This is a genomic window from Bordetella genomosp. 11 (assembly GCF_002261215.1).
In the GTDB taxonomy this organism is placed as follows: Bacteria; Pseudomonadota; Gammaproteobacteria; order Burkholderiales; family Burkholderiaceae_B; genus Bordetella_C.
Genome location: NZ_NEVS01000001.1, coordinates 396,107 through 626,792, shown reverse-complemented (window position 1 = coordinate 626,792; position 230,686 = coordinate 396,107). Strand labels below are relative to the sequence as shown.

At 65.5% G+C, this 230,686-nt stretch carries 190 protein-coding genes, 3 tRNA genes, 4 pseudogenes and 2 riboswitches (2 of these 199 cut by a window edge); of the genes and pseudogenes, 93 read left to right on the top strand and 104 right to left on the bottom strand.

Features of this window, described 5'->3' with window-relative positions:
- The 6 genes from CAL28_RS02785 to ribBA form a co-directional block, all read right to left on the bottom strand.
- Positions 1–75, bottom strand: partial view of a CinA family protein gene (locus CAL28_RS02785; RefSeq protein ID WP_094839874.1) — the 5' portion only. It extends 465 nt beyond the left edge of the window; only the first 75 of its 540 coding nucleotides appear in the window; it begins with the start codon at positions 73–75; its stop codon lies off the left edge, out of view.
- Entirely contained in the window at positions 72–578 is a 507-nt protein-coding gene (locus CAL28_RS02780; protein ID WP_094840590.1) for a phosphatidylglycerophosphatase A family protein, read from the bottom strand. Before CAL28_RS02780 ends, CAL28_RS02785 begins: the two co-directional genes overlap by 4 nt.
- A gap of 32 nt (positions 579–610) precedes the next feature.
- Positions 611–1,576: a thiamine-phosphate kinase gene (gene thiL, locus CAL28_RS02775; RefSeq protein WP_094839873.1), complete on the bottom strand. Its 966-nt coding sequence runs from the start codon at positions 1,574–1,576 to the stop codon at positions 611–613.
- A 46-nt stretch (positions 1,577–1,622) separates the two neighbouring features.
- Positions 1,623–2,111, bottom strand: coding sequence for a transcription antitermination factor NusB (nusB, locus tag CAL28_RS02770; protein WP_094839872.1), 489 nt, complete (start codon positions 2,109–2,111; stop codon positions 1,623–1,625).
- On the bottom strand, positions 2,095–2,634 hold the full coding sequence (gene ribH, locus CAL28_RS02765) for a 6,7-dimethyl-8-ribityllumazine synthase (protein ID WP_094839871.1): 540 nt from the start codon (positions 2,632–2,634) through the stop codon (positions 2,095–2,097). The genes nusB and ribH overlap by 17 nt, the downstream gene beginning before the upstream one ends.
- A 90-nt stretch (positions 2,635–2,724) precedes the next feature.
- Entirely contained in the window at positions 2,725–3,903 is a 1,179-nt protein-coding gene (ribBA, locus tag CAL28_RS02760) for a bifunctional 3,4-dihydroxy-2-butanone-4-phosphate synthase/GTP cyclohydrolase II (RefSeq protein ID WP_094840589.1), read from the bottom strand.
- Positions 3,904–4,177: 274 nt separating this feature from the next.
- Between ribBA and CAL28_RS02755 the strand changes: the two genes are divergently transcribed.
- Entirely contained in the window at positions 4,178–5,911 is a 1,734-nt protein-coding gene (locus CAL28_RS02755; RefSeq protein ID WP_094839870.1) for a CYTH and CHAD domain-containing protein, read from the top strand.
- Positions 5,912–5,915: 4 nt separating this feature from the next.
- Here CAL28_RS02755 and ftsY read toward each other — a convergent pair whose 3' ends face one another.
- Positions 5,916–7,169, bottom strand: coding sequence for a signal recognition particle-docking protein FtsY (gene ftsY, locus CAL28_RS02750; RefSeq protein ID WP_440588362.1), 1,254 nt, complete (start codon positions 7,167–7,169; stop codon positions 5,916–5,918).
- On the opposite strand from ftsY, the gene CAL28_RS02745 reads away from it, so the two are divergent.
- The 4 genes from CAL28_RS02745 (at position 7,168) to CAL28_RS02730 (ending at position 10,045) form a co-directional block, all read left to right on the top strand.
- A complete protein-coding gene (locus CAL28_RS02745) occupies positions 7,168–7,776 on the top strand; it encodes an RsmD family RNA methyltransferase (RefSeq protein WP_094839869.1) in 609 nt (202 codons plus the stop codon). The two genes, ftsY and CAL28_RS02745, sit on opposite strands and share 2 nt — an antisense overlap.
- A gap of 54 nt (positions 7,777–7,830) precedes the next feature.
- Positions 7,831–8,334 (top strand): pantetheine-phosphate adenylyltransferase, encoded by a 504-nt coding sequence (gene coaD, locus CAL28_RS02740; RefSeq protein ID WP_094839868.1) that lies wholly within the window; start codon positions 7,831–7,833, stop codon positions 8,332–8,334.
- Positions 8,335–8,539: 205 nt separating this feature from the next.
- The gene (locus tag CAL28_RS02735; protein WP_094839867.1) at positions 8,540–8,791 is read left to right on the top strand and encodes a YfhL family 4Fe-4S dicluster ferredoxin; all 252 of its coding nucleotides are present in this window, start codon (positions 8,540–8,542) and stop codon (positions 8,789–8,791) included.
- 21 nt (positions 8,792–8,812) lie between these two features.
- Positions 8,813–10,045 (top strand): benzoate/H(+) symporter BenE family transporter, encoded by a 1,233-nt coding sequence (locus tag CAL28_RS02730; protein WP_094839866.1) that lies wholly within the window; start codon positions 8,813–8,815, stop codon positions 10,043–10,045.
- A gap of 34 nt (positions 10,046–10,079) precedes the next feature.
- On the opposite strand, the gene CAL28_RS02725 is transcribed toward CAL28_RS02730, so the two are convergent.
- The 3 genes from CAL28_RS02725 to CAL28_RS02715 form a co-directional block, all read right to left on the bottom strand.
- Positions 10,080–10,463 carry an MOSC N-terminal beta barrel domain-containing protein gene (locus CAL28_RS02725; RefSeq protein WP_094839865.1) on the bottom strand — a complete coding sequence of 128 codons (384 nt, stop codon included), beginning with the start codon at positions 10,461–10,463 and terminating at the stop codon, positions 10,080–10,082.
- Complete coding sequence (locus CAL28_RS02720; protein WP_176463850.1) at positions 10,460–13,057, bottom strand: AsmA family protein; 2,598 nt, start codon at positions 13,055–13,057, stop codon at positions 10,460–10,462. Before CAL28_RS02720 ends, CAL28_RS02725 begins: the two co-directional genes overlap by 4 nt.
- A gap of 92 nt (positions 13,058–13,149) precedes the next feature.
- Entirely contained in the window at positions 13,150–13,827 is a 678-nt protein-coding gene (locus CAL28_RS02715; protein ID WP_094839863.1) for a TetR/AcrR family transcriptional regulator, read from the bottom strand.
- 317 nt (positions 13,828–14,144) lie between these two features.
- On the opposite strand from CAL28_RS02715, the gene CAL28_RS02710 reads away from it, so the two are divergent.
- The 6 genes and pseudogenes from CAL28_RS02710 (at position 14,145) to CAL28_RS02685 (ending at position 22,474) form a co-directional block, all read left to right on the top strand.
- Entirely contained in the window at positions 14,145–15,164 is a 1,020-nt protein-coding gene (locus CAL28_RS02710; RefSeq protein WP_094839862.1) for an HlyD family efflux transporter periplasmic adaptor subunit, read from the top strand.
- Positions 15,165–15,232: 68 nt separating this feature from the next.
- Positions 15,233–17,113: pseudogene (locus CAL28_RS02705) on the top strand (ATP-binding cassette domain-containing protein); the annotation flags it as partial.
- Positions 17,114–17,232: 119 nt separating this feature from the next.
- Positions 17,233–18,402 carry an ABC transporter permease gene (locus CAL28_RS02700; RefSeq protein ID WP_094839860.1) on the top strand — a complete coding sequence of 390 codons (1,170 nt, stop codon included), beginning with the start codon at positions 17,233–17,235 and terminating at the stop codon, positions 18,400–18,402.
- Between the two features lie 11 nt (positions 18,403–18,413).
- The gene (locus CAL28_RS02695; protein WP_094839859.1) at positions 18,414–19,532 is read left to right on the top strand and encodes an ABC transporter permease; all 1,119 of its coding nucleotides are present in this window, start codon (positions 18,414–18,416) and stop codon (positions 19,530–19,532) included.
- Between the two features lie 10 nt (positions 19,533–19,542).
- Positions 19,543–21,165: an efflux transporter outer membrane subunit gene (locus CAL28_RS02690; protein ID WP_369597657.1), complete on the top strand. Its 1,623-nt coding sequence runs from the start codon at positions 19,543–19,545 to the stop codon at positions 21,163–21,165.
- Positions 21,166–21,286: 121 nt separating this feature from the next.
- Complete coding sequence (locus tag CAL28_RS02685; RefSeq protein ID WP_094839858.1) at positions 21,287–22,474, top strand: MFS transporter; 1,188 nt, start codon at positions 21,287–21,289, stop codon at positions 22,472–22,474.
- Here the strand turns inward: CAL28_RS02685 and CAL28_RS02680 are convergent.
- From CAL28_RS02680 to CAL28_RS02670, 3 genes are read right to left on the bottom strand one after another with little or no spacing between them, the layout of a single operon-like run.
- Positions 22,471–22,941: a LamB/YcsF family protein gene (locus tag CAL28_RS02680; protein WP_094839857.1), complete on the bottom strand. Its 471-nt coding sequence runs from the start codon at positions 22,939–22,941 to the stop codon at positions 22,471–22,473. The two genes, CAL28_RS02685 and CAL28_RS02680, sit on opposite strands and share 4 nt — an antisense overlap.
- Before the next feature lies 1 nt (position 22,942).
- Positions 22,943–24,316 (bottom strand): arylsulfatase, encoded by a 1,374-nt coding sequence (locus CAL28_RS02675; protein WP_094839856.1) that lies wholly within the window; start codon positions 24,314–24,316, stop codon positions 22,943–22,945.
- 31 nt (positions 24,317–24,347) lie between these two features.
- Positions 24,348–25,334, bottom strand: coding sequence for a Bug family tripartite tricarboxylate transporter substrate binding protein (locus CAL28_RS02670; protein ID WP_254925965.1), 987 nt, complete (start codon positions 25,332–25,334; stop codon positions 24,348–24,350).
- 213 nt (positions 25,335–25,547) lie between these two features.
- Between CAL28_RS02670 and CAL28_RS02665 the strand changes: the two genes are divergently transcribed.
- Positions 25,548–26,549, top strand: a complete 1,002-nt coding sequence (locus CAL28_RS02665) for a LysR family transcriptional regulator (RefSeq protein WP_094839854.1) — start codon at positions 25,548–25,550, stop codon at positions 26,547–26,549.
- Here CAL28_RS02665 and CAL28_RS02660 read toward each other — a convergent pair.
- Positions 26,540–27,478 (bottom strand): LysR family transcriptional regulator, encoded by a 939-nt coding sequence (locus tag CAL28_RS02660; protein ID WP_094839853.1) that lies wholly within the window; start codon positions 27,476–27,478, stop codon positions 26,540–26,542. The genes CAL28_RS02665 and CAL28_RS02660 overlap by 10 nt on opposite strands.
- A gap of 153 nt (positions 27,479–27,631) precedes the next feature.
- Between CAL28_RS02660 and CAL28_RS02655 the strand changes: the two genes are divergently transcribed.
- Positions 27,632–28,627, top strand: coding sequence for a Bug family tripartite tricarboxylate transporter substrate binding protein (locus tag CAL28_RS02655; protein ID WP_094839852.1), 996 nt, complete (start codon positions 27,632–27,634; stop codon positions 28,625–28,627).
- 21 nt (positions 28,628–28,648) lie between these two features.
- Positions 28,649–29,533, top strand: a complete 885-nt coding sequence (locus CAL28_RS02650; protein ID WP_094839851.1) for an MBL fold metallo-hydrolase — start codon at positions 28,649–28,651, stop codon at positions 29,531–29,533.
- Here CAL28_RS02650 and CAL28_RS02645 read toward each other — a convergent pair.
- Positions 29,520–30,659 (bottom strand): Fic family protein, encoded by a 1,140-nt coding sequence (locus CAL28_RS02645; protein ID WP_094839850.1) that lies wholly within the window; start codon positions 30,657–30,659, stop codon positions 29,520–29,522. The two genes, CAL28_RS02650 and CAL28_RS02645, sit on opposite strands and share 14 nt — an antisense overlap.
- Positions 30,660–30,801: 142 nt before the next feature.
- On the bottom strand, positions 30,802–32,220 hold the full coding sequence (locus CAL28_RS02640; RefSeq protein WP_094839849.1) for an aminotransferase-like domain-containing protein: 1,419 nt from the start codon (positions 32,218–32,220) through the stop codon (positions 30,802–30,804).
- Positions 32,221–32,342: 122 nt separating this feature from the next.
- Between CAL28_RS02640 and CAL28_RS02635 the strand changes: the two genes are divergently transcribed.
- The 3 genes from CAL28_RS02635 to CAL28_RS02625 all read left to right on the top strand — a co-directional run bounded on the left by CAL28_RS02635 (position 32,343) and on the right by CAL28_RS02625 (position 35,603).
- Positions 32,343–33,632 carry a hydroxymethylglutaryl-CoA reductase, degradative gene (locus tag CAL28_RS02635; RefSeq protein WP_094839848.1) on the top strand — a complete coding sequence of 430 codons (1,290 nt, stop codon included), beginning with the start codon at positions 32,343–32,345 and terminating at the stop codon, positions 33,630–33,632.
- A 91-nt stretch (positions 33,633–33,723) separates the two neighbouring features.
- Complete coding sequence (locus CAL28_RS02630; protein WP_254925964.1) at positions 33,724–34,218, top strand: hypothetical protein; 495 nt, start codon at positions 33,724–33,726, stop codon at positions 34,216–34,218.
- Positions 34,215–35,603 (top strand): tripartite tricarboxylate transporter permease, encoded by a 1,389-nt coding sequence (locus tag CAL28_RS02625; protein ID WP_094839847.1) that lies wholly within the window; start codon positions 34,215–34,217, stop codon positions 35,601–35,603. The genes CAL28_RS02630 and CAL28_RS02625 overlap by 4 nt, the downstream gene beginning before the upstream one ends.
- On the opposite strand, the gene yddG is transcribed toward CAL28_RS02625, so the two are convergent.
- On the bottom strand, positions 35,600–36,529 hold the full coding sequence (yddG, locus tag CAL28_RS02620) for an aromatic amino acid DMT transporter YddG (RefSeq protein WP_094839846.1): 930 nt from the start codon (positions 36,527–36,529) through the stop codon (positions 35,600–35,602). The genes CAL28_RS02625 and yddG overlap by 4 nt on opposite strands.
- A 418-nt stretch (positions 36,530–36,947) precedes the next feature.
- On the opposite strand from yddG, the gene CAL28_RS02615 reads away from it, so the two are divergent.
- Together CAL28_RS02615 and CAL28_RS02610 are read left to right on the top strand one after the other, a co-directional pair.
- Positions 36,948–38,105 (top strand): STY4528 family pathogenicity island replication protein, encoded by a 1,158-nt coding sequence (locus CAL28_RS02615; protein WP_176463849.1) that lies wholly within the window; start codon positions 36,948–36,950, stop codon positions 38,103–38,105.
- A gap of 600 nt (positions 38,106–38,705) precedes the next feature.
- A complete protein-coding gene (locus CAL28_RS02610; RefSeq protein ID WP_094839844.1) occupies positions 38,706–39,569 on the top strand; it encodes an integrase domain-containing protein in 864 nt (287 codons plus the stop codon).
- Between the two features lie 15 nt (positions 39,570–39,584).
- Here CAL28_RS02610 and CAL28_RS02605 read toward each other — a convergent pair whose 3' ends face one another.
- The 9 genes from CAL28_RS02605 to ychF form a co-directional block, all read right to left on the bottom strand.
- Positions 39,585–42,716: a type III restriction-modification system endonuclease gene (locus CAL28_RS02605; RefSeq protein ID WP_094839843.1), complete on the bottom strand. Its 3,132-nt coding sequence runs from the start codon at positions 42,714–42,716 to the stop codon at positions 39,585–39,587.
- Between the two features lie 11 nt (positions 42,717–42,727).
- Positions 42,728–44,611, bottom strand: coding sequence for a site-specific DNA-methyltransferase (locus CAL28_RS02600; RefSeq protein WP_176463848.1), 1,884 nt, complete (start codon positions 44,609–44,611; stop codon positions 42,728–42,730).
- A gap of 23 nt (positions 44,612–44,634) precedes the next feature.
- Positions 44,635–46,746, bottom strand: a complete 2,112-nt coding sequence (locus CAL28_RS02595; protein ID WP_094839842.1) for an ATP-binding protein — start codon at positions 46,744–46,746, stop codon at positions 44,635–44,637.
- Positions 46,743–48,134 (bottom strand): SIR2 family protein, encoded by a 1,392-nt coding sequence (locus CAL28_RS02590; protein WP_094839841.1) that lies wholly within the window; start codon positions 48,132–48,134, stop codon positions 46,743–46,745. Before CAL28_RS02590 ends, CAL28_RS02595 begins: the two co-directional genes overlap by 4 nt.
- A gap of 21 nt (positions 48,135–48,155) precedes the next feature.
- Positions 48,156–48,818 (bottom strand): DUF4391 domain-containing protein, encoded by a 663-nt coding sequence (locus CAL28_RS02585; RefSeq protein WP_094839840.1) that lies wholly within the window; start codon positions 48,816–48,818, stop codon positions 48,156–48,158.
- On the bottom strand, positions 48,815–52,102 hold the full coding sequence (locus tag CAL28_RS02580) for a helicase-related protein (protein ID WP_094839839.1): 3,288 nt from the start codon (positions 52,100–52,102) through the stop codon (positions 48,815–48,817). Before CAL28_RS02580 ends, CAL28_RS02585 begins: the two co-directional genes overlap by 4 nt.
- A gap of 10 nt (positions 52,103–52,112) precedes the next feature.
- Positions 52,113–53,159, bottom strand: a complete 1,047-nt coding sequence (locus CAL28_RS02575; protein ID WP_094839838.1) for a Fic family protein — start codon at positions 53,157–53,159, stop codon at positions 52,113–52,115.
- A gap of 508 nt (positions 53,160–53,667) precedes the next feature.
- Positions 53,668–54,717, bottom strand: coding sequence for a tyrosine-type recombinase/integrase (locus CAL28_RS02570; RefSeq protein WP_254925963.1), 1,050 nt, complete (start codon positions 54,715–54,717; stop codon positions 53,668–53,670).
- A gap of 196 nt (positions 54,718–54,913) precedes the next feature.
- Positions 54,914–56,005 (bottom strand): redox-regulated ATPase YchF, encoded by a 1,092-nt coding sequence (gene ychF / locus CAL28_RS02565; protein WP_094839837.1) that lies wholly within the window; start codon positions 56,003–56,005, stop codon positions 54,914–54,916.
- Between the two features lie 398 nt (positions 56,006–56,403).
- Here ychF and CAL28_RS02555 point away from each other — a divergent pair, with 398 nt between their 5' ends.
- Positions 56,404–57,642, top strand: coding sequence for a TIGR03862 family flavoprotein (locus CAL28_RS02555; RefSeq protein WP_094839835.1), 1,239 nt, complete (start codon positions 56,404–56,406; stop codon positions 57,640–57,642).
- Between the two features lie 239 nt (positions 57,643–57,881).
- On the opposite strand, the gene CAL28_RS02550 is transcribed toward CAL28_RS02555, so the two are convergent.
- The 8 genes and pseudogenes from CAL28_RS02550 to CAL28_RS02515 all read right to left on the bottom strand — a co-directional run bounded on the left by CAL28_RS02550 (position 57,882) and on the right by CAL28_RS02515 (position 64,746).
- Positions 57,882–58,649, bottom strand: a complete 768-nt coding sequence (locus CAL28_RS02550) for a CPBP family glutamic-type intramembrane protease (protein WP_094839834.1) — start codon at positions 58,647–58,649, stop codon at positions 57,882–57,884.
- Between the two features lie 2 nt (positions 58,650–58,651).
- Complete coding sequence (gene pth, locus CAL28_RS02545; RefSeq protein WP_094839833.1) at positions 58,652–59,248, bottom strand: aminoacyl-tRNA hydrolase; 597 nt, start codon at positions 59,246–59,248, stop codon at positions 58,652–58,654.
- 108 nt (positions 59,249–59,356) lie between these two features.
- The gene (locus CAL28_RS02540) at positions 59,357–59,974 is read right to left on the bottom strand and encodes a 50S ribosomal protein L25/general stress protein Ctc (RefSeq protein ID WP_094839832.1); all 618 of its coding nucleotides are present in this window, start codon (positions 59,972–59,974) and stop codon (positions 59,357–59,359) included.
- A gap of 118 nt (positions 59,975–60,092) precedes the next feature.
- Positions 60,093–61,043, bottom strand: coding sequence for a ribose-phosphate pyrophosphokinase (locus CAL28_RS02535; RefSeq protein WP_176463847.1), 951 nt, complete (start codon positions 61,041–61,043; stop codon positions 60,093–60,095).
- A 104-nt stretch (positions 61,044–61,147) separates the two neighbouring features.
- Positions 61,148–61,221: transfer RNA gene (locus tag CAL28_RS02530), tRNA-Gln, on the bottom strand.
- On the bottom strand, positions 61,222–62,211 hold the full coding sequence (ispE, locus tag CAL28_RS02525) for a 4-(cytidine 5'-diphospho)-2-C-methyl-D-erythritol kinase (protein ID WP_094839831.1): 990 nt from the start codon (positions 62,209–62,211) through the stop codon (positions 61,222–61,224). It lies immediately after the preceding tRNA gene.
- Positions 62,212–62,292: 81 nt separating this feature from the next.
- Complete coding sequence (lolB, locus tag CAL28_RS02520; protein WP_094839830.1) at positions 62,293–62,865, bottom strand: lipoprotein insertase outer membrane protein LolB; 573 nt, start codon at positions 62,863–62,865, stop codon at positions 62,293–62,295.
- A pseudogene (locus CAL28_RS02515) lies at positions 62,865–64,746 on the bottom strand (tetratricopeptide repeat protein). Before CAL28_RS02515 ends, lolB begins: the two are co-directional and overlap by 1 nt.
- On the opposite strand from CAL28_RS02515, the gene mutM reads away from it, so the two are divergent.
- The gene (gene mutM / locus CAL28_RS02510; RefSeq protein WP_094839828.1) at positions 64,745–65,572 is read left to right on the top strand and encodes a bifunctional DNA-formamidopyrimidine glycosylase/DNA-(apurinic or apyrimidinic site) lyase; all 828 of its coding nucleotides are present in this window, start codon (positions 64,745–64,747) and stop codon (positions 65,570–65,572) included. The pseudogene CAL28_RS02515 and the gene mutM overlap by 2 nt on opposite strands.
- A 53-nt stretch (positions 65,573–65,625) precedes the next feature.
- On the opposite strand, the gene CAL28_RS02505 is transcribed toward mutM, so the two are convergent.
- Positions 65,626–66,531, bottom strand: coding sequence for a LysR family transcriptional regulator (locus CAL28_RS02505; RefSeq protein ID WP_094839827.1), 906 nt, complete (start codon positions 66,529–66,531; stop codon positions 65,626–65,628).
- Positions 66,532–66,749: 218 nt separating this feature from the next.
- Between CAL28_RS02505 and hmgA the strand changes: the two genes are divergently transcribed.
- A complete protein-coding gene (gene hmgA / locus CAL28_RS02500; RefSeq protein ID WP_094839826.1) occupies positions 66,750–68,078 on the top strand; it encodes a homogentisate 1,2-dioxygenase in 1,329 nt (442 codons plus the stop codon).
- A 180-nt stretch (positions 68,079–68,258) separates the two neighbouring features.
- Positions 68,259–69,575: a fumarylacetoacetase gene (fahA, locus tag CAL28_RS02495; protein ID WP_094839825.1), complete on the top strand. Its 1,317-nt coding sequence runs from the start codon at positions 68,259–68,261 to the stop codon at positions 69,573–69,575.
- Between the two features lie 76 nt (positions 69,576–69,651).
- Here fahA and CAL28_RS02490 read toward each other — a convergent pair whose 3' ends face one another.
- Positions 69,652–70,386: a FadR/GntR family transcriptional regulator gene (locus tag CAL28_RS02490; protein ID WP_254925962.1), complete on the bottom strand. Its 735-nt coding sequence runs from the start codon at positions 70,384–70,386 to the stop codon at positions 69,652–69,654.
- Positions 70,387–70,539: 153 nt separating this feature from the next.
- Here CAL28_RS02490 and CAL28_RS02485 point away from each other — a divergent pair, with 153 nt between their 5' ends.
- From CAL28_RS02485 to CAL28_RS02470, 4 genes are all read left to right on the top strand, one after another.
- Positions 70,540–71,367: an NAD-dependent epimerase/dehydratase family protein gene (locus CAL28_RS02485; RefSeq protein WP_254925961.1), complete on the top strand. Its 828-nt coding sequence runs from the start codon at positions 70,540–70,542 to the stop codon at positions 71,365–71,367.
- Between the two features lie 220 nt (positions 71,368–71,587).
- Positions 71,588–72,574 carry a TRAP transporter substrate-binding protein gene (locus tag CAL28_RS02480; protein ID WP_094840581.1) on the top strand — a complete coding sequence of 329 codons (987 nt, stop codon included), beginning with the start codon at positions 71,588–71,590 and terminating at the stop codon, positions 72,572–72,574.
- Positions 72,575–72,581: 7 nt separating this feature from the next.
- Positions 72,582–73,139 carry a TRAP transporter small permease gene (locus CAL28_RS02475; protein WP_094839824.1) on the top strand — a complete coding sequence of 186 codons (558 nt, stop codon included), beginning with the start codon at positions 72,582–72,584 and terminating at the stop codon, positions 73,137–73,139.
- Positions 73,130–74,419, top strand: a complete 1,290-nt coding sequence (locus CAL28_RS02470) for a TRAP transporter large permease (protein WP_094839823.1) — start codon at positions 73,130–73,132, stop codon at positions 74,417–74,419. The genes CAL28_RS02475 and CAL28_RS02470 overlap by 10 nt, the downstream gene beginning before the upstream one ends.
- Here CAL28_RS02470 and CAL28_RS02465 read toward each other — a convergent pair.
- From CAL28_RS02465 to CAL28_RS02450, 4 genes are read right to left on the bottom strand one after another with little or no spacing between them, the layout of a single operon-like run.
- Positions 74,384–75,139, bottom strand: a complete 756-nt coding sequence (locus tag CAL28_RS02465; protein ID WP_094839822.1) for a phosphatase PAP2 family protein — start codon at positions 75,137–75,139, stop codon at positions 74,384–74,386. The two genes, CAL28_RS02470 and CAL28_RS02465, sit on opposite strands and share 36 nt — an antisense overlap.
- A 56-nt stretch (positions 75,140–75,195) precedes the next feature.
- Positions 75,196–76,566: a sensor histidine kinase gene (locus CAL28_RS02460; protein WP_094839821.1), complete on the bottom strand. Its 1,371-nt coding sequence runs from the start codon at positions 76,564–76,566 to the stop codon at positions 75,196–75,198.
- Positions 76,563–77,279 (bottom strand): response regulator transcription factor, encoded by a 717-nt coding sequence (locus CAL28_RS02455; RefSeq protein WP_094839820.1) that lies wholly within the window; start codon positions 77,277–77,279, stop codon positions 76,563–76,565. The genes CAL28_RS02460 and CAL28_RS02455 overlap by 4 nt, the downstream gene beginning before the upstream one ends.
- A 22-nt stretch (positions 77,280–77,301) precedes the next feature.
- The gene (locus CAL28_RS02450; RefSeq protein ID WP_094839819.1) at positions 77,302–78,717 is read right to left on the bottom strand and encodes an FAD-binding oxidoreductase; all 1,416 of its coding nucleotides are present in this window, start codon (positions 78,715–78,717) and stop codon (positions 77,302–77,304) included.
- Positions 78,718–79,051: 334 nt separating this feature from the next.
- On the opposite strand from CAL28_RS02450, the gene CAL28_RS02445 reads away from it, so the two are divergent.
- Complete coding sequence (locus CAL28_RS02445) at positions 79,052–80,449, top strand: phosphomannomutase/phosphoglucomutase (RefSeq protein ID WP_254925960.1); 1,398 nt, start codon at positions 79,052–79,054, stop codon at positions 80,447–80,449.
- 91 nt (positions 80,450–80,540) lie between these two features.
- Here the strand turns inward: CAL28_RS02445 and CAL28_RS02440 are convergent, their stop codons facing one another.
- The 3 genes from CAL28_RS02440 to coq7 all read right to left on the bottom strand — a co-directional run bounded on the left by CAL28_RS02440 (position 80,541) and on the right by coq7 (position 84,187).
- Positions 80,541–81,566: an SDR family oxidoreductase gene (locus tag CAL28_RS02440; protein ID WP_094839817.1), complete on the bottom strand. Its 1,026-nt coding sequence runs from the start codon at positions 81,564–81,566 to the stop codon at positions 80,541–80,543.
- 25 nt (positions 81,567–81,591) lie between these two features.
- Positions 81,592–82,869, bottom strand: coding sequence for a Vi polysaccharide biosynthesis UDP-N-acetylglucosamine C-6 dehydrogenase TviB (gene tviB / locus CAL28_RS02435; RefSeq protein WP_094839816.1), 1,278 nt, complete (start codon positions 82,867–82,869; stop codon positions 81,592–81,594).
- A 640-nt stretch (positions 82,870–83,509) separates the two neighbouring features.
- Complete coding sequence (gene coq7 / locus CAL28_RS02430) at positions 83,510–84,187, bottom strand: 2-polyprenyl-3-methyl-6-methoxy-1,4-benzoquinone monooxygenase (RefSeq protein WP_094839815.1); 678 nt, start codon at positions 84,185–84,187, stop codon at positions 83,510–83,512.
- A 182-nt stretch (positions 84,188–84,369) separates the two neighbouring features.
- Between coq7 and CAL28_RS02425 the strand changes: the two genes are divergently transcribed.
- Genes CAL28_RS02425 through CAL28_RS02415 form a run of 3 tightly spaced genes read left to right on the top strand, consistent with a single transcriptional unit; the run spans position 84,370 to position 86,161 of the window.
- Entirely contained in the window at positions 84,370–84,819 is a 450-nt protein-coding gene (locus CAL28_RS02425) for an OsmC family protein (protein WP_176463846.1), read from the top strand.
- Positions 84,820–84,836: 17 nt separating this feature from the next.
- Positions 84,837–85,631: a thymidylate synthase gene (locus tag CAL28_RS02420; protein ID WP_094839814.1), complete on the top strand. Its 795-nt coding sequence runs from the start codon at positions 84,837–84,839 to the stop codon at positions 85,629–85,631.
- The gene (locus CAL28_RS02415) at positions 85,628–86,161 is read left to right on the top strand and encodes a dihydrofolate reductase (RefSeq protein WP_094839813.1); all 534 of its coding nucleotides are present in this window, start codon (positions 85,628–85,630) and stop codon (positions 86,159–86,161) included. Before CAL28_RS02420 ends, CAL28_RS02415 begins: the two co-directional genes overlap by 4 nt.
- A 165-nt stretch (positions 86,162–86,326) precedes the next feature.
- Here CAL28_RS02415 and CAL28_RS02410 read toward each other — a convergent pair whose 3' ends face one another.
- The 7 genes from CAL28_RS02410 to CAL28_RS02380 all read right to left on the bottom strand — a co-directional run bounded on the left by CAL28_RS02410 (position 86,327) and on the right by CAL28_RS02380 (position 94,469).
- A complete protein-coding gene (locus tag CAL28_RS02410; RefSeq protein WP_094839812.1) occupies positions 86,327–87,829 on the bottom strand; it encodes a SulP family inorganic anion transporter in 1,503 nt (500 codons plus the stop codon).
- Positions 87,830–87,914: 85 nt separating this feature from the next.
- On the bottom strand, positions 87,915–88,883 hold the full coding sequence (locus CAL28_RS02405; protein ID WP_440588346.1) for a formylglycine-generating enzyme family protein: 969 nt from the start codon (positions 88,881–88,883) through the stop codon (positions 87,915–87,917).
- A 16-nt stretch (positions 88,884–88,899) separates the two neighbouring features.
- A complete protein-coding gene (locus CAL28_RS02400) occupies positions 88,900–90,267 on the bottom strand; it encodes an arylsulfatase (RefSeq protein WP_094839810.1) in 1,368 nt (455 codons plus the stop codon).
- Between the two features lie 75 nt (positions 90,268–90,342).
- Positions 90,343–91,203, bottom strand: a complete 861-nt coding sequence (locus CAL28_RS02395) for an ABC transporter ATP-binding protein (RefSeq protein ID WP_094839809.1) — start codon at positions 91,201–91,203, stop codon at positions 90,343–90,345.
- Positions 91,200–92,156: an ABC transporter permease gene (locus tag CAL28_RS02390; RefSeq protein WP_094839808.1), complete on the bottom strand. Its 957-nt coding sequence runs from the start codon at positions 92,154–92,156 to the stop codon at positions 91,200–91,202. The genes CAL28_RS02395 and CAL28_RS02390 overlap by 4 nt, the downstream gene beginning before the upstream one ends.
- A 1-nt stretch (position 92,157) precedes the next feature.
- The gene (locus CAL28_RS02385; protein WP_094840579.1) at positions 92,158–93,603 is read right to left on the bottom strand and encodes an ABC transporter substrate-binding protein; all 1,446 of its coding nucleotides are present in this window, start codon (positions 93,601–93,603) and stop codon (positions 92,158–92,160) included.
- Positions 93,604–93,842: 239 nt separating this feature from the next.
- Positions 93,843–94,469: a cadmium resistance transporter gene (locus CAL28_RS02380; RefSeq protein ID WP_176463844.1), complete on the bottom strand. Its 627-nt coding sequence runs from the start codon at positions 94,467–94,469 to the stop codon at positions 93,843–93,845.
- Positions 94,470–94,659: 190 nt separating this feature from the next.
- Here CAL28_RS02380 and CAL28_RS02375 point away from each other — a divergent pair, with 190 nt between their 5' ends.
- Entirely contained in the window at positions 94,660–95,451 is a 792-nt protein-coding gene (locus tag CAL28_RS02375; RefSeq protein ID WP_094839806.1) for a GntR family transcriptional regulator, read from the top strand.
- A 23-nt stretch (positions 95,452–95,474) separates the two neighbouring features.
- On the opposite strand, the gene CAL28_RS02370 is transcribed toward CAL28_RS02375, so the two are convergent.
- Positions 95,475–96,926: an aminotransferase-like domain-containing protein gene (locus CAL28_RS02370; RefSeq protein WP_094839805.1), complete on the bottom strand. Its 1,452-nt coding sequence runs from the start codon at positions 96,924–96,926 to the stop codon at positions 95,475–95,477.
- Between the two features lie 201 nt (positions 96,927–97,127).
- Between CAL28_RS02370 and CAL28_RS02365 the strand changes: the two genes are divergently transcribed.
- Both CAL28_RS02365 and CAL28_RS02360 read left to right on the top strand, forming a co-directional pair.
- Positions 97,128–98,453 (top strand): aspartate aminotransferase family protein, encoded by a 1,326-nt coding sequence (locus tag CAL28_RS02365; protein WP_176463843.1) that lies wholly within the window; start codon positions 97,128–97,130, stop codon positions 98,451–98,453.
- 2 nt (positions 98,454–98,455) lie between these two features.
- A complete protein-coding gene (locus CAL28_RS02360; RefSeq protein WP_094839804.1) occupies positions 98,456–99,949 on the top strand; it encodes a CoA-acylating methylmalonate-semialdehyde dehydrogenase in 1,494 nt (497 codons plus the stop codon).
- Positions 99,950–100,966: 1,017 nt separating this feature from the next.
- Here CAL28_RS02360 and gcvP read toward each other — a convergent pair.
- From gcvP to CAL28_RS02330, 6 genes are all read right to left on the bottom strand, one after another.
- Positions 100,967–103,840, bottom strand: coding sequence for an aminomethyl-transferring glycine dehydrogenase (gene gcvP / locus CAL28_RS02355; RefSeq protein WP_094839803.1), 2,874 nt, complete (start codon positions 103,838–103,840; stop codon positions 100,967–100,969).
- A 22-nt stretch (positions 103,841–103,862) separates the two neighbouring features.
- Positions 103,863–104,231, bottom strand: a complete 369-nt coding sequence (gcvH, locus tag CAL28_RS02350) for a glycine cleavage system protein GcvH (RefSeq protein WP_066632041.1) — start codon at positions 104,229–104,231, stop codon at positions 103,863–103,865.
- 102 nt (positions 104,232–104,333) lie between these two features.
- The gene (gene gcvT, locus CAL28_RS02345; protein ID WP_094839802.1) at positions 104,334–105,437 is read right to left on the bottom strand and encodes a glycine cleavage system aminomethyltransferase GcvT; all 1,104 of its coding nucleotides are present in this window, start codon (positions 105,435–105,437) and stop codon (positions 104,334–104,336) included.
- Between the two features lie 77 nt (positions 105,438–105,514).
- A riboswitch (glycine riboswitch) is annotated at positions 105,515–105,621 on the bottom strand.
- Between the two features lie 32 nt (positions 105,622–105,653).
- Positions 105,654–105,751, bottom strand: a riboswitch (glycine riboswitch).
- Between the two features lie 23 nt (positions 105,752–105,774).
- Entirely contained in the window at positions 105,775–106,665 is an 891-nt protein-coding gene (locus CAL28_RS02340; RefSeq protein ID WP_094839801.1) for a ZIP family metal transporter, read from the bottom strand.
- Positions 106,666–106,713: 48 nt separating this feature from the next.
- Entirely contained in the window at positions 106,714–107,910 is a 1,197-nt protein-coding gene (locus CAL28_RS02335; RefSeq protein WP_094839800.1) for an NAD(P)/FAD-dependent oxidoreductase, read from the bottom strand.
- Positions 107,911–107,924: 14 nt separating this feature from the next.
- On the bottom strand, positions 107,925–110,198 hold the full coding sequence (locus tag CAL28_RS02330; protein WP_094839799.1) for an arginine/lysine/ornithine decarboxylase: 2,274 nt from the start codon (positions 110,196–110,198) through the stop codon (positions 107,925–107,927).
- 144 nt (positions 110,199–110,342) lie between these two features.
- Here CAL28_RS02330 and CAL28_RS02325 point away from each other — a divergent pair, with 144 nt between their 5' ends.
- Together CAL28_RS02325 and CAL28_RS02320 are read left to right on the top strand one after the other, a co-directional pair.
- Positions 110,343–111,323 carry a GNAT family N-acetyltransferase gene (locus CAL28_RS02325; RefSeq protein ID WP_094839798.1) on the top strand — a complete coding sequence of 327 codons (981 nt, stop codon included), beginning with the start codon at positions 110,343–110,345 and terminating at the stop codon, positions 111,321–111,323.
- A 165-nt stretch (positions 111,324–111,488) separates the two neighbouring features.
- Complete coding sequence (locus tag CAL28_RS02320) at positions 111,489–112,496, top strand: TRAP transporter substrate-binding protein (protein WP_094839797.1); 1,008 nt, start codon at positions 111,489–111,491, stop codon at positions 112,494–112,496.
- Between the two features lies 1 nt (position 112,497).
- Here the strand turns inward: CAL28_RS02320 and dcd are convergent, their stop codons facing one another.
- The 4 genes from dcd to apbC all read right to left on the bottom strand — a co-directional run bounded on the left by dcd (position 112,498) and on the right by apbC (position 119,609).
- The gene (gene dcd, locus CAL28_RS02315) at positions 112,498–113,061 is read right to left on the bottom strand and encodes a dCTP deaminase (protein ID WP_094839796.1); all 564 of its coding nucleotides are present in this window, start codon (positions 113,059–113,061) and stop codon (positions 112,498–112,500) included.
- Between the two features lie 63 nt (positions 113,062–113,124).
- A complete protein-coding gene (locus CAL28_RS02310) occupies positions 113,125–116,676 on the bottom strand; it encodes a translocation/assembly module TamB domain-containing protein (protein ID WP_094839795.1) in 3,552 nt (1,183 codons plus the stop codon).
- Positions 116,673–118,520, bottom strand: a complete 1,848-nt coding sequence (locus CAL28_RS02305) for an autotransporter assembly complex protein TamA (RefSeq protein ID WP_094839794.1) — start codon at positions 118,518–118,520, stop codon at positions 116,673–116,675. Before CAL28_RS02305 ends, CAL28_RS02310 begins: the two co-directional genes overlap by 4 nt.
- 3 nt (positions 118,521–118,523) lie before the next feature.
- Positions 118,524–119,609 carry an iron-sulfur cluster carrier protein ApbC gene (apbC, locus tag CAL28_RS02300; RefSeq protein ID WP_094839793.1) on the bottom strand — a complete coding sequence of 362 codons (1,086 nt, stop codon included), beginning with the start codon at positions 119,607–119,609 and terminating at the stop codon, positions 118,524–118,526.
- Between the two features lie 157 nt (positions 119,610–119,766).
- Between apbC and CAL28_RS02295 the strand changes: the two genes are divergently transcribed.
- Both CAL28_RS02295 and metG read left to right on the top strand, forming a co-directional pair.
- Entirely contained in the window at positions 119,767–120,027 is a 261-nt protein-coding gene (locus CAL28_RS02295; RefSeq protein WP_094839792.1) for a hypothetical protein, read from the top strand.
- Positions 120,028–120,205: 178 nt separating this feature from the next.
- On the top strand, positions 120,206–122,305 hold the full coding sequence (gene metG / locus CAL28_RS02290) for a methionine--tRNA ligase (RefSeq protein WP_094839791.1): 2,100 nt from the start codon (positions 120,206–120,208) through the stop codon (positions 122,303–122,305).
- A gap of 132 nt (positions 122,306–122,437) precedes the next feature.
- On the opposite strand, the gene CAL28_RS02285 is transcribed toward metG, so the two are convergent.
- From CAL28_RS02285 to CAL28_RS02265, 5 genes are all read right to left on the bottom strand, one after another.
- On the bottom strand, positions 122,438–123,208 hold the full coding sequence (locus CAL28_RS02285) for a 5'-methylthioadenosine/adenosylhomocysteine nucleosidase (RefSeq protein ID WP_094839790.1): 771 nt from the start codon (positions 123,206–123,208) through the stop codon (positions 122,438–122,440).
- A gap of 10 nt (positions 123,209–123,218) precedes the next feature.
- Complete coding sequence (locus CAL28_RS02280) at positions 123,219–124,043, bottom strand: sulfurtransferase (protein ID WP_094839789.1); 825 nt, start codon at positions 124,041–124,043, stop codon at positions 123,219–123,221.
- Positions 124,044–124,051: 8 nt separating this feature from the next.
- Positions 124,052–124,570 carry an META domain-containing protein gene (locus CAL28_RS02275; RefSeq protein WP_094839788.1) on the bottom strand — a complete coding sequence of 173 codons (519 nt, stop codon included), beginning with the start codon at positions 124,568–124,570 and terminating at the stop codon, positions 124,052–124,054.
- Positions 124,571–124,584: 14 nt separating this feature from the next.
- On the bottom strand, positions 124,585–125,109 hold the full coding sequence (locus tag CAL28_RS02270) for an META domain-containing protein (protein WP_094839787.1): 525 nt from the start codon (positions 125,107–125,109) through the stop codon (positions 124,585–124,587).
- An 82-nt stretch (positions 125,110–125,191) separates the two neighbouring features.
- The gene (locus CAL28_RS02265; RefSeq protein WP_094839786.1) at positions 125,192–126,130 is read right to left on the bottom strand and encodes a LysR substrate-binding domain-containing protein; all 939 of its coding nucleotides are present in this window, start codon (positions 126,128–126,130) and stop codon (positions 125,192–125,194) included.
- Positions 126,131–126,297: 167 nt separating this feature from the next.
- Here CAL28_RS02265 and CAL28_RS02260 point away from each other — a divergent pair, with 167 nt between their 5' ends.
- The 6 genes from CAL28_RS02260 to CAL28_RS02235 all read left to right on the top strand — a co-directional run bounded on the left by CAL28_RS02260 (position 126,298) and on the right by CAL28_RS02235 (position 131,812).
- Positions 126,298–127,278: a Bug family tripartite tricarboxylate transporter substrate binding protein gene (locus CAL28_RS02260; protein ID WP_094839785.1), complete on the top strand. Its 981-nt coding sequence runs from the start codon at positions 126,298–126,300 to the stop codon at positions 127,276–127,278.
- A 27-nt stretch (positions 127,279–127,305) separates the two neighbouring features.
- The gene (locus CAL28_RS02255; protein WP_094839784.1) at positions 127,306–128,676 is read left to right on the top strand and encodes an NAD-dependent succinate-semialdehyde dehydrogenase; all 1,371 of its coding nucleotides are present in this window, start codon (positions 127,306–127,308) and stop codon (positions 128,674–128,676) included.
- 37 nt (positions 128,677–128,713) lie between these two features.
- The gene (locus CAL28_RS02250; RefSeq protein WP_094839783.1) at positions 128,714–129,148 is read left to right on the top strand and encodes a cupin domain-containing protein; all 435 of its coding nucleotides are present in this window, start codon (positions 128,714–128,716) and stop codon (positions 129,146–129,148) included.
- A 28-nt stretch (positions 129,149–129,176) separates the two neighbouring features.
- Positions 129,177–129,473: an antibiotic biosynthesis monooxygenase family protein gene (locus CAL28_RS02245; protein ID WP_094839782.1), complete on the top strand. Its 297-nt coding sequence runs from the start codon at positions 129,177–129,179 to the stop codon at positions 129,471–129,473.
- A gap of 329 nt (positions 129,474–129,802) precedes the next feature.
- Positions 129,803–131,182 (top strand): APC family permease, encoded by a 1,380-nt coding sequence (locus tag CAL28_RS02240; RefSeq protein ID WP_254925959.1) that lies wholly within the window; start codon positions 129,803–129,805, stop codon positions 131,180–131,182.
- 99 nt (positions 131,183–131,281) lie between these two features.
- The gene (locus tag CAL28_RS02235) at positions 131,282–131,812 is read left to right on the top strand and encodes an SAM-dependent methyltransferase (protein WP_254925958.1); all 531 of its coding nucleotides are present in this window, start codon (positions 131,282–131,284) and stop codon (positions 131,810–131,812) included.
- A 15-nt stretch (positions 131,813–131,827) separates the two neighbouring features.
- On the opposite strand, the gene CAL28_RS02230 is transcribed toward CAL28_RS02235, so the two are convergent.
- Positions 131,828–132,193, bottom strand: a complete 366-nt coding sequence (locus CAL28_RS02230) for a GNAT family N-acetyltransferase (protein ID WP_369597656.1) — start codon at positions 132,191–132,193, stop codon at positions 131,828–131,830.
- A gap of 274 nt (positions 132,194–132,467) precedes the next feature.
- On the opposite strand from CAL28_RS02230, the gene CAL28_RS02225 reads away from it, so the two are divergent.
- Positions 132,468–133,262, top strand: a complete 795-nt coding sequence (locus CAL28_RS02225; RefSeq protein WP_094839779.1) for a phage antirepressor N-terminal domain-containing protein — start codon at positions 132,468–132,470, stop codon at positions 133,260–133,262.
- Between the two features lie 25 nt (positions 133,263–133,287).
- On the opposite strand, the gene CAL28_RS02220 is transcribed toward CAL28_RS02225, so the two are convergent.
- Both CAL28_RS02220 and CAL28_RS02215 read right to left on the bottom strand, forming a co-directional pair.
- Positions 133,288–133,908, bottom strand: a complete 621-nt coding sequence (locus CAL28_RS02220) for a glutathione S-transferase family protein (RefSeq protein WP_094839778.1) — start codon at positions 133,906–133,908, stop codon at positions 133,288–133,290.
- Between the two features lie 129 nt (positions 133,909–134,037).
- Positions 134,038–135,045 carry a hydroxymethylglutaryl-CoA lyase gene (locus tag CAL28_RS02215; RefSeq protein ID WP_094839777.1) on the bottom strand — a complete coding sequence of 336 codons (1,008 nt, stop codon included), beginning with the start codon at positions 135,043–135,045 and terminating at the stop codon, positions 134,038–134,040.
- A gap of 154 nt (positions 135,046–135,199) precedes the next feature.
- On the opposite strand from CAL28_RS02215, the gene CAL28_RS02210 reads away from it, so the two are divergent.
- Complete coding sequence (locus CAL28_RS02210; RefSeq protein WP_094840576.1) at positions 135,200–136,120, top strand: LysR family transcriptional regulator; 921 nt, start codon at positions 135,200–135,202, stop codon at positions 136,118–136,120.
- Positions 136,121–136,147: 27 nt separating this feature from the next.
- Here the strand turns inward: CAL28_RS02210 and CAL28_RS02205 are convergent, their stop codons facing one another.
- A complete protein-coding gene (locus CAL28_RS02205) occupies positions 136,148–136,744 on the bottom strand; it encodes a short chain dehydrogenase (RefSeq protein WP_094839776.1) in 597 nt (198 codons plus the stop codon).
- Between the two features lie 233 nt (positions 136,745–136,977).
- Between CAL28_RS02205 and CAL28_RS02200 the strand changes: the two genes are divergently transcribed.
- Positions 136,978–137,736, top strand: a complete 759-nt coding sequence (locus CAL28_RS02200) for a M48 family metalloprotease (protein ID WP_094839775.1) — start codon at positions 136,978–136,980, stop codon at positions 137,734–137,736.
- Positions 137,737–137,790: 54 nt separating this feature from the next.
- Here the strand turns inward: CAL28_RS02200 and CAL28_RS02195 are convergent.
- A pseudogene (locus CAL28_RS02195) lies at positions 137,791–138,261 on the bottom strand (methylated-DNA--[protein]-cysteine S-methyltransferase); the annotation flags it as partial.
- A 203-nt stretch (positions 138,262–138,464) separates the two neighbouring features.
- Here CAL28_RS02195 and CAL28_RS02190 point away from each other — a divergent pair.
- Positions 138,465–139,238, top strand: a complete 774-nt coding sequence (locus CAL28_RS02190) for an IclR family transcriptional regulator (protein ID WP_141218125.1) — start codon at positions 138,465–138,467, stop codon at positions 139,236–139,238.
- Between the two features lie 41 nt (positions 139,239–139,279).
- Here the strand turns inward: CAL28_RS02190 and CAL28_RS02185 are convergent, their stop codons facing one another.
- From CAL28_RS02185 to CAL28_RS02160, 6 genes are all read right to left on the bottom strand, one after another.
- Complete coding sequence (locus tag CAL28_RS02185; RefSeq protein WP_094839772.1) at positions 139,280–140,182, bottom strand: GGDEF domain-containing protein; 903 nt, start codon at positions 140,180–140,182, stop codon at positions 139,280–139,282.
- 143 nt (positions 140,183–140,325) lie between these two features.
- Positions 140,326–141,228: an ABC transporter permease gene (locus tag CAL28_RS02180; RefSeq protein ID WP_094839771.1), complete on the bottom strand. Its 903-nt coding sequence runs from the start codon at positions 141,226–141,228 to the stop codon at positions 140,326–140,328.
- Complete coding sequence (locus CAL28_RS02175) at positions 141,225–142,178, bottom strand: ABC transporter permease (protein WP_094839770.1); 954 nt, start codon at positions 142,176–142,178, stop codon at positions 141,225–141,227. The genes CAL28_RS02180 and CAL28_RS02175 overlap by 4 nt, the downstream gene beginning before the upstream one ends.
- 42 nt (positions 142,179–142,220) lie before the next feature.
- Positions 142,221–143,207 carry an ABC transporter ATP-binding protein gene (locus CAL28_RS02170; RefSeq protein WP_094839769.1) on the bottom strand — a complete coding sequence of 329 codons (987 nt, stop codon included), beginning with the start codon at positions 143,205–143,207 and terminating at the stop codon, positions 142,221–142,223.
- Positions 143,204–144,280, bottom strand: a complete 1,077-nt coding sequence (locus CAL28_RS02165; protein WP_176463842.1) for an ABC transporter ATP-binding protein — start codon at positions 144,278–144,280, stop codon at positions 143,204–143,206. Before CAL28_RS02165 ends, CAL28_RS02170 begins: the two co-directional genes overlap by 4 nt.
- A gap of 41 nt (positions 144,281–144,321) precedes the next feature.
- Positions 144,322–146,676: an amidase family protein gene (locus CAL28_RS02160; protein WP_094839768.1), complete on the bottom strand. Its 2,355-nt coding sequence runs from the start codon at positions 146,674–146,676 to the stop codon at positions 144,322–144,324.
- Between the two features lie 434 nt (positions 146,677–147,110).
- On the opposite strand from CAL28_RS02160, the gene CAL28_RS02155 reads away from it, so the two are divergent.
- Positions 147,111–148,739 (top strand): ABC transporter substrate-binding protein, encoded by a 1,629-nt coding sequence (locus CAL28_RS02155; protein WP_094839767.1) that lies wholly within the window; start codon positions 147,111–147,113, stop codon positions 148,737–148,739.
- 80 nt (positions 148,740–148,819) lie between these two features.
- On the opposite strand, the gene CAL28_RS02150 is transcribed toward CAL28_RS02155, so the two are convergent.
- The 3 genes from CAL28_RS02150 to CAL28_RS02140 all read right to left on the bottom strand — a co-directional run bounded on the left by CAL28_RS02150 (position 148,820) and on the right by CAL28_RS02140 (position 152,178).
- Entirely contained in the window at positions 148,820–150,073 is a 1,254-nt protein-coding gene (locus CAL28_RS02150; RefSeq protein ID WP_094839766.1) for an MFS transporter, read from the bottom strand.
- Between the two features lie 192 nt (positions 150,074–150,265).
- Positions 150,266–150,982 carry a cupin domain-containing protein gene (locus CAL28_RS02145; RefSeq protein ID WP_176463841.1) on the bottom strand — a complete coding sequence of 239 codons (717 nt, stop codon included), beginning with the start codon at positions 150,980–150,982 and terminating at the stop codon, positions 150,266–150,268.
- Between the two features lie 284 nt (positions 150,983–151,266).
- Complete coding sequence (locus CAL28_RS02140; protein ID WP_094839764.1) at positions 151,267–152,178, bottom strand: LysR substrate-binding domain-containing protein; 912 nt, start codon at positions 152,176–152,178, stop codon at positions 151,267–151,269.
- A gap of 128 nt (positions 152,179–152,306) precedes the next feature.
- On the opposite strand from CAL28_RS02140, the gene CAL28_RS02135 reads away from it, so the two are divergent.
- The 9 genes from CAL28_RS02135 (at position 152,307) to ftsH (ending at position 164,056) form a co-directional block, all read left to right on the top strand.
- A complete protein-coding gene (locus CAL28_RS02135) occupies positions 152,307–153,800 on the top strand; it encodes an aldehyde dehydrogenase (protein WP_440588345.1) in 1,494 nt (497 codons plus the stop codon).
- A gap of 53 nt (positions 153,801–153,853) precedes the next feature.
- On the top strand, positions 153,854–154,924 hold the full coding sequence (locus CAL28_RS02130; RefSeq protein ID WP_094840574.1) for an ABC transporter substrate-binding protein: 1,071 nt from the start codon (positions 153,854–153,856) through the stop codon (positions 154,922–154,924).
- Between the two features lie 13 nt (positions 154,925–154,937).
- Positions 154,938–155,774 (top strand): ABC transporter permease, encoded by an 837-nt coding sequence (locus CAL28_RS02125; protein WP_094839762.1) that lies wholly within the window; start codon positions 154,938–154,940, stop codon positions 155,772–155,774.
- Complete coding sequence (locus CAL28_RS02120; RefSeq protein WP_094839761.1) at positions 155,771–156,601, top strand: ABC transporter permease; 831 nt, start codon at positions 155,771–155,773, stop codon at positions 156,599–156,601. Before CAL28_RS02125 ends, CAL28_RS02120 begins: the two co-directional genes overlap by 4 nt.
- A gap of 14 nt (positions 156,602–156,615) precedes the next feature.
- On the top strand, positions 156,616–158,199 hold the full coding sequence (locus CAL28_RS02115; RefSeq protein WP_094839760.1) for a phytoene desaturase family protein: 1,584 nt from the start codon (positions 156,616–156,618) through the stop codon (positions 158,197–158,199).
- Between the two features lie 20 nt (positions 158,200–158,219).
- A complete protein-coding gene (locus tag CAL28_RS02110) occupies positions 158,220–159,299 on the top strand; it encodes an ABC transporter ATP-binding protein (RefSeq protein ID WP_094839759.1) in 1,080 nt (359 codons plus the stop codon).
- 59 nt (positions 159,300–159,358) lie between these two features.
- Positions 159,359–161,071, top strand: coding sequence for a class I adenylate-forming enzyme family protein (locus tag CAL28_RS02105; RefSeq protein WP_094839758.1), 1,713 nt, complete (start codon positions 159,359–159,361; stop codon positions 161,069–161,071).
- A 21-nt stretch (positions 161,072–161,092) separates the two neighbouring features.
- Complete coding sequence (locus CAL28_RS02100) at positions 161,093–161,959, top strand: amidohydrolase family protein (protein WP_094839757.1); 867 nt, start codon at positions 161,093–161,095, stop codon at positions 161,957–161,959.
- Positions 161,960–162,226: 267 nt separating this feature from the next.
- Complete coding sequence (ftsH, locus tag CAL28_RS02095; RefSeq protein ID WP_176463840.1) at positions 162,227–164,056, top strand: ATP-dependent zinc metalloprotease FtsH; 1,830 nt, start codon at positions 162,227–162,229, stop codon at positions 164,054–164,056.
- Between the two features lie 27 nt (positions 164,057–164,083).
- Here ftsH and CAL28_RS02090 read toward each other — a convergent pair whose 3' ends face one another.
- From CAL28_RS02090 to CAL28_RS02075, 4 genes are all read right to left on the bottom strand, one after another.
- Positions 164,084–164,368 carry a hypothetical protein gene (locus CAL28_RS02090; RefSeq protein WP_141218124.1) on the bottom strand — a complete coding sequence of 95 codons (285 nt, stop codon included), beginning with the start codon at positions 164,366–164,368 and terminating at the stop codon, positions 164,084–164,086.
- A 244-nt stretch (positions 164,369–164,612) separates the two neighbouring features.
- Positions 164,613–165,326, bottom strand: coding sequence for a glutathione S-transferase N-terminal domain-containing protein (locus CAL28_RS02085; protein WP_094839755.1), 714 nt, complete (start codon positions 165,324–165,326; stop codon positions 164,613–164,615).
- 159 nt (positions 165,327–165,485) lie between these two features.
- Positions 165,486–165,902, bottom strand: coding sequence for a cupin domain-containing protein (locus CAL28_RS02080; RefSeq protein ID WP_094839754.1), 417 nt, complete (start codon positions 165,900–165,902; stop codon positions 165,486–165,488).
- Positions 165,903–166,226: 324 nt separating this feature from the next.
- Positions 166,227–166,300: transfer RNA gene (locus CAL28_RS02075), tRNA-Gly, on the bottom strand.
- Positions 166,301–167,111: 811 nt separating this feature from the next.
- On the opposite strand from CAL28_RS02075, the gene trmB reads away from it, so the two are divergent.
- From trmB to thiS, 3 genes are read left to right on the top strand one after another with little or no spacing between them, the layout of a single operon-like run.
- Positions 167,112–167,885, top strand: coding sequence for a tRNA (guanosine(46)-N7)-methyltransferase TrmB (trmB, locus tag CAL28_RS02065; protein WP_094839752.1), 774 nt, complete (start codon positions 167,112–167,114; stop codon positions 167,883–167,885).
- A complete protein-coding gene (gene pip / locus CAL28_RS02060) occupies positions 167,886–168,836 on the top strand; it encodes a prolyl aminopeptidase (protein WP_094839751.1) in 951 nt (316 codons plus the stop codon). It abuts the gene before it with no gap.
- A 22-nt stretch (positions 168,837–168,858) separates the two neighbouring features.
- Entirely contained in the window at positions 168,859–169,059 is a 201-nt protein-coding gene (thiS, locus tag CAL28_RS02055) for a sulfur carrier protein ThiS (protein ID WP_094840572.1), read from the top strand.
- A gap of 222 nt (positions 169,060–169,281) precedes the next feature.
- Here the strand turns inward: thiS and ffh are convergent, their stop codons facing one another.
- Positions 169,282–170,694 (bottom strand): signal recognition particle protein, encoded by a 1,413-nt coding sequence (ffh, locus tag CAL28_RS02050; protein WP_094839750.1) that lies wholly within the window; start codon positions 170,692–170,694, stop codon positions 169,282–169,284.
- A gap of 130 nt (positions 170,695–170,824) precedes the next feature.
- Here ffh and CAL28_RS02045 point away from each other — a divergent pair, with 130 nt between their 5' ends.
- The 3 genes from CAL28_RS02045 to ampD are packed head-to-tail and all read left to right on the top strand — an operon-like array spanning position 170,825 to position 172,534.
- On the top strand, positions 170,825–171,667 hold the full coding sequence (locus CAL28_RS02045; RefSeq protein WP_094839749.1) for a cytochrome C assembly family protein: 843 nt from the start codon (positions 170,825–170,827) through the stop codon (positions 171,665–171,667).
- 1 nt (position 171,668) lies between these two features.
- Positions 171,669–171,935 carry a PP0621 family protein gene (locus CAL28_RS02040; RefSeq protein WP_094839748.1) on the top strand — a complete coding sequence of 89 codons (267 nt, stop codon included), beginning with the start codon at positions 171,669–171,671 and terminating at the stop codon, positions 171,933–171,935.
- Positions 171,936–171,955: 20 nt separating this feature from the next.
- Complete coding sequence (gene ampD / locus CAL28_RS02035) at positions 171,956–172,534, top strand: 1,6-anhydro-N-acetylmuramyl-L-alanine amidase AmpD (protein WP_094839747.1); 579 nt, start codon at positions 171,956–171,958, stop codon at positions 172,532–172,534.
- On the opposite strand, the gene CAL28_RS02030 is transcribed toward ampD, so the two are convergent.
- Positions 172,492–173,343 carry an IclR family transcriptional regulator gene (locus CAL28_RS02030; RefSeq protein WP_094840571.1) on the bottom strand — a complete coding sequence of 284 codons (852 nt, stop codon included), beginning with the start codon at positions 173,341–173,343 and terminating at the stop codon, positions 172,492–172,494. The two genes, ampD and CAL28_RS02030, sit on opposite strands and share 43 nt — an antisense overlap.
- Positions 173,344–173,555: 212 nt before the next feature.
- Here CAL28_RS02030 and CAL28_RS02025 point away from each other — a divergent pair, with 212 nt between their 5' ends.
- From CAL28_RS02025 to CAL28_RS02010, 4 genes are all read left to right on the top strand, one after another.
- A complete protein-coding gene (locus tag CAL28_RS02025; RefSeq protein WP_094839746.1) occupies positions 173,556–174,548 on the top strand; it encodes a 2-dehydro-3-deoxygalactonokinase in 993 nt (330 codons plus the stop codon).
- Positions 174,549–174,567: 19 nt separating this feature from the next.
- Positions 174,568–175,242, top strand: a complete 675-nt coding sequence (locus tag CAL28_RS02020; RefSeq protein ID WP_094839745.1) for a 2-dehydro-3-deoxy-6-phosphogalactonate aldolase — start codon at positions 174,568–174,570, stop codon at positions 175,240–175,242.
- Positions 175,239–176,387, top strand: a complete 1,149-nt coding sequence (gene dgoD / locus CAL28_RS02015) for a galactonate dehydratase (protein WP_094839744.1) — start codon at positions 175,239–175,241, stop codon at positions 176,385–176,387. Before CAL28_RS02020 ends, dgoD begins: the two co-directional genes overlap by 4 nt.
- 121 nt (positions 176,388–176,508) lie before the next feature.
- On the top strand, positions 176,509–177,816 hold the full coding sequence (locus CAL28_RS02010; RefSeq protein WP_094839743.1) for an MFS transporter: 1,308 nt from the start codon (positions 176,509–176,511) through the stop codon (positions 177,814–177,816).
- Positions 177,817–177,983: 167 nt separating this feature from the next.
- On the opposite strand, the gene htpG is transcribed toward CAL28_RS02010, so the two are convergent.
- Positions 177,984–179,891, bottom strand: coding sequence for a molecular chaperone HtpG (htpG, locus tag CAL28_RS02005; RefSeq protein ID WP_094839742.1), 1,908 nt, complete (start codon positions 179,889–179,891; stop codon positions 177,984–177,986).
- Between the two features lie 244 nt (positions 179,892–180,135).
- On the opposite strand from htpG, the gene CAL28_RS02000 reads away from it, so the two are divergent.
- Positions 180,136–180,220, top strand: a tRNA-Leu gene (locus tag CAL28_RS02000).
- Positions 180,221–180,325: 105 nt separating this feature from the next.
- On the opposite strand, the gene CAL28_RS01995 is transcribed toward CAL28_RS02000, so the two are convergent.
- Positions 180,326–181,732 carry a cation:dicarboxylate symporter family transporter gene (locus CAL28_RS01995; protein WP_094839741.1) on the bottom strand — a complete coding sequence of 469 codons (1,407 nt, stop codon included), beginning with the start codon at positions 181,730–181,732 and terminating at the stop codon, positions 180,326–180,328.
- A 28-nt stretch (positions 181,733–181,760) separates the two neighbouring features.
- Positions 181,761–183,137 (bottom strand): class-II fumarase/aspartase family protein, encoded by a 1,377-nt coding sequence (locus tag CAL28_RS01990; RefSeq protein WP_094839740.1) that lies wholly within the window; start codon positions 183,135–183,137, stop codon positions 181,761–181,763.
- 105 nt (positions 183,138–183,242) lie between these two features.
- On the opposite strand from CAL28_RS01990, the gene CAL28_RS01985 reads away from it, so the two are divergent.
- Entirely contained in the window at positions 183,243–183,977 is a 735-nt protein-coding gene (locus CAL28_RS01985; protein WP_094839739.1) for a GntR family transcriptional regulator, read from the top strand.
- Between the two features lie 50 nt (positions 183,978–184,027).
- Here CAL28_RS01985 and CAL28_RS01980 read toward each other — a convergent pair whose 3' ends face one another.
- Positions 184,028–184,492, bottom strand: coding sequence for a beta-propeller fold lactonase family protein (locus CAL28_RS01980; RefSeq protein WP_094839738.1), 465 nt, complete (start codon positions 184,490–184,492; stop codon positions 184,028–184,030).
- Here CAL28_RS01980 and CAL28_RS01975 point away from each other — a divergent pair.
- The 9 genes from CAL28_RS01975 (at position 184,441) to CAL28_RS01935 (ending at position 192,932) form a co-directional block, all read left to right on the top strand.
- Entirely contained in the window at positions 184,441–184,653 is a 213-nt protein-coding gene (locus CAL28_RS01975; protein ID WP_254925957.1) for an alpha-hydroxy-acid oxidizing protein, read from the top strand. The two genes, CAL28_RS01980 and CAL28_RS01975, sit on opposite strands and share 52 nt — an antisense overlap.
- A gap of 2 nt (positions 184,654–184,655) precedes the next feature.
- Positions 184,656–185,525: a tripartite tricarboxylate transporter substrate binding protein gene (locus CAL28_RS01970; protein WP_176463839.1), complete on the top strand. Its 870-nt coding sequence runs from the start codon at positions 184,656–184,658 to the stop codon at positions 185,523–185,525.
- 138 nt (positions 185,526–185,663) lie between these two features.
- Entirely contained in the window at positions 185,664–186,293 is a 630-nt protein-coding gene (locus tag CAL28_RS01965) for a YitT family protein (RefSeq protein WP_094839736.1), read from the top strand.
- A 149-nt stretch (positions 186,294–186,442) separates the two neighbouring features.
- Positions 186,443–187,339: a LysR family transcriptional regulator gene (locus tag CAL28_RS01960; protein ID WP_176463838.1), complete on the top strand. Its 897-nt coding sequence runs from the start codon at positions 186,443–186,445 to the stop codon at positions 187,337–187,339.
- A 94-nt stretch (positions 187,340–187,433) separates the two neighbouring features.
- Positions 187,434–188,783: an MFS transporter gene (locus CAL28_RS01955; protein ID WP_094839734.1), complete on the top strand. Its 1,350-nt coding sequence runs from the start codon at positions 187,434–187,436 to the stop codon at positions 188,781–188,783.
- Positions 188,783–189,883 carry a M14 family metallopeptidase gene (locus CAL28_RS01950; protein ID WP_094839733.1) on the top strand — a complete coding sequence of 367 codons (1,101 nt, stop codon included), beginning with the start codon at positions 188,783–188,785 and terminating at the stop codon, positions 189,881–189,883. Before CAL28_RS01955 ends, CAL28_RS01950 begins: the two co-directional genes overlap by 1 nt.
- 108 nt (positions 189,884–189,991) lie before the next feature.
- Complete coding sequence (locus CAL28_RS01945) at positions 189,992–190,780, top strand: SDR family NAD(P)-dependent oxidoreductase (protein ID WP_094839732.1); 789 nt, start codon at positions 189,992–189,994, stop codon at positions 190,778–190,780.
- 287 nt (positions 190,781–191,067) lie between these two features.
- A complete protein-coding gene (locus CAL28_RS01940; protein ID WP_094839731.1) occupies positions 191,068–191,892 on the top strand; it encodes an alpha/beta fold hydrolase in 825 nt (274 codons plus the stop codon).
- The gene (locus tag CAL28_RS01935; RefSeq protein WP_094839730.1) at positions 191,889–192,932 is read left to right on the top strand and encodes a leucyl aminopeptidase; all 1,044 of its coding nucleotides are present in this window, start codon (positions 191,889–191,891) and stop codon (positions 192,930–192,932) included. Before CAL28_RS01940 ends, CAL28_RS01935 begins: the two co-directional genes overlap by 4 nt.
- Before the next feature lie 60 nt (positions 192,933–192,992).
- On the opposite strand, the gene CAL28_RS01930 is transcribed toward CAL28_RS01935, so the two are convergent.
- A complete protein-coding gene (locus tag CAL28_RS01930; protein ID WP_094839729.1) occupies positions 192,993–193,763 on the bottom strand; it encodes an IclR family transcriptional regulator in 771 nt (256 codons plus the stop codon).
- A gap of 138 nt (positions 193,764–193,901) precedes the next feature.
- Between CAL28_RS01930 and CAL28_RS01925 the strand changes: the two genes are divergently transcribed.
- The 7 genes from CAL28_RS01925 to CAL28_RS01895 are packed head-to-tail and all read left to right on the top strand — an operon-like array spanning position 193,902 to position 201,313.
- Positions 193,902–194,876, top strand: coding sequence for a Bug family tripartite tricarboxylate transporter substrate binding protein (locus tag CAL28_RS01925; RefSeq protein WP_176463837.1), 975 nt, complete (start codon positions 193,902–193,904; stop codon positions 194,874–194,876).
- A 15-nt stretch (positions 194,877–194,891) separates the two neighbouring features.
- Positions 194,892–197,213 (top strand): xanthine dehydrogenase family protein molybdopterin-binding subunit, encoded by a 2,322-nt coding sequence (locus tag CAL28_RS01920; RefSeq protein WP_094839727.1) that lies wholly within the window; start codon positions 194,892–194,894, stop codon positions 197,211–197,213.
- Positions 197,214–197,224: 11 nt separating this feature from the next.
- Positions 197,225–198,019, top strand: a complete 795-nt coding sequence (locus CAL28_RS01915; RefSeq protein ID WP_094839726.1) for a CoxG family protein — start codon at positions 197,225–197,227, stop codon at positions 198,017–198,019.
- Positions 198,019–198,882, top strand: a complete 864-nt coding sequence (locus tag CAL28_RS01910) for an FAD binding domain-containing protein (protein ID WP_094839725.1) — start codon at positions 198,019–198,021, stop codon at positions 198,880–198,882. Before CAL28_RS01915 ends, CAL28_RS01910 begins: the two co-directional genes overlap by 1 nt.
- A complete protein-coding gene (locus CAL28_RS01905) occupies positions 198,879–199,379 on the top strand; it encodes a (2Fe-2S)-binding protein (RefSeq protein WP_254925956.1) in 501 nt (166 codons plus the stop codon). Before CAL28_RS01910 ends, CAL28_RS01905 begins: the two co-directional genes overlap by 4 nt.
- Positions 199,380–199,387: 8 nt before the next feature.
- Positions 199,388–200,608: an FAD-dependent monooxygenase gene (locus CAL28_RS01900; protein ID WP_176463836.1), complete on the top strand. Its 1,221-nt coding sequence runs from the start codon at positions 199,388–199,390 to the stop codon at positions 200,606–200,608.
- Positions 200,609–200,611: 3 nt separating this feature from the next.
- A complete protein-coding gene (locus CAL28_RS01895; protein WP_176463835.1) occupies positions 200,612–201,313 on the top strand; it encodes an isochorismatase family protein in 702 nt (233 codons plus the stop codon).
- Positions 201,314–201,395: 82 nt separating this feature from the next.
- Here the strand turns inward: CAL28_RS01895 and CAL28_RS01890 are convergent, their stop codons facing one another.
- Complete coding sequence (locus CAL28_RS01890) at positions 201,396–202,640, bottom strand: alpha-hydroxy acid oxidase (protein ID WP_094839723.1); 1,245 nt, start codon at positions 202,638–202,640, stop codon at positions 201,396–201,398.
- Between the two features lie 105 nt (positions 202,641–202,745).
- Here CAL28_RS01890 and CAL28_RS01885 point away from each other — a divergent pair, with 105 nt between their 5' ends.
- Together CAL28_RS01885 and CAL28_RS29890 are read left to right on the top strand one after the other, a co-directional pair.
- Positions 202,746–203,663, top strand: coding sequence for a LysR family transcriptional regulator (locus CAL28_RS01885; protein WP_094839722.1), 918 nt, complete (start codon positions 202,746–202,748; stop codon positions 203,661–203,663).
- Positions 203,664–203,797: 134 nt separating this feature from the next.
- Positions 203,798–204,034 (top strand): hypothetical protein, encoded by a 237-nt coding sequence (locus CAL28_RS29890; protein WP_094839721.1) that lies wholly within the window; start codon positions 203,798–203,800, stop codon positions 204,032–204,034.
- 40 nt (positions 204,035–204,074) lie between these two features.
- Here the strand turns inward: CAL28_RS29890 and CAL28_RS01875 are convergent, their stop codons facing one another.
- From CAL28_RS01875 to CAL28_RS01845, 7 genes are all read right to left on the bottom strand, one after another.
- Positions 204,075–205,121 (bottom strand): hypothetical protein, encoded by a 1,047-nt coding sequence (locus CAL28_RS01875; RefSeq protein WP_094839720.1) that lies wholly within the window; start codon positions 205,119–205,121, stop codon positions 204,075–204,077.
- A gap of 205 nt (positions 205,122–205,326) precedes the next feature.
- Positions 205,327–206,619 carry an O-antigen ligase family protein gene (locus tag CAL28_RS01870; protein WP_094839719.1) on the bottom strand — a complete coding sequence of 431 codons (1,293 nt, stop codon included), beginning with the start codon at positions 206,617–206,619 and terminating at the stop codon, positions 205,327–205,329.
- A gap of 124 nt (positions 206,620–206,743) precedes the next feature.
- Positions 206,744–207,721, bottom strand: a complete 978-nt coding sequence (locus tag CAL28_RS01865; RefSeq protein ID WP_094839718.1) for a glycosyltransferase family 9 protein — start codon at positions 207,719–207,721, stop codon at positions 206,744–206,746.
- 327 nt (positions 207,722–208,048) lie between these two features.
- Complete coding sequence (locus tag CAL28_RS01860; RefSeq protein WP_094839717.1) at positions 208,049–210,697, bottom strand: AAA family ATPase; 2,649 nt, start codon at positions 210,695–210,697, stop codon at positions 208,049–208,051.
- Positions 210,694–211,884, bottom strand: coding sequence for a metallophosphoesterase family protein (locus tag CAL28_RS01855; RefSeq protein WP_094839716.1), 1,191 nt, complete (start codon positions 211,882–211,884; stop codon positions 210,694–210,696). The genes CAL28_RS01860 and CAL28_RS01855 overlap by 4 nt, the downstream gene beginning before the upstream one ends.
- 78 nt (positions 211,885–211,962) lie before the next feature.
- The gene (locus tag CAL28_RS01850) at positions 211,963–213,054 is read right to left on the bottom strand and encodes a hypothetical protein (protein WP_094839715.1); all 1,092 of its coding nucleotides are present in this window, start codon (positions 213,052–213,054) and stop codon (positions 211,963–211,965) included.
- A 328-nt stretch (positions 213,055–213,382) separates the two neighbouring features.
- Positions 213,383–216,214, bottom strand: a complete 2,832-nt coding sequence (locus CAL28_RS01845; RefSeq protein ID WP_141218122.1) for a hypothetical protein — start codon at positions 216,212–216,214, stop codon at positions 213,383–213,385.
- Between the two features lie 486 nt (positions 216,215–216,700).
- Here CAL28_RS01845 and CAL28_RS01840 point away from each other — a divergent pair, with 486 nt between their 5' ends.
- Both CAL28_RS01840 and CAL28_RS01835 read left to right on the top strand, forming a co-directional pair.
- Positions 216,701–219,226, top strand: a complete 2,526-nt coding sequence (locus tag CAL28_RS01840; RefSeq protein WP_094840568.1) for a glycogen/starch/alpha-glucan phosphorylase — start codon at positions 216,701–216,703, stop codon at positions 219,224–219,226.
- 146 nt (positions 219,227–219,372) lie between these two features.
- Entirely contained in the window at positions 219,373–219,948 is a 576-nt protein-coding gene (locus CAL28_RS01835; RefSeq protein WP_094839713.1) for a BPSL1445 family SYLF domain-containing lipoprotein, read from the top strand.
- A 54-nt stretch (positions 219,949–220,002) separates the two neighbouring features.
- Here CAL28_RS01835 and CAL28_RS01830 read toward each other — a convergent pair whose 3' ends face one another.
- The 5 genes and pseudogenes from CAL28_RS01830 to CAL28_RS01810 form a co-directional block, all read right to left on the bottom strand.
- Positions 220,003–220,239 carry a hypothetical protein gene (locus CAL28_RS01830; RefSeq protein WP_094839712.1) on the bottom strand — a complete coding sequence of 79 codons (237 nt, stop codon included), beginning with the start codon at positions 220,237–220,239 and terminating at the stop codon, positions 220,003–220,005.
- A gap of 182 nt (positions 220,240–220,421) precedes the next feature.
- On the bottom strand, positions 220,422–221,699 hold the full coding sequence (locus CAL28_RS01825) for a M28 family peptidase (RefSeq protein ID WP_094839711.1): 1,278 nt from the start codon (positions 221,697–221,699) through the stop codon (positions 220,422–220,424).
- An 11-nt stretch (positions 221,700–221,710) separates the two neighbouring features.
- The gene (locus tag CAL28_RS01820) at positions 221,711–222,682 is read right to left on the bottom strand and encodes a Bug family tripartite tricarboxylate transporter substrate binding protein (RefSeq protein WP_094839710.1); all 972 of its coding nucleotides are present in this window, start codon (positions 222,680–222,682) and stop codon (positions 221,711–221,713) included.
- Between the two features lie 119 nt (positions 222,683–222,801).
- Positions 222,802–223,716: a LysR substrate-binding domain-containing protein gene (locus CAL28_RS01815; protein ID WP_094839709.1), complete on the bottom strand. Its 915-nt coding sequence runs from the start codon at positions 223,714–223,716 to the stop codon at positions 222,802–222,804.
- A gap of 284 nt (positions 223,717–224,000) precedes the next feature.
- A pseudogene (locus CAL28_RS01810) lies at positions 224,001–224,936 on the bottom strand (LysR family transcriptional regulator); the annotation flags it as partial.
- Between the two features lie 401 nt (positions 224,937–225,337).
- On the opposite strand from CAL28_RS01810, the gene CAL28_RS01805 reads away from it, so the two are divergent.
- The 3 genes in view from CAL28_RS01805 to CAL28_RS01795 are tightly spaced (at most 23 nt apart) and all read left to right on the top strand, a layout consistent with a single transcriptional unit that may run on beyond the window.
- Complete coding sequence (locus CAL28_RS01805) at positions 225,338–226,543, top strand: efflux RND transporter periplasmic adaptor subunit (RefSeq protein WP_094839707.1); 1,206 nt, start codon at positions 225,338–225,340, stop codon at positions 226,541–226,543.
- 23 nt (positions 226,544–226,566) lie between these two features.
- On the top strand, positions 226,567–229,785 hold the full coding sequence (locus CAL28_RS01800) for an efflux RND transporter permease subunit (RefSeq protein WP_094839706.1): 3,219 nt from the start codon (positions 226,567–226,569) through the stop codon (positions 229,783–229,785).
- Between the two features lie 19 nt (positions 229,786–229,804).
- Positions 229,805–230,686 carry the 5' portion of an efflux transporter outer membrane subunit gene (locus tag CAL28_RS01795; RefSeq protein ID WP_254925955.1) on the top strand. It continues 675 nt past the right edge of the window, so 882 of the gene's 1,557 nt are visible here — the first part of the coding sequence; it begins with the start codon at positions 229,805–229,807; the stop codon falls past the right edge of the window.

Genomic DNA, 230,686 nt, shown 5'->3' with positions numbered 1-230,686 from the left:
CATCCAGTTGCGGCGCTGCAATTCCTTGCCCAGCACGCCGGCCAGGTTGATTATGTGGCTGTCAAACGTCGTCATTGAAAAGCTCCCATGCGCACCGCGATTGCCATGACCAGCAGCGCGTAACCCGCCGCCAGCAGATCGTCCCACATCACACCGATACCGTTCTTCATGCGCGCATCAAAATAGCGAATGGGCGGCGGCTTGACGATGTCGAACGTCCGGAACAGGACGAAGGCGCAAGCCTGCGACAACCATCCGCCCGGCACCAGCCACAGGACCAGCCAGAAGGCGGCCATCTCGTCCCACACCATGCCGACATGATCGGGCTGGCCCAGCTCCTGGCCCGCGCGATGACAAGCCCAGCACCCGTATACCAGGGCCAAAGCAATTAACAGGCCCAGGGCCGCATCGCCGAGCCAGTGCGCGGCAGGCAGCCATATCAGCCACGCCAGCACGGTGCCCCAGGTACCGGATGCCGGCCGGATCAGGCCGGACCCCAGGCCGAACGCGATGAAGCGGCTGGGCTTGGCGGCGATCCACGAAAAGGCGGGAAAGGCCACGCGGGCGCGGGCCCGCATGGAAACGGATTCGGGATCCGGTGTGGTCTGGGTCATGAGGAACGGAAATGGTCGAAGCCGCGAGGAAGATCGCGCAAGGGCGCGCCGTCGGCATCCAGCACCGTAAGCCCCGTGCCGGCCTCGATCGCGCCGATGCGGGTGACGGCCACGCCGGATTCCGCGCCGATCACGCGGATGGCATCCGCCCGATCGGCCGGCGCCGTAAAACAGAGTTCGTAGGCATCGCCACCGGCCAATACCGCGTGGCGGACACGATCGGCCGGCACACCCGCCAGGGCGGCGGACACGGGCAGGTCATCCAGGTACAGGCGCGCGCCGACGCCGCTGGCCTTCAAAATATGCCCGAGGTCCTGCAGCAAGCCGTCGGAGATATCGATGGCGGAACGCGCGACGCCGGCCAGGGCCTGCCCCAGCGCGAAGCGCGGCTGTGGCCAGTCCAGCGCGGCACGGGTGTGCGCCAACAGCGCGTCATCCGGCGGCATCTGGCCGCTTAGCAGGCGATAGGCGATGTCGGCGTCGCCCAGGGCACCGGACACCCAGATATCGTCGCCCGGGAGGGCGCCGCTGCGGCACAGCGCCGCGTCCGGGCGAACGGCCCCGAACACGGTCACGCTGATGGCCAGGACACCGGGATTGCCGGTGGTGTCGCCGCCGATGAGCGGACAACCGGCGGCATGGGCCATGGCGTGGAATCCCTCCGCGAACGCCGCGAGCCAGGGCTCGCGGACTTCCGGCAGCGCCAGGCCGAGCAGGCAGCCTATCGGCCTGGCACCCATGGCGGCCAGGTCCGACACGTTGACGGCCAGCGATTTATGGCCCAGCGCGCGGGGATCCACGTCGGGAAAAAAATGCCGGCCTTCGATCAGCAGGTCGGTGCTGGTTGCCACCTGCATGCCGGGCGGGACGCCGAACAGCGCGCAGTCGTCGCCCACGCCCAGCATTCCCGGCGGGGCGGCGCGCTTGAAGTACCGATCTATCAGGTCGAATTCGGAGGCCACGCGCGTTCCTGGGAAAGTGCCGGTGACGCCGGAGCGGGCGCGCTTGTCAGCGGCGCGCGGCCGCGGCCACTTCCTTGTCGCGCACCACCGCCGCCAGCTTGTCCAGCACGCCGTTGACGAACTTGAAGCCGTCCGTGCCGCCAAATGACTTGGCCAGTTCGACGGCCTCGTTGATGGCGACCTTGTACGGGACTTCGATGTGGTGCACCAGTTCGTAGCTGCCGATAAGCAGGATGCCGTGTTCGACCGGCGACAGCTCGTTCAGCGGCCGGTCGACGAAGGGCGCGAACCGCTCGCGCAGGTCGGGCGCTTCGCGCAGGACGCCGTGCAGCAGCGTCTTGAACCATTGCGCGTCCGCTTCGGAAAAATCCTCCGCGTCGCGCAGGTGGGCATCGATCTCGCCGGCGTCCTGCGTGCCTTCGCCACCGCGCAGCAGCCAGGCGTAGATACCCTGCAGCGCGAATTCGCGCGCGCGGCGCCGCGCGCTGCGCGCGTTGGCGCGGACCTGGGCGGCTTGATCAGCGGCGGTTGTCATCGTCTTCTTCGTCTTCGTAGTCTTCTTCGTCCTCGTCCTCGTCCTCGTCCTCATCTTCGGATTCGGGCTCGAGGGCGGCGATCAGGTTGGCCATTTCGACCGCGACCTGCGCGCAGTCGCGGCCCTTGACGGGGGCGCGGGCTTCGGCCTGTTCGTCCGTGTCGACCGTCAGCACGCCGTTGGCGATGGGAATGCCGGTTTCCACGGAGATACGGGTGATGGCGGACGCCATTTCGTTGCTGACCACTTCGAAGTGGTAGGTTTCGCCGCGAATCACGGCGCCCAGGGCGATCAACGCGTCGAACTCGTAGGTTTCGGCCATGCGCGCCAGCGTCACGCCCAGTTCCAGCGCACCCGGGACGGTGACCAGCATGACGTCGCGTTCGTCCACGCCCAGCTTGGCGAGTTCTTCGAGGCAGGCGTCGAGTTCGGCCTGGCCGATCTCCTCGTTGAAACGGGCGCGGACGATGCCGATATGCAGCCCCTCGCCGTTCAAATCAGGGGATAAGGTATAGGGATTCATCGATAACTGCCTTATAGGTTGCGGGCGGTTGGTTGCAAACGGTGGACACGGCCGGCGTCGGGCGGACGTCGACGGGCGAGGATCGGGCTCCTAGCGTACCGGGGACGCGGGAGGGTCGCAATCGTAACCTGTAATCGACAGCGCAAACCCCGCCATGCTGGGCATTTTCCGGGGACGCGCCAGGAGTTTCATCTGGCCGACGTTGAGATCCCGCAAAATCTGCGCGCCGATGCCGTAGGTGCGCAGCCCCAGGCGGTCGCCGCGGGACTCCGCCCGGGCGGCATGGGCGGGGTCGTTCCAGGCGGAGATCTGCTCGGACAGGTGTTCGCCGCCGGCCTGGCAGTTCATCAGCACCACCACGCCGGCCGGAGCGCCGGCAACGGCCTGCAGGGCCTGTGCTACCCCCCAGCTGTGCTGGCTGGAGCCCGTGTCCAGGACATCCAGCACGGAGGCGGGTTCATGCACGCGGACCAGGGTTTCGCGGTTCGGATCGATATCGCCGCGCACCAGGGCGATATGGATGGATTCGGTCGCGGTATCGCGATAGGCCACCGAGCGGAAGCTGCCCCAGGCCGTCTGCATGACACGCTCGCCCAGGCGCTGGACGATGGATTCGTGCTCGCTGCGGTATTGGATCAGGTCGGCGATGGTACCGATCTTCAAATCGTGGGCCTTGGCGAAGGCGACCAAGTCCGGCAGCCGCGCCATGGTGCCGTCCGGCTTCAGGATTTCGCAAATGACGGCGGCCGGTGTCAGGCCCGCCATGGCGGTCAGGTCGCAGCCGGCCTCGGTATGGCCGGCCCGCACCAGCACGCCGCCGGGCACCGCGCGTACCGGAAAGATATGGCCGGGCTGGACCAGATCCGCCGGTTTGGCGTCGCGCGCCACCGCGGCGCGGATGGTACGGGCGCGATCGGCGGCGGAAATGCCGGTTTCCACGCCTTCGGACGCTTCGATGGAGACCGTGAAATTGGTGCCGAAACGGGTACCGTTGCGGGACGCCATCAAGGGCAGATCCAGCTGGCGACAGCGTTCTTCGGTAAGCGTCAGGCAGACCAGGCCACGGCCGTGGGTGACCATGAAGTTGATGGCCTCCGGCGTGACGAATTCGGCCGCCATGACGAGGTCGCCCTCGTTTTCCCGGTCTTCTTCGTCGACCAGGATGACGATACGTCCGGCACGCAGCTCGGCAATGATTTCGGTGACCGAGGCGATCCCGAAGGATTCGGTGTCGGAAGCTGGAGCGACGGGGGTCGGCTGGGCGGACATGAGGGCGGGACGGCGGGGAAAAACGATCATTTTAGCGCCGTGGCAAGGGAGCCCGGCCGGGCTCGCCCGCAGGGAGCCCGCCGGATGCGCTAAGCCGGGCCGGGCGGGCAGCGGCATCCGGGACGCGGCTTCGCGCGCGGTCACGCCATAAAAGATTTCCACTGGGCCGCCGGCGGGTGCAACATGAAGCACAAATGACTTCTTTATGACACGTCATCAACCCGGGTGGCACGGATGGGTAACATCGCGGGTCACTGTTGTTTTGCGGAACGTCATGTCGGAACAGGAATTGAAGCTGCACGTGCCTAAGGCGTCCCGCGCGGGCGTCGAGCGCGAGCTCAGGCAGGCCGGCGCGGAGCGCCTGCCATTGCACGCGATGTACTTCGATACGCCCGATCGGGAGCTGGCGCGGGCGCGCATCGCCATCCGCCTGCGGCGTGAGGGGCGCAAGTGGGTGCAAACGCTGAAAACGCCGGGCGCCAACGCGATCACACGGGTGGAGATGAACCACCCCCGCCCCGGCCCCATCCTGGATCTCTCGGTCTATGCCGGCACGGAAGTCCATGACGCGCTCGCGGCCCTGAAAGGCGAACTGGAACTGCGCTACGAAACGGACGTCATGCGCCTGGTGCGCAAAACCCGCACGCGGCTGGGGACCGTGGAAATCGCGTACGACTACGGCATGCTGCGGGCCGGCGAACTGGAACTGCCGATTTCCGAAGTGGAATTCGAACTGGTGTCCGGACGCCCCTCGGCGATTTTCGCGACGGCGCGCGGTTGGCTGTCCCGCTATGGGCTGGTGCTGGATCCGCGCAGCAAATCCGAACGCGGCGACGCGCTGGCGGGGCTGGCGCACACCCTGGCGCCGGCCGACCAGCCGGAAGACGCGCGCAAGGCCGCGATCGCGCAGTTCTGGGGACCGCGTCCGGCCAAACCGGTATCGCTATCGCCCGCGATGACGCCGCCGCAGGGCCTGGCGGCCGTGGCCGCGGAATGCATGGACCAGATCATGCGCAACGCGGCGATGCTGGCCGAGGTCGACACGCTGGACGTGTACGGCGCGGGCCAGCCGGAACATGTGCATCAGTTGCGCGTCGGCATACGGCGCCTGCGGTCGGCCTGGCGCCTGTTCCGCGGCTGGGCCGAGCTGCCCCCCGACGCCGCGCAATCCGCGCTGCGGACGTACTTCACCGCGTTCGGCGCCAATCGCGACCAGGACGTCCTGCAGGAATCCATTATCCCGGCCCTGGTGAAGGCGGGCATGCCGACCTTCCCGATCCCCCATGAGGACACGCCACCGGTGGCCGCGCGGGATACGGCGGCGGGCAAGACCTTCCAGTCGTGGCTGCTGGACATGCTGGAATGGACGCTGGACGTACGGCCCGCGCCGGACTTCGAAGCGGTCGGGCAGGCCGGCGTGGCGCATGCCACCGCCGAAGCCAACGCCGAGGGCGATACCGATATCGACGGCGTGCAAGCCGCCGGCAAGGATCGCCCCGGCGGCAACGCCGCCGATGCCGATGCCGCCGCCACGGCCAGGGCCATGGCCGCCGCCACCGCGCCGCGCGCCGTGGAAATCATCCATCCCACCATCATTCCGCTGACACCGCGCGAGCCGCGCGATCTGAAGACGCTGTTGGCCCGGCGACTGCGCAGATGGCACAAGCAGGTATTGTCGGAGGGCAAACGGTTCGCCGAACTGGATATCCCATCCCGCCATGCGCTGCGCAAGCGCGCCAAGCGGCTGCGCTACGGCTTGAGCTTCGCCGAGTCGCTGCTGCCCGCGCACAAGATGCGCGACTACCGCCGCCGGCTGGCGGCCGTACAGGATGTGCTCGGCGAAATGAACGACCTGTCGGTCGCCCACGACCTGTACCGGCAATGGAGCAGCCGGCATCCGCAGGCCTGGTTCGCCCTGGGCTGGATCAGCGCCCGCCAGGAAAAGCTGACCAGCGAAGCCCAGCGGGCCTTCGACAAGCTGGGACGCGCGAAGCGGTTCTGGGAATAGCGTCTTAGCTGGACATGCCCAGCAGCGCGGCGGCGAATTCGTCGGCGACGAAAGGCTGCAGGTCTTCCAGCCCTTCCCCCACCCCGATCCAATACACCGGGATCGGGCGCACGCCCTGGCTGCCGGCGGCCACCGCCGCCAGCGTGCCGCCCTTGGCGGTGCCGTCCAGCTTGGTCACCACCAGGCCGGTCAGATTGATGGCCGCGTCGAAGGCGCGTATCTGCGCCAGCGCGTTCTGCCCGGTATTGCCATCCACCACCAGCAGGACTTCGTGCGGCGCGGCCGGATCCGCCTTGCCGATGACGCGGCGGATCTTCTTCAGTTCTTCCATCAGGTGCAACTGCGTGGGCAGGCGCCCCGCCGTGTCCACCATCACCACACCCGTGCCGCGGGCACGGCCGGCATTGACCGCATCGAAGGCCACGGCCGCGGGGTCGCCGCCTTCCTGTGAAATCACCGTGACATTATTGCGGGTGCCCCATTCCACCAATTGCTGCCGGGCCGCCGCGCGGAACGTATCGCCGGCCGCCAGCAGCACGGACGCGCCCTGGCGTTGAAATGTGTTGGCCAGCTTTCCTATGGAAGTCGTTTTTCCGGCACCGTTCACGCCGGCGATCATGACGACCAGCGGCCGCGCGCGATGCAGGTCGAAACGGCGCTCCAGCGGACGCAACTGGTCGGCCAGGATCTGCCGCAGCACATCGCGCACCTTGGCGGCATCTTCGATGCGTTCTTTCTTGACGCGGGCGCGCAGCGCGGTCAGCAGCGACTCGGTGGCTTCGACGCCGGCATCGGCCATAATGAGTGCCGTTTCCAGTTCCTCGAACAGGTTTTCGTCGACCTTGACGCCCACGAACAGCCCGCCGATGCTTTGGCCGGTACGGGACAGGCCCTGCTTCAGGCGTTGAAGCCACGATCTTTTCGCGCCGGGCTCGGCGGTAACGGGCGCGTCGGGGTCCACGGTGGCGGGCGCGTCGAACTCGTTCATTGCCGCCGGCGCAAGCGGGGCCGGTGGCGGACCGCCGGCGGTTTCACCGGGCAGGCGCGCGGCGGCACCGCCCAGGTCGACGGGCGACTGCGGCGTGGCGGACGGCCAGGGCGCCTGCTGCTCTACCGGTGGCACGGGCGCGGGCGGGACGGACGCATCGCGGCCGGCCGGCTCGGCGGCCGCGGGGCTTTGGACGGGCGTGGCGGGCGCGGGAACCTGGGCAGGCTCGGGGACGGGCGCGGGGGTTTTTTTCTTGAAGAAATTCAGCATGACGAACAAGTATATTCGCATCGTAGGCGGCCAATATCGGCGCACGCCTATTGCGGTCATCGACGCCCCCGGCCTGAGGCCCACGCCGGACCGGGTGCGGGAAACGCTGTACAACTGGCTCCACTACTTCTGGGATGGGGACTTCGCCGGCAAAAGCGTGCTGGACCTGTTCGCGGGCAGCGGCGCGCTGGGTTTCGAGGCGGCTTCGCGCGGGGTCGCCCATGTACAAATGGTGGAACGGGACAAGGCCGCGCTGGCGGCGCTGCGCGCCTTGCGCGACAAGCTGGGCGCCGACCATATCCGCATCCACGCGGGCGACGCCATGGAGACGCTGCGGCGCATGGATGCATCGCGCTATGACCTGATACTGCTGGATCCGCCCTTTGGGCAAGGTTGGCTCGAACGCATCTGGCCTCTCTTGCCGGGCGTACTGAACGACGGCGCGCTGGTGTATGTGGAAAGCGAAGCCGAAATCCGGGCTCCGGAACCGGCGCCGGCGCCCACGCCGGCCAGCGCCGAACCGGAAACACAATTCGAAATATTGCGTAAAGATCGTGCGGGCGCCGTCCACTATGCGCTACTACGGTTTGCTGCAATGCGGAAATAGATCAATAATCGCCGGTTCGGAGAGGCGACACACCTATAAATCAAGGGAGGGCGCATGATCATCGCTGTTTACCCCGGCACATTCGACCCGCTGACGCGTGGTCACGAGGACTTGGTACGGCGCGCCGCCGCGCTGTTCGACCAAGTGGTCGTGGGCGTTGCGCATAGCCGCAACAAGAAGCCCTTCTTCAATATCGAGGAACGCGTGGCCATCGCCCGCGAAGTACTCGGCCATTACCCCAACGTTCGCGTTGAAAGCTTTGGCGGCCTGCTGAAGGATTTCGTGCGCGACCAGAACGGCCGCGTCATCGTGCGCGGGCTGCGCGCCGTGTCGGACTTCGAATACGAATTCCAGATGGCGGGTATGAACAGGCATTTGCTGCCGGACGTGGAAACGCTGTTCATGACGCCGTCGGATCAGTATCAGTTCATCTCGGGCACCATCGTGCGCGAAATCGCCCAGCTGGGCGGCGACGTCAGCAAATTCGTCTTTCCTTCCGTCGAGCGCTGGCTCCAGGAAAAGGCGAAGGAACATCGCGAGCAGAGCTGGCCGGGTTGACACCCGCCCGCGCGGCCGCATCCCGGGCAGGACCGCGCCCGGGCCGCGCACAATGGCTGCGGCCCCAAGGCGCGCCAATGGACCGCGGCGAGCGTCCCGCCACCGCCCCATTGGCCGGGGCCGAAGCGCCGCGCCGGGGCGGCATTACAATGGACGCATTCGCGCGCCCTTCGCGCAGCCCGACCGTCGCCCGACGCCGTCCGCCATGGCTCTGAGAATCACCGAAGAATGCATCAACTGCGACGTGTGCGAGCCGCAGTGTCCCAACGAAGCGATTTCGATGGGCGAGGACTATTACGTCATCGATCCGGACAAATGCACGGAATGCGTGGGCCATCATGACGAGCCGCAGTGCAAGGTGGTCTGCCCGGTCGAGTGCATCGAAATCCATCCGCAATGGCGCGAGGGCCAGGACACGCTCATGGCCAAATACCGCCGCCTGACCGGGCACGCCTGACCATCGACGCCAGCACCGCCGATGCCGCCGCCCCGCACCCAGCTCGATATTCCCTCTCCCGCCGACAACGTTTCCCATGGCGCCACGCTGCGTGGCGATGCCTCCCTTTCGGCCATCGTCGCCGGGCTGGTCGCCGTCGTCGTCAGCTTCGGCGGCACCGCGGTGCTGATGGTGCAGGCCGGTCACACCGTCGGCCTGGACGCGGCGCGCATAGGCTCATGGCTGGGTTCGATTTGCCTGGCGCTGGGTTTGGGCGGCGTATGGCTAAGCCTGCGGACCCGGCTGCCTATCGTGCTGGCATGGTCCACGCCCGGCGCCGCGCTGCTGATCACCGCCCTGTCCGGCGTGCCGTTCGCGGAAGCGGTCGGCGCCTTCGTGGTAGCGGCCGCCCTGGCCCTGGTGTGCGGCCTGCTGGGATGGGTCGATCCGATCGCGCGCCGCATTCCGCCGCAGATTGCCTCCGCCATGCTGGCCGGCGTTCTGTTGAACTTCGGCATCGGGGTATTCGGCGCCATGGGCCGGCAGGCGGCGCTGGTGGTGCCGATGGCGCTGGCCTACCTGGCCTTCAAGCGCCTTGCGCCACGCTACGCCATCCTCGCGGTACTGGCCATCGGCCTCGCGGCCGCCGCCCTGCAGGGCCTGCTGACCTTCGGCGGCGCCGAATGGCACCTGACCGAGTTCGTCTGGACCACGCCGGTCTTTAGCTGGCGCGGTGTCATCAGCCTTGCCGTGCCCTTGTTCGTCGTGGGCATGGCCTCGCAGAACCTGCCCGGCCTGGCCGTGCTGCAAGCCGCCGGCTATCGCGACGTGCCCGCCTCTCGCGTCATCGCCGTCAGCGGCGGCGTGGGCCTGGTCGCGGCGCCGTTCGGCGCGCACTCCGTCACGCTGGCGGCGATCATCGCGGCGATCTGTGCCGGCCGGGAAGCCCATCCGGATCCGACACGCCGTTATGTGGCGGCCGTCACTTATGGCGCCGGGTATGTGGTGCTGAGCATCGCGGCCGGCGCGGTGGCCGTATTCTTCCAGGCCTTGCCGCCGGCGCTGATCGCGGCGCTGGCCGGTCTGGCGCTGCTGGCGCCCATCATGGGCGGAATGGCGGCCGCCATGCGCGACGAGCACGGCCGCGAGGCGGCGCTGATCACGCTGCTGGCCACGGCCTCGGGCATGACGTTCTGGGGCGTGGGATCGGCCTTCTGGGGCCTGGCAGCCGGCCTGGTGGCGCATGCCTTGATGAACGGCGCACGCAAGTCCTGAACACGCCCGGCCAGCTGCGCCGGGCGCCACGCGCTTACACCGGCCAGTGCACCTGGCCCATGTCCGGATGCACCTTCATCAGGCGGCACGGAATGCCGGTGAAATTGGATACCCACGCCGCGGCGAGCTCGCCTTCATCGACGACGTCCACGGCCTGTTCGCCGACGAGCACGGCGGTGCGCACGCTATCGTCGTCCTCGATGACGTCCAGCGGGATATCGATGCGCAGCATGCCGGGTGCGCGCAGCACCAGATAGCCGAAGCGCAATTCCACCGCAATACCGGCCAGCGCGGGGCAGGCTTCGCGCGTGATCCACTGGCCACCCGAATTGACCAGCAGCCAGCGGCGATCGTAGTCGGCCGCGCGCGGATCCTCGACGCCGCCGCAGTGGGCGACGGGATGGTATTGAGTGCTCATTTTCCGGTGATTCCCTTCAGCATTTTGCCCAGGTCCCGAAGGCGGTCCTGGCGCGATTCGTCATTCTGCTTGTCCGCGCCCTTGCCGCCCAGCGCGCGCTCCAGGGCGCGCGACACGGCATCGCCCGCGACGGCGCGCCAGTCGATGCGATAGCGCAGCTCGTCGTACGGCCCGGCCACGTGCACCGGCACGGCGAGACCGCGCAGCTCGCGCAGGTCCGCGGGCGGCGGTTCGGCGATTTTCACATTGGCGACCACGTCCAGCGTGCCCCTGGGCAGGTCGATGATGGCGGGCGTACCCTGGCTGACACGCAGCACCGGCGATTGCACGTCCAGGCGGGTGATGGTGGCGATGCCCGCGGCCAATGCCAGATCCGCGTCCATGCGGCTGAAGGTGGTCTCGCGCGCCGTATCGGCCGGCACGTCGGTCGGGGCGCCCCCCTTGCCGCCCAGGATCGCCTGCTTCAGGTCGCGCAGCGCGCGCGCCACATCGAAGCCCTTGATCGCGCCATCGCGCAGCCGCAGCTGCAAAGTGCCGGCCAGATTGTCGCGCATGGCCGCGGACTGCCGGCCGCGCGTGGTCAGATTGCCCGCCACGCTGCCCACGCCCGTCAGGGAGGATCGCTTGGTCAGGTCGGCCAGCAGCGGACCGACCGCCACGCCATCCAGCGTGAAACGTGTCGCCAGCGCATTGTCATGCGCGGCGTCCAGCGTAAGCGTGCCCGCGAGTTTGCCGTTGTACAACGCGGCAGCCACAGGCGAGACCTCCAGCTTGCCCTGCGCCAGCTTCACCGTGGCGGAAAGATCCTGCATGGTGACGCCACGTACCACGACGCGGCCGGCCTTGATGGTGCCCTGGGCCGTCGGCCCCACAAGCGCGGACAGATCGATATCGCCGGACTGGGCCGCCGACGCGCCGGATGGCGGCGCCGCGTCGGGCGCGCCGCGCGGCGGATTCGTCGGCGCGCCGCCGGCGGCCGGCTTACCGGCCTGTTCCGCGCCGGCGGTACCGGCCCCGGCAGGTGCCGTGGCGGCGCTGTCGTCTTTTTTATCGCCGCCCTTGCCGCCCGCCTGCCCCGCCGGCTTGCCTGCCCCTGCCTCGGACGAAGGCGGCAGCAGCTTGTCGATATCCAGCGTATCGGCGCTGAGGGCGAATCGCACGGCGGGCTTGGCGCCCAGGCGCGTGGCATCCGCCTTCAACGCCAGCTTGCCGCCTTCGAGCTGGGCGTCCAGCGCCAGCTCGGCCGACTTGGCGGACAGGTCCGCGCGTCCCGAACCGGTGTAGGGGATCCGCATCGTGCCCCCGGGCAGATGCGGTCCCACGATGACGGCTTCGCCGGCCATCGCGGACATGACACCGGCGCGCCGGCGCAGATCCAGCGTCATGGGCGACGCGACGCCGATATTCCAGGCACGGTCGCCCTGCTTGAGTTCGCCGGAAAGCCTGGCCTGCCCGACAGACAAATTGCCGCTGTTGCCGCCGATGTCGTTCAACGCCAGGCGCACGTCCACGCCTTCGTTGCCGGCGACCCGCAGCCGCGCGGTGATGGCATCGCCGGAGGCGGCGCTGGGCGAGACATCCAGCGCCGGCGCGTCCGCGGCGAATTCGAAGGGGCCGCGCGGCAGGCTGCCTTTGGCCCGTACCGCCACCTTGGCCGCCTGGATCGAACCATTGCGCGGGTCGGTACGCAAGCGCTCGGCGGCGATGCTGGCATCGACGTTCGCGGTGCCGCCATCGACGTCGGCGACTTCGCCCTGGAACACCACTTCGAGCGTGCTCGCGTCCACGGCGCCGGTCTGGCCGTCATAGGCGAGGTCGCCGCGCGCGGTCAGGTTCCTGGCATTCGCGCCGGGCAACTGGCCCGCGGCCTTCAGGTCCAGCGCGCGAAGCTCATAGCGCTGCGCTTGCGGATTCATGCGCACCATGGCCTTGCCGGCGATGTCGGCATTGAACTGCGGCCGTGCGCCCTCGACATGGGCGGACAGGCTGGCTTCGAAGGGTTCGTCGATCCGCACCCGGCCTGTCTTGGCGTTCAACTGCGAAATCGCCAGCGCCCGGCCCGTGGCATCGTCCTGCAACTGGATCTCGCCGTCCTTGATGTCCAGGCCCGCGATATCGATGCGCGGCGCGGGGGCAGCGCGCGCATCCCCGCCGCTGTCCCGCTGCGCCGGCTCGTCCTGCCGCGCGGGCTCGCCCCCGCCCAGCAGATCCTGGAAGTTCAGGCGCCCCTGCTTGTCCCGCACCACGCGCGCCTTCACACCGCTGAAGCTGGCATGATCGACCACGACGTTGCGCGAGAGCAGCGGCAGGATGGCAACGGAGATGCGCGCCGTGTCCATGGACGCGAACGCCTCCGTGCTGTCCGGCTCGGACAGCGATACGCCTTGCAAGGTCAGTCCCAGGCGCGGAAACAGCGAGGCCTCGATGTCGCCATCGATGGTCAGCGTGCGGCGATACCGGTCATGCACCCACTCTTGCAGGCGGTCCTTGTAGGCATTGGGATCGAAGGTCAGAAGGAAAACCGCGACGCCCGCCACGGCAAGCGCGAGCACCGTCGCCACGCCTATCGATATGCGCTTGATCCACGTCTTCATGGGTAATTGGCGAGGGGAAAGTCCGAATCCCCGTCGCATCCTGTGATGGCTGGTTCTACGAACGCCAATGGTAGCAAAGCCCCCGCCGGCGCCTACGCGGCACCGTGTCCGCCGGCGCGCACGCCCTTCAGCCCCTCCAGGGCCAGGACCCGCATCTGCGCCGCCAATTGCGCGGCGGGACGGTCGAACAACTCCCGCAACGGCGATTCCACGGCGGGGTCAAGCACAAGCAGCACCAGGCACGGCGCCAGGACGCTGAGCACGCAGCAGGTCAGCGCGGGCGTGCCGGGGCGCAGGCCGGTGATCTCGCCGACGATGCCGGCCAGCACCTGGAACTTGGGCAAGGCTTCTTCGCGCAAGACCTGCGACAGCAGCGGGGACGGCGTAAGGATCTCGCGCGCCCACAGCCGGGTATGCCAGCTGGTCGAATCGACGATCGCGCTGACCAGGCCTTCCAGGAAAACCCCCAGCTTGTCTTCGGCCGATATGGCGCTGCCCGCGATCTCGCGCAGGAAACCCATGCTCATCAGGCGCTTGTGCACTTCGCGCAAAAGCTCCAGGTAAAGCTCGTCGCGGCTGCCGAAGTAGTAATTCACCGCGGCGATATTTGTCCGCGCCCGTTCGCAGATCGCCTTGCTGGTGGTGTCCGCATACCCGCGTTCGGCGAACAGCTGGCCGGCGGCTTCGATGATATTGGCCCGCGTCGCCTCTCCGTCTGCGCGCGTGCGGGCGGCGGGGGCAGGCCCGGGAGGAAGGCTTCGGAAGGGCATGGCCGGGCGCGGATCGTCGGATAGAGGAAAGCCAGGAGCGGCGGTGATTTTAAATTCAAATTTGGTTTTTATATCGATCGGAGCCGTTGTATATCAATCTGACCCCGTTTGACCCGCCGGAAAATGGCACTCCGCAGGCCCGAACGGGCTCGGCGCTATGCCGAACCGTGAAGCCATCGAGCGAAGGCCTGGCGGTACCTGACCTATCCGCATCCATGGGGCCGCCCTATCTTAAATTCAAATTTGATTTATAGATTGCCATGGCTTACATTGATGGAGACCGGGCTTGATTCTCCTTTCCCTGCATCGCCGCAAATATGAAGAAGAAACTTGTCATCCTCGTCGTCGTGGTCGTGGCGGCGGTCGCCGCCGGATTGTGGTGGTGGAACCGCTCCCCCGTGGACCCGAACCGCCTGACGCTATACGGCAACGTCGACATCCGGCAGATCTCCCTGGCCTTCGACGGCAGCGATCGCATCGCCGAAATGAGCGTCGAAGAAGGCGACCGGGTGCGCGCGGGACAGGTGCTGGCGCGGCTGGATACCCGCACGCTGGTTCTGGAGCTGGACCAGGCCCGTGCCGAAGTCGGTGTGCGCGAGCAGGCCTTGCTGCGCCTGCGCAACGGCACGCGGCCGGAGGAAGTGCAGCAGGCGGAAGCCCAGGTAACGGCGGCGCAGGCCGATGCCGACCTGGCCGCGCGCCAATTGAAGCGACTGCGGGACGTGGCGGGCGATACGTCCGGCCGCGGGGTCAGCCGCGAAGACATGGACGGCGCGGCTTCGCGGCTGCGCGTGGCACAGGCGCGGCTGGATAGCCAGAAGCAAAGCCTGCGGCTGGCCAAGCTGGGCCCGCGCGCGGAGGACATCGCCGAAGCCGAGGCGGCGCTGCAAGCCGCACGCGCGCAGGCCGCGCTGCTGCAGCACCGCCTGGACCTGTCCGAACTGAAAGCGCCGCGCGACGCCGTGGTGCGCGCCAGGCTGCTGGAGCCCGGCGATATGGCTTCGCCGCAGCGACCCGTCTATACGCTGGCGATCTACGATCCGAAGTGGATACGCGCCTACGTGAACGAAACGGATCTGGGACGCATCAAGCTGGGCATGCCCGCGCAGGTGATCACCGACAGCTATCCTGGCCAGCCCATCGCCGGCAAGGTGGGCTATATCTCTTCCGTGGCGGAATTCACGCCCAAGAATGTGCAGACGGAGGCGCTGCGCACCAGCCTGGTCTATGAGGTCCGCGTGCTGGTGGACGACCCCGACGATCGTCTGCGCCTGGGCATGCCGGCGACGGTAACCATCGAGGTGCAGCCGGCGACGGCGGGAGCGGCGCGGCCATGAGCACCGGCGGCCGCGCGGGCGATAGTACGGCCGCGAACGCGGTTGCGCACGCGGACGATGGCGCGGCCATGCACGACGACAGCCTGGCCGTCGACGCCCGGGATATCGGCAAGCGGTTTGCCGTGAAGACGGCGCAGCGCTACGTGCAGGCGCTGGACGGTATTACGCTGGACGTGCCGCGCGGGTCGGTCACCGCGCTGGTCGGGCCGGATGGCGCCGGCAAGACAACCTTCCTGCGGCTGACAGCCGGGCTCATGCGTCCCGATACGGGCCGGTTGCACGTACTCGGATACGACGTCGCGCGCACGCCGCAACGCGTGCAGGACCTGATCAGCTATATGCCGCAGCGCTTCGGCCTGTACGAGGACCTGAGCGTGCAGGAAAACCTGGACCTGTATGCCGATCTGCACGGCATCACGGCCGGCGAGCGCCGCGAACGCTACGCGCGCCTGCTCGACATGACGGACCTGAAGCATTTCACGGGGCGCCTGGCGGGCAAGCTCTCTGGCGGCATGAAGCAGAAACTCGGGCTGGCCTGCACGCTGGTACGTTCGCCCGAGCTGCTGCTGCTGGACGAGCCCACTGTCGGCGTCGATCCGCTGTCGCGGCGCGAGCTGTGGGAAATCATCGACCAGATGGTGCGCGACGAGCGCCTGACGGTGCTGGTGTCGACCGCGTACATGGATGAAGCCCAACGCTGCTCGCGCGTGCATGTCCTGCACGATGGCGGCCTGTTGGCCAGCGGCACGCCGGCCGACATCGCATCGCGCGCGGACGGGCTGTGCTACGTCGTCCCGGCGCGGCCCGGTGAAGCGGCGCGCGCGCGGCAGGCGCGCTTGCTGGACCGACGCGACATCATCGTCGATGCCGTGCCGCGCGGCGGCGAAGTGCGTTTCATCCTGCGGTCCGGAGCCGATATCGGCATGCTCGGCGAGGATGCGGCAAATGCGTCTGCCACGCCGGCGCAGCTGGAAGACGGCTTCATGGTCCTGCTGCATGCGCGCATGAACGGCACGACGGACGACATCGCCGCGCCGGCGCCGTCCCCGTCCCCGGACGGCTCGTCCGCGACGGCGGCGTCGCAAGCGCCGCCGGCATCGCCCTCGTCGTCCCCATCGCGCTATTTGCCTTCATCGCCCCCTACGCCATCGTCGACTTCGTCACCCGCATCGGCCTCGCCGTCGGCCGCGCCGTCCACGCAACCCGCGCCGGACAACGGGCCGGCGATCGAGGTACGCGACCTGGTCCGCAGGTTCGGCGACTTCGTCGCCGTCGACCGCACGACCTTCAGCGTCGCGCGCGGCGAGATCTTCGGCCTGCTCGGCCCGAACGGCGCCGGCAAGACCACGACATTCCGCATGTTGTGCGGCCTGCTGCCGGCCAGCGGCGGCACGGCGCGCGTGGCCGGCATGGACCTGCGTACCGCGCGTGCGCAGGCGCGGGCGCGCATCGGTTATGTATCGCAAGCGTTCGCGCTCTACGGCAACCTGTCCGCGCTGGAGAACCTGCGCTTCTTCGGCGGGGCCTATGGACTGCATGGCGCGCGGCTGCACGAGCGCATCGATGCCGTCACGGAACAATTCGCGTTGCGGCGGCAGCTGGAGCGGCCCGCCGGCCAACTCGCCGGCGGCATCAAGCAGCGCCTGGCCATGGCGGTCGGCCTGCTGCACGAACCGGACATCCTGTTCCTGGACGAGCCCACCAGCGGCGCGGACCCGCTGGCGCGCCGCGCGTTCTGGCGCCGGATCACGGCGCTGGCGCAAACCGGCACCACCATCGTGATCACCACGCACTTCATGGAAGAGGCCGAATACTGCGACCGCATCGTCATCCAGGACGCCGGCAAGCTGCTGGCCCTGGGTACGCCGGAAGCGGTTCGCATCCAGGCCGGCGCGACCCCGTCGCGCAAGCTATCCATGGAAGAGGCCTTCATCGGCATCGTGGAAAGCGGGCGCACCGGCGCGGCGAACGGGCAACAAGACCATGCGGCCGCGGACCCGCGCAGTGGCGCCGCCGGTGACGGACCGCCCGGCGGACCGCGATCCGCCGATCCGGCGGGAGCCGCGCCATGAGCCGCGCGGCCGCCACCCGCCCGACGCGCAAAGGCCGCGGATTCCTGCGGCGCGTTGTCTCGCTGACGCGCAAGGAAGTGCGGCAGCTGTTCCGCGACCGCGCCAATATGCTGATCGGCCTGGTGCTGCCCATCATCCTGATCCTGATCTTCGGCTACGGGCTGTCGCTGGACGTCAAGAATGCGCGCGTGCTGCTGGTCATGGACGACAACTCCCCCCAGGCGCACGACCTGGCCGCCAGTATCGCGCTGTCGCCCTACCTGACCTGCGTGCCGGCCGCCTCCTACCGCGACGCGGAACGCGCCGTGATCGCCCACGAGGCCGACGCGGTGCTGCGCATTCCCAGCGACTATTCGCAGCGCCTGGCCGCGGGAAACGCGGTCGTGCAGACGCTGGTGCTGGGCAGCGATCCCACGCGCGCGCTCACCGTGGCGGGCTACCTGCGCGCGGCCGTCGCCCTATGGCTGCAAAAACAGTCCGACCGCGGCGCCACGCTGACCATGACCGCGAACGGCGGCAGCGTGACGGTCGTGGACCGGATGTGGTTCAACGCCGCCAACGACAGTACCTGGTATCTCGTACCCGGCCTGATCGTCCTGATCATGACACTGATCGGCGCCTTCCTGACCGCGCTGGTGATGGCCCGCGAGTGGGAGCGCGGCACGCTCGAGGCCCTGTTCGTCACGCCGGTGCAGCCGCTGGAGGTCCTGCTTGCCAAGATCATTCCGTACTTCTGCGTCGGGATGGTGGGGCTGGGCCTGTGCCTGCTCGCCGCGCTCTTCCTGTTCCAGGTGCCGCTGCAAGGGTCCATGGCCGCGCTGCTGGCAGGGTCCACGCTCTACATGCTGGTGTCCCTGGGCATCGGCCTGCTGATATCGGCGGTCACCCGCAACCAATTCCTTGCCAGCCAGCTCGCGATCCTGGCCAGCTTCATGCCGGCAACGATGCTATCGGGCTTCGTCTTCGACCTGCGCAATGTCCCATACGTCGTCAATATCATCGGCCATGCCCTGCCGGCAACCTACTTCATGGAGCTGGTGAAGACGGTATTCCTGGCCGGCGACTACTGGCCGCTGATCCTGAAGGACTGCGCCATACTCGCGGGCTACGCCGCCGCGCTGTTGCTGCTGGTGGGCCGCCTGACCCGCAAGACGCTGGACCGATGAGGCCGCACACCATGGAAACCGCCATCGCCTTTCTGCGCCAACTGGGCAACCTGTGCCACAAGGAATTCCTGGCCGTCCTGAAAGATCCGGCCAGCCGCGTGATCCTGATCGTGCCGGTCATCCTGCAGAGCCTGCTGTTCGGCTACGCCGCCACCTTCGACCTGACCCACGTCCCGTACGCCGTGCTCGACCAGAGCCGCGGCGCGGCATCCACGGAATTGCTGGCACGACTGGACGGCACGGGCGTGTTCGAACGGGTCGCCACGCTGCGCTCGTCCGAGGAGATCGCCGGCGCGATCGACAGCGGCGATGCGCTGCTGGTCCTGCATTTCGGCGACGATTTCGAGCGCCTGCTGGCCGCCGGGGAAACGGCCCCGCTGCAGCTCATCCTGGACGGCCGCAACTCCACGACGGCGGGCACGGCCGCCGGACAGATCCGCGACATCGTCGCGGCCTACAACGCCAACCGGCCCGGTGCCGTCCCGCCTCCGGTCAACGTGGAAATGCGGTCCTGGTACAACCCCAACCTGGAGACGCGCTGGAGCATCATCCCCGGCCTGATCGCCACGCTGAGCATGATCCAGACCATGACCCTGGCGGCGCTGTCGGTCGCGCGCGAACGCGAGCAGGGTACGTTCGATCAATTGCTGGTCACGCCCTATCGGCCGATCACCATCATGTTCGGCAAGGCCCTGCCGTCCATCTCCATCGGGCTGGTGCAATCCTCGCTGGTCCTGGCCATCGCGCTTTTCTGGTTCCGCATCCCGATGGCGGGCAGCCCGCTCGTGCTGTACGCGGGGCTGATGCTGTTCACCGTCGCCATCGTCGGGGTCGGCCTGTCGATATCCGCCCTGTCCTCCACCATGCAGCAGGCCATGCTCTATAACTTCGTGCTGCTCATGCCGCTGGTGCTGTTGTCCGGATTGACCACGCCGGTGCGCAATATGCCGCAGGGGCTGCAGATCGCCACCTACGCCAATCCGCTGCGTTTCGCGGTGGACCTGGTGCGCAGCGTGTACCTGGAAGGCGCCGGCATGACGGCGGTCTGGCACGACCTGATCCCCTTCGCCTGCATCGCCGCCATTACCCTGCCCCTGGCCGCCTGGCTGTTCCGCCGCCGCCTTGCCTGAGACCTTCGCCATGTTCCTGCCCACGAGTATCCGGTCTTCCCCGCGCCGCGACAGGCGGCGCCCGCGGCGCATGCTGTGCGTATCCCTCGTGGCCGCGATCCTGACAGGCTGCGCGGTGGGCCCCGACTACCAGGCACCGGCCGTGCAGGCGCCGGCCTCCTGGCAGGACTGGCGCAGCAGCCCACGCCCCGGCGATCCCGCCGTGCCCGCCGCGCCGCCCGGCACGGCGCCGCTCGCGGATCGCTGGTGGACCCTGTTCGGCGACACCACGCTGGACCAGTTGCAGACACGCGCGCTGCAAGCCAGCCCGGACCTTCAAACCGCGGCCCTGCGTTTCGCGCAAAGCCGCATGCGGCGCGTGACAGTGGCGGCGCAGCGCGGGCCGATGCTGGATGCCAGCGGCGCCGCCACGCGCCAGCGGCAAAGCGAGTATTCCGCCGGCACGCGCCTGGCCGGCGCGGTCGCGCCCGCCAACCGCCAGGAGCTGGTCTCGGTCCTCAGCTCGCCCTTCACGCTGTACCAGGCCGGCTTCGACGCCTCGTGGGAACTGGACTTGTGGGGCCGCGTGGGGCGCGCCATCGAGTCGGCCGATGCCGACGTCGACAATGCAGCCGCGCTGCTGGACGAAGTGCGGCTGGCCGTCGCCAGCGAATTGGCGCGCGATTATTTCGAACTGCGGCTGACGCAGCAGCAACGCGACCTGCTGGACCAGGATATCGCGGCGGCGCGCGACAGCCTGGCGCTGTTGCAGGCGCGCGCGCGCGGCGGGCTGATCGATGAACTCGACGTCAGCCGCCAGCGCGGTTTGCTGGCGGACCTGGAAGCGCGGATGCCGACCCTGCGGGCGCAGGAAGCCGCGCTGATCAACCAGATCGGCCTGCTGATGAATGCGCGGCCCGGCGAATTGACGCAGACCTTGGCCGCGCCGGCGTCCGCGCCACTGGCTTCCCTGCCGGCACGGCTGCCGGATCTTTCTCTCGGCCTGCCGTCACAGGTGGCCTTGCGGCGTCCGGATATCCGCGCCGCCGAAGCCCGGTTGCATGCCGCCACGGCGGATATCGGCGTGGCCGTCGCCGACCTCTATCCTCGCATCACGCTGGGGGCGACCTTCGGTTTCGAATCCTACGAAGGCGGGCGCTTCGGCGATTGGGGCACGCGGACGTGGAGCATCGGACCTTCCCTGTCCCTGCCCATCTTCGATCAGGGGCGTCGGCGCGCCACCATCGTCCTGCGGGAATTGGCGCAGCAGGAGGCAGCCGTCACCTACCAGCAAACTGTGCTGAAAGCGTGGCAGGAAATCGACGACGCCCTGACCGGCTACGACGCCGAACGCAGCCGCAACGCGCGCCTGCGGACCCGGGAAGACGCCAGCCGCGAGTCCTACGAACTGGCCCGCGCCCGCTACGCGCGCGGCCTGACCGATTTCCTGGTCGAGCTGGATGCCGAGCGCACATGGATCCAGGCGCGCCGTGACCTGTCCGACAGCAACCACCAGCTGTTCCTGCGCCTGATCGCCGTATACAAGTCCGTCGGCGGCGGCGACAGCGACGGAATCGCCGCAGCAGCGCCCACAGCCACCCCGCCTGACCCTGGCCAGGCATCCACGCCGGCCCCAAATGCATCAAGGTCATAAATATATGGATTGGAGAAATAAGTTATCGTCCCGGTCCTAAGCCACCGACCGGCGATGCGCTGCGTCCCCGCACATATGGACGCGCCACGCGCGGTGGCCACCATGGGATGGGGACACCGTTTTGGGCAGCACACTCGTTCAAGGCAATCTGGCGCGGCTGGCTGTCGCGCAGGCGCTGGCAGGCGCCAATACCACCGTTGTCTACGCCACCGCCGCCATCATCGGCAACACCCTGGCGCCCGATAAATCGCTGGCGACCATGCCGATTTCCGTCTTCGTCGTGGGCATGGCCCTGTCCACGCTGCCGGCGGGCGCCATCGCCCAGCGCTACGGACGGCGTGCCGCCTTCCTGCTCGGCACCGGCTGCGGTGTCCTGGTGGGCCTGCTTTCCGCCTGGGCGATCCTGACCGGCAGCTTCTGGATGCTGTGCTTCGCCATGCTGTTCGGCGGCGCCTACGCGGCCGTCGTGCTGTCCTTCCGCTTCGCCGCCGCCGAATGCGTGCCCGCGCCGCAACGCGCGCGTGCCCTGTCCACCGTCATGGCGGCCGGCGTGGTGGCGGGCGTGCTCGGCCCGCAACTGGTCACCCACACCATGGACCTGTGGGCACCCCACATGTTCGCCGTCACCTACCTGGCGCAGGCCGGGGTGGCGGTGGCCAGCGCCTTCATCCTGATGGGCGTGAAGCTGCCCATCCCCACCGCCGCCGAAAGCGCCGCGGGCCGCCCGCTGGGGCAGATCGTGCGCCAGCCCGCCTTCATCGTCGCGGTGATCTGCGGCGTCATCAGCTATACGCTGATGAACTTCCTGATGACCTCCGCGCCGCTTGCCATGCGGCTGTGCGGCCTGCCGCAGGAAGCGTCCAACCTGGGCCTGCAATGGCATGTCATCGCCATGTACGGCCCCAGCTTTTTCACCGGCCGTTTGATCACGCGCTTCGGCGCGGGACGCGTGGTCCTGGCCGGCCTGCTATTGACGGCGGCGGCCGCCGCCACGGGCCTGCACGGGCTGTCGGTGGGCCACTTCTGGACCTCGCTCATCCTGCTGGGCCTGGGCTGGAATTTCGGCTTCGTCGGCGCCTCCGCGCTGGTGCTGGAATGCCATCGGCCGGAGGAAAGGAACAAGGTCCAGGCCTTCAACGACTTCCTCGTGTTCGGCACCATGGTGCTGGGCTCGTTCTCGTCCGGCGGCGTGCTGACCAACTACGGATGGGACATGGTCTGCTGGATCGCCTTCCCGCCCCTGGCCATCGCCGTCGTGGCGCTGGGCACGCGGCGCCGGCTGACGGCGCGGACGATGGCCAAGGCCTAAGGCACGACGGAAACCCCGCAATCGCGCGCCACGCCGCCGCCCGGGCTTGCAGCCACGCAAACCAGCGATACGCCCGGAAAGAGCCGGTAGAGGGTGCGCGCCACCACTTGCGCCGTCCGTTCGTCGGACGACACATCCATCGCCAGGGCGCCATGGCACCTGACGGCCGCCAGCTTCGATCCCGCGCTTTCCGCCAGGGCGGCGATTGTCGCGACCTGCGCGAGGAAAACGTCGCACAAGGCCACATCGTCCAGGTAGAAGGACTCTTGTCCCAGCGCCAACCCATCGGGATAGCGGACCTGCGCACCGATGGCGACGCCTTTTTCCGCCAGCGCGCGTATCGTCCGGCCCATCGCCACCGCGTCGCCGGAATACGCGACATATCCGGTGGCAACGCCGTCTGCCGGACCGCCTGCCTCGTCGCTTCCGGTCGCCGGCACCGCCGCCCGCTCGTCAGCGGCGTTCATATCAACCCGCCTTGGCCAGTGGCGGCGGCTGGAAATCGTCCGGCGCGCCCGGTGGAACCGGCGGATTCGCCGCCAGCGATTGCTGGAATGACTGCACCATCCTGCGTATCGGACCGCGCACCCAGCCCTGCGTCGTATTGACGTCGCTCTCTTCCTTGGGATCCTGCACGACATTGAAGACGTAGGGCGTCTCCAGGTGATTGGCACCCGCATTGGGCTCGACTTCCCAGACGAAATGCATCTTCCAGTCGCGCCATTTGGCGGCCCGCATTTCCGTCTTGATGAAGTAGACGAAGCCCTCGCGGTTGGATTGCTCCTTCTCGCCCAGCAGGAAATCCAGCTGGTCGACGCCGTCGATCACGCGATCGGCTGGCACGTCCGCGCCCACGATATGCGCCAACGTAGGGAACAGGTCGACCACGTGCACGATCTCGTTGGTGACGCGGCCGGCCGGCACACGTGCCGGCCAACGCACGATCAGCGGCACGCGCAGCGCCCCTTCCATGGCGGTGTGGTAAGTGCCCGTCCACATTCCCGCGCTGCCGCGCCAGGGACGCCGGTACTCCGGGCCGTTGTCGCTGGCGAAAATGAATACCGTGTCGTCCTCGGCGCCCGTCGCGCGTACCTGGTCCAGGATCTGGCCGACGCGTGCATCCATCTCCACCAGGGAGTCGGCGAAGTCGCCCTTGCGCGTGCGTCCTTCGAAATCCCGGTGCGGGATGGTGGGGAAATGCAGCTGCGTCAGCGGCACATACAGGAAATACGGCTTCTTGCCCGCATGGCGGCCGATGAACTCGCAACTGCGCCGTGCCAGCTCCGCATCGATGCGGCGGCGCATTTCCAGATCGTAAAGTTCCCGCTTCTCCGCCGGCTGTCCCTTGCGGCCTTCCATCACATAGGGCGGCTCCACCACGGCCGGGTCGAAGCCGACGGCGTCCATGAACATGCTTTCGTTGGTGGTCCGGGGGATGCCGTACCACTCGTCGAAACCCTTGTCCTTGGGGTAGCGGCCCTCCTTGTCGCCCAGATGCCACTTGCCGAACATCGCCGTGGCGTAACCCGCGTCCGACAGGACTTCGGCGATCGTGCGTTCCCACGGAATGATCCCTTGCGGCAGCCCGGCCGGCACGGACTGCAGCGCGCCCGTGCGGATGGGATGGCGGCCGGTCATCAAGGCCGAGCGTGTCGGCACGCAATCGCTTTCGACGTTGAAGTTCAGGAAGCGCGTACCCTGCTCCGCCAGTTCGTCGATACGCGGCGTGGGCGCGCCGCGCAGGGCGCCGCCGCCATAACAGCCCAGTTCGCCCCAGCCCAGGTTGTCGGCCAGTATCAGTACGATGTTGGGCGTTTTCTTGCCTTGCGTTGTCTGCTTCACGAGTGTCCTGCCTTCGATAAGCCGCGGCGCGCTACTCGAGCCGCAACGAAAGAGTGGTGATCAGGTGCTGCCACTGGTCCACCGTATGGGCCAGGAACGGATCGAACTGCGACGCCGGTATCGGCCGCACATCCAGCCCGCTTTCCTTGAGCTTGTGTGCGATCTCCGGCTGCGCCAGGATCTTCGTGACCTCATCGGACAGGCGCTGGACGATCTCCGGCGGCGTCTGCTTGGGTGCGACCAGTCCCACCCATTGGGTCAGGACGATGTCGCGGTAACCCAGTTCGGCCAGGGTAGGAACATCGGGCAGTTCGCCATTGCGCTTTTCCGAGGTGACGGCAAGGATGCGGACGTTGCCGGACCGGTATTGCCCGATGACGGGCGCCAGGCCCAATACGGCCGCGGGCACCTGGTTGCCGACCAGGTCGGTGATGGCCTGCCCGCCACCCTTGTAGGGCACATGCGTCATCTGCACGCCGGCCTCGCGCGCCAGCCATTCGCCCGCGATCTGTTGCGCGGTCCCCAGGCCCGATGTCCCGAACGCAATCGTGCCGGGCTTCTCCTTCGCGGCATCCAGCAGGTCGCGCAACGTTTTATAAGGACTGCGGGCGGAGGCCGCGACGACGATGGGCTGGTCCGCGATCATCGACACGCCCGTCAGATCGCGCTTGAACTGCCAGGGCATATCCTTGCGAACGACGTTCAGGATGGTCGCGGTGTCCGAGGCGATCGCCAGCGTATAGCCGTCCGGCCGGGATTGCACCGCCGCCTGCATGCCGATGGCGCCCGATGCGCCAGGGCGGTTCTCTACCACCACGCTTTGATTCAGCGCCTTGCCCAGCTCGACCGCCAGCAGCCGGGCCGCCGTATCGTTGGTGCCGCCCGCCGCCTGGGGGACGATAATGCGGATGGGCTGGTCCGACGGCCATGCCGCGCGCGCCGCGCCGGCGCCTCCCAGCCACAGGATGGAGGACGCGGCGGCCACCGCGCACATATTTTTCCAACGCCACGTTCTCATGGATTTCCCCTTGCCGGCGCCCTTTTCGGGTCCGAGCTCAGAATGCGCGCCCTCGAGTGGGACGCCTATGTACCGAAAACCAGTCTATCGGCCCGGGGGTGACAACACATAATCGAATAATCCGATTTCGTGAAAGCTTTTGGTTATCATGGCCCCGAAGCATCCGGCGTCCGTTGCCCCGACCTCGATGCGCCGAACAAGCAAGGGAACGCCATGCCGTCGCATTCGCCCATGGTGCTATCGCACCTGAAATTCCGCCATCTTCTGCTGATCGAATCCTTGATCGAGCATGGCAGCATCCACAAGGCCGCCAGGCAGCTCAATGTCAGCCAGCCCGCGGCCACGGCCATGCTCAACGACCTGGAAAACCTGGTGGGCATGCCGCTGTTCGTCCGCAGCCGCCAGGGCGTCACGCCGACCGCGAACACCCAGGCACTGCTGGGTGGCATGCGCACCATCCTCAATGAATTCGACCATCTGTCATCCGTCATCGGCCGCCTGGCCGCCGGGCGTTCCGCGCTGTTGCGCGTGGGCGTCGTTCCGCAGGCCTTCATCGCCTACCTGCCCAAGGCCATCGGCCTGTTCCGCCGCGCCGGCGGCTGCGCCATCCGCACCCACGAAAGCACCGCGCGCCAGCTGTTGGAGATGCTGGTCGCCGGGGAACTCGATTGCGTCGTGGGCCGCCTGCCCAATGCCAGCGCTGCGCTGGCGCACGCGGCCGGCCAGTTGTCCTTCGTCAACCTGTACGAGGAAGAAATCTGCATCGTGGTCGGTAGGGACAATCCGGCGATCACGCAGGCAGGCATGGATTACAAGACCCTGGCGCGCTGCGAATGGGCCCTGCAACGTCCCGATTCAGCCGTGCGCGCAGCCCTGGCCGAGGCGTTTCTGCGCCACGGCGTGCAACCGCCGGAACCGGTCGTGGAAACATCGACCTATATCCAGAACCTGGCCATCGTCGCGCAATCCGGGCTGTTCACCGTCGCGCCGCGCCGCGCCGCCGCCGTGCATCAGGAACTGGGGCTGGTACGCATCCTGGACATGCGGCTGGATGTCGTGCCCATGCAGGTATGCCTGATACACCGCAAGGCGTCGGAGCGGGATCCGACCTTATCGTTGTTCCAGCAGGCCTTTCTGGAGAGCATGCACACCGGCGAAGCGCCACACGCGCCCCGCAAAGGGCGCCGGCGCGCGGCCGCGGCGAACTATCGGTAGGTAACCGAACGCGCCAGTACGCCGCGCACGACGTCGCGCAGAATGCCCGCAGCCGGCAGGCGCCGACGTTTCGCCAGCGTAATCAATCCAACCGGCGGCATCTTGAAGGGCGCCGGCAACCCGATCGCCTTCACGCCGCCCCACTTCTCCAGTTCCGTCGCGATATCCAGCGGCAGCAGGCCGAGGGCCGCGACATTGCCGCTGATGACCGTATGGATCAGCCGCGCCGACGTCGTTTCGACGCGGGCGGACGGCGGCGTAGCGCCACGCGAGACAAACAATTGCGCGAAGGCCAGCCGCGTCGGGCTGGCCTGCGGCGGCAATACCCACTCATGCCGATGCAGCGTCTCCAGCTTCAAGGCTTTTTCCTTTGCCAGCGGACTTCGGGCATTGACGAGGACCGACGCACTTTGCGTGAACAGCTTTTCCTGAAGCAGTTCGTTCGCCGCGGTGTCCACGGAAATTCTGCCCAGCACCGCATCCAACTCCTGGCGCCGCAAGGCCGAGACCAGCTGATCGGTGGAAGCTTCGTAGGTACTGATGGACATCGCATACTGCCCGGCGGTCAATTCCTTCAATATCGCCCGCATCAATTCATTCGAGACAAACGGAATAACGCCCAATCGCAAATGCGTGCCCCGACCTTCTTCGAAGGCCAGCAGCTCGCCTCGCAGGCCTTCCGCTTCGGCCAACAGCAGGTCCACCCGCGCCAGGATTAGGCTGCCCAGGGGCGTTGGTTCCAGGCGCGCCATGCGGTCGCGTGAAAAAACCTGCGTCCCCAGCGCGGTTTCGATATCGCGCAAGGCGCGGCTCAATGCCGGCTGTGTGAGCTCGCGCTTGTCGGCAATGGCGGTCAGGGAGCGCACGGCGGCGATTTCACGCAACAGTTCGAGATCCTTGATGCGCAGCTTGGAAAACAGAGAGTCCATGGGTCATTCGCGATGGGGCGCCGGTCGGGGCGGGAAGCGGAAGCGGAAGCATGCGCCCTGCATGCCCCCTCAACATAACGATTATGTTATGGCATTAACCGTCATAATAATAAGAAAATCATGGTCGAACATAACAGAACCAAGGGGAATCCTATGCAGCCCGCTCGAACCGCATCCCGCCGAACCCTGCCGGGCGCCATCGCCCTGTGCATCGCCACCTTCGGCGCCGCCCTGCCCGCCCATGCAAACGGGTATCCCGACCAACCCATACGTATCGTCGTGCCCTACGGACCGGGCGGCACCGGCGACGTCATCGCGCGCTTCGTCGGCAAGCGATTGTCGGCCGACCTCAAGCAATCCGTGATCGTCGAAAACAAGGCCGGCGCGGCCGGCTCCATCGGCGCGAACTATGTGGCACATGCCGATGCGGACGGCTATACGCTATTGCTCGCCTACACGTCCGAAATGGTGATCAACCCCCTGGTCCAAAAAGGGGTTGCCTACAACGTCACGCGCGATTTCGCGCCCATTGCGCTGGCAGGCTCCACGCCACTGCTGCTTGTCGCCAATCCGGCGGTACCCGCCAAGGACATCGATAGCCTGGTAAAGCTCGCCAAGGACAAGCCCGGCACCATCACCTATGCCACCGCCGGCACGGGCAGTCCGGCCGATATCGCCGGCGCGCTGCTCGCCAAGGACGCCGGCATCAAAATCCTGCCGGTGCCCTATAAGGGCGGGAGCCAGGCCGTGACGGATACGGTCAGCGGCGTGGTCAATATCTATTTTTCCGGAATGCCGCCCGCGGTGCCCTTCGTCAAGAGCGGCAGGTTGAATGCGCTGGGAGTCACATCCGCCACTCCCAGCCCGGCGCTGCCCGACGTCCCCGCGCTTGCCGCCAAGGGATATCCACGACTGGATCTCGCGGGCTGGTTCGGCTTCTTCGTTCCCAAGGGAGTGCCGGCGGACCGGCAGCAACTGCTGCATGACCGCATTATCGCGGCGCTACAGGCCCCCGAAGTCCGGCAAGGGCTGGCAGTACAGGGCGTACAGACAGCCAATATGTCCGTCGCCGCATTCGCCGACTTCGTGCAAAGCGAACAGCGCAAGTACAGCGCGCTGATCAAGGAATTGAATATCTCGGCCGAGTAACGGCGAACAACAGGAAGCACCATGGAACTATGGCTATTGGGCACCGGTACGCCCACCCCCTCCCTGCGCCGCATGTGCTCGGGCTATGTCGTCAGAATCGGCGACGACTATCTGGTCTTCGATCATGGCTTCGGCGCGCATCACCGCCTGCTGGAACTGGGCATACCGGCCACGCGTGTATCCCACGCTTTTTTCAGCCACCATCACTACGACCACATGGGCGATTATCCTCGCCTGTTGCTCACACGATGGGACCAGGGTGCCGGCAAGATCCCCGAAATGCATGTCTACGGGCCGCCCCCCTTGAAGCTGATTACCGAACGGCTGATCGCCGACGACGGCGCCTTCGGCCCTGACCTGATCTCGCGCACGCAGAACCAGGCCAGCATCGATGTCTATCAGGCGCGCGGCGGGGTCGGCCAGCGCGCGCGGCCGGCCCCCGTCCTGCACGAAATCGCCGACGATGCCACGGTGCAGGGCAAGGGATGGACGGTCCGCGTCGCGCCGGTCAATCATTTCGCGCCGCACCTGGTGTCGTACGGCTACCGGCTGGATGCGGACGGACAGTCTTTCGTCTACTCCGGCGACACCGGCCCAAGCCGCGCGCTTTCGGCATTGGCGCAGGATTGCGACGTGCTGGTGCATATGTGCCACTACATGTCAGGCACCGCCCCCAGCAAAACCTTCGCGGCGTTCACCATGGGGCATATGGAACTGGCGGAAATGGCCGCCGCGGCCAACGTGCGCAACCTGGTGATTTCCCACGTGACGGAACAGTTCGACCGGCCCGGCCTGCGCGAACGCATCGTGCGGGAGATTGCGCAGGTCTACAAGGGCCACATCTTCTTCGGCGAAGACCGGATGCAGATCCCGTTCTCCGGACCGGCGGCGGTCAAGCTGGATTGACGGGTCGGGGGCGCGCCAGCTCATAGCTGGTACTGCGCCCCCCTGCCGCCGAACGTTGCAACACGCCGGCCTGCACCAGTTCGTTGATGTCCCGCAATGCGGTGTCGGGCGAACACTTGGCAAGCGCCGCCCACTTGCTGCTGGTCAACTTGCCGTCGAAGCCGTCGAGCAAACGGTTAAGCACCTTCACCTGACGCTCGTTAAGCGAGGCGCCCGACAGACGCTGCCAGAAGCGCGCCTTGTCCAGCACGGCGTCCAGCGCGCGATGGGCGTGAGCCACGGCCTCGTCCAACATTCGCAGGAACCACAGCAGCCAGTCCGTAACATCCAGCGTTCCCTTCTGGGTGCGTTCCAGTATCTCGTAGTAGGCTTTGCGCTCGCGCTGGATCTGCGCCGACAAGCTGTAGAAGCGCTGCGGGCTTCCCTCGGCGCGCGCCAGCAGCAGATCGCCGATTGCACGCGCGATGCGCCCGTTGCCGTCATCGAAAGGGTGCAGGGTGACAAACCACAAATGCCCCAGGCCGGCACGCAACAGTGCCGGTTCTTCCGGCGTTGGCAGGTTCACCCATGCCAGGAACTGAGCCACCTCCTGTGGCAGGCGGTCTGCCGGAGGCGCCTCGTAATGCACTTTCTGGCGACCGACGGGACCGGAAACGACCTGCATAGGGCCATGCCGATCGTCCCGCCACGTTCCGGTGGCGATCTTGCTCAGGCCGGAATAGCCGGTCGGAAACAACGCGGCATGCCACGCAAACAGCCGATCCGCCGTCAACGGCCGGGCGTAATGCGTCGTGGCGTCGAGCACCATTTCAACCACGCCCTCCACGTGGCGATCCACGGGAGCCAGGGAGCCGATGTCCACACCGAGGCGGCGAGCGATGGAAGAACGCACCGAAGCGGCATTCAGATGCTCGCCTTCGATTTCGCTGGTCCCGACCACGTCGTCTGTCAACGTCGCCAGACTGGCCTCGGCGCGCAGGCCCGCCCCGACATCGGCAAGGCGGCCCAAAAGCAAGCCTTGGACATGGCTGGCGCGCGCCAGTGGGTCGGCGAGCTCCGCCAGCTCGTAGCGCCAGTCCGGCCAAGCGTTCGCCTGCCAGATATAGAGATAATCTCCGCAATTCATGCGGAGATTGCCCACGTTATTCGCCGCGCGGGCAACCTTCTCCGCGAAAAATGCGGCGAATCTCTACATCATCGCCGCAAAGGCGACTCAAGTCGCTGCCGATCCCAGGCATTCCCGCCGACCGATGATCGCCACACGGCCCTCACACCAATCGCGCGCGCAACGCCCTGCGGAAGCGGTCGTCCGCCAGCGCGCCGACGTTGCAGCGGGACCAGCGCGATACCTTATCGGCATCGACACTGAACACGCGCCCCGGTGCCAGCAGGATCTTTTCCGGCATCAATTCGCGCGCCAGCGCTACCGTGTCCTCGATGCCGGGAAACGCGGACCATAGGTAGAGCGAACTTGCCGGGCGCGTGAAGACCTCGGCGCCCAGCTCATCGAGGACCTGCAGCGCCCGCGCCGTCGCCGCCTCCAGCCGGCGGCGCAGGCGGAACAGGTGGCGCTCGTAGTGCCCTTCGCGCAGCATCACATCGACCATGCGTTCGCAGTATTCGGAACTGCTCACGTGCACCAATGCCTTCAGGTCCGCCAGATCGCTCGCCAGCGCGGAATCGCAGGCGATGAACCCGACCCGCAGCGCGGCGGAAAACGATTTGGAAAAACTCCCGATATAGATCGTGCCCGCGAGCTGGTCCAGCGCGGCCAGGCGTACCGCCGACGTCGGCTTGAAATCGGCGAGCGGATCGTTTTCCACCACTTTCACGCCATGTGCCTGGCATAGCTGCAGCACCCGGTACGCCTTTGCCGCGGAGATGTCCGATCCCGTGGGATTGTGCGCCAGCGACTGCGTAAAAAAGAGCCGCGGCTTATCGCGCGCCAGCAGGCGCTCCAGCTCCGCCAGGTCCGGCCCGTCCGGCAGGCGCGGCACGCCCAGCATGCGCGCGCCCGCCAGCTTCAGCTTGCCGAACAGCGGGTAATAGCCGGGATCGTCCACCAGCACGGCGGCCCCGGGCGCGACGAAATAGCGCACCAGCAAATCCATGGCTTCGTTCGCGCCGTGCGTCAGCACCACCTGGGACGCCGACGCCTCTACCCCGATATCGCCCAGCTTGCGGACCAGGCTTTCACGCAGGGGCGCATAACCGAAGCGGCTGCCGTAGCGGAACAGGCTGCCCAGTCCCGTGCGGACCACCTTCTGGTGATAGCGGTCCATGCGCATGTCGGCCAGCCACTCCACCGGGGGAAAACCGTCGCCGACGGCGACCGCGTCGGGTTGCGTTTTCAACTGCTCGCGCATCAGCCACACGATATCCATCGCCCGGCTCAACTGGCCCGATTCTTCCTCCACCGGCTTGCGCGCGTAGTGCCGGTCCGCCACATAGAAGCCCGAGCCACGGCGCGGCTCCACCAGCCCCCGGGCCACCAGCATCTCGAACGCGACGACCACCGTGTTCTTGGCATAGCGGTGCAACTGGGCCACTTCGCGCAGCGACGGCAGTTTGTCGCCCGCGCGGTATACGCCATCGGCGATCTGTTGCCCGATCAGGCGCGCCAGGCCTTCCGCGATGGGCGCGTGCCGCCTGCTCCGCGCCGCTTTGCCGCTGTCATCCCCGTCCACGATGGCCGCTGCCCTCCTTCGAAATTGGTGCAGTGCGATGGTACTGTTGGCCCAAACTGTACCTGTCAATGGCGGTACAGTTTACCTAGCATCGACCCGTTGATTCTCATAGGGAGCCATTCATCGTGGTCGATTCGCGCCTCTCCAATTTCCGCGCCCTGTCCCCGCCCGAGCGGCTGGAGGCCATCGTGCGCGCCGTCGATCTGAACGATGAGGAAAGAACTGCCCTGGCCAGCCCCGGCGCCCTGGCGCTGGATCGCGCCGACGGCATGATCGAGAACGTCATCGGCACGTTCGAGCTGCCGATGGGCGTCGCCGCCAATTTCCAGGTGAACGGCCGGGATGTGCTGGTGCCCATGGCGGTCGAGGAACCCTCGGTCGTCGCCGCGGCGTCCTATATGGCCAAGCTGGCGCGCGAATGCGGCGGCTTCGAGACCTCCAGTACCGACCCCGTGATGCGGGCCCAGATACAGATCCTCGGCCTGACCGACCCGCAAGGCGCGCGCCTTGCCCTGCTGCGGGCCAAAGACCGTATCCTCGCGCTGGCGAATAGCCGCGACAAGCTGCTGGTCGAACTGGGCGGCGGCTGCCGCGACATCGAAATCCACATCTTCGCGGATACGCCGCGCGGCCCGATGGCCGTGGTCCATCTGATCGTGGACGTGCGCGATGCCATGGGCGCCAACACCGTCAACACCATGGCCGAGGCCGTCGCGCCGCTGGTCGAGGAAATCACCGGCGGCTCGGTGCGGCTGCGCATCCTGTCCAATCTGGCGGACCTGCGGCTCGCGCGGGCGCGGGTCAGGCTGACGCCGCAAGCGCTGGCCACCCGGGAACGCGGCGGCGAGGAAATCATCGAAGGCATCCTCGATGCGTGGGCGTTCGCCGCCGTCGACCCTTATCGCGCCGCCACCCACAACAAGGGCATCATGAACGGCATCGACCCCGTCGTCGTCGCCACCGGCAACGACTGGCGCGCGATCGAAGCCGGCGCGCATGCCTATGCCGCGCGGACGGGCCGCTATACCTCCCTCACCGCATGGGAGAAGGACGCGTCGGGCGCGCTGGTCGGCTCGATCGAGATGCCGATGGCCATGGGGCTGGTCGGCGGCGCCACCAAGACCCATCCGCTGGCGCGGGTGGCCTTGAAGATCCTGGGCGTGCGCTCGGCGCAGGAACTCGCGGAAATCGCGGTCGCCGTCGGCCTGGCGCAGAACCTGGGCGCCCTGCGCGCGTTGGCGACGGAAGGCATACAGCGCGGCCACATGGCGCTGCATGCGCGCAATATCGCGCTGACGGCGGGCGCGACCGGCAAGGAAGTCGACACCATCGCACGGCGCATGGCCGAAGAAAAAGACGTGCGCACGGACCGCGCCATGGCCTTGCTGAAAGCACTGCGGGAGCACGGGTAGTATCGGCGGCGACCGCCATCACAGTAGAAGAATGACGACCGGCACCGGGCTCGCCGCCCGCGCCGGCCGCAACCAGAAGGAGGAGACAACCATGAGCATGGACCCCATCCCGTCCGGGCAGCATGCCGGACCGCCCCGCGACCCTGCGTGGCGGCTTGCCGAAGTATGGAGCGATACCGTCGACCTGCGCCACCTGGCCTGGTCCATCGTCATCGGCGTCGCCATCAGCGTGGCCGCTTTCGTCGCGGCCGGGCACTGGCTGCGCGGCCTGGCATCGTCCGTGGAGCTGGCCCACGCCTATGCCATGCTCGCCGGCCTGGCGGGCAGCGTGATCGCGGGCGTGGTGTGCGCGCGACTGTTCCCGCCCAAGCGCGAAGTGGTCGAGGACACCTCGCTGGCCGACCCCGCATGGCGCGAGGAAGTGCTGGCCGAACTGGCCAACGAGCCCGGCGGACTCGGCACCCTGGATGACCTGCCCCCTGCGGCCTTGCAGGAACTGCGCGAGCTGGGACTGCAAGAATTCTTCGCCGGACAAGTAGAGACAAGAACCCCGCGCACGGCGCGCGCAAAGGAGGCGCTGGCATGAGCGACCCCGCATTGTTCAACCAGATCCTGGCAGCGGCCGCGATGGGCCTGGTCGGCGCGGTGGTCTTCGCCGCCATCGGATTGATCTCCGGCACCGACGAAACCACCACCATCGCGCCCCTGACCCTGCTCGTGGCCTTGCTGGGCGTCCCGCCCGCCGGCGTCTTCACGTTCTTCCTGGCGGGCGCGGTGGCCAAGCACATGACCCACGCCGTGCCGACGGCGCTGCTGGGCATTCCGGGCGACACCATGGCGACACCGCTGCTGCAGGACGCCAACATGCTGCGCAAACTCGGCGTGCCGCATATCGCCCTGCGCAAGATGATCTCCGGCGGCATCATCGCCGCCTTCGTCGCCGTCCCGCTCGCGGTCCTGTTCGCCGTCCTGCTCGCGCCCTTCGGCCCGGCCATCACGCGATCGGCGCCCTGGATCTTCCTGGCCGCCGCCGTACTGATCGCCTACTTCTCCGCCGGCCGCTGGGCCTCGGTGGCCCTGCTGGTGCCTTTCGTGATGGTCATCATCGCCCTGCAAAGCCTGACCGCCAAGTACGGCGTCAAACTCAGCGTCAGCTATTTCCTTGGCATCGCCATCGGCCCGTTGATCGCCGACCTGTTCGCCGTCATGTCGCCGCAGGGCCGCAAGCGGATGGCTCGCGAGCAGGTACGCTCGCTATCGCTCGCGCCCGATGTAAAGGGCTGGTCCGGCTACTTCCCCAACCCCTTCAAGGTCCTGGATCGCACCCAGACCCGCTGGACGCTGGCCACGGCGGCCATCTCCAGCGCCACCTTCGTCTTCAGCCCGGTCGCGATGACCGTGGTGATGGGCGAAATGGTGGGCTCGCGCGTCCGGCACGCGTATCACCGGCTGACGACGGTACTGAGCGCGCGCAACGGCGTCACGGAAGCCACCTACATCGCCGAAGCGCTGATTCCCCTGATCGCATTCGGCCTGCCGCTAAGCCCGGTCGCGGCCGGACCGGCGGCACCGCTGTTCAACGCGCCGCCGCGCTTCACCGTGGACAGCGCGACCGGCCAAACGCAAAACCTGCACAACCTGATGAACCATTGGGAGTTCCTGGGATACGGCATGCTGGCCGTCATCATTGCCTCCCTCGTCTCCTATCCCTTCGCGATGAACTACGCCCGGCGCGCCGCGCTGTTCGTATCCCGCAAGGTCAGCCACGAGGCCATCATCGCAACCTTCGTCGGCCTGATCGTGGTGATCAGCGTCTGGGAAGGACAGCTCCTGGGCCTGCTGGTCATCCTGACGATGGGGCTGCTGGGCGGCCTGCTTTCCCGCGCCTTCGCGTTCAACACAGGTGTCCAGTTCATGGGCTATTACACAGCGGTACTGACAGTGCCCGCTCTGGTCAAGTTGATTACTTAGCCGCCACTGCCGGTTCGTTCGACACTGCCGGTTCGTCGATGCCGGGATCGCGACCGCGTCGCCCACCAGCACATCAACGAACCGGCGCACACCATCGCCGCGCCGTTCCAGTATCCCGCCGCCAACGGCGCCGACAGCAGCACCGCCGCCAGCGCGGAGGAAAAGATCGGGATGAAATACGACGCCACGGCCAGCACCGCGATATTCCCGTGCAGGATGCCGAAGTTCCAGGCTGCATAGCCAAAGCCCATCGCGGCGCCAGCCAACACGATCTGCACCGCCACGCTCCAGTCCAGGTGCATGACGGTATCGCCGCCCACCAGGAACTTGATCCAGAACGCCAGCGCCGTCAGCGCGAAGAACAGCGTCACCTGGCTCGCCCCATTCGCCATCCTCGCCGTCACCGTGCAATAGGTGGCCCAGATCAGCGCGCCCGCGAACGCCAGGCCGTAGCTGAGAGGATTGCCGCGGATATTCGCCATCGTGGCGGCGAGGCCCAGTCCCTGGGCGCCACCCTGCGCCCACCACACGCCCATGAAGGCCAGCAGCACGCCGGGAACGATCCACACCGTGGATTTCTGCTTGTTGAATGCGACGGCGAAAAGAATCGTCAGGCTCGGCCACAGGTAATTGACCAGGCTGACTTCAATGGCCTGGCGGCTGCTGGTCGCATACCCCAGGGAAAGCGCCAGGCACAGCTCGTAGGCAACGAAGGACAAACCGCCGGCGAACAGATAGGCGCGCGGCGATGCCCGACGTGGCGGGATGCCTACCGTCAGGCGCAGCAGGATGGAACCCACCGTAAAGATCAGCGCCGCCCCCGCGGACGGCCCCATGGCCTCGGCCACGCCACGTAGCAACGCGACGATGGAGCTCCACAGGACCACCGCGATAAGGCCGATCAGCGTTGCCCGGGTCTTCGTCATGTCTGCGTGGCTAGTGACGTTCTGTATGAACGTGCTCGTTGGCGCTTACAACGTCGCCATCCATAGGTGGCGACGGGCTCGACGCTTCCCCGGCGAGCCGTGCAACGCCGGGGAAGGACGGCATCGGATCGTCAGACGTTGATCGCACGTTTAAATATTGATCGGTCGGCAAAGGGCCGTGAATGCTAGGTTTCGCGGGGAAATCGGGCCACCGCCTTTGCGGGAATCGCTGAAAGTACCCCCAGTTGTACCCCCAAGGGGTATCAGGATGATAAATCAGTCTAGATGGCGATGCCAGCGCTGCGCCTGCCGGATAAAACGGGTACGGCGCAAACCGCATTGTTGGCTGACGCATGGAACGGTACGCGATGAGATGCAGGGGAACGGGCCGCTGAGGCCCAGACCTCGGAGAACTCTCATGGCAGACCACCACACCCATCACAACCCGCTGGGGCAAGATGCCCTGTTCACCACGCCCGCCTCGCTCATGCTCGATGCGCGCCTCACGCCATTGGAGCGCAATGGCTGGCAGGTTCTGCGGATGCTGCGCTCTGCGGAGGGCATCAGCCCGCTGGCAAACCTGGGGCAGTTGCGCCGCTATGTCACCTCTACCCCGCTGGGGCAACGGGCCGGATACGAAACCGCCTGGCGCGTCCTCGTCGTGCTTCGGCTGACGGGGTGGATCAGTCTGGTGGGTCAGCACCGCGACCCTCTGACCAGTCATGTGCTCAGCGAGCTGTATCAGGTTCACGAAAGCGCCCTCAGCTTCCAACAGGCCTGCACGCTCGATGCCAGCCTGCCCGCGCTTCTGCAATCTTCCATCGGCCACGAAAACAACCAGGTGGATCGGGTGGCCGTCCACATTCAGGCAACGCTGGCGCAGGCACCTGAAGCCGCATCCATTGCGAGCCACAATCAGCGCCACGATGACGATGATTTGCCCCCTACGCCGCCGTCGCAGGCTAGCGAGGCAGCCGACTCACTGCCATTGCCTGGCGACTCCGCTGGCAGCACGCTTGCTCCGCAACAGACCGGATACGCTCGCCACATGACGGCTGAACAGGGCAGTGCGTATAAGACGTATATGTATAAAAAAGAACGTACGTACCACGCGCGCGAAGGCGACGGCCATCCGGCATCGCAGTCGGTGAGCTTGCGGCCTTGCCTGAGCAATGCCCAGGCCGATCAGCAAAAAGACGTGCAGGCCGCCTTGCGGCGGCTGCCGCCGCAGCATCGCCAGGAAGTGCTCGACGAGTTGCAGGCACGCAGCCAGAGCGGCACCGTACGCAATGTCGTGGCCTACTTCTTCGCCTTGGTGAAGCGCGTCTTTGCGGGCGAGTTCCGCTTGTGGGCAGGTCGTAAGGAGACATCTGCCGCCTCACGGCCTGTCGAAAATCGGCCTGCTGGTGTGCCACGCACCGAACACCGCCCAGAACCGACTGCGCCACCGGCATCGCGTGAAACCGCCCTGGCGCACATCGCCAACATCCGCAAGATGCTGAATGCCCCGACGAACGCTGGGGACATCGCGGCACAGGCAATGCAGGCCAGGGGATGGCAGCCGCATCCTGTGTAGGACATGCTGCCGCAAAATGGGTTGTCACTGCACTCCGCAGTGACGACCCGCGCCACACCACCAACAATGCAGGCAAAAGCCAGTTCCTATTGCGTGCGGCCTACATGATGATGACCGCCCTACACTGACCGGGCAGTTGCCAAGACCGATGGGCTTCGTACATCGGCATGCCCAACAGCGCAGGTTCCCGCAAGCTCTGGCCTGCCAGGGCGGAACCACCCCAGGTATGCCCGGGCCCCGACCGCATACCGGCCCTACCCAGGGCAGAGCCTTATTCGTCTGTTGAACTCATCCCTATCGCGCCGCCTGGCGCGCTGTCCTTCGCGGCAATTGCCTATGCGCAACGCACAGGGTTGCCGCTGCATTTCTCATCCCACTCACTTCATAGGAGGACTCGTCCACGTTCACATCACTTTCGTCTTGTAGTACCTCCGTCCGGGCTCCCAGCAGGGAGCAAGACGGACGCCTCATTCGAGGCTCTGGTGTCTCCTGAACACCATGCCCTTGCCCTCACGGGATCTCGCCTTGGCGAGCTGGCACCAACACTAACCATTAAGTTTCAGGGCAACGTAGTACGGCGCTTTACTGGGAGGCTGCAAAATGGACGACTTGACCTATACCCTGCGGCAGCTCTGCCGGCGCAACCGTGACGGTAGCTACAACACACCGGCCGACCGTATGCGTTCGCTGTCGCTGGCCGCGCGGCAACTGCGCGAGGCCGGTTTGCGGCAGATGAAGGCATCGTCGCTCAAGAGTAAGCAAGCCCAGGCGCTGCTGGAACGATGGCAGAGAGAAGGCTTGTCGCCAGGCACCATCAAGAATCGGCTCTCCCACCTGCGCTGGTGGGCCGAAAGGATCGGCAAGGCCGGCATCCTGTCGGCGGACAACACACAGCTTGGCGTACCCGAGCGCCGCTATATGACCAACATCAGCAAGGCCCAGGAACTGGGCGCAGGTCTTGAACAAATCACCGATGCCCACGTGCGCATGAGCCTTCAGCTACACGCCGCATTCGGATTGCGTCGGGAGGAGGCAATCAAGTTCCAGCCCAGTTACGCGGATCGGGGCGACCACATCGCCCTCAAGGGATCTTGGACCAAGGGCGGTCGGGAGCGAACTGTGCCCACCACCACGACGGAGCAACGCGACGCGCTCCACGCAGCACACCGCCTGGCGGGCACAGGGTCATTGATCCCGGCAGACAAGACCTACATCCAGCAACGGCACGTCTACGATGGACAATGCAAGGCGGCGGGCCTGAGTCATATGCATGGCCTTCGCCATCAGTACGCGCAAAGCCGCTATGAGGCTCTGACGGGGTGGCCCGCACCAGCAGCGGGTGGACCACCCGTCAGGACGTTGAGCGATACACAGCGAACCCAGGATTCCGCAGCACGACAAATCATCAGCCGAGAGCTTGGGCACGAACGGCTGCAAGTTACGGCTGTTTATCTCGGAAGATAAACAGCTTGGCCTCCGCTACTTCACCACCTCCATCAGCTTGCCGAAACTGTCCACCACATCGTACTTGACGTTCTCCGGGGCGTAGCGGCGGTTCATCTCATCGAAAAACTTGCGTGCGCACTTGATCTTGGTCTTTTCGATCTCACGCAGGTCCATCGAGGACATGGACCCTTTGGTTTCCGCCACGAAATAGATGTGCTTGACAGCGCCTGCCTTAAAACTAATCGCCCAGTCCGGGTTGTAGTCGCCCACGGGCGTGGGAATAAGGAAGCCACGTGGCAACTTGGCATAGACCACCACTTCATTTGCTGTGTCCAGCTCTTTCACGAACTCCCGCTCCACCTTCGAATCCGTCAGCACATAGTCGTAGATGTGTCGATGGAGCTTGTCGCCGGCCTTGCTGAAGTCCTGCTTGGTCTGCCCGGCGGTAAAGATATCGAGGTCGAATTTGTCCTCGACGGGATCATAGGCCAGGTGTTCGATGATGACCGTGGCCTTCTGTTCGTTGATGAGTCGTGTGGCTTCGGCGATGAAACTTTCCGGGTTGGTCTTGAACTGCGCAAAAACCGCGACGTTAATACCCTTGAGGATTTCCGCCACCATGCGGCGAGTCAATTGTGTACCTTCGGCCAGCTTGCCGATCAGGTCGTACTTGACCGCAGAATGAATCGACTGCTTGTTGTATTCCGTCTTCGTTTCGGAAACCTTGAAACCATCGCCACGCTTTAGCGCCTCGCCAGTCACCTGGTCGATCTGTTCGCCAGCCTGGATGGCGTATTGCAGCGGGGTCACGCGCAGGGCTGCGTCCAGCTCCTTGACCGCCTTTTGCACCAGCTCGTCCGAGTCGAAATCGACACTGTAGGCCGCCTTGCGGTTGATGCGGTTCCACAGCGCCTTGAACTCCTGCTTGTCAAAATTGGCGTTGAGCGGGTTCTTCTTAGGTTTACGGTCGTCGCCAATGTCGGGCAACTGGCTGGCACTGAAAACACTGTCGATAAGCTGGTACACCTGCGCGGCGTGCGGCTTCAGTTCGTCTGGCAGATCGGTCAGCGTTCCAGCCTTCTTGGCCTCGTGATACGCAGCCGCGATCCGATCTGAATCGTCTGTGTAGTCGTTCTTGACCAGATAGCGGTAGATTTGCTTAGCCAGTTGCGGCGTAACCGGCACGTCTCCGGCCGCCGTTCTCAACACCTTGCCGGTGAAGTATTCCTCGTTTGCCACGCGCGGACGTTCCGACAGCGAATCGCTGATGTCCTTCTGCAGCGCGGCAACAAAGTCCTTGTAGCTCTCACTGGCGACCACGGTCAGCACGTTCACGTCGTGCACGGTAGCCGGGTGATCCATCCGGTCGCCTGTCTGGTTGACGGACAACCGCAAGCCACGTCCCACCTCTTGTCGGCGTGTGACCTCGTTGTTGTAGTCGGGATGCTTCAAGAAGCAGATCACGAAGACATTAGGATTGTCCCAACCTTCGCGCAGGGCCGAGTGCGAGAAGATGAAACGTACCGGCTCTTCAAACTTGAGGAGTTGCTCCTTCTTTCGCAGAATCAGGTCATAGGCATCCACATCGTCCGACAGGCCTTTGTTTTCACCTGTCTTTGCAATGCTCGGATCAACATCGCGCTTGCTCTTCTTGTCGATGGAGAAGTATCCGCTGTGGGTCGTGTCGGCCGAAATACCCTTCAGGTACCTGACGTAGGCCGTCTCGTCCAGATCGAGCATCTCATTCAGGTACTGTGTGTACTCCTCTTCAAAAATGCGGGCGTATTCACCCTTTTCGTCCACCTGTGCGTAGTCGCGGTACTTGGCCACCTCGTCGATGAAGAACAGGGTCAGCACCTTCACACCTTGCAGGAACAGCGCCTGCTCCTTGTCGAAGTGTGCCTTGATGGCCTCACGAATCTGGATGCGGCGCAGCGTCGCCTCGGTCACGTCGCCGGTGGCGTCGCCCACCGTCAGCTCCACGCCATTGGTAAAGCTCAGGGTGTCGGTGTTGGCGTTGATGTCCGTCACCATGTAGTTCCGGTACTGATCCAACCCGCCCGACAGGTCGAACAGGTTGTCGCCCTTACCGAGCTTGCGTACCACGCGCTTGATGGCGCCATTGGCGAGCTTTTGCTCAAACTCCACGCGTGCCTCGGGCGGCTTTTTTCTCGAAATTTCGATGGATTGCAGGTACAGATAGCCCGCCGTGCCCGCCAGCCCCTTCACTGCGATGCCGCGCACGGCAATTTTCTTCACCAGCTTTTGGTTGTAGGCGTCCAGCGCATCCAGGCGGTGAATTTTGTTGTGGGTGGTCTTGTGGGTCGCCGAATAGCGCAGCACCATCAGCGCCTTGAATGCCTCTAGCGATTTCAGCGTCGCCGTACCCTCCATCTTCTGCGGCTCATCCAGAATCAGGATGGGGCGGTTGGCGCTAATGATGTCGATTGGTTTACGTGATTGGAAATCATCTAGGCCAACCATTTCAGTCTCGCCTTTGGCATTCACCCTTGGCGTTCCGTATATGCGGCGAGCGTCTTCCCCTCGTGAGGCGAACGCCTGCACGTTAATCACCATCACGTTTATGCCCGAATCCGACGAGAAGCTCTCCAGGTGGTGCAGTTGCTTGGAGTTGTAGATGAAGAAACGCGCCTTCTTGTGGTACGTCTCCAGGAAGTGCTCGGCCGTGATCTCCAACGACTTGGCCACGCCCTCACGGATGGCGACGCTGGGCACGACAATGATGAACTTGCTCCAGCCGTACAGTTTGTTCAGCTCGAAGATGGTCTTGATGTAGCAGTAAGTTTTGCCAGTGCCGGTCTCCATCTCGATGTCAAGATTGACCTTGGCCACCTTGGTTTTAACCAGCGTATCCGACAACGGCAGGTTCTGCCCCCGCTGGACGGCCTGGATCTTGTCCAGCAGCGCTGTTTCCGACAGCGTGAAGTCGGCGTTGCGAAACGCGGCTTCCTTTTCCGCTGCAGCTTCAGGCGAAGCGGCCTCCAGCGCGAGCGCCGCTTGCGGGCTCTCTGGGGCTACTTTCTGGTTGCCCGGGTCGAGCCGGTAGCGAATACCGCCGTGATGTGGAACCTGCCCCTTGAAGCAGTCCACCACCGCCTCTACGGCGGCAGTCTGGTAGGCCTGCGTCTTGAATTTCAGCTTCATCGCCGTCCCCCTCAGATGCTCTTCACTTCGGTGGATGGCGACAACAGCTTGAAGATCTGCTCGACGTTGATCTTGACGGCGCTGTCTTTGAAGCCCGCATCGCGGAACACCACGCGCAGCGGCTTGTGCGTGGCCAGTTCCTTGACGAAGGCTTCGTCGATGCCGCCGTGCGCGTCAAAGCAGGCGGCGAGAGCGTCGCCGTCCACGAAGAACACATCCTTGCCCTGGATGGCCTTCTTCTCGATGGACAGGGCAAGATCAACGCCCCAATCCAGCATCACCTGAAACAGCAGGTCTTCCGCTGTGCGATCAGGCTTGATGTTGTCTACGAATAGATCAAGATTGGCCTTGTCCAGCGCGTCGGGGGAGTAATACACATCGGCCATGTTGGACGTGTCGATCTTGAGGACGCGGAAACCAGTATCTTGGTTCCATCCTTCGTTCGAATCAGCGGCAACTACCTTCTTACCGGCGTGCCGGACACGTTCCATTCCGAGATGCGCAATGTCCCTGTAGCCCGCCTTATAAGCCTCAGTATCCGATGCAAGAGCTTCGGGCAGTTGAACAAGGATAAAGCGCCGCTCACGTCCGTCCATTGCATTCAATTCAATAACGGCCTCAGCCGTCGTTCCAGATCCCGCGAAGAAATCCAGAACGATGCCTTCGTCACATGAAAGTTGAATGAGTGTTTGGATCAGTCCAACCGGCTTTGGTGTGTCAAATACGGCACGCCCGGAAAAAAGTTCTTTCAAGCGGTTCTTTGCGCTTTCGTTTGTACCGACCTCTTCCGCAAAGAAAATGCTCTCGGGCGTAAGCCCTCGTTCTTTTGCATCAAGATACGTCTTTATACGAGGAACACCGTTCCCGTCCTTGCCAAACCAAATCTTTCCATCGGCGATCTCTTTATTCATCACCTTCTCTGTATAGAGCCAGCAACGTCCGCTCTCGAGTTCATGTTTCTTGCCATTTGGTGCCGTCAAAACGTAGAACTGATCCTTAGTACCGTGCCCAGCTTGCGCATGGGCCGGGTCTGACTTCCACAGTCCACGCGGGTCGTTGTCAGGATTCTTATAGTTTGCCAAAGCCTTTGCAGACATCGGCAGCTGCTTGAGAGCCCGTGTGCCTGGCATTTGGTTTCTTGCATAGCACACGACATAGTCATGACGCGATGAAACCACCTTTCTGTTCTCCCTATTCGTCCGCTTTTCCCAGACAAAGTTGGCAACAAAATTGGCTTCGCCAAAGATCTCGTCGCAAAGCCGAATGAGATTTGCAATCTCGCTGTCGTCAGCAGAAACAAATATCACACCATCCTCGGATAGTAGGTTTCTCGCAAGTCTGATACGCGGGTAAAGCATTGAAAGCCAGTCCGAGTGGAAGCGCCCATTTGCATCCGTGTTGGCAACCAAACGCACTCCGCTATCATCGATCTGATTGGAGCGAACAAGAAAAGTGCGAGCATCCTCTGCAAAATCGTCCTCGTAGATGAAGTCATTGCCCGTGTTGTACGGCGGATCGATATAGATCATCTTCACCTTGCCTAGATACGTCTCCTGCAACAGCTTCAACGCATCCAGGTTGTCGCCTTCGATGAACAGGTTCTTCGTCATATCGAAGCCCACGCTTTCCTCGCGCACCGGGCGCAGGGTCTTGGCAATCGGCGCATTGGTCGTCAGCAACGCCTCGCGCTTGCCCGGCCAGTTCAGGTGATAGCGTTCCTGCGGCCCTTCGACGATGGAACTGGATAGTTCCTGTCTAAGCTGGTCGAAGTCCACCGCCAGCGTCACACTGCCGTCCTCGCCTCGCGCCTCGGTCACGCAGCCGGGGAACAGATCGCGGATGCGCGCGATGTTGTCTTCGGTCAGATTGGGGGAGTGCATCTTCAGTTTATCCATATCAATCTTGTCGCTTGCAATTGTTAGTTATCCGAGCCGTCTTCTGGCTCATCATTCGGGGGGATTTGCTGCCAGTCGGTGGCAATGGCTTGCCAATCAACGGTTCGCTCAATGGCATTCCCCTCGGAATCCTTGTCGAGTCCATCTCCAGACCATACGGCCCAGAAGTCGGGATCATCCGACTTGGGCCGCTGATCCTTGGGCAGATTGTTCATCTGTACCAAAACCGGGAGTTCCGACGCCCAGCCCAGCAGGATGGCATGGCGCGCGGGCAACGATGGCAGGTCGCGCAACAGGCCACGCAGGTTGTCCGGCACCAGTTTGTGAACCAATTCCTGATCACGATCATTGCTGATGCGGTGGAGCAAGTAGCTATTGCACTGAGACAGCACGGTCTGCGACAACTCGCTGGGCCGTTGGGAGGAAAGCACCAATCCCAAGCCGAACTTTCGCCCTTCGCGGGCGATCTTCTCAAAGACCTGGCAACAAATGGCTGCCGAGTTCTGGTTCTCTGCGTCGTCCGGATAACGGCGGATGAAAGTATGGGCTTCTTCCATCACCAGCACGGTCGGAAGCGTCTTGCCAGCGTTGAGCTTACGATAGCGTTGCAAGGCCTCCAGCGTCATTCGAGCAATCACGGCCGTGATGATGTGAACCACTTCTGCGGGAACCAGCGATAGGTCGATAACAGTAACGGAGCCGTTCGAGGCTTGACTGTTGCCGAGGTAGCTAGTCAGCCACTCGTGCAGCTCCATGCCTTCCGTGCCGCCGGTTATCGTCTTCATGCGGCTGTCCGACAAGATCGTCCTGATCCGCATGAGCATCGTCTCGACGTACTCGGAAACTCCCATCAATTCGGCATTGGCTTCGACGCTACGGAGCAATTGATCGCCGGTGAATGAGCGCGGCACGTCTGCATCAATGGGCAGTGCATCGATATCACTGCCACCGAAAATCGAGTGGGTCTCGCTCAGTTGATGCAGCAAAGCACCGACTTCCTGCCTGGTAAATACCGGCGGCCAATCCCCTTGATGGGCACCCAGTAGCTGCGTGAAATACTGGGAAAGCCGGGTTAGTGCGTCACCTTCCTGCTCGGTGAAGGCTGCATCAGCAACAAGTCCTTCATTCCAAGCACGAAGGCGATCTCGGAACCCTCGTGCCTGACCTGCCCCCTTCCAAGGCCCGCCCGCATTGCGCTCAATATGAACAGCGCTAACCAAAGTGCGCAAGTAACGACGCATTTCGCTACTCGCTGTGGGAGCAGCATCAACTGAGCCGTCTCGCACTGATCGCAGTGCCTGAATCAATGTTGGGCGCTGGGTTTTGGCACTGGCTTGGGTGAAAGCACTCCACTCAGCGCTGTTCCAAAACCATAAAGGAACCTGGAGTTGTTCTACGCCTTCAGGTGGATTGACGGCAAAGACTCGTGCTTTTCCCATGCCCTTGAAGGTGTTTGCATACTCGCCATTGGGGTCGAGTACGATGAATCGTGCATTCGGGGCATCGCCTTTGCGCGCTTTTCTGGCAGCATCCATTGACCAGCGAACCAATCCGGCAACCGAACACGATTTACCGCTGCCCGTATTTCCAAGCACGGCCAAGTGACGGCCAAAGAGGCGGTCTGGGTCGATTCGGACTTCCGCGTTGGCCGCCAATGGACTCACGCCGATCTTGACGCGGCGATTCTCTCCTGATTCGACGATGGCACGTAGTTGGACTTGTGTAGGCAGCAACACCGGATCGCCCACCGATGGATAATCTTGTACGCCGCGCCTGAACTCGTAGCGCTCCTTGCCGTCGTTTTCACCCGCATAGAACAAAAGGCCCAAGGGGTTCAAGCTCATCTTGCGCAGAGGGTAAGGCAGGTCCACCAGGCCGAAGTCCTGCATTCCCTTGCGCTTGGGATACTGTGAGCGCTCCACGGTGATCCACTCCACCTGCGCGACCAAATATCCTAGGTCGCTTGGCGAAAGCACGTAGCCGTTGATGCGTGGAAACGGGCGAGGCGCACCCGTGTTCAGAGAGACGCCATCGGGTGCCTCAATGTCCAGCAGTACCTTGATCTCGTCGGGAGAAACGAAGTCAATCGTCCCGATGCGTAAAGAGTCAGCATAGGCCAATGGAGAGAGGCTCATACCGGATCACCCCAGTCTTCGGTGTCCTGCCCTTTAGATTTGGGCGCGTTTTGCTTGGTAGCAAATCGCTGCTTGAGCAGCTCGCTCATGCGGAACGTAGTCTTGTCGATGGCGGCCTTGGGCAGGTAGTTCTCCGTGAGAGCTGTCAGGTCAGCCAGCGCCGGGCCAATCAACAGACTAATCTGAGATGGCCGGCCGATCTGGTCATAGGTCTGCATGACGCGACCGAGCGGATCGTCATAGGCGATCACTACCAAATGCGTAGATGGAATCGTGAGCATGTCCCGGATTACGCGATTAATGTGCTCGTCACCAAAGCTGTAGCCGTAAGTCACGAGTGTGCTGTTGGGGCGGCAAACGGCCGCAGCCAAATCCCGAAACAGCTCCACATAGGGATAGTCGGCGGTTTCCCTGTCTTTGGCGGAGTTCGGGTAGATCATCAGCTTGTGAGCTGTTGCGCCGCTCAAACCAGGAGCCTGCAAATACGGCTCAACGGAGTCAGCCCCGAAAGGGAGGCCGATACGGCGAATATCCTTGCCTGTCTGCACCCAATCCACAGAGCCATGCAGCTTGACGAAGCGCGCCACACCCTCCAAGTACCGAGGCTCGCCACGGATACCCGGCGGGTTGTAGTGCATGTCTAGGTCAAGCCGAGAGGATCGGAAGATGGGCATCAAAGTGCCAAGGAAGCGGTCCAGTAGATGCAGGCCAGCCAGTTCCGCACCGGCTTCGATCAGCCGGTCGTAGTTGGTCGTGAAGATGCTCAGGCGGTCACGCGTTCCCGTGCGGCTTGCAAAGCTCATCAGGAAGGTCACCAACGCGGTGAAGGCGCGATCGCGTTGAGTGTCAGAAGCAGTCGCGATCCCAGCTTCGCTTTTCAGGATGGATTCGGCGAATGCCTTCATCCCTGCATCGAGCTCGTCTCGCAAGGTCATTGCCTTGGAGCTTTGAACGATCTCCAAGCCGCGCAACAGCTCATTTGCTACGCGCAGTTGATCTTCAACATTCCCTTTCTTGCGCCCGGCCTGCTCTGCGGAAACCTCCGCAGCCGCATTGATCTTGTCTTGATGAACGGACAAAGGGATCGTCTCCATCCCTGCGGCGCTTGTGCCTGAGGCCAGAAAATGCACCGCATGCGTCAGACCAGAACCCGCTAGTAGAGAAAGGTGTTCCGACTGGAACAGCGATGTCAGCCATGGTTCGATGTGTTCCCGAAGCTCCTTCTTTCCGAATGCCTCCGAGCTGACCCAGGATGCGTCGCTGCCTTCCTGCAGTTTGAACTTCTGGTTTTCATCGGGCCCAAAGCGCAACGGCTTGTGATCGTCTCTGGCTTTGACGATGTTGGGAAACTGGTCGTTGGAGTTTGTTGGATTGCTTTTCTTCGGCATGGCATCGAGTTCCTAAACTCTTCAGCGGGTCAATGCTTCGTAGTCTTTCCTCAACTGGCGCAATTGAGCATTGATCTCCACCTTGCGGTTGAACTGTTTTTCCTTCCCTAGCAGGGCTGTGACCTTGTCCAATTCACGCTGTTTAGCCCGCACTTGCTCCACACGGGCCACCAGATCAACCAGGGACTCCTGCGGCCGCATCTGCAACGGGATCAGACGATGCAACACTTGCTCGTACAGACCGCCCAGATGCAGCGCTACGGGCATCGCGGTGCGTTCGCTATCCATTGGTAACCAGTCCGATGCAAAGTAGTCCGAGAGCACTCGGCGGCTGGCGTCGGCTTCGTTCGGGCGCTTGTAGGCGGAGACCACCCGCGTTCTGCCGTCGAAAGTCAGTTCGAACACAATGGGGAACGGGATAGCCCCGTCGATGCAGCGCAGCACATCGGCGTGCAGTTCCGGCGTTTTGAGCTGGATGCTGAAGATCTGGATTTCCGGTACGCCGGGGCGCGCAGGCAGATGCAGTGTCTCCGGGGCCAGCTTGTACTGCCAGATGACCTGTTCCACCTGTTTGACGAACAAGTCTTTGAGCCGGTTGTTGGCTCCGCCGTGCTCGTAGATCTTGTTCTTGGGCAGAACGCGCCCGAAGGCGGCCTGTTTGGGGTAGGCGATCAGCGCACTCATCCAACTTCCTGAATCACGAGGAAGCTGATGAGTTCGAAGTCGTCCAGCCCGGATATGGTGCCCGTGAGCGCCGTGGTCTTGCCGCCGGTGAACAGGCTGTCCAGATCCTTTTCTTCCTTCACCTCGATCATCGAGCGGATGGCTTGGTTCAACAGGTCAGAGTACGCCTGCATCTTGCGGCCGTCCGCCGTGGCTTTGTTGAACTGTTGGCAGGCATCCGCAATCGGTTCGGCCTGGCCCTTGCAGCACGAGCGCGCCAGATCGAGCAGACGCTTGACCTCGGTGTGGTCGTGGATCACCTCGCCTGCCTGATTGATGTAAATCAGGTAGTAGGGGTGCAGCCGGTTGTGTTGGGGCAAGTGTGCGGGCGGGTTCACGCCCGAGTTGCGATTGCGCAGGGTGAAGATGACACCAGGCGCAAGGCCCAGATCAGAGTTGGCCGGAACGACGGCATGCAGGCCGTTGGGCGACCTATGTAACTCGCCATGGGTCTTGACGTAGTTCAGTAAGTCCATGCGGAAGTCGTTTAGGCCCAGGTCGGTGATGGAAACGCCGGTCTTCAGGTCTTCCAACTCGATGACTTCTTCCTGCAAGCGGCGCAGTTGCTCCTTTCGGTACGCCATGTCGTTAGCTTGTGCGGAAATCACGTTGTCGTCGCCGGTGGCGGTCACATCTACGATCATCATCCGGTTTTCGACACGCTCCTTGAGGTTGATGTATTCGTCCAGCGAAATATCGGGCCAGTAGTTCACCAACTGAATGCTGCTATTGGGCGAACCGATGCGATCCACGCGCCCGAAGCGCTGGATGATGCGCACCGGGTTCCAGTGGATGTCGTAGTTGATGAGATAGTCGCAATCCTGAAGGTTCTGGCCCTCGGAAATGCAGTCGGTGCCAATGAGCAGCTCGATCTCCGCCGGCTCGTTGGGCAGCACGATGGCTTTTTCTTTGGAGCGCGGCGAGAACAGCGTCAGCAGTTCCTGGAAGTCGTATGCTTTGGGCAACGTGGACTGGGGACGGTCGCTGCCCGTAACCTTGCCAGAATTCAGTTGCTGGTGAGCCAGCAGGTCAGGCGCCAGATTGGCATAGAGGTAGTCCGCCGTATCTGCAAAAGCAGTGAAGATCAGCACCTTCTTGTTGCCGGGGTTAATCGGGTTGGTGATCTTTCCCAGAACAAGTTTCTTAAGGTGCTGAAGTTTGGCATCGTCAGCGGGGGTGATCCTCGACATCGAAACCAGCAACGCGTCGATGTTGGCGAGATCGACCTTGAGGTCGTGCTCCCATGACGGCAAGTCCATATCGGCCAAGCTGATCTTGACCTTGCCGCCCACATCGCCACCCTGACCCAGCCCTTCGAATGGGCCATCTTCTTCTGCATCGATACTTTCCAGTACCTCGGTCAGATCGCCCACGCTGGCAGCGATGCCGCTCTGGTTAAATACCGCGATTTTCGCCAACGTGTTCTGGTGATTGGCCTGCAGGGATTGCAGCGTGAGACGGAATGACTGGACGGAGCTTTCCAGACGTTTGAGCAGATTGGTCGTCATCAGAGCCTGCAGGCTCTTTTCGCGGTCAACTTGCCTGAATTTTCCTGCACCACCTGGAACCTGGGTGTCGTACATCTCTTCGTACTTCCTCAAGCGGCTCGGCAGGATGTAGCTGACCGGGGCATAGACAGCGAGCTTGAGCCTGGACAGGTGCTCGAAAATCTCGTTGAAGCCCATCACGTCCGAGCGGGAAGTCAGCGAGCAATGGAATGACAAAGGCTTACGACGCTCAGGGAAATGGCCGATGTCCTTGGTGTCGTAGAAGGTCTGGATATGCTTGCGCGAGCGCGCGATAGTGACACTGTCCAGCAGCTCGAAAAAGTCGAAGTCCAGTGCGCCAAGGATCGCCCGAGGCGTGCGTTCCTCTGGCGGAAGCCTGGACCAGGCATTGAAGGCGGTCTGCGCATTGCGAAACACTTCCTCCACCGACTTGCTGGTGCGCAGCTTCTTGCCGAGGTTCTCGGAATCTCCCTCATAGGCCAACGCGAGCTGATTACGTAAATCGGTGAAGCGGTTGTTCACTGGAGTAGCGGAGAGCATCAGCACCTTGGTCTTCACACCTTCGCGGATGACCTTATTCATCAACTTCTGGTAGCGGGTCTCCCGATCCTTGAAGGCGTCGTTGTTGCGGAAATTGTGCGACTCGTCGATCACGACGAGGTCGTAGTTGCCCCAGTTGATACGGTTGAGTGGTGTACCGAAGGATTCGCCGCTGGTGCGGTTCAGGTCGGTGTGGCACAGCACGTCGTAGCCGAAGCGGTCGCGGGCGAAGATGTTAGTCTTGAGATTGCGGTTGTAGTTGAGCCAGTTGTCCGCCAACTTCTTCGGGCACAGCACCAGGACGGACTTGTTCCGTAGCTCGTAATACTTCACTACGGCCAGGGCGGTAAAGGTCTTTCCCAGACCGACGCTGTCCGCCAGGATGCAGCCGTTATAAGTTTCCAGCTTGTTGATGATGCCGGTTGCCGCATCCCTCTGGTAGTTGAAGAGCTTGTTCCAAATCAGGGTGTCCTGATAACCGGTGCGGTCATTGGGCAACACGTCTTCGTCGATGTCGTCCAGGAACTCGTTGAAGATGTTGTAGAGCATCAGAAAGTAGATGCTTTCTGGCGAATTTTCCTGATAGACGGACGCGATGTACTCACAGATTTGGGCGGTCACATCCTCCAGTTTTTCGGGGTCATTCCAGATTTGATCGAACAGACTGAGGTAGGTGTTCGCAAAAGGGGCCTCGACCTTGTTCACCAAATTGGAAACGGCGTTACCCTGGCTGTAACCCAGATCGACAGCCGTGAAGCCATGCAGAGGCACATAGGCGCTATGGGTTCCGTCGGCCTCCACGCAGGCAAATTGCTGCATCGGCGCCTTGCTGCGGTTGCTTCGAAACTTGGCCTTGCGCCGCATCCAGTCGGCACATTCCCTGGCAACCGCCTTCTGAGTGAGTTGGTTGCGCAATTGAATTTCGAACTCACTGCCATACAGGCTGCGCTCTCGGTCGAGCTTGGGGATATGGAATTCCCTGCGTTCTTTGCGGATCTTGTCCGTGACTTCGTCGGCAACAAAAGTGGGGGAGGTGAAGATGAAGTCCAGTTCGTCGATCTTTTCCAGTTCGGACTTCAAAGCTTCGTAGGCATACATCGAAAAGCACGAGGCGGCGATCTTCAGCCGCGCCCCTGGCCGGATCGTTTGCTTAAGGTCATCACCCAGCAAGCGACTAATGTTGTCGATCAGTTCCATCGTGCTCCCCTTACGCTCGCCTGATCCATTTCGCACCTCGCCCCTTGCCAGTCGATTCGATCAAACCCTCTGATTTCATCGCCCGCAGCACTAGTCGAACCATGTCCCGGCTCACGCCCGGGCAGGCTTCTTCGATTTCGGAAATCGAAAACGGCAGAGTGCGTCCCAGGACTTCCGCACGCACTCGGTCGCCTTTACTTCCACGGCCACGCTCGATGGTGCCGACACGCTCCTCGAATTCACGGTAGGCCCGCAGCAAGGCACCCCAGAAGTAGTCGAGCCAGGGCTTTACGTCGTGCTGCCCCTGGTGCCATCCCTGCGAACTGGCTTCCAGCGTCTCGTAATAGCCTTCCTTGGTGTCCTCGAAGATGCGTTCCAAGCTGATGTAGCGGCCCACGGCATAGTCGAAGTGATAGAGCAGCAGCAAGGTCAACAAGCGGGACATGCGACCATTACCGTCTGGGAACGGGTGAATACACAGGAAGTCGAGCATCGCCAGCGGTGCCAGCACCAGCGGGTCGGCTAGGTGCTGATCCAGCGCGGTGGCGTAGCGCCCGGTCAGATCGCCCATGGCCATGGGTGTGAGGTGCGCAGCGACTGGCTGGAAGCGCAGACGCGAAGTGCCATCCGGGCGACGTTCGATGATGTCGTTATTGGTAGCCTTCCAACGCCCGCCCGCCTGCGGCATATAGCGGTACAGCAGGGTGTGGAGTTGCAGCACTACGCCCTCGCTGAAGGACATGTGCGCGGCCGATTCGTGGATCAGCGCCAGGGCATCACGGTAGCCGGCGATCTCCTGTTCGGAACGGCTCTTTGGCGTTGCGTTGCGGATGACCAGAGACTTCAACCGCGAAGGTGCTACGACAACACCTTCCAGCCGGTTGGATGACTCGGTGGACTCCACCACCGCGATCTGGCGTAGGCCTTTCAGGGCTTCGGGCGACTGCGCGGCGTAGAGTTGCTGCTTACCCTGGTACTCGCCCAGTGTGCGCAACGTGGCGGCCTGAGTACCATCGAAGCGAAGCGCGGCAAGGTACTCGGGTGTGAGCGAGTGCATGGAGATGTAAGCCCCGGCTGTCTAAATGGGGTAATCATAGCCAACAAATAGGGCAATGTCTCTAAAAATACCTCATTGCTGGTGCTTGACTACCCCATTTTCTAAACCTTGAAACGGCCGTGAGGGGCTGGCATGGGCGACCTGGAGAGAAATGAGCGACACGAATCCAAAAAGGGCAATAAATTCACAATTACCCCATTTACTTCATTGTTTACCCCATTTCCAGCGCCTAGCCTTGGGCAAAGGCAAATGGCAAGGGCACGGCACTAAAGGGACAACGGCCCTATCCAGAAAAGGAAAAGGCCGCCCTGTCCATTCGTTCTGCAACCCCCAGCCAACTCTTCCCTATACCGCGCCACTGTCCTCTGCTGCCTTCAGATAATCCGCCCAGTCCTGCAACAGTGTCCTTCTCTGATCCAGCAGCAGCGCCTTGTTGTACGTCGCCCGCACCTTGTTGCTTTCCACGTGGGCAAGCTGCCGCTCAATCGCATCAGGCCGGTATCCGTTCTCATTGGCCCAGGTTGAAAAGGTCGTCCGCCAGCAATGCTGGCGTCGTACCCCGGCCCAGGTTCATGTCGCGCATCGCGTAGGTGAGCCGATTGGGCGTAGTGAAGCCCTTTCCGCTTCGGTGCGGAAACAGATAGCGCCCGCCACCCGTGATGTGCTGCAAGTCTTTCAACACCGCTATGGCCTGCGTGGACAACGGGCTGACATGGTCACGCCGCGCTTTCATCTTCGCCGCAGGCCGACGCCACAGTGCATCCTCAAAGTCGAACTCGTCCCACTCGGCATCCGCCGCTTCCCCTGGACGGCAGGCGGTCAGCGCAATCAGCCGCAGGCACAACGAGGTTTCTGGATAGCCCCGGTAGCCGCGCAACTCCTGATAGAACTTCTGGATTTGCTCTCGTGTCATCGCCGCCTTGCTCTCGCTGAACGGCACGCGCAGCAGCCCGCGCAGACTGGGGATCGGATTGGCCTCGACCAAACCACGCACCACCGCGAACTCGAAGATGGCCGAAAGATCACCTTTGACATGGATGGCCGCCCACGCACCATGAGCTTTGCATTCCTCCAGCAGCGGGCGAATCTGCTTCACGCCAATGTCGCTCATCGGCATCCCATCGAACTTGGGCGACAGGTACTTCCTGATGCGGGACTCTTTCGTGCGGTAGGAACTGAGCGCAAAGACTGGCTTGATCTCGGCCAGGTACGCCTGCGCCACCTTGGCGAACGAACTTTCCTTTGCGCGCTTGCGTTCCTCCAGCGCCTCCAGGTTGCGCTCTTTGACCTGCCGCGGCTCATGGGCAGGATAGATACCTTGCTTGACCAAGGCACGCGCCTGCTCACGGGCCGCGCGCGCCTCTACAAGGCTTACTTGGGGAAAGCCGCCAATGGCAAAGAGGTTCTCCTTGCCTTGCAGACGGTACTTCCACCGCCAGAGCTTGCCGCCGGTGGGCTTGACCAGCAGGAACAAGCCCCCGCCGTCTGAAAGTTTCCAATCTCGATCAGTCGATTTGGCCGACCTGACCTTGGTGTCGGTGAGTAGATTCTCGGGCATCGTTGGACTCCACTGCGGGGAGATGTACCCCCACGGTTGAACACGAGTACCCCCAACGCTACCCCCGAATTTTCTGGACCTCGATGAACAATAGGAACGTTCAGTAGACCGTATTGTTTACGCAACCCATTGATTTCAAATGGGCCAACCCGTCCACCAAGCGCTACTAAGCGCCACCGAGATCCAGCAAAAATCGTCAGACATTGAACAAAAAGTTCATCACATCCCCATCCTGCACCACGTACTCTTTCCCTTCCGCGCGCATCTTGCCCGCTTCCTTGGCGCCCTGCTCGCCCTTGCAGGCGATGAAGTCTTCATAGGAAATCGTCTGCGCGCGGATGAAGCCGCGCTCGAAATCCGTGTGGATGACACCCGCCGCCTGCGGGGCAGTGGCGCCGATGGGGATGGTCCAGGCGCGCACTTCCTTCACGCCGGCGGTGAAGTAGGTTTGCAGGCCCAGCAGCTTGAAGGCCGCGCGGATCAGGCGATTCAGGCCGGGCTCTTCCATGCCCATATCGGCCAGGAAGGCGGTGCGGTCTTCGTCGGGCAGGTCGACGATCTCCGACTCGATGGCCGCGCAGATCGCCACGACGGGCGCGTTGCGCGACTTGGCGAACTCGGTCAGTCGATCGAGCAAGGGGTTATTCGTGAAACCGTCGTCGTTGACGTTGCCCACGTACATCGCCGGCTTGGAAGTGATGAAGCACATCGGCGCGATCAGCGCGCGCTCTTCCTGCGTCAGGTCCAGGCCGCGCACGGGCTTGGCTTCGTTCAGCTGGGCAATGCATTTTTCCAGGATGGCCACCAGGCGCTGCGCATCCTTGTCGCCGGAGCGCGCCGTCTTGTTGTGGCGATGCAGGGCTTTTTCGGCGGTCTGCAGGTCGGCCAGGGCCAATTCCGTTTCGATCACCTCGATGTCCGCGATGGGATCGACCTTGCCCGCCACGTGGATCACGTTGGGGTTTTCGAAGCAGCGCACGACATTGACGATGGCGTCCGTTTCGCGGATGTGCGACAGGAACTGGTTGCCCAGCCCTTCGCCCTGGCTGGCGCCCGCGACCAGGCCGGCGATGTCGACGAATTCCACCGTGGCCGGCATGATGCGTTCCGGCGAGACGATCTCCGCCAGCTTCTGCAAACGCGGATCCGGCACTTCCACCACGCCCACGTTCGGCTCGATGGTGCAGAAGGGATAGTTTTCCGCCGGGATGCCGGCCTTCGTCAGGGCGTTGAAGAGGGTCGATTTGCCGACGTTGGGCAGGCCGACGATGCCGCATTGCAAAGCCATGGAGAACCTATAAAAGTATCAAGCGTCCGCGCACCCGTAAGGGGCATGGCGGACGCGTCGCGGCCGGGAAGCCGTCACGGTCGTGTGGGCTGACGCACATGGCGCAAAGCCGGGAAGATCCCCAGGTTTTGCCCACGGTTGGCCAGGAAAACGGCGATTTTAACCGTTTGGCGCATCCAGCAGGGGAACCGGCCGGCGCGCCGCGACCCGTCGAACACGGATCGCGCGATAGCAAAGGCTGCCGCCGCGCGTACCGGCCGCCCGCTTACCAATTCATCTCCCGCTTCGGCGTAGGGGATATCCGCACGCCATAGGCGATCTGGTCTTCATAAAACGCAGCCCGCGATACACGAGAACGTCTGACAGACAGCCAAGCGGGAAGGACTACACTGCCTGCCATGCCGCATTCTTCTTCCCGTATCGCCGTGATCGGCGGCGGCCCCGCCGGGCTGGCCGCCGCCGAAGTCCTTGCCGCCGCCGGCATGGGCGTGGATCTTTTCGACGCCATGCCTTCGCTGGGGCGCAAGTTCCTGATGGCCGGCCGGGGCGGTCTGAACCTGACGCACAGCGAGCCGCTGGCGCCGTTCCTGTCGCGCTATGGCGACCGGCAAGCCGAAGTCGCGCCATTGGTGCGGGCGTTCCCGCCCGACGCGCTGCGCGAATGGGCGGCCGGGCTGGGCATCGAGACCTTCGTCGGCAGCTCGGGACGCGTGTTCCCGCGCGAGATGAAAGCCGCCCCGCTGCTGCGGGCCTGGGTGCACCGCCTGCGCGAGCACGGCGTCGTGACCCATGCGCGCCATCGCTGGACGGGCTGGGACGAGGCGGGGCGCCTGCGTTTCGACACGCCCGGCGGCGAAACCACGCATGAAGCCCGGCCCGCCATCCTGGCATTGGGCGGAGGCAGTTGGGCCAGGCTGGGCTCCGACGGCGCATGGATGCCGCTGCTGGCCGGGCGCGGCGTCGCGGTGGAACCGCTGAAGCCCTCGAACTGCGGCTTCGAGATCGCCTGGTCGGACTTCTTTCGCGATAAGTTCGCGGGCGAGCCGGTCAAGAATGTGGTGGCCAGCTGCGTCGATGTCGACGATACGCCCCTGCGCCGCCGCGGGGAATTCGTGGTCGGCCGGCATGGCGTCGAGGGCAGCCTGATCTATGCGCTGTCGGCGGCGCTGCGCCGCCGGCTCGAACGCGAAGGCCGGGCCATCCTTACCCTGGACCTGCTGCCGGACCGGCCGGCCGAGCGCGTGCTGGCCGACGTCAGCCATCCGCGGGGCGCGCGATCGCTATCGTCGCACCTGCAAAGCCGTGTGGGGATCGCCGGCGTGAAGGCCGCGCTGCTGCGCGAAGCGCTGTCGCGGGATGCCATGCTGGATGCCGGACAACTGGCGCGCGCGATCAAGGCGCTGCCCCTGGCGCTGACCGCCACGCGTCCCATGGACGAGGCCATCAGTACGGCGGGCGGCGTGCGCTTCGACGCCCTGGACGACAATTTCATGCTGAAGCCTCTGCCCGGCGTCTTCTGCGCCGGCGAGATGCTGGACTGGGAAGCGCCGACCGGCGGCTATCTGCTGACCGCCTGCATCGCCAGCGGCCGGGCAACGGCGCTTGGCGCGCTGCGCTGGCTGGCCAAGCGGGACTAGACCGCGGCGCGAGCGCTCGCGCATTGGACTAGCGTGCGAACGCCAGCCAGCACGGCGCGGCGGCCGGCCCAATGGAGCCGGCGCGCACGGCCGCGCGGTTCCGGCGCTGCGCATTGCCGCAGATGCAAGGCTTACGAACTGTCGGCCGGCGGTGACCGTCCCCTGCGGCATGACCGGAATTGCATGCGTGACCTTGCAAGCGCGACAGGCATCGCCGCTTATCCCGCCCGCCCCGCACGTCAGGACACCACTTCCGGCGCCCATTTCATCAATGCCAGCACCAGCAGCACCGGCCCGGCGTTGAACATGGCATGCATCAGTATCGACGCGCCTATCCCCCGCCGCGTGCGCATCCAGCTCAGCACCAGCCCGGTCAGCCACTGCGGCAGGACCAGCAGCGGCATCAGCCACAAGGGCGTGTGGTTCAGGTAGAAATTGCCCAAATGCATGCCGGCGAAGACCAGCGCGGCCGAATGCAGTATCCATGGGAAATACCGCACATAGCGCCGCCGCCACTCCCACTTCCATTCGCGCCGCGCCGCGCCGCCCTGCCGCTGGGTCCATGCGACAAGGCCCAGCACCAGCACGACAATCACCGCGGTGTAGGCATTCGGCCCGCGCAGCAGCGGCAGGATCATCAAGGGAACCACCCACAAGGCCTGCGCCGGCCTGCGCAGGCTGTAGCGGAACAGCATTTCTTCGACCACCGGCGCCCATACGATCGCGGTGAACCAGGGAATCGCGCCCATCTCCAGCTTGTGGTGCGCGCCGCCCAGGGTGGCGACGGCAACCGCCAGCGGCCCCAGGGCGAACAGGTTGATCGCCCACAGCATGGACACCCAGGCGAGCAGGCGCCGCAGGGGGACGGGCGGCAGCCAATCCGCGCGTGGCCCGGAGCCGCGCCGGCGTGGCGGCAGGCGCCGCAGCGTGGGATGGCGCAGGAAGCGCCAGAAGTCCGCGATATCGGCGCGCAGCCGCGGGACCGTACTGCCCTGGGACGCAGGCATGATCAGGCCTCGTTCGCGCGATGCAGTTGCTGTGTCGCCCGGACGAATTCGCCGTCCAGCAACAGGGGCGTCACCGCCCGGCAGCGGTCGATGACCGCCTCGATGCCGGCCATTTCCTCGCGGCGCGGCGGGTGCAGCACGAAGTCCGCCACCTGCTGCGCCAGTCCGAGCGTGCGCGGGTGGCCGATGCCGATGCGCAGGCGCCAGAACGCCGGGCTGCCCAGGGCGGCCTGGATGTCGCGCAGGCCGTTATGGCCGGCGTGGCCACCGCCCTGCTTGAGCTTGACCTGTCCTGGCGCCAGATCCAGTTCGTCGTGCAGGACCAGGATCTGCTCCGGCGTGAACTTGTAGAAACGCGCCAACGCGCCCACCGACTGTCCGGACCGGTTCATATAGGTCATGGCCTTGAGCAAGACGACGTTCTCGCCCCCATGCCGGGCCTTGGCGACGAAACCGCTGAACCCCTTTTCCATCGCGAAGTTCGCGCGCAGATCGTCGGCGATGTGATCGGCCAGCCAGAAGCCCGCGTTGTGGCGTGTGGTTTCGTATTCCGGACCCGGATTTCCCAGGCCGACGATCAAGCGTATGGGTGTGGACATGGCGCAAGCGTAAAAGAAAAACCCCGCGTATGGTATTGCACACGCGGGGTTCGCAGTACATCGCGGCACGGTGCGCCGGACGGGCCGCACCGTAACGGGTCGGGCCGATCAGGCCGCGGGGGTGGCTTCGTCGCCTTCCGCCGCTTCGCCTTCCGCGGCGCCGCCCTTGACCAGCGCGGAGGCCAGCACCGGGTTGGCGTCGCCGCCGTGCGTCAGGTAGGTCACGCCCTTGGGCAGCTGGATATCGGACAGGTGCAGCGAAGCACCGCCCAGCAGCTTGGACAGATCCACTTCGATGAACTGGGGCAGGTCGCCCGGCAGGCAGGCCACTTCGATTTCGTTCAGCACGTGGGTGATGATCGCGCTGCTCAGCTTCACGGCCGGCGAAACTTCGGCGTTGATGAAGTGCAGCGGCACCTTGGTGTGCAGGATCTTGCTGGAATCCACGCGCTGGAAGTCGACGTGCAGCACTTGCTGCTTATAGGCGTGCCATTGGACGGCGCGCAGCAGCACCTGTTCAGCCTTGCTGCCCTCGACTTGCATATCGAGGATGGAGGAGTGGAACTCTTCCTTGCGCAGGGCGTGGTAGATCTCGTTGTGATCGAGCTCGATGTTCAGGGGCTGGCTGCCCGCACCGTAAACGATGGCGGGAACCCGGCCCGCGCGGCGCAGGCGGCGGCTCGCACTCGATCCCTGGACGCTACGCGCAGTGGCGTTGAATTTCATGGATAACTCCAAACATGGGACACCTGGGTGTCCCGGAAAAAACACGGCCGCACCATGCGGACCGTGGCTTTGCCTTCCCGCCGCGACCAGCGGGGAAGCAGAAAGATGGCAAACGCGTTCAGTCCGCGAACAGCGAGCTGACCGATTCCGCGTTCGAAATACGCAATATGGTTTCGCCGAGCAGGCCGGCGCACGACAGCTGGCGGATCTTGCTTACCGAGCGCGCCTGTTCGGACAGCGGGATGGTATCCGTCACGACCAGCTCGTCCAGGTCCGAAGCCTGGATGCGGTCGACCGCGCCGCCCGACAGCACGGGATGGGTACAGTAGGCATAGACGGCACCGGCGCCGCGTTCCTTCAGCGCCTGGGCGGCCTTGCACAGCGTGCCGGCGGTATCGACCATGTCATCCATGATGATGCAGGTACGGCCGTCGACTTCGCCGATGATGTTCATGACTTCCGACACGTTGGCGCGCGGGCGCCGCTTGTCGATGATCGCCAGGTCCGCTTCCAGCTGCTTGGCCAGGGCGCGGGCCCGCACCACGCCGCCGATGTCCGGGGACACGACGACCAGGTTGGAGAAATTGCGCCGCCAGATATCGCCCAGCAGGATCGGACCGGCGTAGATATTGTCCACCGGGATATCGAAGAAGCCCTGGATCTGGTCCGCATGCAGGTCCATGGTCAGGACGCGATCGACGCCGGCCACCTGCAGCATATTGGCCACGACCTTGGCCGAAATAGCCACCCGGGCCGAGCGCGGACGGCGGTCCTGGCGCGCGTACCCGAAATAGGGAATGGCGGCGGTGATGCGGCCGGCCGACGCGCGGCGCAACGCATCGACCATGACCATGATTTCCATCAGGTTGTCATTGGTCGGCGCGCAGGTGGGCTGCAGCACGAAGACATCCTTGCCGCGGACGTTTTCGTTGATTTCCACCATGACTTCGCCGTCGGAAAACCGGCCGACGGTCATCTTGCCCAGCGACATGTCCAAGTGGTTGGCCACATCGACGGCCAGCCGCGTATTGGCGGTGCCGGTGAAAATCATGAAACTGTCTTTTGTCATGATGCAGACACTGTGTGTCGTTTCGGAACGCGAAACAAAAAAGCTGCTGAACCTGGGCCGGCGAGGCGGGCGTGTTCAACAGCTTTTTCTATAGATATGTTGGGCTGGGGAGGAAGGATTCGAACCTTCGCATGCCGGAATCAAAATCCGGTGCCTTAACCAACTTGGCGACTCCCCACTAGCTTGCAATCCAGTGCCGCAACGGATGCTCGATCAACCCAGGACTCGCCTGCACCAACCGGAACCGCACGGGCGGCTCTTGCACTGCTTGCGACGTATCCGCCATTTTACCGGCGACGCGCATTGTAGCGGCTATTTCCTGCTCCGCCAAAATCGCCGCCTGCATATCGGGGAATTCGGCGAACAAACACGCACCGGAACCCGACATACGCGCGACGACTTCAAGACCTGGGCTTGCCAACCATTGCGCGGCCCGGAAAACTTCCGGAAAACGCCGGTAGACGACAGGCTCCATGTCATTCCGGCCATACAGAGGCAGCTGCCTGATGCCTGGCGGGTGACCCGGGGGCTGCCCGCTTTGCATTTGCCCTGCCCGGCTGAAATAAGTCGAAGCGAGAAAGTCCGCTATTTTGATACACGGAGTATCCCTTGTCAAATCGGGATCCCCGTACACGGCGGGCGTGGGCACGCTGGCGTCCGGCTGGGCCACCAGGTACGCGCGCTCCGGCAGCGGGACGGCGGTCAGGATCTCGCCCACGCCCTCGGCGAAGGCCGACTGCCCGAAAACGAACACCGGCACATCGGCGCCCAGGGGCAGCGCCAGGCGCATCAGCGCCGCGCGCGACAGCCCGGTGTTCCACAGCCTGTTCAACGCGATGAGGGTGCTGGCCGCGTCGCTGGACCCGCCGCCCAGGCCGCCGCCCATGGGAATGCGCTTTTCCAGGCCGATCGAGACCCCCTGCCGCGTGCCGGTGGCCGCCTGCAAGGCGCGCGCGGCGCGCACGGTCAGGTCGGTATCCGCGGGGACGCCGGGCAGCGGGTCGACCCGCACGATGTCGCCATCGGCACGCGACTCGAAATGCAGGCTATCCGCCAGGCCGATAAAGCGGAAGACCGTTTGCAGCAGATGATAGCCATCGCCGCGCCGGCCAACGATGTGCAGGAACAGGTTCAGCTTGGCGGGGGCGGGAACGTCGTACAGGTTCACGGTTCAGTGCGGACGATCGACGTGGCGGTACGGTATGGATCGACGACCGGGCGCGCCGAGGGACGGCGCGCCCGGCGCGGCTCAGGAAGGATTGACGACGAGGCGCAGCAGAATGCGGCGGTCCGGCTCGCGCCGTTCCAGCACGAGGACCTGCGGCCCCAGCTCGTCATAGCGGGACAAGCGCGCCTGCCAGCCCCCTTGATCGAAGGACACGGGACGCTGCGCGGGATCCCGCTCTACATGGATGGCCGGCGGCTCGGCGGGCAGGCGGCCGCGCAGCCAGTCGCGCAGGCCCGACACGGGGATACGGCTGCCCAGCGCATCGGCCACCAGTTCGTCCGGATCGCCGGCCTGCTGGCGCGTGCCATCGGATTTATTCAGCACCGCCATGCCGGGCCGCCCTTCCACGCGCGCCTGCGTGGCGCCCAGCGGATTGGTCAGGTCTAGGATATAGCGGCGGCCATCGTCCAGCCACGAAAAACCGCCCTGCAACGCGTCTTGCTTGCCGTCGTCCTGCGTGACGGTCAAGGCGAAGCGGCCGACCCGGGAAAATTCCCCCGCGCCGCCGCTGCCGGCGATGCGCCCGGGCGTCACGCAGGCAGCCAGCATCAGGCACAGCGCCGCCGCCAGGACGGCGCGCCAGCGTGCGAGCATCACAAGGTGACCCCAAGGCGCTTGATCGTGTCGCGCAGCGTCTTGTTATTGGGATCCTTGCGCGCGGCGGCGGCGAAGATGGCCCGCGCCTCCTCCTTGCGCCCCTGCGCCCACAGGACTTCGCCCAGGTGGGTGCCGATTTCCGGCTCGGGACGGCGCGAATAGGCGCGCTGCAGGTAGGTCAGCGCGGCGTTGTTGTCGCCCATGCGGTACTTGACCCACCCCATGCTGTCCATGATGTAGGGATCGTCCGGCGCCAGGTCCAGCGCCTGGGTGATCAGCGCCAGAGCTTCGGGCAGGCGCGTATTGTGGTCGGCCAGCGTATAGCCCAGCGCGTTGTAGGCGTGCGCGTGATCCGGGTCCAGCGCGATCACCTGCCGCAGCAGGCGCTCCAGGTCGGCGAGCTTGTCCTGGCGTTCGTACAGCATCGCCAGCTCGTATTTGATCTCTACCGTGTCCGGGATGGCGCGGTCGGCACCCGACAGCAGCGCCACGGCCTGGTCCGTGCGATTGGCGTCGCGCAGGATCTGCGCCTTGGTCAGCACGCCCAGCACGCGTTCTTCCTCGTCCTGCGGCTGGGCCTGGTCGATCATCTTCAGCGCGGCGTCGATGTTGCCTTGCTTGGCGCGCAACGTGGCTTGCCGCATGCGGGCCTGGTAGCGCATCGTCGGGTCGTCGATCTTGCCGAGCTCGGCGATGGCGTCATCGTAACGTCCCTGGTCTTCCGCGATGCGCGCCAGCAGGATGCGCGCGTCGGCGGCGGCCGCCGGGGCATCCGAGCTGCCGGGCACGAGCGCGTGCTGGCGCTGGTTCTGCACGTCCAGGTACTGTTCCAGGAAACGGCGCGAATCATCCAGCCGCCCCGCCTTGTAGGCGAGCTGGGCCTGCATGAACATCAGGTCGAAGTCTTCCGGCGAGCGGCGCGACATGGCTTGCAGTTCGGCCAGCGCGCCGTCATAGTCGCCGATCTCCGACAACTGGCCGGCCAGCATCAGGCGCAGGCGGCGCGCGTCCGGATGCCGCGCGATGAAGGCGCGGGCATCGGCCGCGGCCTGCTGGGGATCGACCTTCATGCCGTATTCCAGCACGCGCTGCGCGGCCGCTTCGGATTTGGGATCGGCCTGCAGCGCGGCCCGCGCTTCCTGCAACGCGCGGGCGTTGTCGCCGGCGGCCTGCGCCACGTCGGCCAGCGCCATATGCGCGGCCGGCAGCTTGCGCACCGACGGGCTGAGCGCCTGGTCCAGGATGGAAAGCGCGGTCTTGCGATCGTTGATACGGCCCAGCACGGCCATGGATTGGGCAATGGCGGCGGTTTTGTCGCGCGCGGCGTCGATACGCTTGCGCAGCGCGTCCGCCAGGCCGGCCGTCTGGCCGTTGGCCGCGGCCAGGGCGAGTTCCGTGGTGCCGGCTTCCGGATCGCCCGGCGACAGGTTGGACCAGACGCGGGCGGCATCCAGCGCGCCCTTCAGGTTGCCGCCGGCCAGATAGAATTCCAGCGCGCGGCGCGCCAGCCGGGGATCGGCGACGTCCCGCGCCAGTCCCAGCATCGTATTGGCGGCCGTACCGTACATCCCGCGCTGGGCGGCGATTTCGGACGCGAGGATCCGGAACAGGATGCTGGAAGTCAGGCGAACGTCAGGCAGTTGACCTTCGCGCAGGCGGATAACGTCGGTTTCCGGACGCGGCGCCCGTTCCACGCGCGGCGCGATGGTGTCGGCGGTGCGCCTTTCCGCGGCCTGCGCAGGCGCGGCCTGCAATCCGGCCAGCGCCAACATCAGCGAGGCGAACCCATATTTGATATGCATATGCGACGACTTCACGCGTCCCGTCCGAGAAATGGCACAATCTGTACACGCAACTGATCATCTTACACTGGCTGATGCCTGAACTGCCTGAAGTCGAGACCACTCGACGGGGAATTGCGACCGTCATGACAGGCCGGCCGCTCGTCAAGCTGGTCGTCAGGGAATCCCGCCTGCGCTGGCCCGTCCCCGCCGACCTTCCCGACACGCTTTCCGGCCGTACCGTCCTGGAATGCGGACGCCGCGGCAAGTACCTGCTGCTGCGCTTCGACCATGGCACGCAAATCGTGCACCTGGGCATGTCGGGCTCGCTGCGCCGCGTGCCCGAAGACGAGGCGCCCAGGCGCCACGACCACGTTGAATGGGTCTTCGAACACGCAACGCTGCGCTTGCACGATCCGCGCCGCTTCGGCGCGGTGCTCTGGCATCCGTCGGATGCCGGCCCCGTTGAATTTCATCCGCTCCTGGCGCGGCTGGGCATAGAACCTTTCGACGATCGATTTGGCGGGGCCTGGCTGCACCAGCAGTTCCGCGGACGGGCCGCGCCGGTCAAGCAACTGCTGCTGGCGGGAGAGGCCGTGGTCGGCGTAGGCAATATCTACGCATCCGAAAGCCTGTTCCGCGCCGGCATCCACCCCGGCACGCCGGGGCGCCGGCTATCCGCGGCGCGTTGCGAGCGTCTGGCGCTGGCCATCCGCCAGACGCTGCAGGATGCGCTGGACTCCGGCGGCAGCACCTTGCGGGACTACGTGGGGGCGGGTGGCGAACCGGGCAGCTATTTCGACATCCATGCCGCCGTCTACGAACGCGCCGGCCAGCCGTGCCGCGCCTGCGGTACGGCGATACGCCGCATCGTGCAGGGACAGCGCGCCACCTACTATTGCGTCAGGTGCCAGCGCGCATAGCGGACGCCGCCCTGCCAGGGCAGCCGCGCATACCGCCCGCATGACGCGAAGCCTCAGCGCTGTCCGAAGGCGTCGGCAACCAGGCCCCGCAGCCATTGGTTGCCGCCATCCCTCTGGAACCTGGGATGCCAATACAGATTGCTTTGCAGGGCCGGCACGCGCAACGGCGGCGTCAGGACGCCCAGTCCGAAGCGCGCGGCCGCGCCATCCGCCAGCTTGCGCGGCACGGTGGCCAGCAGATCGGTCGCGCTGACGATATAGGGCACCGCCGCGAAATGCGGCACGCTGAAGTGGGACGCCAGCGTCAATCCGGCCCGTTCCAGGGCCTGGTTCACCTGGCCATAGGGCGCGGCATGCGATACCACCAGATGGCGCTCGGCGCGAAACGCCTTCAGGCCCATGCCTTCGTGCGCCGTCGGATGGCCGCGGCGAAACAGCGTCGCGTAGCCCTGGCGGAACAGCATCCGCTGCAACAGGCCGCCGCCCAGGCCCTGGAAGGCGCCCAGCGCCATATCCACCTGCCCGCCGTCCAGCTCGCGCTGCAAGTCCTGCCCCTGAAGCCGCACCGATTCGATGCGCACCCCGGGCGCCTCGCGGGCGCAGCGCTCCATCAGGCCCGGCATGAAATGGATTTCGCCGACGTCCGTCATCGCCACGCGGAACCGGCGCGTACTGGTCCGTGGATCGAAGTCGGGCGGCGCCTCCATCGCGTGCGCCAGCATGCCCAGCGCCTCTGCCACCGCGCCGCCCAGATGCTGCGCGTAGGGCGTGGGCAGCATGCCCTGCGGCGTGCGCACGAACAAGGCATCGCCAAAGGTGGCGCGCATGCGCCGCAGGGCATTGCTGGCGGCCGGCTGCGTAATGCCCAGGCGCCGCGCGACGGCCGAAAGATTGCGCTCTTCCATCAGGTACTGGAAGACGACAAGAAGGTTCAGGTCCAGGGCGCGCAGGTCGGGCATGGTGGGATAGGGCCGTACGGTTGAAGGATACCGGCCGGAGCGGTCCGTTGAGACTGCCGCTTCTGCCGAGGCCACACGCGGATTTTTGCACTATTCATGAAATCTATGGGCCACATTTTCCCATTCATCTAGCGTCGGCATGCCTGCCTCGGGGAAAATCGACGCTGCGGCGGGCCGGACGGGCGCCACCGCTCCCGCACACAAGACGGAGACAACCCATGAGCTCGCAGCCCCATGCCGCGGACGACCAAGCCACTCGCTATATGACCGGCTTCGGCAACGCATTCGCCACCGAGGCCCTGCCCGGCGCCCTGCCGGTGGGCCGCAATTCGCCCATCCGATGCCCCTACGGGCTGTACGCCGAGCAGTTTTCCGGCACGGCGTTCACGGCCCCCGGCGCGGAAAACCGCCGCAGCTGGCTTTACCGCATCCGGCCCGCGGCCCAGCTGGGCCGCTTCCAGGCGTACAGCCAGGGGGGCGGCTGGACCAGCCGCTTCGGTACGCAACCCGTCTCGCCCGATCGCCTGCGCTGGAGCGCGCGGCCGCTTCCGCAGGCACCGACCGACTTCATCGACGGGATCGCGACGATGGGCGGCAACGGCGGCCCTGGCGAGGACAGCGGCGTGGGCATCCACGTATACGCGGCCAATGCGGATATGCAGGGCCGCTATTTCTACGACGCCGATGGCGAGCTGCTGATCGTGCCGCAGCAAGGCCGGCTGCGGGTGGATACCGAACTGGGCCGCCTTGACCTCGCGCCCCTGGAAGTCGCCGTCATCCCGCGCGGCATGCGCTTTCGCGTCAGCCTGCCGGATGGAACGGCACGCGGCTATCTGCTGGAGAATTTCGGCGCGATGCTGCGGCCGCCGGAACGCGGTCCCATCGGCGCCAACTGCCTGGCCAACGTCCGCGATTTCGAGACACCGGTCGCGCGCTACGAGGATACCGAGGGCGACTTCGAGATCGTCGCCAAGTTCGAGGGCGACTTCTGGCGGGCGCGGATAAATCACTCACCGCTGGACGTGGTCGCCTGGCATGGCAATTACGCGCCCTACAAGTACGATTTGCGCCGGTTCAACGCCATCGGCTCGATCAGCTTCGACCATCCGGATCCATCCATATTCACGGTGCTGACCTCTCCTTCGGACACGCCCGGGACGGCCAACATGGATTTCGCGATTTTCCCGCCGCGCATCCTGGCCATGGAGGATACCTTCCGTCCGCCCTGGTTCCACCGCAACGTCGCCAGCGAGTTCATGGGCCTGATACAAGGCGTCTACGATGCCAAGGCGCAAGGCTTCGTGCCGGGCGGCGCCAGCCTGCACAACCGCATGAGCGGCCACGGCCCGGACGCGGAAACCTTCGAGAAGGCATCCAATGCCGATACATCGAAGCCGCACTACATCCGCGACACGATGGCCTTCATGTTCGAAACGCGCCGGGTCATACGGCCGACGGCGGCGGCCCTTGCATGGCCGGAATTGCAAGCGGACTACGACAGCTGCTGGGACGGACTGCGCAAGCATTTTGACCCCGCGCGCCCCTAGGGCCTGTCGGCGCGCAAGCCGTCGCGCATGCATGCGCCGGCAGCGCGGATGAAGAGACGGCGTGGGCCCCATGGAACGCCACGCCTTCATGCAGGACAAAGAGCGCGCCGCGGACCACACGTTCGCGGCGCTCGAATCGAACGGCCGCCCTACCTCGGCACCCTATCGGATACGGAAACCATGAGCGATCTGAACGAAACGCACGACCCCGCGCTGCGCAGCTGGCTGCAAAGCGCCAACGACGATACGCTGGGATTTCCAGTACAGAACCTGCCCTACTGCGTATTCCGGCGCGCCGGCTCCGCGGAAGCCTGGCGCCCTGGCACGGGCATCGGCGATCGCATCCTGGACCTGGCGGCGCTGGCGCGGATGCGGCCATTCACCGGCGACGCGGCACGCGCCCTGGCCGCCTGCGAGGACACCGGCCTGAACACGCTGATGGCCCTGGACGCGGCCTGCTGGTCGGCATTGCGGCTGGCCCTGTCGCGCGCGCTGCGGGCCGGCTCCCCGCTGCGCGACCGCATCGAGCCCCTGCTCGTCGCCCAGAAGGACGCGGAGTTTTCGGTCCCGGCGCGCATCGGCGACTACACGGATTTCTATATCTCGCTGCACCACGCGACCTCCGTGGGTCGCCAGTTCCGCCCGGACAATCCGCTGCTGCCCAATTACAAATGGGTGCCGATCGGGTATCACGGACGCGCGTCCAGCATCGGCGTGGGCCAGGACTTCCATCGGCCCGTGGGCCAGACGCGGCCGGCGCAAGAGGGTGGCGTGCCGGGCTTCGGCCCATGCGCGCGGCTGGACTACGAAGTCGAAATCGGGGTCTTCATCGGGACCGGAAACGCGCAGGGCCACCGCATTCCCATGGACCAGGCCGAAGCCCATATCTTCGGCATCACCGTATTGAACGACTGGTCGGCGCGCGACCTGCAGGCCTGGGAATACCAGCCCCTCGGCCCCTTCCTCTCGAAGAATTTCGCCAGCACCATTTCGCCATGGATCGTCACGCTGGAAGCGCTGGCGCCGTTTCGCGTCCCCTTCGAGCGCGGCGCGGGCGAGCCCCAGCCGCTGCCCTATCTGGCGTCCGCCCATAACAGCGCGGCCGGCGCCTTCGACGTACGCCTGCGGACCGAACTCAGCACGGCGCAATCGCGCGACCAGGGCAAGCCTGCCGCCGCCCTGGCGCAGAGCAATTTCCGCGACGCCTACTGGAGCATCGGCCAACTGGTTGCCCACCATACGGTCAACGGCTGCAACCTCCAGCCGGGCGATCTTCTGGGCACCGGGACGCTCTCCGGCCCGCAACCCGACCAGGCGGGCTCATTGCTGGAATTGACCCAGGGCGGCAAGGTGCCGATCACGCTGCCCTGGGGCGAGACGCGCACCTTCCTGCAAGACGGCGACGAAGTCAGCCTGAGCGCGGAATGCGTCAAGGCAGGCTATCCGCGCCTGTCCTTCGGCGCCGCCGCGGCGCGCGTCCTGCCGGCGCTGGATTGACCGGCGATGGCGCCCCGCGATGGGGCGCCATCATGTATCCACATGACGACAAAGTCATCACACGTCGGATGACCCGTCAGCGCTCCTGCGCGCGGCGCAGGCGTTCCCGGCTATTGCCCAGGTGGGTGCGCATGGCTGCCCGGGCGGCCTCGGGATCCTGTCGCCGGATGGCCTCGTAGATATCTTCGTGTTCGCGGTTGACGCGCTCCAGGTAGGGTTCGCGTTCTTCATCGCCCAGCTTGGCGGAATTGATCCGCGTGCGGGGGATAATGGCCGCGCCCAGATGCGAGAGCAGCTCCGCGAAGTACTTGTTGCCCGTGGCCTGCGAGATCAGGAGATGGAAACGGAAGTCCGGCGTGACGGTGTCGCCGCCGGGCTGCAGCGCGGCGCGGAACTGATCCAGGGCTTCGCGCATCTGCGCCAGTTGCTCGTCCGAGCGGCGCATGGCCGCCAGGCCCGCCGCCTCGGTTTCCAGGCAAATGCGCAGTTCCAGGATGACGAGTATGTCGCGCACCGTGCCGATGTCGGCCGGATCGACACGGAAATCCCCGCCCGTGGTGGGCTTGAGCGCATACGTTCCCACGCCGTGGTGGGTTTCCACCAGGCCGGACGCCTGCAGGCGCGACAATGCCTCGCGGACCACCGTACGGCTGACACCGAAGGTGCGCATGATCTCGGATTCGGTCGGCAGTTTTTCGCCCGGCAGGATTTCGCCGGCGCGGATGCGCGTGGTCAGGCTTTCGACCAGTTCCTGCGCCAGGCTGCGTGGGCGCCGGCGCGCGGGAAGTTCGGCGGACATGGACGTCGTCATAGTGGATTTTCCTGGTCGCCCGCCCCGCTTGACGGGCGTTTGCGGCCCTCATTATACTGGCCGCGCGTTGTACGATGACTTATAAGCTTCCCGATTGAACACCCAAAGCGATGCGGTGTAAACACCGGTGTCGCTACACCAGGAGACAACGTCGTGAGCCTTCCGGCTACGCCCGCCGCGTCCCAGACGCCCCGCGTTTCCACCCTCCTTCTGACCGGCGCGGCCGGTGGCCTGGGCAAGGTGCTTCGGGAACGCCTCAAGCCCTACGCCGGAATTCTCCGCCTGTCCGACATCGCGGACCTGGGCGCCGCCCAGCCTGGCGAGGAAATCGTCATCGGCGATCTGGCCGACCCGGACGCCGTGGAGCGGATGGTGCGCGGCGCCGACGCCATCGTGCACATGGGCGGCGTCTCCGTCGAGCGACCCTTCGACGAAATCCTGCCCGCCAATATCCAGGGGGTCTACAACCTGTACGAAGCGGCGCGCAAGAACGGCGTCAGGCGCGTGGTCTTCGCCAGCTCCAACCACGTGATCGGGTTCTACCGGCAGGGCCAGGTCATCGACGCGGATGTGCCGGTGCGGCCGGACGGCTACTACGGCATCAGCAAGGCCTTCGGCGAAAACCTGTCGCGTTTTTATTTCGACCGCTACGGCATCGAGACCGTCTGCCTGCGGATCGGCTCTTCGTTTCCCGAGGCCAAGGACCGGCGCATGATGGTCACCTGGCTCAGCTACGACGACCTCACCCACCTGATCGCGCAATCCCTGTTCACCCCGTGCGTCGGCCACACCATCGTCTACGGCGCTTCGGCCAATCGCGACAGTTGGTGGGACAACTCGCGGGCCGCGCATCTCGGCTTCCAGCCCAAGGATACGTCGGAGCAATTCCGCGCCAAAGTGGAAACGCAGCCGCCCCTGTCGCCAGACGATCCGGCCGCACGCTACCAGGGCGGCGCCTTCGTCAAGGCGGGGCCTTTCTGACCGCCCACAGGAATCGACACCCGTCATCGCGCACGCCATACGACTCGAGGTAGCCCAACCCCCTTTTTCCGAACGACAGAAGCCTGCATACAGGCTCGCCAGATTGCAGCCCGAACCCAAAGGCTCGCCGCCCCCGCGCCACAAGCGCGGGCGACGGCAACACAGGAGGTAGACAATGACGCTGCACATCACGCCGCAACCACCCCGCGCGGCACGCGCGATGTCCCACGCCGCGCGCGCGGCATTCGCCCGGGGCGCCCTGGCGCTGGCCACGCTGCTGGCCGCGGCCCCCGCCGCGCAGGCGGTGGAGTTCCGTTCGGCGGACATCCACCCCGACGACTACCCGACCGTGCTGGCCGTGCGCCACATGGCCGAGCTGGTCAAGGAGCGCTCCAACGGCAAGATGACCATCCGCGTCTACTCGGGCTCCAAGCTGGGCTCGGAAGACGATTCCATCGAGCAGGTGAAGCTGGGCGCGCTGACCATGGCCCGCGTCAGCAGCGCGGCCATGCACAACATCTGCCCGAATACCCGTGTGCCCTCCCTGCCCTTCCTGTTCCGCTCCACCGACCATCTGCACGAGGTGCTGGACAGCGACATCGGCACGCAGCTGCTCAAGGCATGCGAAGGCGCGGGCTTTGTCGGACTGGCGTGGTACGACAGCGGTTCGCGCTCCATGTACACGCGCAACAAGCCGATCAAGACGCTGGCCGATGCCAAGGGGCTGAAGATCCGCGTGCAACAGTCGGATCTTTCGGTGGCCATGGTCGAAGCCATGGGCGCCAACGCCACCCCCATGGCCATGGGCGAGGTCTACACGTCCCTGAAGACGGGCCTGGTGGATGCCGCCGAAAACAACTTCCCCAGCTACGAAAGCGCGCACCACTACGAGGTCGCCAAGTATTACTCGCTGACCGAACACAGCATGACGCCGGAGATCCTGATCTTCTCCAAGCGCCAATGGGACAAGCTATCGCCGCAGGACCAGAAGATCCTGCGCGACGCGGCCCAGGAATCGGTGCCTTATATGCGCAAGCTGTGGACCGAGCGCGAGGCGAAGTCGCGGGCGATCGTCGAAAAGGCCGGCGCGCAGATCATCGAGGTGGACAAGGCTTCCTTCCAGAACGCGATGAAGCCGGTGTACGACCGCTTCGTCACCACCCCCGAAATGAAAGACCTGGTTCAGCGCATCCAAGCGGTGCAGTGAGGACGCCATGCTGGCGAGTTCACAGGAACAAGCGGCGCCGGCGGCAGGCCGGGCCGTCGGGGCGCGGTGGCTGGACGGCTATACGCGCTGCTGCGGGATGCTGGCCCGGGCCTGCATGTGGGTCAGCGTGGCCGGGCTGACCTGCCTGATCGCGGCGGTGGGCTTCCAGATTTTCGGGCGCCATGTATTGAACCGCACGCCCACTTGGGCGGAAAGCATCGCCATGCTGCTGGTGCTGTACGTGACCATGCTGGGCGCGGCGGTGGGCGTGCGCGACGCCGGCCACATCGGTTTCGAGTCGCTGCTGGAAGCCCTGCCCCCCACCGCGAAGCGGCGCATGGAGATCTTCATCCACGCGCTGGTCTGCCTGTTCGGCATCATGATGGCGTGGAATTGCGCCATCCTGGCCGAATCCGTGGCCGACTACATGATGCCCAACCTCGGCATTTCGGAGGGCTGGAAATACCTGCCGGCAACGCTGTCAGGCGGCCTGATCGCCCTGTTCTCCGTCGAGCACATCGTGGCGCTGCTGCGCAACCAGGAGGTCATCCCGGCATGGCGCTGACTCTGCTTTCCGTTTCGTTCATGGGCTTTCTGGTGATCGGCGTGCCGGTGGCCTTCGCCATCGGCCTGGCCTCCATCGCGGCCATCCTGTACGAAGACCTGCCCGTCGCGGTCGCCTTCCAGCAGATGACGTCCGGGATGAACGCGTTTTCCTTCCTGGCAATCCCGTTCTTCATCTTCACCGGCGAACTGATGCTGTATGGCGGCATTGCCGACCGCATCGTCAATTTCGCGCGCTCGCTGGTCGGCCACGTGCGTGGCGGGCTGGGCATGTCCAATGTCGTGGCCTGCACGCTGTTCGGCGGGGTATCGGGGTCCCCGGTCGCGGACGTATCCGCCATGGGCTCGGTGATGATCCCCATGATGAAGCGCGAGGGCTATCACGCCGACTATGCGGTCAATGTCACCACGCACGCCGCGCTGGTCGGCGCGCTGATGCCCACCAGCCACAACATCATCATCTATACGCTGGCCGCGGGCGGCAAGGTCTCCATCGCCGCGCTGATCGCCGCGGGCCTGCTGCCGGCGCTGATCCTGACGGTATGCAACCTGGCGGCGGCCTACTTCGTGGCGCGCCACCGCGGCTACGCGCCCGGCACTTTTCCCGGGTGGAGCATCGTGGTGCGCTCCCTGCTGGCCGCCTTGCCGGGATTGTTCGTGGTGGCGGTCATCATCGCCGGCATCCTCAGCGGTGTCTTCACCGCGACCGAGTCCGCCGCGGTCGCCGTGATCTACGCCCTGGCGCTGACCGTCCTGGTTTATCGCACGCTGACGTGGGACCAGTTCGTGCGCGCGGCCGCCAAGGCGGTGAAGACGACCGGCGTGGTCCTGCTGCTGATCGGTATTTCGGCGACGTTCGGCTACCTGATCAGCTTCTACGGTGTCGCGGAAAAGACCGGCGAGCTGCTCGGGTCGATTTCCACCAACCCCTGGGCCATCTTCCTGATGGTCAATATCGTGCTGTTCCTGCTGGGCACGTTCCTCGACATGGCCGCCACGATACTGATCTGCACGCCGATCTTCCTGCCGATCTGCATGCAGTACGGCATGGGACCGGTGCAGTTCGGCATGGTGATGCTGCTGAACTGCGCGCTGGGATTGAATACACCGCCGGTCGGCACCACGCAGTTCGTCGGCTGCGCCATCGGCGAAGTATCGGTGGGCACGGTCATGCGAACGATCTGGCCCTTCTACGGCGCGCTGCTGGCGGCGTTGGCCCTGGTCACCTATGTGCCGGCGTTTTCGCTATGGCTGCCGGGCATCCTGCTGGGCAATGGGTAGCCCTGGCCGCGGGCGCGTGATCAGGGGATAGAACAGCACGCTGGCCACCGCCCACATCACGCAGGCCGACCATACGGTCTGGCTGGTGAAGTGGGCGCCCTGGGCGACGCGGACGGCGGCAAACGACAGCCCGGCCGCGATACCGATCGCCAGCCCGCCCCAGCGCCACGCGGGCCGGCCCATCGCCCAGCCGGCGAAGTACAGCGACAGCATCGCATAGCCGGCGCCGGCATGATTGCTCGGCAGGGCTCCGCCGGCCTGGCGGCGGCTGGCGGCCCAGAAATGATCGGGGTAGTTCGCATAGCCGCCGAACATGCTCAGGTTGTAGGGCCGCGGCAGCGCGGTGTAGTGCTTCAACTGCGAAATGATCACCTGCCCCAGTGCGCAGGTCAGCGCGATCCCCCACAATGCCCCGCGCCACGGGCGCAAGGGCGCGAACCAGTGGCTGGCGATGGCCGCCGCCATCGCGGCGATCGCGACCCCCACGGGCAGGACCAGCACGACGCGATGGCCCAGCAGCTCCAGCGCGCGCGAGGCGCGCCATGGGAACGCGTTGCTGGCCGGATCGAAGAACATCCTCGATATGGCCAGATCCAGCCCGGAATAGTTGATCGCCGAGGCCAGCAGGGCCAGCAGCAGCGTGATGCCGAATACGTGGGTGATCAGATAGCTTTCGCCACGGATCGCGGGCCGGGCGGGCGCGGGGGCATTGGAGTACATGGGCGAGCCGTAGGAAAAGATCCCGGCACACTACCCAGGAAGATATCGAATAATTGTCAAATCGCGTGCGCGGCCTGCTGGCCGGACGGCCCGGGAACGGCATCCGTGCCCGCGAAACGCAGCGTGAAGCATGTCCCGTGATGCGGGACGCCCACCCAGGATTCAACGCTCAGGCTCCAGCCCTGCATATCGCAGACGCGCTTGGCGATGGCCAGCCCCAGGCCGCGTTCCAGCGCCTGCGCGGCTTCGGCCTCGTCCCCACCCCGGCCCTGCGTGTCGCGCCGGCGCACGCTGTAATAGCGCTCGAAGACGAAAGGCAGGTCTTCCGCCTTGATCCCTTTGCCGTTATCGCGGATTTCGATGCCATCGTCGAGCGCGCGCACGGACAACACGGCGGGCGCGGCATGCTCGATGGCGTTGCGGATCAGGTTGCGCAGGACGGTCAGCAAGGCATAGCGATCCAGCAGGCGCACCGTGCCGGCGGGTATGTGGTCGTCCAACGCCAGGCCGCCCTGCTCGGCATTCGCTTCCAGCCCCTGCCAGGCAGCCGCCAGGCATTCGGACAGATCGACGGGTTCCGGCGTGCTGGGCTCGTCGCGGGCCATGGCGCGCGCGCTTTCCAGCGCGGCCGTCACGCTGTCGACATTCTTGACGATCCGCTTCAGGCGCGTTTGCTGGTCCGGCGGGACGACGGCAGCCAGCAGCATCAGCTCGCCGTCGCTGCGGATGGCAGCAAGCGGCGTACGTACCTCGTGGCTGAGATTGGCCGCGAATTCGCGTTCGCGGGCAAGGGAGCGATCCACCTGGTTCTGCACGCGATTGAAGGCTTCGACCAGGCGCCCGGCTTCGTCATTGCGTTCGACGGCCAGGTCCGGCGAGCCTGGCGCCCAGGTCGCCAGGCGGTCGGTCAGCGTCAGCAGCGGCCCCACGGCCAGGTAGGCCACCTTCCGGGCGACCCCGTAGGCGGCGACGATGCAGACCACGCCCAGGCCCAGCAGGATCAGGCCGAAGTCGAACACCCGGTCTTCGTTGTCGGTGGCGTCGTACAACACATACATCCGCCGCCCTTTGGTCATTTCCGCCACCACGACATGCCAGGTTTCGGTGCCCGGCTCCAGCAGGTGCAGGCCGTCGTTCAAGCCCTGGACTTCCTTGGGAATCGCGGTGTTCAGCTGGCCCGGCATCTGCACCCAGGCGCGCATCGCGCCGCCCAGTTCGTGCGCGCCGCGCATGGGCAAGGTCTCTTCGCCGCTTTCGACGCGCTGGATGAGGCGGTCCGTCTCGTTGGTCAGGATCTCGTTGACCAGCTCGTCTTCCATCTGGTCGAAGGTCAGGTAGGCCAACACGACGAGCACGGACACGAAAATGGATACCGTGCCGGTCAAGGCCCAGACCACCCGCTGAGTCAGGGTGCTGCCGGTCTTCATGCCGCTTTGCCGGGAGCGGCGACCAGGCGCCAGCCCGTACCGTGCACGGTTTCGATGCCATCGAAACCGGCATCGGCCAGCGCCTTGCGCAGCAGATGCACCTGGCTGCGCAGCGCGTCGGAGGACGGCGGCTCGCTACCCCACAGCAGGCTTTCCAGTTCGGTGCGCGGCACGACACGTCCCGGATCGCGCAGCAGGGCATCCAGGATCATGCAGGACTTGCGCGTCAGGTGCACGGGCTGTCCGTTGACCTGCACGTCACGGCGCCGGCTGTCGTAGCTCAATGGCCCGCAACGCCGGATCGGCGTACCGACCGCGCCGCTGGCGCGCTGGATCAGGGCGTGCAGCCGGGCCTCGACCTCGGCCAGCGCGAAGGGCTTGGTCAGGTAATCGTCCGCGCCGTGCGAAAAACCGGCCAGCTTGTCCTCGAGTTCGTCGCGCGCCGTCAGCATCAGCACGGGTACCGACAACGTGAGCTCGTTGCGCAGCGCGCGCAGCACGCTATAGCCATCCATGCCCGGCAGGCCCACATCCAGGATCACCACGTCGAAGTGCTGCGCCTTGAGCAGGGACAAGGCCGCGTGGCCGTCGTACGCCGCGTCCGGCACGAAGCCGCGCGCCTCCAGGAAACTGTACAGATTGCCGGCAATCGTGGCGTCGTCCTCGACGATCAGGACGCGGTAATGCGCGGCGGACAAGGGCGCGGCGGTCATGGCGTGTTTTCTGCCGCGCGGCTCAGGGCCTGACGACTTTGCCCGGATTCATGATGCCGGTCGGATCCAGCGCCTTCTTGATACGGCGCATCAAGGCAAGTTCGACGGGGTCTTTGTACCGGGGCAGTTCGTCTATCTTCAATTGGCCGACACCGTGCTCCGCGCTGATGGAACCGCCATGCGCGTGCACGCTGTCGTGTACCACGCCGTAGATCCGCGGCTGCTGCGCCAGCAGCGCGGCTTCTTCCTGGTCGGGCGCCCGCGTGACGTTGTAGTGCAGGTTGCCGTCGCCCAGATGGCCGAAGATGACATGGCCCACGCCGGGGAAGTCCCGCTGCAGCAGCGCGTTGGTCGTGCGCACGAAATCGGCGATACGCGAGATCGGCAGGGAAACGTCGTGCTTGATCGACTTGCCCAGCTCGGCCTCGGCCAGCGGAATACTTTCGCGCAAATGCCAGAGCGCGCGGCTTTGGGTGATGTTTTCGGCGATGGCGGCATCCGTCGCCAGCCCCGCTTCGATCGCCTCGCCCAGGACGGTCTCGAAGCGCTCGCGCGCATGGGCTTCGCTTTCGCTATCCGACAATTCCAGCAGCGCGAACCACGGCGATTGCGCCGATTCGCCGGCGAACGGCAGGCGCTGCTGCGGGAAAAGACGCACCACCGCCTGCAGGCAGTTGCCGGCCATCAATTCGAAACCCGTCAGCGCGGCGCCGAAGCCCTGGCGCGCACGTCCCAGCAGCTGCACGCCGGACTCGACGTCCGGCACGGCCAGCAGCGCCGTGCAGCGCGCCACCGGAAGGGGGAACAGTTTCAGCGTCGCGGCCGTGATGATGCCCAGGGTGCCCTCGCTGCCGATGTACAAGTCGCGCAGGTCGTAGCCGGTATTGTCCTTGCGCAGCCCGCGCAGGCCGTGCCAGATCTCGCCGTCGGCGGTCACGACTTCCAGCCCCAGGGTCAGGTCGCGCGTGTTGCCGTAGCGCAGGACCTGCGTGCCGCCGGCATTGGTTGCCAGATTGCCGCCGATGGTGCAGCTGCCCTCGGCCGCCAGGCTCAGCGGGAACAGGCGGCCCGCCTGCTCGGCCGCCTGCTGCAAGGCCTGCAGGACGCAGCCCGCTTCCACCGTCATGGTGTCGTTGTCGGTATCGATGGCCCGCACGCGGTTCAGGCGCGCCAGCGACAAGATCACCGCCTTGCCATCGTCCGCCGGCGTGGCGCCGCCGCAAAGGCCGGTATTGCCGCCCTGCGGCACCAGGGGGACGCTATGGCGGGCGCACAGCCGCACCACCGCGGCGACCGACTCGGTCGAATCCGGGCGCACCACCGCCAGCGCCCGGCCCCGATACCGGCCGCGCCAGTCCAGGGTGTAGGAATCGGTATCGTCGCCGGTCAGTACGTGATCGGCGCCCAGCAGGGCTTGGAGTTCGGCAAGGACAGTCATCGGCCACCGTTATGGAAATGCGCCCGATACGCAGCCGGGCGAAGCGACTATTGTAGGGCGATGCGGTGGCCAGCAACACCCGGTCAGGTTTGTCGACTTCCGACACATTCCGCCGCGCGGCCCGCATGCCACAATCCCAGACAGTGCCATCCCCTTTTCCGGGTCGATGACGCGATCCCGCCCTGGCGTCCGGCCGATCCCGGCGCGCGCCGCCCCGGACGGATGCATTAGGGCCTTGGCATTAGGCCATGTACCGCACTGCGGCCCGCCCCTGCTTATCGGGGATAATCGCCCTTTCGCTTTTACCGAATCACTCGACCACAAAGGAACTACCGTGGGTAATGCGTCGTCCTTCCCTGCTTCGATCTTCAAGGCGTACGACATACGCGGCACCGTGCCCGACCTGCTGAACGCGCGCTTCGCGCGCGAACTGGGCCTGGCCCTGGCGGCTCTCGCGCGCGAAAAAAACATTCCTGAACTCGTGATCGGCCGCGATGGCCGCCTCAGCAGCGAAGAGCTGGCGCTGGCCTTGCAGGAAGGGCTGAACGCCGGCGGCGTCAGCACCCTGGACATCGGCCAGGTGCCCACTCCGCTGGTGTACTTCGGCGCCTATACCGAGAAAACAGGCTCGGGCGTGGCCGTCACGGGCAGCCATAACCCCCCCAAGTACAACGGCTTCAAGATGATGATGGGCGGCGCCGCGCTGTACGGCGCCGATATCCAGGCCCTGCACGCGGCGATGGAAGCCGCCGGCGGCAAGGCGCCGGCTGGCGTCACCCCCGGCCGGCGCCGCACCATGGACCTGGTCGGACGCTATATCGAGCGCATCGTCGGCGACGTCAAACTGGCCCGTCCGATGAAGATCGCCATCGATTGCGGCAACGGCGTGGCCGGCGCCATCGCGCCCAGGCTGTTCCGCGAAATGGGCTGCGACGTCACCGAACTGTTCTGCGACGTGGACGGCAATTTCCCCAACCACCATCCCGATCCGGCCGACCCGCACAACCTGGAAGACCTCATCCACTGCCTGAAGACCACCGATTGCGAAATCGGCCTGGCTTTCGACGGCGACGGCGATCGCCTGGGCGTGGTCACGAAGTCCGGCGAAATCATCTGGCCCGACCGCCAGTTGATCCTGTATGCGCGCGACGTGCTGTCGCGCAACCCCGGCGCCATGATCATCTACGACGTCAAGTGCAGCCGCCACGTCGGGTTGGCCGTCAAGCAGGCAGGCGGGCAGCCGCTGATGTGGCAGACGGGCCATTCCCTGGTCAAGGCCAAGCTGGCCGAAACGGGCGCCCCGCTGGCGGGCGAGATGAGCGGCCATACCTTCTTCAAGGAACGCTGGTATGGCTTCGACGACGGCTTGTACACGGGCGCGCGCCTGCTGGAGATCGTCTCGCGCGACGCCAACCCGTCCGCGGTGCTCGAGGCCCTGCCCAAGGCTATTTCCACGCCGGAACTCAAGCTCGAAATGCAGGAAGGCGAACCCTTCGCGCTGGTGAAGGACCTGCAGGAAAAAGGCCGCTTCGAGGGCGCCACCCAGGTCGTGACGATCGACGGGGTACGCGCCGAATATCCCGACGGCTTCGGCCTGGCCCGACCCTCGAACACCACGCCCGTGGTGGTACTGCGCTTCGAGGCGGATAACGAAGCCGCGCTGGCGCGCATCCAGGATGACTTCCGCAAACAGCTGCTGGCCCTGAAGCCGGACGTCAAACTGCCCTTCTGAGCGCCCATATGCCTTCCACCGCACGGCCGTGCGGTGGAAGGCCATGCTGCGGCCGCCACCGCGAAACGCGCGGTTCCCGGCGGCATCCCCGTTAACGCAGGAACTGCGTATACCAGGGCATGGCGACCTCCAGCCCTTCGATGATGTCGTGCATGGGCTTGTAGCCCAGCTGATCGTTGGCCTTGGCGATGTCGGCCTGCGAATGCCGCACGTCGCCCGGACGGAAATCCCCGTAGACGGGCGGCTTGTCATACTGCACGCCATGCTTGGCCAGCAGGCGGGTCAGGTGGCGGAACAGATCGTTCAGGCTGGTGCGCGCATTGAACGCCACGTTGTAGACCTGGTGGGTACCTTCGGCCTGCGCCAGTGCCGCCAGCAGATTGGCCTGCACGGCGTTCTCCACGAAGCAGAAGTCGCGGCTGGTCTCGCCGTCGCCGTTGATGACGACGTCCTCGCCGCGGATCATGGCCCCGATCCACTTGGGAATGACGGCGGCGTAGGCGCCGTTGGGATCCTGCCGCTTGCCGAACACGTTGAAGTAGCGCAGGCCCACGCTGCCGAAGCCGTAGCCGCGCGCGAACACGTCGGCATACAGTTCGTTCACGTACTTGCTGACCGCGTAGGGCGACAGCGGGTTGCCGATTTCGGATTCCACCTTGGGCAAGGCCGGGTGGTCGCCATAGGTAGAACTGGAAGCCGCGTAAACGAAGCCCCGCACTCGTGCATCGCGGGCCGCGACCAGCATATTCAGGAAGCCATCGACATTCACGGCATTCGTGGTGATGGGATCCTGGATGGACCGCGGCACGGAGCCGAGCGCCGCCTGATGCAGCACGAAGTCCACCCCCGTGGCGGCCTTGCGGCAGGTCTCCAGGTCGCGGATATCGCCCTCGATGAAGGTAAACCGGCCCCATTGTTCGGCCGAGACGAGCTCCATGACCTCGTCCAGGTTGTGCCGGTAGCCGGTGGACAGGTTATCCAGGCCCACGACCGTCTGGTCCAGTTTCAGGAGCGTTTCCACGAGGTTCGAGCCGATAAAACCGGCGCAGCCGGTGACCAGCCAGGTACGGGGCGCCTTGCGGAAGTCTTCGGTGATTTGCTGATAGCGGTGCGTCATGCCATGGCCTTTTTCAAACGTGGAGTTACAAGCGCAGATCCGATTCGCCGGGCTGCAGGACGTATTTCAGGTCGTACAGCACATGTTCGGGCTTGCCGTAGGCGCGTATTCGCGCGGCGCCCAATTCGGCGAACTGCCGATGCGCTACCGCAAGAACAATGCCGTCGTAGGTGCCGGAGGCGGGCGTCGCCACGGGTTCGATGCCGTATTCCGCGCGCGCTTCGGCCGGATCGACCCACGGATCGTAGACGTCCACCTCCACGCCATATTCGCGCAGTTCGCGCACGATATCGACCACGCGCGTATTGCGCAGGTCCGGGCAGTTTTCCTTGAAGGTCAGTCCCATGACCAGCACCCGCGCACCCTGCACGTGGATGCGGCGCTTGGTCATGGCCTTGACCAGCTGCGACACCACATAGCCGCCCATGGCGTCGTTCAGGCGCCGGCCGGCCAGGATGATTTCCGGGTGATAGCCCAGGCTCTGCGCCTTGTGCGTCAGGTAATAGGGGTCGACACCGATGCAATGGCCGCCCACCAGCCCGGGCCGGAACGGCAGGAAATTCCACTTCGTGCCCGCGGCCTGCAGCACGGCCTCGGTATCGATCCCCATCTTGTTGAAGATCAGCGCCAGCTCGTTGATCAGGGCGATGTTGACGTCGCGCTGGGTATTCTCGATGACTTTCGCGGCTTCGGCCACGCGGATGGAGGCGGCCTTGTGCGTACCGGCCGTCACGATCTCGCGGTACAGGGCATCCACCAGGTCCGCGACTTCGGGGGTCGATCCGGAAGTCACTTTCTTGATGGTGTTGACGCGATGGCTCTTGTCGCCGGGGTTGATGCGTTCCGGGCTGTACCCCGCATGGAAATCGCGGTTGAACGCCAGGCCGGACACGCGCTCCAGCACGGGCACGCATTCTTCCTCGGTGGCGCCGGGGTAGACGGTGGACTCGTAGATAACGATATCGCCCCGCTTCAGGACCCGTCCTATGGTTTCGCTGGCCTTGCGCAGCGGGGTCAGGTCCGGCTGCTTGTAGGCGTCGATCGGAGTGGGAACGGTGACGATATAGACATTCGCCTGCGCCAACCGTGCGGCATCGGCGGTGAACTCCATGTGCGTCGCGGCCGCGAGTTCGGCTTCATCGACTTCCAGGGTGTGGTCCTGCCCGCGCTTGAGTTCGTCGATGCGGTGCGTATCGATATCGAAACCCAGCACCGAACGCTTCTTGCCGAACTCCACGGCAAGCGGCAGGCCGACGTAGCCCAGGCCCACGATGGCCAACTTCACATCCTGAATACGCAACATGACGGATTTCCTACCGCTATCGATCCGGCGATTTTAGTGGATGGGACATAGGGTTTTCGGCCGCGCGGCAAAGTCGTGCGAGCGCAGCCCGCGAGGAAGGAAAGCCCCGCGCCGCCGGATACTGTGCGCGAAATGGCGCGGACCGAAAAATGGATAAAAAAAAGCCCGAGATCTGACGATCTCGGGCTAAATCCACCAAAGGAGGAGGGTGGAGGAGACAACCGTGGCATGTCGCAGAGGGTTAACCCTGGAGTACCCTCCCAGGTACCCTGTGCGCTGTCGGGGTTTGGCACCGCGCCGACTGCGTTTCGACATCCGATGGACAAATCATAGCCAAACTTTTTGTGCGATGCAAGAAGAAATTTTAGCGCCGTTCAACGGCGGGAAGATTGTTGCTTTTGTGCATCGCATTATCGGCCGGACCCGGGTCTCGCGCCCGCAAACGACCGTCCGGCAGGGATGGCAATCTTCAGCAATCATTGTGCCACGCCCCTCGATCGCCCCGTAAATATCAGACGGGGTTAACCCTGCGCCGGGCGGTCCGGACCGCCGAAGCCCGGGAAAAGCGCCCCAAAACCCGCCGACCCGGGCGCTCCGGCGGGCGTGGCCCACCCTGTTCCCGCGCCCCGCCTGCCCCCCCCTAGATCCAGTAGGCCGTGCTCGTCATGACACGCGACAGGGCACGCATGGCGCCTCGGACGGGCCACGACAGGGGCGCGGCGCCAGCCCGTTCGGCGCTGACGCGGTGGTTGATTTCGTCCTGCTTCATCTGGTCCACCACCTGGCGGGACCGTTCGTCCTGCGCGGGAAGGCGCTTCAGATGGCTTTCCAGGTGCGCTTCGACCTGCCGCTCGGTTTCCGCCATGAAGCCCAGATTGCGCCGCACCCCCGCGCGGCCGGCCAACAGGCCCAGGCCGAACGAGCCGGCATACCACAGCGGATTCAGCAGGCTGGGACGGCTGCGCAGCTCGCCCAGGCGCCGCTCGCACCAGGCCAGATGGTCGACTTCCTCCGTGGCGGCATCCTGGAACATCCGGCGGACGGACTCGTCGGCGCAGGCCAGCGCCTGGCCACGGTACAGCGCCTGGGCGCAGATTTCCCCGACGTGATTCACCCGCATCAGGCCGGCCGCGTGCCGGCGGTCGTCGGGGGTAAGGGTCTCGGCGGCCTCGGGGCCCGCCGGATAAGGCCGGCCCGCGCTGGAGGCGCCGGCCAGGACGCGCAGGGCGCGGTCCGCCTCTCCCAGCAGGGCATCCAGCGGCCCCTTGCGGCGGGCCAGGGACGGGAACGACGGGGACGGCGGCTGAGGCGACGGCATCGCATACTCCTGTAAGGCGTCGGACACGGCAAAAAGCGCCTTGTCCGTATCGATTCTTCCATTGTAAGGAAGGCGGCCGGCCGGGTCGGCCGCAAGGCCCCGCCGAGGAAAGGGCCGGCCCTTTCCGGGCGATCGGAACCGGCTATGATCCCTTTTTGCACAAGACGATTCAGGATATCGACATGGAATGCACGATCGACTGGGGCGGCCCTTCAGGGATGCTGTTCGTGGCCACTTCGGGTAGCGGGCATGTCGCCGTCATGGATGGCGCCGTGGATGGCGGCGGCCACGACCTGGCGTTTCGCCCGATGGAAATGGTCCTGGCCGGCACCGGCGGCTGCACCGCGTACGACGTGGTGCTCATCCTGAAGCGCGGCCGCCACGCGGTGACCGGCTGCAGCGTCAAGCTGCAGGCCGATCGCGCCGAGACCGACCCGAAGGTGTTCACGCGCATCCATTTCGCCTTTACCGTTACCGGGCACAAGCTGCCCCGCGCGGCGGTCGAGCGCGCCGTACAGTTGTCGCACGAAAAATACTGCTCGGCTTCGGCCATGCTGGCCAAGACGGCGGAAATGACCTTCTCCGTGGACGTGGTGGAGACCGGCGCGGCCGGCGCCGCGGACGCGAACTGAGCCCCGCCCGGATTTCCATGCACCAATACGAAGACTTCATGCGCCATGTCTATGAACATGGCGTCACCAAGACGGATCGCACCGGCACCGGCACGCGTTCGGTATTCGGCTATCAAATGCGCTTCGACCTGTCGCAGGGCTTTCCCCTGGTGACCACCAAGAAGCTGCACACCAAAAGCATTTTCATCGAGCTGCTGTGGTTTCTGCGCGGCGACAGCAATGTGCGCTGGCTGCAGGAGCGCGGCGTCACTATCTGGGACGAATGGGCCGACGCCGACGGCAACCTGGGCCCGGTCTACGGCGCGCAATGGCGTTCCTGGCCCGCGCCGGACGGCCGCCATATCGACCAGATCTCGCAATTGCTGGAGCAGATCCTCCGCAACCCGGATTCGCGGCGCCTGATCGTATCGGCCTGGAACGTGGCCGACATCCCGCGCATGGCGCTTCCGCCCTGCCACGCGCTGATCCAGTTCTACGTCGCCGATGGCAAGCTGTCCTGCCAGCTGTATCAGCGCAGCGCGGATATCTTCCTGGGCGTCCCATTCAACATCGCCAGCTATGCCTTGCTGACGCACCTGGTCGCGCAGCAGTGCGACCTGGACGTCGGCGACTTTATCTGGACCGGCGGCGATTGCCATATCTATAGCAATCATTTCGAGCAGGTCGAACTGCAGCTGTCGCGCCAGCCCTACCCTTATCCGAAGCTGCGCATCAAGCGCAAGCCGGCGTCCCTGTTCGAATACGAGTACGAAGACCTGGAAGTGGTCGATTACCAAAGCCATCCGCATATCAAAGGGGCGGTGGCGGTATGAGCGTACCCGCTTCCCGGCTGGCCGAAGCCGGTGCTTCCCCGCGACTGACGCTGGTCGTCGCTTATTCCCGTAACCGCGTTATCGGCCGCGACAACGGCCTGCCGTGGAAATTGCCGGGCGACCTGGCGCATTTCAAGCGCACGACACTGGGCCATCCGATCGTGATGGGACGCAAGACCTGGGAATCGCTGGGTCGGCCGCTACCCGGGCGGACCAACATCGTCATCACGCGCAGCCCGGGCTATGCGGCCGAAGGCGCCACCGTGGTGCCGGATATCGACGCCGCGCTGCGTGCGGCCGGCGCCACGGACGAAGTGTTCATCATCGGCGGCGCGCAGATCTTCAGCGCCGTGCTCGATCACGCAGACCGCATCGTCGCAACGGAAATCAAGGCGGACATCGACGGCGACGCCTGGTTCCCGCTGTTGCCTTCGTTCCGCTGGCGCGAATCGTCTCGGCAACCGCAGCCGGCGGAAAACGGCTACGAATACGACTTCGTGGTGTACGAGCGCGTGCCCGTGGCGCGTTGACCGCCCGTATGCCGGCCTCCTGGGGGCACTCGAGGCGATACGACGCGCCGACACAGGCCCGGTCACACTGGCGCTCCAGCATCGGCAACCGCCTCTGCCGGGCACGACCCTGGTCATTTCCGCCCGTTCCGGAGAAGGCAATGCATGACGGCACATCGTGCCGCATCAGTTGACGTTCAGGTTCCCGCTCAGCCTGGCATGGAAAGCTTCGCTGGCTTCGTCCAGTCCGGTGAAACGCACGGCCGTGCCGTGCTGCCGGTACTTCACCTCGACCGAATCGAGCGCCGCCACGGTGGACGCATCCAGGATCTGCGATTTGGAGAAATCGATCGTCACGTCGTGCGGGTCGGTGGTGTAGAGGAAGCACTCCACCAGGTCGTTGCTGCTGCCGAAGAACAAGGGACCACGGACTTCGTAGCACACGCTGCGGCCATCCGGGCTGACCGTGCGGATCGTGCGTATGACGTGCGCCGCGCGGCGCGCGAACAATACGGTCGCCAATAGCACGCCGCCGACCACGCCCAGTGCCAGGTTGCCCGTATAGACGGTCAGGCCGACGGACAGCACCATCACCGACGTCTCCATCCAGGGCATGCGCTTGAGCGTGGCGGGCCGCACGCTGTGCCAGTCGACCGTTTTCACGGCCACGATCATCATGACCGCGGCCAGCGCCACCATCGGGATGCGCGCCATCACGGAGCTCAACACGGTGATCAACAGCAGAAGCGTGCCCGCGGCCGCCAGCGTGGAAATGCGGGTCCGCGCGCCGCCGATCCCGACATTGACGACCGTCTGGCCGATCATGGCGCAACCGGCGATACCGCCGAACGCCCCGGCGCAGAGGTTGCCCAACCCCAGCGCCCACGACTCCCGGGACTTGCGCGATCGGCTATCGGTCATTTCGTCGACCAGCTTCGCCGTCAACAGGGTTTCGAGCAGGCCCACGAAGGCCACGCTGAGCGCTGTCTGCCATACGATCTTCAAGGTTTCCAGATCGAACGGAACCGTCCAGGCGGTCAAGCCCGGCAGCCCGGCGGCGGCGGAGCCGGCCGCCCCCACCGTCGGCACGCTCCAATGCAGGGAAACGGCCAACCCGGTAGCGACGACGATCGCGATGAGCGGCGATGGAACGACTCGGCTGAAGCGCGGCGCGATCAGCACGATCAGCACGGTGACCGCGAACAGTATGTAGACCGGGATGGGTTTGTCGACGATATGGGGCACCTGGGCGCAGAAGATGAGGATACCCAAGGCATTGACGAAGCCCAGCATGACCGAGCGCGGAATGAAACGCGCGATGCGCGCCAGCCCCAGCAAGCCGAAAGCGACCTGGATCATCCCCGCCAGGAGGACCGCGGGCAGGATGTAGCCGGCGCCATGCGCGTTGACCATCGGGCCGATGACAAGCGCGACCGAACCGGCGGCGGCGGTGACCATCGCCGGTCGCCCGCCCAACAGCGACGTGACGACCAGCAGCACGACCGAAGCGAACAGCGCGGCACGTGGCTCCACGCCCGAAATGAATGAAAACGAGATGACTTCAGGAATCAGCGCCAGGCTCGTTACCACGCCGGCAAGGATCTCTCGCGTGAAGCTGGCTGGCGGCGAGCCGAGCGAAATTCCCGGCCGGCACGGCAGGTTATTGCTCCCATCAACAGGATTCGTCATGTCACGGAACTCATAGAGTAGAAAGACTGCACGGCGCGTATCGCGGGAAGGCGCCCCGGACAGACACCCGAAGGCGCCACCCACGTCATGGCCGCAGCACGCAGCGAAAACCGATATGGCTGGTGGACGTGTCCAGCGTCTGGCCCTGGCGCGCCGCCGGCCGGAAACGCAAGCAATAGCTTGGCGCGCACAAGTGGGATCCGCCCTTGACGACCTGGCGCGCGGCGGGATCGTTCGAAGCGGAAGCCGGTATGCAGCAGGACTTCGTCTCTGCCACGCCCGGCGGGCTGCCGTACGGCGTTGTCGTCCATTCCCACACATTGCCCGCCACATCGAACAGGCCATACCCGTTGGCCGGATAGGACATCACCGGCGACGTCCGCTCATAGCCGTCGGAGGCCGAATTCTGCCACGGAAACTCCCCCTGCCAGGTATTCGCCATGTGTCGCCCTTCCGGGTCGAATTCATCACCCCAGGGATACGCCGCGCCTTCCAGCCCCCCGCGGGCGGCGAACTCCCATTCGATTTCGGTGGGCAGCGCCTTGCCTGCCCATGCCGCATACGCGCTTGCATCGGCGAAGGAGACGTGTACCACCGGATGATCCTCCAGGCCCGTCAGGCCGCTGTCCGGGCCCTGAGGATGCCGCCAGCTCGCGCCGGGCACATAAGCCCACCACAAACGGTGGTCGCGCAGCGGAACCGGTGCGGCCGGTTGCGTAAACACCAGCGAACCGGGAACCAGCAGGTCGGGGTCCGCGTCCGGATACAGCGAGGGATCGGGCGCGCGCTCTGCGAGCGTGAGATAACCCGTGGCATCGACGAATGCGCGGAACTGCGCATTCGTCACGGGATGGGCATCCATCCAGAAGTCGGGGGCGGTAACGCGCCGTGCCGGACGTTCTTCCCGATAGAAAACATCGGATCCCATCGTGAAATCACGCCCCTTTATCCACACCATACCTTCGGTGCCGGGCGATTCCGCCGGAGGGACCCGCGGCTTGCCCTGGCCCGAGGCGCAGCAGCAAGCACGTTTCTGAACGGACGAGTCGGTCATTGGCGCGTCCATGGGCCTAGCCCCTTAGCTCGGATTTCGGCACGAAGTCCAACGCCGAACCCGGCGGGATGAGTTCCTCGCGCTTCACGCTGTCCTCGAACTCGCGCACGACCCGGTGGGCATGCTGCATGACCCACCAGCGGACGTAGCGCTGATTGACCGCCTCGCGTTCCTTGGGATCCTCCTGAAGGTGGGTAATGCGCGCGAAGCCCAGCGGCAGCTCCGGATCATGGAAATGCTGCTGGCGCTTGAAGTTGATCTTGAAATCCTTCCACTTGACGGCGTGCAGCTCGTCCTTGAGCCAGACCATGCAATGGTCACGGTTGGATTGCTCCTGTTCACCCAGGAAGAACGCCGTCTGGTCCCTGCCGTCGACGATGCGGTCCTGCGGAATGTCGCCGCCCGCGAACTTCAGCAGTGTCGTGAACATATCCGTGACGTGCACCATTTCATTGCTTTCGACTCCCGCGGGGATGCGGCCGGGCCAGCGAGCCAACAGCGGCGTGCGGATGCCGCCTTCCGCCGAACTGAAATACGAACCGTCGAAGAAGCCGCCGGTGCCGCGACCGGCAAGATGATCCTCGGCGCCATTGTCGCCGCACAGGATGACGATGGTATCGTCGGCCACGCCAAGGCGGTCCAGCTCGTCCAGCAGCACGCCGAAGTCGTGATCCAGCATCAGCAGGCAATCGCCCCAGTCGCCGTTCGTGCTTTTGCCGACGAACTCGTCGCGCGGCGACATCGGGAAGTGCATCAGCGAATGGTTGAAGTACAGGAAGAAAGGCTCATCGTCGCGCACGCAGCGCCGCATAAAGTCGATGCCGCGCCGCTGGTATTCCAGGTCGCAGGTCTTCTTGGTCTCCATGGTCAGCTGTTCATCCAGCAGCGGCCTGGTGCCCTTGCCCTTGAAGCCTTCGTGCATATGCGAATAACCATCCCGCTCGGGAACATAATGCGGGTCTTCCAGCCACATGCATTCGTCATACGTGCGCAGCGGCCCGTACCACTCGTCGAATCCGTGATCGGTGGGGAAACGTCCGTCTTCCGCGCCGATGTGCCATTTGCCCAGGCACGAAGACTTGTATCCGCCCTTGGCCAGCAATTCCGCGATCGTGATTTCCCAGGTAACCAGGCCGCCGCCATTGCCGCCCAGCGCGATCGTGTGGTTGCCGGACCGGATCGGATAGCGGCCGGTCATCAGCGCCGAACGCGTCGGCGTGCACTGCGGTTCCACCACATAATGGGTCAGCTTGGTGCCCTCTTTGCAGAACGCGTCGATGCGCTTGGTGTCCGCGCCCCGCAATTTCCCGCCGCCATAGCACCCGAGTTCGCCCATGCCGAGGTTATCGACGTGAAAGAACAGGATGTTGGGTTTCTTGCTCATCGTAAAACTCCATTGAAGTTGAGAGCGCTGCTTTGCTCTCGGTAGGGAAACGGATTCATTCAGGACGCGCGCGGCTCACAGCATCTCGTTGACGCCGTTCGGGCCCATCTCCATGCTGAAGCCCTCGATGCCGCCCACTTTCAGCTCCGGGCCCATCGCGGCCAGCGACTCTTCGCGGATCAGGCCCTTCAGGCGGTGCACCAGCCCGACGAACTCGGGCGTGTCGAACATCGCTGGAGTGCGCGGCCGCGGCAAGGGAACGGCAATCTCGGCCTTGATACGGCCCGGCCGGGCCGTCATCACGTAGATGCGGTCCGACAGGAAGACCGCTTCCTCGATGTCGTGCGTGATGAACAGTACGGACAGCCGGAATCGCTGCCACATGTTGGTCAGGATCTCCTGCATGACGGTGCGCGTCTGCGTGTCCAGTGCCCCGAACGGCTCGTCCATCAGCAATACCCGCGGATTGGCGGCCAGGGCGCGGACAATGCCGATACGCTGCTTCATGCCGCCCGAAAGCTGGTCCGGATAGTGATTCTCGAAGGCCAACAGTCCCGCCAGCCCCAGCAAAGTGCGCGCGGTGGCCTCGCGCCGGCTGCGGTGCACGCCGGCCATCTTCAGGCCGAACTCGACGTTCTGGCGCACGCGCAGCCAGGGGAACAGCGAGTATTGCTGGAACACGACGCCGCGCTCGGCGCCCGGCTTCCTGATCCTCACGCCATCCAGCGTGGCCGTGCCGCGGGTCGGCTGAGTGAAGCCCGCGACGATGCTCAGCAATGTGGACTTGCCGCATCCCGAAGGACCGATCAACGACACGAACTCGTTCGGCGCGACCGTCAGCGAGACATCGCGGACGGCTTCGGTTCGCGCGTCTCCCGATCCGAACACCACCGCGATATCGCGGCACTCGATACTGCCCTTGTCCGGTTCGTTCATTTGCGGGCTCCCTTGGCGTACGCAAGCCACGGCATCAAGGCGCGCCCGGCCAGGCGGATAGCGCCGCTGCAAAGCAGGCCCAGCGCACCGATGGTGATCATGCCAAGCACGATTGCCGGGTAATTGACGAGCGAATAGGCTTCCCATGTGTAGTAGCCCACACCGTACTGGCCGGATATCATTTCCGCGGCGATCAGCGACACCCAGGCCACGCCCATGCCCACGGCCAGGCCGGTGAAGATGTTCGGCATGACGCCGGGAAGGATCACGTACCAGAACAGGCGGGCTTCGCTGGCGCCCAGGCAGCGGCCGGCGCGCAGCAGGACGCCGTCGAGCGACTCCACGCCGTCCACCGTGTTCAGCAGGATTGGATAGAAGGCACCGATGAAGGTGATGAACGCGATGGACGATTCCGTCGTCGGCCACAGCATGATGGACATGGGCACCCACGCGATGGCCGGGATGGGCCGCAACACCTCCAGGGCGGGCATGAAAAGCCGCCGCATGGCGCCATAGCGACCGATCAGCAGGCCCAATCCCACACCGGACACCAGCGCGATCAGGAACCCGACCAGGATGCGGCGCAGACTGTTCAGCACATTGACCGCATATGCGCTCGTCCCCGTCACGTTGGCGGCTTCCCGCAACACATCCATGGGCGTGGGTACGTTCTTGAACCGGACATAGAATTCCACGCGGTAGCGCGTACCCAGGTACCACACCAGCAAGAGCATGCCGATAGATACTGCCGGCAGCGCGAGCCTGACGACGACAGCGCGTACGCAAGCCACTGCCACCGTCGCCGCGCGCCGATGCCCGGGCGGCGCAACGGCAGGCGAGTCCGTGTGGGACTGGCCGCACTGCTGCGGGTCGGATTGCACGCGCGAAGACTGTGCAGGACTGGCCGACGAACGGATATCGTCGCCGGAGCCCAGATCGATGGAGTGCGCCATATCAGTTGCCCTCCGCGCTTACCGCTTTCAGGGCCTGCTCGTAGCCGATTACCTTGGCATGCGATTTCTGCGCGCCGGCATCCGCGTCGCGCTTCAGCAGATATGCCTCGATGACCGGGCGCTTCGCATCGCTCCCGCCATGCGTGTAAAAGGCGTCATTCGCGAACACCTTGATGCCCAGCGCCTTGTCGGTCATGTAGACCGCGTTCAGCGCCTTGCCCTGGGCGCGGTACCGGTTCACGCCGCGCAGCGTGCAAGCGGTCGAGCTGAACGAGACCATGGATCCGCTTTGCACCCAGATTTGCCCGGCCTGCGACGGATCGGTGACAGCCGTGCCACACACCGGGTCGCTGCCCTGCACCGCATAATTGCTGAAACTGGCCAACTGTTTGTCGTAATCCAGGCCGGACTCCTTGAATGCCTGGCGCACGAACGAGTCATTGACCCATTTGTCGATGTCCAGGTCCTTCACCATGTTCAGCTTCTTAAGCACGGCGTAGTCCGCTTTCAGCGCCTCTATCCATCTTGGCTTGATGGTGGGATCCAGCGTATGGATACCGCCGGGCCCGAGGAACATGTAGACGACTTCCTTGTCCACCTTGGTCCACGACTGGATCTGCTCCGCCGCCCGCACCGGATCCTGACGCACCCAGTCGTTGGCGGCCATCAAGGCCTTGATGTAGGCTATGACGACCTCGGGATACTTCTGGCCGAAGTCCTTGCGCACGACGATGCCGTGGAATGTCGGCTGGCCCGTCTCCACACCGTCGAAGATCTTCCGCGCATAGCCGCGAAAAGGCAGCAGTTCCGCGAACGGGACGAAGTCCGCATGGCCGTCGATCCGATGTTCCTGGATGCTGGTGCTGCCGACTTCCGGCGACTGGTTCGCAAGCGCGAAGTAGTCGGCCGGCAGATGGCGGCTCTGCAGCGCGGCCAGCAGCATGCCGTGCGCTGCGGATCCGAAAGGCACCGATACGCGCTTGCCTTTCAGGTCCTCGAGATCGTAGTAGGGAGAATCCTTCGGAACGACCAGGCCATTGCCACCGCCGAAGGCGTTATAGGCGATTACCGCGACCAGCTCCGTATCGTTGCCGGTGGCATGGCCCGTGGCACCGTTCACCAGCAGGGGATAGTCCCCCATCATGCCGATCTGCAGATTTCCTGCGACCATGCCGTTGGTGATGGGCGGCCCGGACGTCGCGTTCTGCCACGTCACATGGTAGGTGACGTCCTTGTACTTGCCTGTGCGAGGCAGATATTTTTCCAACAAGCCGAGCTGCTTCAGGACGACGCCGCCGGTGACCGTATTGGTCGTCGTATCCTGCGTCCCGATCCCAATCTCGATGGTTTCCGCACGCACGGCGCCTGCGTACATCAATACCGCTGCCGCGGCCAGGGAGGGTATAGCACTGCGTGACACATGGCCGATCAAATCTCTGATTCTCATGACGCAACCTTGGTGATTGATCGACATGAACGGCGCGACGCGCGGCTCATGCCGGACAGTGACAACATCGGTGGATATAACTCGTCATTACAAGCACTGAGAAGTCATGCAAAACCCGTGCCAATACGCTTTCCCCTTGATCCTACCGATGCTGCCCGGCTATGCCTGCTGTTTCGCGCTCCACAACGGTGCCGGGCGGCGTTGTGTGGTGCATGGTCGTCTCGGCGTGGTGCATTCCTTCAGGCCAGCGCGTAGATCCATCCGAACGTACCGAAGCGTATGAGTAGCGCGGCGCCGATGGCGGTCGTCATGAACGGCGCGATGCGGGCCGCGACTGCCCGCAGCCCGGGCACGGATACGCGCGACCGTGCCGCAGCGAATGCAAGCAGGCACAATGACGCCGTGAGTGCCGCGAAGATGATCGATGCATATACCAGGTCCGCCACGCCGTGACCTGCAAGCAGCCCCGCATACACGAGTACGTTGTCGACGGCGCCGCACGTCGCGATGGTGACGACAAGCGCGAGCCGTCCGACACTGCCTTGCGGCGCCCTGGGCCGAAGCGTGGCTGCCGGCGCACTTTGCGGGACGCCGCCGCTACGCCTGCCGGCGATGCGCCTGAGTCCCGCCACCAGTGGAACGATACCGGCCAGGCCTATGAACGGCGCCTCCGCGACGTGGCCGATATTCGTGATGGCGATTGAAACGCCCAGCTGGATCGCCACGCTGGCAAGCTGCCCGACCGCGATTTCCACCGCGCGATAGCTTTCGTCGCCGAAGAAATCGAGCAGCAACGCAAAGCCGTCGATGTTCGTCGACATGTAGGCAGCCGCCGCCGCAGCCAGGAAGGCAAGCAAGGTATCCAACGTCTTCTCCCGACCGAAGCATGGTCTCCGCGCCCATGCCATCGCGGCGACATGTTATGACGTGTTATGGTGAGTGTCAACGCCCCTTGTTCTAGGTCGGCATATCAAGTTATGACATAATCTCGTGCACGTCCGTGCCGACCGGCGCGGCGACATAACTTCGCAGCCCAGGCTGCAAAACAGAATCCGTATGCCCGCCCGCCCATCAAACCTGCAGACCGGCTACTCCGCTCTTGGGCCACATTCCCACGTCCCGCTTTATCAGCAAATCAAGGACGCCTTGCGCACGGGCATCCTGAACGGCCAATACCCGCCGCATAGCCGGGTGCCCTCCGAAAGCGAATTACAGGAAATGTTCGAGGTCAGCCGCATCACCATCCGGCAAGCCCTGGGCGACCTGCAGAAGGAGGGCCTGATTTTCAAGGTGCATGGAAAAGGCTCGTTCGTGTCGCAGCCCAAGGCCGTCCAGAACATCACGTCGCTGCAAGGCTTCGCGGAAGCCATGGGCGAAGGACAGGAGATCGTCAACCACGTCGTCTCCTTCGACTTCGTCGCGGCGAATGCCCAGGTGGCATCCCGGCTGGCGCTGGACGAAGGCGCCACTGTGGCCGAAATCCACCGCGTGCGCCTGCTCAACCGGGAACGCACGTCCTACGAAATCACCTTCCTGCCCGAAGCGCTCGGAAGGAGGCTGCAACGCGCGGATCTCGTCACGCGCGACATTTTCCTTATCCTCGAGAACGACTGCGGCGTTGCCCTGGGCAGCGCCGACCTGAGCATCGAAGCGATCCCTGCGCCGGCGGTGGTGGCCAAGGCGCTCGGCATGAAGAAGGAGCAGCCCGCTCTGCGGGTCGAACGCCTGACGTATGACAACGCCCTTCGGCCCGTCGACTACGAGCATCTTTATTTCAAGGGCGGCGAATTCCAGTACCGCCTGCGCCTGGATCGCAAGCGCGCGGCGAAAACCACCCGCACGGCCTGAGGACCGCTACACTCCCTCGCGTGTCAGGCGCGGCGCGCCCGGACGGCGCTGCCGGCCAGGAAGCGCCACAGCCTTTCATCGTCCGAGTATGCGACGTTCAGCCTGATCCAGGGCAGGTCGCGCTGTGGGGCATCGAAATAGGAACCGGGGGCCAGCCAGATGCCGTCGCGCAGCGCCCGTTCGGCCAGCGCGTTGGCGCCGGCGTCGCCACCGTCGGCCGGCAGGCGGGCCCACAGGAACAGGCCGGCGCGCGGCTCCGCGTACACCTGCATGCCATGCTCGGACAAGCGCCGCGCCACCTTGACATGCGCCAGCGCCAGGCGCTCCCGCAGGCCCGCGACGTGGGCGCGATAGCGGCCTTCGCGCAAGACTTCATGGACGACGCGCTCCATGATTTCCGGCGAGGTCAATCCCACGGCCATCTTGGTGCGCGCCATGTCGCGCACCACGTCGGGGTGGGCGATCGCATAGCCGACGCGCACCGATGGGCTGATCACCTTGGAATAGCCGCTCAGGTAGACCACCCGGCGCAGGCCGTCCAGCGCGGCCAGCACCGGCGCGACACCGGGCGCGAGCTCGCGCGAGATGTCGTCTTCGATGATCCAGCAGTCGTGCTGCTCGGCGACGCGCAGCACCTGGTAGGCATTGGCCATCGTCAGGCTGGTACCGGTGGGATTCTGCAATACCGTATTGATGATCATCGCGCGCGGCCGATGCGCCTGTACGGCTTGCTCCAGTTCGGCGATATCCAGCCCTTCCTCCGTGCGCCGCACCGCGACGGCATGCAGACCGGCCAGCCGCACCAGCGCCAGCAAGTTGGCATAGCAGGGCTGTTCGACGATCACGGCATCGCCCGGGCGCAGCAGCGTGCGTATCGCGACGTCCAGCCCGTGCGTCACGCCCTGGGTCAACAGCACCTGCGCGGGATCCGCCGGCATGCCCAGCGCGGCCGCCTGCGCGGCGATGGCCGCACGCAGCGGCGCATAGCCGTAGGGGTGTCCATAACCCGCGATGCGCGCGCCGGGGACGCGGGCGACATGGCGCAATCCCAGGTGCAGGCCCGTTTCGTTCAACCATTCGCCCGGCAACCAGCCACAGCCCGACTTCACCGGGATGGAGTGGTCGGCGAATACGTCCGATAGCAGCCATTCGGCACCCGGCGTGGGCGGTTGCCACGGTCGCGGCACGGGCGCCGCGGTGGCGGTGGCGGGCGCACGCGGCGCGACCCGGTATCCCGAACCGGGCCGGGCCAGCAGCCAACCCTGCGAGACGAGCCGCGCGTAGGCGCTGGAAACGGTAAAGGTGCTGATCTCGTGCGCACGCGCGAATTCGCGCACCGAGGGCAAGGACATGCCGGGGCCCAGCACGCGCGCCTCGATGGCGCGCACGACCGCATCGACCAGCTGTTGCACCAGGGTCGGCGCGTTCGCACGGTCGCGCAAAGGGCGGAAGTCCAGGGCGGGAAAATCGGTCATCGAGGCATCTGTACAGTTGTTCAGGATTTACCTGTACGGTTCGCCATTTTTGCATGGATTGTCTATTTCCACCGGCGACGCGGAAGTCGAGAATGCCTGTTGATTCCCGCGACGTCGCGTTTCGCTGGGGCCTCACCCCGGCAACGCAGCCGGCCAGCACAGTTGGCCCGGCGTCCGGCCACTTTCCCTACCGGAGCCCTCATGAACGCGCCGACCACGTCCCCCGATCTGTCCCACCTTTGGATGCCTTTCACGGCCAACCGGCAGTTCAAGGCCAACCCGCGCATGCTGGTCGGCGCCAAGGGCATGTACTACACCTCGCTGGACGGCCGCCAGATCCTGGACGGCACGTCGGGCCTATGGTGCGTGAACGCCGGCCACTGCCGCGACGAGATCACCCAGGCGATCGCGCAACAGGCCGGCGCGCTGGATTACGCGCCCGGTTTCCAGCTGGGGCATCCCCTGGCGTTCCAGGCGGCCAGCGCGGTGGCGGGCCTGATGCCCCAGGGCCTGGACCGCATCTTCTTTACCAATTCCGGGTCCGAGTCCGTGGACACCGCGTTGAAAATCGCCCTGGCCTACCACCGCACCCGCGGCGAAGGCCAGCGTACCCGCCTGATCGGCCGCGAACGCGGCTATCACGGCGTGGGCTTCGGCGGTATTTCGGTGGGCGGCATTTCGCCCAACCGCAAGACGTTCTCCGGCGCCCTGCTGCCGGCGGTGGACCATCTGCCCCACACCCACAACCTGGAACAGAACGCCTTTTCCAAGGGCCAGCCGGCCTGGGGCGCGCATCTGGCGGACGAGCTCGAGCGCATCCTGGCGCTGCACGACCCGTCCACCGTCGCCGCCGTGATCGTCGAGCCCATGGCAGGGTCGACCGGCGTGCTGGTGCCGCCCAAGGGCTATCTGGAACGACTGCGCGAGATCACCAGCAAGCACGGCATCCTGCTGATCTTCGACGAGGTCATCACGGGCTACGGGCGGCTGGGCGCGGCCACCGCGGCCGAGTTCTTCGGCGTCACGCCCGACCTGATCACCATGGCCAAGGGCGTGAGCAACGCCGCGGTGCCTTGCGGGGCGGTCGCGGTCAAACGCGAAGTGCACGACGCCATCGTCGATAGCGGCCCGGCCGGTATCGAGTTCTTCCACGGCTATACCTACTCGGCGCATCCCCTGGCATCGGCAGCCGTACTGGCCACCCTGGACATCTACCGCCGCGATAACCTGTTCGCCCGCGCCCGCGAGCTGGCGCCCGCCTTCGAGCGCGCGGCCCATGCGCTGAACGGCACCAAACACGTGATCGACGTGCGCAACATCGGCCTGGTCGCGGGCATCGAGCTGACCCCGCGCCCCGGCGCGCCCGGCGCGCGCGCGGCGGAAGTCTTCCACCGCTGCTTCGATACCGGCCTGCTGGTGCGCTACACCGGGGACATCCTGGCGGTCTCGCCGCCCTTGATCATCGAAGAGGCGCAGATCGATGAAATCTTCCATACCATCGGCTCGGTGCTGAAGGAAATCGCCTGACCATGACCACCATCTCGCACTACATCAACGGACAAGCCTACGACGGACGCAGCGGCCGCTACGGCGACGTGTTCAACCCCGCGCGCGGCGAGATCGCCGCCACGGTGCCGCTGGCCGGCATCGAGGACATCGACCTGGCCGTGGCCGCCGCGCGCGAAGCGTATCCGGCCTGGTCCGAGACCGCGCCGCTGAAGCGCGCACGCATCCTGTTCAACTTCAAGGCCCTGCTGGACCGGCACCAGGACGAACTGGCCGAGCTGATCACGCGCGAGCATGGCAAAGTATTCTCCGACGCCAAGGGCGAGGTCACGCGGGGCATCGAAGTCGTCGAGTTCGCCTGCGGCATTCCGCATCTGCTGAAGGGCCAGTACACCGAGCAGATCGGCGGCGGCATCGATAACTGGAGCATGCGCCAGTCGCTGGGCGTGGTGGCCGGCATTACGCCGTTCAACTTCCCGATGATGGTGCCGGCCTGGATGTTCCCGGTCGCGATCGCCTGCGGCAATACCTTCGTGCTGAAGCCGTCGGAGCGCGATCCCTCCGCGTCGGTGCGGCTGGCCGAACTGCTGACCGAAGCGGGCCTGCCCCCCGGGGTCTTCAACGTCGTGCATGGCGACAAGCAGGCGGTCGATGCACTCATCGCCCATCCCGACGTGCAGGCGCTTTCTTTCGTGGGCTCGACGCCGATCGCGCAATACATCTATGCCCAGGGGACCGCTCGCGGCAAGCGCGTGCAGGCGCTGGGCGGGGCGAAGAACCACCTGGTGGTGATGCCCGACGCGGATATGGACCAGGTGACCGACGCGCTGATGGGTGCGGCCTACGGTTCGGCGGGCGAACGCTGCATGGCGATTTCGGTCGCGGTGGCGGTGGGCAACGTGGCGGATACGCTGGTCGAGCGCCTGGCCCCGCGCGTGCGCGCGCTGAAGGTGCTGGATGGAATGGACCCGCAGGCGGAGATGGGCCCGCTGGTGACCGCGCAGCATCGTAACAAGGTGCGCGGCTACATCGAGGACGGCGTGGCGGCGGGTGCGACGATGGTGGTGGACGGGCGCGATCTTTCGGTGCCTGGCAGCGAGAAGGGGTTCTTCCTGGGCGGGACGTTGTTCGACAATGTGAAGCCGACGATGAACATCTATCGGGAAGAGATCTTCGGGCCGGTGCTGTGCATCGTGCGCGTGCCCGATTTCGCAGCGGCCGTTAAGCTGATCAACGAACACGAGTTCGCCAATGGCGTGTCGTGCTTTACCTCCGATGGCGGCGTGGCGCGGGCGTTCGCGCGGCAGATCCAGGTGGGGATGGTGGGGATCAACGTGCCCATTCCGGTGCCGATGGCGTGGCATTCCTTCGGGGGGTGGAAGCGGTCGCTGTTCGGTGACCACCACGCCTACGGTGAAGAAGGGGTGCGGTTTTATACGCGCTACAAGAGTGTGATGCAGCGATGGCCCGATAGTATCGGCAAGGGTGCGGAGTTCACCATGCCGGTTGCCAAGTAGCTGCCCAGGGGGCTGGTTGCTAGGGCCATCCCAGGTTGTTTGGTCGCTGTGGTGAGTCTGGTTTTGCTAAGGCCGTCCGGCGGGGGTGAGGCCCGTCCGGGGCGGCCCGGAGGAGCCGGTCCGGCGCCTTCGCGCCGGACTCCCGCGTCGTCATCCTCGTACGGCGGCCGAAGTGGCGGTGGGGTTCTTGCGGTTTTTTTGCCCGGCCGTCCTTCCTTCGGATTCCCTCGCGCGGCTCCAACGGGCCGCCCCGGACGGGCCTCACCCCCGCCGGACTCCGAGTTGCCTTAATCACGGGTGCTGCGACGAGCCGGGTTCTTGCGCTTCGTGGGTGGCCGATTCCGCCGTTGAAAGATTTTGCGTTGCACGTCGTATCGGGGCCGCCCAGCGCGGCCCCGATACGCCTACGCGGTGGTTGAATGCGACGGGGCTGCATGCGAATGGCGGTGGGGATGGCGGCGCGTTCACCATGCCACGTATCGTTGACCCTCTCGGTTCGATCGGTGCAGACACAAAAATCCTGGTGCCCCCCTCGATCGCCATCTCGCCCGCGACACATGCTGATGTGCGCATGCAACCGCATCCACTCCGGATGCAAAACCGTCGCACGAAAGCCCCCGCGGCATGACGCACCGTGTAGGCGATCGCTGGCCGCGCTGGGCGGCCAGCGATCGACGTGCGCCGCAAAATCTTCCTACGGCAGCAACCGCCACCGACGAAGCGCAAGAACCAAGCTCGTCGCAGCACCCGTGATTAAGGCAAACCGAAGTCCGTCGGGGGTGGTGCCTGTCGGGGCCAGCCCGTTGGAGCCGCGCGAGGGAATCCGTAGGGAGGACGGCCGGGCAAAAAACCCGCAAGAACCCCACCGCCACTTCGGCCGCCGTACGAGGATGACAACGCGGGAGTCCGGCGCGAAGGCGCCGGACCGGCTCCTCCGGGCTGGCCCCGACAGGCACCACCCCCGACGGACGGCACTAGCAAACACCCGCCGAACGCCGCTCCCACCCCCAACCGCTATCAGGCATAAGCCTCGACAGGCAAGCAAGAACACACCAGGTTCCGATCGCCATAAGCATTATCGACACGCGCGACAGGCGGCCAATACTTGCCGTCCTTCAGGGACTCCAGCGGATACGCAGCCTCCCGGCGCGTATAGTCGTGATGCCACTCGTCGGCCATCAACGCCGCCGCGGTATGCGGCGCGTTCCTCAGCACGTTATCGTCGCGATCCCGTTCGCCCTTCTCGATCAGCGCGATCTCCCCGCGTATCGCGATCATCGCGTCCACGAAGCGATCGAGTTCCGCCAGCCCTTCGGACTCCGTCGGTTCCACCATCAGCGTGCCCGCAACCGGGAAACTCATGGTCGGCGCATGGAAACCGTAATCGATCAGGCGCTTGGCGATATCCTCCGCTGACACGCCGCTGCTGTCCTTCAGGGGACGCACGTCCAGAATGCACTCGTGCGCCACCCTGCCATTACGTCCGCAGTACAGCACCGGATAATGGTCGCGCAGGCGATGCGCGATGTAGTTGGCGTTCAGGATCGCCACTTCCGTCGCGCGCAGCAGCCCTTCGGCCCCCATCAGCGCGATATAGATGTAGGGAATCGGCAGAATCCCCGCCGACCCGAACGGCGCCGCCGACACCGGCCCCACCTTCGCGCCTTCGGGCAGCCTGCCGCCGGCATCGACCACGCCCGGCAGATACGGCGCCAGATGCGCGCGCACCGCCACCGGACCCACGCCCGGGCCGCCGCCCCCGTGCGGAATGCAGAACGTCTTGTGCAGATTCAAGTGGGACACATCGGAGCCGAACTTGCCGGGCTTCGCCAGCCCGACCATCGCGTTCATGTTCGCGCCATCCATGTACACCTGCCCGCCGGCCTCGTGCACGATGTCGCAGATCTGCGTCACCGCTTCCTCGAACACCCCATGCGTCGACGGATACGTGATCATCAGCGCCGACAGGCGGTCACCGACCTGCGCCACCTTGGCGCGCAGATCCGCCACATCCACGTTGCCGTTGGTATCCGAAGCGACCACCACCACCTGCATCCCGGCCAACTGCGCCGACGCCGGGTTGGTGCCATGCGCGGACGACGGGATCAGGCAGACATTGCGCTGGTGCTGGCCATTGGCCTCGTGATAGGCACGAATCGCCAGCAGGCCGGCGTACTCGCCCTGCGCGCCGGAATTCGGCTGCAGGCTGACCGCGTCATAGCCGGTGATCTCGCACAGCGCGGCCGACAGCTTGTCGATCAAGGTCCGATAGCCGGCCGTCTGCGGCGCCGGCGCGAAAGGATGGATATGGGCGAATTCCGGCCAGGTGATCGGGATCATCTCGGCCGTCGCGTTCAGTTTCATGGTGCACGAACCCAGCGGGATCATGCTGCGATCCAGTGCCAGGTCCTTGTCGGACAGCTTGCGCAGATAGCGCAGCATGTCGGTCTCCGACTGCACGCTGGAGAACACCGGATGCGCCAGGATATCGCCCTGGCGCGCCACGGATGCCGGGATGCCGCCCGCGGCGCGCTTGTCCAGCGCGTCGATATCCAGCGCGCCCGGGCCCTTGCCCAGCCCTCGCGCGAAGACCTCGGCCAGTTGCGCCAGGTCGGCGTCCGTCACGGTCTCGTCCAGCGATACGGCCAGGTGCTCGCCGTCCACCGGGCGCAGGTTGATGCGCACGGCGTCCGCCGCCGCCTGCACCGCCGCGGTGGCGGCGCCGGTGCGGACCAGCAGCGTATCGAAGAAGCTATCGTTCACCACCGTGGCGCCCAGGTCTTTCAGCGCCGCGCTCAGGATGGCCGTGGCGCGCTGCACGCGCTGCGCGATGCGCCGGATACCGGCCGGACCGTGCCAGACGGCGTACATGCCGGCCATCACGGCCAACAGTACCTGCGCCGTGCAGATATTGGAAGTCGCCTTCTCGCGGCGGATGTGCTGTTCCCGCGTCTGCAGCGCCAGGCGCAGCGCATTGCCGCCCTGCGCGTCCTTGGACACGCCCACCAGGCGGCCGGGCATGTTGCGCTTGTACGCGTCCTTGCAGGCCATGAAGCCGGCATGCGGGCCGCCGAAGCCGAAGGGAACGCCGAAACGCTGCGCCGAACCCACGGCGATGTCGGCCCCCCAGGCGCCCGGCGGCGCCAGCAGGGCCAGCGCCAGCAGGTCGGTCGCGCACGCCACCACCGCGCCGCGCGCATGCGCGTCCTCGGCCAGCGCGCGATAGTCGGCCACCGCGCCCAGGCTGTGCGGATACTGCAGCAGCACCCCGAAGCAATCCGGCAGTCCGGCGGACTCGTCGCCGACGACGATCTCGATATCCAGGCCTTCGGCGCGCGTGCGCACCACCTCGATGGTCTGCGGATGGCAGTGGCGGGAAACGAAGAAGACATTGCTGCGCGAAGTCGCGCCCCGGCGCGCCAGCGTCATGGCTTCGGCCGCGGCCGTGCCTTCGTCCAGCAGCGACGCGTTGGCGATGTCCAGGCCCGTCAGGTCCGCCACCATGGTCTGGTAGTTCAGCAGCGCTTCCAGCCGGCCCTGCGAGATCTCGGGCTGATAAGGCGTGTAGGCCGTGTACCAGGCGGGATTTTCCAGGATGTTGCGCAGGATGACGTTGGGCGTATGCGTGCCGTAATAGCCCTGGCCGATATAGCTGCGGTAGACCTGGTTGCCGCGCGCGATGTCGCGCAGTTCTGCCAGTACGTCCGGTTCGCTGCGCGCCGGCGGCAGTGCCAGCGGCGCTTTGGTGCGTATGGCCGGCGGCACCACCTGGGCGATCAGCTCGTCCAGGCTGGGGACCTCCAGCACGCGCAGCATGGCGGCCTGGTCGGCGTCCGAAGGACCTATATGGCGGGGGATGAAATCGGTATGCGTGTCGAGGGGGCGCGACATGGTATCTCTTGAAAAGTGGGCCTTACAGGGCTTCGTAGCCGGCGGCGTCCAGCAGCTTGTCCAGGTCGGCGGCGTTGTCCGGCTTGATCTTGAAGATCCAGGCGGTATAGGCCCCGCTGTTGATCTGCGCGGGATCGGCTTCCAGCGCATCGTTGAAGGCAACGATCTCGCCGGCCACCGGCGCATAGATGTCGGAAGCCGCCTTGACGGATTCCACCACCCCGGCGGTATCGCCCGCGGCCAGCTTGGCGCCGACCTTGACGTCGCCGACGAAAACGAGATCGCCCAGTTGTTCCTGGGCCTGGTCGGTGATGCCGACGACGAACACGTCGCCTTCGGCCTTCACCCATTCATGCGATTCGGTGTACTTGCGATCGGTAGGCAGGCTCATGGAAGCAGCTCCTAAGAATTCAAAAACCGTATGGGAGGATGGGTAGAGAAGAAATGCGCGCCCCGCCCATGCGCGGCGGGCGCCGCGATGAGCATTGCCAGTTTACGGTTGTTCGACCGCCTTGCCGTGACGGACGAACGGCAATTTGCATACCGTCGCCGGCACCCACTTGCCGCGGATATCGACCTGCACCGTGTCGCCGGGATTGACGCCCACCGGCATGCGGGCGAAGGCGATCGATACGCCCAGCGTCGGCGACATGGTGCCGCTGGTGATTTCGCCATCCCCATGGTCCGTGCGTACCGCCATGTGGGCGCGCATCACGCCGCGTTCGTTCAGCTTCAGCCCCAGGAAGGCGGCTGGCGTGGCGAATTGCTCGATGGCGGCACGGCCGATGAAGGCGCGCGCCGGATCCTTCAGCGATACGGTCCAGGTCAGCCCGGCCTGCGCCGGCTGGGTTACTTCGTCCATGTCCTGGCCGTACAGGTTCATGCCGGCCTCCAGGCGCAGCGTATCGCGCGCGCCCAGGCCGCAGGGACGCACGCCCTGCGCGGCCAGGTCGTTCCACAGGGCAAGCGCTTCGGTGGCGGGCAGCACGATTTCGAAGCCGTCCTCGCCGGTGTAGCCGGTACGCGCCACCAGGGTTTCGGGTTCGAAGCGGGCGGCCGTGAACGGCGTCAAGGCTTCCGTGTCGGCCTTCCAGGCCGGCCGCGCGGCCCAGACCTTGGCGCGCGCGTTCGGCCCCTGCACGGCGATCATGGACAGATCGCGGCGCGGGGCGATCGCGACGGCCAGCCGGGAGGCGACGGCGATGCGCTGCATCCAGGCGATGTCCTTGTCGGCGGTCGCCGCGTTCACCACCACGCGCCAGCGGTCGGCGGCGAAGAAATAGACGATCAGGTCGTCGATGACGCCCCCTTCGGGGTTGAGCATGCAGCTGTACAGCGCCTTGCCGGGCGTGGCCGTCAGCCTGGATACGTCGTTGGCGATCAGCCGGCGCAGGAAGGGCATGGCATCGGCGCCCGTTACATCGACATTGAGCATATGCGACACGTCGAACATGCCGGCGTCGCGGCGCACCGCGTGGTGCTCTTCCAGCTGCGAGCCATAGGCCAGGGGCATGTTCCAGCCGCCGAAATCGACCATGCGCGCGCCCGCGTCGATATGCGCCTGCGCCAAGGGGGTATTTTTCAGGGAATGGGACATCGAGGGCTCCGGACAGCGGCGGTAAAGGGATTGCGGAATACCGGCCTGGATGCGGAACGCCCCATGACCGGCTGTATTTCCGCCCCTCTGTCCTTTTGCCTGAGAGTTGCCCCGCGTTGCGGGTTTGCACCTTCGGCGTCCGGGCGCATCGCACGGACGGCCGGCTCTCTCCAGAGCGCTGTGTTCGCCAGGGCGCCGGTGGGCGCGGCCTGGGCAAGGCATGCTGCGGTATGGGTTGCCTGAGCGATTCCGGGCGAATTGCGCCTTCGGCGGCGGCGCGCCTGGGGGCGGCCGCTCTCTCCCGCACGATGCGTGACAGCGTGGCGAAGAATACAACTCAGGCCAGGGCGGTGTCCAGCAGCATCATCAGCACGAAGCCCAGCATCAGGCCGCCCGTGGCATAGTCTTCATGACCCTTGCGGTGCGATTCCGGGATGATTTCGTGGCTGATAACGAAGAGCATGGCTCCCGCGGCGAAGCCCAGGCCCCAGGGCAGCAATACCGCGGACCAGGTCATCACCGCCGCGCCCGCCAGCGCCCCGACCGGTTCGATCAGCCCCGACGTCATTCCCAGGAGGACCGAGAAAGTACGGCTGTATCCCGCCGCCAGCAGGGCGACGGCGATGACCAGCCCTTCCGGCACATCCTGGATCGCGATCCCGGTGGCCAGGGCGCTGGCCCGCATGGGGTCGGTGCCGCCGAAGCCGACACCGATCGCCAGGCCCTCCGGCAGGTTGTGCAGCATGACCGCGAAGACGAACAGCCAGGTGCGCTTCAACAGGCGCCCATCGTGGCCTTCTCGGCCCTTGATGAAATGCTCGTGCGGCACGGAATGCTCCAGCCACAGCAGCGCCGCCGCGCCCAGCAGGATGGCGGCGCCCACGGTCATCCCGGCCCCCCACGGGCCCGCGCCCAGGTCCCGGGCGGCCTGGATACCCGGGGTGACCAGCGAGAACGCGCTCGCCGCCAGCATTACGCCGGCGCCGAAACCGAACATGGAATCCTGGACGCGGTCGGACAAGCGCTGGGAAAACACGACCGGCAAAGTGCCCGCGGCGGTCGCGGCGGCCGCGATCAGCCCGCCCAGCCAGGCGCTGGCAACCTGCGGATGGTCTTCGTGCAGCACCAACCACAGCGCCCAGGCGCCCAGGCCGCCCAGCACGGGAAGCACGATCAGCAGGGCCTTGCCGGCGCCCGCTTCGGCCAGCGAACGGATGTGCGTGTTCATGTTGCGTCCTTCCTGATGGGGCAACGCGCACAGCAAAAAACGCGCCGCTTACAAGGCCTTGCCGCAGGCGACCCCGGAAGCCCAGGCCCACTGGAAGTTGTAGCCGCCCAGCCATCCCGTCACATCCACGGCCTCGCCGATGAAATGCAGGCCCGGAACGGCGCGCGCCTGCATGCTTTTCTGGTCAAGGCCGCGGGTATCGACGCCGCCGCGCATGACCTCGGCCTTTTTGTAGCCCGCCGTGCCGGTCGGCACAAGCGTCCAGGCATGGATCTGCTGAGCCAGGGCGCGCAGCGTCCTGTCCGGGATATCGGCCAGGCGGGACGCCGCAAGGGGCTGCCCGCGGGCATCGACGGCGTCGCGCAGCCATTGATCGGCCAGCCGCCGCGGCCATAGCGCGGCCAGCGCCGTCCCGAGCTGCTGGCGGCCGCCGGACTTGGCGTCGATCAGCTCGGTGGCCAGATCGCGGCCCGCCGCCAGGTCCAGCGTCACGGGCTGGCCGGGATTCCAATAGCTGGATATCTGCAGGATGCCCGGCCCCGATAATCCGCGGTGGGTGAACAGGACATCCTCGCGGAATTCGCCGGCGCCGCTGCGTACGTCGGCCTCCAGCGCCACGCCGGACAGGGCCGCGAACGGCGCCCAATGCGCGCCATCGAAGGTCAGCGGCACCAGCGCCGGCCGGGGTTCGACGACCTTCAACCCGAACTGCCGCGCCACTTTCAACGCATAGTCCGTCGCGCCGAGCTGCGGGATCGCCATGCCGCCGGTGGCCAGGACCAGCTTGGCCGCGCGCAGCACGCCCTGCCCTTCCGTGCGCAGCTCGAAGCCCTGGTCGGCCGAACGAGCGATCTCGGCCACGGTGCACGGCATGCGCCACTGCACATTGCCCGCGTCGCATTCGGCGCGCAGCACTTCGATGATGGATTCGCTGGATTCGTCGCAGAACAACTGGCCGCGATGCTTCTCGTGCCAGGAAACCCGGTGGCGCCGCAGCAGGTCCAGGAAATCCGCCGGACCGTAGCCGGCCAGCGCGGAGCGGCAGAAGTGCGGGTTCTCCGACAGGAAGTTGGCCGGGCCGGTGCCGGTATTGGTGAAATTGCAGCGGCCGCCGCCGGATATGCGGATTTTCTCCGCCAGCCGGTCGGCGTGGTCGATCAGCACGACCCGCAGGCCGCGCTGGCCGGCCACCGCGGCGCACATCATGCCCGCGGCGCCGGCGCCGATGATGGCGACGTCGAACATCCGGGATCCGGGGCTTACCGGTCGTCCTGCCCTTCCTTCAGGCAATCGACGTAGTAGCGGACCTGGCCGTTGTCGTCCACATCCTCGGCCAGGCCGTGGATGTCGGTCTCGAAACCCGGGAACCGTTCGTTGAAGGCGCGCGCGAACTGCAGGTATTGCACGATGGTACGGTTAAAGCGCTCGCCCGGGATCAACAGCGGGATGCCGGGGGGATACGGCGTCAGCAGCACACCGGTAACCCGCCCTTCCAGGTCTTCGATGGCCACGCGTTCCACCTGGCGATGCGCCATGCGGGCGAAGGCGTCGGAGGGCTTGAGCGCCGGCACCATGTCGCTGAGGTACATCTCGGTGGTCAGCCGCGCCACGTCGCTCTCGCGATAGGCTTCGTGGATCTGCTGGCACAGGTCGCGCAGGCCGATGCGCTCGTAGCCGCGATGATCGCGGCAGAACTCCGGCAGGATGCGCCACATCGGCTGGTTGCGGTCGTAGTCGTCCTTGAACTGCTGCAGGGCGGTCAGCAGCGTGTTCCAGCGGCCCTTGGTAATGCCGATGGTGAACAGGATGAAGAACGAGTACAGGCCGGTCTTCTCGACCACCACGCCGTGCTCGGTCAGGTACTTGGACACCAGCGCCGCCGGGATGCCGGTTTCGCCGAAACTGCCGGAGATATCCAGGCCCGGGGTGATGATGGTGGCCTTGATCGGGTCCAGCATGTTGAAGCCGTCGGCGATGTCGCCGAAGCCATGCCAGTGGTCGCCCGATTCCAGCAGCCACTCGTCGCGGTTGCCGATGCCGTCGGCAACCAGGCGGTTCGGGCCCCAGACCTTGAACCACCAGTCGTTGCGGCCGAATTCGGATTCCACCTTGCGCATGGCGCGGCGGAAGTCCATGGCTTCGCGGATGCTTTCCTCGACCAGGGCCGTGCCGCCGGGAGGCTCCATCATGGCGGCGGCCACGTCGCAGGACGCGATGATCGCGTACTGCGGCGAGGTCGACGTATGCATCAGATAGGCCTCGTTGAAGATATTGCGGTCCAGCTTGCGGGTCTTGGACTCCTGCACGATGATCTGCGACGCCTGCGAAATGCCGGCCAGCAGCTTGTGCGTGGAGTGGGTAGCGAAGACCATCGCGGAATCGCTGCGCGGACGTCCGGCGCCGATGGCGTGCATGTCCTGGTAGAACTCGTGGAAGGCCGCGTGCGGCAGCCAGGCTTCGTCGAAATGCAGGGTATCGACGTAGTCGCCCAGCTTTTCCTTGATCATCTCGACGTTGTAGATCACGCCATCGTAGGTGCTCTGCGTCAGCGTCAGGATGCGCGGCTTCTTGTCCTTGGCTTCGCGCGCGAAGGGGTTGGCCTCGATCTTCTTCATGATGTTCTCGGGCTCGAATTCCTCGATGGGAATGGGCCCGATGATGCCCAGGTGGTTGCGCGTGGGCCGCAGGAAGACGGGGATCGCGCCCGTCATCGTGATCGCGTGCAGGATGGACTTGTGGCAATTGCGGTCGACCACGACCACGTCGTCGGCCGCGACGTTGGCATGCCACACGACCTTGTTGGACGTCGACGTCCCGTTGGTGACGAAATAGCAGTGATCGGCGTGGAAAATGCGCGCCGCGTTCAGTTCCGATTCCGCCACCGGGCCGGTGTGATCCAGCAGCTGGCCCAGTTCGTCCACGGCATTGCAGACGTCGGCGCGCAGCATGTTCTCGCCGAAGAACTGGTGGAACATCTGGCCCACCGGGCTCTTCAGAAACGCCACGCCGCCGGAGTGCCCAGGGCAGTGCCAGGAATACGAACCGTCCTGCGCATACTTGACCAGTTCGCGGAAGAACGGCGGCGGCAGGCTGTCCACATAGGCGCGGGCCTCGCGGATGATATGGCGCGCGACGAACTCCGGCGTGTCCTCGAACATGTGGATGAAGCCGTGCAGTTCGCGCAGGATATCGTTGGGGATGTGCTGCGACGTGCGCGTCTCGCCATACAGATAAATGGGGATGTCCGCGTTGCGGAAACGCAGCTCGCCGATGAAGCTCCGCAGGTTCTTGATGGCGCTGGCAACGTCCTCGGGCGACGCGACGTCGAATTCCTCGTCATCGATCGACAGGATGAAGGCGCTGGCCCGGCTTTGCTGCTGCGCGAAGGAACTGAGATCGCCGTAGCTGGTCACGCCCAGCACCTCTACTCCCTCGGCCTCGATCGCCGCCGCGAGCGCGCGTATGCCCAACCCCGAGGCATTCTCGGAACGGTAATCTTCGTCAATGATGACAATGGGAAAGCGGAATTTCATGCGGGGACTCCTGCGGGGTAGGGCCAAAAGCCGACGCGAGTGTACTGCGGACGCGCGACACGGGCGTTGCGGCGCCGCATAGGGTGAATCGGGGCCGGTACGCATGTTACGTACCCGGCCCCGGCCGCGGTAAAGTTCCACGCCATGTCGATAGATCCCGCCTCCATTGTCGTCCGCCGCCTGACCGCCGCGGACGCGGCCGCCTTCCATTCCCTGCGGCTGGCCGCCTTGCAGGAATCCCCCGCCTCCTTCGGCGCCAATCTGGACGACGAGCGCCGGCAAACCCTGGCCACCGTCGCGGAACGGATCGCGCCGCCGGACCCCGCGCACGGAGGCGGCGTCGGCGCCTTCAGCGGCGCGGCGCTGGTCGGGATGGCCTGCCTGCGACGCGCGAGCGGCCGCAAGGAAGGCCACAAGGCCTCGCTGGTGTCGGTCTATCTGGCACCGGCCTGCCGCGGCCTGGGCATCTCCGGACGCCTGCTGGACGCCGCGCTCGCACTGGCGCGCGACATGCCCGGGGTGCGGCGGGTCAACCTGACGGTCACCGTCGGGAACGAACCGGCCCTGGCCCTGTACCGGCGCCTGGGATTCGAGATCTACGGCCGCGAAATCGACGCGCTGTATGTGGACGGCGCGTACCACGACGAATACCTGATGACCCTGGCGCTGGCCACCGCGGGCCTGGCCTTCGCGCCCGTGGAAGAATCGGATTTCGACGCGCTGGCGGATATCCGGATCGCCGCGATGCGCGACAGCCTGGAGCGCGTGGGACGCTTCGATCCGGACCGCGCGCGCCAGCGCCTGCGGGCCACGTTCGCGCCGCGCGACACCCGGGCCATCCTGCTGGACGGCGCGCGGATCGGCTTCTACACCCTGCGCGAGGACGGCGGCGCGCTGAAGCTGGACCATCTCTATATCCTGCCCGGGTTCCAGGGCAACCGGGTGGGCGCCGCCGTCCTGCACCGGGTGTTCGGCCAGGCCGACGAGCGCGGCATGGCCGTGCGGGTGGGAGCCCTGCGCGACAGCCCCTCCAACCGGTTCTATCAACGGCACGGCTTCGAACGGATCGCGGAAGACGACTGGGACATCTACTACGAGCGCGCGCCCGGGGCTTCCCGCCCATGACGCGTACCCGCGCGCGGCGCCCCGGGCATTGGCCCCGGGTTCGCGCGCCATCCTAGGGTAAGGCCGAAGTCCGTTTCCGGCCGCGCCATGGCAGGCTACGGCTGCGCGCGCGGCCCCCTTGCTGGGGCCGCGCATCCCGACATCGAACCTTCCAGGAACCGCTCCATGCCCGCCCTTTCACGGCGCTCCGCCGTCCGCTTCGCCCGTCTTCCCGGCCTGCTGGCCACGGCCATGCTGACCGCCCTGTCGGCGCACGCCGCGACGACCCTGCAAATGACCACGGAATATCCGGCCACGTCCATGCCGGGGCTGGGCGTGTCGACCTTTGCCGAACAGGTCAAGGAAAAATCCCACGGGAACATCGTCATCGAAACCAGCTTCGATGCGTCCAAGGGCTTCAAGTCGGCGGATATGGTGGACGCGGTCCAGGCGCGCAAGGTCGACGCCGCGGACGCCTTTGCCGGCGGCCTGGCCAACAAATACCCGATCTTCGGCGTGTCCTCGCTACCCTTCCTGGCCGATTCGCTGGACAAGGCGCGGGCCCTGCGCGATGCGGCGCGGCCGACCTATGAACGATTCCTGGCCGCGCACGGCCAGAAACTGCTGTACACCACGCCGTGGCCGCCCTCCGGCATCTGGTCCAAGGCGCCGATCAAGACCGTGGCGGACCTGAAAGCGCTGTCCATCCGTACCTACGACGACGTTTCGCAGGCCACGATGACGCGGGCCGGGGCCAAGGCGCAGAACATTTCCTTCGCCGACGCCATGCCGCGGCTGGCCTCGGGCGAGGTCAACGCCGTGCTGTCCTCCGGCGACGGCGGGGCCGGACGCAAGCTGTGGCAGTACCTGCCCTATTTCACCGAGGTCAATTACGCGATGCCGCTGTCGATCGCCACGATGAACCTCGAAGCCTACAAGGCGCTGGATGCCGCCGGCCGCAAGGCCGTGGACCAGGCCGCGGCGGCGACCGAAGCGGAACAGTGGAAACGCATGGAAGGCAGGCTGGAGGAAAACCGCGCCAACATGCGCAAGAACGGCGTCACCATCGAGGCCAAGATCGCGCCGGCCGTCCAGCAGGCACTGCACCAGGCGGCATCCACGGCCCTGGCCGATTGGCAGGCCAAGACCGGCGCGGACGGCAAGGCCATCCTGGACCGGTACAACCGCAAGTAAATCAGGTCTTGGGCAAGGTGACGCCCAGCTGGCCCTGGTATTTGCCGCCACGGTCGCGGTACGAGGTTTCGCAGACTTCGTCGCTTTCCAGGAACAGCATCTGGGCGCACCCCTCGCCGGCATAGATCTTCGCCGGCAGCGGGGTGGTGTTGGAGAATTCCAGCGTGACGTGGCCTTCCCATTCCGGTTCCAGCGGCGTGACGTTGACGATGATGCCGCAGCGCGCGTAGGTGCTCTTGCCCAGGCAGATGGTCAGGATGCTGCGCGGGATGCGGAAGTACTCCACCGTGCGGGCCAGTGCGAACGAGTTCGGCGGAATGATGCAGACATCGCCCGTGAAATCGACGAAGGATTTCTCGTCGAAGTTCTTGGGATCGACGATGGTCGAATTGATGTTCGTGAATATCTTGAACTCGTTCGCGCAGCGCACGTCGTAGCCATAGCTGCTGGTGCCATAACTGACGATCCGGCCGCCATTGGACTCGCGCACCTGTCCGGGCTCGAAAGGCTCGATCATGCCGTTGGCCGCGGCACGCCGGATCCAAAGGTCGCTCTTGATACTCATGGGAAGGAAACCTCAGGTTGAAGTGCGCGGTATTTTACCGCCCGCGCCCTCGCGCCCGGCCGGTCAGTCCCCGAAGAAGGTCCGATATACCAGCTCCAGCCCGTTGACCGAGCCTCCCTTGACGTCCACGGACCACCGGCGCGACAGGCGATAACTGAGCCGCCCGACCGTCTCGGAGCCCGCCAACGCCTGTTCCACGCTTAGCGTCACCCCGTTCGCGAAGTTCTTGCTGGCCACCACGAACTGCGTCGCCAGGGTCTGGCTGGCATCCTGGTTGACGTTGCCCGCCACCGTCTGGTCGGGCAACAGGCTGTTCGAACCGCCCAGCGTGCCGTTGCGGACCGTGATGTCGTCCACCCCGAACTGCTTGTAGAAAGGCTCGCCATTGCCCAGCAGCGCGGTGCCCAGCGACACCAGCAGTGCCGTGTCGTTGCCGCTCGCGTTGGGCGCGCGGCCCAGCACCAGCCAGGACAGTTTTTCCTCGTCGCTGACGTCGGGATAGGAAATCAGGTCGATGCGCGGACGCTGCGCCGTGCCGCTGACGCGCACGCCCGCTTCCACCTGTTCGCCGGTACGCAGGGCTTCGATATCCAGAAGCGGGTTGTCCAGGCTGCCCTGGAAGGTGACCGTGCCGCGCCGCAGTTGCAGGCGCTGGCCGTAGGCATCGATGCGGCCGGCGCGCGTGCGCAGGACGCCGGTGCCCATCAGCCGGTTGTCGACGTAGCGGATGCGGAGCGATCCCCCCAGGGCGGCATCCAGCCCCATGCCGGTCAGGTAGAAACGCGAGCCCAGGTCCACGTTCAGGTCCATATCGGTCTGCAGCGGCGTGGACGGCGCATCGGTATCCATGCCGGGACGATGAACCACCACGTCGCCGTCCAGCGAGGGCACCTCGCTCAGGACTTCCAGGCTGGCCCAGCCCGCATCGGCCTTGACGTCCCCGCGTATCGACAGCCGCGGCAGGGTGGCGTCGATATCGATGCGGCCCGACATCATGGCGAAGCGGTCCGCGCGCTGGACGACGGGGAAGCGGTGCAGGGCGATGCGGACCTGTCCCGCCGCATCCGCCAGCCGCCACGTGCCGCTGGCGTCGATATAGCCGTTGCGGGCGTCGGGGTTGGTCGTCACCCAGGCGCGCGTGCGCGATTCGGTCGGCAGCACGCGCAACACCGCCGGGAAGCGCAGCGATTCGACGATCAGGCGGTCTTCCTGCAGGCGCGCCGACAGCGTCCCGTCCACCAGCCGCACGCCGTCGTCGATGCGCACGTAGCGCAGGTGCTGGCCCTGCACGGTGCCGGTCGCCGTCCAGCTTCCGCCCGGCGTGCCCTGGGCCTGCACGCTGGCCTTCAGCGTACCGCCGACTTCGGTGCTGTCGCCGGTGAACAGCTCCACCCATTTCAGGTCCGCGACGTCGGCGTCCAGCGAGACCCGCAGCGGCTGGCGCGGCGCCAGGCCGATGCGGCCATCCGGGCTGGCCACGAGCATGGCCGTCCCGGTGCCGCGCAGCGATCCCATGGTGGCGGTATTCACGCTAAGGGAAGCCTCCACGCGGCTGTTGCGCCCGCCCGCGGGGCTCGCATTCAGGTCCAGCACCAGGCCGCGCAGTCCCAGCTGCATGGGCGGATCCCCGGGCACCAGAAGGTCGCCGGAACGGCGCGCCACCCGGGCCTTGCCCGAAAGCGCGCCGGCGTAGCGCAGGTCCCAGGAGAGGTCCAGGGCAATGCGCCGCTGGCTGGCGGGCACGCGCGCATTGACGCGCGGCTGGCGGTCCGGCGCCGCGTTCGCGGCGGCGTCCGGATCCAGCGCGCGCCGGATGCGCCGTATCAAGGCCGGGGTCAGCACCACATCGTCCATGCGGCCCGCCGTTTCCCAACGTCCCGCGCCGCCGCGCGAGCCGGCATGATCCAGGACCATGCGGTCGCCCCCCGGCAATCCCAGGTCGATACGCGCCGGGCCGACCTGCCACTGCCACGCGGGCGCCACGGCACGTGGCAGATAGGCCACGGAGACGGGCCGCGGCGAGGCCAGCTCGAAGCCCGCGTGGGAAAAGGCCAGCCGGGACACCGTGCCGCGCCATCCCACCAGGCTCGCGGCGGCGTCGTTGCCCGTGCCGGCACCGTAGCCGCCGGAGATATCGACGGAAGCCTGCATGGGCGCGCTGCCCAATATGCCGGGACGCGACCGCGCGGGGGTATAGCCGCCGCGCAGTTCCAGCCGATGACGGGCCGGCGTGCCGGTCAGCTTGGCCTGAAGGTTGGCCGCGCCCTCCAGCCCCGGCCAGAAGTCCGCCAACCGTGGCGCGGCCGCATCCACCGCGATGGCGCCCGCGCCGGGATCGACATTGCCCTGGGCGCGCAAGCGGTTGGCGCCCAGCCGCAGGTCCACCGCAAGCCCGTGGATCCGCACGTCCGCCAGGGCGGCTGCCCAGTCGGCGGACGGATCGCCGCCGGCGGCGGTCAGCACCTGGCCTTGGGCACTGCCCTGCAAGGCCTGTTTGTTCCAGCGGCTGCCGGCATCGATGTCCAGGTCGACCCGGCCGTCGCGCAGGACATAGCCCTCCGTCAGCGAGGTATCGAAGCTGCCGTGGGCGGTCAGGATCGCCTGCGGAACGGCATTGCCCGACAGGCGGGCCAGATCCAGGCGATCCGCGGCAAGCGTGCCCTGCAGGCGTATGGCGCCTGCGCCCGGGTCGCGCGTCGCCGCCAGGGACACGGCGGCCGATGTCCCATCCGGCAATTTCAGCGTGGCGTCGGCGGACCGCAGCGGCAGGGGATCCCGCGGCGCCAGCTCGGCCCGCGCGGACAACGAGGCGCCCGCGCCCTGCGCCTCGACAGTGGCGGACAGCGCATCGAGCGAACCGCTTGCGTGCAGATCGGCCTGCAACAGGCAGGGATCCGGGCGGGCATCGCCGCCCGCCGATACGTCCTTGACGAAACGGCCCACGCACAGCGGGGAGCCGTCACCCTGCCCGCGCGCCGCCAGGTGCAGGCGCGCGTCGAGCGGCCACGGCGCCGCCAGCGCCTGCAGGTCGGCCTGGCCCTGCACATCGGCGTCGACGCTCGCATGGCCGACGTGCAGGGTATCGATCCGCGCCTGCGCGCCGTCCGGCCCGGCCCGCAATGCCGCCGTCAAGCTGCTCAACGTCACGGGCAGCGGCTCGCCATTGCGCCGCACCGCCAGTTCGCCGACGGCGAGCCGCTCTACCACGATGTCCAGCGGAATGGACGGCGGGCCCTCGGCCCCGGGGGCGGGCGCCGCGGCGTCCGGCGTATCCACCAGGTTCACGTCCAGGCTGGCCGCGGACAACTCCCTTATCCGCAACCGCCGCTGCAGCAAGTCCGCCCATGCCACCCGCAGCGCCAGGCCGCGGCCTTCGACCGACACGCCGCCGCTTTCCGCGGCCAGCCGTCCAAGACGCAAACCGCCCCACACCGAGCCGCTCACGTCCGTGGCCTGCACGCCCAGTTGCGGCAAGACCGCGCGCGCCAGCCATTGCGCGCCCGGCTGCGAGCCGGCCACCCACGCCACCCCCGCCGCCAGCGCGGCCAGGAACAGCAGCAGGGTGGGCACCCACCACACCAGGACATTGCGCAGCAGGCGGGCCAGGATGCTCAAAACGCGATCCCCAGCGAAAACGCCAGCTTCAAGGAATGGTCGCGCTGGCCGTAGGCGACATCCAGGAACAAGGGGCCGGCGGGCGTGCGAACCCGCGCGCCCACGCCATAGCCGACGGCCAGGCGCATATCGCTGAACGATTGGGCGGCATCGCCCGCGTCGACGAAAAAGCCGATCCCCCAGCGCTCATTGAAATAATGGTCGTATTCCACGCTGCCGACCAGCAGGGTCGGCGCGTCCACCACGGCGTCGCCGCGGTCGGCCCCGATGCTCAGGTAGGAATATCCGCGTATGCTGCGCGCCCCGCCGGTACGGAAGCCGAAATCCGGCGGAACCCGCGTGTTGTCGGACCATACTTTGCCGATTTCGCCGCGCATCGTGAAGACATCGCGCTGGCCCACCGGCCACCAGCGCTGCGCGCGGGCGCGGGCGCGGCTGTATGGCCGGCCGGTGTCCAGCGTCACGCCCAGGCCGCCGCCCAGCGCCACCAGATTGCCTTCGCGCGGGTCGTACTTGTCGTCGACGTCGCGCCGCACCCATTCCACGGTGCCCGTCAGGCTGGGCAGGTCGTAGTCGCTGGCGCCTTCGATCCTGACGCGGTCGTGCGCCGCCAACAGCCCCCAGCGGGTTTCATAGTCCACGCGGCCTTCGCCGTGGCGTTCCTGCAGGCGCGTGGCGCCCAGCGCAAAACGCGTCACCTCCTGCCCCTGGATATCGGAATGCTCGGCCAGCACGCCGATGCTGTCCTTGTTGCCCCGTCCATCCGGTGGCAGGTAGAAATCGGTGTAGACGCGCTGCCGCAATCGATTCACGCCGACGCCGGATTCCATGGTGAGGGGCTGGCCGAAGACCACCTGCTGGCGATACAAGGCTTCCACCCCCACCCCCACGTCGCTGTCCACGCCCAGCGACGCGGAAAAACGCTTGGGCGGCCCCTCGACCACGCGCACCTGCACGGGCAGCGTGATCTCGCCGTTGCCGTCCATGCCGCCTGGCGGCTGGCTGCCGGCCGCCACGCCGGGATCGCCCTGCGGGGTAGAGGTCGCGGGCGTCTGCGCCGGCGGGGTTTCGCGCGAGCCATCCGGCCGCACCATGGAAACGAAGGCGCCGCGGAAGAACGAGGTCGCCTGCAGCGCCTGCTGCCAGTCGTTGAGCTTGTCCTGGTCGTAGGCTTCGCCCTGCTTGTAGCGCACGTAGCGCCGCACCAGCGATGCCGGCACCCGATCGAGCCCGTTGATTTGCAGCATGCCCATGCGCACCGCGGGGCCGCTGTCGATAACGACTTTCAGCCGGGCCTGCCCCTGGTCGGCCTGCACGTCGGCGGAGGACGCCTGGATACGTGCCAGCAGGAAATCCTTGTCGCTGACGTCGTTCAACAGGGAAGACTTGGCCTTGTTCCAATCTTCATTGACGAAGGGGCGGCCCACGGGCAGCGACCAGTTCTTGCGCAGCGCCGCCACACGGCTTGCGTACTGCGGCTGCGCGATCCGGCCGGTAAACGAAATATCGACGGCAACGACCCTGGTCCGTTCGCCGGCCTCGATGGAGATGTCCCAGGTGCCGCCGCCCACGTCGCTGCCGGTGCGCAGGTCCACCCGCGCGGCGAAATACCCCTGGGTCGCCAGGGCCGCCAGCGCGGCGTCGCGCGCGCGCCGGCGCAGCCGGTCCGCTTCGCCGCCATCCTGGTCCGAAGCCAACCGCGCGATTACCTGGACGGCATCGTTGACGGCTTTTATCGTTGCCGGGTTGACCGTGCCGGGGTCGATGACGATTTCAGGCGCGGCGTAAGCGGTCCGAACGAGCGCCAGCAGGACGCAGAGCAAAAGGCCCGCCAGCCATTGCATGCGTCAGGGTTGCTGGACAACGACGTTCGGGAATTTGCCCGCCATATCGCGTGGCAGCGCCGCGACCGCCGCGGCGACGCGGCGCGCGATGTCTCGGTACAGGCCGGCGGCTTCGCTGGACGGATCCGCCACCACGGTGGGATTGCCCGCATCGGTCTGCTCGCGGATGCTCATGGTCAGCGGCAGTCCGCCCAGCCATGCCACGCCGTATTGTTCCGCCATGCGCTTGCCGCCGCCCTCGCCGAAAATGGGTTCCGCGTGGCCGCAATGGCTACAGATGTGCATGGACATGTTCTCGACCACGCCCAGGATGGGCACATCGACTTTTTCGAACATGCGCAAGCCCTTGCGCGCATCCAGCAAGGCGATGTCCTGCGGCGTCGTAACGATGACCGCGCCGACCACCGGAACCTTCTGGGCCAGGGTCAGGGCAATATCGCCGGTGCCCGGCGGCATATCGATGATCAGGTAGTCCAGGGCGCGCCAATTCGTCTGCCGCAGCAGTTGTTCCAGCGCCTGGGTCACCATGGGGCCGCGCCAGATCGCCGGCGAATCGGCATCGATGAGGAAGCCGATGGAATTCGCCTGCAGGCCATGGCCCTGCAGAGGCTCCATGGATTTGTTGTCATGGCTGACCGGGCGTCCCGAGATGCCCAGCATGGTGGGCACGCTGGGGCCGTAGATATCCGCGTCCAGCACGCCGACCTGGGCCCCTTCGGCCGCCAGGGCCAGGGCCAGGTTGACCGCCGTGGTGCTTTTGCCCACGCCACCCTTGCCCGACGCCACCGCGATGATATTGGCGACGTTGGGCAGCGGCTTGAGCCCGCGCTGCACGGCATGCGCGGCGATTTTCCAGGTGACGGAAACCTGCGCGTCCGGCGCGCCGGCGGCGGCCAGCGCGTCGACCGCCGCCTGCCGCAAGGCCTGCTGACGGGTACGCGCGGGATAGCCCAGCTCTACCGCTACGGAAATCGGGTTCGTATCGACGCGGATGTCCCGGTCTTTTACAAATTTTCCGAGACTGGCGCCGGTTTGCGGGTCCGTTACACCTTCCAGGACCGTCTTTATTTGTTGGATCGTCAAACTCATGTCACTATATTCCTACAGGCACCCGGGTCTTGGCGCGGCTACCCCGGTTAACTGCCTGGCTTTTCAGCACCGTGCGGCCTTTATCGCTCCCGACATCAAGTTGCAAGGATAGCGGAATCCGCAGGAACTTTTCGCCGCCTTTCGCGTCTTTTCTAGCATGGACAACGCTTTTACACGCTTCGTTCGCGCCCTCGCTTTCACGGTGCTTGCCCTGATCGGTGGTGTGATGGCCCTGATTTTCATGGCCTCCACCGCTATCGCGGTCGGCATCCTGTACGTGGTCGCCCGGGTTCGGGGCCGCCCCTTCGGCGTCAAGGCCTACTGGCACCAGCGCAGCGCCGCACGTGGCACGGCCAGCGGCCCATTCCCAGGCGTACGCCCGGACGTCATCGACGTCGAGGCGCGCGAAGTCCGCTAAGCGCGTCACCGCGCTGGCGTCTGCGGCTGCCGGTTCCCGGCAGTTGTTCCTTCCCACGCACCTGCCTTTCCGGCCGCACGGCAACGCACCCGCCGCGGCGGCACCGCCGTGCCCGGACGGCGCCTGGCCGAACTGGCTCTAAAATGCCGGGTCCGGTTTCCCACTCTGCCCTTCGGTCATGCCACGCACCCTGTTCGTCACCACTGCCCTGCCTTACGCCAACGGTTCTTTCCATATCGGCCACATCATGGAATACATCCAGGCCGACATCTGGGTAAGAAGCATGCGCATGGCCGGGCACACGGTGCATTTCGTCGGCGCGGACGACGCGCACGGCGCGCCCATCATGCTGAAGGCGGAAAGCGAAGGGATTACGCCGCGTGAACTGGTGGCGCGCTACGCCGCGGAACGGCCGCGCTACCTGGACGGCTTCCACGTGCGCTTCGACCACTGGCACTCCACCGACACGCCCGAAAACGTCGCGCTGTCGCAGGAAATCTATCGCGCGCTGAAGGCCCAGGGCCTGATCGATACACGCACCATCGAGCAGTTCTACGATCCGGTCAAGGGCATGTTCCTGGCCGACCGCTATATCAAGGGCGAATGCCCGGTCTGCCACTCCAAGGACCAGTATGGCGATTCCTGCGAGGTCTGCGGCGCGGTCTACGCGCCGACGGACCTGATCAACCCATATTCAACGCTGACCAAGGCCACGCCGGTCCTGAAAAGCTCCGAGCACTTTTTCTTCAAGCTGTCGGACCCGCGCTGCGTGGCCTTCCTGCGCGACTGGACGGCCGGCACCAACGCGTCGGGCGCGCGCCGCCTGCAGCCCGAAGTCCTGGCGAAGACCCGCGAATGGCTGGGCGACGACGACGCGCAGGCCAAGCTGGGCGATTGGGATATCTCGCGCGAAGCGCCCTACTTCGGCATCGAGATCCCGGACGCCCCCGGCAAGTACTTTTACGTCTGGCTGGATGCGCCCGTCGGCTACCTCGCCTCGCTGAAAGCCTATTGCGACAAGCAGGGTATCGATTTCGACACCCTGCTGGACCCCTCCGGCCCGACCGAGCAGGTGCACTTCATCGGCAAGGACATCATCTACTTCCACGCGCTGTTCTGGCCCGCCATGCTGAAGTTTGCCGGCCGCAAGACCCCGGACGCGCTGAACGTCCACGGCTTCATCACGGTCAGCGGCGAAAAAATGTCCAAGAGCCGCGGCACGGGCATTTCGCCGCTGCGCTACCTGGACGTCGGCATGGACCCGGAATGGCTGCGCTATTACATCGCCGCGAAGCTCAACGCCAAGGTCGAAGATGTCGACTTCACGGCGGAAGACTTCATCGCGCGCGTCAACAGCGATCTGATCGGCAAGTACGTCAACATCGCCAGCCGCGCGGCCAATTTCATTACGCGCCACTTCAACGGCGCGCTGGCCTATCACGGCGATACCAAGGCGCTTACCGCCGAACTCGCGCAACAGGCCGAAGCCGTGCGCGCCGCCCTGGAAGCGCGCGAATATGGCCGTGCCATCCGCGACATCATGGCCTACGCCGATCGTATCAACCAGGCTTTCGACGCCGCCCAGCCCTGGGTCATGGCCAAGGGCATCGCCAACGCGAGCGAGGAACAGAAGACCGCGCTGCAGGATATCTGCTCGCGCACCCTGGCTGGCTTCAAGGCCTTGTCGGTCATGCTGGCGCCGGTGCTTCCCGCCCTGGCCGGGCGCGTCGCGCGCGAATTGTTCGGCCAGCCGTCCGCCTTCGTCTGGCAGGACGCGGCCATGCTGCCGCTGAGCATCGCCCCGTTCAAGCACCTGATGCAACGCGTGGACCCCGCCATGCTGGATGCGCTGGTGGAAGCGCCCGCATCCGCGGGCGAGGCGCAGGCCGCGGTGGATGCCCCGGCCGCGCCGGCGCCCGGCGGCGAAGCGATCGCCGACACCATTACCATCGACGACTTCGCCAAGATCGACCTGCGGGTGGCCCGCATCGTCAATTGCGAGGAAGTCGAAGGCTCCAGCAAGCTGCTGCGGCTGACGCTGGATGTCGGCGAAGGCCGCCATCGCAACGTGTTCTCGGGCATCAAGTCCGCCTACAAGCCGCAGGACCTGATCGGCAAGCTGACGGTCATGGTCGCCAACCTGGCGCCGCGCAAGATGAAGTTCGGGATTTCCGAGGGCATGGTGCTGGCCGCCAGCCACGCCGACGAATCCGCCCATCCCGGCATCTTTGTCCTGGAACCCGGTCCAGGCGCGCAGCCCGGAATGCGGGTGCGCTGAACCGCGCCGGCCGCTTGCGTCAACCGGGATTTGCCTCCCGGCTGGCCGGGAACGGGTTGATCGGATGACCGGATACGGGTTGATCGGCCGACTGGCTGACCGGATACGGGCCACGGGCCGCGGGCTGCTGCCTCAGTCGGTATAAGCCTCGACGAAGCGGCTGACGATACCGCTGGAATAGTGGCTGGCGATGTGCGTGAGGAACGCCGCGAAATCCACCGGGGCGGCGGCGTCCGCGCGGTCGGAAACGGTGCGCAGCACGGCGCACGGTATCTCGTATTCGTGGCACACCTGGGCCACGGCCGCACCTTCCATCTCGACGCATAGCGTTTCCGGCAAGGCGGCGGACACCGCGCCGGCGATGCCGGCATCGCCGACGAAACGATCGCCGCTGGCGACCAGCCCGCGATGCAGCATGGGTGCGCCGATGGCGAAAAGGTCGCGCGTGGTGGCGTCGACATCGCGCGCCAGCGCCAAGGCCAGGTAATCCGCCGCGCATTGCGCCAGGACGCCGTTCATGCGCGGGTCGGTAGGCAGGCGACTGACGCCCAGCAGGGGCACTTCGTATTGCGGGAACAGTGGCCGGGCATCCAGGTCGTGATGCACCAGCGCTTCCGCGATCACGACGTCGCCCACGCGGACACCGGGGGCGATGCCGCCGGCCAGGCCGGTGAACAGCAGCGCCCGGACATCGAATTCGCGTATCAGCGTAACGGCGGTGGCGGCCGCGGCGACCTTGCCGATACGCGCCAGCACGATCACGCACGGCTGCCCGTACAGGTCGCCGACGTAATAGTCGCGCATGCCGACGCGCCGGCATGCCGCGCCCGGTCCCATGTGCTGGAGCAGCCCGGCGATTTCGTCATGCAGGGCGGCCACGATGCCCAAGGGAGCGCGCGACATGATCAGGTCCTTAGTCCGCCAGAACGGGGGATGCGGATTGGGCCGCCGCCAGGCCGCCCGTATCGGCGCACGATGCCGCGGCCACGGCCGGCAGCGCCGGCGCCGCGGCCGGCGCGAGGTCCGGCCCCAGCGTTTCGCGCTCGTCGAAGACGAAGCAGCTTCCCTTGAAGCCCGTGCCGCCGGTTTCCTCGAAATACTTCAAGATACCGCCTTCGAGCTGGTACACATCGCGCACGCCTTCCTGCGCCATGTACAACGCCGCCTTTTCGCACCGTATGCCGCCGGTGCAGAAGCTGACTACCGTCTTGCCTTCCAGCTCGGCGCGGTGGGCCCGCAGCGCGGCGGGGAATTGCGTGAAGCGGTCGATACGCCAGTCCAGCGCGCCTTCGAACGTACCGGCGTCGGCCTCGAACGCGTTGCGGGTGTCGAGCATCACGACGGGCCGGCCGTTATCGTCGGTGCCGCGCTCCAGCCAGCGGGCGAGCGTGCGCGCGTCCACGCTGGGCGCGCGGCCGGCCTGCGGGCGGATCGCGGGATGGTCCATGCGGATGATCTCGCGCTTGACCTTCACCAGGAGTTTGCGAAACGGTATCGCATCGGAATAGCTGTACTTCGCCTCGAGATCGGCGAAGCGGACATCGGCGCGCAGCCATTCCAGGAAAGCCCCGATGGCCTGGCCATCGCCGGACAAGAACAGATTGATGCCTTCCGGCGCCAGCAGCACCGTGCCCTTCAGCGCTCCCGCCGCGGCGCGCTCCACCATGCCGGGACGCAAGGCGGCCGGGTCATCCAGGGCCACGAACTTATACGCGGCGATATTGACGATGGTAGACATGGAAACGCTCAATGCCCTGCATCGGCGCGGGCGAAATCCAGCACCTCGCCGTTATCCAGCGACAGCGACAACCGTCGCGGATTGCCGGCATTGTCCACGGAGGTGGCGCGGATGCGCGTCAGCGACGCCAGGAAGTCCTGCTCCACCCGGTTCAACTCGGGACTCGGGCAGGCCATGCGGGTCGCCACGGGCGCGGCCGTCACGATCAGGTTGCCGTTCGCGACGGTGTAGGTACTGCTGTAGTTATTGCAACCGGCATATCCGGCCACGCGCAGCTGCGTCCCTTCATGCATGAACCCCATCGTGATGGGCCGCTCGCGGCCATCGTTATGGGGAATGGAACGCAGTGTGCCGCCCGCCCGGGTCCAGCGCGCCAGCACCCAGTTGGTCTGGGCCAGGAAGTCCGATGCGTAGGCCGGCTGGTAGCGGGCCTGCGCCAGGTCGGGTTGCATGGGATGGGCGCAGGCCGCCAATGCCGCCACGGCGGCCACCGCGCCGGAAATACGGCGGATGCGGGAAAAAACCATGAAAAACTCCAGGATCAGCGCGACGAGACATCCTGCCCGCGCAGGAAGGTCAGGACATCGCCATTGCGCACATTGAAGGTCATTTGATGCGGCGACCCGCCGCTATCCAGCGTGAACGTGGCGATGTGGGCAAGGGCCGAAAGATAGGCCCGCTCGGCTTCCCGCATATCCGCCGCGGCGCACTGCATCGAGCGGCTCGACGGCAGGGTAATCACCAGCTTTCCGCCTTGCAATTGGTAGGTGCCCGCGAATTCGTTGCAGCCGGAGAATCCCGTCACGCGATAGTCGCGGTTCCTGGCGGTGAAGGCGATACTGAGCGGCGGATAGATGGTATTGAGCTGCAACGGGTAGTCCGAGCCGTCCGGCGACTGCCAGCGGACCAGCCGCCAGCCCGTCTGCGCCAGGGAATCCGACGTGGTGGCCGCCTGCGCGGCGCCCGGGCCTTGCGCCTGCGCCCGCCCGGTCGTCGTGGAACATCCCGCGAGAACTGCCGCGGCGACCGCCAGCACTGCGCAACGGGACAGGGAAAGAAGCGGCATCGGAAGATCTCCTGAGGTCAGGCCGGACAAGGCAAAACCCCTATTGTAGGCAGCGGCGCCATGGGGACGCACCCAGGGTGCTTCATTGCGTAACCGCCGCCGGGCCGCGGCGCCAGGCGGGCTCGGCGTCCTGCAGGCGTTCGCGCAGCAACCCGGCGAAGGTCGTGGCGGCGATCGTCCGGTGGTGCCGCTTGGACCACAGCAGCGCGGTCACCCGTATGGGCACCGGTTCGAACACCGGGATCACCGCCACGCGGGCGGAAGGATCGATCGTGCTTTCGGGCAGCAGCGTGACCACCTGGGACGCCGCCGCCAGGTCCATCATCAGGCCCAGCGCGTTGGTTTCGCAGACGATATTGGGTTGCAGGCCGAGCTGGTCGAAATACCGGTCGACCAGCGCCCGCGTGTAGTAATCGCGGGTCATCAGCACCAGGGGCTCGCGCGCCAGGTCCGCCAGGCGCACGCGCTTGCGGCCGGCCAACCGGTGCGCCGTTCCCACCACCAGCATCAGGCGCTCGGTGAATAGGGATTCCACCGCCGTTTCCTCCAGGCGCGCGGGTACGAAGGCGATGCCCATGTGCAGGTCGCCGGCGGCCAATTCTTCTTCGATCATGGGCGCCATCATTTCCTTGACGGTCAGCCGGACATCCGGGTAGGTCCGCATGAATTCGGCGATGACCGGCGGCAGCAGCTTGCGGGTGAAGGATTGGCTGGCGCCGATGACCAGATGGCCGCGCCGCAACGCGTCCAATTCTTCCAGCGCCGCGCAGCCGGCGGCCAGCTCGTCGACGGTGCGCTTGGCATAGGCATGGAAAACCTGTCCGACCTGGGTCAGCCGGATGTTCTTGCCGGAGCGGTCGAACAGGGCCTTGCCCAGATGGGTTTCCAGTTCGGCCAGCTGGTGTGACAGGGTGGGCTGCGTCACGAACAGCTTTTCCGCCGCTTTCGAGAAGTGCAGCGTATCGGCAATGGCCAGGAAATACTCCAGCTGGCGTAGCTTGATTCCGGATTTGTTGGTCATGACTGGAACGGCCCCATGGCGTCCTGCCCCGCGGACAGGCGTAAGCGTAACGAATTATGGCCGCTTTCGATGCAAGAAATAGAAATTCGCCATTGGACAGGGTACGGCCCCATCCCTAGAGTGGCGCCGGCGAGCTTAATAACGCGTACAAGACCGAGGAGAAAGCTGTGAAGGCATGGAATAAATATCGGACGGCGATGAAAACCGCCGCGGCGCTCTGTCTGGTGGCCGGCCTGGCACCGCAGGCCCGCGCCGAGTACCCGGAACGCCCCATCACCATGATCATCCCGCTGGCGGCCGCCAGCGCTGTCGACAATGTCGCACGACTGGTCGCCCAGGAGATGGGCAAGTTGCTGAACCAATCGGTCATCGTGGAAAACCTGCCGGGCGCCGCCGGCGCCATCGGCGCCAACCGCGTGGCCACGGCCAATCCCGACGGCTACACCATCGGCGCCTTCAATGACAGCATCCTGACCATGGTGCCCAACCTGTCCAAGACGCCGTGGAATCCGCTGAAGGACTTCGCGCCCGTCTCGCTGGTCACCACCTTCGAATGGAGCCTGATCGCCACGCCCGGCCTGTACAAGAACGCCGGCGACCTGATCGCCGCGGCGAAAGCGGCGCCGGGACGCATCGAATATGCGTCGGGCGGCATCGGCAGCCCGCAGCACATCGCGATGGCGCTGTTTGCCTCCAAGAACAAGCTGGACATGGTGCACGTGCCCTATCGCGGCGCGACCCCCGCCGCCATGGGCGTGGCCAGCGGCGAAGCCAAGGTGGCCTTCCAGGCGCTGGCGACGTCCAAGAGCCTGATCGATAGCAAGCGCGTGGACCTGCTGGGCATTTCGTCGGAAAAGCGCATGGCCGAACTGCCGAATGTGCCGACGATTTCGGAATCCGGCTCGCCGGGCTTCGTGTTCTCTTCGTGGTTCGTCATCGTGGCGCCGGCCAAGACGCCGCCCGCGGTCATCGAAAAACTCAATGCCACGATCAAGCAGGTCCTGGCCAAGCCGGAAGTCCAGGCCAAGCTGGCGGCACAGGGCGCCAACCCCGTTGGCTCGTCGCCCGAGGAGCTGGGCAAGCGCACCGCCGAAGGCTATGCCGTTTACGGAAAACTGATCCGCGACAACAACATCCAGGCGGAGTAACGGCACGCCTGTGTCAAGAAGGTAGTCATGATTCATTCCATCAATCCGTTCGACGAATCCACGCTCGCCACCTACGACGAGCATGACGACGCGGTCATCGACGCCACGCTGGCGCGCGCCCGGTCCGCCCAGCGCGACTGGCGCCGCACCACCCTCGCGCAACGCCAGGACGTCCTGCGCCGGCTGGCGGCCGCGCTGCGCGCCGGCAAGGCCGAATACGCCGCGCTGATCACCGCCGAGATGGGCAAGCCCATAACGGAGTCCCTCGCCGAAGTCGAGAAATGCGCCATCAACTGCGACTTCTACGCCAACGAAGCGGAACGCCTGCTGGCGCCGGAAATCGTCACCAGCAACGCCACCCACAGCAAGGTGGTGTTCGATCCGCTGGGCACGGTGCTGGCCGTCATGCCGTGGAACTACCCGTTCTGGCAGGTCATGCGCTTCGCCGCGCCGGCCCTGCTGGCGGGCAATACGGCGGTGCTCAAGCATGCCAACAACGTGCCGCAGTGCGCGCTGGCGCTGGCCGGGGTATTCGAACGCGCCGACGCGCCGGCGGGATTGTTCTCCACGTTGCTGATCGACTCTTCCCGCGTGCAGCGCCTGATCGCCGACGACCGCATCGCCGCCGTCACTTTCACGGGTTCGACGCCGGTGGGCCGCACGATTGCCGCCCAGGCCGGCGCCGCCCTGAAAAAGCAGGTGCTGGAGCTTGGCGGCTCGGATCCCTTCGTGGTCCTGGCCGACGCCGATATCGACCTTGCCGCCAGCACCGCGGTCAAGGCCCGCTTCCACAACGCCGGACAGAGCTGCATTTCGGCCAAGCGCTTCATCGTCGAGGCCCAGGTCGCGGACGCCTTCGTCGAGGCCTTCGTGGCGCATGCGCGCGCCCTTAAAGTCGGCGATCCGCGCGACACCGGCGTGGACGTCGGGCCGATGGCGCGCAACAACCTGCGCGCCGATTTGCACGATCAAGTGCGGGCCTCGGTCGACGCCGGTGCCCGCCTGCTGCTGGGCGGCGCGCCGCGCGACGGCAAGGGCTATTTCTTCGAGCCGACCGTGCTGGATCACGTCACCCCCGACATGGCCGCCGGCCGCGACGAAACATTCGGCCCGGCCGCGGCGATCATCCGCTGCAAGGACGCCGCCGACGCCATCCGCATCGCCAACGACACGGTATTCGGCCTGGGCGCCGCGCTGTGGACCGGCGACCTGGCCCGCGCCGATCTGCTGGCGCGCGAACTCGAGGCCGGCGCCGTCTTCATCAACGGCACGGTGGCATCGGATCCGCGCCTGCCTTTCGGCGGCATCAAGCAATCCGGCTACGGACGCGAACTGAGCAGCTACGGCCTCAAGGAATTCACCAACATAAAATCGGTCTGGACCGGTCCCGCGCGCTGAACGCCGCCGCGGACCTGCTTGCCACGGGAGTTTCATCATGAGCACATCCAAAACAACACGGAGCGGCGGCCCCAAGCCGGGCATCTTCCGCCCCTCCGAACTGACGGCCTACGAGCGCGGCGGCGGCGCCCGCACGATCCCGCTGGTCACGGCCGGCGACGGCGCCACGGCCTTCATCAACGGCATCACCGAGTTCGCGCCCGGTACCAAAATCCCCTTCCACAGCCACAACTGCGAGGAAAGCGTCGTGCTGCTGGAGGGCGACGCCATCCTGGATATCGACGGCCAGGAACACCGGCTACAACCCATGGACACGACATGGATTCCGCCCAATGTGTCGCACCGTTTTCGTAACATGTCGGATACGCAGCCGATGAAGATCCTGTGGATCTACGCGTCCGTCAACGCGACGCGCACGCTGACGGAAACCGGCGTGACCAATCCGGTGGCGCTGGAACACATCAAACGCTGAACGCCCGCCGTATCAGCAAGGAGCAACGATGTTTCTCGAAATTGCGCAGATCGAAATCAAGGACGGCACGCACGCGGCGTTCGAAGCCGGCGTTGCCAAGGCCAAGCCGCTGTTCCTGCGCGCCAAGGGGTGCCACGGCGTATCGCTGCAGCGGTCGGTGGAATTCCCCAACCGCTACCGCCTGTTCGTCGAATGGGCCACCCTGGAAAACCACACGGTGGACTTCCGCGGTTCGGAGGACTTCGCCACATGGCGCGAACTCGTCAGCCCTTATTTCGCCGCCCCGCCGGCCGTCGAACATACCCAATTAGTCGATCTGGGCTGACGCACCGGACGGCGCCGGACAGGCAAAGCGTCCGGACGAAGGTCGCCTCAGGAACGCCATGGCACCCGCCATGGCGTTTTTTCATGCGTGCGCGGACAGCGCTGTTCGCGGCAGATGGCCCGAGACCGCGGCCCCTGAGCTCCCCACGAAGCCCCCCCAATGAAGCCCCACGCGGCTGCGCAATTACGTCTCGCGACGACCCGGCTAACGATTTGTTTCTGACTGGAAGCTTAAAAGAAAGCATCGCGATGCTACCATCGCTGGCAATGTGGTAAGGCGTCGTCTTATCCAGCCCTTGCCCGTTTCCCCCCCGGTCAATGGAAGCCCCCGTGCGAGACGCCTCTTCCACGCAGCCCCCCGCTTCGCCGTCCGTGTCCTCTCCGGCGGCCCGCCCCTCGCCTTTATTGTCGACACTGGACGTCATGGCCTTGGTGGTGGGCATCGTCATCGGCGCCGGCATCTTCAGCGCGCCGGCCCTGATCGCCGCCAATGCCGCCAGCCTGAACCACATCCTGATCGCGTGGCTGGTGGGCGGCGCCATTTCGCTGGCGGGCGCCATGTGCTACGCCGAGCTGGCCACGTCGTATCCGGATGCCGGCGGCGATTATCAATACCTGCGCCGTGCCTTCGGCGAAAAAACGGGCTTCCTGTTCGCCTGGGCGCGGCTGACCATCATTCCGACCGGCTCGATCGCGTTGCTGGGCTATGTGTTCGGCGACTACGCCAGCCAGATCCTGAACCTGGGCACCTACTCGGCGGCGATCTACGCGGCGCTGACCGTGGCCGTGCTGACATTGCTTAACCTTGCCGGCCTGCGCGCCGGCAAATGGACGCAGAACTGCCTGACCGTCCTGGAAGTCGGCGGCGTGCTGTTCATCATCGCCGCCGGCCTGCTGCTGGGCGGGGAACCGACAGGCGGGGCGGTAGCGCCGCCCGGCATGCCCACCGCCACCAACTGGGGCCTGGTGCTGATCTTCGTGATGCTGACCTACGGCGGGTGGAACGAAGCGGCCTACGTTTCCGCCGAGGTCGTGGGGCCGGGCCGCAACCTGCCGCGCGCCCTCTTCTGGAGCCTGGCGCTGGTGACCGCGGTCTACCTGCTGGTCAACCTGGCGTACGTCAAGGTACTCGGTTTGGCCGGCGTGGCGGCCTCCAATGCCGTGGCCGCCGACGCGCTGCGCGCCGTGCTCGGGGAAAACGGCGCACGCATCATCAGCGCCCTGATCGCCGTGTCGGCGCTGACTTCCGCCAATGCAACGATATTGACCGGCGCCCGCACCACCTACGCCTTCGGCCGCGACGAACCCATGTTCCGCATGCTGGGCCGCTGGGACACCCGCCACCACACGCCTGCCAACGCGCTGATCGCGCAGGGCCTGATTGCCCTGGCCCTGGTCGCGCTGGGCGCGGCCACGCGCAGCGGTTTCGCCACGATGGTCGAGTACACCGCGCCGGTATTCTGGCTTTTCTTCGTGCTGACCGGCATTGCCCTGTTCGTCCTGCGGCGCCGCGAGCCGGCACGGCGCCGCCCCTTCCGCGTGCCCTTCTATCCCTTCACCCCGCTGCTTTTCTGTGGCACCAGCGCCTATCTGCTTTACGCCAGCGTCGTACACACCGGCGTCGGCGCCTTTGCGGGCCTGGCCGTGCTGGCGGTGGGCGTGCTGGTGCTGCTCTATCGCGGGCGAGCCACCACCCTGCCGGCGGAATAGCACGGCCGCGCGGGGGCATCGCCGTTCGGCCCGTTGTCTACCCACGTACCTTCAGGAGCATGAATCATGCGCATACTTCGGCACTCATGGATATTGGCCTTGACGGCCGCCCTTCTGCTGACGGCAGCCCCCGGAGCGCGGTCGCAATCGGCCAACCCCGGCGCCAAGACCCGCACGCCCGACGTGATCTTCGTGCCGACGCCCCCGCAGGTGGTCGACGCCATGCTGCACGTCGCCGGCGTGGGCCCGAACGATGTGCTGTACGACCTGGGTTCGGGCGACGGCCGCATCCCCATTACCGCGGCCAAGCGCCTGGGCACGCGCGGCGTCGGTGTGGATATCGATCCGCAGCGCATCCAGGAAGCGCGCGCGAACGCCAAAAAAGAGGGCGTCGCCGACAAGGTACAGTTCATCCAGGGCGACCTGTTCGAACAGGACCTGTCGAAGGCCACGGTGATCAGCCTGTATCTGCTGCCGTCGCTCAACCTCAAGCTGCGGCCCACGCTGCTTAAGCTGAAACCCGGCACGCGCATCGTGTCGCACGCCTTCGACATGGGCGATTGGGCGCCAGAACAGACGCTCAATATCGACGGCCGCATGGTGTACTTCTGGACCGTGCCGGAACACTGATACGCGGCGCCTGCGTCAAGAGGGCGCCCAGCGCATGCGGAGCTCCAGCGCGTTTTCGTCGACCACCGCGAATCCGCAGCGCTCATACAGCCGCCGCGCCGGGTTGCCTTTCAGGACGTCCAGCGTGATGGCGCAGCCCGCCTGCGCGGCCTGCGCCTGCAATCCCCGCACCAGATGGCCGCCCAGGCCCTGGCCCTGCCGGGCAGGGGCGACCTGGACCTGTATCAGCTTCCATTCCCCCGCATCGCGCGCCACCTTGAAAAGGCCGACCAATTCCGCGCCGTCGTACACCAGCAGCGCGTCCTCCAGCCTGTAGTTCACCCTGGCGAGATTGGCATCGTCGTCGCTGGGCGCGCCGGCACGCCGCAGATGGGGCAGCATGGTCTGTTTCCGCAGGGCCATCAGGGCGGGTATATCCGCGGCCGTAGCAGGCCGAAATGACAATTTTGGGATCGCTTTCATTTCGCGATTGTCCGGCATCTCGAACCGCTAATCAAAACGCTTCAACCGAAACCTAAAGCACCGGACGTTCCCGGATCCCTAGGATAAGCGCATGCCTGACTGCGGAAGATCGCCAGGGCAAAGGCGAGACTCGACGCGCAGGCCCAACCGCCGGCATCCGCAGGATGCGGCTGTCAAAAAATGGGAGCGCTCCATGTCCGAATTCGTCGATACCCCCTTCGCCGATCTTCGCATCCCCTGCTCGCATGACGGCAGGACCGTTCTGGCCGCCATCGCGCCGCTATGCGAGTCCATGCAACTGGACGCATGGACGGAGATGCGAAGGCTTGCCACCGATCCCGATTTGCGCGAACTGGTGAAGACCGTGCCGGACGGCCAGCGCGCGACGGAGACGGCCACCCTGCCGATCGGCGCCTTGGCGCTATGGCTGGATCGCCTGGCCGATACGCATGCCGACACGCATTTGCGGCATCGCCTGGCGATCCTGCAGCTGGAAGGATTTCCCACCCTGCTCGACTACTGGAGCGCGCGCGCGGAGACCGCCACGCAGACCGTGGACGCGGCGACGGTCAAGCGCCAGTTCCGCCGGTTGCAGTCCCAGATGTCGTCGCTATCGGATGCGCTGAAGAACAGCGCCACGCCCATCGAGCAGGAGATCCTGCGCGCGCAGCTCAACCAGCTGTGCCAGTTTCCGGTCATGCCGCGCACCAGCGCATCGCCGGTTCTCGAACGCTTCTGGGACGCCATCTTCGGCCGCATGATGAACGGCGCGGAGCTGAATCACGCGCGACGCGCCGATCGCTTCCTGGCCCTGAACTTCCGCCACCTGGCGGACGAACTGGCAAGCGCGCCGACGCCCATCGAACTGACGCCCGAACTGCGTACCGAACTGAAGAAAAGCCGTCACCCGTACTTCCTGGGCGTGCGCGTGGTGAACAGCCGCATCGCGCGCAAAAGCCTGCGATGCTGGGTGTTCAACCTGCACTAGGACGCGCGGGCGGGCCTTTGTACCCCTATGCGGACAAGCCCTGCGCCTGCAAGGCGCGCTGCACCGCCGGCCGTTCGTTCATGCGGCGATGATGGGCGGCGATGCCGGGAAAGCGGCCGACGTCGATGTCCATCCGCGCCAGCCACCGGGTCATCACGTACAGATACGGGTCCGCCACGGTGTACTGCTCGCCCATCGCCCAGGGCGCGGCCAGCTTGCGGGTCTCGATCATTTTGAACAGGTCCGCGTAGTTGGCCGGCGCCTTCGCGGCCATGCTGGCCTGGCAGCCGGCATCGTCCGACCAGCGCGCGCCCCGCGTGGAATGCGCGTAGGCCACATGGACGCTGGAAGAAAGGAAAGCATTGAAGGACATCATCCGCGCCATGTCGAAGGTGTCGGCCGGCGCCAGCGCGGCCTGCGGATACGCAGCGGCGATATAGCCCAGGATGGCGATCACTTCGGTCAGCACGCCGCGCGGCGTTTCCAGCACCGGCACCCGGCCCAGCGGATTGATCTTCAGGTACTCCGGCGAAAGCTGCTCCTGCCGGTCGAAATGCACACGGTGCGCCTCGTACTGCGCGCCCGCTTCTTCCAGCGCGATATGGACGGCCAGCGCGCAGGACCCAGGCGAATAGTGGAATTTCATGGTGGACGACTGCTCACAAGTGGGGCCGGCGGCATGCCCGCGCCGTACCGCGCGGGGATCCTGGACGGATCGCGGATTGCCCTGTCCGAACCATGCGCCGTCGCAAGGGCCGTTGCATCTTAATCCGAATTATTGGCAGGGCGCCGGATGCCGCCTGTCGCGCGTGCCGGCTTTCAGTATCTGGCTGGGCACGTCGTGGCCGATCAGCGCCGGCAGGGTCCCCGCGGCGGCCAGGATGCCGGCCAGGTCCACGCCGGTGTCATAGCCGTCCAGCTGCAGCATGTGCACCAGTTCTTCCGTGCAGGCATTGCCGCTGGCCCCGGGCGCGTAAGGGCAGCCGCCGATACCGCCCAGCGAGGCGTCGAAACGGTCCACGCCGGCGCGCAGGGCCGCCATCGTATTGGCCAGCGCCATCCCGCGCGTATTGTGGAAATGCAGGGTCAGTTCCAGTTGCGGGAACAGGGACTTCGCCCTGCGCGATATCGCTTCCACCTGGCTGGGATAGGCCATTCCCGTGGTATCGCACAGCGTGATGCCGTTCACCCCGCGCTGGGCGAAGCGATCCATCAGCTCGAATACCTCGTACGGATCGATATCGCCCTCCATCGGACAGCCGAACACCGTCGACAGCGACACATTGACGGCCACGCGGCTGCCACGCACCGCGTCGATCACATCGGACAGCTGCGCGAAGGACTGGTCGCGCGACATGCGCAGATTCGACCGGTTGTGCGTTTCACTGACGGACATGACCAGGTTGACCTCGTCGACCCGGCAGGACAGCGCGCGTTCCGCGCCGCGCACGTTCGGCACCAGCGCCGTGTACACCACGCCCGGATGCCGCGCGATTTCATGCATGACGATCTCGGCATCGCGCAGCGCCGGGATGGCCTTGGGCGACGTAAACGAAGTCGCCTCGATCTTGGCGTAGCCGCAGGCCGACAGCGCGTCGATGAAGCGGATCTTGTCCTGCGTCTCCACGAACTGGCTTTCGTTCTGGAAACCGTCGCGCGGGGCGACTTCCTGGATGTAGAGCCGCGGGTGCGCTGCCGGGACGGCGGCCTTCTGTGCGCCGCCGGAAGCGTCGTCGGCCGGGGTGCGGCCCAGGGTGGAATTGCCGGAATGTGCAGATGTCATGATGGTGTTTCTCCGCCGGAAGCGGCAGTCTAGCAACGGGCCGTGCCGCGCGGAATCGACGGTTCATGATGGCGCCATCGCAGGGCGCGATGGCACAACGGGGACAGCCCTCGCACAAGGCGATGGCGGCGTGCGCGGACGTATACTGCTGCCCATGCACCTGGATCCCACTTCCCTGCGCCTGTTCATCAGCGTGATCGAGGAAAAAACGATCGCCGCCGCCGCCGAGCGCGAGCATATCGCCGCGGCGGCAGTGAGCAAGCGCATGAGCGAACTGGAAGAGCAGCTCAAGACGCAGCTGCTGGTCCGTACCAACAAGGGTATCCAGCCCACCAACGCCGGCATGGCCCTGGCGGCCATGGCGCGGCGCGCGCTGCGCGAGCTGGACGACATTGCCGTCTCGATGCGCGAATATGCCAGCGGCGCGCGCGGCTTCATCCGCGTTTTCGCGAATATTTCCGCGCTGACGCAGTTCCTGCCCGGCGACATCCAGTCCTTCGCCGCGGCCTATCCGAACATCCAGCTCCAGCTGGAAGAGAAGATCTCGCCCGTCATCCTGAAAGCAGTGCAGGAAAACGCCGCCGACGTGGGCATTTTTTCCGGCATGCCGCCGGGCCGCGACGTGGAAGCCCTGCCCTACCGCCAGGACACCCTGGCACTGATCGCTCCCGCCGGCCATCCCCTGCTGGCCGCGCCGGATTTCCGCTTCGCCGATGCGCTGGCCCATGATTTCGTCGGCCTGCATACGGGCAGCGCCATCAATCAGATCGTCGCCAATGCGGCGGACCGGCTGGAGCGTCCCCTGCGCGTCAAGGTCCAGGTCACGGGCTTCGATACGCTGTGCTTCATGGTGAACGCCGGCTTGGGCCTGGGCGTGCTGCCGGTGGACATCGCCACGCTCTATGCCCGCATCTTCGATATCGGCATCCTGCGCATCGACGAACCCTGGGCCCGGCGCGAGCTGCGGATATGCGTACGCTCTTTCCAGGCCCTGCCCACGGCCGCCAAGCTGTTCGTGAACCACCTGACCGGCAAAGGCGCGCCCGCCGGCACGACGGCGGCGCGGGACGACTGAGCCATCGCGACGCCGGCGCGGCCGGCGTCACCAGACCCGATAGACCTGGCCGGTTTCGATGCCTTCGATGCTGCGGCGGAACGCCAGCGCCGCACGGCTGGCGGGCACAGGCTCGAAACCCGGGAAGCTGGCGCCGTAGGCATCCCTGGATTCCCGCAGCAGCGTGGGGCTGACCGCGTTGATGCGCGCATCGCGCAATTCGAAGGCGGCGGCGCGCACGAAGCCCTCTATGCCGGCGTTCACGGCGGTCGCGTTGACGCCGTCGCGAATGACGGCCTCGGTCAGGATGCCCGTGGTCAGCGTGATCGAACCGCCGGGGCGCAGATAGTGCTGGCCGATCAGCGCCAGCCGCACCTGCCCCAGCAGCTTGCCCTGCAGGCCGATATCGAACTGTTCGGCCGTCATGCGGGCAAGCGGCCCGAAGTGCACATGCCCCGTGGCGGAAACGATGGCATCCACCTGGCCGGCTTTCTCGAACAGCGCCCGCACGCTGGCGTCGTCCTGGATGTCCACGGGATGCGTCGCGTCCGAACGGCTCGCGAGGACGAGCTCATGATCGTCGCGCAGCTCGCGCGCGATGGCGGTGCCCAGGAAGCCGGTGGCGCCGACTAGGAGGATTCTCATGTTGTTCACCTGTCGAAAGAGAAGTGATGCCAGTGTATTTACGCCATGCACGGCGCGGGAATCGGGACCCGAAAGCTACGCCGTTGCGCACGATCCGATATACGGGAATTCTCAAAACCAATGTAAAAAAATATTGTTTTTAAGAAAATTGTGTTGTTCCTTGCAGCTATGTCCCTACAAGTTTCTAGAATCGGCGCTTCCGCCCCGGGGGGGTTAATCGAAAAGGAATAACAATGCGGAAGTTCTTGAGCCGGACGGCGACCGTCGCCGCCATACTGGCCTGCGCCGGCAACGCGCATGCGTTCGATATCGGCGGCGCCCTGGGCGCCGGCGGCAAGCTGTTGCAGGCCGCCACGCTGAGCGATGCGGACATCAAGACGCTATCGGACAAGGCATGCAAGGAAAGCGATCAACAGTCCAAGATCGCACCCGCGGGCAGCAAGTACGACGCGCGCCTGCAGAAGCTCGGCAAGCAGCTGGGCAATAACATCAACGGCCAGCTGGTGAACTACAAGGTTTACCTGACCAACGACGTCAATGCCTGGGCCATGGCCAACGGCTGCATCCGCGTCTACAGCGGGCTGATGGACATGATGACGGATGACGAGTTGCTGGGCGTCATTGGCCACGAAATGGGCCACGTGGCACTGGGTCATAGCAAGAAGGCGATGCAGACGGCCTATTCGGTGTCCGCCGCGCGCGACGCGGCCGGTGCCGCGGGCGGTTCGGCCGTCGCGGCGCTGAGCGCCTCGCAACTGGGCGACCTGACGGAAAAATTCATCAACGCGCAGTTTTCGCAATCGCAGGAAAGCGCGGCCGACGACTACTCCTACGATCAGCTGAAGTCACGCAAACTGAATGTCCAGGGGCTGGTGACCGCGTTCCAGAAACTGGCCAAGCTGGACGGCGGCAAGAGCGACATGATGAGTTCACACCCCGCGTCCACAAAGCGTGCCCAGCATATCGAGGAACGCATCGCTTCGAACCGATAGCCGGGCCGGGTCCGCGCCGCGGCGGTCTCAGGCCGGCGGCGTGTCCGTCCGGCGTTCCAGGGCGAGCAGCCGCGCCTTCACATCCAGCCCGCCGGCGAACCCGGTCAGGCTGCCGGATGCCCCGATGACGCGATGGCAAGGCGCGATGATGGAGATCGGGTTCCTGCCATTGGCCGCGCCCACGGCGCGGACGGCTTTCGCGTGGCCGATGCGCTCGGCGATGCTGCGATAGCTGCGTGTCTGCCCATACGGGATTTCCAACAGCGCGCCCCAGACTTTTTTCTGGAACTCGGTGCCGTCGAATTCCAGCGGGACGTCGAAGCGATCGCGCCGGCCGGCAAAGTATTCGCCCAACTGGCGCTCGACCTCCAGCAGCGTGGGATCGTCGGCGTCTTCCCGCATCTCGCCCAGGCGCACCCGGCCGGGCCTGTCGTTCTCCCACAGGATGGCGGACAGGGCCTTTCCCTTGGCAACGAGCTTCAACCTGCCTACCGGCGTTGCGACGATCTTGAACACATAAGCCATTTCAGTTCTCCATCCGGGGCGGGCCGTGGCCGGGCCCATGGACAGAAGTCTAGGGAACGCCCGGTCCGGCGGAACTCCGCTTCTTGCGGCGCGTGGCCGCCGGCGCAGCCTTGCGCACGGGCCTGGCGCGCGGCCCTGGCGAGAGGCCGGGGCCCGGCCGCAATGTTATCCTTCACGCGCCGATTACAGCGACAATCCATGCCATGGTCACCAAGGTAGCCTCTCCGGCCGACACGGGAACGGTCAATCGTGTGCTGCGCATCCTGTCCGCCTTCGCGGCCAGGGATCGCTGGCCGTTGAACGAACTGGCCCGGGAGCTGGATCTGCCGCGCGGCAGCGTGCACCGCCTGTTGAAGCTGTGCAGGCCGCTGGGCTTCGTCGACCAGGATGCCGAAGGCTTGTACACGCCGGGCATCGAACTTTACCGGGTTGCCGGCAAGCTCAGCGCCGAAATGCCCATCAACCGTCTCGCGGCGCCATTGCTGCACGGGTTGCGCGACGCGACGGACGAAACGGCGATGCTGGTGCTGCTGTCCCGGCAGGAACTGCGCATCTTCATGTCCGATATCGCCTGGCCGTCGCACCCGCTGCGATACACCGTGGCGCTCAACCAACTGCAACCGCTCACCTGGGGCGCGGCGGGCCGTTCCATCCTCGCCTTCCTGCGGCAGGACGAAATCGACGAAGCCATCGGGCAGGCGGCCACCTCCCCCCTGAACGGCCGCGAGCTCGACGTTCCCGAACTGCGCGATACGCTGGAACAGATACGCAGGCAGGGCTATGCCACCAGCTACGCGGAACGCGCGCCCGATATGCATGGCATTGCCGTGCCGTTCTTCGACCGCGAAGGGCAGGTCAGGGGCAACCTGATGCTGACCGTGCCGCACTTCCGCTTTGACGAGGCGCAACAGGAACGCCACCTGGCATTGCTGCGCGCAGCCGCCACCGAATTGATGCGGCGGCTGGGCTGGCGATAGGCGCCGCCATCCGGCAGTTCAATGCCTCGTCGGGCGCGGCGCTATGCCGCCAGCTGTATGCGATCGCGGCCGCCCACCTTGGCGCCGTACAAGGCCTTGTCGGCGCGCCCGAATATCGCGCTGGCATCGTCGCCCGGCCGGATTTCGGCGATACCGGCGGAGAAGCTGTAGGCGAAGTCGGGACGCTCCGGCAGCGGCCGCGCGCGGCGCACGATAGCGAGCATCCGCTCGACGATCAGCATGGCCTCCTGCGTCCCCGTATCGGGCAGCAGCAAAGCGAACTCCTCGCCGCCGATACGGCTGAAACAGTCGGCCCGCCGCAAGTGGCCCTGGACGCACAATGCGAAGTGACGCAGCACCCGGTCGCCGACATCATGGCCGAATGCGTCATTGACGTACTTGAAGTTATCCAGGTCCAGCAGGCACAGGGTGCTCAGCGCCTCGCCGCCGCGCGGCGGGTCCAGCATGTCGCGCAGGCGCGTCATCAGGAACCGGCGGTTGGACACACCGGTCAGTTCATCGGTCAACGAGGCCTTGATGGCGACATCGCGGTCCTGCCGCACGGAGCGGTCATCCGCGCGCAGGCTGGTGATGTCCGTGGCGATGCACAGCATCCAGCCGTCGGCCTGCACGGCTTCCGTCATCCATAGCCAGCGGCCGTCGGTAAGGTCGGTTTCAAAGGCGCGGAAACCGGCCTTTCCGCGCCGGCCCTGGGTCGACACCAGCCAGCTTTCGAAATCGGGATTGCCGATCACGGTGCCGCGTCCCGCCGCGCGGTTGCGCCGCATCAGTTCCGCCCACGTCGGGCATTCCTCTTCTTCGATGAAAAACGCGGTACGAAAGGCGGCGTTCGCGTAGCGCAGGCGGTCCTGCGCGTCGTACGCCGCAACCAGCACCGGCGTCGCGTCGTACAGGCCGGCCAATCTTGCGTAGATCGAATCCATGGGTGATCGAAGGCTCGAAATTCCCCCGGGCGCGCGCTCCTTTGTTCTATCGGCGGGGCCCTGACGTCCAGGCCCATCATAGCCTTCCGCGGGGGCGCCATGGCACGCGCAACATGTAACGCCGATGCCGTCCGGCGGGCGTCCTAGGCGCGCACGTCCATGGCGGTGCGCAACCCGTCGCTGACGAAGTTGAAACACATGCTGGTGACGAAAATGCAGGCGCCCGGCAAGGTCGCGATCAGGGGCTGGTTGTAGATCGCGGTGCGCAGGCTGCTGAGCATCAGCCCCCATTCCGGGTCCGGCGGCTTCACGCCCAATCCCAGGAAGGACAAGCCGGAAGCGACGATCATCGACAGGCCGACCAGCCCTGTCGCATAGACGAAAACCGGCCCCAGCACGTTGGGCAATACGTGGGTAAAGATGATCGATAGCGAGCCCGCCCCCGTACTGCGCGCCGCCTGGACGTATTCCAGGTCGCGCACGCCGGTGGTGACGCTTTCGGCCACGCGGATGATGGGCGGAATGAAAACGAAGGTCAGCGACAGAATCACGTTCAGCACGCCCGCGCCTATCATGCCGCTGACCGACACGGCCAGCAGCACGGAGGGAAAGGCATAGAACACATCGGTGACGCGCATGATCGCCATATTGACCTTGCCGCCCGCGAAGCCGGCGACGACGCCCAGGATGCCGCCGATCGTGAACGCCATCAGCACCGGCGAAATGCCGATCAGCCACGAATAACGGCCGCCGTACATCAACCGGGTCAGCATGTCGCGCCCCAGTTCGTCCGTGCCCAGCAGGTGGCCGGCAAAGCCGATGGGCGTCAGGCGCAGGATGGCCCGCCCTACGTTAGGCTCATACGGCGCGATCCATGGCGCCAGCACGAGAACCATGAAGATAGCGATCAGGATGGCGCCGCAGACCAGCGTTGTGCGATCGCGCAGCAGGCGCCGGGCGACACCGCGCCAGTAGCTGTTCTCCGCTTCCCATTCCTGCGTTTCCGCGGCCACCGGCAGGCCGGCGTCTTTCGGGATGACGATCATGTGCGGCTGATCCTCGGGTCGATCGCGGTCTGGATAAGATCCACGGCAAGATTGAGCACGACGAAAAACAGCGCCAGCACCAGCGTGGCGGCCTGCAGCGTCGGAAAATCGCGCTGGAAAATCGCATCGTTGAGCATCGATCCGGTGCCGGGCCAGGCGAACACCGTCTCGACCAGGATGGACCCGCCCATCAGGTTCGCCAGCTGCAGGCCCATGACCGCGATCACGGTGGGCGCGGCATTCAGGAATACATGCGTGACGATGCCGTGCCAGCGCAGGCCCTTGCCGCGCAAGGTGGTGATGTAATCCTGGCTCATGATGTCGCTGACCAGCCCGCGCACCGTGCGGGTGACCAGGCCCGCGGGAATGACGCAAAGCGTCACCGCGGGCAGGATCAGGAACTGGATGTGGGCCCAGTCCCACGCCCATGCGCTGGACGTGCCCGGTCCCGCGCCCATCGCCGGCAGCATATGCAGGGCCACCGAAAAAATGATGACCAGGACCATGCCCAGCCAGTAATGCGGGATCGACACGCCCGCGACGGCCGCCCCCAGCAGCACGCGGTCTATCCAGGTCCCGCGGTAGACCCCCGCGATACCGCCCAGGACGCAACCCAGCACGAAACCGAGGATGCCGCCCGTTACCGCCAGGATCAGGGTATTGCCGCTGGCCACGATCAGATCCGGCAGGATGGGCCTGCCGCGCGTGATCGACATGCCCAGGTCGCCATGGACCACGTGTTGCAGCCACAGGCCGAACTGCACCGGCAGGGACCGGTCCAGTCCATAGTCGCTGCGCACCTGCGCCACCACGTCGGGCGGCGTATCGGGCGGCACCATGGCCGCGATGGGATCGCCCGGCGCCAGGTGTATGAGCAGGAAACACACCAGGCTGACCGCCAGCGCGATCGGCACCATGTACAGAATGCGGCGTGCGATATAGGACAGCATCGTTCGTATTCCTCGGACGGGTTGGCGGGACGGAGCGGCGCCCTACGGCGCCCTCGCCGCTTCCATGACCTTGATGCAGCGCACCGCCCGCCCCGGCGCCGGATAGTGAAATTCGGGCACCGCGGCGCGGCAGGCCTCGTCGGCGCGCGGACAGCGCGGGGCGAAGGCACAACCCGGCATGGGCTTGCGCAAGTCGGGCGGCGCACCCGGGATGGTGGTCAGCCGCTCGCCGCGCTTGCCGGGCTGCACGGTGGCGCCCAGCAGCCCCTGCGTATACGGGTGCAGCGGCTGGGTCAGCAAGGACGACACACTGCCCTGTTCGACGATGCGGCCGGCATACATCACCGCCACGCGGTCGGCGATCTCGCCCGCCACGCCCAGGTCGTGCGTGACGAACACCACCCCCATGCCCAGTTCCTCCTGCAGGCTGCGCAACAACAGCAGCACCTGGATTTGCACGGTTGCGTCCAATGCGGTGGTCGGTTCGTCGGCCAGCAGCAGTCTGGGCCGGCAGGAAATCGCCATGGCGATCATGGCGCGCTGGCGCAGGCCGCCCGACAGTTCGTGCGGATAGGCGTTCAGGCGCATCCTTGCCGAGGGGATCTGCACCAAATCCAGCAGATCGAGCGTGCGCTGCCGCGCCTCGGCCTTCGATAGGCCTTCGTGCCGGACGATGGTTTCGACGATCTGGCGGCCAATGGGAAAGACCGGGTCGAGGGCCGTCATCGGCTCCTGGAAAATCATCGATACGACCTTGCCGCGCACATCGGGCAGACTGGATTCCGGCAGCGCCATCATGTCGTGGCCCGCCACGGTCAACTCGCCGCGCATCACGGTCTTGGACCTCGGGTTCAGGCGCATCAACGCACGCAGCGTCACCGACTTGCCCGACCCGCTTTCGCCCAGCACACAGAGCACCTGGCCCTCGTTCAGGTCCAGGTCGATGCCGTTGACCGCCGCGACAGTCGCGTCGCGGGACACGAAGCTGACGTGCAGGTCGCGGGCCCGGATCAGGGCTTGCCTGGTCATGACGGGCCTCCGGCATGGCGGGCCGGCGTGATCGTTGCCGCCCAGCGTTCACTCTGCGGAAAGCCGCTGCCCGGTATCGCGGCATGGCAGGCGGCCTCGCGCGAGTGGCCGATGCCGGTCAGGGCGGGCGCGGTGGCGGCGCACAGCTCGCGGGCGATAGCGCAGCGCGTATGGAAGCGGCAGCCGGAGGGCGGCTCGATCGGATTCGGCGGGTCGCCCTTGAGCGGCGGCTCGGTACGCCGCCGCGCGGGGTCCATGGACGGACGGCTATCCATCAGCGCCTGGGTGTAAGGATGGGCCGGCGCGGCAAAAATGGAATCGGCCGGGCCCAGCTCCACGACCTTGCCCAGGTACATCACCAGCACGCGGTCGGCCACGTGCTGCACCACATTCAGGTCGTGGCTGATGAACAGATAGGTCAGGCTGAACTGCTCTTTCAGGTCCATGAGCAGATTCAGCACCTGGGCCTCCACCGACTTGTCCAGCGCCGACACCGGTTCGTCCAGGATGATCAGGCGCGGCCGCAACGCCAGCGCCCGCGCGATGTTCACGCGCTGGCGCTGGCCGCCCGACAGTTCATGGGGAAAGCGCCGCGCGTACTGCCGGGGCGCCAATCCCACGGCGGACAGCAGGTCGCGCGCCCGGTCCCGCGCCTCGCGGCGGCCCACGCCGTGGACGATGGGACCGTAGGCGATCGACTCCTCGATGGTCAGCCGCGGGTTCAGGGACGAATAACTGTCCTGGAACACCATCTGCACCTGGCGGCGGTACTCCTTCAGGCTGATCCCCCGATAGCCGCCCACCGGGTCGCCGTCGAAGATGATCTCTCCCGCCGTCGGCGCCAGCAGCGACATGAGAAGACGCGAAAACGTCGACTTGCCGCAACCGGATTCGCCGACGATACCCAGGGTCTCCTGCTTCTGCACGCTCAGGTCCATGCCATCGACGGCGCGCACCAGCTTGCGGCCGCCGGCAAGGACCGAGCCGACCGGGAAATGCTTTACCAGCCCCTTGACGAGCAGAAGCGGCTGCGCCGGCCCGCCGCGTTCAGGTTCCCGATCCAGCCTGGCCATGCCTTACCTCCCTGTGCACGCGATCCGCTACCACCGCCGCCTTACGGCAACGGGCCGAAGGAAGGCGGCATCACGCGCCGCCTGGACGCCTCTTCGTATGCCGAGGCGATATCCAGGATGAGATCCTCCTTGCCCGGCTCGGCGCGGAACACCAGCGAGAACGGCATGCCCGGCGCCGGCACCGGCGTCGGCGTGGCGGACGGCTGCGGCACGTAGCGGGTGCCATCGTCGCTGAGCTTGAACGTGTAGTCGTAGACCTCGTCGACATAGCCCGCCGGGATCAGGATCTCGCTCAAGCCGGCGTTCGGGCCATAGGCGGATTCGTTGCGCGGCGTGCCGGAGACGCCCGGATACGGGGCGCCGCCGATCTTGCCGGGCGGATACGGCGTATGCAGCCGCACCAGTCCGTCCAGGCGGTTCTCCAGGATCACCATCATGTCCACGCGCCGCAGCAGCTCGCGCAACATCAGCCGTTCGTTCACGCCCTGGCGTTCGTCCAGCGGATTGCGCATGTCGACGACTTCCTCCCAGTTCTTGAACGCGGCGCGCTGGTCATCGCCCCAGAACTTCGACCGCGCATTGAGCGTCGGGAAGTCCACCACGGTTTCCGTAAAGCCCAGCTTCTTCCAATCCTCGGCGCGGCGCGTCAGGTACTGCGGGATGTGAAAGCGGAACGCCATCGAGTCGGCCTGGTGCTGCACGGTGATGATGTCCAGGTTCCCGGGCGGGGCGATGCGGCCTTCGGCCATCTCGACCATGTAGTCGATGGGGCTCATCGTGCCCGTGCCGAAGAACTTGCCGGGCTGGAACTCCGTGCGCCGGATCGCCGCCGCGAAATCCGGAAACACCGGTTCGCCGCGCTCCGTTACGCGGAACAGGATGTCGGGCATGAAGACCGGCACCAGGCGCGCCAGCGCCTTGCTGAAGTCCACCGTCATCTGCTCGACTTCAGGATCCGGCGTCCAGTGCGCATGCGCGGACTCGACCAGCGTGGCGCCCAGCTGCCTGCCCAGTATTTCCTTGACCTCGCGCGCGGCGGCGGTGGTGATGGGCCGCGCGGCGACGTCGTCGGGCAGGCAGAACATGGACTCGCGCACGATGCCGATGCGCTTGCCCTTCAGCGACTTCGACTTGTAGACGTGGCTGGCATAGGGCGTGCTCAGCGCCGATGAACGCGGCACGGTCGTGAACGGGTCGCGCGGGTCGTAGTAGCCTTCGACCGGGTCCTTCAAGGCGTCCAGCACCTTGGCGGCATCGCCGATCTTGCGTGCGTGGATGCCGGTGCGGTCGTTGTGGATGTCGGCCCCGATGGCGCCGCCGTCGAAGCCGATCAGCGCTTTATGCGGCAGGATGAGCGCCACGGAATTGTGGTTGGCGGGACCGCGGGTGGACGCGCGCGTTTCCTCGCCCAGGCCGATCATGCACAGGTTGGCGCTGACCGATAGCGCCGAACCCGAACTGGATCCCAACGAGGCAGAGCGCGTCGTGTCGTAGGGATTGGAAGGATTGCCGCCCCAGGTCGTGCGCTGGTATCCCAGCGTGGAAACCAGCACTTTCTCCGGCTTGTGGCGGCCACCCGGGTCGCCGGCGCGGCCGTTGTATTCCGTGCTGACGGACTTGGCGAAGATGATGGCGCCCTTCTTGCGCAGCTGCTCCACCAGGATATGGTCGCGCGCGGGCACATCGATATCGTAGGCGGCGTCGGCGCCGCCCATGGAATGCATATCCTTGGTATCGAACGGGTCCTTGAACGAGAAGACCACGCCGTACATCGGCATTTTCTCCAGGTCGGGATGGGTGCCGTACTCGGCGTCCAGCTCGGCGGCGCGCTCCAGCGCATCGGGATAGTGGCGGAAGAATTCGCACATCGGCGGCGCGCCCGGCGGCAGCGGGCCCAGGGACGGGTGCTTGTCGAACTCGCCCTTGCAGACCGTCGATCGCTCGCCGCGGATATTCAGCGTGGACAAGGCATTCACCTGTCCCGCATTCGGGATGCCGACGATCATGCCGTACTGCTGCATGACGCTGGGGTCCGACGCGGTCGGCTCCATGCGGCCGAACTCCAGCGGCACACCCTTGTACTTGTCGTAGTCGGGCACATAGTCGCGCACCGGGACGGTCCGCGTCGGAAAAGCCAGCGGCGCGCCGGCGCGCACCGCGCCGGGCGCGGCCGGCACGGGCTTGCCGTCTTCCGTCACCAGCATGCTGGACACGCCGTTGAACGCACGGCAACGGTCGATATACCGCTGCACGATCTGGACCACCGTGATCTCGCCACGCTGGATCGCGGCCTGCAGCGTCTCTATCGTCGCCTCTTCCAGCTGGAAGGGCGGCGTCCCTGCGATTTGTCCCACCGCGGCAGCCGCGGGATCCACGTTGACATGCATATCGTTCATCGTCTGTTTCCTCGCCGCGGCGCGCGGGCCGCTGGTCAGCCAATCAACATCCCGTCCTGGGGATCCGGGATCGCCCGGCGTTGCGCGATGACCGACGGGTGAGACTATCCTGTCGCATGACTTGACGCCATGTCAAGTGACTTTCCTGGCGTTTTTGCCGGCCTTGCGCTTCTGGAACAGATTGGTGCGCCAGCCGCACCATGCACGCACATGGACCGCACCGGGCTTGTGCGCATATGTGGATAAAAACCGACTAGGGCGAATACCTCTTGCGCATCGCACCATACTTAATTATTAATCAAGGAACTTGACGGCCTGGCGCATCCATCGGATCGTTTGCCCGCAAGCGGCGGTCTTCACGCGCCGGGCCGGGCCCGGGGCTTCACAAAAGCACTAAGCCGGACGCACGCGCGTCCCGGCCAAGGGAGAATCACATGGGAACGATCACACGCCGGAACGCGCTCCAGCTCGCCGGCGCCGGCGCCGCGCTGCTCGCGGCGGGAAGGCCCGGCAGCGTCTTCGCGCAGGGGGCCGGCGGCGGCACGTTGCGGGTCGCAATGACCACCACGGACGTGCCGTTGACCAACGGCATGCCCGACAACGGCAGCGAAGGCGGCCGCTTCGCTGGGTATCCGATCTTCGACGCGCTGGTCCTATGGGATTTTGCGAACACCAAGACCCCGCCGGATCTGATCCCGGGGCTGGCGACCGAATGGCACGTCGACCCCGCCGATAACAAGCGCTGGCTATTCACAATCCGCAAGGGCGTGTCCTTTCACGATGGGTCGCCGTTGAGCGTGGACGACATCGTCTGGAACTTCGACCGCCAGCTGAACCGCGACGCGCCGCACTACGACAAGCTGGCGCCCACCTATGCCGGCGCCTACGCGGCCATCATCGCCGGCTATGAAAAGGTCTCCGATACGCAGTTCGCCATCCGCACCAAAACCGTTTTCAGCCTGCTTCCCTATCACCTGTCGCGGCTGTTCATCGTCAGCCCGCGCCAGTACGAAAAACTGGGCAAGGACTGGCTTGCCTTCCGCTCCAACCCCTCGGGCACCGGCCCGTTCAAGGTCGTGAAAGTCACGCCCCACGTGGCCATCGAACTGGTGCCCAACCAGGGCTATTGGGATCCCAAGCACATCTCCAGACTCGATCGCTTCGTACTGATGCCCATCGCGGACTCCAACACGCGCGTCGCCGCCCTGCGCTCGGGCCAGGTCGACTGGATCGAATTCCCCGATCCGGATTCCATTCCGGCCCTGAAGAGCGCGGGCTTCAACGTCGTCACCAAGCCCTATCTGCACCTGTGGTCCTTCGTGCTGAACTGCGCCGATCCCGGCCCGCTGCGCGATGTGCGCGTGCGGCGCGCATTGAACTACGGCCTGGACCGCGAAAGCATGGTCGGCCTGCTCAGCGGCACGGCGACGCCGGCCATCGGCCTGTACGACCAGGACTACAAGCTGTTCGGCAAGCCGACGCAGATCTACAACTACGATCCCGACAAAGCCAAGGCGCTGCTGGCCGATGCCGGCTACGGCCCGGGCAAGAAACCCATCACGCTACGGACCCTGATCCCGACCGCCGGCTCGGGCAACATGGTACCGCTGCCCATGGGCCAGTTCATGCAGCAAAGCCTGGAAGAACTGAACGTCAAGGTCGACCTCGTCGTCGCCGACTGGGGTTCGGTGCTGACCGCGATGCGCCAGGTCCCCGGCGTGAACGGGGCACCCCACTACGACGTCATCTGCCATGGCCAACCGTTCGGCGACCCCACGCAGTTCTACACCAACTGCTTCAACCGCGACGGCGGGGGCACCGGCAACTGGGGGCGCTACAGCAGCGCGAAGGTCGACCAGCTGTTGACCGAGGCCCTGTCCGCCTTCACCCAGGCCGACCAGGACGCCAAGCTGGCCGCCGCCCACGCGCAGGTGGTGGACGACGCGCCGAATATCTTCGCGGTGCACGACCTGAACCCGCGCGCCATGAGCCAGAAGGTAAAAGGCTTCGTGCAGGCGGAAAGCTGGTACCAGGACTTCACGCAGATCACGGTGGCGTCGTAGGCCCGCCGCGCCCCGGGGCCCGTGTCGCGAGGCATAGTCCCGGAGCGCATCGCACACCCACGGGCGGGGGGTTGCGGCGCCTACCCCGCCAGTGTCTTGACCTTGCGCAAGTCGGGAAACAGACGCAGCCACAGGGCCACCACGACGATCGTGCTGACGCCGCCGATCACGCCCGCCGCCACCGGGCCGACGAAGCCCGCCAGCGTGCCGGAGTAGAACTCGCCGAGCTGGTTGGAGGTGCCGACGAAGAGCGAATTGACGGCGTTCACGCGCCCGCGCATCTCGTCCGGCGTCAAGAGCTGCACCAGTGTGATGCGCACCACCATGCTGATGGTGTCGGCGGCGCCCAGCACCGCCAGCGCCACGATGGACAGCGCGATATTGCTGGAGAGCGCGAACACGATCGTCGCGACGCCGAACACGGCCACCGAGGCCAGCATCTTCATGCCTATGCCCGTCTTCAGCGGGACGCGGGCGATGAACAGCGACATCAACACCGCCCCCACCGCGGAGGACGAGCGCAGCAGGCCCAGCGCCCAGGGACCGGCCTGCAGAATGTCGCGCGCGAATATCGGCAGCAGCGCGGTCGTCCCCCCCAGCAGCACCGCGAACAGATCCAGCGAGATCACGCCCAGCATGACCGGCCGGTTGAAGATGAACGATACGCCCGCGAACGCGGAGCTCAAGGTGACGGGCCCGCGGTTGTAACCGCCGCGCACCGTCTTGATGGACATCACGCACATGCTGGCCACGACGAACATCACGGAGGACAGCAGGAAGGGCGCCAGCGGATTGATACCGTAGGCCAGGCCGCCCAAGGCGGGCCCGATGATGGTGGCGGTCTGGGACAGCGCCGTCGTGACCGACAGCGCCTGCTGCAAGGCCGACGGCGGCACGATGCTGGGCACCAGCGACTGCATGGTCGGCTGCTCGAACGCCTGCGCCGCCCCCAGGACGACGACGGAAACGAAGATCAGGGGCACGCTCAGGCCGCCCGACCAGATTGCCCAGCTCAGGGCGATTGCCACGATGGCCTTGACGCTCTGCGCGGCCAGTGCGATGCGCCGACGGTCGAAGCGGTCCGCCACGTGGCCCACGACCAGCGTCAGGACCACCATCGGCAGGAACTGGCAGAGCCCGATCAGGCCCAGGTAGAACGCGCTGTGCGTCCTGTCGTACACCAGCCAGCCCAGCGCGATCCCGATGCCCTGGAATCCCACCGCCGACAACACGCGGGAGATCGCGTAAGGGACATAGTTTTCCCGCCAGGGGACGGTCCCCGCGGGTGCTTCATCTGCATTGCCCGCAACGGCGGCATCAGGCTTCGTCGACAATCAAGGCTCCTGTCAGTTCCGGGACCCTGATGCTCTGGCCGAACAGAAGGGCGCATGCCCTTGCGTACCTGGCGTTTCCACAGTCGAGGGACACGGGATACTCAAGAGACTTTATAGTCCGTCAAGTTTATACCGAGTCCAGGCCGAGCGGCGCATCCGCCGTCGCGACGACGGATGCGCCCGCCACGGCATCTACAAGGACGGCGGCGTGTTCACCTTCAGCATGCGCGCCATCTTGTCGCCCTTGTTGCAATAGCCATGCGGCAACGAAGAGGGGAAGAAAATCAAATCGCCCTGGCGCACGACATAACTCTTGCCGTCGACCGTCACTTCGACTTCGCCTTCGATGATGTAGCCCAGCTCCTCCCCGGCATGGCTGACCGTGTCGCCGCTGCGCGCGCCGGGCGGGATGCTGTGGACCAGCGCCTGCAGCAGTCCATTGCGGTCGATCGGCACGATGCGCTCGAACCGCACCCCCTGGTCCAGCGCGTCCGGATCGGCAACGCTGCGCGCCCGCCGGCTGGCGTGGAAGACGTGCACCGGCCCGGACAAGGTGTCCTCCGCGGAATACAGTTCCGCGATGCTGGTGCCCAGCGCATTCGCCAGCCGGTGCAGAAAGCCGATGGAAGAGGCCAGCTTGTCGTTCTCCAGCTTGGACAGCATGCTTTCGGAGCATTCGACGATATCGGCCAGCTCCTTCAGCGTATAGCCTTGCAGTAGCCGGGCGTGCTTCAACTTCGAGCCTATCCGCAGCGGATCCCGCGCCGCATCGGCCGCTTCCGCGCGCGCCCGCGCCTTCACGGAAGGCTTGGTGACCTCCTTGCCCTTTGTCCTGGCGCCGGCCGTCTTGCCCGCCGCCGCCGGCTTGATCCCGCCACGAAGTTTCGTCGCCGTTTTCTTGATATCCAACCTGATTCCTCCAGTCCCGCCTGGCGCGCCTCCCCCGGCATGGCGCGCGGATTGTCGCCGCCCGCCGCCTGGCGCACCCTTCTGTTTGGATGTCGTCCCGCCTTTGGCCCACTCCAAGGGCGGGCATGCACACTATCCGCTCTCTTTCGCCCGCGCGAGCCGGCACGGACTTGTAAAGCTACTTGAGGAGCAATCAATATTGTATTCCAAGTCGCGCCACGCGATTCGGCCGGACCCGGCGACGGGCGGCGGCGCCCCTCCTTTCTCCTTGATTGAGCGCCCCGCTAACCGCTGCGCGACAGCCGCCGGACCGCCGCGCGCGCCGCGTCGCGGATTTCATCGGCGAACTGGGCCACGATGGCCGAACGCGGCCGCATCGGGGAAAACAGAAAGCGCGGCCGCATGTCGATACGAGGGGAAAAGCGCCGCATCACCAACTGCGGAAAGGCCCCGGTCATCAGGATGAAGTGGTCGACCAGCGCGACCGCGTTCAAGGCTTCCACCATCGCGCACAGCGTGGCGGTGCTATTGGACACCAGCGCGGTCTCGTAGGCCACGCCGCGCTCGCGGTAGGCTTCCCGCAACCGGAAGCCGGTAAACGTATCGTCGGCGAAGGTAATGATCGGCCACCCCGCAAGCAGCTCGGGCGTCAGCCTGGCATGCCGCGCCAGCGGATGATCGCGGTGCAGCACGCAAACGACTTCGCTCTTGCAGATCTCCTCCGCTTCCAATGAAGCGGCGGGCGTGGGCACGTCCACGATGCCCATGTCGACCTGGCTGGTCCCCACATACTCGATCACGTGGCGGGTGGGCAGCGCGCGCACGTCGAACTGGACCTGCGGATGCCGCTGGTGGAAGACGTGGACCGCCTGGGCGACCACGGACATCGATATCGTGGAGACCGACGCCACGCTGATCCGGCCCCGCACACCCTGCCGGATCTCCAGCGCCGCCTGGCGTACCGATTCCACGCTGCCGAACAGGCGTTCCACTTCCGGCATCAGGGCGTCGGCCTCTGGCGTGCACACCAGCCGTCCCTTCACGCGCTGGAACAGCGTCAGGCCCAGCTCGCCCTCCAGCAGCCGCAGCGTCTTGGTGACCGCGGGCTGCGAGATATACAGCATGCGCCCCGCGGCGGACACCGAACCGGTCTGGACGACGCTACGGAAGATTTCCAGGTGACGCACGTTGAGCATATCCAATATCCATAACTTTTTGGAAGGAAGAAGCTGCCAAAGCTGTATTGGATATTATGAGCCGACCTTCCTACACTGCAATGCATTCCGATCGCGCCAGGCGCGACGCCACATGGGAGGAACGGCCCTTGAACATCCCCGGAAAAGAGGCGTGGACAACGCGCGCGGCGCGCTGCCAGCCTGAATGGCGAGCCTTCCTGGACGGGCAATACCGCCCCGCGCTGTCCGGCAAGACCTTCCCCACCGTCAATCCGGCGACGGGCAAGGTCATCGCCCAGATCGCCGCCTGCGATGCAGAAGACGCCGATCTCGCCGTGGCAAGCGCGCGCCGCGCCTTCGAGTCCGGAGTGTGGTCGCGCCGGGCGCCCGCCGAGCGCAAGCAGATCCTGCTCAAGCTCGCCGAGCTGATGATGACGCACCGCGAGGAACTGGCGCTGCTGGAATCGCTGGATGTCGGCAAGCCCATCGCCAACGCCTACAACGGCGACATCGTCAGCGCCGCCACCTGCATCCAGTGGTATGCCGAAGCCATCGACAAGCTGTACGGCGAGATGGCGCCCACCGCCCCCAATATGACGACCATGATCATGCGCGAACCGCTGGGCGTGGTTGCCGCGGTCGTGCCCTGGAACTATCCCTTGTCCATGGCGTCGTGGAAACTGGGGCCGGCGCTGGCGGCCGGCAATTCGGTCATCCTGAAGCCCGCCGAACAATCGCCGCTGACCGCCATCCGCATCGCGGGACTGGCCATGGAAGCCGGCCTGCCCGCGGGCGTGCTGAATGTCGTTCCGGGCTATGGCGAGACCGCCGGCCGCGCGCTGGGCCTGCACATGGACGTGGATGCCGTCGGCTTTACCGGCTCCACCGAGGTCGGCAAGCTGTTCATGCAGTACTCCGGCCAGTCCAACATCAAGCGCATCGGCCTGGAATGCGGCGGCAAAAGCCCGCATATCGTCCTGGCCGATTGCCCGGACCTGGATGCCGCGGCGCGCGCCGTGGCCCTGGGCATCTTCAGCAACAGCGGCCAGGTATGCAATGCCGGCTCGCGCCTGATCGTGGAAGCGCCCATCCGCGACGCCCTGCTGGAAAAAATCGCGGCCGTGGCCAGCGAACTGGTGCCCGGCGATCCGCTGGACCCCGCCACCCGCATGGGCGCCATCGTCAGCCAGGCCCAGCACGAACGCGTCATGTCCTATATCGACGCCGGCCGCGCGGACGGCGCGCGGCTGGTCCTGGGTGGCAAACCCGCACGCGTCGACAGCGGCGGGTGGTTCATCGAACCCACCGTCTTCGGCGACGTAGGCAACGACATGCGGATCGCCCAGGAAGAAATTTTCGGGCCCGTGCTGTCCGCCATTACCGTGGCCGGTTTCGACGACGCCATCCGCGTCGCCAACGATACCGTCTACGGACTGGCGGCCGCGGTATGGACCAGCGATGTGGGACGCGCCCATCGGGCCGCGCAGAATTTGCGCGCGGGCGTTGTCTGGGTCAACTGCTTCGACCGTGGCAATATGTCGTCGCCGTTCGGCGGCTTCAAGCAGTCCGGCTTCGGACGAGACAAGTCTTTGCATGCCTTCGACAAATACATGGATTGGAAGGCGGTCTGGATCGCTTCGTGATCCGGCGATGCAGCGCCATCCGTAACCGCAGTGAACGGAACAAGGGGGTCGACATGAAAAAGCATGATCTGCAAAGCCAGGGCCGCGGCCTATCGCGCCGCGCCCTATTGAAGGCCGGCGCCGCCATGGCCGGCATGGCCACGCTGGGCACGGCGCTACCGCTGCGCGCGCAGGGCCGGGGCATCAGCGTGACCTGCTGGGGCGGCGCGTATGAAGCGGCGGTGCGGCAAGCCTATGCCGAACCCTACGCCAAAGAGACCGGCGTGCCGGTCACGCTGGTCAACAACGCGGACCTGACCCGGATGAAGGTGCAGGTCGACAGCGGCAACGTATCCTGGGATGTGTTCGACAGTATCGGGCCGCAGATCATGGCCGGTGCCCGCCAGGGCCTGTGGACGCCCATCGACACCGGCATCGTCGACACCGGCAAGCTGCTGCAGCCGGCCGGCAAGGACCATGTGGGCACCTATTCCTATGCCGGCGGCATCGCCTACGACCCCAAGAAATTCCCCGACGGCAAGCATCCGGCGACCTTCGCCGAATTCTGGGACCTGAAGCGCTTTCCGGGACGCCGCGGACTGCGTTCGCGGGTAAGCGAAAACCTGGAGATGGCCCTGCTGGCCGACGGCGTGCCGCCCGCCCAGCTGTATCCCCTGGACGTCGAACGGGCCTTCAAGGCGATGGACCGCATCAAGCCGGCGGTACGCAAGTGGATCGAAACCACGCCCGAGACCGTGTCCCTGCTGACCAGCAACGAGATCGACTTCTCCTACAGCTACCTGAGCCGCGTGCTGCCCGCGCAGCGCGCCGGTTCGTCGGTGGCCATGTCCATGCGCCAGACGCTGAACAGCCTGGAATACCTGGCCGTGCCCAAGGGCGGCAAGCACATCCAGGATGCCATGCGGTATGTCGCCTTCTGCCTGCGGCCGGACCGCCAGGCGGCGTTCTGCGAGCTGGTGGAGTTCTCGCCCAACGTCGCGGGGGCCGCCGAGCAGGTCAGCGCCGCGGCGCGCGCGCGCATGCCCGATATGAAAAGCCCGGACGCCGTCATCATCAACGATGCCTGGTGGGGCGAGAACTACGACAAGCTGCAGCGCCGCTTCACCGAGTGGCTGCTGATCTAGGGCCTGTCACCCCATGCCCCACACCCTCAGCACCAGGACCGTGGTCGTCCTGCTGGCCCCCCTCTGCGCGCTGCTGCTGCTGTTTTTCCTGCTGCCGCTGGGCCGGGTGGGCTGGTCCAGCATCTACGACCACGGCTACACGCTGCGCGGCTATGCCGAGGTGGTCAACGGCACGCTGATCCATCGCGTGCTGGGCACCACGCTGCACATCAGCGTGCTGGCCACGCTGACCAGCCTGGTGCTGGGCTACCTGATCGCCATGCACCTGGCGGCCATGTCGCCGCGCCGCCGCGCGCCCTACCTGATCATGGTGATGCTGCCCTTCTGGACCAGCATCCTGGTCAAAAGCTACGCCTTTACCATCGTGCTGGGAAGCAGCGGTTTGGTGAACCAGCTGCTGGGATGGATGTCGGGGGGCGCCTGGCATGTCGAGCTGCTGTTCAATCGCGTCGGCGTGGTGCTGGGCATGACCAACTACCTTCTGCCCTTCATGGTGCTGCCCGTCATGGCCAGCCTGGTCAACCAGAACCGCAACCTGCACCTGGCCGCTGAAATCATGGGCGCGGGGCAATGGCGCATCTTTACGCGCATCACGCTGCCGCTCAGCCTGCCGGGGGTATGCGCCGGCGTGCTGATGTGCCTGACGCTGTCCATGGGGATGTACATCACGCCAGCGCTGCTGGGCGGGCGGCAGGACATGATGCTGGCCAACCTGATCGATTTCTATACGCGCCAGACACTGGACTGGAACCTGGCGTCCTCGATCGCCTTCGTGCTGCTGGCCATCTCGGCCTTGCTGATCGCGATGCTGATCCGGGTCCAGCGCGACCGGGAGACGACGTTCGCATGAACCGCCCCGATACTCCCCCCTCCCCGCTGTTCACCGCGCGCCACGGCTGGCGGCTGGCGGGCGCCGCCGCCGCATGGGCGGGCTATCTCTTCCTGCTGCTGCCCAGCCTGGTCGTCATCCCGATCTCCTTCGGCGGCGCGCAGGAGCTGAGCTTCCCGCCCAAGGAGTTCTCGCTGGCGCTGTTCCGCCAGTTCCTGGGCGATCCGGCATGGTGGGGATCGGCCCTGCAAAGCCTGCTGGTCGCCTGCTGCGTAACGGTCCTGTCGCTGCTGATCGCCCTGCCTGCGTCGTACGCCCTGGCGCGCGGACATTTCCGCGGGCGGCGCGTGCTGGAACTGGTTTCCCTGGCGCCCATGCTGGTGCCCGTGGTCGTGCTGGGGCTGGGCATGTACATGCACCTGTCCGCCCTGCGCATGGTGAACACGACCCTGGGCGTGGTCCTGGCGCATACCGTGGCCACCATACCCTTCATGCTGGTCGCCCTGGGTGCCGGCCTGCGGCATGCCGATCCCGCGCTGGAAACCGCCGCCATGATCATGGGCGCGGGCCGGCTGCGCATCTTCACGGAAGTCGTGGTGCCGCAGATCCGGCCGTCCATACTGGTGGGTGCGCTCTTCGCCTTTTTGATTTCCTTCGACGAGGTCATCATCGCGTACTTCATCACGGGCCCGGAAACCACCACACTGCCCGTGAAGATGTACAGCGCGATCCGCTGGGAAGTGTCCCCGGTGCTGGCCGCCGTATCGACCCTGCTTACCATCCTGTCGCTGGTGGTCTGCCTGGCCATCATGGCCTTGCAGCCGCCCCGGCGCCAGCAACCCGATTGACGACCAGGGAAACCATGGCGACAAGCTACGACGCGATCATCATCGGCGGTGGACACAACGGCCTGGTCTGCGGCGCCTACCTGGCACGCGCGGGACGCAAGGTCTGCGTGCTCGAGCGGCGCGAGGTCATCGGCGGCGCGGCCGTCAGCGAGGCGGTCTGGCCGGGCTACCGGGTATCCGTGGCCTCCTACACCATGGCCTTGCTGCAACCGCGCATCATCCAGGAACTGGAGCTGGCTCGCCACGGCTATGCCGTCATCCGCCCCACGCCCATGCTGCACCTGTATGGCCAGGGCCGCAGCCTGGTGTTCGGCGACGACGCCCGGCTCCGCGCCGACATGGCGCGCTATAGCCGCGCCGATGCGGCGGCCTATCCCCGTTATCGCGACCACATGGCCAGGCTGGGTGCCACGGTATCGCGCATGCTGTGGGAGATCCCTCCCGATCCGGCCGCGCGCGACCTGCCTTCCCGCCTGCGCCTGCTGCGCTTTGCCTGGCGCTACCGCAACATCGGCGACCAGTTCCACGACCTTTACGATGTCCTCACGCTGAGCGCGCGCGATTTCCTCGGACGCTGGTTCCAGTCGGACGAGATCATCGCGGCCCTGGGTTTCTACGTGTCGTGCGGCGGCGCCACCACCACGCTGTCCGCGCCTGGATCGGCCTACGTCCTGCTGCGCGGCTACGTGCGCGATCACACCACCCCCGCCGGCCCGGCGGGCTTCGTGCGCGGCGGCATGGGATCGATTTCCGAGGCCATCGCCGCCGCCGGGCAGGCCCATGGCATGGAAGTCCGCCTGGGCGCGCCGGTGGCCCGCGTCAATGTCGAGCACGGCCGCGCGACGGGCGTCACGCTGGAAAGCGGCGAAACGCTGCACGCGAAATGCGTCGTGTCCAACACCGCCACCAAGGTCCTGTTCCGCCGGCTGCTCGACCCGGCGCATGTACCGGCGGAATTCCTGGCGCGTGTCGACCGCATCCGGGACACCTCGCACGCCTTCAAGGTGAACCTGGCGATGAACCGGCTGCCGGTCTTCACGGACTTCGATGCCGCGTCGGCCGGTTTCGACTATCCCACCCAAGTCCGTATCGCGCCGTCGGTGGATTACCTGGAGCAGGCCTACGACGCCGCGCGCCATGGCACCCTGGCGCCGCGGCTGCCCCTGGTGATCCTGACGCCCAGCCAGCTGGATCCCACCGTTGCGCCGCCAGGCAAGCACCTGATCAGCATCTTCGGCCAGCACGCGCCCTACCGGCTGCGCGACCTGGACCGCGATGCGGCGCGCGACCACCTGCGCGATACCGTGTTCGAGACGCTGGAAGCGCATGCGCCGGGCTTTCGCGGCTGCGTGGACCACGTCCAGGTACTGGCGCCGCAGGACCTCGAAGAACGGTTCGCGCTGCCGGGCGGCCATGTCCATCATGGGGAACTCAGCGCGGATCAGATCTTCTTCCGCCGGCCGGTCCAGGGCGCGGCGGACTATCGCACGCCCATTACCGGCCTGTACCAGTGCGGCGCATCCGTTCATCCGGGCGGCGGCGTGACGGGCGTACCCGGCCACAACGCGGCGCGCGTGGTCCTGCGCGGCCGCCACTGATATCCAGGGATCCGATCGCGATGAATATGATCGAACTGCGGCAAGTCTCCAAGCGCTATGGCGATATCCATGCGCTGCATCCGGTGGATCTATCCGTCGGCAAAGGCGAGTTCGTCACCCTGCTCGGCCCCAGCGGCTCGGGCAAGACCACCCTGCTGAACCTGATCGCCGGCATGGTGCCGCCGTCGACCGGACGCATACTCATCGACGGCCGCGACGTCACGACCAGCCCGCCCAGCCAGCGGCAACTGGGCATGGTGTTCCAGAACTACGCCCTGATGCCGCATATGACGGTGTTCGAAAACATCGCCTTCCCGCTGCGGGTACGCAAGCTGTCCAGGGCGGAGATCGAACGCAAGGTCGGCGACGTGCTGGAACTCGTCCGCCTGCCCGGCCTGGCCGCGCGCAAGCCGCGCGAGCTGTCCGGCGGCCAGCAGCAACGGGTGTCCCTGGCACGCTGCATCGTCTACAACCCGGCGCTGATCCTGCTGGACGAACCGCTGGGCGCCCTGGACAAAAAGCTGCGCGAGCAGATGCAGCTGGAACTGCGGCGCATCCATGCCGAGCTGGGCATCACCATGCTGAACGTCACGCATGACCAGGACGAGGCGCTGACCATGTCCGACCGCATCGTCCTGATGAACGGCGGCCGCATCGAACAGCAGGATCGCCCGGAAAACCTGTACTTCCGCCCCGCCACCCGCTTTGCCGCGGACTTCATCGGCACGGCCAACCTGGTGGCCTGCGATGTACGGGCGATCGCGGAGGACGGCATAACGGTGTCGACCGCATTCGGCGAGACACGGGCCGCCTGCCCGGGCGCCGCGCCGGCGGCGGGTAAAGCCGCCTGCCTGCTGATACGGCCCGAGAGCATCGCCATGCGGCCGGGCGGCGAGCAGGCCGCCGCGGATCCGCAAGGCGTGGATGGCGTACTGGAAGACACGATCATCCTGGGCGGCATCGTGCGCCACCACGTCCGCGTGGCCGGCGCGGTCCGCATGGTGGTACAGGAACCCAACCGACGCGACCGCGTCCCGCTGCCGCGCGATGCGCCGGTGCGGCTGACGTGGTCGCACCGGGATTGCCTGGTGCTGGAATAGCGCCTACGTTCATGACGGAGCACGCTGCGCGCCGCGACCGGATACTAGAGGAAGATTCAATGCACACACAGTCTTCGACCGTGCGGGACGAGCTCGCCCGCCGCCAGCGCGAAGAATCGCTCGCCCTGCCCGAATCGCTGGGCGAATTCGTGCGGCAGCGCGCCGCGCTGATGGGCGGCGCCACCGCCGCGGTCTGGTTCGAACAACGCCGGTCCATGACCTATGCGGAACTGGACGATCACGCCGACCGGCTGGCCTCCAGCCTGCTGGCGCGTGGCGTGCGCAAAGGCTGCCACGTCGCGGTCATGCTGGGCAACACGCCGGCATTCCCCGTCAGCTGGATCGCGCTGGGGCGCATCGGCGCCGTGATGGTGCCCGTCAACACCTCATATACGGCCGACGAGCTGGATTTCGTGCTGCGGGATTCGGACGCCCAGTATGTCATCGTCGAGCGCGACCTGCTGTCCACGCTGGACGCGCTGCCCGAGCTGCCGCCGCTGCTCGCGCCGGAGCGCATCATCGTTCACCGGCATCCCGACGCGCCGCAGGGCGCGGACCGCACAGCCGGGACGGACAGCGGCACGCAAGGCGGCGATACGCCCGCGGCCGACTCCTATCCGGATTGGCACGCCCTGGTGCGCGACGGCCAGCCCGGGTTCTCCGCCCCGGTGCCGGTGGCGTGTACGGACGTACTGAACCTGCAGTACACGTCCGGCACGACCGGCTTTCCGAAGGGCTGCCTGCTGACCCACGACTACTGGATGATCCACGCGCACAATTCCGCCCGGCATCGGCGCACCGCCGAGGGCGGCGTCCACAACGTCCTGATCTGGGCGCCTTTCTTCTACATGGATCCCATGTGGCAGTTCCTGATGACGCTGGCGCTGGGCGGCACGGCCTTCATCGCCGACCGCATGAGCCTGAGCCGCTTCATGTCCTGGCTGAAGGACTACCGCATCCACTACTGTATTTTCCCGGAACCGGCCTTGTCGCATTATCCAGAATCGGACGAGGACCGCCAGGTCAGCCTGAAGTACATCAGCATCTATGGCTGGACGGAATCGGCGCGCCGCGACGTGCAGCGCCGTTTCGACGTGACGGCCCGGGAAGGCTATGGCATGACGGAGATCGGCACGGGCGCGCTGATGCCTGCATGGGCGCGCGAGATGTCGCACGTGCGCAGCTGCGGCCTGCCCGCGGCATTCCGCCGCTTCAATATCCGCAACGAAGACGGCACGCCCACGCCCGACGGCGAGATCGGCGAACTCTGGGTCCGCGGGCGCGGCATTTTCCTGGGCTATTACAAACGGCCGCAAGCCAACGCGGAAAGCTTCGACGGCGCGTGGTTTCGCACCGGCGACCTGTTCCGCCGCGATGCCGACGGCTATTACTACCTGGTCGGGCGCATCAAGGAAATGATCAAGCGCGCGGGCGAGAACATCGCCGCCAACGAGGTGGAAGCCGTGCTGCGCGGCATGGACGATATCGAGGAAGCCGCCGTCGTCCCGGTCCCGGACCCGCTGCGCCGCGAAGAGGTCAAGGCCTATATCAAGCTGCGCGCGGGCCTGACGCCCGCCGACGTGCCGCCGGAAGATATCTTCGCGCATTGCGCCCGTCATCTGGCGCCATTCAAGGTACCGCGCTACCTGCAGTACATGGACGAGGATTTCCCCCGCACGCCTTCGCGCAAAATCGCCAAGAAGCGCCTCATCGCCGAAACCGCCGACCCCTACGCAGGCAGCTACGACCGCCAACAATCGAGCTGGCGCTGAACGCGCCGGCAGGAGACCGCCATGTTCGTCGATTTCTCCAGCCGCCCGCCCGCCCCAGGTTTCGAGGGCCGGGCCCCGCATCTATCGAACTACCGGCGCGTCTACGGCAGCAGCGAGGCCCAGGTCGACCGCGAAACCGGACCGGACGCGCTGCGCGACTACCTCGACACCTACGAACGCCTGGATGCGCGGGCCGTGGTCCTGAAGGCGCGCGACCTGGGCTCCACCTTCGGCTTCAAGATCGCCAACGAGACCGTGGCGGCCTTTTGCCGCGAACATGGGCCCCGCTATATCGGCTTTGCGGGCGTCGACCCGCACCGCGGCATGGCGGCGGTGCGGGAGTTCGACCATGCGGTCCGCGAACTGGGCCTGCGCGGCCTCAACGTCCAGGGCTTCGAACTGGGCCTGGACATCGATGATCGCCTGCTCTATCCCCTGTATGCGAAATGCGTGGAGCTGGCCGTCCCCGTCAACATCCATTGCGGCACGAATTTTTCGACCCACGCGTCGATGTACCATGGCCATCCGCAGGCGCTGGACCGCGTGCTGCGCGACTTTCCGGAGTTGCGCGTATGCGCCTCGCCGCCGGGGTGGCCCTGGGTCAACGAGTTGATCGCCGTGGCATGGCGCCATCCCAATCTGTGGATAGGCACCCTGGCCATCCGGCCGCGCCTGATGACCACGCCGCATTCCGGCTACGAGCCGCTATTGCAGTACGGCAAGACGATCCTGAAGCACCGCATGATCTTCGGCACCGCCTTCCCCATGATGCCGGTGCCCCGCACCCTGGATGAATTCGCCGCCTTGCCCCTGCCGGAGGACATCCGCCAACGCTGGCTGTGCGACAACGCGGCGGAATTCCTGGGATTGGACGCCCCCCGTCCATAACCGCCCTCCCCCGAGCGGCGCTGGCTGCAGGCGGGGGCCGATCGGGCGGCCGGCGGCGCCAGCATCCCGGCCATCGCATCGACGGGGACCAGGTCGAAGCCAGTTTCAAGAATGGCGTGCCGGCCATTACACTGGCCAGGAGCGCAAGCGCGCAATCCCGCGTCGAGCGCATCACGGTCAAGGGCTGACGCCGCGCGAACGGCGCAACCCACGACCCGCCGGCAAGGCCCCGATCGGGGGCCGTGGCGGCCGTCCCGGGAACCCGATATGAAAATCAACCGGAAGACGCAGTTCCACCTGGGCTACTGGCTGCTGGCGATCGCCGCCTTGCTTTGGTTTCAATCGTTCTACACCGCCACCCAGCAAGTCGCGCAGATCCCCTACAGCCAGTTCGAGACCTACCTGGACGCCGGCCAGATCGCCGAGGCCGCCGTATCCGACCAATACATCCAGGGCCGTTTCACCACGCCGCAGGAAGGCCGTACCCATTTCATCACCACCCGCGTCCAGCCCGACATCGCCCGCCAGCTGCGCGAGCATGGCGCGGTGGTCACCGGCCAGATCGAAAGCACTTTCCTGCGCGACCTGCTGTCGTGGGTGCTGCCGGTGGTGCTGTTCGCCGGGGTATGGATATTCATCCTGCGCCGGATGGGCGGCGGCATCGGCAGCGGGCTGATGCAGATAGGCAAAAGCAAGGCCAAGGTCTATGTCGAAACCGATACCCGCGTCACGTTCGATGACGTCGCGGGCGTCGATGAAGCCAAGGAAGAACTCAAAGAGATCATCGATTTCCTGCGCAATCCCAAGGAATATGGGCGCCTGGGCGGCCGCATGCCCAAGGGTGTGCTGCTGGTCGGACCGCCCGGCACCGGCAAGACCCTGCTGGCGCGGGCCGTGGCGGGCGAGGCCAAGGTACCGTTCTTTTCGATCTCGGGTTCGGAGTTCGTCGAGATGTTCGTGGGTGTCGGCGCGGCGCGGGTGCGCGACCTGTTCGAGCAGGCCCGCGCCAAGGCCCCCGCCATCATCTTCATCGACGAACTCGACGCCTTGGGCCGGGCGCGCGGGATCGGCCCCATGGGCGGCCACGACGAAAAGGAACAGACGCTGAACCAGTTGCTGGTCGAACTCGACGGCTTCGATGCATCGACCGGCCTGGTCCTGCTGGCGGCCACCAACCGGCCCGAAATCCTGGACCCGGCGCTGCTGCGCGCAGGCCGCTTCGACCGCCAGGTGCTGGTGGACCGGCCCGACAAGCAGGGCCGCATCCAGATCCTGAAAGTGCACATGAAGAAAGTCACGCTGGCGCCGGACGTGGACGCGGCAAGCGTGGCGGCGCTGACGCCCGGCTTTACCGGCGCCGACCTCGCCAACCTCGTCAACGAAGCGGCGCTGCTGGCCACCCGCCGGCAGGCCACGGCCGTGGCGATGGAGGACTTCAACAACGCCATCGAACGTATCGTCGCCGGCCTGGAAAAGCGCAACCGGCTGCTCAACCCGAAAGAGCGCGAAGTCGTGGCCTACCACGAGACCGGCCATGCATTGATCGCCATGGCCCTGCCCGGCGTGGATCCGGTCCACAAGGTGTCGATCATTCCGCGCGGCGTCGGCGCGCTGGGCTACACCATCCAGCGCCCCACGGAGGATCGCTTCCTGATGACGCGCGAGGAACTGGAAAACAAGATGGCGGTGCTGCTGGGGGGCCGCGCCGCCGAATGGGTGGTCTACGGGCACCTGTCCACCGGCGCGGCGGACGATCTGGCCAAGGTCACCGACATCGCGCGCGCAATGGCCATGCGCTACGGGATGACCGAAACCATTGGCAACGTTTCGCTGGAACGGGACCGCCGCTCTTTCCTGGTCCCGGATGAGCTGGCCTCGTCCACGACGGAACGCGATTATTCCGAGGCCACCGCGGCGGTGGTCGACCGGACGGTGCACCAGATTATCGAAACGGCGTTCGCGCGCACCGTGAAAATGCTGGAAGAGCGGCGCGACGTCCTGGAACGCACCGCCAGGCTGTTGCTGGAAAAGGAAACCCTGGACGAAAGCGAGCTGCACGGCATCGCGGCCCAGGCCCGCATCGCGCCAGCGGCATAGATACTTCGAACGCCGCCGCCGGGCGCGTCAATTACCGAAGGCCCGGCGCAGCCGCTCCAGCTCGGCCATGTTCAGGCGCTTCGCCTCTTTTTCGGCATAGTCGCGCTCGCCCGCCTCGTACTGGCCCTTGTAGATGCATTTGCTGCGGTTGGACCTGCATGAGTCGGCTGCCTGGCTGGTGGTGACGGTCGGGCTCGACGAAGCCGCCTTGCCGCTGGGAACATCGGGGCTGGTCTTTGTGGAAGAGCACGCGGACACGAGCGCGACGAGAAACAGCAGTGCGGTACGGCGGATCAGCATTGAAATGGACATGGTCCCTCGGGGCCTGATGGAATTCCTGGCCATTTCGATACAGCAGAGCACCCGGCTGTTGTCGTGGCGAAGAGCGTATTTTGGCGCGGGCGGAGCGGCCGATACCGGCCGCACCTGCGCGCGCATATAGGCGGGTATCCCGGCGGGGGCGCCGGAATTGGCAAGATTATGAATGCGTTTGAAGGCAGACCGCAATATTTCGGGTGTGCCGAAATCACGTGGAAACGTATCGCCGCATTCCGTATCAAACCCGCCGCTCGGCGACGTGCTCCGTCACCCTCAATCCGCGCTGCACTGCAGGGCGCGCGAGGCCACGCTCGAGCCACGCCTGCACATGCGCAAAGCGGTCGAAGCCGACAAGCTCGCGCGCTTCGTAAAAGCCGATCAGGTTACGCACCCAGCCGAGCAGCGAAATATCGGCGATGGTGTAGTCGGCGCCGATGACCCAGTCGCGACCGGCGAGCCTTTGGTCAAGGACGCCCAGCAGCCGTGCCGACTCGGCTGCGTATCGGTCGCGCGGACGCTTGTCTTCGTACGCTTTGCCGGCGAACTTATTGAAGAAACCAACCTGGCCGAACATCGGCCCGACCCCGCCCATCTGCCACATCAGCCACTGGATCGTTTCGTAGCGCGTGTGGGGATCCGTCGAGAGAAACTGCCCTGTCTTGTCGGCGAGATAGATCAGGATCGCGCCCGACTCGAACAAGGCCAGCGGCCGGCCGCCCGGTCCGTCGGGATCGTAGATCGCCGGGATCTTGCCATTGGGATTGAGCGCGAGGAACGCCGGGTCGTGGCTTTCATTGGCCGTGATATCGATGCGATGCGGTTCATAGGCCAGCCCGGTTTCCTCCAGCATGATGCCGACCTTCACGCCGTTGGGCGTCGGCAATGAAAAAAGTTGGAGTCGATCGGGATGCTGTGCCGGCCAACGCCGGAAGATGGCATGGTCCAGTGTCACTTTCTATCTCCTGCGCTTGCTGGTGCTGGGGTCCTAAGCCTGCACTTTAGGCCTAAGCGATACCGGCTTCGAGACTACCCATGCTCAATAAAATGCCGGATAGGATCAAACCGGCAGCACGCTCCTTTCCGCAATCGCCGCAGGCCGGGGGCAGCCGCATTACCGGGCCGGCGTGGTCAGTTCTTTATCGTCGGCGTCAACGACAAATACCGCCAGCAGCTTCGCGGGTTGGGTTTTGCTCGTGTTTCGGCTGACTGTATGTCTCGCGCCGGGCGGCTCGGACCAGCTTTCGCCGGCGCGATACACATGCGCTTCGCCATCGTTCACCTTCGATTCGATCGCGCCCGATATCACATACGCGTAAATGAACGCGGATTTCGCATGTGTGTGAGGTACCGACGCACCGCCGGGCGGATACTCGACTTCCACCGCGACGAGCGACTTCCCCGGCACATTGGGAATCGCCTGTTCGAAAATCGGCTTCACTTTTTCGCTGCCCTCATGTGCAGGGACGCGAGCACTGGCGAAGAGCGCAACAATCGCGCAAAACGCGGCGAGAAAACGGCGAGGCATCATGGTCGACTTTTATCTCCGGGTTGAAGCCAGAATTCTGGACCTTTGCCGGTACGAACCAAAGAACCAAAATCGCCGACTCTCGTGTGTACCAAGATCAGGGGCGCAAGCCTGCGGATTCGCCTCGACCGGACATCGAAGCTTTCCGTGTCCGTCGACTTAAGCGACTGTATTCCGCCCAGCGCGATGCGCTATGCGAACAGTTGATCTTGGCCCCGCCAGGTCTGAGAGTGCCATGCTGCTGCTCCTGAACATGCGTCAGGACTTTGTGCGGCAACGACTTGCAGACTCTCTGGGATTTCTGCGGAAGTCCGCAGATTGATGCAGTGGAGCGGGTGATGGGAATCGAACCCACGCTTGAGGCTTGGGAAGCCGCCGTTCTACCATTGAACTACACCCGCCCGGATGTCGCGTCTGCATGGCGTGGCGCCAGCAGGAAGCGCGATTATACATTGGCCGAGGGTGGCCGATGGTGGCGCGGTGCGGCAGGCGCGGTCTCCCGTGGATTGGATGGCCTGCCGGTGGAGCGCGCGCTGAGCGCAGCCCACGATCCGATTATCCGGCGCGCGTTTGACCCCAGGGGCGTTAGCTGACAATCTTGCGAGTTCGACTCAATGCAACGGCAACTCCGCGACATGATTCCCCGCTTCATACTGGCCTTGTCTCTCCCCATACTGCTCAGCGCCTGTGGCCCGGCCGCCCCCCAACGCAGCAGTTCCTGCCACTGGTGGAACAGCTGCTCCTACGAGGGCTCTTACGAGGCCGGCGAAGCGACCTACGCCAGGGACGAGGCCGCGCGGCTGAATGAGGAGCAGACGGCAAAGCTAAAGCAGCAGCGCTAGCCTGGCTCGATCCGGGCGGATTACGCGCATGCCGCTCCCGCCGCGATCAACAGTGGACGGGAATGGTCTGTTCAGGGCTGGGCAGAGGAATGGTCGAGAAATTCCCGACCTAGCTGTGCTAGACGCGATCTGCGATCCAGCAGGGATCAGCGGTGGAACAAGCGGTGGAACATATGGCCAGTAAACCCCACGCTTGAGGCTTGGGAAGCCGCCATTCTACCATTGAACTACACCCGCAAGGCCGTACCGCTGGCAAGCGCCCGCGGCAGGGAGACGAATTATAGCGCGGCGGCGGACGCGGGCCACCGCATAGGCTAATCCTGTCCCTCCTGCGCCCGCGCACCAGTCCGGCCCACTACAATGGCGCGCTATGAATACGACCCCCGCATCCGAAGACGACGAGCCTCCCTCGCCGTCCCTGACACCCTCCTCCCAGGCTGACCTGGCGTCGCCGGAACACGCGCCGGACGGCCTGGCCGCCACCCATATCCGCAGCTTCGTCCACCGGCGCGGCCATATCACGCAAGGCCAGCGCGACGCGCTGGAACGGCTGCTGGCGCAGTGGTCCATTCCCTATGCGCAGCGCCGGCTGGATCCGGCCGCCATCTTCGGGCGCCAGGCGCCCACCATCCTGGAAATCGGCTTCGGCATGGGTGAAACCACCGAGCGCATCGCCCTGGACCGCCCCGGCGACAATTTCCTGGGTGTGGAGGTCTTCAATGCCGGCGTCGGCTCGATGCTCAAGCGCATCGAGGCTTCCGCCCTGCGCAACGTCCGCATCATCCAGCATGACGCGGTGGAAGTCCTGCGCGACATGATCGCGCCGGACTCCCTGGACGGCGTGCACATCTACTTTCCCGATCCCTGGCCCAAGAAGCGCCATCACAAGCGGCGCCTGATCCAGCCGCCCTTCGTTTCCCTGCTGGCCAGCCGCGTCAAGCCGGGCGGCTACGTGCATTGCGCCACCGACTGGGAACATTACGCGGAGCAGATGCTCGAAGTCCTGGGCGCCGAACCCCAATTGCGCAACACCGCCGACGGCTACGCGCCGCGTCCCGAATTCCGTCCCCAGACCAAGTTCGAAACCCGCGGCCTGCGCCTGGGCCATGGGGTCTGGGACCTCATGTTCAAGCGAGTCGCCTGAATGCTATTTCCCGCTATCGAACCTTATCGCCACGGCATGCTGGACACCGGAGACGGCCACCAGGTGTATTGGGAGCTGTGCGGCAATCCCGCCGGCAAGCCCGCTGTGTTCCTGCACGGCGGGCCTGGTAGCGGGTGCGCGCCGGTGCATCGGCAATTATTCGACCCCGCCCAATACAACGTGCTGCTGTTCGATCAGCGCGGGTGCGGCCGTTCGCGGCCGCATGCCAGCCTGGACAACAACACCACGTGGCATCTGGTGGCCGATATGGAGCGCCTGCGCACCGAAGTCGCCGGCGTGGACCGCTGGCTGGTATTCGGGGGGTCCTGGGGCTCCACGCTGGCGCTGGCCTATGCGCAAACGCACACCGACCGCGTGGCGGCGTTGATCCTGCGCGGGATCTTCACCGTGCGGCGGTCCGAGGTGCAGTGGTATTACCAGCACGGCGCGTCCGAACTCTTTCCGGACCTGTGGGAAGAATACGTGGCGCCGATTCCGCCGGAAGAACGCGACGATATGGTGCAGGCCTATCGCCGTCGGCTGACGGGTAGCGACCCGGCCGCGCAACTCGCCGCGGCCAAGGCGTGGAGCCGGTGGGAAGACAGCACCATCACCATGCTGCCCAGCACGCGCCACCAGCAAAGCCACGCGGGCGACCAGGCGGCCCTGGCTTTCGCGCGCATCGAGAACCACTATTTCGTCCATGAAGGCTTCATGGACGAAGGCCAGTTGATCCGCGATGCGTACAAGCTGCGCGACGTACCGGGCGTGATCGTGCAGGGGCGGTACGATGCTTGCACGCCGGTCCGCACGGCCTGGGACCTGCACCGCGCCTGGCCCGAAGCCCGACTGCACATCGTGCCGGATGCCGGCCACGCCTTCGACGAGCCCGGCATTCTTGCTCATCTGCTGGAAGCCACCAACCGCTATGCGGCAACGGGCCGCCCCTGAACCGCCCCCCGGGATCATGACGATGAAGATTCAGCTGAACGGTGAGCCAAGGGAAATCGCCACCGAAACGACGGTACTCGGCCTGTTGGAATTGCTCGGCTATGTCGGCAAGCGCGTCGCGGTCGAAAAGAACGGCGAAATTGTGCCTAAAAGTCAGCACGCGGAAACGCATCTGAAACAAAACGACAAGCTGGAGATCGTCGTCGCCGTGGGCGGCGGTTGACGCCGGGCTCAGTTCACGACACAACCTACTACACAACGTGACGCTCGCAACCGGTTACAACTCTGTGACGGTGCTTCCGCGAGCCGATCCGCATAATGGGCCTGCCATCGAACTTCCGCAGCGTGTTCGACGGTCTCGCCGGCGCGGATTTTTCCCCTCCCGCTCCGGTCACATCGGCCAGGTAAACCCCTGGCCGTTTTTTTGCGGTTGGGAACCCGGCGCCTAGCGCATCCCGCCGCCGAAACGACCCAGGCCTTTCAGGCCGCCCATGGCCCGCATCATCTTGGCCATGCCGCCCTTCTTCATTTGCTTCATCATCCCCTGCATCTGCTCGAACTGGGAAAGCAGGCGGTTGACCTCCTGAACGGGCACCCCGGCGCCGGCGGCGATGCGACGCTTGCGCGACGCCTTGATAAGCTCGGGCTTGGCGCGCTCGGCCGGCGTCATGGAGCTAAGAATGCCTTCGGTGCGGCGCAGCTGCTTGTCGGCCTGGCCGTTTTGCAGCTGGCCCGCCGCCTGCTGGAACTGGGCGGGCAGCTTTTCCAGCAGCGCGCTCATATCGCCCATCTTCTTGACCTGGCCCAGTTGCTCGCGGAAGTCGTTCAGGTCGAACTTGTTGCCCGACTTCAGCTTGGTCGCCAGCTTCTGCGCCTCGGCGATGTCGATATTGCGCTGCGCCTGCTCGACCAGCGAGACGATATCGCCCATGCCCAGGACGCGCTGCGCCATGCGGTCCGGGTAGAAGGCCTCCAGGCCGTCCAGTTTTTCCGAGACACCGACGAACTTCAACGGTTTGCCGGTCACGTGACGCACGGACAGCGCCGCGCCACCGCGCGCATCGCCGTCCAGCTTGGTCAGGATCACGCCCGTCAGGGGCAGCGCGTCGGCAAAGGCGCGGGCCGTATTGACGGCGTCCTGGCCCTGCATGGCATCGACCACGAACAACGTTTCAACGGGCTTGACCAGGTCGTACAAGGCGCGGATTTCGCGCATCATGGCCTCGTCGATGCCCAATCGGCCCGCCGTGTCGACGATCAGCACGTCATAGTGATAGCGCCGGGCGTGGTCCACGGCATTGCGGGCGATGTCTTCCGGTTTCTGGCTGGGATCGGAAGGCAGAAAATCGACGCCCACCTGCGCGGCGACGGTTTTCAGCTGTTCGATGGCGGCCGGGCGATAGACGTCCGCGCTGACCACCGCCACCTTCTTTTTACCGGTTTTACGGCCGTTCTGGACGTGATTGCCTTCCGCCAGCCAGCGCGCGAGCTTGCCCGTGGTGGTGGTTTTACCGGCGCCCTGCAGGCCGGCCATCAGGATGACAGCCGGAGGCTGGACCGCCAGGGATAGTTCGCCGGCCTCCGGGCCCAGGTCGCCACCCATCAGGGCCGTCAGCTCCTTATGGACGATGCCGACCAGCGCCTGGCCGGGGCTGAGGCTGTTGGCGACCTCTTCGCCCAGCGCCTTTTCCTTCACGCGGGCCACGAAGTCGCGCACGACCGGCAGCGCCACGTCGGCCTCCAGCAGCGCCATGCGCACTTCGCGCAGCATTTCCTGGGTGTTGGCCTCGGTCAGGCGGGCTTCCCCGCGCAGCGTCTTGACGACGCGCGACAGGCGTTGAGTAAGGTTATCGAGCATGAGATGCGTTTCCGCTTAAACTAGTCGGCTGGCGGGGGCCTTGTCCGGTGCGTATCGCACCGGCGCGCGGTACCGGCAACAAGCCGGATCGACCCGCGCGCGGGCCCCATCGAGAACAACAACGGTTCCTATGTCATCAGGCATTGTATTTCACGCGGTCGCCGCGCTGGCGTACGCGGTGTTGGGTGTGTCCCTGTGGCGCCGCCTGGCAAGCGCGGATGGTATCCAGCATGCGGGCCGGGTTGCCCGCACCTGCCTGACCGGCGCCCTGTTCCTGCAAGGCGTGGCGCTTTACCAGTCGCTATTGGGCGGCCCCTATCTTTTCATCGGCTGGGCGCTGGCGCTGTCGGCGGCGATCTGGCTGGGCATGGTGATTTTCTGGCTGGAAAGCCTGGTCGTGCGCATCGACGGCCTGCTGCTCCTGCTGCTGCCGGCCGCGGCCTTCGTCTGCGCGCTGGCGGCGGCGTTCCCGCAAGGCCAGGTCGTGCCGCATGCCAACAACTCGTGGCTGCGCATCCATCTGGTGATCGCGCTGATAGCCTACGGGCTGATGACGGTGGCCGCGATGCAGGCGATGCTTATGGCACTGCTGGACCGCCATCTGCACCGGCCGGTGGAACAGACCGAGGGCGCCAGCCTGATGGGCAAGGTGCTGGACGTGCAACCGCCGCTGCTGATGCAGGAACGGCTACTGTTCCGCGTCATTTCCGTCGGCTTCGCCGTCCTTACCCTGACCGTCATCACCGGGTCCGTGGCTTCCTATATGCTGACGCAGCGCATCCTGCCGTTCGACCACAAGACGGTCTTCACACTGCTGTCGTGGCTGACTTTCGGCGTGCTGCTGCTGGGACGCTACCGGAAAGGATGGCGCGGACGGGTGGCGCTGCGGTGGACGTTGTCGGGTTTTGCGTTGCTGCTGCTGGCTTATACCGGCAGCCGGTTCGTGCTGGAAGTTCTGCTGCATCGGGGTTGAAGTGGGCAAGCTGCTTTTGTGGATCATCGTCGTGCTGGTGGTGCTGACCGTCGCGCGCATCGTCGCCCGCGCCAATGCGCGCAACAGCCAGGCCGGCAAGGCCGCGCGAACGCCACGCGGCCGCGCTCCCGCCGGCCGCACGGTACCGGCCGAGCAAATGGTGCGTTGCGCGCATTGCGGCATTCATTTGCCGCGGTCGGAAGCCACCCTGATCGGCGGCCGCACGTGGTGCAGCCACGAACACGCCCGCCTCGGGGAAAAGCATTAACGGAAAGGACACGCTAGCGGATGGGCCTGCAACTCGATCGGCACGGATGGCTGAAACCGGCGCGCGACGTCACGCGCGCGCCTTCGCCCAATCACGATGAGAGACCCGACGGGACCGCGGTATCCCTGCTTGTGATCCACAACATCAGCTTGCCACCCGGCGAGTTCGGCGGCCCGCACGTGCATGGCCTCTTCCTGAACACCCTGGATTACGGGGCCCACCCCTGGCTGGAGCGCCTGCGCGGCTTGCGGGTGTCCGCGCATTTCTTCGTGCGGCGCGACGGCGCCATCGCGCAGTTCGTCAGCACGGAACGCCGCGCCTGGCATGCCGGCGTATCGCGCTTCGAAGGCCGCGAGCGCTGCAACGATTTTTCGATAGGCATCGAGCTCGAAGGCACGGACGTGCTGCCCTACACCGATGCCCAATACACGGCGCTGGCCCGGCTGACGCCCGCGCTGGCCGCGCGCTATCCCTTGCGGGCGGTACGCGGCCATTCCGACATTGCGCCCCTGCGCAAGACGGACCCCGGCCCCGCGTTCGAATGGGCGCGCTTCGGTTATTTGTGCGGCTTTTCCTGGCGTTCGTTGCCCGAACGATAGCCGGCGGTCTCCGGCGGCCGCCATCCCAATTCGCTTGAAACCTCCCGCGCGGCCGCCTGCACCACGGGGACCATTTCGCGCATGCGTTCCATGGGCATGTAGGGGATCGTGCTGGACACGCTGATGGCCGCGACGATGGCACGGGCGGCATCGCGCACCGGCGCCGCCACGCAGCGGATGGAGGGTTCGTTGTCCTCCAGGTCGAAGGCATAGCCCGCGCGCGCGTAGTCGCGCATGCGCTCCAGGAAACGCGTTTCCGGCTGGACATTGCCCGGCGCCCGCGGCGACACCGGCGACCCGGCCCGCAGCATCTCCAGCCAGTGCGCTTCGTCGCCGTCCAGCAGCAGGGCCTTGCCCACGCCCGTGACGGCCAGCGGCATGCGATGCCCCACGCGCGAACGCATTTCCAGCCCTTTCTTGCCGGGGATCTTGTCCAGATACAGCGCCTCGGCGCCATCGCGCACGGCCAGGTGAATCGTATCGCCGCTGATGCGCGCCAGTTCGTCCAGGTAAGGGCGGGCCAGCGTGGCCAGCGGGATCTCCTCGCGCGCCTGGAATCCCAGCTCGATCAAACGCGGTCCCAGCGTATAGCCATAGCCGGGAAGCACACGAAGATAGCGTTCCTGCACCAGGCAGCTGGCCAGCCTGTGGGTGGTGCTGCGCGCCACGCGGATGCGCGCGCATATGTCGCGCAGGTCGCGCGCGCCGTCGGCGACCGCCTGGACCACGGCCAACCCGCGCATCAGCGTCTGCGTTCCAGGGGTAGGCGCGGCGGCTGCTTCGTCGGCCGGCTCGGCGTGTTCCGTCATATCCATTTCGTCCATTGCCCTTGCACCTGCCCGGCGCGAGGGTTCCGGCGCCGACCCGCGGCGACGCACGGCCCTTGCTGGCGGGTCGACACGCGGATCCGGCAGTTTATCCCTATATGTGGGACAGAATTCTATATTTTGAGCAAATTTTGGACGAGTAATAGAATCCGCAACGCAGACAAGTAAAGACCAACTCACCAAGGACAGGCCTTATGAACGCCGAAGCGTCGCCGCCCGCGGCACTCATCGCCCTGGACTGGGGCACGTCGTCATTGCGCGCCTACCGTTTGGCCGCCGGCGGCACCGTCCTGGATGCCCGCCATCTGCCCTGGGGCATCATGCGGCTGCCGGCGCCCCCCGCCGACGGCCCGGCACCCGCCGCATCGGCCTCCGGCTTCGAATTGGCGTTCGAACAGGCGTGCGGCGACTGGCTGCGCGCCACCCCGGGTTTACCGGTGATCGCCTGCGGCATGGTGGGCAGCGCCCAGGGCTGGGCCGAGGCCGCCTATCTGGACCTTCCCGTCGATCCGCGCGACATCGGTGCCCGGCTGACCGAAGTGGACACCCGGCGTGGCGCCGTCCTGCGCATCATCCCGGGCCTGCTGCAACGCGAAGGCCTGCCCAACGTGATCCGCGGCGAGGAAACCCAGGTGGTCGGCGTGATCGATAGCCTGCCCGATGCCGTGGACGACCTGCTGGTCGGCTTGCCGGGCACCCATTGCAAATGGGTGCGGGTGCGCGGCGGCCGCATCGTCGAATTCGATACCTTCATGACCGGCGAGGTGTATGCCGCCTTGCGCGGCCACACGATACTGGGCCGCACCATGGCGGACCCCGCCACCCCTGACGACGACGCGTTCGACCGCGGCCTGGCCGTGGCCGGCTCGGCACTGGGCCGCGGCGGCGTGCTATCGACGATCTTCAGCACACGCGCGCTGGGGCTGACCGGACAGCTCGCGCCGGCCTCCCAACCGGATTACCTGTCCGGCCTGCTGATCGGCCACGAGCTTGGCGCGCTGCGCGCCCTGGTGGATGCGCGCGGCATGCCGTCGCGCATCGTCCTGTGCGGCGACGAAGACCTGTGCCGCCGTTACGCCAGCGCGCTGCCGCGCTTCGGCCTGGCGGCTCCCACCCTGGCCGCACAGGCCGCGCAACGCGGCCTGTGGCGGCTTGCCGTATCGGCCGGCCTGGCCGGCAGCCCCTGACACGCAACAAGGAATCGCCATGCCCCCAGTTCCCTCCCCTGGCGCGCGGTCGCCTTTGCAAACCGCGATGGCCGACTGCGGATTGATCGCCATCCTGCGCGGTATCAAGCCCGCCGAGGCCGAAGCCGTCGGCGACGCCCTCTACCGCGCGGGCTTCCGCATCATCGAAGTCCCGCTCAATTCACCCGAACCCCTGGCCAGCATCCGCAACCTGCGGCAGGCGCTGCCGCTGGACTGCATGATCGGCGCCGGCACGGTGCTCGATCCCGCCATCTGCCCGGACATCGTCAGGGCCGGCGGCGAGATCGTCGTCATGCCGCACAGCGATCCCCACGTCATCCGCGCCGCGAAGGCAGCCCTGATGGCCTGCTGCCCCGGCGTGGCCACGCCGACCGAGGCCTTCGCCGCCCTGGCGGCCGGCGCGGACGTGCTGAAGATGTTCCCCGCCGAACAACTGGGCCCCGCCGTGGTGAAGGCCTGGCGCGCGGTCATTCCCCCTGCCATTCCGCTGGTGCCCGTGGGCGGCATCACCCCCGCGCGCATCGCGGAATATGCCCAGGCGGGCGCGACCGGCTTCGGCCTGGGTTCCGCCCTCTATAAACCCGGCATGAAGGCCGACGAGGTTGCCAGCCACGCGCGCGACTTCGTGGCGGCGTGGCGCAAGGCCTATCCCCAAACCGGACAGCAAGCATGAAGATCACCAAACTCACCACTTATATCGTTCCGCCCCGCTGGTGCTTCCTGAAGATCGAAACCGACGAAGGCATCGCCGGCTGGGGCGAGCCCGTCGTGGAAGGCCGCGCACATAGCGTGGCGGCGGCCGTCGAGGAATTGTCGGACTACCTGGTCGGCAAGGATCCCCGCAACATCGAAGACCACTGGACCGTCCTGTACCGCGGCGGCTTCTATCGCGGCGGCGCCATTCACATGAGCGCGCTGGCAGGCATCGACCAGGCGCTGTGGGATATCAAGGGCCGCGCGCTCGGCGTGCCGGTATCCCAGCTGCTGGGCGGCAACGTGCGCGATCGCATCCGCGTGTATTCCTGGATAGGCGGCGATCGCCCCGCCGATACCGCGGCGGCCGCCAAGGCCGCCGTCGAGCGCGGCTTCACCGCCGTCAAGATGAACGGCACGGAAGAACTGCAATACATCGACTCGCACGACAAGGTACGCAAGTGCCTGGAAAACGTCGCCGCGGTGCGCGATGCGGTCGGGCCGGACGTCGGCATCGGCGTGGATTTCCACGGGCGCGTGCACAAACCCATGGCCAAGGTCCTGATCAAGGAACTGGAGCCCTACAAACTGATGTTCATCGAAGAGCCGGTGCTTAGCGAACACTACGAAGCGCTGAAGGAATTGGCACCGTTGTCCTCGACCCCCATCGCCCTGGGCGAACGGCTGTTCTCGCGCTGGGATTTCAAGCGCATCCTGTCGGAAGGCTACGTCGACATCATCCAGCCGGATCCTTCGCACGCCGGCGGCATCACCGAAACGCGCAAGATCGCCGCCATGGCCGAGGCCTACGACGTCGCCCTGGCGCTGCACTGCCCGCTGGGCCCCATCGCCCTGGCAACCTGCCTGCAGATCGACGCCGGCTGCTACAACGCCTTCATCCAGGAACAAAGCCTGGGCATCCACTACAACGCCGCCAACGACCTGCTGGACTACATCAGCAACCGCGAAGTCTTCGCATATCGCGATGGCATGGTCGCGATACCGCAGGGTCCGGGCCTGGGCATCGAGGTGAACGAAGAGTACGTCAAGGAACGCGCCGCGGTCGGACATCGCTGGCGCAACCCGGTGTGGCGCCACAAGGACGGCAGCTTCGCCGAATGGTAAGCCCGCGCATCGTTCATGCGCCTCTGCCCGCCGATAAGCCCACTACCCGAAAAGATCCATCGCCAGTGCAAGCATCGAACGCACGGCATGAGCCATAAAGCAGAAACAACAGGAGACCACCGTGCCCACCGCACACACCGGCGCCCTGCCCGGCGCACAGGCCACCCGAAGCCGCTACCTGATCATGGTGATGCTGTTCATCACCGTGGTGATCAACTACCTGGACCGCAGCAACCTTTCCATCGCCGCGCCGGCGCTCAAGGACGAGTTCGGCCTGGATACCGTGCATGAAGGGCTGATCCTGTCGGCCTTCGGCTGGACCTACGCGGCCATGCAGATCCCGGGAGGCTGGCTGGTCGACCGCGTGGCGCCGCGGGTGCTGTACGCCGTCGCCCTGATCCTGTGGTCCGCCGCCACCTTCTTCATGGGCTTCGCCGGCAGCTTCGTCGCCCTGTTCGTGCTGCGCCTGGCCGTCGGCGCGCTGGAGGCGCCGGCCTATCCCATCAACAACCGTGTCGTCACGACCTGGTTCCCGGAACGCGAGCGCGCCACGGCCATCGGCTTTTACACGTCCGGCCAGTTCGTCGGCCTGGCGTTCCTGACCCCGGTCCTGGCCTGGCTGCAGCATCGCTATGGCTGGCACATGGTGTTCGTGAGCACGGGCTTGCTGGGCATCGTCTGGGGCGTGCTGTGGTTCATGGTCTACCGCGAGCCGCGGCAGTTCCGCGGCGCCAACGAAGCAGAGATCGAACTCATCCGCCAGGGCGGCGGCGTGGTGGACCTGGAACGCCGCGTGACGGAAAAGAAAACGCCGTTCGCCTGGGCCGACCTGGGACTGGTCATGTCGCGGCGCAAGCTGTGGGGCGTCTACCTGGGCCAATTCTGCCTGACCTCCACCTTGTGGTTCTTCCTGACGTGGTTTCCCACGTATCTGGTGAAGTACCGCGGGATGGATTTCATCAAGTCCGGCTTCCTGGCATCCGTGCCTTTCCTGGCGGCGTTCATCGGCGTACTGTGCTCCGGCGTATTGTCGGACTGGCTGATCCGCCGCGGCGCCACGGTCGGCCTGGCGCGCAAGCTGCCCATCATCCTGGGCCTGCTGATTTCCACGGCGATGATAGGCGCGAACTACACCGATTCCACGTCGTGGGTCATCTTCTTCCTGGCGCTGGCCTTCTTTGGCAACGGGCTCGCTTCCATCACCTGGTCGCTGGTGTCCACGCTGGCCCCCGTGCGATTGCTGGGACTGACGGGCGGCGTATTCAACTTCGTCGGCAACCTCTCGTCCATCTGCACGCCCATTGTGATCGGCTACCTCGTCACCCAGGACAACTTCGCCCCGGCGATCGTCTACGTGGCCTCGCTGGCATTGCTGGGCGCGCTGTCGTACATCCTGCTGGTGGGCAAGGTGGAGCGGATCGAGATGTAAGCCAACCATATACCGGCGCATAAAAAAAGGCGGATCGCCCTTCGGCGACCCGCCTTTTTCGTTCCCGCCTACCCAAAGGGCTGGCCGGGTTCGACCTTGCTCCACTCGGCATGGCCATCCCGGGCGGCGTGCATATGCGCGCCCGGGGCCTGCCGGATGACCGGTCCTTACGCCTTCAAGAGCAGCGCATTCATACGCTTCACGAACGCGGAGGGATCGGCCAGTTGCCCGCCTTCCGCCAGCATGGCCTGATCCAGCAGCAGCTGCGCCCAATCGTTGAAGTCCTCGTCGGCCGCATCGCGCAAGCGTCCCACCAGGCCGTGTTCCGGATTGATCTCCAGCGTGGGCTTGACCGAAGGCGCTTCCTGCCCCGCGGCCTTCAGCATGCGCAGCAGGTTGGGGCTGAGCTCGTTCTGCCCCACCACGATGCACGCCGGCGAATCCACCAGGCGCAGCGTGACGCGCACGTCGGCCACCTTGTCGTCCAGCGCGCTCTTCAGGCGTTCGACCAGCGGCTTGAACGACTCCTGCACCTCGGCCTGACGCTTCTTTTCTTCCTCGTCGGCCAGCGCGTCCAGGTCCAGGCCGCCCTTGGCCACCGACACCAGCGACTTGCCGTCGAACTCGCGCAGGTAAGACAACATCCACTCATCGACGCGGTCGGACAGCAGCAGGACCTCGATACCCTTCTTGCGGAAGATCTCCAGGTGCGGACTATTCTTGGCCGCGGCATAGGTTTCCGCCGTGACGTAGTAGATCTTGTCCTGGCCTTCCTTCATGCGCGACACATAATCGGCGAAGGAAACGTTCTCTACGCCGTCCTCGTTGTGCGTGGACGCGAAGCGCAACAGCTTGGCGATGCGCTCCTGGTTGGCGACGTCCTCGCCGGTGCCTTCCTTCAGCACCTTGCCGAACTCCTGCCAGAACAGCGCGTAGTCCTCCTTGCGGTTCTCCGCCAGGTCTTCCAGCAGCGACAGCACGCGCTTGGAGGAACCTTCGCGGATCGCGCGCACGTCGCGGCTTTCCTGCAGGATCTCGCGCGACACGTTCAGCGGCAGATCCGCCGAGTCGATCACCCCGCGCACAAAGCGCAGGTACATCGGCAACAGCTGCTCGGCATCGTCCATGATGAACACGCGCTTGACGTACAGCTTCACGCCGCGGCGCGCATCGCGGTCCCACATATCCATGGGCGCGTGCTTGGGGATATACAGCAGCTGGGTGTATTCGCTGCGCCCCTCCACACGGTTGTGCGTCCACGCCATGGGATCGTCATAGTCATGGGCGACGTGCTTGTAGAACTCGCGGTACTGCTCTTCCGTGATGTCGTTCCTGGACCGCGTCCACAGCGCATTCGCCTGGTTGACCGTTTCCAGCTCATCCTTGCGGACCTGCTCTCCCTTCTCCGCGTCCCACTCTTCCTTGGCCATGCGGATGGGCAGCGAAATGTGGTCGGAATATCGGCGCAGGATCTCCCGCAGCTTCCAGCCGCTGAGCAATTCGTCTTCGTCGGCGCGCAGATGCAGCGTCACATCGGTGCCGCGCCCGGCCTTCTCCGCCTGCGCCACCGTGAACTCGCCCTGTCCATCCGACTCCCAGCGCACCGCCTGGTCCGCCGGCACCCCGGCACGGCGGCTGACCACCGTGACCTTATCGGCCACGATGAAGGACGAATAGAAACCGACGCCGAACTGGCCGATCAGCTGCGCGTCCTTTTGCTTATCGCCGGTCAGCTTGGCGAAGAATTCGCGGGTGCCGGAGCGGGCGATCGTGCCCAGGTTGGCGACAGCCTCTTCGCGGGTCAGGCCGATGCCGTTGTCCGAGATGGTGATCGTGCGCGCCGCCTTGTCGTAATCCACCTGGATGCCCAGCTCCGGGTCCCCTTCCATCAGCGAGGGGTTATCGATCGCCTCGAAGCGCAGCTTGTCGCAGGCATCGGATGCGTTCGAAACCAGTTCGCGCAGGAAGATTTCCTTGTTGCTGTACAGGGAGTGGATCATGAGGTGCAGCAGCTGCTTGACCTCTGCCTGGAAACCCAGGGTTTCCGATGCGGAATGGGATGCGGTTTCGCTCATGTCGAAATCTTGGTGTCTGCGTTGGTAGGATGGCGGCGCCTGGGGCGGCCGCCGGGCCGGGACCGGCACGCACAGGGCGGCCGACCCGCCAGAACATGGGGGCGGGAACCGGTTTATCAAGTGGGCTATAATGCCGACCTTTCCGCCACGCGGCGTTTGCCTGCCCCTCCCTGGGTCAGGTGCCGGTAGCCTTATCCCTTTGCGGGGAGCAGGGCCAGACCGAACAAACGCCAGCGCACGACCTGCCCGGGTGGTGAAATTGGTAGACGCAGGGGACTCAAAATCCCCCGCCGCAAGGCGTGCCGGTTCGATTCCGGCCCCGGGCACCACTAGAAATCTTCATAAAATTCAAACATCTAGAAGATTCGCGGTCCACTCCCTTCGCCGGGGGATTCTCTAGAGTTGCAATATCGCTGCGCCAATCCCAGCCCAGCTTATACGGTCCCCCTGCGGCTGGTCGCAATACCGGCAGGCTGGCTGACGCCACTGGCCTGGCCGTCGCGACGCGCTACAGCGACCGACTTCGCTGCCGGAATCTCCGCCTCGGGATACCGCTCGGGGTAAAGCTCGCGTTGCGCGATCGAGGCATCGAACGTGCCCGACCACCTGGCGACCACTACCGTGGCCACGCTATTGCCGATCGTGTTGCAGGTCGCAATCGCCATCGACAGGAACCGGTATACCCCGAAGATGATCGCCAACCCTTCCACAGGCAACACGCCGGTCGTCGTCACCGTAGCGGCGAAGACGACGAACGAACCACCCGACACCGTGGCCGCGCCCTTGGACGTCAGCAGCATCAGCAGCAGAATTCCAAACTGGTGCTCCAGCGTCAGCGGTACCCCATAGGCGTGCGAAATGAACATCACCCCCATCGCCATGAAGATGGACGTGCCGTCAAGGTTGAACGCGTACCCGGTAGGCAGCACCAGGCCGACGGTTTGCTGGGCGCAGCCCAGGCGCTGCAACTTGATCAGCAGGCCGGGCAACGCGCTCTCGGACGAAGCGGTGCCCAGCACGATCAGGATCTCGTCCTTGATGTAGCGCAGGAAGCGCCAGAAATTGAAGCCGGCCAGCCGCGACACCGTCCCGAACACCACCACCATGAACAGGATGACCACCGCGTAGAAGCTAAGCACCAGCTCGGCCAACGCCAGCAGCACCGCCGAACCGTTGCTTCCCACCGAATAGGCAACGGCGCCGAACGTACCGATGGGAGCCAGTTTCATCACCAGATTGATGAACGAGAACAGCACCTCGGAAATAGTGTTCAGGCCGTCATTCACCTTGGCGCGGCGGTCTTCCGGAATGGCCAGAATGCCGATGCCCACCATCACCGCCAGCACCACCACCTGCAGCAGTTCGCCCTTGGCGAAGGCGCCCACGAAGTTGTCCGGGACGATATGCATAAGGAACTGGGTGAACCCCTGGGGCGCGGCCGCCTTCGCCACAGCGGGCGCGGCGCCGGCCGCCAGGTGCGCCATGCCCTTGCCGGTTTGCAGCAGATTGCCCGCCGCCATGCCCAGCACCAGCGCGATGGATGAAATCACCTCGAAGTACACGAGAGAGCGCCAGCCCACCCGGCCCGCGCTGCGCGCGTCGCCCGCCGATGCGATGCCGTGCACGATGGTCAGGAAAACCAGCGGCGCCACGCCCGCCTTGATCAAGGACAGGAATAGATCGCCCAGCACCTTCAATTGCGACGCGGCGTGCGGAAACGCAAAGCCCGCGACGATGCCCAGCACCAGCGCAAGCAGCACCTGCATGCCCAGCCGGCGATACCAGGGCTGGCGCGGGGACCGCGCCTGGGCATCGTGTTTCGATATGGATTCGTTCTGCATGATGTCTTCCTCCGTCGGGCTCACAGCCTTAGGCGACAGATTGCTGGGATAAGGCGGTGGCGCGATCCACCATCTGGGGTGCCAGGCCAAGATAATTGGCAGGGTCGGTCATGCGCTCGATGGCGGCACGATCGAAGTGCTGCGTCACCTCGGGCAGGGCGGCCAGGGCGTCGGCCAACGTACCGCCCTTTTCATTTACCGTGCGGCAGGCGTCGTACACGACGTCGTGGGCTTGTTGGCGGCCGATGTAGGGCGCCATGCCCATCATTACCGCCTCGGCCACGATTAATCCATTGGACATGCCCAGATTGGCTTTCATGCGGGCTTCGTCGACCACCAGGCCCCCCAGCGCGAACTTCGCCTGGTGCAGGGCGCCCGCCGTCAGGATGAAACTCTCGGGAATGGCGATCCATTCCGCATGCCAGGGCCCGGTCGCCCGCTCCAGATCCTGCACCATGGCATCCACCATAAGCCCGGCATGCTGGCGCACCGCCTTGGACGCCGCCAGCATCAGTTCGCTGGAAATGGGATTGCGCTTCTGCGGCATGGTGCTGCTGGCGCCCCGTCCCTTGACGAAGGGTTCGTACACTTCGGCGAACTCGGTCGACGCCATGATCATGATGTCCAGTGCGATCTTGCCGAGCGAACCGGTAATGATCGCCAGCAGGTTGACCGCCTCGGCAAACCCGTCGCGCGCCACATGCCACGTCGTGGCAGGCACACCCAGGTCCAGCTCGCTGGCCAGTTCGCGCTGCACGTCGAAGCCTTTGTCACCCAGGGATGCCAGCGTACCGGCCGCGCCGGCGAATTGGACCACGGCCACGCGCGGACGCAACTGCGCCAGGCGCTCTTGATGGCGGTCGAACATGGCCAGCCAGATCGCGACCTTATAGCCGAAGGTCACCGGCAGGGCCTGTTGCAAATGCGTGCGTCCGGCCATGGGGGTATCGCGATGCCGGGTCGCCAGGCCTGCCAGGATGCCACGCAGTTCGCGGATGTCGTTGCCGATACTGTCCAGCGCATCGCGCACCTGCAACGCGACCGCCGTGTCCATGATGTCCTGGGTGGTCGCGCCCCAATGGATGTAGCGTCCGGCCTCGCCGCACATCGCCACCAACTGGTGGACCAGGGGCAGGATGGGATAGCCGACGATATCGGTTTCTTCGCGCATGTGGTCGAAGTCGATGCGCTCGATGCGCGATTCGCGCGCGATGGTTTCCGCGGCCTCGGCCGGGATGACGCCCGTGCGGGCCTGCGCCTTGGCCAGGGCAATCTCCACATCGATATAACGCTGGACCAGCGCGCCATCCGAGAAGACGGCGCGCATCGCCCGGGTGCCGAAGGCGTCCCGGAACAGGATCGAATCGACGACTGTGCTTGCGGCGGGGAGAGCAAATGGGGACATGGTGTTAACTTTAGGCTAGTGCGCTAGGATATGTTCGAACATACTGATTAGAATATGTTCGAACATAACTTAAAACTAGGGTTAACCCTTAATCAACGCTATCACATGAACAAACAGAGTTCGGCGGACATCGCCAAAGACCTGATCGCAGGCATCACCAGTGGACGGCATCCGGTCGGCACGCTGCTGCCCACCGAGTTCGAACTGTGCGAGCAGTACGGCGCCAGCCGCTACACCATCCGCGCCGCGCTGCAGGAACTGCAGCAATTGGGCTTGGTCTCGCGCCGCAAGAATGTGGGCACGCGCGTGGAGTCGACCCGGCCGCGGCCGGTCTTTCGACCGTCGCTGGCGTCAGTGGACGACGTCGTGCAGTTCGGCGCCGAACATCTGCGCGTCGTGCAGTCGGTCCAGGAGTTGGCCGTGCCGGACGACGTGGCGCGCGACATCGGCTGTGCGGACGGCGACCGCTGGCTGCGTATTTCGAGCATACGCCTGGACGGCGAGCGCAATGGCGCGCCCATGGCATGGACCGACGTCTATGTGGATCCGGCGTATGAAGAGGTTGGCGACTGGGTGCGGGACTCGCCCAATACCCTGGTGAGCACGCTTATCGAGTCCAAGTACGACCGGCATATTGCCGAAATCCATCAGGAAGTGCGGGCATTCACGTTGCGGGAACCGCAAATTGCCGCGGCCCTGGGGATTGAGAAAGGCGCGCCGGCCTTGAAGATCGTGCGCCGATATCTGGACGCTGCCGGAGATATGGTCGAAGCATCGGTCACCGTGCATCCGGCGGACAGCTTTTCCGTTTCGATGCGGTTGCTGCGATCTGCAGGGTGAGGGCGACCGTCGAAGCGCCTTGCGTCATCTTCGAGTCCGTCGGGACGCATTCAGATCGGCGCAAAATCGGCCCAGAACAGTTGATTCCTACCTACGTCGACCACGTCCTGGCGAATAAATGTCAGGTGGCCGGTGTCGGCGATGTGGAAGGCGGCGAAACCCGCCGTGCATTCGACGATGCGGCCGTTGTCATGCATGATCCGGCCGGATTGGCGCAAGGCTGCGACGAGCACCTTGCCGTCGGGAGAAAGCGTAAGACAGCGGGCGTGCAGGCCATTCAGCGCCACGCGCTGTATTTCCCGCGGCTCGCCGGTCTGGGCGTCGAGGTCGAAGACGACGACACTGTTCTCTCCGCAAACGGCTGGGTTGTCCGAACCGTCCGGTACCGGATGCGCGCGGTTGACGACGTAGGCGTATCGCCCGGTGCGGTGGAGCGCGATGGCGCCGCCGAGCTGAGGGCGCCATGACGCGCGCGGCCGAAGCGGCAGGGATCCCCTATGTACTGAGCGGCGCATCGCTGACCCGCATGGAACGGGTCGCTCAGGCGGCGCCGACCTGCGGTTGGTTCCAGGCTTATATCCCGGGAGAACAGGCGCATATCGAAGGGTTGCTCCAGCGCGTGGAAAAGGCCGCAGGGCCCAGCAATCCGACTATCCCACCCGCCCTGTCAGAGTGATCGTGCCCTTCGTGGCCAGCGGCAACGCGGACAGCACCGCGCGTATTTTCGCCGAGGCATACGGCAAGCAGCTGGGCCAATCCTTCATCGTGGAAAACAAGGGCGGCGCCGGCGGGATGATCGGCGCTACCCAGATGGTCCGAGCCGCGCCTGACGGCTATACGATCATGATCGGCACTACCGCCCCCATCGTTGCCAGCTGGCAACTGGCCGCCAAGGCAGCCAGCTACAGCCTGAAGGACATGAAGCCGGTGGCCTTGCTGACGCAAGTTCCAGGCGTGATCGTGACCAAGGCGGACTCGCCGCTGAAATCCTATGCGGACCTGGTGGCATATGCGAAGGCCCATCCCGGCGCGTTGAAGTTCGGCCAACCGGGCAATGGCACGGCGGGTCACGTCAACATCCTGCAGATGCAGAAGGCGCTATCCCAGCAGTTCGTCATCGCGGCCTACCGGGGGGCGGGACCCGCGGTGCAGGATTTGTTGGGAGGCCAGTTGGACGCCGTGGCGACAGACCTGCCGTCGGCGCTGCAGCTGATCAAGGCGGGCCAGTTGCACGCCTTGTCCGTCGTCTTCCCCCATCGGATCGCGTACTTGCCCGACGTTCCCACCATGGCGGAACTGAAGCAGCCCGAAGTGGATATCGCGCCGTTTACAGCCACCATGGCTCCCAAGGATGCGCCGCCTGAGGCGGTTGCGCGCCTGGTCGCCGCCAGCAATGCCGCGCTGGATGATCCGGCGGTCCGCAAGTACATCGAGGATATTGGTGGCGTGCCGGTCAAGATGAGCGGAGCGGAGTTCGACAAGTTCCTGGATCGCCAGGTCGAAACGTACCGCGCACTTATCGCCTCTGGCCTTTTGACCGCGGAATGACCCTGCCTCTGGGGCTGGCAGTTGCTTAAGCCGTCGCTGCGCGGCAACATATAAGACTAATCCTGGCGACGCGCCTCCAGCCAAAAGCCCATGGCTCGCCCTCGGGAACCCCTTTCCCCTACCCTCCGGGAATCTTCCATGTCTCTCCTTGACCGGCATCCTTCACCGGCGCAGGAAGCTCCATCGCATAACGCAATCGACGATGCGTATGGACTTTTCATCGGCACCCTGTTCGCTGCCATGGGCATCTCGCTGCTCGCCCGCGGCGGAATGATCACGGGTGGCATCGCAGGCATGGCCCTCTTGGGCTCCTTCGTATCGGGCTATGCGGCCGCGCCTCTCGTTCCCTTGATCAATATCCCTTTCATCCTGTTTTCCTGCCACGCCATGGGCAGGACATTCGGGATAAAGAGCGCCTTCGTCAGCCTGGCAATAGGTGTGGGTGTGAGCGCCATCAGCCGCTCTCTGGAAGTATCCGGCATCAGCAACGCCTTCGCCGCAATCGCCGGTGGCACCTTCCTTGGCATGGGCATCCTGTGCCTCGCGCGGCACAACGCATCCATGGGAGGCACCAGCGCGCTGACCCTGTGGGTACAGCGGCGTTCCGGGATCAACGCCGGCAAGCTCCAACTCGCCTTCGACCTGGCCTTGTTCTGCGCGGCGGCGGCCTATCTTCCCTTGGCCAAAATACTGTGGTCCGCCCTGGGAACGTTCGCGATGAACGCAATGCTGATCGCCTGGCACAAGCCGGGACGATACAAAGGCTAGCCCAGAGGCCCGGGGACGCGCCCATGCCAGCGCGGTATGGACAGTGGGAATAGCCCATATTGCCAGAGCGGCCAGATCCGGGGTAAACGAAAACCCCTAGCTGATACGCGAACGACCGGGATATCCGCCAGGCAATGTCGAGGCAATACGTGAAAATCCATCAGCTCCGCGCGTTTCTGGCCGTATTCGATCATCGCAGCGTCAGGGCCGCCGCTCGCGCGCTTAATCTGACGCAACCCGCCGTTACCCAGGCGACCAAGGAACTTGAGACGAGCCTCGGCGTACAGCTCTTTGAACGCGGCACCGCCGGCGTAGTACCCACGATCTTCGGCGAGGCACTCGAAAAGCGCGCAAGGATCATCCACTTCGACATAGAACGGGCGGGCAACGAGTTGGACCAGATTCGCGATGGTTCCAAGGGCGTGGTTTCCATCGCGATTTCAACTGCCGCCGCCTTGGACGTGCTTCCCCCGGCATTCACGCATTTCAGGAATAGCTATCCGCACGTCGAGGTGAAGCTGAACGAAGCCTCGATCCCATTCTCGTTGCCCAGGCTGATGAGCGGTGAGGTCGAGTTCATGGTCTCGCAAGTGCTTCCTGGAACATTGCCCGACTGGGACGTTAGTGTCCTCTACAAAACCTCGATGATCGCCGCGGTGCGTGCCGGGCACCCGATTCTTGCGGCTTTCAAGGATGCCGATCTTGCCGCTGCCGAGTGGCTTTTGCCATACGACAACGAAACCGGTCCGACACTTTTCAAGCAGCTCTTTGCCGAAAGCGATACTCGGCCTCCCAGCCAGATCGTGACGTGTACATCGACCGCAATGGGCTTGCGACTGGTTGGAAACTCCGACCTCATCGGCGTTTTTGTCAAGACGATGGTGGGGAGCGAATTCCCCCATTACGGATTGGTCGAGTTGCCCCTTGAGCGCGCGCTGGCACCCCTGGAAGTCTGCGTAGTGTCGAGGAAAAACGCCGTCCTGACACCTGCTGCCCAGAATTTTCTCGACTGCTTGCGGTACTACGCCAATCGCCTTCAGGGGTGAGAGGTATTACTTATCGGTTCCAACATGCGCTTGTCTTCTCGCCTGCTTTATCAAGGTCTAGCATCCCCAAAAAACCAAACTCACTGGGGAAAAGATGGACCAAACAACCACTGTCACACCACTGGGCAAGCGGCGAGCGATCGCAGCGATAACCGTAGGCAACGCTCTGGAATTCTACGATTTCACGGTCTACGGATTCATGACGAGCGCCATCGGCCGTATCTTCTTTCCAACGCTCAGCCCCTATGCGCAGATCCTGCTCGCGATCGCCGGATTTGGAGTGGGATTCGTGGCAAGACCACTTGGTGGCATCCTGATCGGCAGTTATGCGGACAGGCACGGCCGCAAGAAAGCCATGGGATTGACGATCACCCTGATGGCCCTGGGGTGCGCAATGCTGGCGTTTGCCCCGACGCCCGCGCAAGTCGGCGTATTAGCGCCGCTCATCATCGTCGCGGCCCGGCTGATCCAGGGATTTTCAGCTGGCGGAGAGGTGGGCGCGTCGACCACTTTCCTCGTCGAGTACGCAGGGCGGAATGATCGCGCATACATGGCCAGTTGGCAGGTCGCCAGCCAGGGTCTCGGCGTCATGTTCGGGGCAATCGTCGCCAGCGCGGTCATTTCCCAGCTATCGGCGGATGCGCTGGATAGCTGGGGCTGGCGGGTACCGTTCGTCCTGGGCATGGCGATCGCGCCAATCGGAATGTATATCCGCCGCCAGCTGCACGAAACGCATTCGGAAGACGGCCCTGGGGCCACTCGTACCGAACGGCGGGGCAAGATCCGCATTCTATTTTCCAGCCACTGGCGTGAGTTGGTGCAGGCTAGCCTTCTGTTCGTATCCTGCACAGTCGGCATTTATGTCATCGCCTTCTATCTACCTACATACGCAGCCCGGGAGCTGAAGCTGCCTGTACAGGTGGGAGTGTGGGCCGGTGTGGTCTTTGGCATCGTCAATTTCATCTTCGCACCGCTTTCGGGCCGGCTTGCCGATCGATGGGGTAGAAAGCCCATCATCCTATGGTCACGGCTGTGCCTTCTGGCGCTGCTGTTCCCTGCATTCATGTGGTTGGTTGCCGAACCATCCGCGACGAAGCTGTATGTCTCGGTCGCCGTTCTTAGCGTGTTTCTGACCTCACAGTTTCCGGCGCTGTTGGTCATGTTGACCGAGATGTTTCCCCGCCACGTTCGAGCGACTGGGCTGTCGGTGGTCTACAGCACCGTCGTCGCCGTTTTCAGCGGATTTTCCCCCTTTTTCCTTACCTGGCTTGTCCACGCGACCGGCAACATGTTCGCCCCAGCCTGGTACCTGCTGGCGATCACGTTGATCTCATCGCTCGTCATATTCTGGATCGACGACCGCGCGAGCGGAGACCTCGACGAGACTGAGTCGAGCCATGGAGCGGGTGTCCTGCCCGGCAACGACGCTCTTGGGAGAGCCTGATGCGCGACGTGAACATCCCGACGTGTTTTTCGGCCAGCTACCAGGAGGCAAGAGAAAAATTCCTGTCCGCCGCACATCGACGCGGCCTGGTCCCTACGGAACACATCCTGCCGGCAAGAAAAGGCTTGCACGGCGAGACGCTGGCCACCGACATCGTTTGGATAGGCCCTGAGAATACCGCGAAGCTGCTGATCGTGACATCCGGAATACATGGGGTCGAAGGCTACTGCGGGTCCGGATGCCAGATTGCGTTATTGCACGATGACGTGTTGCTGGCCCGCGCGAAGGATCTCGACATCGCGATTGCAATCGTCCATGCCGTGAATCCGCATGGGTTCTCGTATGGCCGTCGGGTCAATGAAGACAATATCGACCTGAATCGAAACTTCCTGCGGTTCGATGGTCAACTTCCAGAGAACAAGGAATACCGGGAGCTCGCCGGCATCCTTCTTCCACCAACCTGGCCCGCCGATGAAGAAAGTGCCGCTCGTCTGGCACGCCGGATTGCCGAGATCGGGGAAGACAACTATGGCCAGATTCTCTTCAGAGGCCAATACGATGAACCGAAGGGTCTTTTCTTCGGAGGCACATCCGCGAGCTGGTCCAATTCGGTGATCCGTGATTTCCTTCGTACGCGGGCGAGCGGTTCACGGCGGATTGCCTGGATCGACCTTCATACCGGGCTCGGCCCGAGGGGGAACTGTGAAAAGGTGTTCATCGGCCCGAATCAGGAATTCCCGATCGCAAGCGCGTGGTGGGGAGCGGACGTCATATCGCCAGTCCGTACCGATTCGGTCATGTTCGAAATCGATGGTCCCATGCTGCGGGCGTTGAACGAAGAATGTTCCCGCTCCACGGGTGCAACGATCGCGCTGGAATTCGGCACAGTACCGCTGATGCGCATGCTCGAGGCGATTCGCGCAGACCACTGGTGCTACATGAACCAGGAGCCGGAGCATTCCGCCCTGCGCAATAAAGCACGCGACGAACTCAAGCGGTGTTTCTTTATCGCGGAAGACGATTGGTACGGAATGGTCGTCGGCCAATTCAGGACGGCCCTGACGCAAAGCCTGCTAGGTCTGGGCACCCAATCTTTTTGACCCATTCGATTCCGGACTCGGGGATATCGCCAAGCGTCCAAGTCGGGCAAACTAACAGACGCACCAGGTTCAGCAGATCCAGGTCAACATCCCCTACCGAGGTCTCCCATGGACTATCAACTGAAGAACAAGCAGGCCCTCATCAGCGGTTCGACCAAGGGCATCGGGTTTGCATCCGCCCTGGCCCTGGCGCGCGAGGGCGCGCGCGTCATCGTGAATGGCCGTACCGACGCCTCGGTCGCCGATGCGATTGCCCGGCTGAAGGCGGAAGTGCCCGCGGCTGACGTTACCGGCTTCGCCGGCGACCTGTCCAAGCCCGACGAGATTGCAAAGCTGGTCGGCCGTCATCCGGATGTCGATATCCTCGTCAACAATCTCGGCATCTTCGATCCGAAACCCTTCGAAGAGATTCCCGACGAAGACTGGCAACGCTTCTTCGATGTGAATGTCATGTCCGGCGTACGGCTGTCTCGCGCTTACCTGCCCGGGATGAAGCAGCGCGATTGGGGCCGCATCGTTTTCATCAGCAGCGAGAGCGGGATCCAGATCCCGGTCGAGATGATTCACTACGGCATGACCAAGACGGCCCAACTTGCGCTGTCGCGCGGCTTGGCGGAGTCTTGCGCCGGCACGGGCGTCACCGTCAATTCCGTGCTGCCCGGCCCCACGAACTCGGAAGGGGTAAGCGACTTCGTCAACAAGCTCTCCGGCGGCGAACCGTTCGAGAAGTTCGAGAAGACATTCTTCGAGCAGGCACGCCCGACGTCCCTGTTGAAGCGCTTCATCACCCCGGAAGAAGTCGCGAACATGGTGGCCTACGTCTGCTCCCCCGCCGCGTCGGCAACGACGGGCGCGGCGCTGCGTGTTGATGGGGGCGTCGTCAGAAGCGCCTTCTAAGGCCGACCGGACCGGATCCAGGGATAGCGCGGGCGGCTGCCCGCCCCGCATGCCGCCGGCAATGCATCGCGGCAACCCGTGCCCGCAACTCCCCACGCTGACCGGGCCCGCGGCAAGCGGGGCCGGGCTCGCAATAGCAGACCACGAGGACACGCCTATTGACGCGGCCTTTCTGTTTGATAGAATGTCGTTCTACTGTGCATAACGCAGCCGGCGATGCGCGAGAGGCATACATCGCGCACAATGGTTCCGCAAAGGGCTGCGGCAGGCACTGCCAAGGACGAAGTGTGATTCAGCGAATAGGCGCGCATATCCGGGCGAACGGCATCCGGCAACATTACCTGCACTTTGCGGGCGACGGCCCTGCCGTGCTGATTGTCCCGGGCATCGTCAGCCCGGCGATCCTCTGGAGCCACGTCGGGAACTGGCTGGCCGACTGCCATGACTGCTATGTCATGGACGTCCGCGGCCGCGGGTTGAGCGAGGCGGGGCCGCATCTGGACTATGGCGTCGACGCATGCGCGCGCGATGTGGTGTCGTTCATCCAGGCAAAGGGGCTTGATCGCCCGATCGTGCTGGGCCACTCCATGGGCGCCAGGATCGCGCTGCGCGCGGCGGTGCAGGCGCCTGGGGTTTTCGGCGGGCTGGTACTGATCGACCCACCCACCAGCGGCCCCGGCCGGCGGCCCTACCCCATCCCCAAGGCCAGGACCGTAGACCTATTGAAAGCCGCGCATCGCGGCGAAGCCATGCAAGCCATACAAGGCGGCAGCGCCGCGCCATGGCCGGACGACCTGCAGCGACTCCGCGCGGAATGGCTGTCCACATGCGATGAACGCGCCGTGCACGTCGCCTACGACGACTTCCACAACCAGGACATCTTTGCCGATCTCGCGCGAGCCCAGGCGCCCGTTTCCCTGCTTTGCGCCGGAGAAGGCGGCGTCGTATCCGATGACGACGTCGCCGAGATGAAGCAGTTGCGCAGCGATCTGAACGCCACACGCTTGCCCGGCGTCGGCCACCAGATGCAGGCCGAGAACTTCGAAGCGTTCCAGCACGCTCTGGCCGGCATTCTTTCCAAGCATATCGAAACAGAGGGGAATCCCGGTTGAAAGTCGACGCGGAAGTACTGGAGCTGTTTACCAAAGAGCTGACGCTTTGCGGCGTCAAGACCGGCGAGTCGGTGATCGTATTGACCGCCGGCGATGAATGGCAGGAGAACGCCTTCGCGTTCATGGCTGCTGCCCAAGCCCTGGGCGCGAAGACGTTCAATCTGAACGTACGCCGCGAACAGCAGAATGCGGTTGGCGTGCAGGGTCGCCATCCGCTGGTGGGCAACGAACTCGCCATGCGGACGCTGAAATCGGCGGATATGGTGATCGATATGGTGGGGCTGCTGTTTTCACGCGAGCAGGCAGAGATCCAGGCCGCGGGCGTGCGGATCCTGCGGGTGATGGAGCCGTTCCACGTGCTGAAACAGATGTTCCCGACAGAAGACCTGCGGCGGCGGGTCGAATATGCCAAGGGCATCATGGAGAAAGCCAGGCAGTTGCGGTTCACTTCCGCCGCCGGCACCGATGTGACGTATCAGTTGGGCCAGTACCCGGTGATTTCCGAATACGGCTATACCTTCGAGCCCGGCCGCTGGGATCACTTCCCGTCGGGTTTCTCGTTCACGCAGGGAAACGATGGGGGCGTGAATGGCACGGTCGTGCTGCAACCGGGCGATATTCTCTGCGCCTTCAAGAAGTACGTAGAATCGCCGGTGACGTTGAAGATCAAGAACGGATATGTCGTCGACATATCCGGCTCAGGGATGGATGCGCACCTGATCGATAGCTACATCAAGAGCTTTTATGACGATCGCGCTTATGCGATTTCGCACATCGGCTGGGGGCTGAACGAGAAAGCGCGGTGGTATCAGTTCTCGGTGACGCGCCAGCTGCAGGCCGAGCATGTGATGAATGCGCTAGCGTTCTATGGGAACGTGCTTTTTTCGTTGGGACCGAACCTGGAGGTCGGCGGGGACAACGATACGGCCTGCCATCTGGATCTGCCGATGCGCCAATGCAGCCTGTGGCTGGACGACACGCAGATTTTGAGGGACGGCGATGTTGTCCACCCCGAAATGCGCGTTGAACGCCATGCTTGAACGATCCGCGCGCGCAACGCGGCAAAGACCGTGAACACCGCGCGGCGTGGCGCCTGGCCGCTATCCGCGCGTCGTCTCCCCCAAAGCGGCGGGCCGGGTCTTGGCATGCCAACTATCGAATATCGACGCATCCCCGCCCAGCCGGCGCGTCAGGTCTGCCGCGGCAGCCAATAGGCGTGCCGACATGGACGGCAGCAGCTCGACCGAGAACCGCGCCGCCGGACCGGAAAGGGCCAGCGCGCCGCGCAAATTCTTCTGCGGTCCAAACACAGGCGCGGCGATCGCCGCGATATCCGGTTCGCGCTCGCCCACGGTGATGATGTAGGGCTGCTCCGGCGTCCTGGACGGCGGCGTCACCGTGGGGTCAAAAGCGGTCAGGACCCTGCCGGCCGCGCCCTTGTCGAGCGGCACCAGATCCCCGGTACGAATGTGATCGCGGATGGAGCGCGGCGAATCCACCCGGAAGAGACACACGCGGTGATTGCCTTCCCGCGTGAAGAAAGAAGCGCCCTCTTCGGTCTCCTGCACCAGCCTGCGCAGGATGGGCGGCACATGATCGTCCAGCTTCAGCGCCGACTGATACAGCCCGCCCCAATGCAAGAGCATCGAACCGAGCTGATAACTGCCGTCGTCCAGGCGCACGATGCAGTGTTCCTGGACCAGTGTCGTCAGCAGACGCAGGATGGTGCTCTTGTACATCTTGGTTCGCCGCGCGAGCTCGTTCAGCGTCAGCGAGCTATCGCCCGCGTGGAAGGCGTTGAGTATCGCGATCGCCCGTTCCACCGCCGCGACGCCACCCTGCTTCGTGTCGCTTTCCGGTTCTTCCGACATTTATTTGCTCGATTCAGTGCATGTCCTAGTTGACATTGTAGCGTACCGTCCAACAGAATAACGTTCTTCCAAACAGAACGGACGCATATGGGAGCGCATGCCGATGCCCTGTCCGGCAACCTTCAAGGGGAGTTAACGATGAGCAACCCAGGTTTGAAAAAGGCCTTCGCCAGCCTCGCATGTGTTCTTTGCCTGATGGGCACGGCCCAGGCCGACACGTATCCCAGCAAACCGATCACGATCGTGGCGCCCTACCCGCCGGGCGGCGCCACCGACTTGTATGCCCGATCGGTCGCCGCGGGCCTGAGCGAGCTTGGCCAATCGGTGGTGGTGGACAACCGCGCCGGCGCTTCGGGCATCATCGGTGCCGACTACGTCGCCCGGGCTCCCGCCGACGGCTACACGATGCTGATCGGCGCTTCTTCCATGTTCTCGATCCTGCCATTGCTGAGCAAGCGCATGGACGGCGTTTATCAGAAGATCGAACCGGTCTCCATCCTGGGCTTCAATCCTTCGTATGTGGTGGTGCCCGCCACGCTGCCGGTGAACACCATCCAGGAACTGATCGCCTACCTGAAGAAGAACCCCGGCAAGTTCGGCTACGGTTCGGCGGGCACGGGAACCTCGCAGCACGTGTTCATGGAGCTATTCAAGCAGCGCGCGGGCGTCGATGTGTTCCCCGTGCAGTACAAAGGCAGCTCGCCCATGGTGGTGGACCTGATCGCTGAACGCGTCGTGATGGCGATCGAGCAAGGCCCCGCGGTGCTGTCGTACATCAAGTCGGGCAAGCTGAAGGCGCTGGCAGTGACCACGGCCAAACGCTCGGAGGCCTTGCCCGATGTTCCCACCCTGGCCGAAAGCGCGCTGCCCGGCTTCGAGGCGGTCACCTGGTTCGCGCTGTACGCGCCGAAGGGCGTACCCCAGACTGTCCTCGACAAGGTCGTCCCGCAGATCGCAAAGACCATGTCGTCGAAAGAGACCCGGGAGCGACTGGGCGCCGTCGGCGTGGAGCCCGCGTCCAGCAGCCCGGAAGCCGTGGTAAAGCGCCAGGCCGCCGAGACCGCCTTGTGGAAAGACGTGATCGCGCGCTCCAAGATCTCGCTCGAAGACTAAGCCCGGACATATCCCATGCATTCCAAGCAGTTCTCCTTGAGCGCCGAACCGCGCGCCGATTATCTGGAGAAGGTCACCGGCACGGCCGTCTATGCCAGCGATGTCGAGGTGCCGAACATGCTGCACGGCAAGATCCTGCGCAGCACCGTGCCGCACGCTCGCATCGCCAGGCTGGACACGAGCGCCGCGCTGGCGATGCCCGGCGTGGTGGCCGTACTGACGGGCGAAGACCTGCACGATATGCCGGGAACGGAGATCCGATGGGGCTTGTCGCTGCGCGATCGCCCGGTGATCGCGCTGGACAAGGTGCGCTACGTGGGCGACCCGGTCGCCGCGGTGGCGGCCGTCGACGAGGCCACGGCGGAAGCGGCGCTCGACGCCATAGTGGTGAGCTACGAAACGCTGCCGCATGCCACGACCGCGCAAGAGGCGCTTGCGGAAGGCGCCGCGCTGATCCATGAAGAAATGGATGTCCTGAAGGACTATTACTTCCGCGGACATTGCACGCCCACCCCCGGGACCAATTGCTTCCAGCAATGGTCTTATGAAAGCGGCGACGTCGACAAGGTGTTCCAGAACGAGCGGAACGATGTAAGGGTGTTCGAGGATACCTTCACCTTTCCGATGGTCTTCCACTATGCGATGGAGCCCCACGTCTGCCTCGCGCACTGGAAACCGAACTCGCTGGAGATATGGAGCGGCGGCCAGACACCGACCGCCATCCAGCGCGTGTGCTCGGAAATACTGGGCGTGCCGCTGGCTTGCGTGCGGGTACATTCCCCTTACGTCGGCGGCGGCTTCGGCGGCAAGGCGTCGGTAAAAATCGATCCGCTGGTGGCGGCGCTGTCGTGGAAAGCCCGGGCTCCCGTGCGTGTCTGCCTGACGATCGCCGAATCCATGCTGACATGCCGTCGCCTGGACGCGGAGGTAACGCTGAAGACCGCCGTCGAGAAAAACGGCAGGATCGTCGCCAAAACGGTGCGTGCGGTCGTGAACGGCGGGGCCTACGCCGACACGGGCCCGTCGATCGCGGTAAAGGCCGCGATCCGCGCGATCGGGCCGTATCACATTCCGAATCTGCGCCTGGAGGCCGTGGGCGTTTATACGAACACCGTGCCCGGCGCGGCATTCCGCTCCATCGGCGGCCCGCAGGCCGTGTGGGCGACCGAGTCGCAGATGGACATCATCGCCGACGCCATGGGGCACGATCCCATCGAGTTTCGCATGCTGAACCTGGCGCAGAAGGGCCAGACGCTGAAGCACGATCTACGGCCCATCGATGTCGATATGCGGCGCTCGCTGCGCGCCGCGGTGGATACGCTGAAAAAACTGCCGGAACCCCGGCATGCGGGACGGCGGGGGCTGGGCGTGGCGGTGGGCGCGACCGACCCCGGCATCATGCCGGTAGGCGGCGCCATCGTGCGGCTGCGCGCGGATGGCTCGGTCAATGTCTCGGCAAATACGGTCGAGATCGGACAAGGCAGTCGCGGCGTGCTGCGCATCATCGCCGCCAGGACGCTGAACCAGCCATTGCGGATGATCGCCGTGGCGCAGCCGGATACGCTGCAGGCGCCCTATGACTGGGGCACCGGCGCCAGCCGCTCGACCGTCATCATCGGCCTGGCCGTGCAACTCGCCTGCGAGGACATCCTGCGCCAGGTGCGCGATATCGCCGCGCAGATGCTGGGCGGATCGCCCGACGACTACAAGCTGGCGGAGGGCGCGGTCGAAGGGCCGGAAGGCGCCATCCCCTTCATTGAGCTGCTGCGCCGCTTCAACGGCATGGCCGCCGGCGAGTTCCTGGGCGTGGGACGCGTGGATCCGAACACCAAGGATGGCGCATTCAAGCTGCAGCCCCTGTTCTGGGAAACCGGCGCGGGCGCGTTCGAGATCGCGGTCGACGAAGGCACCGGTGCGATACGCATCCTGCGCGCGGGCGGCGCGGCCGACCTGGGCCACGTGATCAATCCGAAGGCGGCGGAAGGTCAGGACGAAGGCGCCATGGTGATGGGCCTGGGCCACACGCTGTCGGAGGAATACATCTACGAAGACGGCCAGGTCGTGAACGGGACGCTGTTCGACTACAAGGTACCGACCATGGAGGACGTACCCGAACACGTCGGCACCGCCTTGATAGAAAGCGGCGACGGGCCCGGCCCGTTCGGCGCGCGCGGCGGCGGCGAAGGCGCGATCCTGCCGGTGGCGCCCGCGGTCGCCAACGCGCTGTTCCAGGGATGGGGGATACGCTTGAAAGAGCTTCCGCTGACCCCCGAACGGGTCTGGCGCGCGCTGCGCGACAAGAACCTGAAAGACAAGCCCGATAACTCCGATAAATAGACACCGACGCCATGGACTTCAGAATCGATGCATTGCTGCCCGCGACGGCCTCGCAGTTGTGGGCCATCTTCTTCGACGTAAAGCGGGTCGCCACGCTTATTCCCGGCTGCGAGAACGTCGAAGAGGTCGAAAAGCTAAAGACCTTCTCCGCGGTCATGCGGCAAAAGATCGGCCCATTCAAGCTGGAGGTGCCGACGCAGATCGACATCGAATCCTATGAGATCGAACAGCAGGTCGCGCTGAAAGCGCTGGGCACCGACAAGGCCACGGGCACGACCATCGACGTCAGGATGGTGGTGAATCTGCAGGAACAACGCGACGGCGAGGACGTCCTGTGCAAACTGGACGTCGGCGCCAGCATGCAGGTCGCCGGCCGCCTGGCCTCGCTGGGCTACCCCATCGTCCGCAAACGGTCGGAGCAGTTGTTCGCCGAATTCGAAGCGCGCTTGCGCGCGGAGCTTCAGGGCCTGGACGGCAGCGCATCCGGGACATACGCCGCGACGCGCGACGAGCCCGCCACGACCGCGGATGCGGCCGCTGGCCCCGCCCGCGCGCAAGGCGCGGCTGCCGAGCCGCTACCGCAACGCTCCACGCGAAACGTCGAGTCCGGTCGCGTGACGCCACCCCGGACTGCCGGCAGGACCGGCGTCACCGAGCTGGTCTTCCTGTGGCCGCGGCTGGGCATCAACGTCGCCGTGGCCGTCGGCGTGGCCCACGGCGCGGTCGCGTTCGGCGAGTCGCCCTGGTGGTGGCTGGCGGCTCCCCTGCTGGGCGTGGCCGCCAGCCTGGGCAGACGGAGCGACTGATGCGGCCCAAGAAGTTCTTTTTGCACCGCCCGCAGGGCCTGGATGAAGCGATCAGGCTGAAGACGGAACATGGCGACGCCGCGACCTTTCATGCCGGCGGCACGGAGCTGCTGGTCGCGCTGAAGGCGCACGTGCTGCGTTATGAGCATGTGATCGACCTGAAGCAGATCGCGGCACTGAAAGGCGTGCGGCTGAGAGACGATGGCACGATCTCGATAGGGTCGCTGACATCGCACGATGCGATCGCCAACGATCCGATCGTCCGCGAACGGCTGCCGGGGTATGCCGAGCTTAGCGAACACGTCGCCAACATTCGGGTACGCATCGCCGGCACGCTGGGTGGCGTCCTGTGCTTTGCCGAACCGCACGCGGATGCGCCCACTCTGCTTTGCGCGTTGGACGCCTGGATGGTCCTGCGCGGCCCGAACGGCGAGCGGGAAGTGCCATCGCGGGACTTTCATGTGGGCGAGTTCATGACGGCGCGCGATGACGACGAGGTCCTGACCTCGATAGAAATCGCGCCGCAATCGGCGGGGACACGATCGGCCTATCGCTCTTTCGGTCATACCGAACGGCCGGCGGTCGGCGTGGCCGCCGTCTGGTCGACCGACAACCCGCAACGCCTCAGCCTGTGGGCAGGCGCGATTTCCGCCAGCCCTGTATGCCTGGCGCGGACGGAAGATGCCGCCGCCGCGCTTCCCGCCGATCTGCCGTCCGCGGATACCTGGGCACGCTTGCAGCGCGCCGTCGCGGCCGACGCGCAAGCGATAGAAGCCCACGACGACCTGCACGGCGGGGCCGATTACAAACGCCATCTCGTTTCCGTTCTCGCCGAACGGGCAATCAAGGCCTGCCTGCCATGAGCCATACCGAACCCGATATCCCCCTGATGCGCGTGGACTTCAAGCTCAACGGTGCCGCCACTTCGGTTGAAGTCGAGCCATGCGAGATGTTGATCGACGTGCTGCGCGACAAGCTGCGGCTGAAAGGCACGAAGCGGTCCTGCGACGTGCAGGTATGCGGGGCCTGCACCGTGCTGGTGGATGGCAACCCGACGTCCAGCTGCACGACGCTGTGCGCCGATGCGCACCTGCGCGAGGTCACCACCATCGAAGGACTGGCCGAAGGCAAGCGGCTGGATCCCGTGCAGCGCGCCTTCATCGCCCACGGGGCGTTGCAATGCGGTTTCTGCACGCCCGGGATGATCCTGGCGGTCAAGGCCATGCTGGCGCGCCACGATCAACCGTCGGAGGAAACCGTGCGCCACTATCTGCGCGGCAACATCTGCCGATGCACCGGCTACGTAAAGATACTCGAGGCCATCATGGACCTCGTCCGGAACCCACACAATTATCAATAGGAGGATCCATGTCCAACTCCACGAATACCCGGCCGCGAAAGCGCGTGATCATCGCGGGTGCCGGAATGGGCGGCCTGACGCTGGCGCTCGCGCTGCTGAAGAAAGGCTTCGACGTCGATATCTACGAGCAATCGCCGGAGCTGCGCGAAGTAGGCGCGGGATTGTGGATCTCCGCCAACGGCGCCAGGGTGATGGCGGCGCTGGGCCTGAAAGAGAAACTGGAGGCCATCAATTTGCCGCCGCAGGACCGCCTGATCCGCTACTGGAAGACGGGCGAAGGCAAATCCGTCTACAACCGCGGCGATGCGCCCTCCAAGGCGGACCATACGCTGATACAGGTACTGCGCGCGGAACTGCAGCGCGTGCTGTATGAAGCCGTCATTGCGGTCAAGCCGGACGCGGTCCATTTCGGCGTACGCTCGATGGGTGCCGATACGATCGACGGGCGCGCGCGCCTGCTGCTGGACGACGGCAGCCATATCGAAGGCGACGTGGTCGTCGGCTGCGACGGCGCGCATTCGCGGGTACGGCAATCGTTGTTCGGCCCCGCGCCGGCACGCTACACGGGCGCCCTGGCCTGGCGCGGCCTGGCACCCATGGACAAGCTGAAGCCGCAGCATCGCGAGCCCCTGGCGTCCACCTGGGTCGGGCCGACCGCGCATGTGACGACCTATCCCGTCCAGCGCAATGGCGAACAGTTCGTCAGCTTTTCGGCGCAGGTCGATAGCGACACATGGCATACCGAATCGTGGTCGGAAAAGGGCGACCTGGCCGATGCACTGAAGGACTTCGAGGGCTGGCACCAGGACATCATCGATTTGTTCGTGGGCTCGGAGAACCTGTTCCGCTGGGGACTCTTCGTGCGCGACCCGCTGGACAGATGGTCGGAAGGCCAGGTCACCCTGGTGGGAGACGCCTGCCATTCCATGACGCCCTACCTGGGCATGGGCGTGAACCTGACGATGGAGGACGCCTATGTACTGGCGCGCTGCCTGGAGCAAGGCACCGACGATATCCCCCAGGCCCTGAAGCGCTACGACCGCGCCCGCGTGGAACGCGCGAACCGCACCAAGGCCGAATCGCTGAACATGTTCGGCATCTTCCATAGCCCCGAGCTGCGCGATAGCGAAACCGCGTGGCCCTACATCAACAAGAACTGGTCGACGCAGGCCGTGCGCGAACGCTACGACTGGCTGCTTCAGTACGACGCGACGACGGTGGAGATTTGAATCATGAATGAAGCGGTGGAACAACGCACGCGTCCCTGGGACGGCATCATTCCCGCCAGCGAACTGGAGATCTATCGCAAGGCAGGCTGGGGAGCGCCCACGGGTATCGGCCGGCGGCCGGCCCTGCTGGTCATCGATGTGCAATACCGGTCGATGGGCTACGAGCCTCAACCCCTGGAGCAGGCCATCGAAACCATGTCGACCAGTTGCGGCGAATACGGTTGGCGGGCCGTGCCCCACATCGCGCGGCTGCTGGCCGCCTTCCGCCAGATCGGCGCGCCGGTGCTGTATCCGCATGTCGCGCCGAAGCGATCGCATGATCGCGGGCAGTTCGAAGCCAAGGTACCCGGCGTCATGGACGTGCCCGCGCCGGACTACGAGTTCGTCAAGGACGTGGAACCGTGCGAGGGAGACATCCTGATCCCCAAGCGCCAGGCGAGCGCCTTTCACGGCACCTCACTGGCCAGCTACCTGGTGGGGCTGCAGGTGGATACGGTGGTGGTGACGGGCTGCACCACGAGCGGCTGCGTGCGGGCCACCGTCGTCGATGCGTGCGCGTTGAACTACAAGGTAGTCGTGCCCCAGGACGCGGTGTACGACCGCTCGCAGGTGTCCCACGCGGTAAACCTGTTCGATATGGCCAGCAAGTATGCGGACGTCATGCCAGCCGCGGACCTGGTCAAGCTGCTGCAGGCCCCGCGCTAGGGTATCTCCGGGCCGGACGGCGGCGAGGCGTCCCTATGCAATGCGCTGCATGGATGCTCCGGCTGCCGCCCGGGCCCGGCGATCACGCCTGAAAGCGGCATGCGGCTTTGTGGAGCAAGGCGTCACGGCCCAGCTCCGCCCATGCCTTCACGCCCAGCATGACCATGTCCCGGTCGATCTCCGCGCGCAACAGGTCGATGGCATGCCGCACGCCGGCTTCGCCCGCTACCGCGGCCGCGTAGTTGAAGGGCCTGCCCACGAAAGCCATGCGCGCGCCCAGCGCCAGCGCTTTCAACACGTCGGAGCCCCGCCGGAAACCGCCATCGATCATGACGGGGTAAGCGGGTCCAAGCGTGTCCACCACCCGCGCCAGCACGCGCATCGGCGAGGTCGCGCCGTCGAGCTGCCGGCCGCCGTGATTCGAAAGAATCACGCCATCCGCGCCGATCTGTCGCGCGATGCGCGCGTCCTCCACGCTGAGAATGCCTTTGACCACCAGCGGCCCTTGCCAGCGGCGCCGGATCGCGGCCAAGTGATCCCAGCTCAGGTTATCGCGAGCGGAAAAGTCCCTCAGGACATTGGACGAAAGGATGGGGGCGCCGCGCGTGGCGAAGGAATTTTCGAAATGCGGCATACCGTGCCGCGCCAGCGTGGGCAGGACGGTCTTCAACAACCAGCGTGGGCGAACCAGGCCGTCCCAGGCCAGGCGCAGGCTGGGCCGCAATGGGGTGGAGAAGCCGGTGCGCACATTGTTCTCCCGGTTGGCCGAGATGGGAATATCCACCGTCACCACCAGGGTAGTGAAACCGGCACGGGCCACGCGCTCGACGAGCGCGTCGATGCGCGCCTGGTCGCCCGGCAGATAGGCCTGGAACCAGGTGCCCGGACAAGCCTGGACGACCTCTTCCATCGGTATCAGCGACGTTGCGCTCATGATCGCCGCGATGCCGGCCGCGCGTGCCGCGCGCGCCAGCACCAGATCGCCGCGGTACGTGGACAGCGCCGCGATGCCCATGGGCGCGATCCCGAAAGACGTCGCGTACCGCTCGCCGAACAGTTCCACCGCCTGCGAACGCTGCGACACATCGCGCAGCACCCGGGTCACGAAGGCGTATTCGTCGAATACCGCGCGGTTATCGTCGCGCGAGGCATTTTCTTCCGCCGCCCCGGCGATGTAGCCGAAGATGGGACGCGGCAGGCGCCGACGCGCGGCGTGCTCGAAATCCCCCAGCGACAGCATGCGGGCCAGGATGGCGGGCGGCCGGGGACAAGGCGGGGAAAGCGCCGCGCGCGGGCTGGCGGGCGCGGATTCGAGAGCGGATGGCATGGCGTTCGTAAGCGATGAAGACCGGGAGCCACTTTATGCCAGGCTCGTTTACGCTAAAAGCGATATATTTCGAACTCCTTATTTCGCTTTTTTCGAAGCTATCCCATGGCCCTGCCTTCCGTCAAACAGCTGGAAGCATTCTGGTGGGCGGCGCATTGCGCCAGCTTTGCCACCGCCGCCGAACGCATCCACCTGTCGCTCTCGGCGCTGTCCAAACGGCTGAGCGAGCTGGAATCCGCCGTCGGGCAACCCCTGTTCGATCGCAGCGGTCAGAAAGCCATCCTGACAGAGACGGGACGCCGCCTGCTGCCCGTCGCCTTGCAGGTGCTGGACGCGGCGGCCGCCTTCGAGCGGCATACGGCCGACACACCGGCGCTGCGGGGCCATTGCCGCTTCGGCGTCGGCGACCTGTCCGCGCTGACGTGGCTGCCGGCCCTGGTGGCGCGCGTCAGGCAGGAACATCCCGATCTGGAGCTGGAACCCTACGTCAACGTCGGCGGAGTACTGGAACAACGCCTGGCCGATGGCGAGCTGGACTTCGCCGTCATCGCCGGCCTGTCGCCGCGCAGCGAACTGGTATCGCAGTCCGTCGGCGGCGCCCGCTTCGAATGGGCCGCCGGCGGTGCACTGGCGGCCCGGCCGGGCAGGACGACGGTCGCGGAATGGCTGCGCCGTTATCCGCTCGTGACACTACCCGCGGACGCGGGCACCACGCGCCTGCTGGACGACTGGCTGCTCGAGCACCAGGCGGCGGTGCAACAGCGCATCGTCTGCAATAGCTGGGTCGCGGTGGCCGGAATGATAGGTGCCGGCGTGGGTGTCGGTTTCCTGCCAGCCGGCTGGCCGGAGCGCTTGAGCCTGCACCGCATCGGTGGGCGGTCTCCGCTGCGGCCATTGCAATATGCCTTCCAGTGGCGGCGCGGCGATACGCGCGCTTTGCTGACCAGCATGCGCGCGATGGTGACTTCGACGATCGATTTCACACACGCGCCGTGCATCGGCGCCAGCCGCGCGGTCCGCTGATCCGAAAGTCAGCGCCCGGCCTGTTGGCCACTGCCGGCAATCCCGACGAACCGCCACGGAACGCGGAACGCCAAGGGCCGGCATGCTACGAACCACCCCATGCAATTGCACGAACAATTCAATATGGGATATTCATGCGCGTGATGGTCGAGACAAGGCCCGGGAACACCACGGCGGAGCTGCACCGGCGCATCGCCGAGGCCATATCGGCAAAGCGCACGTCGAGCTGCGAAGCCGCGCAAGGCGCCACGGCGGCAATGGAGAAAGCAGCCTACCGGACGGATGTGCCCGCCGTTACCGAACCGGCGGACCGCCCAGGCCGCGCGCGCGCCTACAACATGGGAATGCTTTTGTGGAACCGGCGTGCGTGAATCGCCGTGAGCCATGGCGCGATCCTGCCACGAGATCGCCCTACTGCACGCGAATGGCATCGCCGTAGCGTTCCAGCCACTCGCGCATCATGATGCCATTCATGCCGTACACCTTGCGGTAGTAGACGGCTTCCCATTCCGGGCAGACGTGCGGCTGCCGCGCCAACTGGATCTCCAGCGCGGCGCATGCGGCTTCGCGGCAGCTATGCCCGCTGATGCGACTTAACGGTGTGACCATCGCCGCCAGCACTTCGTCGACGAAATCCAGGCAGCCGCCCACGAAACGCCGGCTTTCCTCATCGCTGGACGACTCTTTGTCGACCATGATGCGCACCAGCTTGGACACCATGGATTCCGGAACGCCGCGATACCGCGCATATGGCAGGATCCACACGGGGTGGTAATGCGTATTGCCCAGCAAATGGGTATAGGCCTGGAAGTGCGCGATGGCCATTTCGTGCGCCAGCGCCGCGCATTGCCCCCAGGCGCCCTGCCCCCACGCATGGAGCAGATTGCCCAGCAAGGACGGGCTGCAGGCCTTGCGACGATAGAGAAGATGCAGGAACCGGTGGCGGCCGATTTCCTGCCGTACGCGCGCGAGGCGGTCCGCACCCTGGATATCGTGCGAGGTATAGAGGCGATGCAGAAATAGCAGATCCCGCAAGGGCAGCGGTTCGACCGGCGCCAGCGGATTGCGATGCCCTGCCTCATGCAGCAGGTGAATGGCGATGGTAAGGCCGTTCAGTTCGTCCCACGTGCGGTAATGGACGCCTAGCTTGATGGAGGTGCCGGGAACCAGGGTATAGATCCGGCAGATCTCCGCCTCGCGGTCACGCGCGGTAAGGCGCGCCCCGCCACGGCCCACGATTCGCGCGTAGCGTCCGGCATCGACCTGGGTCATGGTCAGGTGGGACTCGCGAATGGCATAGATGTCGACGTCGGCGTCCTCGCTGCCCAAGCCTTCGACGAATCCGCCGCCGGCGAAAGCGGCATCCTTATCCGTGAGGTACGTATTTCCAAGCACGAAACTGCGCTCCAGGGCGAGCGAACTCGCGAGCTGCAGTTGTTCTTCAGTGAACTTGCCCATAGCGTCTCCGACAGGTAAGGCGCGCGGAAAGCGCGCCGATCGGCACCGTGGCGTGCGGAGCAGGCGTGCATGTCACACGGCGTGACCGCATCCGCTACGGAAAACCTTGGGCAAGTTTGCAGAATCGTTACGCCACTGTTCCCTTTTCGAGAAAGAATCGGACGAAACTGGAAGCCCCTGCGGTATCCGGGGCCTGCGAGAACCGTCAGGATCCAGTCTGCACCGCGACATCCGGCCGGGCGCTGACGGCCCGCGCCGGGCGCGGCGAGGTCAAGGCGTACAGCACCACCATCGTCACCGCGTAGATGGGCACGCTGCGCATGTTCCGGAACATCATCTCAGTCAGACTGAAGGCTGTGTAGCCCAGACAGAACAGCAAACCGATTTGCGCGCCCACATGGATGACCGGATCGGGGGAAAACAGCCGGCGATAAAAGGCGACCGCCGGCAGCAGATAGAGGCAAAGCATGGCAATCAGGCCCACGGCGCCATAACCGGCCATGGCCGCGATCAGGTCGTTGTGGGGCTCGCCGTAATCGCTGGCGACCAGAGGCGTAACAATTCCGCGATCGCGCAGTTGCGCCAGGTTCTGCCGGAAATGGCGTGCACCCGTACCGATCACGGGATGATCCAGGAACATCAGCCACGACGCGTGCCACAGCTGCATGCGTATGCCGACCGAGGTATCCCTGTCCGAGTCCTGGACATAGGCTTCGACATCCGAGGCGACTTGCTGCATGCGGCTGGTCTGCGAGTCCCACAGGGCCAGCGAGCCGGCCGCCAGCACGACGATGAGGCCGGCAACGAACAAGGCCTTGGTCCTGCGCGACCAGTGCGCGCGGGACAACAGCACGACAAGGCCGAACACCGGCAGGAGCATCCAGCTGCTGCGGGTTTGCGAGAGCAGCGTGGCGTACAACGCGAGCACCGCCGCGAGGATTTTCAGCCAGCGCTCGAGGCGCGGCCACCGGCTTAAGGTCCATGGCAAGGTCAGCAGCGAAGCGAACCCGAAGAATAGCGTCAGGTCGGCGAAGGCGACGGCGTTGTACCGGCCGCCGAAGTCGCTGACGGCACCCCGCCCCAGGGCGGCGGTGTGCATGATGACGATCAGCATGATGGAGCCGGCGAAGGCGCTGAACAGCAAGCTCCATTGGACCTGCTGCAGCCACCGCGGCGGCGCCCGCAGCAGCAGCCAGCAGATCGGACAGGCCAGCGCGAAGCGGAAGAACTTCTCGAATTCGGAAGCGCTCCAGGCGCCCGGCACGAGTACCGCGGTCAACAGCACCGAAGCCAGGGGTGCGCACAGGGCCACAATGACAGGCGCCAATGAACGCCAATTCGCGGGCTCGAAACCGCGCACGCTGTTATGGACGACCGCGACGATGGCAAGCAGGCCCGTCACGTAGAGCAGCGCCGGCCCGGCGGCGGCGCTGGTCAAGGCACATGCGGGGACTAACAGGGCGAGTATCGCCGCCAGGCGGAAATATAGCGAAGGCATAAGCTCAAATCAAAGAATGGGGCAGTACCGATTCATACATCCCATGCATGGTTTGGGCTGCTTCGATAGTGCGACGCAAGCTTGCCACTTGCGATGGAAGGGATCAAGCGTCCAGACGGCAGCGTCACGCCGCGTTCCACGGAGGCGCGACGGGATTCCGGCGGTCGTCCTGCTGCAAGCGGCGGAACGCCCACATGACGCTACGAGGAGACAGCCAGTGCCGCCAGAGACGGTCGCGCCAGCGTCCCCCGGGTATATAGGCCGGATAGACGATCCGCGAGGTCGCCCAGGCAGGTCGCCACGCCTTGGTGCGCGTGGGACGGCCGGTAACCGACAGCGTGGGCACACCGAGGTTGGAAGCCAGGTGTCCCAGGCCGGATTCGTTGCCGATGAACCAGCCGGAGGCATGGATCAGCGACGCGACTTCGGACAAGGACGCCAGTTCCGGCACCTTCAGGCCTGCTTCCCGCAGGAACAGCCAGTCGGACCGCTCATGGGGCGCCACCACGAAATTGGGTTCGTAGCCGTCTTTCAGCAGACGCACCCCCAGCGCTTCGAAGTGGTGGGGGGCCCAGCAGCGCAGCGCTTCGGTGGAGGTGGGATGCAGGACGATGCGCCCGGGGCTGGATCGATGAGCGTGCCGATCCAGAGGCTGCAAGGCGTTATGCGTCGTAGCCCCGTGCATGCCGAGCTCATCGCGACAGAAATCGCGGATTTGGAACAATTTGACGAAGCCGCGGCCGGTCACGACGACATGGGCGTCGTAGTAGAAATAGCGGTCGTGACAGTCATGCAGCGTGTAGGGCCAGCCGATATGCATCTGCCCGACGCAATCGTAGGCCGCCAGGGTTTCCCGCGCCTGCGCCTGCGGCAGCGACGGGCGTACATCCATGGTCGGAAACCATTCCCGCAACGCGTAAACGTAGTCTCCGAAAACCGTCACCTGCCTGCCATGCAGCACCAGGTTCTGCGCCAGCGTCATCATGAGCAGCGTGTCGCCGAGCCGTGGCGCCATCAGCAGCGCGACGCGACCGGCTCCGCGCAAGCCGCTTAGCGCTCGAGCCTTGTCGTACGGGGGCATATCGCCGGAGGGTTTGGGCATAGTCCTACTATTCCAAAGGGAGCCGTAGTTCCGTCATGAATGATTTTAGGAGTTTGCCTGGATTAGTGTTACTGGTTGTGACTTTTCAAATCGCTTTATGTCGCCTTCTCGCGACACAACGACATTACACGCAGTCCCCGCCCCACGCGAAGAGGACACGGGTTAGTGGAAACCCGCACACGACCGCGCCGACCAGCCGGCCCCGATATATCGGGATGAGGGGCAGTTTACCGCGAACCCGGACGGCTTCCCGTAACGCCAAGGCGTGCATAAGTAACTTCATACGATCCCACCCCGCCGTATGACGGAGACGTCCCTCTTTTGGCGTCATGCGGCGCTGCCCCCCAGCGGCCGTGGCGCGACGCCGATATCGCGCCAGTCCGCGGGGTGGCAGGTAAACAACAGGATCTGGTGGCGGGTGCCCGCATCGAAAAGAGCCCGCTTCATCTGGGCGAGGCGGTCGTCGTCGCTATGAACCAGGGCATCGTCCAGAATGATAAGCGTGGGCCGGCCTGCTTCACGCAACAGGTCGGCATAGGCCAGCCGGGCGATGACACCCATCTGTTCACGCGCTCCGAAGCTCAGCGCATCGAAGGCGCTGCTCTCCGGCCCCCGATGCCCGGTACGCGTCAGCGCACCGGGCATCAGGTTTTCGTCGATATCGATGCGCGCCTGCGGAAACAGCAGGTCGACATAATGTTGCAGGCCGCGCCGCAATGGCGCCTGCAGGCGTTGTGTCAGCGCATCGCGCTTATCGCGCAGCAACACCAGCAGATAGTCGAGGGCGCGTGCCCGCTGCCCCAATTCCTGTGCCTGCCGCTGCGCCTGCGCCAGATCGCGCGCGACCTCCGCGACACGTTCGTCCAGGCCTTGCGCGCCGGCCACCTGCAGTTCGGCCTCCAGGCGGAACAAGGCATCGCGCCGCTCGGTGTGGCGCTTTTCGTGTTGCTCGGCGCTACGGCGATAACGCTCGATATCCTGTCGAAGGATGTCCGGCCGCGACTGCGCCACCTGGCGTTCCAGTGCGTCGGCCCTGGACAGGGCGGCATGGCGCTGCGCGCTGGCATGCGCCAGCTCGCGTTCCGCCTCGGCCTGCCGGGCGGCACGTCCCTCGGTTTCCAGCGCCGCGTGGGCGATGTCCCGCTCGCGCTGCGCGGCTTCGACCCGTGCCTTCGCCTGGCCTTCGGCCACTTGCGCCGCATGCAATCCCGCCGTGGCTTGCCGCAGGGCATCCTCCGCCGCCGCGGCCGCCGCTTCCGCTTGCGCCACGGAAACCTCTTCTACCGCCCCATCCTCGCGGGCAGGGTCGCGGGCAAGATCGGCATCCATGTCGGCGATGCGCGCCAGGGCATCGGCCAATTCGGCCCGCAGCGCCTCGATGCCACGCGGTGCCAGCCCCTTCAGCGTGGCTTCCGCATTGCGGGCTTCGGCCAGATGGCCGGCATGCGCCCGAAGACGCGCCTCGGCGTCTTCCAGGCTGGCGATACCCGCCCCCTGCAGCAGATCCTGCCGCCGCGCGGTCCATTGATCCTGTTCGCGCCTAAGGGCAGCCAGGTCGGCGCCGCCAGGGATGATTTCCAATTGGCCCAGTCCCGGCAAGCCCAGGATCGTTGGCGCGATCAATTGGCGTTCGCCCTCCCCGTCCACCGCTTCGCCGCCCACATCGATCCGCGCCGCGCCGGCCAGCCGGTAGCGCAGCCTGGTCGCCACGCCGGCGCGGCGAAGCTCCAGTTCGCGCAGGGCCAGATCGGCTTCGCGCAGGCGCCGCACGGTGTCCTCGTCGACACGGCAGGCCGATGCCTGCCGGCGATGCTCGATCAGGCGCGCCTGTTCCGCTTCCGCCTGCATGACGGCCTGTTTGGCGGCGTCCGCCCTGGCTTGGGTGCTGCCGCGCTCGCGCGCCAGTTGCCGCCGCGCATCCACTTGCCGCGCGCCCTGAAGCCGTTGCCGGGCGACGGACAGGGCAGCCTCTGCCTGTTCGAGCTGGCGGCGCCATGGATCGACCTGGGCGACCGCGGCCGCATGCGTGGCCGCCGCGCGATCGAGGGCCTCCTGGCGCGCGAGCACGGCCCGTTCTTCCGCGGCGAAGGCCTCCAGCCGGCTACGCGCCAGCTCCGCGCTGCTTTCCCAGCGCCCCGCCTGGGTCTTTTCCATCCCCAGCGCGTCCTGCAAACCCTGGATTTCCCGCAGCGTATCGGCGGCGGCTTGCTCTTGCGCGCGAAACGCCGCCCAGGGTTGCTCCGCGGCATCGTGCTGATGGTCGCGGCGCAGCGTCGCCAACTGATCTACCTTGTGGCGGTATTCGGCGATTTCGGCCTGCAGCCCGGCCAGGACGGATTGCAGCTCGGCCGATTTCTCCAGTGCCGCGGCATAGATGCCCTTGGGCTTGCCCGCGGAAGGCGTCAGCAAGGCATCCCGCGCGGCCTGGACTTCGGCGATGACGTCGTCACCCTGCGTGCTGGCGACCTCGCCGATCGACGCATCGAGTGCCGTGCGCAAATGGCCCGTGGCGTGCGCCACGGACTCGCGGATGTCCTGCCCGCTGCCCTGCTGTATCCACAACAACCCGGGGATGCCCCAGTGTTCGGCCTTGCTGGCGCCTTTGCCGGCATGCTGGAAGCCGAGCAGCGCGGCCAGCGCTTCCTCGGCCTCCGCGCCATCGAGTACGCGCGACCCCATCCGCAGTTCGCAGCGCTTGCGCGCGAGAAAGCGCTTCATCAGTTGGTACTGCTGGCCATCGTGCTCGAAGGCGATGGTGACGGCGGGCGAAGCGGAAGGATCGTCCCAGGGACGGAATTCTTCCGCCGCGCTGGATCGGAACCGCTCGAAGAACGCGGCGCGGATCGCCGCGACGATCGTGCTTTTCCCGGCTTCGTTGGGACCGGAGAAAAGATTGATGCCTTCCTGCAGGTCGCCGATTTCGATGGCGTCGCGGAATTGCTTGAATTGCTCGATGCGGATATGGGTGAGTTTCAAGGCGCACCTGTCGCCATGAGAGGGCCCGGGTCGCCGCTTGCATCCGCGCCGGAACCTGGGTCGCTGGCGGCGTCCGGCCGGCCGGCGCGCCGATCCAGTATGCCGGCCAGCAGCGCCAGCGCATCCCGCGCGACCTGGTTATCCGGGCCGTCCTGCTCGCCGCGCAGGACCGCGATGACCTCGCCCAGATAGCCGTCCGCCTGCAAGCCCTCGATGTCCTGCTCGGTCGGACGCAAGCTCAGCGCCGACAAATCCGCGAGCAAGGCACGGGTGGCACCCCGCGCCTGCCCGATCGCCTGCTGCAGACGCCGGTAACCGTCCAGGTCCACTTGCCCGGAACAATCCAGCTGCACAACGTCCTTGGCACCGAACGCCTGCAGCCGCGACACGGCGTCGTCCACATCGCTGGGAACCTGGAGGTTCAGCGTCTCGGTGCGCCAGCAATAGGCGCCGGTAGCCAGGGGCGTAACGACCGGCGCGGCACCGGGACCGTCGATCTCTACCAGTAGCGCATGGCCCGAGGTATTGCCGCGGAATCGATCGGTCTCGGGCGTACCGCTGTACCAGGTTCTATCGTCGATCTGGCGGTACCCGTGCCAGTCCCCCAGCGCAAGGTAATCCAGGCGCCCCAGGCGCGCGCGGTCCGCCCCGATGGGATTCGGCGAATCGATGTCATCGGCCAGGATCCCCTGGACGCTGCCATGCGCCATGCCCAGGCGCAGCAGGCCGGGCGCGGTATCCGCGCCGGCGAACCATTCCGTCAGGTCTGTATAGGTGTTGCGCTGGGTCAATGGCGCGGGCAGGATCGCGACGCCATGGGCGGGCAGCACGAGGGGCTGCGCCACCAGGCAGACATGGACGTGCGAGGGAATCGCATCGAGCCGCGCGGCGCGGGTCCAGACGGATTCGCTGAGCGCGGCGTCGTGGTTGCCGGGTATGAGCACCCATGGCCCGCCGTAGGCGGCCATGGCATTGAAAAGGCGATGAAGCGTGCGGTCGGTGACGGTCTGCGCATCGAAAACGTCACCCGCCACCAGCACCATGTCGACGCGGTGCGCGGCGGCCGCGGCGGCCAGCCGTTCGACCGCCTGGAAGCGAGCATCGGCCAGGATCGCGGCATCGTCCGCGTCGAACTGGCCGAACAGCTTGCCGATCTGCCAATCTGATGTATGAAGTACTCGAACCAAGGCGCGCTCGCTGAAAACTCCGAAGAGTTTAGCAGCCGCCCCGGTTCACCACGGATGACGGTGCGACCCGCCCACGGCCTACGAGCGCGCACCACCCGGCGTGCCCTTGCCTTGGCGGCGCCGGTGTTCTTCGAGGCAATCCGCCAGGTCCAGGTGCTCCAGGAAGTGCGCCATGTCCGGCGTGCACTGCTGCAATCGCAACAGATCTTCGCTAAGTTGCCGGGCGGTAAGGGGATATGGGCTTTGGGGGTCGAGCGGGTTGTCCATGATGTACCGATCCACATTGAAGGGAATCCCCTGCGCCTCGAATGACGCGCGCGTTTCTTCGATGTGCTTTTTGATGGCGTTCACAGGAGCCAGGTCCGAGAGCCCTTTCATCCGCGCGTGTATATCGGCGAAATCCGGATAGTGCCGGTCGCGATAGGCCATGTACCGTTCCCGTGCCACGGTCAGCTCGGGATACTTCGCGCCGAGATCGCCAAGCGGCCCCAGGATGCGCCAGGGGTTGTCATTGTTCTGCAGCGTCGATACCAGGCGCCTGGAGAGGGAGTCGTCGGTCTTGCCCAAGGGGGCGTTGAAACCTCGCCCGGCCTCGTCGGCGGTAACCCGGCTCTCGCGTTTCTCGACCAGGTACAGCAGTTTTTCATAGGTGATGTCCGAGCCCGAAAAGCGAACCATGATTTCGAGCAGATCGTCCTTGCGTATCAGCTTGGCGACGCTCTGGACCAAGTCGGCCGCGGTAGGCTGGGCCGGCGCCGGCGCCGGCGTAACGGACGGAGCGGACGAAGCGGACGAAGCGGATTTGCGCGGCCGGCCCACGCACGCGTCGTGGACGGCGCCGTAAAGATGCCGGCAGCGGTGACCGGTGGCGGTCACGCCTTCGTAGACGGCATCGCGCACCGTGCCGACGGCGTCCATGACCCTGGCCGCGGCACGCCGGATAGGCGTCGCAGCACCGGCCGTCGCGGGGGACCGCGACGGTATGTCCGAGCCGGCATCCTCTCGGACGGCGCGTTCGGGCAGGACGGGAGGAGGCACTGCCGCATCGACGGGGAACAGGCCCGCGGGCGCGGATACCGGACGATCGGATGCGGGCTGAAGCCCCGGAGCCAGGACGTCCAGCGTACCCATCCGATACGCCAACGCCACTTTCACGGGAAAATTGGCCACTTCTTTATTGGCGGCAGCGACAATGCCGCATTCCGCTCCCGGCCGCGACGCCCGCGGTTGCCGACTCGCAATGCCAGCGGCCTCGGCGCCCTGATGGCGAACGGCGCCACGTACTTTCACGTCCATGATCCTGCGCGCGGACCCCCCTCTTTGGCTGAGTGCAAAGCGGCGGACGGATGCCTTTCGCCGGCCCGGCTTTGCCTGGTAGGCGCTATCCGATTTCTTTGGCGCCGACGGCGGTTCGGACGGCACTTGGCTGGTATGGACGGCGAGGCTTGTTGCAGACGGCATGAAGTGAATTTCCGATATGGAGATAGAAAACGAAGTGTCAGGCGCCTACAGCGGCGATCGGCATGCGGTCGCCGAAATGCGCTCGGAAAGCACCGAATCCGGCCGTAGTAACCGTCTTCCCGGTGACGTTGCCTGTCGCCGCCGCCAGCGCCGGTAGCAAACGCGCCTCCGGCGGCACTATCAGACTCGTTACCCGGCCAGCGGTCGCGTTGATATGCATCGCGAACGACAGAAGAACTTCGGTATCCGGATGCGGGGTTTCCAGGCATGCCGACACATCCAGCCGATAGCCGCCCCGCGGCATCTCGCCGACACAGAAACGGATATGCCGCACGGCTTGCGGTTCCGGAATGCGCGCCCAGCGCCAGGCCTCTGGCAGTTCGCGTGCGTCGCGCACGAAGTCGTCGGCGCCCTGCGCCACCGCCGACATCAACCGCGTCAGCGCGATATCCGCCCCCTCGCTGAACCCGGCCAGCTTGAGAAGTTCGCCCTCCAGCGCGGGTATCGGCTGCGAATTCAGTTCGTCGCCTGCCGCGAGCGCACGTGCGATAAGGGAAGGATACGGCTGCGATCCCGCAACCACCAGGGAGAGCTCGCCACGCCGATACGCCGCGTCGCGGAAGTAATCGTCGACCTGCGCCATAGTTGGCGAACCTGGGGCTTTCGCCACGACGGCCTGCACGCCGGACGAATCCGGCAGTGCCATCCTCATGCCGACCGCGGCCAGCAGCCGCGCCCGGTGCATGGCCCCGCATAACGGCAACGCCGCGCGCAGCGACGGCTCGTACCTCAGGCCGAAGAACGGTGCGATATCGGCCAGGCAGGCGTCGTTCCAATAGGGATCGTTCGATCCCGGGCGTGCCGCGCCCATCGTGCCACCCGCGGCGGGGACACCGAAATGGCGTCCCAGGGCATCGAGTACCGATACCGCGGCATCCAGCGATGCGAACCTCGGTTCGTCATGGGCCGCGCCACCATGAAGCGCGGCCGCGCGTATCTGGCGCAGCGCATCCCGCAGCCCGCCGATATGGCGCCTGCCCTCTGTCCAATGCAGCGGTGCCCCCCCGTCCTTGCGATACAGCATCATTCCGACTTCGCGATTGAGGCCGGGCGATACCGCATTGGCGGGATGGTCGACCGGCCCGGCCCGGAACGCCGCCGTCATTTCGCGGCGCGCCATATCCGCCAGCGCGACCGCGGCGATGGCACCGGCGAAAGCGCGCGGAGCCAGCGCCGGACTGCGCAACAGATCCGACAATTGCGCCAGCCGGACATCGACCGCGATGTCCGCATGGGCCAGCCGGTGCCGGGCCTGCGCCGAGGCTGCTGCCGGGTCGAGCGCAAGGCCGGCGACCACCTGCGGATCGTCGATCTGGCGCAGATGCGCGAAGGCCTGGTCGTCCAGGCTGCTGAGCGTAGGGTCGCCCAGCATATTGCCAGGCTCGCCCGCCATGCGCAGGCTGGCGGCGGCACGCACAATGGCGGCATCGACATGCGTGTCTTCACGCCACGCATGGGGATTGAAGGTACGAACCGCAAATCGTTCGCAGCCCGCCAGTGCATCGCTCAATGCCAGCAGCGCATGCGCCGTGGCGATGCGCCTGTCCTGGCCCGCCGCCGCATCCACATCGGAACGGGCGGCCTCGACGCTTTTACGCAAGGCGCCGAACCGCGCTTCGCAGGCATGGCGCAGCGGGCCGGCCAGATGCGCGCGCTGCTCAGCGTTGCACTGCTCCTGATGCGCGCACATCGCCAGCAGGCGGTCCGTATCCACACGTTCCAGGAAGGCCGCCGCGGTCTGATCCTTCATCAGCAGGACGGCGCAGGCGAATTGCTGTTCCGCCGCGGCGTCCAGCGCCGCCGGCTCGTCCGCTTCCTCCCAGTCGCTGTGCAGGTAGATCCATCCCAGCGTATCGGCCATGCGCCGGATATCGCGCCACTCCCGATTCGCGACTTCCGCCGTCCGGATACCTGGCCGCACGGCGTTTTCGAACCGGGACACGGTTTCGACAATCTTGCGCTCCATGCACGACACGATGTGCAGACGCACGGCTTCGGACACCATATAGGTATTCAGGCGCTCCCGACCGGCCTCGCGGGCCGGATCGCGCGGGGTATGGTCTATCGCGGTTTCCAGGATGTAGCGCGCCGCGCGCGCGTGGGACGGAACGCGGCCCGACAAGACGACGGCCAGGACCCGTGTCGACACCGAGGGCAGGCCCTCGAGGCTGCCTTGCAGGTAATCGATGGGGGGCAGCCGTTCCTGGTATGCCGCTTCGCGCACCCCTTCTTCCAGCGAGAACCAGGCCCGGGCAACCAGCCGGGGATCCGGCTGCGCCTGGCGCAGCTCGCCCACCAGGGTCTCCAACGATGCGCTTATACCCTGCCTGGCCAGTTCCCGTACGGCGGCGCGCTTCAGGACTGCCATGACGCCCTGTACATCCTGGCGATTGGTCTCGTCCATCACAACCTGGGATACCGCGCCCTCGAGCTCGTTCAGGCGATTGAAAATCTGGAGACTGTCCTCGCGCGGGCAGTTCCGCATGAACGCATCGATGAACGGCTGCGAGGTACGTTCCCATGACGTGGCGAACTTCTGCGTCGCGACGATGCCCAGGATCTGGTGTAGCGCCGCCTTGGGATCGAGCGGCCCGCGGTCCTGCCCGGCCGCCAGCATGTCGAGCAGCGAGTAGAACTGCCGGCGCAGTTTATTGGCCGCCTTGCGCGAACCGGAGCCCGCGCGTCCGGCGGATTGGTCGGGCACGCCCACATAGGACTGCGCCATGCTTTCCATCGCGGCCTGCACGACGGCGCCAAGGCGCTTGCGCGTGCCGGCACGCTTCTGGAAGGGACGTTTCGCCGGGTCCATGGCGCGCATGCGATCCGCGGCGCCGTCTTGATGAATCGTTGATGAAACGGGGGAGCCGTGGATGGCAGCCATCGTTTGATTACCTGTGAGTCACCGCCACACAGGGCGGAGGAAAACGTGATCGGGGCGGCGCTGCCGCCGGGTGGCCGCAGCGAACCGGTGAGTTCGAGTCTAGTGTCGGCGCCAATGGCGCGGTATCGGCGGAAGCCGCACCCGCGCCCCGTGCCGGACTGAGGAACAGTGGGAAAAATTACCGGGCAACCGGGCCCGCGCAGCCTGGCCGGGCATCCAGGCTGCTGCCGTGGCGGTTGCGCGATTCCGCGCGCCAGGCATCATGACGGCAGCGGAGAACGCTGCGATCTTGCTTGAACCTTGTTGCCGATTGTTCAGCCCGTAACCTTTCAAAGCGAATTCTTTTGGATTAGGATTTTTGTTTACCGGATCGAACGCAAGGAAGCCATCTTGAACGATCACGCCAATGCCACCATCGCCGCTGGTGCACAGGCCGCCAATGCCGCAGACAGCACCACGCCCGCGGGTACGCGCCCTGAACACGACCGGTCATCTCTATCGCGGGAATCCCTGAAAAGGGCTTTTCTGGACCACCTGCTGTACACCCAGGGAAAGTCCCTGGACATCGCGTCGAAGAATGATCTGTATCAGTCCCTTGCGCATACCGTGCGCGATCGGCTGGTTCCGTCATGGTTCGACACCACAGCTACCTATCAGAAACGTAACGCACGTACAGTGGCATATCTGTCGGCCGAGTTCCTCATGGGTCCCTATTTGGGCAACAACCTGCTTAGCCTGGGCATTTCGCACGAGATCCGGCTGGCGATGAGCGAATTGGGCCTGGACCTGGACGAACTGCTGCGCCAGGAGGAAGAACCGGGGCTGGGCAACGGCGGCCTGGGCCGGCTGGCCGCGTGCTTCATCGAGTCCCTGGCCACGCTGGAAGTACCCGCCATCGGCTATGGCATCCGTTACGAATACGGCATCTTCTATCAGACCATCATGGATGGCTGGCAGGTGGAGAACACCGACGCGTGGCTGCGCTATGGCAATCCCTGGGAGATACAGCACGCGGAATGGGCGGTCCAGGTCAAGCTCGGCGGACACACCGAGCAGTACACGGACGATAGCGGACGCTTTCGCGTTCGCTGGGTGCCGGAGAAAACCGTCGCGGGCGTGCCTTTCGACTCACCCATACCCGGCTACCGGGTGGGCACGACCAATACCCTGCGGCTATGGCGGGCGGAAGCCACCGAGGCCTTCGATTTCCATGTCTTCAACCGCGGCGACTACCTGGGCGCGGTCAGCAAGAAGGTGACGTCGGAGAATTTGAGCAAGGTACTGTATCCGAATGACGAGAGCCTCCAGGGCAAGGAATTGCGGCTGGAACAGCAATACTTCTTCGTGTCCTGCTCGCTGCAGGACATGCTGCGCCTGCAGCGGCAACGCGGCCAGCCCGTGACGTCGTTCCACAAATCCTTCGCCATGCAGCTGAACGATACGCACCCGGCCATCGGGGTGGCCGAGCTGATGCGCCTGCTGGTGGACGAACACCTGGTCCCGTGGGAACGTGCATGGGACATCACGCGCCAGACATTTGCCTATACCAACCACACGCTGCTGCCGGAAGCGCTGGAGCGCTGGCCGCTGGAACTGTTCCGCCGCGTCCTGCCGCGCCATCTGGAAATCATCTACGAGATCAATGCGCGCTTCCTGAACGAGGCCCGCATCCATTTCTTCGGCGACGAAACGCGCATCGCCCGCCTGTCCCTGATCGACGAGACCGGCGAACGCTATGTGCGCATGGCACATCTGGCCTGTGTGGGCAGCCATGCCATCAACGGCGTCGCCAACCTGCATTCGGAATTGCTGAAACGCGACCTGCTGAAGGATTTCTACGCCATGTGGCCGGAGAAATTCGACAGCATGACCAACGGCGTCACGCCGCGCCGCTGGGTGGCATTGAGCAATCCGCGCCTGACCAAGCTGATCGGCCGCTGCATCGGCGAAGATTGGATCAAGGATTGGTCGCTGATATCGAACCTGGAACCCTATGCCGAGGACGCCGCCTTCGGCAGCGAATGGCGCGCCATCAAGCGGGCCAACAAGGTCGACCTGGCCGCGGTGATTCTGCGCAAGACCGGCATCCGCGTGGACCCGGACTCCATGTTCGACGTACAGGTCAAGCGCATCCATGAGTACAAGCGGCAGCATTTGTCCGCCCTTCATATCGCCGCGCTTTACCACCGGCTCAAATCCCAGCGCAACCTGGATATCGCGCCCCGCACGTTTATCTTCGGCGGCAAGGCCGCGCCCGGTTATGCGCGCGCCAAGCTGATGATCAAGCTGATCACGTCGATCGGCGATGTCATCAATAGCGATCCGGACGTGCGCGACCGCCTGAAGGTGGTATTCCTGCCCAATTACAGCGTCACCCTCGGCCAATGGGTGTACCCGGCGGCGGAATTGTCGGAACAGATCTCGCTGGCCGGGAAGGAAGCCTCCGGCACGGGGAACATGAAGTTCGCCATGAACGGCGCCCTGACCATCGGCACCATGGACGGCGCCAACATCGAGATCCGTGAAGAAGTAGGCGAAGACCAGTTCTTTTTGTTCGGCCTGACGGCCGAGGAAGTCTACGCGATGCGGCGGGAAGGATATCGCCCGCTGGACTACCTGTCCCGGGATCCGGAGCTGGGCGCGGTCCTGGATTTGATCCGGTCCGGCTTCTTTTCGCGGGGCGACAGCGAGCTGTTTGCACCGCTGCTGGACGACCTGCTCCATCACGACCCATACATGCTGCTGGCGGATTACAGCTCTTATGCGGCTTGCCAGGCGCGCGTGGACGAAGCCTATCGGGATACCCAGGCCTGGACGCGCATGTCCATATTGAATACCGCCCGCACCGGTAAGTTCTCCTCGGACCGCGCGATCCGGGAGTATTGCGAGCGAATCTGGAAAGCCCACCCCGTGCCGGTGGAGAAACTGTACGCCCGGTGAGTTGCAATCGGTAGGCGAATGTCGCCGTTGTTTGAATTGTTGTGGCGAATAATGGGTGCAGAGTGCGAGGCAGAGCAGCCACCACGCATTCCCAAACCGAGGCGGGCCGGGCCCGCTGCATTCGTACAACGCTGGGAGAACAAACAATGAATCGTCGAAATTTCGTGACTTTGCCGGCCGCCCTGATGCTCGCAACGGCCCTGGCTGCGTGCAGCACCACCGGGCCCAAATCGTCCGCTTCGCCTGGCAGCAAGCGGCAGGAAATCAATAGCGGCGTCGATGCCACCTTGAGCCGGCTGTACAGCACGGTGAAGGGCTCCCGCGAGATGGCCAACAACGCCAAGGGTATCCTCGTGTTCCCGAACGTGCTGCAGGCGGGCTTCGTGGTGGGCGCCCAATACGGCGAAGGCGCCCTGCGCGTGGGCAACGCGAATGCCGGGTACTACAGCATGACTTCCGGCTCGATCGGGTGGCAGGCTGGCGCGCAGTCGCGCGCGGTGGTCATCATGTTCATGACCCAGGAAGAACTGACCAAATTCCGCAATAGCAACGGCTGGAGCGCGGGCGCGGATGCATCCGTGGCGGTGGCGAAGATCGGCGCGAATGGCGCGGTGGACACCAATACCGCCAAGCAATCGGTCGTCGCCTTCTTCCTGACCAATGCCGGCTTGATGGCGGACCTGTCGATCCAGGGCACCAAGATCAGCAAGCTGGACCTGTAGCGCGGACCGTCGCCACGCGCCTGAAGGGTGGCCCCGGGTAATGATGGCGCGGGGCTACACCGGAATCCGTTGCACCATGGTCGCCGGTTCGGTTTCCGACGAAGCGGCATCGAGGCATTCGACGATTACCTCGTCGGATGCCTCGCGTTTGCGGCGTAGTCCCGGAACGCTTTCGAACGCGGCGATCAGGGCATGGCACGCGCAGGCGTCCGGCCGGCTATCGGCGGGATGATCCATCCCCGGAGGGGACGTCCGCGGAGCGGCGGATGTGGCGCTGAATGTCGCGGTCATTCCCTTCCTTTCCTGGTGCCGCCAAAATGGCGAAAGGCGGAAGTCTAAGCACACCGTCGCGGCCGCCCGCGAAGGCGCGGCATTTTTCAGTCCAATTCACCCTCGGATACCGACCGCTTTCTTCAGCGATCCTAATCGCCGCGCGCTTGGAATCCGGATTTCACAATGCGCCGACGCGTCGCTTAACGGCGTGCCAGCGCCTGCAAGTCGTCCTGCGGCAGCGTAAGCGCCCGCCACGCCATCGCGCAGGTTGCCCGTAGCGCATTACGCAACTCGCTTTCCTGCACGACTGCCTCGATATCCCCGGGCGAAAGGATGTTGTTGACCGAGGATTCGGGCCGATCGAATCCCGCCACCAGCCTCAGCGCCGGTATGCCATGGGCCGCGAAGTTCGCATGGTCCGAATTCGGCATGAGGGGCAGATACGTGGACACCGGAACGCCGGCATCCGCACCAGCTTGCGAGACGAAGGCCGCCAGCGCCGGGAAATCACTGATCAGCGCCGTGAGATGGCTGTCGCCGCCAACCGTGTCCAGGTTGATATTGAGCTTCAGCGATTGCCGCTGGCCGGGATCCATATCGGCCAGGTAACGCCGCGATCCCGCCAGGGCCCATTCCTCCGCGGTGAACAGGCAGACCTGCAGGCCATGGGTATGCGCCGATACGCGGGGCGCCAGGGCGCGCGCGGCGGCCAGCGCCACGGCCACGCCGGTGGCGTTGTCCAGGGCGCTGCTACCCAGGTCGTGGCCATCCATGTGCGCGCTGATGACGATACGGCTGTCCGTGCCGCCCGGGATGTCGAGAATGGCCAGGTCGGCCATTGCGTGTTCATCCTCCTGCCCCTCGATGCGCAGGTGGACCCGCGCGGGGCCCGCGGCGGCGGCACGCGCCAGGACCTGCCCTGTTGCGTTGTCGACGTAGGCCGCGGGAATGCCCGCGCCGCCGCGCGGACGCCCGGACGAACCGGACAACAGCCCGCCATCGGGCAGCGGATTGGCGATCAGGAAGGCCACTGCCCCGCGCTCGACCGCCAGGTCGTATTTGCGGCGGCGATGCATGTGGCGTGGGGTAAACGGATATTCATGCCGCACCAGCACGATCTTGCCGCGTACGGCGTCGCCGGCGCGATCGAAATCCTCGGTGCGTCCTTCTCCCAGGTCGAGCAGATCGCCTTCCAGGCCCTCCGGCGACGTCGAGGCGGACCGCAGCAGCGCGCGGCATGCCAGCGCCTGGGAGGGTTGGCCGACCAATGCCAGGCTGGCGCGACCGGCGCGCCAGCCGTCATAGGGCACCTGCAGCCGTTTGGCTTCGCCGCCGATCTGGCGCATGCGGCTCAAGGCCCATGCGATGGCGGCGGTATCCTGCCCACTACCGGACAAACGTCCGCCGAAGGCGCAAATCGCGTGAAAATCGTGCATCAGCGCGGCATCGGCCGCGGCGTCGTCCAGCCAGGGAGTCATGCGCCAGCCTCTTACTCGAAAGTGATGTTGGCGCGCTTGACCACATCCTGCCACCGGGCGAAGTCGGCCGTCAGCAGGTTATTCAGGGCAGCGGCACTGGTATCCGGCGGCAGGTTGACCCCCACGCTACTCAGTCGCGATTGCACCTTGGGCGATTGCATGACTTTCGCCATGGCGGCGCTGAGTTTTTCCTGGACGGCCGCGGGCGTGCCCGCCGGCGCGACCAGGCCCCACCAGCTCTGCACGCCCATGTTGGGCACGCCGGCTTCGTCGAAGGTCGGGACGTTGGGCGTTTCTTTCTGCCGCTGCGGCGCCGAGACCGCGATGGGCCGGATCTTGCCGCCCTGGAAGAGCGCGGTCGCGGTCGGCATGGTCGTGAAGCTGGCATCGATCTGTCCGCCCGCCAGGTCGTTCACCGACGCCGACGCGCCCTTGTAGGGGATGTGCACCAGCTTGATATTCGTGTTCAGCATGAGCAGTTCGGCCATCAGGTGGGTCAGCGAACCGTTGCCGCCCGAACCGATGGAAATCGTGCCCGGCTTGGCGCGCGCCGCATCGACCAGCTCTTGGACCGTCTTGGCCGGAAACGACGGATTGACGAACAGGTACATGGGCGACAGGCCCAGCAGTGCTATCGGCGCGAAACCGGTGCGCGCGTTGTACTTGATGCGGTCGCCGTAAAGCGCGGGGACGATGGTGAAGGGCACGTCCGCCAACAGCAGCGTGTAGCCATCCGGTTTCTCGTTGGCGACGTAGGCGGTGCCGATCATGGAGCCGGCCCCGGCGCGGTTCTCGACGATCACGGATTGCCCGAGCGCCGTGCTGAGTTCGTCGCTGATGGCGCGCGCGATGACGTCGGAGCTGCCGCCGGCGGTATAGGGAACGACGACTTTGATCGGTTGGTCAGGGTAGGCGGCCCGGACGGGCGCCACGGCGGCCACCGACAAAGCGGCGGCCGCGCAGAAGGATTTCCAATATTTCATAGTGATGCCCCCGCGGCAAAGAAAAGTTACTTTCTGCGATTCTGCAGACAGGGGCGAAGCGTGGCAAGGGAAGTATGAGCATGAGGTATTCCAGAATGGAATAGTGCGGACGGCCCCGCTCACGCCAGCGCGGCCACCGCTTGGTTCAGCGCGTCGGCGCGGCCCGCGATCCACTCGCACCAGGCATCCAGGTAGGGGCCGCCCACGTCCGGACGCGGCCGCATCAGGTAGTAGGCGTAGCGCCCCTCCACCGACTCGCCGAAGGGGCGCTGCAATTGTCCCGCCCGCAGGGCATCGGCCACCATGCACAGCGGCACGATGGCCACCCCCAACCCGTTCAAAACGGCGGGCATCAGCACGGAAAACCCTTCGTATTCGGGTGCGGTGGCGGCCGGCCCCGGCCAGGACGGCGCCATATCGGCTTTCCATTCGTCCCACCCGTAGCCGCGCTGGGCCCGCTTGAGCAGCGGCACATTGGCCAGGTCCTCCATGCCGCGCACGGGGTTGCGCGCGAACAACGAGGGCGCTCCCACCAGCGCCATTTCGCGGCCGCACAGGTATTGGGTGGTCATGCCCGTCATATGGCCGGTGTGCAGCTGGATTTCCGCGTCGAAGCGCTCTGCCTTGTCGCGCCCATACAGCAGGCGCGGACGCAGATTGATGCGGATTTCCGGATGGGTATCGAAGAATTCGCGCAGGCCCGGGATCAGGCAGAACTGGGCGAAGGAGGGCGACACGGCGATATTCAGGGCGACCCTGGCATCGGGCCGGGCGACCACGGCATCGGCCTCGTCGAGCAGGCGCACGGCGGCGCTGACGCGCTCCAGGTACAAAGCGCCGGCGTGGGTCAGGCGCAAACCGGTGGAGGTGCGCTTGAACAGGCTGGCCCCCAGCCGGGTTTCCAGGGCCTGGATATGCTTGCTGACGGCGCTTTGCGTCAGATGCAGCTGTTCCGCCGCGCGACTGAAATTCAGGTGCCGTGCCGCGGCAAGGAAAATCCGCAGCGATGCCAGGGACAGACGAGATCCTTTCACCCGGAAACCCCGCCGCTAAGGCCGACGCGGACGTCCCGGACCGCCGGACGTCCGCGGGCAGCCGGCCAGGCGCATCATGACGCCACCGGGGCGGATTCCGGGGAGGATGCCGCGCCATCCAGGAAAGCGGGCGTGGCGCCGCGGGAGGCCCGCGCGGGATGGCCGGCCTGGGCCGCATCGCTGGCCTGGGCCGCGCGCGCGGCGGGCGCCGGCCGCGGCTTCTGGCTGGCGCGCTGGGCCAGGCCCGCGGCCATTTCGGCATGCAGCCGCTCCTGCCCCGCCCAGGTGCATTCGCTGTCCACGACGTCGCTGCGGCCGCTCAGCAGCGGGCAACGGCCGAAGATTTCGGCGGCCCAGTCCGTGAAGGCGCGCACCTTGGGCGACAGGTGGCGGTTGTGCGGATAGACCACCGAGATGGGCATGGGCTTGGGTTTCCACGCCGGCAGGATTTCCTTCAGCGCGCCGCTTTGCAGATAGGGCAAGGCCATGTACCGCGGCGGCTGGATCAGGCCGAAACCCTGCAGCCCGCAGGCCATGTAGGCGTCCGCGTCGTTCACCGACACGATGCCGCGCATTTTGACTTCCATCGCCTGGCCGTCGACCATGAAGTCCCAGTCGATGACGCGGCCGGTACGGCTGGAGAAGTAATGCACGGCGACATGGTCGGCCAGGTCTTCCAGCGTTTGCGGTTCGCCGTGCGATTCGATATAGTCCGGCGCGGCGCAGGTGATGCCCTCGAACATGCCGATGCGGCGTGCGACCATGCTGGAATCCTTCAGTTCGCCCACGCGGATCACGCAATCGACGGCTTCCTGCACCAGGTCTACCGGGCGGTCGCCCATGCCGATCACCAGTTCGATGTCCGGATAGCGCTGGCGGAACTCGCACAGCGAAGGAATCAGGATCAGGCGGCCGATGGCCGCGGGTGTATCGATGCGCAGCTTGCCGCGCGGGCGCCGCGACGCGTCCATGAACGCGGCTTCGGCTTCCTCGACGTCGGCCAGGATACGGACGCAACGCTCGTAGTAGGCGGCGCCGTCCGGCGTCAGGCTGAGCCGCCGCGTGGTGCGGTTCAACAGGCGCACGTTCAGCAGCTTTTCCAGGTTCTGGATGATGGTCGTGACGGTGGTACGGGGCAGCGCCAGGTGGTCCGCCGCGCGCGTGAAGCTGTTCGCGTCGACGACCCGGACGAATACCTGCATGGCCTGAAAACGATCCATGGAAGACCTCGACGAATTCTGTGTGACGGCATTATGAACAAATAATTGTTCGAGCTCGCCGAATAGAGTTGTTCGAGTATAGGTATTTATTCGAGCAAACAAAACAGCCAGAATGCCGCCATTCCGATTAATTCGGTGGAAAGTGGTCAGGCCGGCTCCCGGAACTCCCGGACGCCTGCTCCCCCAAACCTCCGTCACGGACGCGCGCCGCGTCAGGCCGGTTTTCGCCAAGGACTGGCCGTCCGGCAACCCATGTCCAGGCATGGATAACCATAAAAACCAGCGCGAAGGCGGCTGAGCCGCCGCCCGGGCATACCGCCCGGCATCCGTGACCCGCGCCGCCGTGCGCACCCGGGGAAGTGTCCGCCCTACCGCCGTTATCCCTAAGAAAGAGGATTCACATGTCTGTGTTGCGCAGTCGCTACGCACTGGCGGCCACGTTCGCCGTCATCATCGCCATCGCCGGCGGCATCGTCCTGACCCGCGGCCAGGGAGCCAACAGCGCCAAGGCAGCCGACGCGCCGCCGGCCGCGCCGGTCGATGTGGCCGAGGTGGTCGAACGCTCCATCACGGACTGGCAAAGCTATTCCGGCCGGCTGGAAGCCGTGGACCGCGTGGAGATCCGTCCCCGTGTGTCCGGCACCCTGGTGGCCGTGCATTTCAAGGACGGCAGCCTGGTCCGCAAGGGGGATGAGCTTTTCACCATCGATCCCCTGCCCTATCAGGCCGAAGTCGACCGCGCCGAGGCCAACCTGGCTGGCGCCAAGGCACGCGTGGCGTACACGGCATCCGAACTGGCCCGGGCCCAGCGCCTGATCGCCGACAATGCCATCGCGCGCCGCGATTTCGAACAAAAGCAGAACGACGCGCGCGAAGCGGCCGCCAACCTGAAGGCGGCGCAGGCGGCGCTGGAAATCGCCCGGCTGAACCTGGGCTACACGCATATCGTGGCGCCCGTGTCGGGCCGCGTGTCGCGGGCCGAAGTCACGGTGGGCAACCTGGTCGCCGCCGGCGCCGCGTCGACGCCCCTGACCACGCTGGTCTCGGTGGACCCGATGTACGCGTCCTTCGACGTCGATGAACAGAGCTTCCTGAAGTACATCAATCCCGCCCGCACCGGCAAGGGCGACCAGGTACCGGTGTTCCTGGGCCTGGCGAACGAAGACGGCTATTCGCGCCGCGGCAAGGTCCAATACGTCGATAACCGGCTGGACACCGGCTCGGGCACCATCCGTGTACGCGCCACGTTCGATAACGCCGACGGCACCCTGGTGCCCGGCCTGTACGCCCGCATCCGGCTGGGTGGCGGCGATCCGCACAAGGCCATCCTGATCGACGAGCGCGCCCTGGGCACCGACCAGAACAAGCGCTTCGTCATGGTCGTGGACGGGCAGAACCACGCGCAATACCGCGAAGTCCATCTGGGTTCCGCGCAGGGCAGCCTGCGCGTCATCACCGCAGGCCTGAAGCCGGGCGAGCGCATCGTCGTGAACGGGTTGCAGCGTGTGCGGCCGGGCGATGCCGTGACGCCCACCGTCGTGCCCATGGCGGAACTGGAATCCCCGATACGGACCACCCAGACCAAGACGCCCGCCGACCCCGCCTGACCTGATTCGCCACCGAGAGCGTCATGAACATATCCAAATTCTTCATCGACCGCCCGATCTTCGCGGGCGTGTTGTCGGTGCTGATACTACTGGCCGGGATACTGGCCATGTTCCAGCTACCGATATCGGAATATCCCGAAGTCGTACCGCCTTCCGTGGTGGTGCACGCGCAATACCCGGGCGCCAACCCGAAGGTCATCGCCGAAACCGTGGCCGCGCCGCTGGAAGAGCAGATCAACGGCGTCGAAGACATGCTGTACATGCAGGCGCAGGCCAACAGCGACGGCAATATGACGCTGACGGTCTACTTCAAGCTGGGCGTGGATCCGGACAAGGCGCAGCAGCTGGTGCAGAACCGCGTGTCGCAGGCGCTGCCGCGCCTGCCCGACGACGTACAGCGCCTGGGCGTGACCACCGCCAAGAGCTCGCCGACGCTGACGCTGGTGGTGCACCTGATCTCGCCCGACAACCGCTACGACATGACGTACCTGCGCAACTACGCGGTACTGAACGTGAAGGACCGGCTGGCCCGGATTTCCGGCGTCGGGGATGTGCAGCTGTGGGGTTCCGGCGACTATTCCATGCGCATCTGGCTGGATCCGCAGAAAGTCGCCCAGATGGGCATGACCGCCAGCGACGTCATCGCCGCGATCCGCGAGCAGAACGTGCAGGTGGCGGCCGGCGTGATCGGCGCTTCGCCCACGCTGCCGAACGTGCCGCTGCAATTGAACGTCAACACGCAGGGCCGCCTGACCAGCGAACAAGAGTTTCGCGATATCGTCCTGAAGACCTCGCCGGACGGCGGCGTGGTGCGACTGGGCGACGTCGCGCGCGTCGAACTGGACGCGGCCGAATACGGACTGCGCTCGCTGCTGGACAACAAGCCGGCCGTGGCGCTGGGCATCATGCAGGCGCCGGGCGCGAACGCCCTGGACGTCTCCAAGCAAGTCCGCGAAGCGATGAAGGAACTGTCGGCGGATTTCCCGCCGTCGGTGAAGTACGACGTGGTGTACGACCCCACGCAATTCGTCCGTGCCAGTATCGAAGCGGTGGTGCATACCCTGCTCGAGGCGATCGCGCTGGTCGTGATCGTGGTCATCGTGTTCCTGCAAACCTGGCGCGCGTCGCTGATCCCGCTGCTGGCCGTACCGGTGTCCATCATCGGGACATTCTCGCTGCTGCTCGCCTTCGGCTATTCGATCAACGCGCTGTCGCTGTTCGGCATGGTGCTGGCCATCGGGATCGTCGTGGACGATGCGATCGTGGTGGTGGAGAACGTCGAACGGAATATCGCCGCCGGCTTGACGCCACGCGAGGCGACCTACCGCGCGATGCGGGAAGTCAGCGGCCCCATCATCGCCATCGCGGCAACGCTGGCGGCGGTGTTCGTGCCGCTGGCCTTCATGACCGGCCTGACCGGACAGTTCTACAAGCAGTTCGCCATGACGATCACGATCTCCACCGTGATCTCGGCCTTCAACTCGCTGACGCTGTCGCCGGCCCTGGCCGCGCTGCTGCTGAAAAGCCATGACGCCGAACCGGACTGGCTGACGCGCGCGATGAACAAGGTGCTGGGACGGTTCTTCGCCTGGTTCAACCGGGTGTTCAACCGCGCATCGGAGGGCTATTCCAGCAACGTCGGCGGCGTCATGAAGCGCAAGTCCGCCAGCCTGCTGGTGTACGCGTTGCTGCTGGCAGCCACCGTGGGCATCTCGTACATCGTGCCCGGCGGCTTCGTGCCGGCGCAGGACAAGCAATATCTGGTGGGCTTCGCCCAATTGCCCACCGGCGCCTCGCTGGACCGCACGGAAGACGTGATCCGCCGCATGGGCGACATCGCCATGAAGGAACCCGGCGTGGATCACGCCGTGTCTTTCCCGGGGCTGTCGATCAACGGCTTCACCAACAGTTCCAGCGCCGGCATCGTCTTCGTCACCCTCAAGCCCTTCGACGAGCGTGTCCGCGACGGCTTGCCGGCGGACAAGATCGCGGCATCCCTGAACCAGAAGTTCGGCGCGGTGAAGGACGCCTTCATCGCGGTGTTCCCGCCCCCGCCGGTGATGGGCCTGGGCACGCTGGGCGGTTTCAAGCTGCAGATCGAGGACCGCGCCGCGCTGGGCTACGAAGCGCTGGACCGCGCCACGCAGGCCTTCGTCGCGGCGGCCGCCAAAGCGCCCGAACTGGGCCCGTCGTTCTCCAATTACCAGATCAACGTGCCGCAGCTGGACGTGGACCTGGACCGCGTGAAGGCCAAGCAGCTGGGCGTGAAGGTGACGGACGTCTTCGACACCATGCAGATCTATCTGGGCTCGCTGTACGTGAACGACTTCAACCGTTTCGGCCGGGTATTCCAGGTACGCGCCCAGGCGGATGCGCCCTTTCGCGCCCGGCCCGAGGACATCGGCCTGCTGAAGACGCGCAACGCAGCCGGCGACATGGTGCCGCTGTCCTCGCTGGTGCGCGTGTCGCAGACCTACGGGCCTGAGATGGTGGTTCGCTACAACGGCTACACCGCCGCCGACATCAACGGCGGGCCGGCGCCGGGCTATTCGTCCGACCAGGCCAAGGAAGCCGCCGAACGCATCGCGGCGCAGACCCTGCCGCGCGGCATCAAGTTCGAGTGGACCGACCTGACCTACCAGCAGATCCTGGCCGGCAACGCGGGCATCTGGGTGTTCCCGATCAGCGTGCTGCTGGTGTTCCTGGTGCTGGCCGCGATGTATGAAAGCCTGACGCTGCCGCTGGCCGTGATCCTGATCGTGCCCATGAGCATCCTGGCGGCACTGGCGGGCGTGTGGCTGACACGCGGGGATAACAACATCTTCACGCAGATCGGCCTGATGGTGCTGGTGGGGCTGGCATGCAAGAACGCCATCCTGATCGTGGAATTCGCCCGCGAACTGGAAATGCAGGGCCGCAGCGCCTTCGATGCCGCCGTGGAAGCCTGCCGCCTGCGTCTGCGCCCCATCCTGATGACGTCGATCGCCTTCATCATGGGCGTGGTGCCGCTGGTGTATTCCTCGGGCGCCGGTTCCGAAATGCGCCACGCCATGGGTATCGCGGTGTTCTTCGGCATGCTGGGCGTGACCTTGTTCGGGTTGTTCCTGACACCGGTTTTCTACGTCACGCTGCGCTCCATCAATCCGCGCAAGCTGCACTCGGCCGGCAGGCACGAGGCCCCCGCGACCGCGCCGCACGGCCAATCCCAGGCTCACGGCCACCCCGTGCCCGGCGCCGAATAAATCGAACTGGATGACAGACATGAAGTCCCGCATGAAAACCCTGAACCGCTTCGCGTTGTCGGCCCTGGTCGCGACGATCCTGGCGGGCTGCTCGCTGACGCCGGATTACCAGCGTCCCACGGCGCCCGTGACGGCGGCCTTCAAGGAGGCGCTGCCCCCGCAGGAGGCCGGCCAATGGAAGACCGCCCAGCCGTCCGAAGACATGCTGCGCGGCGAATGGTGGAAGGTGTTCGGCGATGACACGCTGAACGCCCTGGAAAGCCAGGCCGCCGAGGCCAACCAGAGCCTGAAGGCCGCCGTGGCGCGGCTCGCGCAGGCCCGCGCGCTGCAACGCCAGACGAGTTCGGCCCTGTTCCCGGAAGTCACGGCGAACTTCGGCCCGACGCGGCAGCGCGCCTCGCCGGCATCGCAGGGCCTGCCCGACGACGGCCCCGCCACCAGTGGCACGCTGTGGCGCGGGCAGTTGGGCGTCTCGTACGAGGCCGACCTGTTCGGCCGGGTATCGTCCACCGTCGATGCCGCCACCGCCGACGCGCAGCAGAGCGAAGCGCTGTTGCGGTCGGTACAACTGGCGCTGCAGGCCGATGTGGCCGAGAACTACTACATCGTCCGCGAACTGGATGCCGAACGGCAAATCTATGTACGCACGCTGGAATTGCGCCAGCAGACGCTGGACCTGATCGAACGGCGCTACAAGGAAGGCGATATCAGCGAGCTGGACGTGGCCCGCGCGCGTTCGGAACTGGCATCCGCCCAGTCGGAAGCGCTGGGCATCGACCGCCGCCGTGCGGCGTCCGAGCACGCCCTGGCGGTACTGCTGGGCAAGGCACCGGCCGAATTCACGCTGCCGCCCAATCCGCTGGCGCGCATCGCGATCACCGTGCCGGCCGGGTTGCCGTCC

Bases quoted from the DNA above. Each gene is read 5' to 3' on its own strand.
- CAL28_RS02780 (WP_094840590.1), bottom strand. From the start codon at position 578: ATGCGGGCCCGCGCCCGCGTGGCCTTTCCCGCCTTTTCGTGGATCGCC.
- nusB (WP_094839872.1), bottom strand. From the start codon at position 2,111: ATGACAACCGCCGCTGATCAAGCCGCCCAGGTCCGCGCCAACGCGCGC.
- ribH (WP_094839871.1), bottom strand. From the start codon at position 2,634: ATGAATCCCTATACCTTATCCCCTGATTTGAACGGCGAGGGGCTGCAT.
- ribBA (WP_094840589.1), bottom strand. From the start codon at position 3,903: ATGTCCGCCCAGCCGACCCCCGTCGCTCCAGCTTCCGACACCGAATCC.
- CAL28_RS02755 (WP_094839870.1), top strand. From the start codon at position 4,178: ATGTCGGAACAGGAATTGAAGCTGCACGTGCCTAAGGCGTCCCGCGCG.
- CAL28_RS02745 (WP_094839869.1), top strand. From the start codon at position 7,168: ATGACGAACAAGTATATTCGCATCGTAGGCGGCCAATATCGGCGCACG.
- ftsY (WP_440588362.1), bottom strand. From the start codon at position 7,169: ATGCTGAATTTCTTCAAGAAAAAAACCCCCGCGCCCGTCCCCGAGCCT.
- coaD (WP_094839868.1), top strand. From the start codon at position 7,831: ATGATCATCGCTGTTTACCCCGGCACATTCGACCCGCTGACGCGTGGT.
- CAL28_RS02735 (WP_094839867.1), top strand. From the start codon at position 8,540: ATGGCTCTGAGAATCACCGAAGAATGCATCAACTGCGACGTGTGCGAG.
- CAL28_RS02730 (WP_094839866.1), top strand. From the start codon at position 8,813: ATGCCGCCGCCCCGCACCCAGCTCGATATTCCCTCTCCCGCCGACAAC.
- CAL28_RS02725 (WP_094839865.1), bottom strand. From the start codon at position 10,463: ATGAGCACTCAATACCATCCCGTCGCCCACTGCGGCGGCGTCGAGGAT.
- CAL28_RS02720 (WP_176463850.1), bottom strand. From the start codon at position 13,057: ATGAAGACGTGGATCAAGCGCATATCGATAGGCGTGGCGACGGTGCTC.
- CAL28_RS02715 (WP_094839863.1), bottom strand. From the start codon at position 13,827: ATGCCCTTCCGAAGCCTTCCTCCCGGGCCTGCCCCCGCCGCCCGCACG.
- CAL28_RS02710 (WP_094839862.1), top strand. From the start codon at position 14,145: ATGAAGAAGAAACTTGTCATCCTCGTCGTCGTGGTCGTGGCGGCGGTC.
- CAL28_RS02700 (WP_094839860.1), top strand. From the start codon at position 17,233: ATGAGCCGCGCGGCCGCCACCCGCCCGACGCGCAAAGGCCGCGGATTC.
- CAL28_RS02695 (WP_094839859.1), top strand. From the start codon at position 18,414: ATGGAAACCGCCATCGCCTTTCTGCGCCAACTGGGCAACCTGTGCCAC.
- CAL28_RS02690 (WP_369597657.1), top strand. From the start codon at position 19,543: ATGTTCCTGCCCACGAGTATCCGGTCTTCCCCGCGCCGCGACAGGCGG.
- CAL28_RS02680 (WP_094839857.1), bottom strand. From the start codon at position 22,941: ATGAACGCCGCTGACGAGCGGGCGGCGGTGCCGGCGACCGGAAGCGAC.
- CAL28_RS02670 (WP_254925965.1), bottom strand. From the start codon at position 25,334: ATGAGAACGTGGCGTTGGAAAAATATGTGCGCGGTGGCCGCCGCGTCC.
- CAL28_RS02665 (WP_094839854.1), top strand. From the start codon at position 25,548: ATGCCGTCGCATTCGCCCATGGTGCTATCGCACCTGAAATTCCGCCAT.
- CAL28_RS02660 (WP_094839853.1), bottom strand. From the start codon at position 27,478: ATGGACTCTCTGTTTTCCAAGCTGCGCATCAAGGATCTCGAACTGTTG.
- CAL28_RS02655 (WP_094839852.1), top strand. From the start codon at position 27,632: ATGCAGCCCGCTCGAACCGCATCCCGCCGAACCCTGCCGGGCGCCATC.
- CAL28_RS02650 (WP_094839851.1), top strand. From the start codon at position 28,649: ATGGAACTATGGCTATTGGGCACCGGTACGCCCACCCCCTCCCTGCGC.
- CAL28_RS02645 (WP_094839850.1), bottom strand. From the start codon at position 30,659: ATGAATTGCGGAGATTATCTCTATATCTGGCAGGCGAACGCTTGGCCG.
- CAL28_RS02630 (WP_254925964.1), top strand. From the start codon at position 33,724: ATGAGCATGGACCCCATCCCGTCCGGGCAGCATGCCGGACCGCCCCGC.
- CAL28_RS02625 (WP_094839847.1), top strand. From the start codon at position 34,215: ATGAGCGACCCCGCATTGTTCAACCAGATCCTGGCAGCGGCCGCGATG.
- yddG (WP_094839846.1), bottom strand. From the start codon at position 36,529: ATGACGAAGACCCGGGCAACGCTGATCGGCCTTATCGCGGTGGTCCTG.
- CAL28_RS02615 (WP_176463849.1), top strand. From the start codon at position 36,948: ATGGCAGACCACCACACCCATCACAACCCGCTGGGGCAAGATGCCCTG.
- CAL28_RS02610 (WP_094839844.1), top strand. From the start codon at position 38,706: ATGGACGACTTGACCTATACCCTGCGGCAGCTCTGCCGGCGCAACCGT.
- CAL28_RS02605 (WP_094839843.1), bottom strand. From the start codon at position 42,716: ATGAAGCTGAAATTCAAGACGCAGGCCTACCAGACTGCCGCCGTAGAG.
- CAL28_RS02600 (WP_176463848.1), bottom strand. From the start codon at position 44,611: ATGGATAAACTGAAGATGCACTCCCCCAATCTGACCGAAGACAACATC.
- CAL28_RS02595 (WP_094839842.1), bottom strand. From the start codon at position 46,746: ATGAGCCTCTCTCCATTGGCCTATGCTGACTCTTTACGCATCGGGACG.
- CAL28_RS02590 (WP_094839841.1), bottom strand. From the start codon at position 48,134: ATGCCGAAGAAAAGCAATCCAACAAACTCCAACGACCAGTTTCCCAAC.
- CAL28_RS02585 (WP_094839840.1), bottom strand. From the start codon at position 48,818: ATGAGTGCGCTGATCGCCTACCCCAAACAGGCCGCCTTCGGGCGCGTT.
- CAL28_RS02580 (WP_094839839.1), bottom strand. From the start codon at position 52,102: ATGGAACTGATCGACAACATTAGTCGCTTGCTGGGTGATGACCTTAAG.
- CAL28_RS02575 (WP_094839838.1), bottom strand. From the start codon at position 53,159: ATGCACTCGCTCACACCCGAGTACCTTGCCGCGCTTCGCTTCGATGGT.
- CAL28_RS02570 (WP_254925963.1), bottom strand. From the start codon at position 54,717: ATGCCCGAGAATCTACTCACCGACACCAAGGTCAGGTCGGCCAAATCG.
- ychF (WP_094839837.1), bottom strand. From the start codon at position 56,005: ATGGCTTTGCAATGCGGCATCGTCGGCCTGCCCAACGTCGGCAAATCG.
- CAL28_RS02555 (WP_094839835.1), top strand. From the start codon at position 56,404: ATGCCGCATTCTTCTTCCCGTATCGCCGTGATCGGCGGCGGCCCCGCC.
- CAL28_RS02550 (WP_094839834.1), bottom strand. From the start codon at position 58,649: ATGCCTGCGTCCCAGGGCAGTACGGTCCCGCGGCTGCGCGCCGATATC.
- pth (WP_094839833.1), bottom strand. From the start codon at position 59,248: ATGTCCACACCCATACGCTTGATCGTCGGCCTGGGAAATCCGGGTCCG.
- CAL28_RS02540 (WP_094839832.1), bottom strand. From the start codon at position 59,974: ATGAAATTCAACGCCACTGCGCGTAGCGTCCAGGGATCGAGTGCGAGC.
- CAL28_RS02535 (WP_176463847.1), bottom strand. From the start codon at position 61,043: ATGACAAAAGACAGTTTCATGATTTTCACCGGCACCGCCAATACGCGG.
- lolB (WP_094839830.1), bottom strand. From the start codon at position 62,865: ATGCTCGCACGCTGGCGCGCCGTCCTGGCGGCGGCGCTGTGCCTGATG.
- mutM (WP_094839828.1), top strand. From the start codon at position 64,745: ATGCCTGAACTGCCTGAAGTCGAGACCACTCGACGGGGAATTGCGACC.
- CAL28_RS02505 (WP_094839827.1), bottom strand. From the start codon at position 66,531: ATGCCCGACCTGCGCGCCCTGGACCTGAACCTTCTTGTCGTCTTCCAG.
- hmgA (WP_094839826.1), top strand. From the start codon at position 66,750: ATGAGCTCGCAGCCCCATGCCGCGGACGACCAAGCCACTCGCTATATG.
- fahA (WP_094839825.1), top strand. From the start codon at position 68,259: ATGAGCGATCTGAACGAAACGCACGACCCCGCGCTGCGCAGCTGGCTG.
- CAL28_RS02490 (WP_254925962.1), bottom strand. From the start codon at position 70,386: ATGACGACGTCCATGTCCGCCGAACTTCCCGCGCGCCGGCGCCCACGC.
- CAL28_RS02480 (WP_094840581.1), top strand. From the start codon at position 71,588: ATGTCCCACGCCGCGCGCGCGGCATTCGCCCGGGGCGCCCTGGCGCTG.
- CAL28_RS02475 (WP_094839824.1), top strand. From the start codon at position 72,582: ATGCTGGCGAGTTCACAGGAACAAGCGGCGCCGGCGGCAGGCCGGGCC.
- CAL28_RS02470 (WP_094839823.1), top strand. From the start codon at position 73,130: ATGGCGCTGACTCTGCTTTCCGTTTCGTTCATGGGCTTTCTGGTGATC.
- CAL28_RS02465 (WP_094839822.1), bottom strand. From the start codon at position 75,139: ATGTACTCCAATGCCCCCGCGCCCGCCCGGCCCGCGATCCGTGGCGAA.
- CAL28_RS02460 (WP_094839821.1), bottom strand. From the start codon at position 76,566: ATGAAGACCGGCAGCACCCTGACTCAGCGGGTGGTCTGGGCCTTGACC.
- CAL28_RS02455 (WP_094839820.1), bottom strand. From the start codon at position 77,279: ATGACCGCCGCGCCCTTGTCCGCCGCGCATTACCGCGTCCTGATCGTC.
- CAL28_RS02450 (WP_094839819.1), bottom strand. From the start codon at position 78,717: ATGACTGTCCTTGCCGAACTCCAAGCCCTGCTGGGCGCCGATCACGTA.
- CAL28_RS02440 (WP_094839817.1), bottom strand. From the start codon at position 81,566: ATGACGCACCGCTATCAGCAAATCACCGAAGACTTCCGCAAGGCGCCC.
- tviB (WP_094839816.1), bottom strand. From the start codon at position 82,869: ATGTTGCGTATTCAGGATGTGAAGTTGGCCATCGTGGGCCTGGGCTAC.
- coq7 (WP_094839815.1), bottom strand. From the start codon at position 84,187: ATGCCGTCGCCTCAGCCGCCGTCCCCGTCGTTCCCGTCCCTGGCCCGC.
- CAL28_RS02425 (WP_176463846.1), top strand. From the start codon at position 84,370: ATGGAATGCACGATCGACTGGGGCGGCCCTTCAGGGATGCTGTTCGTG.
- CAL28_RS02420 (WP_094839814.1), top strand. From the start codon at position 84,837: ATGCACCAATACGAAGACTTCATGCGCCATGTCTATGAACATGGCGTC.
- CAL28_RS02415 (WP_094839813.1), top strand. From the start codon at position 85,628: ATGAGCGTACCCGCTTCCCGGCTGGCCGAAGCCGGTGCTTCCCCGCGA.
- CAL28_RS02410 (WP_094839812.1), bottom strand. From the start codon at position 87,829: ATGACGAATCCTGTTGATGGGAGCAATAACCTGCCGTGCCGGCCGGGA.
- CAL28_RS02405 (WP_440588346.1), bottom strand. From the start codon at position 88,883: ATGACCGACTCGTCCGTTCAGAAACGTGCTTGCTGCTGCGCCTCGGGC.
- CAL28_RS02400 (WP_094839810.1), bottom strand. From the start codon at position 90,267: ATGAGCAAGAAACCCAACATCCTGTTCTTTCACGTCGATAACCTCGGC.
- CAL28_RS02395 (WP_094839809.1), bottom strand. From the start codon at position 91,203: ATGAACGAACCGGACAAGGGCAGTATCGAGTGCCGCGATATCGCGGTG.
- CAL28_RS02390 (WP_094839808.1), bottom strand. From the start codon at position 92,156: ATGGCGCACTCCATCGATCTGGGCTCCGGCGACGATATCCGTTCGTCG.
- CAL28_RS02385 (WP_094840579.1), bottom strand. From the start codon at position 93,603: ATGAGAATCAGAGATTTGATCGGCCATGTGTCACGCAGTGCTATACCC.
- CAL28_RS02375 (WP_094839806.1), top strand. From the start codon at position 94,660: ATGCCCGCCCGCCCATCAAACCTGCAGACCGGCTACTCCGCTCTTGGG.
- CAL28_RS02370 (WP_094839805.1), bottom strand. From the start codon at position 96,926: ATGACCGATTTTCCCGCCCTGGACTTCCGCCCTTTGCGCGACCGTGCG.
- CAL28_RS02365 (WP_176463843.1), top strand. From the start codon at position 97,128: ATGAACGCGCCGACCACGTCCCCCGATCTGTCCCACCTTTGGATGCCT.
- CAL28_RS02360 (WP_094839804.1), top strand. From the start codon at position 98,456: ATGACCACCATCTCGCACTACATCAACGGACAAGCCTACGACGGACGC.
- gcvP (WP_094839803.1), bottom strand. From the start codon at position 103,840: ATGTCGCGCCCCCTCGACACGCATACCGATTTCATCCCCCGCCATATA.
- gcvH (WP_066632041.1), bottom strand. From the start codon at position 104,231: ATGAGCCTGCCTACCGATCGCAAGTACACCGAATCGCATGAATGGGTG.
- gcvT (WP_094839802.1), bottom strand. From the start codon at position 105,437: ATGTCCCATTCCCTGAAAAATACCCCCTTGGCGCAGGCGCATATCGAC.
- CAL28_RS02340 (WP_094839801.1), bottom strand. From the start codon at position 106,665: ATGAACACGCACATCCGTTCGCTGGCCGAAGCGGGCGCCGGCAAGGCC.
- CAL28_RS02335 (WP_094839800.1), bottom strand. From the start codon at position 107,910: ATGTTCGACGTCGCCATCATCGGCGCCGGCGCCGCGGGCATGATGTGC.
- CAL28_RS02330 (WP_094839799.1), bottom strand. From the start codon at position 110,198: ATGAAATTCCGCTTTCCCATTGTCATCATTGACGAAGATTACCGTTCC.
- CAL28_RS02325 (WP_094839798.1), top strand. From the start codon at position 110,343: ATGTCGATAGATCCCGCCTCCATTGTCGTCCGCCGCCTGACCGCCGCG.
- CAL28_RS02320 (WP_094839797.1), top strand. From the start codon at position 111,489: ATGCCCGCCCTTTCACGGCGCTCCGCCGTCCGCTTCGCCCGTCTTCCC.
- dcd (WP_094839796.1), bottom strand. From the start codon at position 113,061: ATGAGTATCAAGAGCGACCTTTGGATCCGGCGTGCCGCGGCCAACGGC.
- CAL28_RS02305 (WP_094839794.1), bottom strand. From the start codon at position 118,520: ATGCAATGGCTGGCGGGCCTTTTGCTCTGCGTCCTGCTGGCGCTCGTT.
- apbC (WP_094839793.1), bottom strand. From the start codon at position 119,609: ATGAGTTTGACGATCCAACAAATAAAGACGGTCCTGGAAGGTGTAACG.
- CAL28_RS02295 (WP_094839792.1), top strand. From the start codon at position 119,767: ATGGACAACGCTTTTACACGCTTCGTTCGCGCCCTCGCTTTCACGGTG.
- metG (WP_094839791.1), top strand. From the start codon at position 120,206: ATGCCACGCACCCTGTTCGTCACCACTGCCCTGCCTTACGCCAACGGT.
- CAL28_RS02285 (WP_094839790.1), bottom strand. From the start codon at position 123,208: ATGTCGCGCGCTCCCTTGGGCATCGTGGCCGCCCTGCATGACGAAATC.
- CAL28_RS02280 (WP_094839789.1), bottom strand. From the start codon at position 124,043: ATGTCTACCATCGTCAATATCGCCGCGTATAAGTTCGTGGCCCTGGAT.
- CAL28_RS02275 (WP_094839788.1), bottom strand. From the start codon at position 124,570: ATGGTTTTTTCCCGCATCCGCCGTATTTCCGGCGCGGTGGCCGCCGTG.
- CAL28_RS02270 (WP_094839787.1), bottom strand. From the start codon at position 125,109: ATGCCGCTTCTTTCCCTGTCCCGTTGCGCAGTGCTGGCGGTCGCCGCG.
- CAL28_RS02265 (WP_094839786.1), bottom strand. From the start codon at position 126,130: ATGACCAACAAATCCGGAATCAAGCTACGCCAGCTGGAGTATTTCCTG.
- CAL28_RS02255 (WP_094839784.1), top strand. From the start codon at position 127,306: ATGATTCATTCCATCAATCCGTTCGACGAATCCACGCTCGCCACCTAC.
- CAL28_RS02250 (WP_094839783.1), top strand. From the start codon at position 128,714: ATGAGCACATCCAAAACAACACGGAGCGGCGGCCCCAAGCCGGGCATC.
- CAL28_RS02245 (WP_094839782.1), top strand. From the start codon at position 129,177: ATGTTTCTCGAAATTGCGCAGATCGAAATCAAGGACGGCACGCACGCG.
- CAL28_RS02230 (WP_369597656.1), bottom strand. From the start codon at position 132,193: ATGCTGCCCCATCTGCGGCGTGCCGGCGCGCCCAGCGACGACGATGCC.
- CAL28_RS02225 (WP_094839779.1), top strand. From the start codon at position 132,468: ATGTCCGAATTCGTCGATACCCCCTTCGCCGATCTTCGCATCCCCTGC.
- CAL28_RS02220 (WP_094839778.1), bottom strand. From the start codon at position 133,908: ATGAAATTCCACTATTCGCCTGGGTCCTGCGCGCTGGCCGTCCATATC.
- CAL28_RS02215 (WP_094839777.1), bottom strand. From the start codon at position 135,045: ATGACATCTGCACATTCCGGCAATTCCACCCTGGGCCGCACCCCGGCC.
- CAL28_RS02210 (WP_094840576.1), top strand. From the start codon at position 135,200: ATGCACCTGGATCCCACTTCCCTGCGCCTGTTCATCAGCGTGATCGAG.
- CAL28_RS02205 (WP_094839776.1), bottom strand. From the start codon at position 136,744: ATGAGAATCCTCCTAGTCGGCGCCACCGGCTTCCTGGGCACCGCCATC.
- CAL28_RS02200 (WP_094839775.1), top strand. From the start codon at position 136,978: ATGCGGAAGTTCTTGAGCCGGACGGCGACCGTCGCCGCCATACTGGCC.
- CAL28_RS02190 (WP_141218125.1), top strand. From the start codon at position 138,465: ATGGTCACCAAGGTAGCCTCTCCGGCCGACACGGGAACGGTCAATCGT.
- CAL28_RS02185 (WP_094839772.1), bottom strand. From the start codon at position 140,182: ATGGATTCGATCTACGCAAGATTGGCCGGCCTGTACGACGCGACGCCG.
- CAL28_RS02180 (WP_094839771.1), bottom strand. From the start codon at position 141,228: ATGATCGTCATCCCGAAAGACGCCGGCCTGCCGGTGGCCGCGGAAACG.
- CAL28_RS02175 (WP_094839770.1), bottom strand. From the start codon at position 142,178: ATGCTGTCCTATATCGCACGCCGCATTCTGTACATGGTGCCGATCGCG.
- CAL28_RS02170 (WP_094839769.1), bottom strand. From the start codon at position 143,207: ATGACCAGGCAAGCCCTGATCCGGGCCCGCGACCTGCACGTCAGCTTC.
- CAL28_RS02165 (WP_176463842.1), bottom strand. From the start codon at position 144,280: ATGGCCAGGCTGGATCGGGAACCTGAACGCGGCGGGCCGGCGCAGCCG.
- CAL28_RS02160 (WP_094839768.1), bottom strand. From the start codon at position 146,676: ATGAACGATATGCATGTCAACGTGGATCCCGCGGCTGCCGCGGTGGGA.
- CAL28_RS02155 (WP_094839767.1), top strand. From the start codon at position 147,111: ATGGGAACGATCACACGCCGGAACGCGCTCCAGCTCGCCGGCGCCGGC.
- CAL28_RS02140 (WP_094839764.1), bottom strand. From the start codon at position 152,178: ATGCTCAACGTGCGTCACCTGGAAATCTTCCGTAGCGTCGTCCAGACC.
- CAL28_RS02130 (WP_094840574.1), top strand. From the start codon at position 153,854: ATGAAAAAGCATGATCTGCAAAGCCAGGGCCGCGGCCTATCGCGCCGC.
- CAL28_RS02125 (WP_094839762.1), top strand. From the start codon at position 154,938: ATGCCCCACACCCTCAGCACCAGGACCGTGGTCGTCCTGCTGGCCCCC.
- CAL28_RS02120 (WP_094839761.1), top strand. From the start codon at position 155,771: ATGAACCGCCCCGATACTCCCCCCTCCCCGCTGTTCACCGCGCGCCAC.
- CAL28_RS02115 (WP_094839760.1), top strand. From the start codon at position 156,616: ATGGCGACAAGCTACGACGCGATCATCATCGGCGGTGGACACAACGGC.
- CAL28_RS02110 (WP_094839759.1), top strand. From the start codon at position 158,220: ATGAATATGATCGAACTGCGGCAAGTCTCCAAGCGCTATGGCGATATC.
- CAL28_RS02105 (WP_094839758.1), top strand. From the start codon at position 159,359: ATGCACACACAGTCTTCGACCGTGCGGGACGAGCTCGCCCGCCGCCAG.
- CAL28_RS02100 (WP_094839757.1), top strand. From the start codon at position 161,093: ATGTTCGTCGATTTCTCCAGCCGCCCGCCCGCCCCAGGTTTCGAGGGC.
- ftsH (WP_176463840.1), top strand. From the start codon at position 162,227: ATGAAAATCAACCGGAAGACGCAGTTCCACCTGGGCTACTGGCTGCTG.
- CAL28_RS02090 (WP_141218124.1), bottom strand. From the start codon at position 164,368: ATGTCCATTTCAATGCTGATCCGCCGTACCGCACTGCTGTTTCTCGTC.
- CAL28_RS02080 (WP_094839754.1), bottom strand. From the start codon at position 165,902: ATGATGCCTCGCCGTTTTCTCGCCGCGTTTTGCGCGATTGTTGCGCTC.
- trmB (WP_094839752.1), top strand. From the start codon at position 167,112: ATGAATACGACCCCCGCATCCGAAGACGACGAGCCTCCCTCGCCGTCC.
- pip (WP_094839751.1), top strand. From the start codon at position 167,886: ATGCTATTTCCCGCTATCGAACCTTATCGCCACGGCATGCTGGACACC.
- thiS (WP_094840572.1), top strand. From the start codon at position 168,859: ATGAAGATTCAGCTGAACGGTGAGCCAAGGGAAATCGCCACCGAAACG.
- ffh (WP_094839750.1), bottom strand. From the start codon at position 170,694: ATGCTCGATAACCTTACTCAACGCCTGTCGCGCGTCGTCAAGACGCTG.
- CAL28_RS02045 (WP_094839749.1), top strand. From the start codon at position 170,825: ATGTCATCAGGCATTGTATTTCACGCGGTCGCCGCGCTGGCGTACGCG.
- ampD (WP_094839747.1), top strand. From the start codon at position 171,956: ATGGGCCTGCAACTCGATCGGCACGGATGGCTGAAACCGGCGCGCGAC.
- CAL28_RS02030 (WP_094840571.1), bottom strand. From the start codon at position 173,343: ATGACGGAACACGCCGAGCCGGCCGACGAAGCAGCCGCCGCGCCTACC.
- CAL28_RS02025 (WP_094839746.1), top strand. From the start codon at position 173,556: ATGAACGCCGAAGCGTCGCCGCCCGCGGCACTCATCGCCCTGGACTGG.
- CAL28_RS02020 (WP_094839745.1), top strand. From the start codon at position 174,568: ATGCCCCCAGTTCCCTCCCCTGGCGCGCGGTCGCCTTTGCAAACCGCG.
- dgoD (WP_094839744.1), top strand. From the start codon at position 175,239: ATGAAGATCACCAAACTCACCACTTATATCGTTCCGCCCCGCTGGTGC.
- htpG (WP_094839742.1), bottom strand. From the start codon at position 179,891: ATGAGCGAAACCGCATCCCATTCCGCATCGGAAACCCTGGGTTTCCAG.
- CAL28_RS01995 (WP_094839741.1), bottom strand. From the start codon at position 181,732: ATGCAGAACGAATCCATATCGAAACACGATGCCCAGGCGCGGTCCCCG.
- CAL28_RS01990 (WP_094839740.1), bottom strand. From the start codon at position 183,137: ATGTCCCCATTTGCTCTCCCCGCCGCAAGCACAGTCGTCGATTCGATC.
- CAL28_RS01985 (WP_094839739.1), top strand. From the start codon at position 183,243: ATGAACAAACAGAGTTCGGCGGACATCGCCAAAGACCTGATCGCAGGC.
- CAL28_RS01975 (WP_254925957.1), top strand. From the start codon at position 184,441: ATGACGCGCGCGGCCGAAGCGGCAGGGATCCCCTATGTACTGAGCGGC.
- CAL28_RS01980 (WP_094839738.1), bottom strand. From the start codon at position 184,492: ATGCGCCGCTCAGTACATAGGGGATCCCTGCCGCTTCGGCCGCGCGCG.
- CAL28_RS01965 (WP_094839736.1), top strand. From the start codon at position 185,664: ATGTCTCTCCTTGACCGGCATCCTTCACCGGCGCAGGAAGCTCCATCG.
- CAL28_RS01955 (WP_094839734.1), top strand. From the start codon at position 187,434: ATGGACCAAACAACCACTGTCACACCACTGGGCAAGCGGCGAGCGATC.
- CAL28_RS01950 (WP_094839733.1), top strand. From the start codon at position 188,783: ATGCGCGACGTGAACATCCCGACGTGTTTTTCGGCCAGCTACCAGGAG.
- CAL28_RS01945 (WP_094839732.1), top strand. From the start codon at position 189,992: ATGGACTATCAACTGAAGAACAAGCAGGCCCTCATCAGCGGTTCGACC.
- CAL28_RS01930 (WP_094839729.1), bottom strand. From the start codon at position 193,763: ATGTCGGAAGAACCGGAAAGCGACACGAAGCAGGGTGGCGTCGCGGCG.
- CAL28_RS01925 (WP_176463837.1), top strand. From the start codon at position 193,902: ATGAGCAACCCAGGTTTGAAAAAGGCCTTCGCCAGCCTCGCATGTGTT.
- CAL28_RS01920 (WP_094839727.1), top strand. From the start codon at position 194,892: ATGCATTCCAAGCAGTTCTCCTTGAGCGCCGAACCGCGCGCCGATTAT.
- CAL28_RS01915 (WP_094839726.1), top strand. From the start codon at position 197,225: ATGGACTTCAGAATCGATGCATTGCTGCCCGCGACGGCCTCGCAGTTG.
- CAL28_RS01910 (WP_094839725.1), top strand. From the start codon at position 198,019: ATGCGGCCCAAGAAGTTCTTTTTGCACCGCCCGCAGGGCCTGGATGAA.
- CAL28_RS01905 (WP_254925956.1), top strand. From the start codon at position 198,879: ATGAGCCATACCGAACCCGATATCCCCCTGATGCGCGTGGACTTCAAG.
- CAL28_RS01900 (WP_176463836.1), top strand. From the start codon at position 199,388: ATGTCCAACTCCACGAATACCCGGCCGCGAAAGCGCGTGATCATCGCG.
- CAL28_RS01895 (WP_176463835.1), top strand. From the start codon at position 200,612: ATGAATGAAGCGGTGGAACAACGCACGCGTCCCTGGGACGGCATCATT.
- CAL28_RS01890 (WP_094839723.1), bottom strand. From the start codon at position 202,640: ATGCCATCCGCTCTCGAATCCGCGCCCGCCAGCCCGCGCGCGGCGCTT.
- CAL28_RS01885 (WP_094839722.1), top strand. From the start codon at position 202,746: ATGGCCCTGCCTTCCGTCAAACAGCTGGAAGCATTCTGGTGGGCGGCG.
- CAL28_RS29890 (WP_094839721.1), top strand. From the start codon at position 203,798: ATGCGCGTGATGGTCGAGACAAGGCCCGGGAACACCACGGCGGAGCTG.
- CAL28_RS01875 (WP_094839720.1), bottom strand. From the start codon at position 205,121: ATGGGCAAGTTCACTGAAGAACAACTGCAGCTCGCGAGTTCGCTCGCC.
- CAL28_RS01870 (WP_094839719.1), bottom strand. From the start codon at position 206,619: ATGCCTTCGCTATATTTCCGCCTGGCGGCGATACTCGCCCTGTTAGTC.
- CAL28_RS01865 (WP_094839718.1), bottom strand. From the start codon at position 207,721: ATGCCCAAACCCTCCGGCGATATGCCCCCGTACGACAAGGCTCGAGCG.
- CAL28_RS01845 (WP_141218122.1), bottom strand. From the start codon at position 216,214: ATGGACCCGGCGAAACGTCCCTTCCAGAAGCGTGCCGGCACGCGCAAG.
- CAL28_RS01835 (WP_094839713.1), top strand. From the start codon at position 219,373: ATGAATCGTCGAAATTTCGTGACTTTGCCGGCCGCCCTGATGCTCGCA.
- CAL28_RS01830 (WP_094839712.1), bottom strand. From the start codon at position 220,239: ATGACCGCGACATTCAGCGCCACATCCGCCGCTCCGCGGACGTCCCCT.
- CAL28_RS01825 (WP_094839711.1), bottom strand. From the start codon at position 221,699: ATGACTCCCTGGCTGGACGACGCCGCGGCCGATGCCGCGCTGATGCAC.
- CAL28_RS01820 (WP_094839710.1), bottom strand. From the start codon at position 222,682: ATGAAATATTGGAAATCCTTCTGCGCGGCCGCCGCTTTGTCGGTGGCC.
- CAL28_RS01805 (WP_094839707.1), top strand. From the start codon at position 225,338: ATGTCTGTGTTGCGCAGTCGCTACGCACTGGCGGCCACGTTCGCCGTC.
- CAL28_RS01800 (WP_094839706.1), top strand. From the start codon at position 226,567: ATGAACATATCCAAATTCTTCATCGACCGCCCGATCTTCGCGGGCGTG.